212 protein-coding genes (2 of these 212 cut by a window edge) are annotated in these 230,686 nt (G+C 62.8%); 126 read left to right on the forward strand and 86 right to left on the reverse strand.

All coding sequences use genetic code 11. The features are described from left to right. A protein-coding gene (locus DU505_RS00270) for a carbohydrate ABC transporter permease (RefSeq protein WP_114476998.1) crosses the window boundary here: on the forward strand, positions 1-703 show its 3' portion. The gene continues 131 nt to the left of window position 1, outside the view; only the last 703 of its 834 coding nucleotides appear in the window; its start codon lies off the left edge, out of view; its stop codon occupies positions 701-703. A 54-nt stretch (positions 704-757) separates the two neighbouring features. Continuing rightward, on the forward strand, positions 758-1,525 hold the full coding sequence (locus DU505_RS00275) for a glutaredoxin family protein (protein ID WP_114476999.1): 768 nt from the start codon (positions 758-760) through the stop codon (positions 1,523-1,525). Here the strand turns inward: DU505_RS00275 and DU505_RS00280 are convergent. From DU505_RS00280 to betC, 5 genes are all read right to left on the reverse strand, one after another. After that, positions 1,522-2,094 carry a gamma-glutamylcyclotransferase gene (locus DU505_RS00280; protein ID WP_114477000.1) on the reverse strand — a complete coding sequence of 191 codons (573 nt, stop codon included), beginning with the start codon at positions 2,092-2,094 and terminating at the stop codon, positions 1,522-1,524. The genes DU505_RS00275 and DU505_RS00280 overlap by 4 nt on opposite strands. Next, positions 2,091-2,990, reverse strand: a complete 900-nt coding sequence (locus DU505_RS00285; protein ID WP_114477001.1) for a DMT family transporter — start codon at positions 2,988-2,990, stop codon at positions 2,091-2,093. Before DU505_RS00285 ends, DU505_RS00280 begins: the two co-directional genes overlap by 4 nt. 152 nt (positions 2,991-3,142) lie before the next feature. After that, a complete protein-coding gene (locus DU505_RS00290) occupies positions 3,143-3,409 on the reverse strand; it encodes a DksA/TraR family C4-type zinc finger protein (RefSeq protein ID WP_114477002.1) in 267 nt (88 codons plus the stop codon). 55 nt (positions 3,410-3,464) lie between these two features. Continuing rightward, the gene (locus DU505_RS00295) at positions 3,465-5,105 is read right to left on the reverse strand and encodes a BCCT family transporter (RefSeq protein WP_114477003.1); all 1,641 of its coding nucleotides are present in this window, start codon (positions 5,103-5,105) and stop codon (positions 3,465-3,467) included. 113 nt (positions 5,106-5,218) lie between these two features. After that, positions 5,219-6,751 carry a choline-sulfatase gene (gene betC / locus DU505_RS00300; protein ID WP_114477004.1) on the reverse strand — a complete coding sequence of 511 codons (1,533 nt, stop codon included), beginning with the start codon at positions 6,749-6,751 and terminating at the stop codon, positions 5,219-5,221. A 137-nt stretch (positions 6,752-6,888) separates the two neighbouring features. Here betC and DU505_RS00305 point away from each other — a divergent pair, with 137 nt between their 5' ends. Continuing rightward, positions 6,889-7,809 carry a choline sulfate utilization transcriptional regulator gene (locus tag DU505_RS00305; protein ID WP_114477005.1) on the forward strand — a complete coding sequence of 307 codons (921 nt, stop codon included), beginning with the start codon at positions 6,889-6,891 and terminating at the stop codon, positions 7,807-7,809. Between the two features lie 198 nt (positions 7,810-8,007). Here the strand turns inward: DU505_RS00305 and DU505_RS00310 are convergent, their stop codons facing one another. The 5 genes from DU505_RS00310 to glcD all read right to left on the reverse strand — a co-directional run bounded on the left by DU505_RS00310 (position 8,008) and on the right by glcD (position 12,974). Then, entirely contained in the window at positions 8,008-8,259 is a 252-nt protein-coding gene (locus tag DU505_RS00310) for a hypothetical protein (protein ID WP_114477006.1), read from the reverse strand. A gap of 224 nt (positions 8,260-8,483) precedes the next feature. Next, positions 8,484-8,885, reverse strand: coding sequence for a GlcG/HbpS family heme-binding protein (locus DU505_RS00315; protein WP_114477007.1), 402 nt, complete (start codon positions 8,883-8,885; stop codon positions 8,484-8,486). 188 nt (positions 8,886-9,073) lie between these two features. After that, positions 9,074-10,333 (reverse strand): glycolate oxidase subunit GlcF, encoded by a 1,260-nt coding sequence (glcF, locus tag DU505_RS00320; RefSeq protein WP_114477008.1) that lies wholly within the window; start codon positions 10,331-10,333, stop codon positions 9,074-9,076. Positions 10,334-10,353: 20 nt separating this feature from the next. Next, a complete protein-coding gene (glcE, locus tag DU505_RS00325; RefSeq protein WP_114477009.1) occupies positions 10,354-11,475 on the reverse strand; it encodes a glycolate oxidase subunit GlcE in 1,122 nt (373 codons plus the stop codon). Positions 11,476-11,486: 11 nt separating this feature from the next. Beyond that, a complete protein-coding gene (gene glcD / locus DU505_RS00330) occupies positions 11,487-12,974 on the reverse strand; it encodes a glycolate oxidase subunit GlcD (RefSeq protein WP_114477010.1) in 1,488 nt (495 codons plus the stop codon). 213 nt (positions 12,975-13,187) lie between these two features. Between glcD and glcC the strand changes: the two genes are divergently transcribed. Continuing rightward, positions 13,188-14,024, forward strand: coding sequence for a transcriptional regulator GlcC (gene glcC / locus DU505_RS00335; protein ID WP_114477011.1), 837 nt, complete (start codon positions 13,188-13,190; stop codon positions 14,022-14,024). Between the two features lie 57 nt (positions 14,025-14,081). Here glcC and DU505_RS00340 read toward each other — a convergent pair whose 3' ends face one another. Beyond that, a complete protein-coding gene (locus DU505_RS00340; RefSeq protein WP_114477012.1) occupies positions 14,082-14,765 on the reverse strand; it encodes a GntR family transcriptional regulator in 684 nt (227 codons plus the stop codon). Between the two features lie 256 nt (positions 14,766-15,021). Between DU505_RS00340 and DU505_RS00345 the strand changes: the two genes are divergently transcribed. The 8 genes from DU505_RS00345 to DU505_RS00380 all read left to right on the forward strand — a co-directional run bounded on the left by DU505_RS00345 (position 15,022) and on the right by DU505_RS00380 (position 25,380). After that, positions 15,022-15,483, forward strand: a complete 462-nt coding sequence (locus DU505_RS00345; protein WP_114477013.1) for a GlcG/HbpS family heme-binding protein — start codon at positions 15,022-15,024, stop codon at positions 15,481-15,483. A 144-nt stretch (positions 15,484-15,627) separates the two neighbouring features. Beyond that, positions 15,628-16,608, forward strand: a complete 981-nt coding sequence (locus tag DU505_RS00350) for a TRAP transporter substrate-binding protein (protein WP_114477014.1) — start codon at positions 15,628-15,630, stop codon at positions 16,606-16,608. A gap of 86 nt (positions 16,609-16,694) precedes the next feature. Continuing rightward, entirely contained in the window at positions 16,695-17,282 is a 588-nt protein-coding gene (locus tag DU505_RS00355) for a TRAP transporter small permease (protein WP_114477015.1), read from the forward strand. Continuing rightward, positions 17,279-18,562 (forward strand): TRAP transporter large permease, encoded by a 1,284-nt coding sequence (locus tag DU505_RS00360; RefSeq protein ID WP_114477016.1) that lies wholly within the window; start codon positions 17,279-17,281, stop codon positions 18,560-18,562. The genes DU505_RS00355 and DU505_RS00360 overlap by 4 nt, the downstream gene beginning before the upstream one ends. Positions 18,563-18,746: 184 nt before the next feature. Beyond that, entirely contained in the window at positions 18,747-19,952 is a 1,206-nt protein-coding gene (locus tag DU505_RS00365) for a pyridoxal-phosphate-dependent aminotransferase family protein (RefSeq protein WP_114477017.1), read from the forward strand. 30 nt (positions 19,953-19,982) lie between these two features. Further along, entirely contained in the window at positions 19,983-22,979 is a 2,997-nt protein-coding gene (locus DU505_RS00370; RefSeq protein ID WP_114477018.1) for an FAD-binding and (Fe-S)-binding domain-containing protein, read from the forward strand. A gap of 110 nt (positions 22,980-23,089) precedes the next feature. Then, the gene (ltaE, locus tag DU505_RS00375) at positions 23,090-24,115 is read left to right on the forward strand and encodes a low-specificity L-threonine aldolase (RefSeq protein WP_114477019.1); all 1,026 of its coding nucleotides are present in this window, start codon (positions 23,090-23,092) and stop codon (positions 24,113-24,115) included. Next, on the forward strand, positions 24,112-25,380 hold the full coding sequence (locus DU505_RS00380; RefSeq protein ID WP_114477020.1) for an amidase: 1,269 nt from the start codon (positions 24,112-24,114) through the stop codon (positions 25,378-25,380). The genes ltaE and DU505_RS00380 overlap by 4 nt, the downstream gene beginning before the upstream one ends. A gap of 101 nt (positions 25,381-25,481) precedes the next feature. On the opposite strand, the gene DU505_RS00385 is transcribed toward DU505_RS00380, so the two are convergent. Beyond that, positions 25,482-27,182 carry an L-lactate permease gene (locus DU505_RS00385; protein ID WP_114477021.1) on the reverse strand — a complete coding sequence of 567 codons (1,701 nt, stop codon included), beginning with the start codon at positions 27,180-27,182 and terminating at the stop codon, positions 25,482-25,484. A 371-nt stretch (positions 27,183-27,553) separates the two neighbouring features. Here DU505_RS00385 and DU505_RS00390 point away from each other — a divergent pair, with 371 nt between their 5' ends. Beyond that, a complete protein-coding gene (locus DU505_RS00390; protein ID WP_114477022.1) occupies positions 27,554-28,261 on the forward strand; it encodes a glutathione S-transferase N-terminal domain-containing protein in 708 nt (235 codons plus the stop codon). Positions 28,262-28,362: 101 nt separating this feature from the next. Further along, positions 28,363-28,758, forward strand: a complete 396-nt coding sequence (locus DU505_RS00395; RefSeq protein WP_114477023.1) for a phasin family protein — start codon at positions 28,363-28,365, stop codon at positions 28,756-28,758. Between the two features lie 129 nt (positions 28,759-28,887). Here DU505_RS00395 and DU505_RS00400 read toward each other — a convergent pair whose 3' ends face one another. From DU505_RS00400 to uraD, 3 genes are all read right to left on the reverse strand, one after another. After that, positions 28,888-29,508 carry a phosphoribosyltransferase gene (locus DU505_RS00400; RefSeq protein ID WP_114477024.1) on the reverse strand — a complete coding sequence of 207 codons (621 nt, stop codon included), beginning with the start codon at positions 29,506-29,508 and terminating at the stop codon, positions 28,888-28,890. 118 nt (positions 29,509-29,626) lie between these two features. After that, positions 29,627-31,015, reverse strand: a complete 1,389-nt coding sequence (locus DU505_RS00405) for a uracil-xanthine permease family protein (RefSeq protein ID WP_114477025.1) — start codon at positions 31,013-31,015, stop codon at positions 29,627-29,629. Between the two features lie 404 nt (positions 31,016-31,419). Further along, positions 31,420-31,947: a 2-oxo-4-hydroxy-4-carboxy-5-ureidoimidazoline decarboxylase gene (gene uraD / locus DU505_RS00410; RefSeq protein WP_114477026.1), complete on the reverse strand. Its 528-nt coding sequence runs from the start codon at positions 31,945-31,947 to the stop codon at positions 31,420-31,422. Positions 31,948-32,118: 171 nt separating this feature from the next. Between uraD and uraH the strand changes: the two genes are divergently transcribed. The 3 genes from uraH to DU505_RS00425 all read left to right on the forward strand — a co-directional run bounded on the left by uraH (position 32,119) and on the right by DU505_RS00425 (position 34,693). Then, positions 32,119-32,472: a hydroxyisourate hydrolase gene (gene uraH / locus DU505_RS00415; protein WP_114477027.1), complete on the forward strand. Its 354-nt coding sequence runs from the start codon at positions 32,119-32,121 to the stop codon at positions 32,470-32,472. Positions 32,473-32,606: 134 nt separating this feature from the next. Further along, positions 32,607-33,815, forward strand: a complete 1,209-nt coding sequence (locus tag DU505_RS00420) for a urate hydroxylase PuuD (protein WP_114477028.1) — start codon at positions 32,607-32,609, stop codon at positions 33,813-33,815. 131 nt (positions 33,816-33,946) lie between these two features. Then, positions 33,947-34,693: a GntR family transcriptional regulator gene (locus DU505_RS00425; protein WP_114477029.1), complete on the forward strand. Its 747-nt coding sequence runs from the start codon at positions 33,947-33,949 to the stop codon at positions 34,691-34,693. Positions 34,694-34,738: 45 nt separating this feature from the next. On the opposite strand, the gene DU505_RS00430 is transcribed toward DU505_RS00425, so the two are convergent. The 3 genes from DU505_RS00430 to DU505_RS00440 all read right to left on the reverse strand — a co-directional run bounded on the left by DU505_RS00430 (position 34,739) and on the right by DU505_RS00440 (position 38,859). Next, on the reverse strand, positions 34,739-36,709 hold the full coding sequence (locus DU505_RS00430; protein ID WP_114477030.1) for a tripartite tricarboxylate transporter permease: 1,971 nt from the start codon (positions 36,707-36,709) through the stop codon (positions 34,739-34,741). A 97-nt stretch (positions 36,710-36,806) separates the two neighbouring features. Continuing rightward, positions 36,807-37,901: a Bug family tripartite tricarboxylate transporter substrate binding protein gene (locus tag DU505_RS00435; protein ID WP_114477031.1), complete on the reverse strand. Its 1,095-nt coding sequence runs from the start codon at positions 37,899-37,901 to the stop codon at positions 36,807-36,809. Positions 37,902-37,974: 73 nt separating this feature from the next. Further along, entirely contained in the window at positions 37,975-38,859 is an 885-nt protein-coding gene (locus DU505_RS00440; protein WP_114477032.1) for a fumarylacetoacetate hydrolase family protein, read from the reverse strand. Between the two features lie 159 nt (positions 38,860-39,018). Here DU505_RS00440 and DU505_RS00445 point away from each other — a divergent pair, with 159 nt between their 5' ends. Next, complete coding sequence (locus DU505_RS00445) at positions 39,019-39,807, forward strand: FadR/GntR family transcriptional regulator (RefSeq protein ID WP_245947718.1); 789 nt, start codon at positions 39,019-39,021, stop codon at positions 39,805-39,807. A 118-nt stretch (positions 39,808-39,925) separates the two neighbouring features. On the opposite strand, the gene DU505_RS00450 is transcribed toward DU505_RS00445, so the two are convergent. The 3 genes from DU505_RS00450 to DU505_RS00460 form a co-directional block, all read right to left on the reverse strand. Next, positions 39,926-41,383, reverse strand: a complete 1,458-nt coding sequence (locus tag DU505_RS00450; protein ID WP_114477034.1) for an NCS1 family nucleobase:cation symporter-1 — start codon at positions 41,381-41,383, stop codon at positions 39,926-39,928. 75 nt (positions 41,384-41,458) lie between these two features. Continuing rightward, positions 41,459-42,835: an NCS1 family transporter gene (locus DU505_RS00455; protein ID WP_245947719.1), complete on the reverse strand. Its 1,377-nt coding sequence runs from the start codon at positions 42,833-42,835 to the stop codon at positions 41,459-41,461. A gap of 94 nt (positions 42,836-42,929) precedes the next feature. After that, entirely contained in the window at positions 42,930-43,697 is a 768-nt protein-coding gene (locus DU505_RS00460; protein ID WP_114477035.1) for an aspartate/glutamate racemase family protein, read from the reverse strand. A gap of 607 nt (positions 43,698-44,304) precedes the next feature. On the opposite strand from DU505_RS00460, the gene puuE reads away from it, so the two are divergent. The 13 genes from puuE (at position 44,305) to DU505_RS00525 (ending at position 58,372) form a co-directional block, all read left to right on the forward strand. Next, positions 44,305-45,237, forward strand: a complete 933-nt coding sequence (gene puuE / locus DU505_RS00465; RefSeq protein ID WP_066447949.1) for an allantoinase PuuE — start codon at positions 44,305-44,307, stop codon at positions 45,235-45,237. 236 nt (positions 45,238-45,473) lie between these two features. Further along, positions 45,474-46,307: a bifunctional allantoicase/(S)-ureidoglycine aminohydrolase gene (locus DU505_RS00470; protein ID WP_114477036.1), complete on the forward strand. Its 834-nt coding sequence runs from the start codon at positions 45,474-45,476 to the stop codon at positions 46,305-46,307. Between the two features lie 322 nt (positions 46,308-46,629). Next, positions 46,630-47,118 (forward strand): ureidoglycolate lyase, encoded by a 489-nt coding sequence (locus DU505_RS00475; RefSeq protein ID WP_114477037.1) that lies wholly within the window; start codon positions 46,630-46,632, stop codon positions 47,116-47,118. 198 nt (positions 47,119-47,316) lie between these two features. Next, complete coding sequence (gene gcl, locus DU505_RS00480) at positions 47,317-49,092, forward strand: glyoxylate carboligase (protein WP_114477038.1); 1,776 nt, start codon at positions 47,317-47,319, stop codon at positions 49,090-49,092. A gap of 252 nt (positions 49,093-49,344) precedes the next feature. Beyond that, positions 49,345-50,121 carry a hydroxypyruvate isomerase gene (hyi, locus tag DU505_RS00485; protein WP_114477039.1) on the forward strand — a complete coding sequence of 259 codons (777 nt, stop codon included), beginning with the start codon at positions 49,345-49,347 and terminating at the stop codon, positions 50,119-50,121. A 183-nt stretch (positions 50,122-50,304) separates the two neighbouring features. Continuing rightward, positions 50,305-51,189 (forward strand): 2-hydroxy-3-oxopropionate reductase, encoded by an 885-nt coding sequence (locus DU505_RS00490; protein ID WP_114477040.1) that lies wholly within the window; start codon positions 50,305-50,307, stop codon positions 51,187-51,189. A gap of 232 nt (positions 51,190-51,421) precedes the next feature. Then, a complete protein-coding gene (locus DU505_RS00495) occupies positions 51,422-52,741 on the forward strand; it encodes a glycerate kinase type-2 family protein (protein ID WP_114477041.1) in 1,320 nt (439 codons plus the stop codon). Continuing rightward, positions 52,738-54,225 (forward strand): pyruvate kinase, encoded by a 1,488-nt coding sequence (gene pyk, locus DU505_RS00500; RefSeq protein WP_114477042.1) that lies wholly within the window; start codon positions 52,738-52,740, stop codon positions 54,223-54,225. Before DU505_RS00495 ends, pyk begins: the two co-directional genes overlap by 4 nt. A 105-nt stretch (positions 54,226-54,330) precedes the next feature. Continuing rightward, the gene (locus DU505_RS00505) at positions 54,331-55,065 is read left to right on the forward strand and encodes a GntR family transcriptional regulator (RefSeq protein ID WP_114477043.1); all 735 of its coding nucleotides are present in this window, start codon (positions 54,331-54,333) and stop codon (positions 55,063-55,065) included. Positions 55,066-55,216: 151 nt separating this feature from the next. Beyond that, the gene (gene modA / locus DU505_RS00510; protein WP_114477044.1) at positions 55,217-56,026 is read left to right on the forward strand and encodes a molybdate ABC transporter substrate-binding protein; all 810 of its coding nucleotides are present in this window, start codon (positions 55,217-55,219) and stop codon (positions 56,024-56,026) included. After that, positions 56,026-56,694 (forward strand): molybdate ABC transporter permease subunit, encoded by a 669-nt coding sequence (gene modB / locus DU505_RS00515; protein ID WP_114477045.1) that lies wholly within the window; start codon positions 56,026-56,028, stop codon positions 56,692-56,694. The genes modA and modB overlap by 1 nt, the downstream gene beginning before the upstream one ends. Next, positions 56,687-57,826 carry an ABC transporter ATP-binding protein gene (locus DU505_RS00520; RefSeq protein WP_114477046.1) on the forward strand — a complete coding sequence of 380 codons (1,140 nt, stop codon included), beginning with the start codon at positions 56,687-56,689 and terminating at the stop codon, positions 57,824-57,826. The genes modB and DU505_RS00520 overlap by 8 nt, the downstream gene beginning before the upstream one ends. 9 nt (positions 57,827-57,835) lie before the next feature. After that, the gene (locus DU505_RS00525; RefSeq protein ID WP_114477047.1) at positions 57,836-58,372 is read left to right on the forward strand and encodes a DUF192 domain-containing protein; all 537 of its coding nucleotides are present in this window, start codon (positions 57,836-57,838) and stop codon (positions 58,370-58,372) included. On the opposite strand, the gene DU505_RS00530 is transcribed toward DU505_RS00525, so the two are convergent. Beyond that, positions 58,358-59,215 carry a DMT family transporter gene (locus DU505_RS00530; RefSeq protein WP_114477048.1) on the reverse strand — a complete coding sequence of 286 codons (858 nt, stop codon included), beginning with the start codon at positions 59,213-59,215 and terminating at the stop codon, positions 58,358-58,360. The two genes, DU505_RS00525 and DU505_RS00530, sit on opposite strands and share 15 nt — an antisense overlap. 199 nt (positions 59,216-59,414) lie before the next feature. On the opposite strand from DU505_RS00530, the gene DU505_RS00535 reads away from it, so the two are divergent. Genes DU505_RS00535 through DU505_RS00545 form a run of 3 tightly spaced genes read left to right on the forward strand, consistent with a single transcriptional unit; the run spans position 59,415 to position 62,265 of the window. Next, positions 59,415-60,434, forward strand: a complete 1,020-nt coding sequence (locus DU505_RS00535; protein ID WP_114477049.1) for a DctP family TRAP transporter solute-binding subunit — start codon at positions 59,415-59,417, stop codon at positions 60,432-60,434. A 57-nt stretch (positions 60,435-60,491) separates the two neighbouring features. Further along, positions 60,492-60,971, forward strand: a complete 480-nt coding sequence (locus DU505_RS00540; RefSeq protein ID WP_114477050.1) for a TRAP transporter small permease — start codon at positions 60,492-60,494, stop codon at positions 60,969-60,971. After that, positions 60,961-62,265 (forward strand): TRAP transporter large permease, encoded by a 1,305-nt coding sequence (locus DU505_RS00545; protein ID WP_114477051.1) that lies wholly within the window; start codon positions 60,961-60,963, stop codon positions 62,263-62,265. The genes DU505_RS00540 and DU505_RS00545 overlap by 11 nt, the downstream gene beginning before the upstream one ends. A gap of 200 nt (positions 62,266-62,465) precedes the next feature. On the opposite strand, the gene DU505_RS00550 is transcribed toward DU505_RS00545, so the two are convergent. Then, a complete protein-coding gene (locus DU505_RS00550; RefSeq protein ID WP_114477052.1) occupies positions 62,466-62,993 on the reverse strand; it encodes a macro domain-containing protein in 528 nt (175 codons plus the stop codon). A gap of 335 nt (positions 62,994-63,328) precedes the next feature. On the opposite strand from DU505_RS00550, the gene DU505_RS00555 reads away from it, so the two are divergent. The 21 genes from DU505_RS00555 (at position 63,329) to DU505_RS00655 (ending at position 87,775) form a co-directional block, all read left to right on the forward strand. After that, positions 63,329-64,717, forward strand: coding sequence for a KamA family radical SAM protein (locus DU505_RS00555; protein WP_114477053.1), 1,389 nt, complete (start codon positions 63,329-63,331; stop codon positions 64,715-64,717). Positions 64,718-64,964: 247 nt separating this feature from the next. Beyond that, positions 64,965-66,902, forward strand: coding sequence for a hypothetical protein (locus tag DU505_RS22250; protein WP_147273031.1), 1,938 nt, complete (start codon positions 64,965-64,967; stop codon positions 66,900-66,902). A 130-nt stretch (positions 66,903-67,032) separates the two neighbouring features. Continuing rightward, entirely contained in the window at positions 67,033-68,007 is a 975-nt protein-coding gene (locus DU505_RS00560; protein WP_114477054.1) for a glycosyltransferase family 2 protein, read from the forward strand. Positions 68,008-68,043: 36 nt separating this feature from the next. Further along, the gene (locus DU505_RS00565) at positions 68,044-68,928 is read left to right on the forward strand and encodes a methionyl-tRNA formyltransferase (protein WP_114477055.1); all 885 of its coding nucleotides are present in this window, start codon (positions 68,044-68,046) and stop codon (positions 68,926-68,928) included. Between the two features lie 328 nt (positions 68,929-69,256). Next, entirely contained in the window at positions 69,257-69,721 is a 465-nt protein-coding gene (locus DU505_RS00570; RefSeq protein ID WP_114477056.1) for a GtrA family protein, read from the forward strand. A gap of 239 nt (positions 69,722-69,960) precedes the next feature. Then, positions 69,961-70,848: a glucose-1-phosphate thymidylyltransferase RfbA gene (gene rfbA, locus DU505_RS00575; protein WP_114477057.1), complete on the forward strand. Its 888-nt coding sequence runs from the start codon at positions 69,961-69,963 to the stop codon at positions 70,846-70,848. After that, a complete protein-coding gene (rffA, locus tag DU505_RS00580) occupies positions 70,845-71,984 on the forward strand; it encodes a dTDP-4-amino-4,6-dideoxygalactose transaminase (RefSeq protein WP_114477058.1) in 1,140 nt (379 codons plus the stop codon). The genes rfbA and rffA overlap by 4 nt, the downstream gene beginning before the upstream one ends. 20 nt (positions 71,985-72,004) lie before the next feature. Beyond that, the gene (gene rfbB / locus DU505_RS00585) at positions 72,005-73,096 is read left to right on the forward strand and encodes a dTDP-glucose 4,6-dehydratase (protein WP_114477059.1); all 1,092 of its coding nucleotides are present in this window, start codon (positions 72,005-72,007) and stop codon (positions 73,094-73,096) included. 199 nt (positions 73,097-73,295) lie between these two features. Further along, positions 73,296-73,658, forward strand: a complete 363-nt coding sequence (locus DU505_RS00590) for a hypothetical protein (RefSeq protein ID WP_114477060.1) — start codon at positions 73,296-73,298, stop codon at positions 73,656-73,658. Next, positions 73,651-73,971: a YkvA family protein gene (locus DU505_RS00595; RefSeq protein ID WP_114477061.1), complete on the forward strand. Its 321-nt coding sequence runs from the start codon at positions 73,651-73,653 to the stop codon at positions 73,969-73,971. The genes DU505_RS00590 and DU505_RS00595 overlap by 8 nt, the downstream gene beginning before the upstream one ends. Before the next feature lie 146 nt (positions 73,972-74,117). Further along, the gene (locus DU505_RS00600) at positions 74,118-74,864 is read left to right on the forward strand and encodes a hypothetical protein (protein ID WP_114477062.1); all 747 of its coding nucleotides are present in this window, start codon (positions 74,118-74,120) and stop codon (positions 74,862-74,864) included. Positions 74,865-75,020: 156 nt separating this feature from the next. Continuing rightward, entirely contained in the window at positions 75,021-75,473 is a 453-nt protein-coding gene (locus tag DU505_RS00605) for a DUF2787 family protein (RefSeq protein ID WP_181872687.1), read from the forward strand. 17 nt (positions 75,474-75,490) lie between these two features. Beyond that, a complete protein-coding gene (locus tag DU505_RS00610) occupies positions 75,491-76,195 on the forward strand; it encodes a recombinase family protein (RefSeq protein WP_220250276.1) in 705 nt (234 codons plus the stop codon). 584 nt (positions 76,196-76,779) lie between these two features. After that, positions 76,780-77,700, forward strand: a complete 921-nt coding sequence (locus DU505_RS00620) for a hypothetical protein (RefSeq protein ID WP_147273032.1) — start codon at positions 76,780-76,782, stop codon at positions 77,698-77,700. Between the two features lie 80 nt (positions 77,701-77,780). After that, on the forward strand, positions 77,781-79,529 hold the full coding sequence (locus DU505_RS00625; RefSeq protein ID WP_147273033.1) for a hypothetical protein: 1,749 nt from the start codon (positions 77,781-77,783) through the stop codon (positions 79,527-79,529). A 148-nt stretch (positions 79,530-79,677) separates the two neighbouring features. Continuing rightward, positions 79,678-80,937 carry a tyrosine-type recombinase/integrase gene (locus tag DU505_RS00630; RefSeq protein ID WP_181872688.1) on the forward strand — a complete coding sequence of 420 codons (1,260 nt, stop codon included), beginning with the start codon at positions 79,678-79,680 and terminating at the stop codon, positions 80,935-80,937. Positions 80,938-81,287: 350 nt separating this feature from the next. Beyond that, on the forward strand, positions 81,288-82,004 hold the full coding sequence (locus DU505_RS00635; protein ID WP_147273034.1) for a hypothetical protein: 717 nt from the start codon (positions 81,288-81,290) through the stop codon (positions 82,002-82,004). 520 nt (positions 82,005-82,524) lie between these two features. Next, complete coding sequence (locus tag DU505_RS00640) at positions 82,525-83,301, forward strand: KamA family radical SAM protein (protein ID WP_340148229.1); 777 nt, start codon at positions 82,525-82,527, stop codon at positions 83,299-83,301. A 294-nt stretch (positions 83,302-83,595) separates the two neighbouring features. Next, positions 83,596-84,576, forward strand: a complete 981-nt coding sequence (locus DU505_RS00645; protein ID WP_114477070.1) for a TAXI family TRAP transporter solute-binding subunit — start codon at positions 83,596-83,598, stop codon at positions 84,574-84,576. 161 nt (positions 84,577-84,737) lie between these two features. Beyond that, positions 84,738-87,335 (forward strand): TRAP transporter permease, encoded by a 2,598-nt coding sequence (locus tag DU505_RS00650; protein WP_114477071.1) that lies wholly within the window; start codon positions 84,738-84,740, stop codon positions 87,333-87,335. Positions 87,336-87,346: 11 nt separating this feature from the next. Continuing rightward, on the forward strand, positions 87,347-87,775 hold the full coding sequence (locus tag DU505_RS00655; protein ID WP_114477072.1) for a universal stress protein: 429 nt from the start codon (positions 87,347-87,349) through the stop codon (positions 87,773-87,775). A 97-nt stretch (positions 87,776-87,872) separates the two neighbouring features. Here the strand turns inward: DU505_RS00655 and soxZ are convergent, their stop codons facing one another. From soxZ to DU505_RS00675, 4 genes are read right to left on the reverse strand one after another with little or no spacing between them, the layout of a single operon-like run. Next, complete coding sequence (gene soxZ / locus DU505_RS00660; protein ID WP_114477073.1) at positions 87,873-88,700, reverse strand: thiosulfate oxidation carrier complex protein SoxZ; 828 nt, start codon at positions 88,698-88,700, stop codon at positions 87,873-87,875. A gap of 19 nt (positions 88,701-88,719) precedes the next feature. Further along, positions 88,720-89,745 carry a YeeE/YedE family protein gene (locus DU505_RS00665; protein ID WP_114477074.1) on the reverse strand — a complete coding sequence of 342 codons (1,026 nt, stop codon included), beginning with the start codon at positions 89,743-89,745 and terminating at the stop codon, positions 88,720-88,722. Positions 89,746-89,805: 60 nt separating this feature from the next. Then, the gene (locus tag DU505_RS00670; protein ID WP_114477436.1) at positions 89,806-91,134 is read right to left on the reverse strand and encodes an NAD(P)/FAD-dependent oxidoreductase; all 1,329 of its coding nucleotides are present in this window, start codon (positions 91,132-91,134) and stop codon (positions 89,806-89,808) included. Positions 91,135-91,145: 11 nt separating this feature from the next. Next, a complete protein-coding gene (locus tag DU505_RS00675; protein ID WP_114477075.1) occupies positions 91,146-91,499 on the reverse strand; it encodes a c-type cytochrome in 354 nt (117 codons plus the stop codon). 326 nt (positions 91,500-91,825) lie between these two features. Between DU505_RS00675 and DU505_RS00680 the strand changes: the two genes are divergently transcribed. The 3 genes from DU505_RS00680 (at position 91,826) to DU505_RS00690 (ending at position 95,595) form a co-directional block, all read left to right on the forward strand. Further along, on the forward strand, positions 91,826-92,641 hold the full coding sequence (locus DU505_RS00680) for a DUF2189 domain-containing protein (protein ID WP_114477076.1): 816 nt from the start codon (positions 91,826-91,828) through the stop codon (positions 92,639-92,641). Positions 92,642-92,794: 153 nt separating this feature from the next. Continuing rightward, positions 92,795-93,316 carry a putative pterin-binding protein gene (locus tag DU505_RS00685; protein ID WP_114477077.1) on the forward strand — a complete coding sequence of 174 codons (522 nt, stop codon included), beginning with the start codon at positions 92,795-92,797 and terminating at the stop codon, positions 93,314-93,316. Between the two features lie 44 nt (positions 93,317-93,360). Further along, positions 93,361-95,595 (forward strand): ATP-binding protein, encoded by a 2,235-nt coding sequence (locus tag DU505_RS00690; protein ID WP_245947720.1) that lies wholly within the window; start codon positions 93,361-93,363, stop codon positions 95,593-95,595. Here DU505_RS00690 and DU505_RS00695 read toward each other — a convergent pair. Then, positions 95,538-95,969 (reverse strand): tetratricopeptide repeat protein, encoded by a 432-nt coding sequence (locus DU505_RS00695; RefSeq protein WP_181872690.1) that lies wholly within the window; start codon positions 95,967-95,969, stop codon positions 95,538-95,540. The two genes, DU505_RS00690 and DU505_RS00695, sit on opposite strands and share 58 nt — an antisense overlap. 206 nt (positions 95,970-96,175) lie before the next feature. On the opposite strand from DU505_RS00695, the gene pqqA (DU505_RS00700) reads away from it, so the two are divergent. The 9 genes from pqqA (DU505_RS00700) (at position 96,176) to DU505_RS00740 (ending at position 106,432) form a co-directional block, all read left to right on the forward strand. Further along, positions 96,176-96,247, forward strand: a complete 72-nt coding sequence (pqqA, locus tag DU505_RS00700; RefSeq protein ID WP_010627037.1) for a pyrroloquinoline quinone precursor peptide PqqA — start codon at positions 96,176-96,178, stop codon at positions 96,245-96,247. Positions 96,248-96,307: 60 nt separating this feature from the next. Further along, a complete protein-coding gene (gene pqqB / locus DU505_RS00705) occupies positions 96,308-97,237 on the forward strand; it encodes a pyrroloquinoline quinone biosynthesis protein PqqB (RefSeq protein ID WP_114477079.1) in 930 nt (309 codons plus the stop codon). Positions 97,238-97,307: 70 nt separating this feature from the next. Next, positions 97,308-98,072 (forward strand): pyrroloquinoline-quinone synthase PqqC, encoded by a 765-nt coding sequence (pqqC, locus tag DU505_RS00710; RefSeq protein ID WP_114477080.1) that lies wholly within the window; start codon positions 97,308-97,310, stop codon positions 98,070-98,072. Next, positions 98,069-98,344, forward strand: coding sequence for a pyrroloquinoline quinone biosynthesis peptide chaperone PqqD (gene pqqD / locus DU505_RS00715; protein ID WP_114477081.1), 276 nt, complete (start codon positions 98,069-98,071; stop codon positions 98,342-98,344). The genes pqqC and pqqD (DU505_RS00715) overlap by 4 nt, the downstream gene beginning before the upstream one ends. Beyond that, a complete protein-coding gene (gene pqqE / locus DU505_RS00720; protein WP_114477082.1) occupies positions 98,337-99,491 on the forward strand; it encodes a pyrroloquinoline quinone biosynthesis protein PqqE in 1,155 nt (384 codons plus the stop codon). The genes pqqD (DU505_RS00715) and pqqE (DU505_RS00720) overlap by 8 nt, the downstream gene beginning before the upstream one ends. A 143-nt stretch (positions 99,492-99,634) precedes the next feature. Further along, complete coding sequence (ercA, locus tag DU505_RS00725) at positions 99,635-100,798, forward strand: alcohol dehydrogenase-like regulatory protein ErcA (protein WP_114477083.1); 1,164 nt, start codon at positions 99,635-99,637, stop codon at positions 100,796-100,798. A 22-nt stretch (positions 100,799-100,820) separates the two neighbouring features. Then, on the forward strand, positions 100,821-102,557 hold the full coding sequence (locus tag DU505_RS00730) for a PAS domain-containing hybrid sensor histidine kinase/response regulator (RefSeq protein ID WP_114477084.1): 1,737 nt from the start codon (positions 100,821-100,823) through the stop codon (positions 102,555-102,557). A 124-nt stretch (positions 102,558-102,681) separates the two neighbouring features. Then, positions 102,682-103,866, forward strand: a complete 1,185-nt coding sequence (gene nosP, locus DU505_RS00735) for a nitric oxide-sensing protein NosP (protein ID WP_114477438.1) — start codon at positions 102,682-102,684, stop codon at positions 103,864-103,866. Beyond that, on the forward strand, positions 103,856-106,432 hold the full coding sequence (locus DU505_RS00740) for a hybrid sensor histidine kinase/response regulator (protein WP_245947721.1): 2,577 nt from the start codon (positions 103,856-103,858) through the stop codon (positions 106,430-106,432). Before nosP ends, DU505_RS00740 begins: the two co-directional genes overlap by 11 nt. Positions 106,433-106,446: 14 nt before the next feature. On the opposite strand, the gene DU505_RS00745 is transcribed toward DU505_RS00740, so the two are convergent. Both DU505_RS00745 and DU505_RS00750 read right to left on the reverse strand, forming a co-directional pair. Beyond that, on the reverse strand, positions 106,447-107,127 hold the full coding sequence (locus DU505_RS00745; protein ID WP_114477439.1) for a response regulator: 681 nt from the start codon (positions 107,125-107,127) through the stop codon (positions 106,447-106,449). 26 nt (positions 107,128-107,153) lie between these two features. Then, a complete protein-coding gene (locus DU505_RS00750) occupies positions 107,154-107,768 on the reverse strand; it encodes a rhodanese-like domain-containing protein (protein WP_220250285.1) in 615 nt (204 codons plus the stop codon). Between the two features lie 130 nt (positions 107,769-107,898). Between DU505_RS00750 and DU505_RS00755 the strand changes: the two genes are divergently transcribed. From DU505_RS00755 to DU505_RS00765, 3 genes are read left to right on the forward strand one after another with little or no spacing between them, the layout of a single operon-like run. Then, complete coding sequence (locus DU505_RS00755) at positions 107,899-108,885, forward strand: ABC transporter substrate-binding protein (RefSeq protein WP_114477086.1); 987 nt, start codon at positions 107,899-107,901, stop codon at positions 108,883-108,885. Then, entirely contained in the window at positions 108,882-109,643 is a 762-nt protein-coding gene (locus tag DU505_RS00760) for an ABC transporter permease (RefSeq protein WP_245947722.1), read from the forward strand. Before DU505_RS00755 ends, DU505_RS00760 begins: the two co-directional genes overlap by 4 nt. Beyond that, complete coding sequence (locus DU505_RS00765) at positions 109,636-110,343, forward strand: ABC transporter ATP-binding protein (RefSeq protein WP_114477087.1); 708 nt, start codon at positions 109,636-109,638, stop codon at positions 110,341-110,343. Before DU505_RS00760 ends, DU505_RS00765 begins: the two co-directional genes overlap by 8 nt. Here the strand turns inward: DU505_RS00765 and DU505_RS00770 are convergent. From DU505_RS00770 to DU505_RS00790, 5 genes are read right to left on the reverse strand one after another with little or no spacing between them, the layout of a single operon-like run. Continuing rightward, on the reverse strand, positions 110,278-111,084 hold the full coding sequence (locus DU505_RS00770; protein WP_114477088.1) for an ABC transporter permease: 807 nt from the start codon (positions 111,082-111,084) through the stop codon (positions 110,278-110,280). The genes DU505_RS00765 and DU505_RS00770 overlap by 66 nt on opposite strands. Further along, positions 111,081-111,803, reverse strand: a complete 723-nt coding sequence (locus DU505_RS00775) for an ABC transporter ATP-binding protein (protein ID WP_181872691.1) — start codon at positions 111,801-111,803, stop codon at positions 111,081-111,083. The genes DU505_RS00770 and DU505_RS00775 overlap by 4 nt, the downstream gene beginning before the upstream one ends. A 2-nt stretch (positions 111,804-111,805) precedes the next feature. Then, a complete protein-coding gene (locus DU505_RS00780) occupies positions 111,806-112,789 on the reverse strand; it encodes a PQQ-dependent catabolism-associated beta-propeller protein (RefSeq protein WP_114477090.1) in 984 nt (327 codons plus the stop codon). 35 nt (positions 112,790-112,824) lie between these two features. Next, a complete protein-coding gene (locus DU505_RS00785; protein WP_245947723.1) occupies positions 112,825-114,009 on the reverse strand; it encodes an ABC transporter substrate-binding protein in 1,185 nt (394 codons plus the stop codon). A gap of 36 nt (positions 114,010-114,045) precedes the next feature. Further along, on the reverse strand, positions 114,046-114,540 hold the full coding sequence (locus DU505_RS00790) for a cupredoxin domain-containing protein (protein ID WP_245947724.1): 495 nt from the start codon (positions 114,538-114,540) through the stop codon (positions 114,046-114,048). A gap of 315 nt (positions 114,541-114,855) precedes the next feature. Between DU505_RS00790 and pedF the strand changes: the two genes are divergently transcribed. The 14 genes from pedF (at position 114,856) to DU505_RS00860 (ending at position 128,338) form a co-directional block, all read left to right on the forward strand. Continuing rightward, positions 114,856-115,326: a cytochrome c-550 PedF gene (pedF, locus tag DU505_RS00795; RefSeq protein ID WP_245947725.1), complete on the forward strand. Its 471-nt coding sequence runs from the start codon at positions 114,856-114,858 to the stop codon at positions 115,324-115,326. Positions 115,327-115,381: 55 nt separating this feature from the next. Then, a complete protein-coding gene (locus DU505_RS00800; RefSeq protein ID WP_114477091.1) occupies positions 115,382-116,365 on the forward strand; it encodes a substrate-binding periplasmic protein in 984 nt (327 codons plus the stop codon). A 5-nt stretch (positions 116,366-116,370) separates the two neighbouring features. Then, positions 116,371-117,186, forward strand: coding sequence for a quinoprotein dehydrogenase-associated SoxYZ-like carrier (locus DU505_RS00805; protein WP_114477092.1), 816 nt, complete (start codon positions 116,371-116,373; stop codon positions 117,184-117,186). A 2-nt stretch (positions 117,187-117,188) separates the two neighbouring features. Then, positions 117,189-118,133 (forward strand): quinoprotein relay system zinc metallohydrolase 1, encoded by a 945-nt coding sequence (locus DU505_RS00810; RefSeq protein WP_114477093.1) that lies wholly within the window; start codon positions 117,189-117,191, stop codon positions 118,131-118,133. Between the two features lie 243 nt (positions 118,134-118,376). Then, the gene (locus tag DU505_RS00815; protein ID WP_114477094.1) at positions 118,377-120,158 is read left to right on the forward strand and encodes a PQQ-dependent methanol/ethanol family dehydrogenase; all 1,782 of its coding nucleotides are present in this window, start codon (positions 118,377-118,379) and stop codon (positions 120,156-120,158) included. Between the two features lie 256 nt (positions 120,159-120,414). Continuing rightward, a complete protein-coding gene (gene exaC / locus DU505_RS00820; RefSeq protein WP_114477095.1) occupies positions 120,415-121,935 on the forward strand; it encodes an acetaldehyde dehydrogenase ExaC in 1,521 nt (506 codons plus the stop codon). A 123-nt stretch (positions 121,936-122,058) separates the two neighbouring features. Next, positions 122,059-123,087 carry an alcohol dehydrogenase AdhP gene (gene adhP / locus DU505_RS00825; RefSeq protein WP_114477096.1) on the forward strand — a complete coding sequence of 343 codons (1,029 nt, stop codon included), beginning with the start codon at positions 122,059-122,061 and terminating at the stop codon, positions 123,085-123,087. Between the two features lie 126 nt (positions 123,088-123,213). Further along, the gene (locus tag DU505_RS00830; protein WP_114477097.1) at positions 123,214-123,837 is read left to right on the forward strand and encodes a methyltransferase; all 624 of its coding nucleotides are present in this window, start codon (positions 123,214-123,216) and stop codon (positions 123,835-123,837) included. Positions 123,838-124,089: 252 nt separating this feature from the next. Continuing rightward, positions 124,090-124,164, forward strand: a complete 75-nt coding sequence (gene pqqA, locus DU505_RS23050) for a pyrroloquinoline quinone precursor peptide PqqA (RefSeq protein WP_114477445.1) — start codon at positions 124,090-124,092, stop codon at positions 124,162-124,164. A gap of 80 nt (positions 124,165-124,244) precedes the next feature. After that, positions 124,245-124,538 carry a pyrroloquinoline quinone biosynthesis peptide chaperone PqqD gene (pqqD, locus tag DU505_RS00840; protein WP_114477098.1) on the forward strand — a complete coding sequence of 98 codons (294 nt, stop codon included), beginning with the start codon at positions 124,245-124,247 and terminating at the stop codon, positions 124,536-124,538. Next, positions 124,507-125,649 carry a pyrroloquinoline quinone biosynthesis protein PqqE gene (pqqE, locus tag DU505_RS00845; RefSeq protein WP_114477099.1) on the forward strand — a complete coding sequence of 381 codons (1,143 nt, stop codon included), beginning with the start codon at positions 124,507-124,509 and terminating at the stop codon, positions 125,647-125,649. The genes pqqD (DU505_RS00840) and pqqE (DU505_RS00845) overlap by 32 nt, the downstream gene beginning before the upstream one ends. Positions 125,650-125,751: 102 nt before the next feature. Further along, on the forward strand, positions 125,752-126,258 hold the full coding sequence (locus DU505_RS00850; protein ID WP_114477100.1) for a urate hydroxylase PuuD: 507 nt from the start codon (positions 125,752-125,754) through the stop codon (positions 126,256-126,258). Beyond that, a complete protein-coding gene (serC, locus tag DU505_RS00855; protein WP_114477101.1) occupies positions 126,236-127,363 on the forward strand; it encodes a 3-phosphoserine/phosphohydroxythreonine transaminase in 1,128 nt (375 codons plus the stop codon). Before DU505_RS00850 ends, serC begins: the two co-directional genes overlap by 23 nt. 60 nt (positions 127,364-127,423) lie before the next feature. Then, positions 127,424-128,338 carry a dihydroorotate dehydrogenase gene (locus DU505_RS00860; RefSeq protein ID WP_181872692.1) on the forward strand — a complete coding sequence of 305 codons (915 nt, stop codon included), beginning with the start codon at positions 127,424-127,426 and terminating at the stop codon, positions 128,336-128,338. 39 nt (positions 128,339-128,377) lie between these two features. Here the strand turns inward: DU505_RS00860 and DU505_RS00865 are convergent, their stop codons facing one another. From DU505_RS00865 to DU505_RS00875, 3 genes are read right to left on the reverse strand one after another with little or no spacing between them, the layout of a single operon-like run. After that, positions 128,378-129,610, reverse strand: a complete 1,233-nt coding sequence (locus tag DU505_RS00865) for a MerC family mercury resistance protein (protein WP_114477103.1) — start codon at positions 129,608-129,610, stop codon at positions 128,378-128,380. 18 nt (positions 129,611-129,628) lie between these two features. Then, on the reverse strand, positions 129,629-129,892 hold the full coding sequence (locus DU505_RS00870) for an anti-sigma factor family protein (protein WP_114477104.1): 264 nt from the start codon (positions 129,890-129,892) through the stop codon (positions 129,629-129,631). Then, on the reverse strand, positions 129,889-130,596 hold the full coding sequence (locus DU505_RS00875; RefSeq protein ID WP_220250296.1) for an RNA polymerase sigma factor: 708 nt from the start codon (positions 130,594-130,596) through the stop codon (positions 129,889-129,891). The genes DU505_RS00870 and DU505_RS00875 overlap by 4 nt, the downstream gene beginning before the upstream one ends. Positions 130,597-130,798: 202 nt before the next feature. On the opposite strand from DU505_RS00875, the gene DU505_RS00880 reads away from it, so the two are divergent. From DU505_RS00880 to DU505_RS00890, 3 genes are all read left to right on the forward strand, one after another. Continuing rightward, complete coding sequence (locus DU505_RS00880; RefSeq protein WP_114477105.1) at positions 130,799-131,590, forward strand: methyltransferase domain-containing protein; 792 nt, start codon at positions 130,799-130,801, stop codon at positions 131,588-131,590. Between the two features lie 74 nt (positions 131,591-131,664). Continuing rightward, a complete protein-coding gene (locus tag DU505_RS00885) occupies positions 131,665-132,159 on the forward strand; it encodes a cupin domain-containing protein (RefSeq protein WP_220250305.1) in 495 nt (164 codons plus the stop codon). Positions 132,160-132,291: 132 nt separating this feature from the next. Continuing rightward, positions 132,292-132,711, forward strand: a complete 420-nt coding sequence (locus DU505_RS00890) for a secondary thiamine-phosphate synthase enzyme YjbQ (RefSeq protein ID WP_114477106.1) — start codon at positions 132,292-132,294, stop codon at positions 132,709-132,711. A gap of 11 nt (positions 132,712-132,722) precedes the next feature. On the opposite strand, the gene dauA is transcribed toward DU505_RS00890, so the two are convergent. Next, the gene (gene dauA / locus DU505_RS00895; protein ID WP_245947726.1) at positions 132,723-134,468 is read right to left on the reverse strand and encodes a C4-dicarboxylic acid transporter DauA; all 1,746 of its coding nucleotides are present in this window, start codon (positions 134,466-134,468) and stop codon (positions 132,723-132,725) included. Between the two features lie 136 nt (positions 134,469-134,604). Then, entirely contained in the window at positions 134,605-136,653 is a 2,049-nt protein-coding gene (gene betT / locus DU505_RS00900) for a choline BCCT transporter BetT (protein ID WP_114477107.1), read from the reverse strand. Positions 136,654-137,108: 455 nt separating this feature from the next. Here betT and DU505_RS00905 point away from each other — a divergent pair, with 455 nt between their 5' ends. The 3 genes from DU505_RS00905 to DU505_RS00915 all read left to right on the forward strand — a co-directional run bounded on the left by DU505_RS00905 (position 137,109) and on the right by DU505_RS00915 (position 140,403). Continuing rightward, a complete protein-coding gene (locus tag DU505_RS00905; protein WP_114477108.1) occupies positions 137,109-138,356 on the forward strand; it encodes a TRAP transporter substrate-binding protein in 1,248 nt (415 codons plus the stop codon). Positions 138,357-138,490: 134 nt separating this feature from the next. Continuing rightward, a complete protein-coding gene (locus DU505_RS00910) occupies positions 138,491-139,087 on the forward strand; it encodes a TRAP transporter small permease subunit (RefSeq protein WP_114477109.1) in 597 nt (198 codons plus the stop codon). Beyond that, the gene (locus DU505_RS00915; protein WP_114477110.1) at positions 139,084-140,403 is read left to right on the forward strand and encodes a TRAP transporter large permease; all 1,320 of its coding nucleotides are present in this window, start codon (positions 139,084-139,086) and stop codon (positions 140,401-140,403) included. The genes DU505_RS00910 and DU505_RS00915 overlap by 4 nt, the downstream gene beginning before the upstream one ends. Before the next feature lie 65 nt (positions 140,404-140,468). Here the strand turns inward: DU505_RS00915 and DU505_RS22470 are convergent, their stop codons facing one another. The 15 genes from DU505_RS22470 to ehuR form a co-directional block, all read right to left on the reverse strand. Further along, on the reverse strand, positions 140,469-141,119 hold the full coding sequence (locus DU505_RS22470) for a hypothetical protein (RefSeq protein WP_181872693.1): 651 nt from the start codon (positions 141,117-141,119) through the stop codon (positions 140,469-140,471). A gap of 91 nt (positions 141,120-141,210) precedes the next feature. Next, complete coding sequence (locus DU505_RS00925; protein ID WP_114477111.1) at positions 141,211-141,930, reverse strand: response regulator; 720 nt, start codon at positions 141,928-141,930, stop codon at positions 141,211-141,213. A gap of 12 nt (positions 141,931-141,942) precedes the next feature. Beyond that, complete coding sequence (locus tag DU505_RS00930) at positions 141,943-143,370, reverse strand: ATP-binding protein (protein WP_114477112.1); 1,428 nt, start codon at positions 143,368-143,370, stop codon at positions 141,943-141,945. 187 nt (positions 143,371-143,557) lie between these two features. Further along, positions 143,558-144,598 (reverse strand): LacI family DNA-binding transcriptional regulator, encoded by a 1,041-nt coding sequence (locus DU505_RS00935; protein ID WP_114477113.1) that lies wholly within the window; start codon positions 144,596-144,598, stop codon positions 143,558-143,560. 87 nt (positions 144,599-144,685) lie between these two features. Beyond that, on the reverse strand, positions 144,686-145,792 hold the full coding sequence (locus DU505_RS00940) for an ABC transporter ATP-binding protein (protein ID WP_114477114.1): 1,107 nt from the start codon (positions 145,790-145,792) through the stop codon (positions 144,686-144,688). Between the two features lie 106 nt (positions 145,793-145,898). Continuing rightward, positions 145,899-147,518 (reverse strand): alpha-glucosidase family protein, encoded by a 1,620-nt coding sequence (locus DU505_RS00945; protein WP_114477115.1) that lies wholly within the window; start codon positions 147,516-147,518, stop codon positions 145,899-145,901. A 28-nt stretch (positions 147,519-147,546) separates the two neighbouring features. Next, on the reverse strand, positions 147,547-148,389 hold the full coding sequence (locus DU505_RS00950; RefSeq protein WP_114477116.1) for a carbohydrate ABC transporter permease: 843 nt from the start codon (positions 148,387-148,389) through the stop codon (positions 147,547-147,549). Further along, positions 148,389-149,366, reverse strand: a complete 978-nt coding sequence (locus DU505_RS00955; RefSeq protein ID WP_114477117.1) for a carbohydrate ABC transporter permease — start codon at positions 149,364-149,366, stop codon at positions 148,389-148,391. Before DU505_RS00955 ends, DU505_RS00950 begins: the two co-directional genes overlap by 1 nt. A 16-nt stretch (positions 149,367-149,382) precedes the next feature. Next, entirely contained in the window at positions 149,383-150,648 is a 1,266-nt protein-coding gene (locus DU505_RS00960) for an ABC transporter substrate-binding protein (protein WP_114477118.1), read from the reverse strand. A gap of 173 nt (positions 150,649-150,821) precedes the next feature. Then, positions 150,822-151,748, reverse strand: a complete 927-nt coding sequence (locus tag DU505_RS00965) for a LysO family transporter (protein WP_114477119.1) — start codon at positions 151,746-151,748, stop codon at positions 150,822-150,824. A gap of 144 nt (positions 151,749-151,892) precedes the next feature. Continuing rightward, positions 151,893-152,615 carry a hypothetical protein gene (locus DU505_RS00970; RefSeq protein ID WP_114477120.1) on the reverse strand — a complete coding sequence of 241 codons (723 nt, stop codon included), beginning with the start codon at positions 152,613-152,615 and terminating at the stop codon, positions 151,893-151,895. 108 nt (positions 152,616-152,723) lie between these two features. After that, a complete protein-coding gene (locus DU505_RS00975) occupies positions 152,724-154,067 on the reverse strand; it encodes a nicotinate phosphoribosyltransferase (protein WP_114477121.1) in 1,344 nt (447 codons plus the stop codon). After that, positions 154,064-154,630: a nicotinamidase gene (locus tag DU505_RS00980; protein WP_114477122.1), complete on the reverse strand. Its 567-nt coding sequence runs from the start codon at positions 154,628-154,630 to the stop codon at positions 154,064-154,066. The genes DU505_RS00975 and DU505_RS00980 overlap by 4 nt, the downstream gene beginning before the upstream one ends. 89 nt (positions 154,631-154,719) lie before the next feature. Continuing rightward, complete coding sequence (locus DU505_RS00985) at positions 154,720-155,655, reverse strand: 2-hydroxyacid dehydrogenase (protein WP_114477123.1); 936 nt, start codon at positions 155,653-155,655, stop codon at positions 154,720-154,722. A 26-nt stretch (positions 155,656-155,681) separates the two neighbouring features. After that, positions 155,682-157,088 carry a MocR-like ectoine utilization transcription factor EhuR gene (ehuR, locus tag DU505_RS00990; protein ID WP_114477124.1) on the reverse strand — a complete coding sequence of 469 codons (1,407 nt, stop codon included), beginning with the start codon at positions 157,086-157,088 and terminating at the stop codon, positions 155,682-155,684. A gap of 196 nt (positions 157,089-157,284) precedes the next feature. Between ehuR and doeA the strand changes: the two genes are divergently transcribed. The 11 genes from doeA (at position 157,285) to DU505_RS01045 (ending at position 172,437) form a co-directional block, all read left to right on the forward strand. Further along, positions 157,285-158,484 carry an ectoine hydrolase DoeA gene (gene doeA, locus DU505_RS00995; protein WP_114477125.1) on the forward strand — a complete coding sequence of 400 codons (1,200 nt, stop codon included), beginning with the start codon at positions 157,285-157,287 and terminating at the stop codon, positions 158,482-158,484. A 175-nt stretch (positions 158,485-158,659) separates the two neighbouring features. Continuing rightward, positions 158,660-159,688 carry a N(2)-acetyl-L-2,4-diaminobutanoate deacetylase DoeB gene (gene doeB / locus DU505_RS01000; protein ID WP_114477126.1) on the forward strand — a complete coding sequence of 343 codons (1,029 nt, stop codon included), beginning with the start codon at positions 158,660-158,662 and terminating at the stop codon, positions 159,686-159,688. Then, entirely contained in the window at positions 159,688-160,161 is a 474-nt protein-coding gene (locus DU505_RS01005) for an Lrp/AsnC family transcriptional regulator (RefSeq protein ID WP_114477127.1), read from the forward strand. The genes doeB and DU505_RS01005 overlap by 1 nt, the downstream gene beginning before the upstream one ends. A 187-nt stretch (positions 160,162-160,348) precedes the next feature. Further along, on the forward strand, positions 160,349-161,218 hold the full coding sequence (locus DU505_RS01010) for a carbon-nitrogen hydrolase family protein (protein WP_114477128.1): 870 nt from the start codon (positions 160,349-160,351) through the stop codon (positions 161,216-161,218). A 152-nt stretch (positions 161,219-161,370) separates the two neighbouring features. Further along, entirely contained in the window at positions 161,371-162,843 is a 1,473-nt protein-coding gene (locus DU505_RS01015) for a biotin carboxylase (protein WP_114477129.1), read from the forward strand. Between the two features lie 44 nt (positions 162,844-162,887). Next, positions 162,888-163,886: a C45 family autoproteolytic acyltransferase/hydrolase gene (locus DU505_RS01020; RefSeq protein WP_245947728.1), complete on the forward strand. Its 999-nt coding sequence runs from the start codon at positions 162,888-162,890 to the stop codon at positions 163,884-163,886. 64 nt (positions 163,887-163,950) lie between these two features. After that, entirely contained in the window at positions 163,951-166,755 is a 2,805-nt protein-coding gene (locus DU505_RS01025; protein ID WP_114477131.1) for an aminotransferase class I/II-fold pyridoxal phosphate-dependent enzyme, read from the forward strand. 347 nt (positions 166,756-167,102) lie between these two features. Further along, positions 167,103-168,596, forward strand: coding sequence for an NAD-dependent succinate-semialdehyde dehydrogenase (locus tag DU505_RS01030; protein WP_114477132.1), 1,494 nt, complete (start codon positions 167,103-167,105; stop codon positions 168,594-168,596). Between the two features lie 272 nt (positions 168,597-168,868). Next, a complete protein-coding gene (locus DU505_RS01035; RefSeq protein ID WP_114477133.1) occupies positions 168,869-170,293 on the forward strand; it encodes an aminotransferase in 1,425 nt (474 codons plus the stop codon). A 126-nt stretch (positions 170,294-170,419) separates the two neighbouring features. Further along, positions 170,420-171,415, forward strand: coding sequence for a hydroxyectoine utilization dehydratase EutB (eutB, locus tag DU505_RS01040; RefSeq protein WP_114477449.1), 996 nt, complete (start codon positions 170,420-170,422; stop codon positions 171,413-171,415). A gap of 74 nt (positions 171,416-171,489) precedes the next feature. Further along, positions 171,490-172,437 carry a cyclodeaminase gene (locus DU505_RS01045; protein ID WP_114477134.1) on the forward strand — a complete coding sequence of 316 codons (948 nt, stop codon included), beginning with the start codon at positions 171,490-171,492 and terminating at the stop codon, positions 172,435-172,437. Positions 172,438-172,538: 101 nt separating this feature from the next. On the opposite strand, the gene DU505_RS01050 is transcribed toward DU505_RS01045, so the two are convergent. After that, the gene (locus DU505_RS01050) at positions 172,539-173,756 is read right to left on the reverse strand and encodes an MFS transporter (protein WP_220250308.1); all 1,218 of its coding nucleotides are present in this window, start codon (positions 173,754-173,756) and stop codon (positions 172,539-172,541) included. Positions 173,757-174,196: 440 nt separating this feature from the next. Here DU505_RS01050 and DU505_RS01060 point away from each other — a divergent pair, with 440 nt between their 5' ends. After that, the gene (locus DU505_RS01060; RefSeq protein ID WP_114477137.1) at positions 174,197-174,880 is read left to right on the forward strand and encodes a haloacid dehalogenase type II; all 684 of its coding nucleotides are present in this window, start codon (positions 174,197-174,199) and stop codon (positions 174,878-174,880) included. Between the two features lie 281 nt (positions 174,881-175,161). After that, a complete protein-coding gene (locus DU505_RS01065; protein WP_181872694.1) occupies positions 175,162-177,675 on the forward strand; it encodes a PqqD family peptide modification chaperone in 2,514 nt (837 codons plus the stop codon). Positions 177,676-177,733: 58 nt separating this feature from the next. Here the strand turns inward: DU505_RS01065 and DU505_RS01070 are convergent, their stop codons facing one another. The 5 genes from DU505_RS01070 to DU505_RS01090 form a co-directional block, all read right to left on the reverse strand. Next, positions 177,734-177,925 carry a zf-HC2 domain-containing protein gene (locus tag DU505_RS01070; RefSeq protein ID WP_114477139.1) on the reverse strand — a complete coding sequence of 64 codons (192 nt, stop codon included), beginning with the start codon at positions 177,923-177,925 and terminating at the stop codon, positions 177,734-177,736. Then, positions 177,922-178,506, reverse strand: a complete 585-nt coding sequence (locus DU505_RS01075; protein WP_245947729.1) for a sigma-70 family RNA polymerase sigma factor — start codon at positions 178,504-178,506, stop codon at positions 177,922-177,924. Before DU505_RS01075 ends, DU505_RS01070 begins: the two co-directional genes overlap by 4 nt. 131 nt (positions 178,507-178,637) lie before the next feature. Next, positions 178,638-179,270 (reverse strand): ATP-binding cassette domain-containing protein, encoded by a 633-nt coding sequence (locus DU505_RS01080; protein WP_114477141.1) that lies wholly within the window; start codon positions 179,268-179,270, stop codon positions 178,638-178,640. Then, positions 179,267-180,964: an ABC transporter permease gene (locus DU505_RS01085; RefSeq protein ID WP_245947730.1), complete on the reverse strand. Its 1,698-nt coding sequence runs from the start codon at positions 180,962-180,964 to the stop codon at positions 179,267-179,269. Before DU505_RS01085 ends, DU505_RS01080 begins: the two co-directional genes overlap by 4 nt. 79 nt (positions 180,965-181,043) lie before the next feature. Next, the gene (locus DU505_RS01090) at positions 181,044-182,255 is read right to left on the reverse strand and encodes an ABC transporter substrate-binding protein (protein WP_114477142.1); all 1,212 of its coding nucleotides are present in this window, start codon (positions 182,253-182,255) and stop codon (positions 181,044-181,046) included. Between the two features lie 249 nt (positions 182,256-182,504). Here DU505_RS01090 and DU505_RS01095 point away from each other — a divergent pair, with 249 nt between their 5' ends. The 18 genes from DU505_RS01095 to DU505_RS01180 all read left to right on the forward strand — a co-directional run bounded on the left by DU505_RS01095 (position 182,505) and on the right by DU505_RS01180 (position 200,573). After that, a complete protein-coding gene (locus DU505_RS01095; protein ID WP_114477143.1) occupies positions 182,505-183,209 on the forward strand; it encodes a cytochrome c peroxidase in 705 nt (234 codons plus the stop codon). Positions 183,210-183,410: 201 nt separating this feature from the next. Then, positions 183,411-184,892 carry an NfeD family protein gene (locus DU505_RS01100; RefSeq protein ID WP_114477144.1) on the forward strand — a complete coding sequence of 494 codons (1,482 nt, stop codon included), beginning with the start codon at positions 183,411-183,413 and terminating at the stop codon, positions 184,890-184,892. Between the two features lie 70 nt (positions 184,893-184,962). Next, positions 184,963-185,781 (forward strand): slipin family protein, encoded by an 819-nt coding sequence (locus DU505_RS01105; protein ID WP_114477145.1) that lies wholly within the window; start codon positions 184,963-184,965, stop codon positions 185,779-185,781. Positions 185,782-185,843: 62 nt separating this feature from the next. Continuing rightward, positions 185,844-186,761, forward strand: coding sequence for a DMT family transporter (locus DU505_RS01110; protein WP_114477146.1), 918 nt, complete (start codon positions 185,844-185,846; stop codon positions 186,759-186,761). 360 nt (positions 186,762-187,121) lie between these two features. Beyond that, the gene (locus DU505_RS01115) at positions 187,122-188,612 is read left to right on the forward strand and encodes a SulP family inorganic anion transporter (protein ID WP_114477147.1); all 1,491 of its coding nucleotides are present in this window, start codon (positions 187,122-187,124) and stop codon (positions 188,610-188,612) included. Positions 188,613-188,631: 19 nt separating this feature from the next. Further along, complete coding sequence (locus DU505_RS01120) at positions 188,632-189,486, forward strand: universal stress protein (protein ID WP_114477148.1); 855 nt, start codon at positions 188,632-188,634, stop codon at positions 189,484-189,486. Between the two features lie 90 nt (positions 189,487-189,576). Next, complete coding sequence (locus tag DU505_RS01125; protein WP_114477149.1) at positions 189,577-190,593, forward strand: isocitrate dehydrogenase; 1,017 nt, start codon at positions 189,577-189,579, stop codon at positions 190,591-190,593. Between the two features lie 174 nt (positions 190,594-190,767). After that, a complete protein-coding gene (gene cfa / locus DU505_RS01130) occupies positions 190,768-191,925 on the forward strand; it encodes a cyclopropane fatty acyl phospholipid synthase (RefSeq protein ID WP_114477150.1) in 1,158 nt (385 codons plus the stop codon). A 33-nt stretch (positions 191,926-191,958) separates the two neighbouring features. Then, positions 191,959-193,179: a methionine adenosyltransferase gene (gene metK / locus DU505_RS01135; protein ID WP_114477151.1), complete on the forward strand. Its 1,221-nt coding sequence runs from the start codon at positions 191,959-191,961 to the stop codon at positions 193,177-193,179. A 23-nt stretch (positions 193,180-193,202) separates the two neighbouring features. Next, positions 193,203-193,550, forward strand: a complete 348-nt coding sequence (locus DU505_RS01140; protein ID WP_114477152.1) for a putative quinol monooxygenase — start codon at positions 193,203-193,205, stop codon at positions 193,548-193,550. Positions 193,551-193,610: 60 nt separating this feature from the next. Then, on the forward strand, positions 193,611-194,078 hold the full coding sequence (locus DU505_RS01145) for an S-ribosylhomocysteine lyase (RefSeq protein WP_114477153.1): 468 nt from the start codon (positions 193,611-193,613) through the stop codon (positions 194,076-194,078). Between the two features lie 120 nt (positions 194,079-194,198). After that, positions 194,199-194,540: a TraR/DksA family transcriptional regulator gene (locus tag DU505_RS01150; protein ID WP_114477154.1), complete on the forward strand. Its 342-nt coding sequence runs from the start codon at positions 194,199-194,201 to the stop codon at positions 194,538-194,540. A gap of 6 nt (positions 194,541-194,546) precedes the next feature. Beyond that, complete coding sequence (locus DU505_RS01155) at positions 194,547-195,038, forward strand: hypothetical protein (protein WP_114477155.1); 492 nt, start codon at positions 194,547-194,549, stop codon at positions 195,036-195,038. A gap of 233 nt (positions 195,039-195,271) precedes the next feature. Continuing rightward, on the forward strand, positions 195,272-195,508 hold the full coding sequence (locus DU505_RS01160; protein ID WP_114477156.1) for a hypothetical protein: 237 nt from the start codon (positions 195,272-195,274) through the stop codon (positions 195,506-195,508). Then, on the forward strand, positions 195,508-195,819 hold the full coding sequence (locus DU505_RS01165) for a hypothetical protein (RefSeq protein WP_114477157.1): 312 nt from the start codon (positions 195,508-195,510) through the stop codon (positions 195,817-195,819). The genes DU505_RS01160 and DU505_RS01165 overlap by 1 nt, the downstream gene beginning before the upstream one ends. A gap of 59 nt (positions 195,820-195,878) precedes the next feature. Beyond that, positions 195,879-197,495: a peptide chain release factor 3 gene (locus DU505_RS01170; RefSeq protein WP_114477158.1), complete on the forward strand. Its 1,617-nt coding sequence runs from the start codon at positions 195,879-195,881 to the stop codon at positions 197,493-197,495. Positions 197,496-197,543: 48 nt separating this feature from the next. After that, entirely contained in the window at positions 197,544-199,607 is a 2,064-nt protein-coding gene (locus DU505_RS01175) for a HelD family protein (RefSeq protein ID WP_114477159.1), read from the forward strand. 111 nt (positions 199,608-199,718) lie between these two features. Further along, positions 199,719-200,573 (forward strand): universal stress protein, encoded by an 855-nt coding sequence (locus tag DU505_RS01180; RefSeq protein WP_114477160.1) that lies wholly within the window; start codon positions 199,719-199,721, stop codon positions 200,571-200,573. A gap of 51 nt (positions 200,574-200,624) precedes the next feature. On the opposite strand, the gene DU505_RS01185 is transcribed toward DU505_RS01180, so the two are convergent. Further along, positions 200,625-201,842: an MFS transporter gene (locus tag DU505_RS01185; protein WP_245947731.1), complete on the reverse strand. Its 1,218-nt coding sequence runs from the start codon at positions 201,840-201,842 to the stop codon at positions 200,625-200,627. A 112-nt stretch (positions 201,843-201,954) separates the two neighbouring features. Between DU505_RS01185 and DU505_RS01190 the strand changes: the two genes are divergently transcribed. Continuing rightward, positions 201,955-202,296, forward strand: coding sequence for a TraR/DksA family transcriptional regulator (locus DU505_RS01190; protein ID WP_114477162.1), 342 nt, complete (start codon positions 201,955-201,957; stop codon positions 202,294-202,296). A gap of 70 nt (positions 202,297-202,366) precedes the next feature. After that, positions 202,367-202,738, forward strand: coding sequence for a RidA family protein (locus DU505_RS01195; RefSeq protein ID WP_114477163.1), 372 nt, complete (start codon positions 202,367-202,369; stop codon positions 202,736-202,738). Here the strand turns inward: DU505_RS01195 and DU505_RS01200 are convergent. From DU505_RS01200 to DU505_RS01300, 20 genes are all read right to left on the reverse strand, one after another. Further along, on the reverse strand, positions 202,732-203,430 hold the full coding sequence (locus tag DU505_RS01200) for a 4'-phosphopantetheinyl transferase family protein (protein WP_181872695.1): 699 nt from the start codon (positions 203,428-203,430) through the stop codon (positions 202,732-202,734). The two genes, DU505_RS01195 and DU505_RS01200, sit on opposite strands and share 7 nt — an antisense overlap. Before the next feature lie 106 nt (positions 203,431-203,536). Next, positions 203,537-204,796: a beta-ketoacyl-ACP synthase gene (locus DU505_RS01210; RefSeq protein WP_114477164.1), complete on the reverse strand. Its 1,260-nt coding sequence runs from the start codon at positions 204,794-204,796 to the stop codon at positions 203,537-203,539. Continuing rightward, a complete protein-coding gene (gene fabG, locus DU505_RS01215) occupies positions 204,796-205,521 on the reverse strand; it encodes a 3-oxoacyl-ACP reductase FabG (RefSeq protein ID WP_114477165.1) in 726 nt (241 codons plus the stop codon). Before fabG ends, DU505_RS01210 begins: the two co-directional genes overlap by 1 nt. Then, positions 205,518-206,006, reverse strand: a complete 489-nt coding sequence (locus DU505_RS01220) for a hotdog family protein (protein ID WP_114477166.1) — start codon at positions 206,004-206,006, stop codon at positions 205,518-205,520. The genes fabG and DU505_RS01220 overlap by 4 nt, the downstream gene beginning before the upstream one ends. Further along, positions 206,003-207,193, reverse strand: coding sequence for a beta-ketoacyl-[acyl-carrier-protein] synthase family protein (locus DU505_RS01225; RefSeq protein ID WP_114477167.1), 1,191 nt, complete (start codon positions 207,191-207,193; stop codon positions 206,003-206,005). Before DU505_RS01225 ends, DU505_RS01220 begins: the two co-directional genes overlap by 4 nt. Continuing rightward, positions 207,178-207,750, reverse strand: coding sequence for a DUF3261 domain-containing protein (locus DU505_RS01230; protein WP_114477168.1), 573 nt, complete (start codon positions 207,748-207,750; stop codon positions 207,178-207,180). Before DU505_RS01230 ends, DU505_RS01225 begins: the two co-directional genes overlap by 16 nt. Then, the gene (locus tag DU505_RS01235) at positions 207,747-209,039 is read right to left on the reverse strand and encodes an NAD(P)/FAD-dependent oxidoreductase (protein WP_114477169.1); all 1,293 of its coding nucleotides are present in this window, start codon (positions 209,037-209,039) and stop codon (positions 207,747-207,749) included. Before DU505_RS01235 ends, DU505_RS01230 begins: the two co-directional genes overlap by 4 nt. A gap of 13 nt (positions 209,040-209,052) precedes the next feature. Beyond that, on the reverse strand, positions 209,053-211,356 hold the full coding sequence (locus tag DU505_RS01240; protein WP_114477170.1) for an MMPL family transporter: 2,304 nt from the start codon (positions 211,354-211,356) through the stop codon (positions 209,053-209,055). Further along, positions 211,353-211,913: a LolA-related protein gene (locus tag DU505_RS01245; RefSeq protein ID WP_114477171.1), complete on the reverse strand. Its 561-nt coding sequence runs from the start codon at positions 211,911-211,913 to the stop codon at positions 211,353-211,355. The genes DU505_RS01240 and DU505_RS01245 overlap by 4 nt, the downstream gene beginning before the upstream one ends. After that, positions 211,910-212,350, reverse strand: coding sequence for an acyl-CoA thioesterase (locus DU505_RS01250; RefSeq protein WP_114477172.1), 441 nt, complete (start codon positions 212,348-212,350; stop codon positions 211,910-211,912). The genes DU505_RS01245 and DU505_RS01250 overlap by 4 nt, the downstream gene beginning before the upstream one ends. Continuing rightward, the gene (locus DU505_RS01255; RefSeq protein ID WP_114477173.1) at positions 212,340-213,911 is read right to left on the reverse strand and encodes an HAL/PAL/TAL family ammonia-lyase; all 1,572 of its coding nucleotides are present in this window, start codon (positions 213,909-213,911) and stop codon (positions 212,340-212,342) included. Before DU505_RS01255 ends, DU505_RS01250 begins: the two co-directional genes overlap by 11 nt. Further along, on the reverse strand, positions 213,895-214,836 hold the full coding sequence (locus DU505_RS01260) for an LpxL/LpxP family acyltransferase (RefSeq protein WP_114477174.1): 942 nt from the start codon (positions 214,834-214,836) through the stop codon (positions 213,895-213,897). The genes DU505_RS01255 and DU505_RS01260 overlap by 17 nt, the downstream gene beginning before the upstream one ends. Further along, positions 214,833-215,591, reverse strand: a complete 759-nt coding sequence (locus tag DU505_RS01265; RefSeq protein WP_114477175.1) for a glycosyltransferase family 2 protein — start codon at positions 215,589-215,591, stop codon at positions 214,833-214,835. The genes DU505_RS01260 and DU505_RS01265 overlap by 4 nt, the downstream gene beginning before the upstream one ends. Beyond that, a complete protein-coding gene (locus DU505_RS01270; protein WP_114477176.1) occupies positions 215,584-217,278 on the reverse strand; it encodes an ApeI family dehydratase in 1,695 nt (564 codons plus the stop codon). The genes DU505_RS01265 and DU505_RS01270 overlap by 8 nt, the downstream gene beginning before the upstream one ends. Continuing rightward, positions 217,275-217,781, reverse strand: coding sequence for a COG4648 family protein (locus DU505_RS01275; RefSeq protein WP_114477177.1), 507 nt, complete (start codon positions 217,779-217,781; stop codon positions 217,275-217,277). The genes DU505_RS01270 and DU505_RS01275 overlap by 4 nt, the downstream gene beginning before the upstream one ends. A 33-nt stretch (positions 217,782-217,814) precedes the next feature. After that, positions 217,815-218,081, reverse strand: a complete 267-nt coding sequence (locus DU505_RS01280) for an acyl carrier protein (RefSeq protein WP_479688571.1) — start codon at positions 218,079-218,081, stop codon at positions 217,815-217,817. Then, the gene (locus DU505_RS01285; RefSeq protein ID WP_114477179.1) at positions 218,071-218,343 is read right to left on the reverse strand and encodes a phosphopantetheine-binding protein; all 273 of its coding nucleotides are present in this window, start codon (positions 218,341-218,343) and stop codon (positions 218,071-218,073) included. Before DU505_RS01285 ends, DU505_RS01280 begins: the two co-directional genes overlap by 11 nt. After that, positions 218,312-219,103, reverse strand: a complete 792-nt coding sequence (locus DU505_RS01290) for a lysophospholipid acyltransferase family protein (protein WP_114477180.1) — start codon at positions 219,101-219,103, stop codon at positions 218,312-218,314. The genes DU505_RS01285 and DU505_RS01290 overlap by 32 nt, the downstream gene beginning before the upstream one ends. Further along, a complete protein-coding gene (locus DU505_RS01295; RefSeq protein WP_245947733.1) occupies positions 219,100-219,768 on the reverse strand; it encodes a beta-ketoacyl synthase chain length factor in 669 nt (222 codons plus the stop codon). Before DU505_RS01295 ends, DU505_RS01290 begins: the two co-directional genes overlap by 4 nt. A gap of 222 nt (positions 219,769-219,990) precedes the next feature. Next, positions 219,991-220,845 carry a MurR/RpiR family transcriptional regulator gene (locus DU505_RS01300; protein ID WP_114477182.1) on the reverse strand — a complete coding sequence of 285 codons (855 nt, stop codon included), beginning with the start codon at positions 220,843-220,845 and terminating at the stop codon, positions 219,991-219,993. 219 nt (positions 220,846-221,064) lie between these two features. On the opposite strand from DU505_RS01300, the gene zwf reads away from it, so the two are divergent. From zwf to DU505_RS01315, 3 genes are read left to right on the forward strand one after another with little or no spacing between them, the layout of a single operon-like run. After that, positions 221,065-222,573, forward strand: coding sequence for a glucose-6-phosphate dehydrogenase (gene zwf, locus DU505_RS01305; RefSeq protein WP_114477183.1), 1,509 nt, complete (start codon positions 221,065-221,067; stop codon positions 222,571-222,573). Position 222,574: 1 nt separating this feature from the next. Beyond that, positions 222,575-223,252, forward strand: a complete 678-nt coding sequence (gene pgl / locus DU505_RS01310) for a 6-phosphogluconolactonase (protein WP_114477184.1) — start codon at positions 222,575-222,577, stop codon at positions 223,250-223,252. Positions 223,253-223,271: 19 nt separating this feature from the next. After that, positions 223,272-223,934, forward strand: coding sequence for a bifunctional 4-hydroxy-2-oxoglutarate aldolase/2-dehydro-3-deoxy-phosphogluconate aldolase (locus DU505_RS01315; RefSeq protein ID WP_114477185.1), 663 nt, complete (start codon positions 223,272-223,274; stop codon positions 223,932-223,934). A 91-nt stretch (positions 223,935-224,025) separates the two neighbouring features. On the opposite strand, the gene DU505_RS01320 is transcribed toward DU505_RS01315, so the two are convergent. From DU505_RS01320 to ptsP, 4 genes are all read right to left on the reverse strand, one after another. Next, positions 224,026-225,714 (reverse strand): methyl-accepting chemotaxis protein, encoded by a 1,689-nt coding sequence (locus DU505_RS01320; protein WP_114477186.1) that lies wholly within the window; start codon positions 225,712-225,714, stop codon positions 224,026-224,028. Between the two features lie 152 nt (positions 225,715-225,866). Next, positions 225,867-227,618, reverse strand: coding sequence for a PTS fructose-like transporter subunit IIB (locus DU505_RS01325; RefSeq protein ID WP_114477187.1), 1,752 nt, complete (start codon positions 227,616-227,618; stop codon positions 225,867-225,869). Then, positions 227,615-228,589 carry a 1-phosphofructokinase gene (gene pfkB, locus DU505_RS01330; protein ID WP_114477188.1) on the reverse strand — a complete coding sequence of 325 codons (975 nt, stop codon included), beginning with the start codon at positions 228,587-228,589 and terminating at the stop codon, positions 227,615-227,617. The genes DU505_RS01325 and pfkB overlap by 4 nt, the downstream gene beginning before the upstream one ends. Continuing rightward, on the reverse strand, positions 228,589-230,686 hold the 3' portion of the coding sequence (gene ptsP / locus DU505_RS01335) for a phosphoenolpyruvate--protein phosphotransferase (RefSeq protein ID WP_114477189.1). Its footprint extends 782 nt past the window's final position; the window shows 2,098 of its 2,880 coding nt (coding positions 783-2,880); its start codon lies off the right edge, out of view — the gene reads right to left on this strand; its stop codon occupies positions 228,589-228,591. Before ptsP ends, pfkB begins: the two co-directional genes overlap by 1 nt.

Raw genomic sequence — 230,686 nt, forward strand, 5'->3', positions numbered from 1 at the left:
CTACATGGTGCGTTTCGATATCTTCGCACCGCTTACTCTGGAGAACTTCGCCAACGCCTGGGCCCAGGCGCCGTTCGCCCGCTACTACCTCAACACTTTCCTGCTGGTTACCGGGGTGGTGATGGCGCAGTTCGTGGTCTGTACCCTGGCCGGTTTCGCCTTCGCGCGCTTCCCGATCCCCGGCAAGGACATCCTGTTCATGCTGGTGCTGATCCAGCTCTTCGTCTTCCCCGAGGTCCTGATCGTCGAGAACTACCGCATCGCCAGTGGCCTGGGGCTGGTCGATACCATCACCGGCATCGGGCTACCCTACGTGGCAAGCGCCTTCGGCATCTTCCTGCTGCGACAGACCTTCAAGACCATACCCCGCGAGCTGGAGGACGCCGCCCGGATCGAGGGGTGCGGCTGGATGGCGATCCTGCTCAAGGTCTACGTGCCACTGGCCAAGCCCACCTATCTCGCCTACGGCCTGGTTTCGATCAGCCACCACTGGAACAACTTCCTCTGGCCGCTGGTGGTGACCAACTCGGTAGAAAGCCGCCCGCTCACCGTGGGGCTCGGCATCTTCTCGGCGCCGGAGACCGGCGTCAACTGGGCCACCGTCAGCGCTGCTACATTGCTCAGTATCGCCCCGCTGCTGGTGGCCTTCCTGCTGTTCCAGCGCCAGTTCGTGCAGTCGTTCCTGCGGGCTGGAATTCGCTAATAAAGGTCGATTGACTACCCTTGGGGATGAATGGACCACTCAAGGAGAGATGTCATGGCTCATGGACAGTCGCCAGGACAGGGCAAACACGCGCAGCTCTACCGCATGGTCATGGAGGAGCACCTGTGCCCCTTCGGACTGAAGAGCAAGGACCTGCTGGAGCGCAAGGGATTCGATGTCGAGGATCACCACCTGACCACGCGGGATGAGACGGAAGAATTCAAGGAAAAGCATGGGGTGGATACGACACCCCAGGCCTTTATCGATGGCCAGCGCATCGGCGGCTATGACGAGCTGCGCGAGCACTTCGGCCTGGATTCGCCGGGCGAGGACGAGACCACCTACCAGCCGGTGATAGCCCTGTTTGCCACGGCCTTGCTGATGGGACTTGCCGTCAGTTGGACGGCGACCGGCACCCTGCTGAGCCCCCGGATGCCGGAGTATTTTGTGGCCATCGCCATGGCCCTGCTGGGGCTGCAGAAGCTCAAGGACGTGGAGAGCTTCAGCACGATGTTTCTCAACTACGACCTGCTGGCCCAGCGTCAGGTGCGCTACGGCTACGTCTATCCCTATGCCGAGACACTGGCGGGCATTCTGATGCTGGCGGGTGCCCTGGTATGGTTGGCCGCACCAGTCGCACTTTTCATCGGTACGGTGGGCGCCGTCTCGGTGTTCAAGGCGGTCTATGTCGACAAGCGAGAGCTCAAGTGTGCCTGCGTGGGCGGCGACAGCAACGTGCCGCTGGGCTTCGTGTCGTTGACCGAAAACCTGATCATGGTCGGCATGGGTATCTGGATGCCGTTGCGGATGTATGTTCTTTAGTGATCGCCTTTAAGCTCGCGGACCTGCCGGGCCAGCGCGAACACATGCTTATCCTCGGCGCCAAGGTCTTCCAGCGCGGTGGCGAGGTTGAGCAGGTAGTCGCGGTTGGAGCCGCTGGGGCCGCTGGCGGCGGCGATCTGCCGGGCCATGTCCTCCAACGGAGCGTCGCCGAGGAAGGCGGCGTTCTCTTTCGTGGCCAGATATATCAGCCCCTCGGCGTGGTCACCCTCGGCGAAGTGCAGTATCACCCGCTCACGGAGATAACCGTTCTTTTCGCGAATATCCAACGGTCCCAGCGTATCGGCGTCGATACGGTAGGCCATGCCCTGGCAGGTCGTGCCGGGCGACTCGACCAGCGTGACCACGCGGCCAGGTGATTTCGGCGTGCCGCGATGATCGTGGGAGCCCTGCCAGAACCGACGTGCCCAGCCCTCGATACGGGCGGGGCGGCGCTCATGGTAGGCAAACTCGGCCTTCCAGATCAGCGAGCCGTAGCCGAACAGCCATAATGGCTGGCCTTCTTCGAAAAACACTCTCTTCCGATTAAGCCACGTGGTGTCCAAGGTCATAAGCTGCGATTGGCTCTGCGCATAAGAGGCTGAGTCAACGTCTGGGCCATGATGACACCCGCCAGTACCAGCACGCCTCCAACCAGATGGAACAGCGCGATCCGCTCGTCCAGAAAGGCCATGGCGATCAGGGCGCTGAACAGTGGCATCAGATTGATGAAGATACTCGCCTGGCTGGCACCGATCTGGCGGATGGCGCGCATCCACAGGAAGGTGGTGATGATCGAGGCGGGGATGCCGGCGTAGAGAATCAGCCAGACATTGTGCCCGTCCACCGGGGTCATTGGCCCCAGCAGGTAGCCGGGCAGCAGGAACAGTACGGCGAAACAGACCTGCACGTACAGCACGACCCAGGGCGGCAGATCCAGCGGCCAGCGCTTGAGCATGACACCGTAGAGAGCGTAGCAGGTGGCGGCGACCACCATCAGCAGGTCGCCCAGGGCGACTTCCAGCTGCAGCAGCGAGAGTGGGTTGCCGCGCCCCAGCAGTACGGTAACGCCGAACAGCGCCACGATACCGCCAAGGGTGCCACCGAGGCTCGGCGATTCGCGCAGGATCAGCGCGCTGAGCAGTACGGTGAGCAGCGGCACCATGGCGGCAAGGATGCCCATGTTGGTGGCCGAGGTGGTCTCGGCGGCGACATAGGCCAGGCCCTGCCACAGCGCCATGCCGATCAGGCCCAATACCGCAAGCTTGGGCCAGTGGCGGCGGATGGCTTCTCGATGCTGCCAGGCGGACGGCAGCACGAAGGGGGTGAGCACGGCCAGCGCCAGCACCCAGCGCAGGAAGGCGATACTGCTCGGTGCGATGGAGCCCACGGTGAGCTGGTTGATGGTCATGTTGCCCGACCAGATCAGTACCGCACCGAGCGGGGCCAGGAAATAGAGCAGCGGCATGGCGACCTCTTGGACAAAGCAGAGCCCCGCGTGGGCGGGGCTCTGGAGAGCTGTCATCATATCGCGCTGAGACGAGGCTGCAAGTCATGAGACGGCTAATGATAATGGCCGCCTGGTGTTGCACCACCGAGCATCGGGCGGGCCGACGCGCGCTAGCGCAGCTGACTGTCCTTGCTGCCGCGACGGTTATAGCCACTGTAGGTCGTCTGCTGCTTGTCCCGCTCGTTCTGGCAGGCGATGCAAAGGCGCACGCCCTTGATCGCCTCACGGCGAGCCTGGGGAATCTCGTCGCCGCACTCCTCGCAGTGCTTCCGGCTCTCGCCGGTGGGAAGCTGGCTGCGTACCCGCTGCAGCGCGTCTTCCACGGTGCTTTCGATCTGCTCCTGCTCGGCGCCGTCTCTTGACCAGCCCCCTGCCATGCTGTCGCCTCCTTCGGCTCTCACCGAGTCGTTTCAGTAATGCAGTCACTCTCCCTCAAGAGGGTTTGTGGCGCAGCTCGCCATTCAGCGCCTTGATGATGGTATAGCACATCAACAGCATCACGATGGAGAACGGAATCGCTGTCGCCGTCACCCCCGCCTGAAGTGCCGACAGACCGCCGCCGATAAGCAGCACGATGGCAATCAATCCCTCCACTGTTGCCCAGAACATCCGCTGAGGCCTGGGCGCATCGATCTTGCCACCGGCGGTAATGGTATCGATCACCAGGGAGCCGGAATCCGACGAGGTGACGAAGAAAATCAAAGCCAGAATGATGCCAAGAGTCGACATCAGGCCCGTCAGCGGCAGTTCGTTGAGCATGCCGAACAGCGACAGCTCGGGGCTGTAGTTGTCGATCACGTACTCCTTGACCAGGCTGGTGTCGGGGCTGGCGTAGAGCTGATCCAGCGCCGTGGCGCCAAAGACACCCATCCAGATGAAGATGAACAGGCTGGGAATCAGCAGCACACAGAGCACGAACTCGCGAACCGTGCGTCCGCGAGAGACACGCGCGATGAACATGCCGACGAAGGGTGCCCAACTGATCCACCAGGCCCAGTAGAAGATGCTCCAGGCCTGTCGATAGGCGTCGTCGTCACGGCCGATTGGTGCCGACAAGGGTATGAGTTCCTTCACATAGGTCGTAAGGCCGGTCCAGAAGCCGCCAAGGGCTACCAGGGTGGGGCCGGCAAACAGCACGAAGAAGAAGAACAGCACTGCCAGGACCATATTGATCTCGGAAAGCTTCTTAACGCCGCCCTCGAGCCCGCGCCAAACCGACACCAGTGCCGCCGCCGTGACCAGCAGGATGATGATGACCTGGGCGGTGGTGCTGACCTCCAGGCCGAAGACGAAATTCATCCCCGCATTGGCCTGCTGGGCGCCAAGCCCCAGCGATGTGGCGAGGCCGAACAGCGTGGAAAACACCGCCAGGATGTCGATCGCATGGCCCCACCAGCCCCACACGCGATCGCCGAGGATCGGGAAGAACGCCGAGCGAATCGAGAAGGGCAGGCCCTTGTTGTAGGTGAAAATGGAGAGCGCCAGGGCCATCACCACATAGACGGCCCAGCCGTGGATGCCCCAGTGGAGATAGGTGCCTGCAAGACCCATGGCTGTGGCTTCGGGAATGGCCCCGGCGTTCAAGGCTCCATCGGCGCCAAAGGGAGACGGAATGCCAAGCGGCAGCGAGACGTTGGCATGGTAGACCGGCTCCAGCACCCCGAAGAACAGCAGCCCGATGCCGATACCGGCGGCGAACAGCATCGAAAACCAGGAGAGATAGCCGTAGTCGGGGCGGGCATCCGGGCCGCCCAGCCGGACCGAGCCATAGGGCAAGACGACCAGCGCCAGGCAGAACAGAATAAAGAAATCCACCACCATCATGAAATACCAGTCCAGGGTGCCGGTAGAGAAACCGACGATGGACTGGAAGAGATTTCCCGCCCGCTCCGGGAACAGCAGGGTGAGGATGATAAAGACGACCGATGCGAGTGCCGAAACGGCGAAGACCCGGTTATGGATGTCGAAGCCGATGGGGCCCAGTCGCCCTTCGAGATTGTCCTGTCCAACGACGTAATCGGTTTGCATATCGCTGGTCAGTGGGGACGACGCGGGGTCGCTTGAGGTGCTCATGGGCTACGCCTCCTTAATTATTATGTAGGGGTCGTGAGGGGGACTGCTCTTCAGTGTACAGCCATGCTTCCTGGGAATAGGTATCCCGCCGCGGGGACGGCGGGACTAGGGTGTCATGCATGGACGTCGCCGGCCAACGGGAAGCGCGCTCGCCGTTCGAGATCGTCCAGGTCGATGGTGTTGCGCATGTACTGGGTGCTGGCATCGAACAACGGCTGGTGGTCCCAGGGCGTGACCTTGCCCTGCATGAGCGCCCGTGAAACCAGCTTGCGGCGTCGCTGGCTGGCGATCACCTCGCCGTGCAGCCGCTCATAGTCCCAGCGGCTGGCGACCTCGTCGCGAAACTGCTTGCACAGGTCCAGGTGCGCGGGGTCCCCGGCCAGGTTGTTGAGCTCGAGCGGGTCTGCCTCGAGGTCGAACAGCTGGTCGGGGTCGGGTGCGGTGTGGACGAACTTGTAGCGCCCGCGGCGGATCATCAGCAGCGGTGCGATGGCGCCCTCGCCGAGGTATTCGCCGATCACCTCGTCATGGCCGCCGGTGCCGGTCAGGTGCGGTAGCAGGCTGCGGCCGTCGATGGGCACGGCGTATTCCGGTGCGGTGCCGTCGTGGGCGATCTCGGCGAAGGTCGGCAGCAGGTCCATGGTCGACACCGACTCGCGCACCCGGCGCGGGGTGAAGCGGCCGGGGGCGTGGACGATCATCGGCACGCGGGCGGAATCCTCGAACCAGCTCATCTTGTACCAGAGGCCGCGCTCGCCGAGCATGTCGCCGTGGTCGCCGGAGAACACGATGATGGTGTCTTCGTCGAGGCCGGTCTCTTTCAAGGCCTTCAGCACGGCGCCGATCTGGTCGTCGACATAGCTGAGCGCCCCGTAGTAGGCGTGGCGGGCGTTGCGAATCTGCTCGTCGCTGACGGTGTCCTCGGCGAGCTGATAGACATGACGCAGTCGCTGGGAGTGCGGGTCCATCAATTCCCGCGAGTAGGGCACGCGCGGCATGTCGATGTCGTCATGATCGTAGCGGTCCCAGTACTCCTGCGCGATGGTGTAGGGGTCGTGGGGGTGGGTTAGCGATACGGTCAGGCAGAAGGGGCGCTGCTCGCCGTTGCGAACATAGTCGTAGAGGAAACGCTTGGCGCGGAAGGTGACCTCGTCGTCGAAGTCGAGCTGATTTGAGCGCACGCAGGGGCCGGCCTGAATTACCGAGCACATGTTGTGGTAGTAGCTCGGCCGCTCGTCGAAGTTTTCCCAATCGACGAACCAGCCATAATCGGCTGGATAGATGTCGGTCGTCAGGCGCTCCTCGAAGCCGTGCAGCTGGTCCGGGCCGCAGAAGTGCATCTTGCCCGACAGCGAGGTGTAGTAGCCGGCATCGCGCAGGTAGTGGGCGAAGGTCGGGGTGTCGGCGGCGAACTCGGCGGCGTTGTCGTAGCCGCCAATGCGCGACGGCAGCTGGCCGGCCATCAGCGTGAAGCGCGACGGTGCACATAGCGGGCTGTTGCAGTAGGCCGAATCGAAGACCACGCCTTCGGCGGCCAGGCGTGACAGATGCGGCGTCTTGACCAGGGGGTGCCCGTAGAAGGGTAGGGCAGAGGCCGCCACCTGGTCGGCCATCAGGAACAGGATGTTGGGCTGCTTGGGCGTCATGGGGCCTCTCTTGCTTGTTGCTGCGCGCTTGGGTTTCTTGCTCGAACCAAACCGTGGCTGGCGAGCATGACAGTCTCCCTGCTAATCTCATGGCCTGTAAACTCGCTGAATTTTTATGGAAGGCATTAGGTGAGCTAATGGTTTCAGTAGGTGGGAGAGCATCGCCCAACGGTTTGCGGGTGTTCGAGGCGGCGGCCCGGCACCTCAGCTTCACTGCCGCGGCGCGGGAGCTGCGCTCGACCCAGTCGGCGGTCAGCCAGCAGGTCAGGGCCCTTGAAGAGCAGCTCGGCATGCCGTTGTTCGAGCGCATCTATCGCGGGGTAAGATTGACCGAGGCGGGGCAGGCACTGTTCGCCGGTGTGCAGGAAGGGTTCACGATCATCGATCGCACCATCGACCGGCTACAGCAAAGGTACCAACACCCGCATGTGAACATCCTCACCGACTTCTCGTTCGCTGCCTATTGGCTGATGCCGCGGCTGCCGAGCTTCCGTAAAGAACATCCGCATATCGACGTGCGCATCGTGACCAACCAGGGCGCGCTCGACTGGCGCACCCAGGAGGTCGACGTGGCTATCCTGTTCTGTGACGAACGGACCCTGGCGTCTGGCGTGCCGCGGCTGTTCCCCGAGGAGGTCTTTCCGGTCTGCGCCCCCGGCTTCCTGCAGCAGCACGGGCCGATCGAGTCTCCCGCGCGACTGGCCGAGCTGCCGTTGTTGGCCTTGACCGCTGATCAGGGGCAGAGCTGGTTGGACTGGCCGAGTTACTTCGAGCAACTGGCGGGCATCGGCTATCTGGAATCCCCGGAGCTGACGTTCAATAACTACACGCTGCTGATCCAGGCGGCGATCGCCGGACAGGGCGTCGGGATGGGATGGCGAGGGTTGGTCGATGACATGCTCGAGAGTGGCATGCTGGTCGGACTGCAGGAGCTGGGGCTGCGCTCGTCGCGTGGCTATGGGCTGATCGATGCGCGGCCGGATACGTCGGGTGAAGCGAAACGGGCGCTGCAGGTATGGGTACTGGCTTGTGCCGAGGAGTCCCAGGATAAGCGCTAGGCTCAATACGAAAACTGCCTACGCTTGCCCATACGGCGTTAAAAATCGGCTCAAAGTACTCATTTACAACCCGTAAACTCCGTCTTTTCGTCGATTTTTGCCTTGTCTGGCCTACGCGCGGCGACTTTTCGTATTGAGCCTACGAGCTGTGAAGAAAGGAGGCCAGACGAGGGCTAACGGCCCCCGTCCGGTATCCGGTCAAACGCCGAGGATTTCCTTGGCCTGGTTCAGTAGATCTTCGGAGCGAGCATGGTCGCCGTCATTGTGGGCTTCCTCACCCTCCTGGCGCAGCTCGTTGACCTGCTCGATTTCGGCTTCACTTAGCTGGGCGACCTTGGCGTCGTCCTGCAGGGCTTCGTCGATCTCGCCCATCAGCATGGGGCAGCTGGCGGCCCAGGCGGGAAAGGCGAAGGCGAGTAATACCAGTGCGGCAAACAGTGTCTTTAACATTGTCGATATCTCCTTTGAACGCAGCCGGTCGGCTGGTCCGAATGGATAGGCAGTGCCTCGACCGGAACCGTCTTTCTGTGCCAGTTTTACCCGACGTCATGCGGTGCCGGCGAGCCATCGGTTCGGCCGCTGTCAGTATAGATAACCTGGGCCAACTGAACAGGACAGAAACGCCCCGCTGTTTTGCAACAGCAGGGCGTTTCGAGGTTGGGCCGGGCTGGGTTTCAGCCGATGGCGGCAATAGCTGCCTTGGCCACCTGTACGTCCTGGTCGGGCTTGACGCCGGAAACCCCGACGCTGCCGGCGACCTGGTCGTCGACGATCACCGGCACACCACCGGACAGCAGTGCCTGTAGCGGTGCTGAAACAAAGGCGGTGCGGCCGTTATTGATCATCTCTTCGAAGACCTGGGTCTCCTTGCGGCCCATGGCGGCGCTACGCGCCTTCTCGGCGGCCACATTGGCAGTGAAGGGGGCGGTGCCGTCGAGGCGGCGCAGGCCGAGCAGGTGGCCGCCGTCGTCGGCCACCGCGATGGTGACCAGCCAGCCGTTGGCCTCGGCCTCCTGCTGGGCGGCATCGAGGATGGCGTTGACGTCGGTGAGGGTGAGTGCGGGCTTGGTGTTCATGGTGATCTCCTGATGGGGCAAAGCAATTGGTTATTCGGAGCTGGCAGCTTGCCAGTGGTGAACCACGGGGCTTCCGTCGACAGGCCTCCGAGGAGGCGCTGTAAACCCCTCCCTGGGCGCTACCGATGCCATCCATGGCATCGGACCTCCTCTACGGCCTGTCCCCGGCGCCCCTCGCGTTGGTAGATTCATTGGCCGAGAGCCGTGCTCGCTGCAGGTTGTAACGTCTCATCGACGATTTCTATCCAGTGTCGTACTGGTGTTCTGCCGGCGCCGTTGAGGTGTGTCTGGCAGCCGATATTGGCGGTCACGATAAGCTCCGGGTTGCCGGCTTCCAGGGCGTTGAGCTTGTTATCGCGCAACTGGGTGGCAAGCTCCGGCTGGGTGATGGAGTAGGTGCCCGCCGAGCCGCAGCAGAGGTGGGCATCCTGTACCGGCGTCAGCGAAAAGCCGAGCTTGACCAGCACGCCTTCGGCGGCGCCACCGAGCTTCTGGGCATGCTGCAGGGTGCAGGGGCAGTGGAAGGCGAGCTTGCGGCTCTCCTTCACCTTCAGCGCTTCCAGATCCTCGTCGCGTAGCACTTCGACGAGATCCCGGGCCAGCTCACTGACCCGTCGGGCTTTCTCGGCGTACTCGGGATCGCCCTCCAGCATCTCGCCGTACTCCTTGACGAAGGCGCCACAGCCGCTGGCGGTCTGTACGATGGCTTCGGCACCGGCCTCTACGTGTGGCCACCAGGCGTCGATATTGGCGCGGATGCGGGCTCGGCCGTCGTCCTGGGCGTTGAGGTGGAAATCTACAGCGCCGCAGCAGCCTGCCTCGGGAGCCGGGGTGAGGCCAATGCCCAGGCGGTCCAGCACCCTTGCTGTGGCGGCATTGGTGTTGGGCGAGAGCCCCGGCTGTACGCAGCCTTCTAGAATCAGCATCTGGCGTTTGTGTTTCTTGCTCTCGGGCCGTGCCCCGGCATCCACCGGCTTGGGCGGCAGCTTGTCCCTGAGCTTGCCGGGCGCCAGCGGCTTGAAGGTCTGGCCCAGTTTGAGCAGCGCCTGGAAGCGTTTGGGATCGGTCAGGGCCTTGCGCAGCCCATAGCGCAGGGCGCGGTCGCTAGCCTTGCGCGGCACCCGCCGCTCGATCTCGGCGCGGCCGATGTCGAGCAGCTTGTGGTACTCCACGCCGGAGGGGCAGGTGGTCTCGCAGTTGCGACAGGTCAGGCAGCGGTCCAGGTGCAGCCGGGTCTGCTCGGTGACGTTCACGTCGTCGTCGGGATTTTCCAGCATCTCCTTCATCAGGTAGATGCGTCCCCGGGGGCCGTCGCGTTCGTCGCCCAGCAATTGATAGGTAGGGCAGGTGGCGTTGCAGAAGCCGCAGTGAACGCAGCTGCGCAGGACGCGGTCGGCCTCGCGGATGTGCGGCTTCTTGAGGTCTTCCTCGGTAAAGTGCGTCTGCATGTAGATTTCCTCGATACGTCTCAGAACGCCGCGTAGAGCCGGCCCGGGTTGAAGATGCCCTTGGGGTCGAGCTCGGCCTTGAGGTTGCGGTGATACTTCAGCAGCACCGATGGCAGCGGGGTAAAGGGCTCGTCGCTTCCCGGCCCTTCACAGGCGCCCAGGTAGGTGGCATGACCATCGACGCGTCGGCAGGCGTTGCGCAGGGTCTCGGCATCGATGGCACTCCTGACCCAGCACTGGGCGCCGGCCCAGTCGTGGATCATCGAGGCTTCCGCTGTGTCGGCGAGTCCCAGTGAGGCCGTGCGATGGGGCAGTGACAGGCGCCACAGGGGCCGGTCGCTGGCCCTGGCGGAGGCGTTACCCTGGTCGAAGAAGTCCAGGTTCAGATCCCGTAACGCTGGCCAGAAGTTCTCATCCAGCGCATCGCCGCCGAGACGCTCGCGGGTGGCGGCCACGGAGCTCGGCCCGCCTTCCAGGCGGATATGAAGGGCGCCCTCCAGCCAGGCTGCCGCACTGATGGGCAGCGGCTCACGGCCCCATTCGGCCAGCCTGTTGCGCGCTTCCTCGAGTGAGATATCCAGGTGCAGGCTGCGGCTGGCGCCGGGCCGGGGCAGCACCTTGAAGGTGACTTCGGTGAGCAGCCCGAGGGTGCCCTGGGCGCCGACCATCAGCCTCGACAGGTCGTAGCCGGCGACGTTCTTCATCACCTGGCCACCGAAGCGCTGCTCGATGCCTTCGTGGCCGATCACCCGGGCGCCGAGCACGAAATCGCGCACGCTGCCGGCCCAGGGGCGGCGGGGGCCGGAGAGACCGGTGGCGACCATGCCGCCCACGGTGCTCGCTTCACCAAAGCGTGGCGGCTCGAAGGGCAGCATCTGCCCCTGCTCGGCGAGGGCGGCCTCGAGCTCGGCCAGAGGCGTGCCGCTGCGTACCGATACCACCAGCTCCACCGGGTCGTAGAAGGTGATACCCCGGTGCTCGGCGGTGGATAGCACTTCGCCCTCTGTGGGGCGGCCGTAGAAGCCGCGGGTATCGCCGCCGACGATGCGCAGCGGGGTGCCGGCGGCATTCGCCTGACGGATACGCTCTGCCAATGACTCGCTGGCGTCATGGTCATGGGGTGTCGTTGCTGTCTTGTCCATGGTCACTCCAGTCAGCCTTGCTTGGCGGGGTCGGCTGCCGCGCTCTTGATGGTGCGGAATTCCGAGCAGCGGGCCGGCGTGGGAATGTTCTTGCCCGGGTTGAGCAGGCCCGTCGGATCGAAGGCGGCCTTGGCGGCACGGAAGGTGGCCAGCTCGTCGGGGCGGAACTGGGCGCACATCTGGTTGATCTTCTCGCGGCCGACGCCATGCTCACCGGTGATGGTGCCGCCCACCTCGACGCACAGTTCGAGGATCTTGCCGCCCAGCGCCTCGGCCTCGTCCAGCTCGCCCGGGGTGTTGGCATCGAACAGGATCAGCGGGTGCATGTTGCCGTCGCCGGCATGGAAGACGTTGGCCACCCGCAGGCCGTACTGCTCGGACAGGTCGGAGATGCCCTTCAGCACCCGGGCCAGCTCGCGGCGCGGTATGGTGCCGTCCATGCAGTAGTAGTCCGGCGACATGCGGCCCACCGCCGGGAAGGCGTTCTTGCGACCGGCCCAGAACAGCGCGCGCTCGGCATCGTCGCGGGCCTGCTGGATACCGGTGGCGCCGGCCGCCTCGAGTACGCGGCGAACGGTCTCGCAGTCGTCATCGACGTCGGCTTCGACGCCGTCCAGTTCGCAGAGCAGGATCGCCTCGGCCTCCACCGGATAGCCGGCGCCGATGAAGTCCTCGGCGGCGCGAATTGCCAGGTTGTCCATCATTTCCAGGCCGCCGGGAATGATGCCCGCGGCGATGATAGAGCCCACGGCGTTGCCTGCCTTCTCGATGTCGTCGAAGCTGGCCATCAGCACCTTGGCGGTCTCGGGCTTGGGCAGCAGCTTGACGGTGATCTCGGTGACCACGCCGAGCATGCCCTCGGAGCCATTGAACAGCGCCAGCAGGTCGAAGCCGGGGGCGTCCAGGGCATCGCTGCCCAGGGTCATGTGCTCGCCCTCGATGGTGAGCACCTCGACCTTGATCACGTTGTGCACGGTCAGGCCGTACTTGAGGCAGTGCACGCCGCCGGCGTTCTCGGCCACGTTGCCGCCGATGGAGCAGGCGATCTGGGAAGAAGGGTCCGGAGCGTAGTAGAGGCCATAGGGTGAGGCCGCCTCGGAGATGGCCAGGTTGCGCACCCCGGGCTCGACCCGGGCAATTCGCGCCTCGGGGTCGATCTCCAGGATGCGGCTGAAGCGCGACAGCACCAGCAGCACGCCGTGCTCCAGCGGCATGGCGCCGCCCGAGAGGCCAGTGCCGGCACCGCGGGTCACCACCGGCACACCGAGACGATGGCAGGTCTTGAGCAGCTGTTCGACCTGCGCCAGGGTCTCTGGCAGCGCCACCAGCATGGGCAGGGTGCGATAGACCGAGAGGCCATCGCACTCGAAGGGGTGCAGGTCTTCTTCACGATGCAGCAGCGTCAGGCCGGGCACGTCCTGGGCGAGACTGTCGCGGATGGCGGTCTTGTCCAGCTGCGGCGCCGCGCCATCGAGTCGTTCATCGTAGAGAATATTCATGGAGACGCCTCATTGAGAGTCATGGCGGCAGGAGTTGTGATCGTGCGAAAGCCCCAATCTGCGCGCTAACCGACTCGCTGTCCAGCTTCCGGTCTGCTGGTATGACCAGTTGTTATCGGATATATTGGAAAATATTTCCACCATATACCATTAGTCGTTCGATGACAGCCGGTCAATGACGGACCTGCTCTGGCGGCTTGCGGAGATCACCTCATGACAAAGGAATCCAGGGCACGAGAGGTCGCGGCATGGGGCGCCACGGAGCCGGTGGGTACCAGGGCGTCTGACGAGCTTGCCTTGCCGACGCGCACCCCCGATGCGGTGGCCGCAAGGCTCGAGCATCTGATCCTCGACGGGGTCTTCCGGCCGGGGCAGCTGCTGCCGTCCGAGCGTCGACTCTGCGAGCGGCTGGGCGTATCGCGTTCTTCGCTGCGAGAGGGGCTGCGCGTACTGCGCAGCAAGGGGATCATCGTGACACGGCAGGGACGAGGGTCGGTGGTGGCCGACCTGGTCACGGGGCGGGACGACAGCCCATTGATGCACCTGCTGCGCGACCATCCGCGCACGCTGTACGATCTCCTCGAGGTGCGTTCACTGCTCGAGGGCGAGTCGGCGAAGCTGGCCGCCGAACGTGCCACACCCACCGACCGCGTGCTGATCCAGCGCCGCTATGAAGCCATGATCGATTACGTGAAGGAGTGCCCGAACATCGAGGTCGAAGAGTTGGCGCACCTGGATCATGCCTTCCACCTGGCGATCTGCCAGGCGTCTCACAACCCCGTGCTGGTACATACCCTGCAGACGCTGACCGATCTGCTGCTCAGCTCGGTGTTCGCCTCGGTGAAGAACCTCTACCACCGCGAGGCTCCGCGCGAAATGATCAATCGCCAGCATGCCCGACTCTATCGGGCCATCATCGAGGGCAAGCCCCAGGCCGCCAAGCGCGCGGCCCTGGACCACCTCGCCGGTATCGGTCAGCAACTGCGCGAGATCGAAGCGGAAGACCAGCGGCTGGAGCGCTCGGCCATGCGCCTGAAGGAGTGGCAGTGACCCGTGCTGGAGCCCCCGGTCGGGAGCGCGGCCGCGGGCACAGCCGATAGCCAGCGGTCAGGAGTTCGCCGCGCTGCGGGTCTCCCCGTCGTCGATAACGCCGGCGATCGAGGCGACCTCGAGCTTGTTGCACAGATGGTCGCGCAGTACCTGGCCCAGCCGCTTGCTGTCACGCTTCTTGAGCGCGGCGATCATCTCTTCATGGTCCTGTACGGCGCGGCGCCAATAGCTGTCGGTCATTTTCTTGGAGTAGCGAACCCGCTTCACCCGCTGGCTGAGGTTGTTGTACATCTCCAGCAGTACATCGTTGTTCGAAGCGGCCAGCAGGCTCTCGTGGATCCTCTGGTTCACCTGGAAATAATCCGACAGCTCACGATTGTGATAATGCACCAGCATGCGCTCGTGTAGCGCGCAGATCGCCGCGATACCTTCATCGCTGATCTGCTGGCAGGCCAGCTCGCCCGAGAGCCCCTCGAGGGCGCCCATCAGATCATACGTGTCCTTGACCATCTTGTAGGTCAACTGCTTGACGCGGGCGCCTCGGTTGGGCAGGAGTTCCACCAGGCCCTCCGAGGCCAGCACCTTGAGCGCTTCTCGCAGCGGCGTGCGCGATACGCCGAAATTCTCGCACAGCTGTTTCTCGGAGATACGCTCCCCGGGGGCCAGCTCCCCATGCTCGATCAGGGCTCGGATGCGATCGGCGACCTCTCGGTAGAGGGTACGAGGCTGAATCTTGGTCATTGTCTGTGTCCTTGTCCGCGGTCGCTAGCGTGGATATTCCCTGCATGGCGAATGCCGCTGCTTCTCTTGCCTGGTATTCAATCACAGTGCACGGTTGACGGCATACCCTGAAAAGCATTATGAATTCAAAATTCCCTGAGGGCTTCCAGATATCACCAGGCGGTACCAGGCGAATGCCGAGTGAAACACCCGTACCGAAGCGACACCTCAACGAAGCGATCCCATTCCAGCAGTACAACGACAAGAGGAGCCTCCCATGGCTGGCAAGGTCTTTCGCAGCAGCGTCCAGCTCACCCGCGAGCAGGGAAGAGCCATTATCGACGGCGCCTTCGCCCAGGCCCGACGCGTCGGCACAGAGCCGCTGACCGCCGTGGTGCTGGATGGCGGAGGTCATATGGTCGCCACCGAACGAGAGAATGGTTGCGCCCCGTTGCGCTTCCCAGTTGCCCAGGGCAAGGCCTTCGCCGCGCTTGGCATCGGTGTGGCCAGCGGGGTGGTGGGGGCGCGCAACGCCGAGCGTCCCGCCTTTCTCGCCAGCGTGTCCACCGCGTCGGGCGGACACTTCATTCCGGTGGCGGGGGGCGTGCTGATCCTCAGCGCCGATGAGTGCGTCATCGGCGCGGTGGGCGTCAGTGGCGCCTCTTCAACCGAGGACGAGAGTGCTGCCATCGCGGGTATCGAGGCTGCGGGGCTGACCCATGGCCTCGAACCGCTATGATTCGGCCGAGCTGACTTGACACCTCTTCTCGGATGGGACTAGCTTAGGTCGAAGACGCATTTAGAATAAAGAATTCAATTTTCATCTGCGTCTATCAAGCCAGCCCACAAAAGCGTCAATACTAGAACAATGAGGTAACACGCCATGCTATTCCAACGTGTCGCTGTCACCACGCTAGCCATAGCGGTGGCGTCGGTATCGCTGCAGGCTCAGGCACGCGAGATCACCTTCGGCCATGTCGGAGGCCCCGACTCCCTGTTCTCCGACTCCGCAAATCACTTCGCCGAGCTTGTCAACGAGCGCCTGCCGGAGCCCTATGAGGTAGTGGTCTTCGGCTCCAGCCAGCTGGGTACCGATTCGGAGCTGCTGCAGCGCATGCGGCTCGGTACCGTCGATCTGGCGCTACCCTCTACCATCATGTCCTCGGTAGAGGACGAGTTCGGCCTCTTCGAACTGCCCTACCTGATCCAGGATCGCGAGCACATGAAGCGGGTCGAGGAGGAGATCGTCTGGCCCCAGTTGGTGCCGCTAGCCGAACAGAACGGCTACCGCATCCTGGCCGTGTGGGAGAACGGCTTCCGCCATATCACCAACAACCGGCGTGCGATCAACACACCCGAGGACCTGAGCGGCATCAAGCTGCGGGTGCCTCAGGGTGTCTGGCGCGTGCGGATGTTCGAGGAATACGGCGCCGAACCCTCGCCGATGTCGCTCTCCGAGGTGTTCATGGCCCTGCAGACTGGTGTCATGGACGGCCAGGAGAACCCGCTGGCGCAGATCGCCGGCCAGCGCTTCCAGGAAGTGCAGGACTACCTGTCCCTTACCGGCCACGTCTATACGCCGGCCTACCTCACCGCCGGTCGTCGCTTCAACAACCTGCCCGATGAGATCCAGGAGATCATCATCGAGGCGGCCAAGGAGACCCAGGCCTTCGTCTATGAGCATGCTGCCCAGCTCGACGAGGATCTGATCGACGTGATCCGTCAGGCGAATACCGAGGTCAACGAGGTCGATACCTCGCTCTTCATCGAGGCTTCCGGGCCCATCTACGAGGCCTTCGCCAATGAGGTGCCCGGCTCTCAGGAGCTGATCGACAGGGTGCTGGAGCTCGGTAACGACTCCTGACCCGCCTTGCGAAACCCGCAGGGCCTCCACCCCCACGCCCGACGGCGTGGGGGTTCCTGTCAACTTTCCTGAACGAGTCGAGACCCATGGGTACCGTGAATAACATTTCCCGCATCCTGGAGCGTCTTCTCGAGATCATCACGGTGTTGCTGATGGTTTCGCTGACGCTGGTGGTGCTCTATGCGGTGGTGACCCGCTATGCCTGGCGCACCCCCTCCTGGTATGACGAGGTGGCCGCGATCATGCTGGTGTGGTTGACCTACTATGCCGGGGCGCTGGCAGCGCTCAAGCGTGGCCATATCGGTGTCGATGGCGTATTGGCCGCCATGCCGGTGCATATCCGCATGCCGATTGCCTATCTCTCCGAGGCACTGTTCATCGGCTTCTTCCTGGTGCTTGGGTGGGCCGGCCTGGTGGTCCTCGATGTCATGCAGGGCATGGCGCTGATCACCCTGCGCTGGGTGCCGCTCACCTTCACCCAGTCGGTCATACCCATCGGGGCGGCGCTGTTCATCATCGCTCAACTGCTCAGCATGCCGGCTCACCTGGCCAGGGTGCGCTCGGGCCTCACCCAGGAAGAGGAGGAGATCAGCCACGCCATCGCCGAGGCCGAGCGTGACAATGCGCGGGCCGGCTTCACCGCGGATGCATTGACCAAGAGGGATCGGCCATGACACTTCCCTTCATGATAATTGGCCTGCTGGGGCTGATCCTGATGGGCCTGCCTATCGCGGTGGCCCTGGCGATCGTGGCGACGGTGGCCATCGTGGCCTACCAGGGCCTGGAGATGCTGCCCAATATCGGGCTGACGATGTTCGAGGGGGCGAGCAGCTTCCCGCTGCTGGCCATCCCGATGTTCGTGCTGGCCGGGGCGATCATGAACACCGGTGGCATCTCCAAGCGGCTGATCGCCTTTGCCTCGGCGCTGTTCGGCTTCATCCGGGGCGGATTGGCGATGATCAACATTGGTGTCTCGCTGTTCTTTGCCGAGATCTCCGGGTCCGCGGTGGCCGACGTGGCCGCCACCGGTTCGGTGCTGATCCCGGCCATGAAGAAGCGTGGCTATCCCAGTGCTTTCGCCGCGGCCGTCACCTCCTCCTCCGCGTCCCTGGCGATCATCATTCCCCCTTCCATCCCGATGATCCTGTATGGCGTCATGTCCGGCGCCTCCATCGTCCAGCTGTTCGTGGCCGGCATCGTGCCCGGTCTGCTGGGGGCTGGTGGCCTGATGGCGCTGAGCTACTACTACGCCCGCAAGTACGACTGGCCGGTGGAAGAGGTGTTCCAGTTCAAGCGCGTCAAGCAGACCGCCAAGGAAGCCAGCTGGGCCCTGACACTGCCGATCATCATCCTCGGCTCCATCTTCGGTGGCTTCGTGACCGCTACTGAAGGGGCGGGGCTCGCCGTAGCGGCGGCGATCTTCATCAGCGCCGTGATCTACCGTGAGCTGGACATGCGCACCCTCTACAAGGCGATCATCGACGGCGGCCAGCAGACCGCCGTGGTGATGCTGCTGGTGGCGGCCTCTGCCCTGATCGGGGTGTTCCTGACCGAGATGCGCATGCCCCAGCAGCTGGCCCAGGCGGTGCTCAGCCTGACGGATAACAAGTACGCCATCCTGATGATGCTGAACGTCTTCTTCCTGCTGATCGGCCTCTTCCTGCACTCGGCGGCGGCAATCATCCTGGTGGTGCCCATCGTCATGCCGCTGGTCGGCGCGGCCGGGATCGATCCGGTCCACTTCGGCCTGGTGGTCTGTCTCAACCTGGCCATCGGTCAGCAGACCCCGCCGGTGGCGAGCGTGCTGATCACGGCCTGCTCCATCGCCAGGACGGATGTCTGGTCGGTGACCCGTTCGAACCTCGGCTTCATCACCGTGCTGCTCTTCATCCTGTTGCTGGTGACCTACATCCCCGCCATTCCGATGGCACTGGTGGAGTTCTTCTACCGCTAGGGATGAGCCCCTGCCGGCAGGCTGAAGGCCTTGCGCCACTGTCTGCCTGTCGGCGAGGGGCTGCCGGGTCCGTTCGATTCGTCGCTCGTGGCCTGCGGGCAGGAGAGCGGCGAGCAGTGATATGTCAGGCGGCTGACGGAATTCTTTATCAAAAATACAAGAGTCTTGCTTTGGAGACGTTGCCATGTTGAATCTGGACTACCACCCTTCGGGTCGCCACTTTCTGCAGATCCCCGGACCCTCGCCGGTGCCGGATCGCATCCTGCGCGCCATGAGCCTGCCGACCATCGACCATCGTGGCCCCGAGTTCGGTGCCCTGGGGCGTGAGCTGCTCGACAAGATCAAGCAGGTATTCAAGACCGGGAACCCCGTCGTCATCTACCCGGCTTCGGGTACCGGCGCCTGGGAGGCGGCACTGGTCAATGTCCTGTCACCGGGCGACCGCGTGCTGATGTTCGAGACCGGCCACTTCGCCACCCTGTGGCAGAAGATGGCGCTGCGCCTGGGCCTGGAGCCCGAGTTTCTCGGCTTGCCGGGAGCGGAGGGCTGGCGGCAGGGGGTGCAGGCGGACATGATCGAGGCGCGCCTGAGGGAAGATGGCGGCCATGAGATCAAGGCGGTCTGCGTGGTGCACAACGAGACCTCCACCGGGGTGACCAGCGACATCGCGGCGGTGCGGCGTGCCATCGATGCCGTGGGCCACCCGGCACTGCTGCTGGTCGACACCATCTCCGGCCTGGCCAGCGCCGATTATCGCCATGATGAGTGGGGCGTGGACGTGACGATCTCCGGCTCCCAGAAGGGCCTCATGCTGCCGCCGGGCATCAGCTTCAATGCCGTATCCGACAAGGCCATCGCTGCCAGTCGCGAGGCGCAGCTGCCCAAGAGCTTCTGGGCCTGGGACGAGATCATCGAGGCCAACCAGAACGGCTACTGGCCCTATACGCCGAGTACCAACCTGCTCTATGGCCTCAACGAGTCGCTGGACATGCTGCTCGAGGAGGGGCTCGACCATGTGCTTGCGCGGCACCAGCGCTGGGCGGCCGGGGTACGTGCGGCGGTGGCGGCGTGGGGCCTGGAGATCCAGTGCCAGGACGCGACGCTCTACTCCCCGGTACTGACCGGCGTGATGATGCCGGATGGTGTCGATGCCGATGCCGTGCGCCAGCTGATCTACGAGCGCTTTGACCTGTCGCTCGGCATGGGCCTGGGCAAGGTCAAGGGCCGGATGTTCCGCATTGGCCATCTGGGCGACTGCAACGACCTGACGCTGATTGCCACCCTGGGCGGCTGTGAAGCCGGCATGAAACTCAGCGGCGTGCCGCTCAAGGATAGTGGCGTGGTGGCGGCGCTGGACTACTTTGCCCGGCATCCGCTCGACGCCAGGTGAGCCCATCCTGACATGGCTGAGGAAGGCAGCATGACGTCTATGACGGGAAAGACCCCTTCCCCGGATGCGCGGATCAAGCCAGTGACCGAGCTGGCGGCCCGCCTTTCCCGGGAGATGGAAGGCGAGGTACTGTTCGACCATGCATCGCGTGGTCGCTACTCGACAGACGCCTCGATCTACCAGGTGATGCCGCTGGGGGTGGTGATACCACGCCACCAGGAGGACCTGGCGCTGGCCTTGGCCATCGCCCGGGACGCCGGCGCCCCGGTGCTGCCACGGGGTGCCGGCACCAGCCAGTGCGGCCAAACGGTGGGCGAGGCGCTGGTGATCGACACCACCCGCTGGCTCGACCAGGTGGTCGAGTTCGACGCCGAGGCGCGCACGGTGGTGGTGGAGCCCGGTATCGTGCTCGATCATCTCAACGCCTGGCTCAAGCCCCATGGGCTCTGGTTTCCGGTGGATGTCTCCACTAGCGCCCAGTGCACCGTGGGTGGCATGACCGGAAACAACTCCTGCGGCTCGCGTTCGATCCGCTACGGCAATATGGTCCACAACGTGCTCGGCGTGGACGCCCTGCTGGCCGACGGTGGCGAGGCGAGCTTCGGTTTCGTCGAGGAGCTGGCCGAGGGTACCCGGGCGCGCCTGATCGCCGACAAGGTGCGGGCCATCGCCGAGCGGGTCGGCCCCGAGATACGCGATCACTTTCCCAAGGTGCTGCGCCGCGTCGGCGGCTACAACCTGGACCTGTTCGACTGCCAGAATCCCAAGCCCTACGACCCGGCGGGCCGGATCAATCTGGCCCACCTGCTGATCGGGTCGGAAGGTACCCTGGCGGTCAGTCGCCGCATCACGCTGCGGCTCTCGCCATTGCCCGAGCACAAGGTGCTCGGGGTGGTGAACTTCCCCACCTTCTACCAGGCCATGGACTTCACCCAGCATATCGTCAAGCTCGACCCCACCGCGGTGGAACTGGTCGACCGCACCATGATCGACCTGTCCCTGGAGAATCCGGCATTTCGCCCGGTGATCGAGAAGGCCCTGATCGGCAAGCCCGAGGCCGTGCTGCTGGTGGAGTTCGCCGGCGAGGATCGCGAGACACAGCTGGCGTCGCTGCACGCGCTCAACGAGCTGATGGGGGACCTGGGGCTGCCCGGCAGCGTGGTCGACATGCCTGAGCCCGCCGAGCAGAAGGCGCTGTGGAACGTGCGCAAGGCGGGGCTCAACATCATGATGAGCATGAAGGGCGACGGCAAGCCGGTCTCCTTCATCGAGGACTGCGCGGTGCCCCTGGAGCACCTCGCCGAGTACACCGACAAGCTCACCGAGGTCTTTCACCGCCATGGCACGGAGGGCACCTGGTACGCCCATGCCAGCGTCGGCACCCTGCACGTGCGCCCGATCCTCGACATGCGTCGCGACGGCGCCGGCAAGATGCGCGAGATCGCCGAGCAGGCGTCGGCACTGGTGCGCGAGTACAAGGGTGCCTACTCGGGCGAACACGGCGACGGTCTCTGCCGTGGCGAGTGGGTGGCCTGGCAGTTCGGGCCCACGATCAACGACGCCTTCCGCGAGGTCAAGCGGCTCTTCGATCCGGACAACCGCTTCAACCCGGGCAAGATCGTCGACACCCCGAAGATGGACGACGACCGCTACTTTCGCTTCCCCAGGGATTATCGGGCGATTCCGGTGACGCCGGTGTTCGACTGGTCGGCGTGGAACGTCAGGCGCGACCCGCTGACCGGCGAGCAGAGCGAAGCCGGCAGCGCCGGCGACCCCACCCATGGCCTGGCCATGGCGGTGGAGATGTGCAACAACAACGGCCACTGCCGCAAGTTCGATGCCGGCACCATGTGCCCGAGCTACCGCATCACCCGTGACGAGAAACACCTGACCCGGGGGCGTGCCAATACCCTGCGGCTGGTGCTCTCCGGTCAACTGGGCGAGGAGGGCCTGGCCAGCGATGACGTCAAGGAGGCGCTGGACCTCTGCGTTTCTTGTAAGGGCTGCCGGCGGGACTGCCCCACCGGGGTCGACATGGCCAAGTTCAAGATCGAGGCGCGTAGCGCCCGGGTCCGGGCCAAGGGACTGTCGCTGCGCGACCGCATGGTCGGCGAGATGCCGCGCTACGCGCCCTGGGCGAGCCGGTTCTCCGCCCTGGTCAACGGCATCGAGCGGATCCCCTTCATCGCCCGTGGGGTCAAGCGCGGGCTTGGGCTGGCCCCGGAGCGCGTGTTGCCGGCCTTTGCTGGCAACTTCCTGGCCGAAGCGCACACGGCGCAGGAGACGGCGACCCGCGAGGTGCTGCTTTTCGTCGATACCTTCAACAACTATATGGAGGGAGACAACGCCAGGGCCGCCAAGCGCGTGCTGGAAGCCGCCGGCTACAAGGTACACCTCAACGTGAAGCAGGGTGAGCGACCCCTGTGCTGTGGGCGCACCTACCTCTCGTCCGGCCAGTTCGACAAGGCGAAAGCCGAGGCGCAGCGGACGCTGGAGGCGCTGATGCCCTATGTGAACAGTGGCATGGCCATTGTCGGCCTCGAGCCATCATGTCTGCTCAGCATGCGTGACGAGTTCCTGCAGTATGGGTTCGGCGAGGAGGCGAGGGCACTGGCAGAGGCGGCCTGTCTGTTCGAGGAGTTCCTGGTCAAGGCGCGTGAGGCCGGGGAACTGCCGCTGGAACTCAAGCCGCTGGCATACCGGCGCGTCATGCTTCACGGCCACTGTCATCAGAAGGCCTTCGATGCCGTGCGCCCCATCGAGCAGGTGCTGTCATGGATTCCCGAGCTCGAGGTCGAGACCATCGAGTCCTCCTGCTGCGGCATGGCCGGCAGTTTCGGATACGAGGTCGAGCACTATGACGCCTCGATGAAAATGGCCGAGCTGTCGCTGCTGCCGGCGATCCGGGAGGCCGGTGACGAGGCCGTCGTGGTGGCCGATGGCACCAGCTGTCGCCACCAGATCAAGGACGGCGCGGGGCGTGAGGCGATCCACGTGGCTCGGCTGCTGGAGCAGGCACTGGCCTGAAGCGAACCCGCCAGGCATCATGACCATGGCCAGGCACTATGACCATGGCCAGGCACCATGGAAAGGGGCGACAGGGGTCGCCCCTTTCGTCGTGACGAGGACGGACGACAATGATCGATCTACGCAGTGACACCGTGACCCGACCCACCTCGGCCATGCGCGAAGCGATTGCCAGGGCACCGGTGGGAGACGATGTATGGGGTGATGACCCCAGCGTTGCCGCCTTCGAGGCGGTGGTGGCCGAGAGAGCCGGCATGGCGGCCGCACTGTTCTTCCCCTCGGGGACCCAGAGCAACCTGGCAGCACTCATGGTGCACTGCCAGCGGGGCGACGAATATATCGCCGGCCAGTTCTCGCATATCTATCGCGACGAGGGCGGCGGTGCGGCGGTGCTGGGCAGCATTCAGCCCCAGCCCATCGAGCATGACCCGGACGGCAGCCTGTCGCTGGAGAAGGTGCAGGCGGCCATCAAGGGAGCCGACATTCATCATGCCATCACCCGGCTGTTGGCGCTGGAGAACACCTTCCGGGGTAAGGTGCTGCCGGAAGCCTATACCCGTCGTGCTACGGCGCTGGCCCATGAGCATGGGCTGGCCACCCACCTGGACGGTGCACGACTGTTCAACGCCGTGGTGGCCTCCGGACGCTCCCTCGCCGAGCTGTGCCAGGGTTTCGATTCGGTGTCGCTCTGCTTTTCAAAAGGGCTTGGCGCGCCGGTGGGCTCGCTGCTGCTGGGCGACGAGGCGTTCATTGCCCGGGCGCGGCGCTGGCGCAAGACGCTGGGCGGCGGCATGCGTCAGGCGGGGCTCTTGGCGGCGGGCTGTCACCATGCGCTGGAGCACCATGTCGAACGCCTGGCCGAGGACCACGACAATGCCCGGCGCCTGGCCGAGGGCCTGGCAGACGTGCCGGGCGTAGAGGTAGGCGCCTGCGATACCAACATGGTCTTCGTCGCCTTTCCCGAGGCTCACTGCCGGGGGTTGCAGGCCCATCTCGAGGCGTGCGGTATCCTGATGGCGGTGGCGCCGGTTACCCGGCTGGTGACCCATCTCGATGTGAGTGCCGACGATATCGGGCGGGTGGTCGCAGCGGTGAACGATTACTACCACACCAAAACGCTCCGGGGGCCCCAGTGACCGCCGTCGAAGCCCTGCAACGGATGGCGAACAAGACGTTGTCAGGCAGTGAGTATCTGGCGTCATGCTTCGACAGGATTCACCAACGGGAGGGGAAGGTCCAGGCTTGGGAATGCCTGGCCGCCCCACAGGCGGTCTCCCATGGCACAGGGCTGCTGCAGAACATCCCCGTCGGTATCAAGGATATCTACGACACCCGTGACTTCCCCACGCGTTGGGGTACCGAATACATCCGCTGCGACCGCTCGGTTTCGGATGCCTCGCCAGTGGCGCTGCTGAAGAACGCGGGTGCTTTTGTGATGGGCAAGACCGTCAGTACGGAGTTCGCCTATTTCTCACCGGGAAAGACGCGCAACCCCTATGATCTAGACAGGACCCCGGGCGGGTCTTCCAGTGGCTCCGCTGCGGCCGTGGCCGATGGCATGGTGCCGATTGCCCTGGGTACCCAAACAGCTGGCAGCATCACCCGGCCGGCCAGTTACTGCAATGTGATCGGTTTCAAGCCTACCTATGGCCTCATTTCACGAGCCGGCATCAAGTCTTTCAGTGAAACTCTGGATACCGTTGGCTACTTTGCGCGTTCCGTCAACGACATCGCCCTGGTGCACGCCGCGCTGACCTGCACTCAGTTTGCTCCACTGGCCCGGCTCGACCTTGCGGGCCTGAAAATCGGAGTGATACGGGTGCCGTCCGATGGCGACCTGGACCGGGACGTCGAGGGTGCCCTCGACAGGACCTGTCAGCGACTCAGCGCCGAAGGCGTCGCGATCACCTCATCGCTTGATCATGCCAGGGAGCTGGATCGGCTCGTCGAGTTGCAGAGCCTGGTAATGGCGTTTGAGTCATCACGCTGTCTCGCCGACGTTTATTTCCAGCATGCCGACGACATGAGCGACAAGCTTCGCGAGATTCTCGAGCGCGGCTTCGCCATCACACTCGATGAGTATTATGGCGCACGGCAGGAAGCGGAGAGGCTACAGAGCCGTGTCGCTCCGCTTTTCAAGGAGGTCGACCTGCTGCTTTCACCCTCCGCGGTGAACGTGGCTCCGTTGGCATCGGGCATTTCGACGGGAGACCCTCTTTACTCACGCGCCTGGACACTGCTGGGACTACCAACCATCTCGTTACCCATCGAGAGTGGTCACCATGGGATGCCTGTGGGTATGCAGTTGATTGCCCCCCGCTACCGCGATTCAGTGCTTCTGGGGTACAGCCACGAGCTGCTGGCACGGCTAGGGCGCTACGCTCGCGCTTTGGATGAATAGCACCGGACTTGCCCGGCGATCTGCTCCCGATTCTGATTCATCAACGAACCAGCCCCCATGACCGAGGCCATGGGGGCTGTCTGTTGCGCTTCCGGAAAGGATCAGCCGACGCGCATCAGCGGGTCGGTGACGCCGATCACGTAGAAGGCGATCATGGCGATGATACCGGTGAAGATCAGGTAGTAGAGCGTGGGCAGGATCGTCTTGCGAATGGTTTCCCCCTCGCGGCCGAGCAGCCCAACGGTAGCCGAAGCCGCCACCACGTTATGGATGGCAATCATGTTGCCCGCGGCGGCGCCCACCGCCTGCAGTGCCACCATCATCACGGTGGAAACCCCCAGTTGCTGCGCCACGTTGAACTGGAACTCGGCCAGCATCAGGTTGGACACGGTGTTGGAGCCGGCGATGAAGGCACCCAGGCCGCCCACGGCCGGGGCGAAGAACGGATAGATATCGCCCACCCCGTCGGCCACGAACTGCGCCATGGCAACCGGCATGGAGACCAGGTCCGCCGCATTGACACCGGAGTTGATCAGGATCCGCACCATGGGGATGGTGAAGATCAGCACGAAGCCGGCACCGAGAATGGTCTTCGAGGACTCGCCGAAGGCCGCCTTGAGCTCGCCCAGGCGCATCTTGTGGAGCAGGGCGGTGAGCACCACCACCATCAGCAGGATGCCACCGGGCAGGTAGAGCGGCTGGATGGCGCCGGAGACGCCGGCCTCACCGAGGATATTGCTCCAGCCGAAACTCAGAGACTGTAGCGCTTCGCGGAACGGGTCGATGGTACGGGAGGCGACCAGTATCACGGCCAGCAGCACGTAGGGGAGCCAGCCCATGAAGGTGGTGATCGGGGTCTTGCCCACGATGTCCTCGGTCTTGATCACCAGCTTGCCGATCCAGGCGTCCGGCCAGCTATTGGCATCCGGGAAGTCCCAGACGTCCTTGGGGATCAAGAAACCCTTGCGCGCCGCGGGCACGACGATGGCCAGGCCCACGCCGGCGCCGATCATGGACGGGAATTCCGGGCCGAGCAGTACGCCCGCCAGCATGTAGGGCACCACGAAGGCCACGCCGGCGAAGAGCGCGAAGGGGGCGATGGAGAGGCCTTCCTTCCAGGATTTATTCGCGCCGAAGAACTTGACCATGATCACCACCATGATCAGCGGCATCAGGACGCCGACGATGCCGTGGATCACGGCCACCTCGGCGGCGATCAAGCGGAAGTATTCCAGCCAGGTATAGCCGCCGGCTTCCAGTGTCTCGGTGATGCCATCGCGGTTGATGCCCCCGGTGACGCCCACCACGATGGGCGTGCCCACGGCGCCGAAGGAGACCGGTGTGGACTGGATCATCATGCCCACCACCACGGCGGCCAGTGCCGGGAAGCCGAGTGCCACCATCAGTGGGGCGGCCACGGCGGCGGGAGTGCCGAAGCCCGAGGCGCCCTCGATGAAGCAGCCGAACAGCCAGGCGACGATGATCGCCTGGACGCGGCGGTCGGGGCTGATGCCGGAGAACCCCTTGCGGATCGCGGTGATGCCGCCGGAGTGCTTAAGGGTGTTGAGCAGGAGGATGGCACCGAAGATGATCCACAGGATCGATACGGTGAGGATCAGGCCCTGGAGGGTCGAGGCCAGTACCCGGTTGAAGCTCATGTCCCAGGCGAGCAGGGCGATGAGGGCGGTTACCACATAGACCGCCGGCATGGCGGTCTTTGCCGGCATACGCAGGCCGATCAGCAGCACGCCTGCCAGGATCAGTGGCGTAAAGGCGAGTAGGGCAAGTGTCGTGTCCGTCATGAGCTGACGTTACCTCGCTGTCTCGTGTTCAGGAATCGGGTGACGGCTCAGGTAGGGGACCAGAGCTATCGCGATGGGAGTGGACGATAAGGCCAGATGGCATGCATTTCCAATCATGGTTAATTGGTATTACCAATTTATTTCTAATTAAATGCCGCCGTATTTTTTCTATTAAATAAAGATAAACAATGGCTTGCCTGTGGTTTTTGGATCGATGGCGGCATTGATCGTCATCGGGGATTTAGACTAATGGATATCAAAATAGCCGCTGCGGGGTGACAGGCAATGGATTGGTATCGTCGGGGAAAGGCTGGCACTATCGCTATATGACCCCTGCGTTATATGACCCCCAGCGAAAGTGAGGAGACGGCATGGCTATGGTTCTCTACGAACTCTGCGGTATCGATGAGGAATTGCGTTTCTCCCCCTACTGCTGGCGGGTTCGCTACGCCCTGGCACACAAGGGTCTTACGGCGGAAACACGACCCTGGTATTTCACCGACAAGGAGGCGCTGGCCTTCTCCGGTTCCGACAAGGTGCCAGTGCTGGTCGATGGTGATCAGGCCATTGCCGACAGCTACGAGATCCTGCGCTACCTGGACCGAAGCTACCCTGAGGCGCCGTTGCTGGGCGATGGCATGGCAGAGTCGCGTGCCCGGTTCTTCAAGCACTATGCCGAGCGTTCTCTGGCGCCGGCGATGCTGCGGACCATCATCATGGACCTGCTCAATGCCATTCACCCCAAGGATCGTGATTATTTTCGCGAGACGCGGGAGAAGCGCTTCGGGCGTGCTCTCGAGGAGTTTCACTCCCCCGCCAAGGGGCTGGCGCAACTGGATGCCGCCCTCGAGCCGCTGCGTGGCCAACTGAAGGAATCGGACTTCATCGACGGGGCAGCCCCTGCCGCTGCCGACTATCTGGTCTTCGGCAGTTTCATGTGGGCGCGAGTGGTCTCTAGTGCCGACCTGGTTTCCAACGCGGATCCGGTATACGGCTGGCTAGAGCGCATGCTTGACTTGCACGATGGTCTTGGCCGCAGCGCCATGCGCGTGACCGATGTTGAGGGTGCCTACCGCTGAGCATGTTGCAGTGCACAAGAATGCTTGCTATGCTGCATTGCAACAAGGCGGTTTCGGATTGGAACCAGCCTTGGCTACCCGAACCGTATTGGAGGTGTTACATGAGCAAGACTACCGAGCAAGCAACCGAGAAAGCCACTCAGCAGTTCGAGAGCCTGTTTGTCGCTCCGGCGCGCGCCTATGGCTCGCTGACGCTGGAATTTTACGAAAAGCTGATGACGGCCCAGCTGGACGCCTTCCGCACCTACTCCGACCTGAGCCTGGCACAGGCTCGCGCCTGGATCGACGTCAAGGATGCCGAAGGCCTCAAGCAGGTCGTGAGCGATCAGCAGAAGGCCGTCCAGGATCTGGGCGAGCGCCTGCAGGGCGACACCCAGAAGGTGGTCACCCTGAGCCAGGAGTTCCTGCAGAAGGGCCAGAAGCTGGCAGAAGAGAACGTCAAGACTGGCCAGAAGGTGGCAGAAGATGCCACCAAGAAGGCCCAGGCCAGCAAGTAAGCCCAACGCTTAACAGCATCAGGCAAGCTTTGCAGCAACGAGTTGGACCAGGCCTTCCGGCCTTGGTAGAGACCGCCATCCTTCGGGATGGCGGTCTTTTGCGTAGAGGGTGTGGCTTGGCCACCCGCTTCAGCCGGACGAGCGGCTCAGTAATTCGACAACCTCCTCCTCTTCCACCTGGCCGAAGTCGGCGTAGAACTGGCCGACTCCCATGAAGCCCTGCGGTGCCTCCAGGCACGCCACTTCATCCGCTGCGGCTTCCAGGCGGGCCACGGCGCTGGGTGAGCCGACCCCCATGGCGGCGATCAACCGCTTGGGTCGGCCGCTCAGCGTCTTCAGGGCAGCCTCCATGGTGGCGCCGGTGGCGCTGCCATCGTCTACCACCACCACCACCCGCCCCTCGGGCGGTATCGGTGGGCGAACCGGGCCGTAGCGTGCTCGGCGCTCCTTCAACAGCTGGCGCTGGTGATCGACTTCGCGCTCCACGGCGTCGGAAGGGAAATGCGAAGCGGCATCATCGAGCGTCAGGCTGCCGTCCTCGCTCACCGCGCCGATGGCGAATTCGGGGCTGCCCGGTGCGCGTATCTTGCGCACCAGCACCACGTCCAGTTCGCCCTCCAGGGCATCGGCCAGATGGCGCCCCATGGGCACGCCGCCACGGGGGATAGCCAGGATCAGCGGGTTGTGCCCTTTCAGGTGCTCCAGTCGCTGAGCAAGCTGCTTGGCGGCATCGAGACGGTCGCGGAACATGGAAAATCTCCGGAAAGCGGTCTTACCCACAGTGTAGCGAGCAATTCACTCAGCTTGAAAAAACGCCGCTGGAGGGCATCCGGCGGCGCGGTGGGCATAGGAGTGAGGTGTCAGCCCCTCAGAGGTTGGACTTGGCTTCTTCGCTCTTGGCCGCGATGGCTTCCTCGGGTGCGGGCTCTACCCGGCTGGGCTTGCCCGGCAGAATGGCGTCGAGCAGCAGGGCGGCGAGTGCCGCCGGCACCAGGCCCGACTTGAGCAGCAGGCCAGCCTGGCCGGGCATGGTCTCGGCAATGGCGTCCACTGCTGGCAGACCGATACCCAGGCTCATGGCGACGGCAATGATAAGCATGGCGCGCTGATTGAGTTCGCACTCCTGGATGATCTTGAGCCCCGCCGAGGCGATCATGCCGAACATCACCACACCGGCGCCACCCAGCACTGCATGGGGCATGGCGGCAACCAGGCCGCCCAGTTTCGGGAACAGGCCCATGCAGATCAGCAGGATGCCACCGATGGTTACCACGTGTCGGCTGACCACGCCGGTCAGGGTGATCAGGCCCACGTTCTGGGCATAGGCGGTATTGGGCAGGGTATTGAAGATGGCGGCGAACGACGTAGCCACGCCGTCGGCCATGACGCCGCCGGAGAGTTCGCTGTCCTTGGCCTGGCGGCCGGCACCACCGATGGTGATGGCGGAAATGTTGCCGATGGTCTCCAGGCCCACCACGAACATGATCAACGTCATGCCGATGATGGCGGTGAGGTGGAATTCCAGGCCGTACTGCAGGGGCTTGGGAATGGCGAACCAGGCGGCGTTGCCGACGCTGGAAAAGTCCACCATGCCCAGGGCGATGGAAACCAGGTAACCGCTGACCAGACCCACCAGAATGGAGGCAGCCTTGAGGAAACCGCGGCCGAACTGGTGAACGACAATGGTCACCACCAGTACGAATAGCGCCAGGCCCAGGTTGGTGGGCGAGGCGAAGTCATCGGCCCCGACGCCGCCGGCCGCATAGTTGAGCCCCACCGGCATCAGGGTGATACCAATCAACAGCACCACGATGCCGGTGACCACCGGCGAGAACCAGTGGCGGATCTTCTTCAGAAAGGCTCCCAGGCCCACCTGCAGGAGACCGGCCACCAGGGAGGCACCCAGCACGGCGGCGAGTCCGAAGGTGCTGGCCAGGGGCAGGGCAACCGGCAGGAAGCCGAAACTGGTGCCCTGGACGATGGGCAGGCGGGCGCCGATGGGGCCCATGCCGATGGTTTGAATGAGCGTGGCGATGCCGGCCACGAACAGGGCGACCTGAATCAGGAAGATCTGCTCGCCGGTGGTGGCGCCGATGACCCCGGCAATGATGATCGGCGGCGTCACGTTACCGGCAAACATCGCCATGATGTGCTGGATGCCTAGCGGAATCGCCTTGCCCAGCGGCGGCATGGCATCGGGGTTCTGATTGATGGTGCGCGAGGGTGTCTGTGAGGCAGTCCGTTCTGTGTCAGTCATATCAGGCTCTCGAGCTTATTGTTGTATCCAGTGGTGTTGTTTCGGACACCATGTGATGCATTGAATGTACACAATCATCTCTGTTTTGAAAGACAGTGGGATAATATTTTTGTCTACCTCTTGTTATATGCTTTTAAGAACAATGGCTTGGCGAGCTCTTTTTGACCGTTTGGTCAATTTGTGGAGGTCGTCTTCCACCGGAACTCATCAGGCTGCGCAGCAGACACCGCCGGGCAGGCTGCGTAGCCGATCGGCGAAGGAAGCGAACCGCTGAACGTCAATCGACGAGAGAAAGGGCCCGGTACGGCGTAATGCGAACGGAATGAGACGAAGGATGGCGAACGGCAGGTAGGGAAGACGCGAGGCTTGCATGAAGCGCCGGCAGCTTGCCGGCGCCTTGACACTCAGCCGTCGGTACGAGCTTCCAGACGGAAGCGGGCGATACGGTTGATCTGTTCGATGGCGGTACGGCGCTCCTGTTCTGGGGTGTTTTCCAGTCGCGCCACGAAGGCGTCAAGAATGGCGTGGCGATCGCTGCCCTTGACGGCCATCACGAAGGGAAAGTCGAAGCGGGCCTTGTAGGCGTCGTTCAGGCGCTGGAAGCGCGCCATCTCTTCCGGGGTGCACTGGTCGAGCCCGGCACCTGCCTGCTCACGGGTGGAGTCATCGGTCAGTTCACCGGCGATGGCGGCCTTGCCGGCCAGGTCGGGGTGGGCGCGGATCACCTCCAGCTGTTTTTCCACCGAGGCTTCTCGCAGCGTTCGTCCCATGGCCTCGGCGAGACCGGCCGGAGTGTCCTGTTCGTCGCCAAGACCCCGTTGCCAGGTCAGGTCGGCGACCCAAGGGGAGTGCTCATAGATATCGCCGTACTGCGACACGAATGCCTGACGGTCGAGGGTACTGGGGCGCGGTTCGAGGGTCTTGTCACTCATCGGGGCCTCCACAATGGTGGTCGGGGAACGGGCTACATCCAGCCTTCTGGACAAGTGTATACAAAAAGATTTTGAAATGTACCACAAAAAGAGCTAAAACTGTCTTCATACTTCCAGTTACCATGATGCACCGACAACGGTGGCATCGCCAGCCAAGCATGGGAGAAACCGATGGGACGACTGACAACGCACGTTCTGGATACAGCGAAGGGCCAGCCCGGCGAGGGGATCGAGATAGCGGTCTACCGGCTGGAAGGCGAGCAGCGCACACGCCTCAAGAGTGTCGTGACCAATGATGATGGTCGCTGCGATGCGCCCATCCTGGAAGGAGACGACTTCCTGGCCGGCGAGTACGAGCTGGTCTTTCATGCCGGTGCCTATCTGCGACGCCAGGGGGTGACAGCCGACGAGCCCCGCTTCCTGGACGTGATCCCGCTACGTTTTGGCGTGGCCGATGCGTCACAGCACTACCATGTGCCGCTGCTGCTTTCGCCGTATGGCTATTCCACCTACCGTGGCAGCTGATCACGGCGACTCTTGTCCCGGACGCCCGCACTGGCAGTCGTTTGGCAGCCGTCGGTGGTCGGCTGACACCGGTGGCACGATGATCGCCAGTGACGGCTCGCTCAACAACAATCAAGTAATGTGAGAATCCCCTCATGCAAGCCTACCTACTCGACTTCGCAAATTTCATGCTGCGCTGGCTGCACGTCATCGCCGCCATCGCCTGGATCGGCGAGTCGATCTACTTCGTAATGCTGGATAACGGACTGAAGAAGCCCAAGGCCGCAGAAGATCGTGAGAAGGGCGTCTTCGGTGAAATGTGGGCGGTGCACGGCGGCGGCTTCTATCACAACCAGAAGTACGCCACGGCCCCGGCCAAGCTGCCCGACGACCTGCACTGGTCGTTCTGGAAGTCCTACACCACCTGGCTGTCGGGTTTTGCATTATTCGTCACCCTCTATATGTTCAACCCGGGCTTCTACCTGGTGAACCCCAATGCCAACTGGGAGTGGGCTGCCAATATGAGCGGTTGGCAGGCCAACGTACTGGCACTGGTGTTTCTGGTCGGCGGCTGGGTCGTCTACAACGAGCTGTGCAAGCGCATCAGCCCCGACATGACCCGCGACGGGCTGCTCAGCATCGCGGTGGCGGTGATGATGGTGGTCGTGGCCTACCTGAGCGTACAGATGTTCTCCGGCCGGGCGGCCTTCCTGCTGACCGGTGCGGTGATGGCAACCGCCATGTCGGCTAACGTGTTCTTCTGGATCATTCCCGGCCAGCGCCGCATGGTCAACGCCATGAAGGCGGGCGAGACACCCAATCCGCTGGACGGCAAGCGTGGCAAGCAGCGTTCGGTGCACAACACCTACTTCACGCTGCCGGTAGTGCTGCTGATGATCAGTAACCACTACTCCTTCGCCTACAATCATGAGCACGCCTGGGTGCTGATGTCGCTGTTCATTTTCGCCGGCGCGCTGATCCGTCAGTTCTTTGTGTTGATGCACGCGGGAAAGATCCAGCCAGCTTACCCCGTGGCGGGTGTGGCGCTGATCCTGGTGGCGTTCTGGCTGGGGGCGCCTGCCGGGCAGCCCGCCGCTACGGACAGGGACACGGCAGACGAAGGGGCCGAGTTCGAGGAGGTTCATGCTCTGGTCAACCAGCACTGTGTCGCCTGCCACTCCCGTGAGCCGACTCAGCCTGGCTTTGCCGCACCGCCGGCCGGTATCGCTTATGACAGCGAGGACCAGATACTGAGTCAGAAGAGTCTGATCCAGCAGGTAGTGGCCAGCAAGTATATGCCGCTGGGCAACATGACCGGCATGACCGACGAGGAGCGTGAGGTGATAGCCGCCTGGTCGGAATGACCCAGTAGCGCCTCTGTCCGATCGCGCATAGCCCGCCGAAAGGCGGGCCGTTGGCGTTGCCGCCAGGTTCATTGTCGAACCACGATGCGTATACAATGGTTGCCATAGCAGGGCCTACGAGGAGGGACATCATGAATCAGCGGCAAAGCCTTGCCGATGGCGAGGCCGCGGGCAAGGCGCCCCCCCGGCGCCTGGGGAAGAACGGCGATGGTGCCGAGCGGCACGAGACGATCTATCGCTCGATCAGCGATGCCATCATCGAGCATCGGCTCAAGCCCGGCGCCCGGCTGCGCGAGGATGCGCTGGCCGAGGTGTTCGGTATCAGCCGTACCGGTATCCGCAAGATTCTTCAGCGTCTGGCCATGGAACAGCTGGTCACTCTGACGCCCCGCCGCGGTGCCAGCGTCACGCGGCCTACAGCGGACGAAGCCAAGGATGTCTTCGATGCCCGGCAGATGGTGGAGTGCGGCCTGATGCCGGATGTCGCCCGGCGCATCACCTCCGAGGATGTCCGTGCACTGCGTGACATGGCGACTCGTGAGCGTGAGGCATTGAGAGCCGGCGAACAGAGCCGTGCGATCAAGCTCTCCGCCGCTTTCCACGAGCGCCTGGCCCAACTCTCCGGCAACGCCACGCTGGCGGCGTTCGTCGGGCAGCTCTGCTCGCGCTCCTCGCTGATCCTCGCCGTCTACGGCAACCCCGGTCATCTGGGTTGCGAGTCCCATGATCATGACGACCTGATCGGCTACCTTGAAGCTCGCAACGGTGAGCGTGCCGCCACCTTCATGAGCCGCCACCTCAAGGCCATAGAGGCCTCTCTCTCCATCATCGAGGAGGAGCAGGAGGTGCCAGACCTGCGCAATATCTTCGGGGCCTGAGCGTCCTTGTTACTGCTCATGAGTACTGTGCCCACAGGGCTGCGTCTACCACGGCATCGGCAGGTCAATCAGCGCGCCTGTGGGTGGCGTGAGTCGCATCATGGAGAACATGCCTTGAGCGATGACATAGACCGCAAGTCCATAGAGCAGTGCGCTCCCCCAGCGCATTCTGGCACAGCCGACCAGTAGCCAGACCAGCAGTAAGGGTGTGGCCAGGTTAAAGCCAATCACCCAAATGGCTAGGCCATAGCTGACAATGCCCCCCAGTACGGGTAGCTCCTGGCGGCTGGCAAGATTGGTCATGTTGCCCTTGTGCCTGATCCTGATCAGCTGACGGCCCAGTACGTAGAGGCTGAGCAGCAGGCCTGGCACGATCCCCAGGCTCGGCATTAACCGTGCATTGGGACGAAAACCCAGCATTTCCACTAGCGCATAGCCAAAGGCTGCCACCATCACTAGTGCAGTGATAAGTACGACGCTGCTGTCATGGCTCGGAGGTTCTGTGCTGGCCGCCGCCGCTTCAGCCTGTTGCTTTGGGTCGTTGGCAACGCTACGCCGTTGGCGCAGCCAGCGAACCGCATTCAGCATCAGGGGGATGACGATCAGGGAAGCGATAATCAGCACCCCGGGGCGTGTCAGCCAGGAGTAGCCGTGGATCTGCGTAGTCAGCCAGAAGTATTGCTCCATAGGCGTGGCCAGGACGAAGCCGACCAGCACCGGCGCACGGGGAATTCCCGCATTCTTCATTAGCCAACCGAGAATGCCGAGCGCAAGCAGGGCAAGGATATCGCCAAAAGTCTGGGTCCCCTGGTAGGCACCGGCCACCATGATCAGCAACAGTGGGGCGGCAATCAGCGCGAAGTTCACTCGGGTCAGCCGGGCAATGTAGGGCGTCACGGCGAAGCAGATGGCGGCCCCCATGACCGAGGCCAGCGCCACGCTCCATACGATCATGTACATCAGGTCAGGCGATTCGCTGACCATGCGCGGGCCGGGATAGAAGCCGAACGAGAACAACGCGCCGAGGAAGATGGCAGCGGCGGGTCCGCCCGGTACGCTGAACAGCATGGTGGGCACCAGGTCGGAAATGATCGTGGCATTGTTGGCTCCTTCGGCACTGGCCACGCCGCGGATCTCACCCTTGCCGAAATTACGCTTGTCCTTGGTGGAACTCATGGCGTGGCCGTAGGCGATCCAGGTTGAGGCGCTGGCACCCACCGCTGGCACGAAGCCGCCGAAAATGCCGATTATCGATGAGCGGCAGATCAGCCAGCGGTGGCGCCAGAACTCCCGGAAACTCTCGCCCCACTTGCCAAGGGCCATTGGCTGGCCGGCGATGCCGCCCCCCGAGGCGACCATGCTGATCAGCTCGGCGACGGCGAAGAGCCCCAGTGCCACGATGGGCAGCGAGAGTCCATCCATCAGGTAGGACTGGCCGAAGATGAATCGATAGTTTGCGGCAGCCGGCGCGGCACCGATCACGCCCAGCAGGATACCGAAGCAGGCGGCAGCCAGCCCCAATGCCAGGTCCTTTCCTACCATGCTGGCGGCGAAGCAGAGCCCCACCAGGGCGAACATGAACAGTTCCGGCGTGCCCAACGCCAGTACCAGTGGCCCGGCAATGGGAATGGCGACGGAGAGGATAAGGGCACCGAAAAGCCCGCCTACCATCGACGCCAGAAAGCCGACGCCGAGCGCCAGCGATGCTTTGCCCTGCTTGGCCAGCGCGTGGCCCTCGATGGCGGTTGGCGCCGAGGCCGGCGAGCCCGGGGCGCCGAGCAGCACCGAAGTAATAGTATCCGCGGTGTAGATCACCGAGATGGCCCCGAGCAGCATCGCCAGGCCGGAGTAGCCATCCATCAGGTAGATGAACGGAAGCAGGATCGATACGGCGGCGACGCCACCCAGCCCCGGTAGCATGCCGAATACCATCCCGGCCAGCATGCCGATGAACAGCGCCAGGAGGCGCGCGGGCTGGAACAGGAGATCCAGGGCCGAACCGATATTCTCGAGCACGTTGCGATTCCTTTGCAGGACTATGCAGGATTAGGGAAATGTCGAGCATCGAATGCGGCCAACCCAAGGGAAAGGGCTGGCCGCATCGGTGCTGGTCTTATAGCTGGACGTCGTACTTCTCGGCCAGAAGGTTGCGCAGGTAGTCGCGCACTTCATCTGAGGGTTGCAAGGATTCACTGAGCGAATCGGTGACCACCGAAGCCGGAAGCAGATCGTAGCCGCCAATGGCCTCCTGGCTCTTGTCCTGATACTCGGGATCGGCGTTGATGGAGGTGATGGCTTCCTCGAAGATTTCGAGCACCTCGTCAGGCGTGCCCTCCGGCAGGTAGGCGGTCAGGCCGAAGTTGAAAGTCGTGGCGCCAATCGCCTGGAAGGCGTCCCACTCCACGCCGGAGGGTGGCTCGCCATGGAGCTCTTCATAAACTTCGTATACCGAAGGGTAGTCGGGGAAGGCGGGGTCGCGAGCGCTCAGCACGCCGTCATCGCCCACCGAGCCGCCGGTCATGATCGGCACCGCGGTGCCGGCCTCGACCATATCCACCACCTGCGACATGTAGGCCGGAGTGAACTGAAAATCGATGTTGGTTTCACCGCGCTCGAAGGCCAGGCGGGCTGGGCCGCGGCCGTCGAAGCCGAGCACCGCGCGAAGGTCTAGCTCCAGCAGTTCAAACGAGAGCAGCACGGGTAAATCGCTGGCGGCGGCGGCAATCCCGCCGTAGATCAGAGGCATGTCTGACGAGTGCAGGTCGGCTGAGGACTCGATCCCGGTACTCGGCGAGACGTAGACCACGGCACCGAAGGGTAGGCTGTAGGCCGGGCGCATCGCGGCCAGGTCATATTCCACCGCGTCCATGCCCAGCACGTAGGGATTGGAAGTGGAGGAGGTGGTGAAGAGGATGGTTTCGCCGTTGGGCTCGGCATTCTGCTGGAACCAGTTGGCCCCGAGGATCGAGCCACCGCCCGGCCGGGTGCGTACGTTGACCTGCGGGTTGCCCGGCAGGTGTTGCTCCAGGAAGGGCTCGAGGAACTTGGCGGCCACGTAGGTCGCGCCGCCCTCGCCGAATGGGACGACCATTTCGATGGTCTTGCCGGCATAGAAATCTTCGGCCATAGCGGGGGCTGCAGCAAAGCAACCGGCGGCCATCAGCGTAGCGGCAGAAAGTGTCTTGAGTTTGGTGTCGGGAATGAACATGGCGTGCTCCTGGTGTTGTTGTGGCGCTCGATGCGCATTGTTGAACCTGGTGCCTGCGCGTGTTGAGGGTCGCTCAGCGGCCGACCCGATTTTCCAGTACACCTATGGCATCGACCTCGATGCGCACGATGTCTCCGGTCTGCAGGAACCTGGGCGGTGTGAAGCCGATACCGACGCCGACCGGCGTGCCGGTCAGAATCACGTCGCCGGGCGCTAGCGTGATACCGGCCGAGAGAGTCTCGATCAGTGTCGGCACATCGAAAATAAGCTGATCCAGCCGGGCGTCCTGGCGCAGTTCGCCATTGACCCAACACTTGATGGTGGCATTATCTCGGTCCATCTCGTCAGCGGTGACGACCCACGGTCCCATGGGGCAGAGACCGTCAAGCGACTTGCCGAGATGCCACTGCTTGTGTTTCTTCTGAAGGTCGCGGGCGGTCACGTCGTTGGCAATGGTGTAGCCCCAGACATGATCATAGGCCTCGGCCTTCTTGATGCCGCTGCCGCCTTTGCCGATGATGACTGCGAACTCTGCCTCGTAGTCGAGCTGCTCTGTGACCTCGGCATGACGCGGGATCTCGTCGCCGTGGGCGACCAGGGTGTTGTAGGCCTTGGTGAAGATGATCGGGAATTTTGGTACCACATCGTCGGCAGAGGTGCTGCTGTCGTAGCCGGAGCCACTGAACTCCGCGGCATGCTCGAAGTAGTTCTTCCCGACGCAGAACATGTTGCGCTGAGGATGAAGGGGAGGCTCGAGACGTGCGCCGTCGAGAAGGCGGCCTTCACCCTGGGTTGCGATCTGGTCTCTCAGTGCCTCCCAGTCGTGGATCAACTGCTGCATGTCGCCCTGGAACTCTGGAAGCAGGTCGCTAAGCGGCCAGTAGCGCTGGCCCGCCGTGTCGATCAAGGCGACGACGGGCGGTTGGTCGGCCGCCGGTCGCAGGGTGGCAAATTTCATGATGATTGGCTCTCCCTTGGTTCGTTTTGGTTCTGTACTGACCGAGGTTAGAAGGCGATTGGTACTAATTCAAGCCTAATATTTTGTCTAGGTGTACCAAATGGGCTAGATTCAGCAAGGATTGGATCCGCAAATGCATGACGTGATAAAGGATGTCCAGTGAGCGACAGGCCGATGCGAACCATCGATGACAGCGACCTACGAGATGCCCTGGCCGAGAGCGGAATCCGCTCGGACGGCGCCAGAGCTCTGGCCTATTATGTGCAGGCCGAGATCGCCAGCGGACGCTTTCCTCCAGGCCATCGTCTGCCCACGGAGCGAGAGCTGAGTGAGTGTTTCGGTGCCTCGCGTGGCGCTGTGAGGCGGGTGCTGGGCCACTTCAAGACGCTGGGGGCGATCACGCAGGTGGTTGGCAGTGGCACCTTCGTCAGCGAGTGCGCCGCCGAGCTGTTCGCTCCGCCCAGGTCCGCACCATCCAGCGCCTCATCAGGCGGCGTCTTGTCGAATGCCGGCAGCATGGCTGGGCAGGTAAGCCCGGCTCAGTTGATGGATGCCCGGCTGCTGATCGAGCCGCAGATGGTTTCCCTGATCGTGCGCTTTGCTACTGCCGCTGATTTCGAGCGCATGGACGATTGCCTGGCACGATCCGAGGCGGCTACCAGCATCGAGGAGTTCGAGCTTTGGGATGGAGCCCTGCACCAGGCCTTTGCCGAGGCCACCCATAACAGCTTCTTCCTACGCATCCTGGAATTGACCAATGTGATCCGAGAGGAGGGGGAATGGGGCCGGCTAAAGCGGATTTCGCTGACGCCTTTGCGCCGCGAGCGCTACGAGACGCAGCATCGTTCCATCGTGGCCGCCCTGCGCGACCGCGACGAGGAGACGGCGCGTGCGCTGCTTGGCGAGCATCTCGCCGAGGTAAAGAAGAATCTGTTCGACCGCGGCTGATGACAGTATTGCTGATTCGATCCATTGATACGGTCAAGCCGCCGGATGTCTGGTCATCCGGCGGCCTGGTGGTACCGCGCCCCGGCCGTGCCGGAGGCGCGAACGTGACATATGTCGATCAGGCGCCGATAGGTGCCGCCGCCGGACGATGGCTGCGCATCAGGCCATAGTAGAAGAGTCCGCCCAGTGCGGCTCCCATCATCCAGCCGTAGCCGTCGAGACCGGAGAGCGCAGGCACGACCACGGTAGAGATGGAGAACAGAGCGGCACCGCCGAAGGCGGCCAGGGCTCGGGTATTCCAGCCTTTCACGTAGTAGTAGGCAGTACCTGGCTGTGAGGAGAACAGCTCCTCCATGTTCAGGTGCTGGCGCTTGATCAGGTAATAGTCCACCACGATGATGCCGTAGAAGGGTGCGACTACGGCCCCCAGCGCATTGACGAAGCCTGGCACGCCGATCTGGCTGATCACCGAGACCCACAGCGCCCCGACGAAGAAGGCGATCACGGCCGTGATCAGCCCCCCGATCTTGAAGCTGATCTTGCTGGGGAACAGGTTGGCCAGGTCATAGGCGGGCGGAATGAAGTTGGCGACCAGGTTGATGCCCACGGTGGCGGCGAAGAAGGTCAGGGCGGCGACGATGGTCAGTGGCAGCGAATCGACTCGCTCGACGATGTCCGCCGGGTTGGTCAGGGCGTCGCCGAACAGCACCAGGGTGCCGGCGGTGATGATCAGGGCGATGAAGGAGAAGAAGGCCACGTTGAGCGGCAGGCCCAGCAGGTTGCCGAGCTTCATCTGGCGTTCGGTCTTCACGAAGCGGGTGAAGTCGCCGAAGTTGATCACCACTGCGGCGAAGTAGGCCACCATGGTGCCGACGATGGCCATGAAGGCCGCGATCGAACTACCGGAGCGCTCGCCGTCGCCACTGAAGATCGTGCTCACCGCGGGCAGCAGCTCGCTGCCGGCCTGGTACCAGACGATGATCATCAGCACCACCATCACCACGTAGACCAGCGGGCCTGCCCAGTTGAGGAAGTGCTTGATGCGTTCGATGCCCTGCCAGAAAATGGCGATCTGGAACAGCCAGACGATCACGAACGATACCCAGGCCACGCCCGAAAGTCCCAGAAAGGTGCTGCCATTGCCAGCGCCGAACAGGGCGACCAGGAGCAGCGCGACGGCCGTGGAGGCGAAGTAGGTCTGCACCCCGTACCAGAAGATGCCGATGATCGCCCGCAGCATGGCCGGCAGGTTGGCGCCGCGTACCCCCATGCTGGCCCGCACCATCACCGGAAAGGGGATGCCGTACTTCACGCTTGGCTTCCCGGTCAGGTTGACCAGGAACATCACGATAACCCCGGCCAGGATGATGGCTGCCATCACCGCCCAGCCGTTGAGGCCGTAGGCCAGGAACAACGAGGCCGCCAGGGTGTAGCCGAACAGGCTCTGGATGTCGTTGGACCACACATTGAAGATCTCGAAGGCCCCCCAGTTTCTGTCCTTGTGCTTCAGCGGAGCGAGATCCTCGTTGTACAGCGTCGGGTCGATCGTCTGGATATCCAGATCGCTCTCTTTCATCGGGGTCACCATTATCATTGTTGGGTGTTATCTCCGCCCGGCACTGGCTAGGCGGAGGGTAGAGGGCCAAGGGGGTTACTGGCGGAAGCGCTGGCAGGGGGCCCAGTGCTGCATCAACAGGTAATAGGTAATGCCGGCGGGGATCAGGCTGGCGTACCAGGAGACGGCTGAGAAGGTCAGGGCGGACACGATGCCCACGGCGGTGGCGATCAGTGCGGCATAGTTGACGCCCTGGTAGGGGCCGGCCTCGTCATACAGCTTGCCGATATCCAGGGTGCGACGACGAATGATGTAGTAGTCGACCACCAGGATGGCGAAGATGGGGCCGAGGAAGGCGGAGTAGGTCTGCACGAACAGCTGCAGGCCGGCGGCGGATTCCGGTTGCACCAGCTTCCAGGGGAAGGTGGCGAAGGCCAGCAGCCCGACGATCACGGTGGCGATGGGGAACTTCAGCTTGAACACGTCCATCAGCACGTAGGTCGGCGGCACCACGTTGTTGAGCACGTTGGTGGTGACCTGGGCGAAGGCGATGAACAGCAGGGTGGTCATCAGCAGGGGGGTGTTGTCCACGGCATTGGCGAAGACCTGGATGGGGTCGGCGGTGCCGGTGGCTTCCGAGACCATGAAGCCGATCAGGCCCATGAACATGGTGCAGGGCAGGATCGACATGGCGTAGATGGTGGTCAGCAGGCCCGGTCCGGTTCCCTTCTTGTGCTCGCGGGAGTAGTCGCTGACGTTGAGCATCATGGTGCTGTAGATGCCCAGGAACAGCATGGTGGCGCCCCAGAACGGCATACCCCATGAACCTTCCATGGTCAGCAGGTTGGCGGAAAGCTCATCGCCATAGCGCTGCACCGTGGCATAGAACATGTACATCAGCGAGACGAGGATGAAACCGCTGCCGATGTTCTCCAGCCACTTGATGCCCTGGAAGCCCATTACCGAGAGGCCGATCTGCAGGAACTGGAAGGTGATGAAGTAGAAGATCAGGTTGTCGAAGCCGAACAGGGTGGCCGACACCATGTTCAGGGCACCGGCCCCGATCCAGCTCTGGAAGCCGTACCACACCACGGCGGGCACGGCCCGGACCAGGCCGGGTATGCGCGTGCCGGCAAAACCGAAGGCGCTGCGCGCCTGAACCATGAAGGGAATGCCGTACTTGTAGCCGGCTGCGCCATTGATGGCGAGCGCGATGCCGATCACGAAACAGCCGATGGCAATGGCGAGTGTCGCCTGGATCAGGTTCAGCGTGCCGACCACGCTGGAGCCCATGGCGAAGGTGCCGATGGATACGCACCCGCCGAACCAGGCCAGGAAGTAGGAGGGCCGCCCCATGATGCGGGTCTGCTGGGGGGCCAGGCTCTCCTCCCCTATGCCCTTGGTGGCGCCATGTGTCGTGCCCAAGGTGATGTCCGGGGCGCCGGGCTGCGCCTTTGCTGTCGGATCGCTCATTTTCGTGTCCTCGCAAGGATGTTTGCCAAACTTATCGTTGTTGGTCGTCCGTGCCGTATCGGGCCGCTATTCCGCTGACGGCTGCCGGTGGTGCTTACTTCTGTTTGGGGAGCTCCCGGCCGGTGGGTGTCAGGCCGGAAAAGTGCTCGAACTGGCCGGTAAAGGCCTTGGGTCTTGGGAAGGCCAGGTCGCCCTGCTTGCTGGTACCAAGCCCCAGGCCGACCACAGCCTCGGCCAGCTTCACGGCGGCGGTAACGCCCTCTATGACGGGAAGCCCAACCGCCCGGCTGATTTCTCCGGTCAGGTCGGCCATGCCGCCGCAGCCAAGCACGATGGCGCCGATGTTGTCCTCGTCTCGGGCGCGGCGGCACTCGTCGATGATGCGGTTCAACGCCATCTCGCCGTTCTCCTCCAGATCCAGCACCGGGATCTCGGCGGCACGGACTCGTCGACAGTGATGGCGAAAGCCATACTGCTCCAGCAGGTGCTCGGCGATGATGCCGGTGCGTCCCAGCGTCGTGACGATAGAGAAGCGGGTGCTGATCAGGGCGGCCATGTGAAAAGCCGCCTCGGCGATACCGATTACCGGGGCACGGGTCAGCTCACGGGCGGCCAGCAGTCCCGGGTCGCCGAAGCAGGCGATGACATAGGCATCGACACCATCGCGTTCACCGGCTAGCACCTCCTCGAGTACCCCCACGGCACTGATCGCTTCATCAAAGTGACTTTCGATGGAAACCGGGCCGCTGGCGGGCTGAGTGGCGACGACATCTGTTCCCGGCGCGGCTATGCGCTGGGCGGCCGCACCAATTTTCGTGGTCATGGCCAGGGTGGTGTTGGGGTTGATGACGCGTATCTGCATCGAATGCTCCGCAGTGGAATGCGTTGTGAACAAAATAAAATATCTTTGTACACAAGATAGGCGGATGGCGCCGTGTGCGCAAGCATTTCGTCAATGTGCTGTTCTTGGATTTTTATTGTTTATAGACAATAAATTAACAAGTAAGCAAGGAGGCTGCAGCTTATTTTCTCTGTTAGACCTAGGTCGTATTCCTGAAAAGTAAAAGTGGGTTGGCGACTGTGTGGAGAATGTAATGTATACACTGTGGTCTGGGTGGTGACGCCAGTCGCAACCTGGGCTGTGAGGAGGCTGGCGCATTCGGCGATGGAGAGGAACATCGAGTACGCTGGCTTGATTTTTTGTATACAAAAGCTAATGCTGTGGAGAGTAAGATCGTCAGCGATGCCAGATGTCATGGCTCGAATTGGCCTTTGCCGGGGTAGTGTCGATACCTTGCAATAGGAGTGGGTACAGTATACTTTTTCATTGTATACATGAACTGTCGCTTCATGATGTCGCCAGGCTGCGCCTTGGCCCGTCGTGAGACAGGAAAAGCAAGCCAGGAAGGGCTGGCGATAAAGAAGCAGCTAGGAAGAACCAGCCAGAAAGAACAAGAGGAACGTCCTTGATGAGCGTAAGCAGTGATTATCCCCGCGACTTGATTGGCTATGGTCGCACGCCCCCCCATGCCAACTGGCCCGGCAAGGCGAAGATCGCCGTCCAGTTCGTGCTCAACTACGAAGAGGGTGGCGAGAACTGCGTCCTGCATGGCGATTCGGGGTCCGAACAGTTCCTTTCCGAGATCATCGGTGCCCCTTCGTTTCCAGACCGCCACCTGAGTATGGAGTCAATCTACGAATATGGCTCCCGGGCCGGGGTCTGGCGGATCCTGCGCGAATTCGAGCGGCGCGGCCTGCCGCTGACGGTATTCGGTGTCGCCATGGCGCTGGAGCGTCACCCGGAAGTGGCTCAGGCCTTCAAGGAGCTGGGCCATGAGATCGCCTGCCACGGTTATCGCTGGATCCACTATCAGGACGTGCCGGAGCACGTCGAGCGTGAGCATCTGCAGCAGGCGATGGAGATTTTCCAGCGCCTCTATGGCGAGAAGCCGTTGGGCTGGTACACCGGCCGCGACAGCCCCAATACCCGCCGGCTGGTGCTCGACGAGGGTGGTTTCCTCTATGACAGCGACTACTACGGGGACGACCTTCCGTTCTGGACTCGCCAGGCGGATAGCCAGGGTCGCGAACACGATCACCTGATCGTGCCCTATACCCTGGACAGCAATGACATGCGCTTCGCCGCGCCCCAGGGCTTCAACACCGCCGATCATTTCTTCAGCTATTTGCGCGACGCCTTCGACGTGCTCTATGCGGAAGGGGAGGAGTCGCCGAAAATGCTCTCGGTGGGCATGCACTGCCGGCTGCTGGGCCGACCCGGCCGATTCCGCGCCCTGCAGCGGTTCCTCGACCATATCGAGGCCCACGACCGGGTCTGGGTAACCCGCCGGGTGGATATCGCGCGGCACTGGGCCGAGCATCACCCCGCGCCAGCACGCTGAAATGCTAGCTTTATCCTAGCTTGATGTGTCGCGCGAGGCTGATCCGATGACAGGCCTACGAGGGGGCGCTGTGAACCCTTCCCTGGGCGCTACCGATGCCATCCATGGCATCGGACCCCCTCTTCGACCTGTCCTCGGCGCCTCTCGCTAAGGTAGCAGCGACTGACCTGAGAACTGTCAGTGACTCTATCCAGAACGCATCTTTTTCAGCCTCAACGTTTCTTTTGGGACACACCATGAGCCAACGCACGTATTACGCCCCCCGCGGGGGACACCCGCCTCAGACCCAGCTGCTTTCGGACCGAGCAGTCTTTACCGAGGCCTACGCCGTGATCCCCAAGGGGGTGTTCGGCGATATCGTCACCAGCAACCTGCCGTACTGGGACAACACCCGGCTATGGGTGCTGGCACGGCCGCTCTCCGGCTTTGCCGAGACCTTCTGCCAGTACATCATGGAGGTGTCGCCGGGGGGCGGCAGCGAGAAGCCAGAGCTCGACCCCACGGCCGAGGGCGTATTGTTCGTGGTGGAAGGGGAGATGACCCTGACGCTGGCCGGCGAGCGCCATCGCATGGCCGCGGGCGGCTACGCCTTCCTGCCACCGGGCAGCCACTGGCAGCTGCGCAACGAGTCCGATGCCCCGGTGCGCTTCCACTGGGTGCGTAAGGCCTATGAGTTCGTCGAGGGCATCGAGGTGCCGGAGGCGTTCGTGGTCAACGAGAACGAGATCGCACCGACCCCGATGCCCGACACCGACGAGCGCTGGGCCACCACTCGCTTCGTCGACCCGGCTGATGTACGCCATGACATGCACGTCAACATCGTCACTTTCCAGCCCGGCGCCGTGATCCCTTTCGACGAGACCCATGTCATGGAGCATGGGCTATACGTGTTGGAGGGCAAGGCGGTCTATCACCTCAACCAGGACTGGGTCGAGGTCGAGGCCGGCGACTTCATGTGGCTGCGCGCCTTCTGCCCCCAGGCCTGCTACGCCGGCGGCCCCGGGCCGTTCCGCTACCTGCTTTACAAGGACGTGAACCGCCACCCGGCGCTGCGCCTTGGCGCTCGCTGAAAGGGCGCTTGGCGCTTGCAGTCGTGGCACCGCTCGAGGCTTTGCCGGCGACAGGTTCCGGGGCGCCGGACCGTCGAGGGGGCGCTGTGAACCCCTCCCTGGGCGCTACCGATGCCCTGCTTCGCTCTCGCGTCCTGCTCCGCTTGCAGGGCCGGTGCTGGCCATCCATGGCCAGCCCGTTCGAAGCAGTGCTTCTCACCCCTGGCATCGGACCCCCTCTCCAACCTGTCCCCGGCGCCTCTCGCTTGGTTCGCTGCGTTGGGGCCGGTAGAACGGCCGCGCCATACAAAAATGCCACTATGGCTGGGATAAAGGAGTCGACATGCTGGAACTGAAAGCCGAGCCGCTGACGCCGGAGGCCTTCGCCCCCTTTGGCGACGTCATCGATACGCGCACGGCCGACTATTTTCACATCAACGCCGGGCGCACCCGCCGTTACCACGACCTGGCGAAGGTCGAAACCCTCGGTGAGCAGGCGCGGACGCTGATCAGTATCTTCGTCAGTGAGCCCATCGAATTGCCGCTCGAGCTCGACTTCCTGGAGCGTCATCCCCAGGGCAGCCAGGCCTTCATGCCGCTGCACGAGGAGCGTTTCGTGATCGTGGTGGCCCCGCCGGGGGAGACCATCAACCCGGACGAGGTGCGCGCCTTCATCACCGATGGCCGCCAGGGAGTGAACTATCGAGCCGGGACCTGGCATGCGATCCAATCGGTGCTCGAGCGACAGGGGGAGTTCCTGGTCGTCGACCGTGGCGGTGAGGGCAACAACTGCGATGAGCACCCGCTGGCGCTGCGAGTCACCGCCGACTGATTTTTTGCGGTTTTTGGCGAGACGACAATGACCCAAGTGACTGATGGCACTTGGGTCTTTTTGTGTTCCACCAATTATATGAAAATTGTTTCCATAAAATGTTGACGACGGGCTCCGGCGGACCTAATCTCGGTATACAGAAATATTTTCCAAAAATAATTTCGACTAAGAACAACGCCCCTCACTGGAGGAATCATCATGGCTCGTATGACCGCAGCAGAAGCCGCCGTTCACGTGCTCAGGAAGGAAGGCATCGACGTTGCCTTCGGTGTGCCTGGTGCCGCCATCAACCCCTTCTATGCCGCCATGCGCAAGGTCGGCGGTATCGACCATCTGCTGGCCCGACACGTCGAGGGCGCCTCGCACATGGCAGAGGGCTACACCCGGACCAAGGCCGGCAATATCGGGGTCTGCATCGGCACCTCCGGCCCTGCCGGCACCGACATGATCACCGGTCTCTATTCGGCCACCGCCGACTCGATTCCGATCCTGTGCATTACCGGCCAGGCGCCGCGAGCCAAGCTGCACAAGGAAGATTTCCAGGCGGTGGACATCCAGGCGATTGCCGGTCCGGTCACCAAGTGGGCCGTTACCGTGCTGGAGCCGGCCCAGGTGCCGCTGGTCTTCCAGCAGGCCTTCCAGCTGATGCGTTCCTCGCGCCCGGGGCCGGTGCTGATCGACCTGCCCATCGACGTGCAGATGACCGAGATCGAGTTCGATCCCGACACCTATGAGCCGCTGCCGGCCTACAAGCCCAGCGCCTCGCGCGCCCAGGTCGAGAAGGCCATCGCCATGCTCAACGAGTCCGAGCGCCCGCTGCTCGTGGCCGGTGGCGGTATCATCAATGCCGATGCCAGCGACCTGCTGACCGAATTTGCCGAGCTGACCGGCGTGCCGGTGATCCCGACGCTGATGGGCTGGGGCACCATCCCGGACGATCATCCGCTCATGGCGGGCATGGTCGGCCTGCAGACCTCGCATCGCTACGGCAACGCCACCCTGCTGGCGTCAGATTTCGTGATGGGTATCGGCAACCGCTGGGCCAACCGCCACACCGGCAACCTCGAGACCTATACGGAAGGGCGCAAGTTCGTCCACGTGGATATCGAGCCGACCCAGATCGGTCGCATCTTCGGCCCCGACTACGGCATCGTCTCCGACGCCAAGGCGGCGCTCGAACGCTTCGTCGAGGTGGCGAGCGAGCTGAAGGCGGCAGGCAAGCTGAAGGATCGCAGCAGCTGGGCCGAGGAGTGCCAGGAGCGCAAGCGCACCCTGCTGCGCAAGACCCACTTCGACGAGGTGCCGGTCAAGCCGCAGCGGGTCTACGAGGAAATGAACCGCGTATTCGGCAAGAATACCCGTTATATCAGCACCATCGGCCTGTCACAGATCGCCGGTGCCCAGTTTCTCCATACCTACAAGCCGCGGCACTGGATCAACTGCGGCCAGGCGGGCCCACTGGGCTGGACCATTCCCGCGGCTCTCGGCGTCTGCCGTGCCGACCCGGATGCCCAGGTGGTCGCGCTCTCGGGCGACTACGACTTCCAGTTCATGGTCGAGGAACTGGCGGTGGGGGCGCAGTTCAAGCTGCCCTATATCCATGTGCTGGTGAACAACTCCTACCTGGGGCTGATCCGCCAGGCCCAGCGCGGCTTCGACATGGACTACTGCGTACAGCTCTCGTTCGAGAACATCAACTGCCCGGAGATCAACGACTACGGCGTGGATCACGTCTCTGTCGTCGAGGGGCTCGGTTGCAAGGCGCTGCGCGTGACCCGGCCCGACGAGATCGCCCCCGCCTTCACCAGGGCCCGAGAGCTCATGGCCGAGCACCGGGTGCCGGTGGTGGTCGAGATCATCCTGGAGCGGGTGACCAATATCGCCATGGGAACCGACCTGGGTGGCATCAACGAGTTCGAGACTCTGGCCGAGAATGTTACCGATGCGCCGACATCCATCGCCGCCCTGACCTGACGGCAACGATCAACGACGGAGTGAGCGGCGTCGATCGCTCCCCGCAACGACCTCAGGGTAATCGCAGCCAAGACACGTCGAGGGGCGCCGCGGGCAGGTCGAAGCGGAGGTCTTTTTCCAGGGAAGGAAAAAGTAGCGCCCAGGGAAGGGTTTACAGCGCCTCCGCGCAGGCCTGGCCGCGGATCAGCCCCGCTACCTGAGCACCGTGACGTTAACCGCGATAGCCCTGGCAACGACCCAAAGGAGTTCGATATGCCCAAGTTTGCCGCCAACCTCAGCATGCTGTTCACCGAGGAGGCGTTCCTCGATCGCTTCAAGGCCGCCGCCGATGCGGGCTTCAAGGGCGTCGAGTACCTCTTCCCCTATGACTACACGCCGGCCGAGATCAAGTCTCGACTGGACGCCAACGGCCTGACCCAGGTGCTGCACAACCTGCCGGCCGGCGACTGGGCCGCTGGCGAGCGCGGCATTGCCTGCCATCCGGATCGCGTCGAGGAGTTTCGTGCCGGGGTCGGCAAGGCTATCGACTACGCCACTACGCTCGGCTGCAAGCAGGTCAACTGCTTGGCCGGCATTCAACCCCAGGGCGTGAGCCTGGAACAGGCGCGTCGCACCCTGGTGGAAAACCTCCGCTATGCTGCTGGAAAGCTTGAAGCCGCCGGTATCCTGCTGCTGGCCGAGCCGATCAACACCCGCGACATCCCCGGCTTCTTCCTCAACCGCACCGAGCAGGCGCTATCGATCTTCGACGAGGTGGGCAGCGCCAACCTGAAGCTGCAGTACGACATCTATCATATGCAGATCATGGAGGGGGACCTGGCGCCGACCATCGAGAAGCACCTGGATCGCATCGCCCACGTGCAGCTGGCCGACAACCCGGGGCGGCATGAGCCTGGCACCGGAGAGATCAACTACCCGTTCCTCTTCTCTCACCTCGACCGGTTGGGCTATGACGGTTGGATCGGCTGCGAATACAAGCCGGCTTCCACGACAAGAGAAGGGCTGGGGTGGCTGGATAGCGTCCGCTGACTTGGGCGTGCGTTACCCGGCAGCGATGAGCTGTTCCGGCGGCAAGCCTCCGCGAGGGCGCTGTGAACCCATCCCTGGCAAATGACCCTCGCTGCGACTTGCCCCCGGCGCTCATCTCTTCGGATATGTCGCAAGTGAAGGCTAACTCAGAGTTCATAATGACAAGCTGAAAGGAGAATCATCATGAGCAAGATCGGTTTCATTGGCCTCGGCATCATGGGTCGCCCCATGGCAGGTCACCTGCTCGACGCCGGCCATGACCTCGTCACCGTCAAGCGCGGCACCCTCGACGCCACCCTGGTCGAGAAGGGCATGACCGAACTCGACAGCCCCCGTGCCGTGGCCGAGCAGGCCGAGGTGGTCATCACCATGGTGCCCGACACCCCCGACGTCGAGCAGGTACTGTTCGGCGAGGGCGGTGTCGCCGAGGGGCTCAAGCCGGGCACCCTGGTCATCGACATGAGCTCCATCGCCCCCATTGCCACCCAGGCATTCGCCAAGCGCATCGTTGATGCCGGCGGCGAGTATGTGGACGCACCGGTATCCGGCGGCGAGGGCGGGGCCATCAACGCGGCCCTGACCATCATGGTTGGCGCCACCGAAGAGGGCTTTACCCGCGCCCGGCCGATCCTCGAGGTGATGGGCAAGACGATCACCCATATCGGCGGCCATGGTGCCGGCCAGACCTGCAAGGTGGCCAACCAGATCGTGGTGGCGCTGACCATCGAGGCGGTGGCCGAGGGGCTGCTGTTTGCCTCGAAGGCGGGCGCTGATGTGGCCAAGGTGCGTGAGTCGCTGCTCGGCGGCCTGGCCCAGTCGAAGATTCTCGACGTGCACGGCGAGCGCATGATCAAGCGCACCTTCGATCCGGGCTTCAAGATCAAGCTGCACCAGAAGGACCTCAACCTGGCGCTGGAAGGGGCGCGCAGCCTCGACCTGGCACTGCCCGGCACCGCCAACGCCCAGCAGCTGTTCCAGGCCTGTGTCGCCCATGGCGGCGAGGACTGGGATCACGCCGGTATCCTGAGGGCGCTCGAGTCGCTGGCCGACCATGAAGTCGGCAGCTGAACGAGCGTACCGGGGAAGCATCGACTGGCACGGCAAGCGGTGTGCCCGTCGCGCAGACACTCGGCCGGTGTTTCCCCCTGATGGGCGTCGGGTCGTCGCCCATCCCATGGCCGCCCCTGGTGGCCCTTGACCCGACGGCGGGATCCCCGGCTGGAACCCGCCCGTCGTCGGGCTTTTTCCCCCCTGTTTCTGCTGCTACCGTCGAAGCCTATCGCCCGCTGCGAGGTGCCCCATGAATTCTGCTCTGCCCCCCTTCGATCCTGCCATGGACGTGGCGGCCTGGCTGCGACGGCTTGCCGATGTCGCCGTTGCCGCCGTGCACCCGGATACGCTGGTGGCCGACCTGCTGCCCGACCCGCCGCCGGGGCGCACCGTGGTGGTCGGTGCCGGCAAGGCCGCCGCTGCCATGGCGGCGGCCCTGGAACGCGCCTGGCAGGACCGCTGCCCCGAGGCGCCGCTCTCCGGCCTGGTGGTGACCCGTTACGCGCATGGTCTTCAAGGGCTGGATGTCGAGTGCTCGACCATCGAGGTACTCGAGGCGTCGCACCCGATGCCCGACGACCTGGGCGAGAAGGCGGCCCGGCGAATGCTCGAGGCGGTCGAGGGGCTCACCGAGGATGATCGCGTCATCGCACTGATCTCCGGTGGTGGCTCGGCCCTGATGACGCTGCCGACACAGGGCATTTCCCTGGCCGAGAAGCAGGCCATCAACCATGCACTGCTGCGCTGTGGTGCGCCGATCAGCCAGATCAACACCGTGCGACGCCACCTCTCCGCGATCAAGGGTGGTCGCCTGGCGGCGGCCGCCCACCCCGCCCAGGTGGTGACCTGGCTGATTTCCGACGTGCCGGGCGATGAGGCGTCGCTGATCGCCTCCGGGCCGACCCTGCCCGACAGCTCGACGCCGGCGGACGCCCTGGCGGTGCTCGAGCAGTACGCCATCGACATTCCCGACAGCGTGCGCCATCACCTGCAGGAGAGCCGTGACGCCCCCTCACCGCAGGATGACGCTTTCGTCCGCGACGACAGTGTGATGCTGGCTCGAGCCCGCGACGCCCTGGAAGCAGCCAGACAGGCCGCCGAGGCCGCGGGCATCACGGTGAGCGTGCTGGGGGACGACCTGGAAGGCGAAGCTCGCGAGCTGGGCCGGGCCCAGGCGCGCCTGGCGCTGGATGCGGCTGCCGAGAACGGCAGGCCACGGCTGATCCTCTCCGGTGGCGAGACCAGCGTCACGGTCAAGGGGGACGGCCGCGGAGGGCGCAACGTGGAGTATCTGCTGGGTCTCTTCGGTGCCCTGGAAGGCGCTTGGGGCATTCATGCACTGGCCATCGACACTGACGGCATCGACGGCTCCGAGGATAATGCTGGCGCTCTGTTCGGCCCCGACGACTGGAACCGCGCCAGGGAGCTCGGCCTCGATCCCGCCGAGTACTTGTCGCACAACGACGCGTATACTTTCTTTCAGGCGCTGGACCGGCTCATCGTTACCGGGCCGACTCGAACCAACGTCAACGACTTCCGTGCCATTCTGGTCTTGCCGAGGACATCATGACGCTTCCCCCCCATGCCCCCATCCATGACCCCCTTCGCCGCACCAAGATCGTCGCCACCCTGGGGCCGGCCAGCGACCGCGATGGCGTGCTGGAAGCGATGATCGAGGCCGGCGTCGACGTGGTGCGCCTCAATTTCTCTCACGGCTCCGCCGACGATCACCGCCAGCGCCTCGAGCGGGTGCGCGAGATCGCCGCCCGCCTGGGCCGGGCCGTGGCCGCCCTCGGCGACCTGCAGGGCCCCAAGATCCGCATCGCCCGCTTCAAGGATGGTCCGGTGACGCTCGAGGAGGGGCAGTCCTTCCTGCTCGACATGGCGCTGGACTCCGATGCCGGTGACGTGACCCGGGTCGGCTGCGACTACAAGACCCTGGCCGACGACGTCGTCCCCGGCGATCGGCTGCTGCTCGACGACGGCCGGCTGGTGCTGCATGTAAACCGGGTGGCCGACCACCTGATCCACACCAGCGTGGTGGTGGGCGGCAAGCTCTCCAACAACAAGGGCATCAACAAGGAGGGTGGCGGCCTCTCGGCCCCGGCGCTCACCGACAAGGACCGCGCCGACCTCAAGACCGCCATCGACATCGGCGTCGACTACCTGGCGGTCTCGTTCCCGCGCAGCGCCGCCGACATGCACGAGGCACGCGAGCTGTTGGGCGAGGCGGGGAAAGAGATCGGCCTGGTGGCCAAGCTCGAACGTGCCGAGGCGGTGGCCGATGTGGCCACCCTGGACGGCATCATCGAGGCCTCCGAGGCGGTGATGGTGGCCCGCGGCGACCTGGGGGTGGAGATCGGCGACGCCGAGCTGATCGGCATGCAGAAACGCATCATCAAGCGCGCCCGTACCCTGAACCGGGCGGTGATCACGGCAACGCAGATGATGGAGTCGATGATCACCTCGCCGCTGCCCACCCGGGCCGAGGTGTTCGACGTGGCCAACGCGGTGCTCGACGGCACCGACGCGGTAATGCTCTCCGCCGAGACCGCCGCCGGCGACTTCCCGGTGGAGACCATCGCGGCGATCAACCGCGTCTGCCTCGGCGCCGAGCGCGAGAGGATCGCCCAGGAGTCCGGCCACCGCATCCACGAAGGCTTCTCGCGGATCGACGAGACCATCGCCCTGTCGGCGATGTACGCCGCCAACCACCTCACCGGCGTGGCGGCCATCGCCTGCATGACCTCCACCGGCTATACGCCGCTGATCGCCTCGCGCATCCGCTCGGGCCTGCCCATCGTCGGCCTGGCCCACAGCCCGGTGGCGCAGCGGCGCATGGCGCTCTACCGCGGCGTGGTCTCGCTGCCCTTCGACACCAGCGGGATGACGCCCACCGAACTCAATGAGCGAGCGCTGGCGCTGCTGGTCGAGCAGGGCATTGCGCTGCCCGGGGACCATGTGATCCTGACCCGGGGCGATCACATGAACGCCCACGGCGGGACCAATACCCTGAAGATTCTCGACGTGAACGAACAGCACCAGAGCCGGTAACGCCCAAGGGGCGAGATCTTTGTATACAGAAACCCTGTTTTGTGTGGCCAGCTTGTGGGAAACATGCGAAGGTATTCTCATGACGCAGACCGGAGAGGCCGTATCATGAGCAGTATCTGGCAGGAGGAGATCGCCGCAGAGACGCGAGCGGGTGGGCGTATCAGCGACCGCTTCATCGTCGACAAGGTGCGCAAGGCCGTGCTGACGCAGCGTCTGCCGCCGGGTACGCGCCTGCCGGAAGTGGCCCTGGGCGATATCTTCGGCGTGAGCCGCTCGGTGGTGCGCAAGGCTCTGACGCGGCTGGCCGCCGACTACGTGGTCACCCAGCAGCCCAATCAGGTGGCGCGGGTAAGGGCGCCCAGTATCGAGGAGACCCGGGAGACCTTCGCCGCCCGCCGGCTGGTGGAAGGCGAGGTGGCTGCGCTGCTGGCGGGCCGGCTCGACGAGACGCAACTGGCGACCATCGCCTCCCTGGTCGAGCGCGAGGCCGAAGCCCATGCGTGTGGCGACGAGCCGGCCCGGATAGAGCACTCCCTGGCCATTCACCACCTGATGGCCGAGCATTCCCCCAATCGTGTGCTGGGAGCCATGCTCACCGACCTCATCCTGCGCACTTCCATCGTCATCGCGCTCTACAAGCGTGCCGGTCTGGCCAGCTGCTACCTGACCGAGGACCACCCGGCACTGCTGGCACACTTGCGGACCGGTGACAGCGAGGCGGCCCGGCGCTGCATACACGATCACCTCCAGGCGCTCGAGAACCTGCTCGACCTCAGCTCCCGGGAGACACGGATCGACCTCATGGCCATTCTCGGTCAGCGGGAGGGAGTCACCGAATAGGATTCCTCTAGGCCCGGCGTCGGCAGTGACCGGCGCTGGTCGAGGCTTGCGCCGGATCATGCCGGCGGCAAGATGGCGGCCGGGCGGCTTTACCGGCCATGCCTTCCTGACTGACAATGCCGACACTCCACGGGGCAATCGGTAGCTTGCGATGAACGCACTCCTGCGCTGGGGGCTGGCCGTCTGGCTGGTCCTCTCCTTCTCTCCGGCCCAGGCCGGCGTCCCCACCGTTGCCGCTGCCTCGGATCTTCAATTTGCCCTTGCCGAAGCCGCCCGGCGCTTCGAAGCCGACACCGGTCAGCGTCTGCGGCTCAACTTCGGTTCTTCGGGCAACTTCCGCCGTCAGATCGCCCAGGGAGCACCGTTCGAGCTCTACTTGTCGGCCGATGAGGCCTACGTGCATGCGCTGCATGCGGAAGGGCATACCGAGGATGCCGGCGTGGTCTACGCCATCGGGCGGCTGGCCTGGCTACAGCGGGCCGGGCGCAATGACCTGCCGAGTAGCGACGACCCGCTGGCCGCGGTACGCGAGGCCCAGGCGATACACGCCCAGGGCGAGGGGCGACCACGCATCGCCCTGGCCAACCCCGACCACGCCCCCTATGGCGTGGCGGCAAGGCAGGCGCTGGAACATGCCGGACTGTGGGCCGACAGTGCTTCCCTGCGGATACTCGGCGAGAACGTGTCCCAGGCGGCCCAGTTCGCTCTCTCCGACGACGCCCGTGGCGGTCTGGTGGCCTGGTCCCTGGCATTGGCCCCCGAGCTCGGTGAGCGCAGCGAGTTCGTGCTGATTCCCGAAGCCTGGCATGAGCCGCTGGTACAGCGCATGGCACTGGTCAGGGGCGCAGGCGACACAGCCCGCGCCTTCTATCACTGGCTCCAGCAGGACGAGGGACGTGAGATTCTTGCCGACTACGGTTTTCGTCTCCCCGGGGCCGATGTCGACACCGAGGCGCCCTGATGGACTGGACGGCCCTCTCTGTCTCCCTGCGCCTGGCGCTGATGACCTGCCTGCTGTTGATCCCGGTGGGGCTGTGGCTGGGCCGCACCCTGGCCCGGGCGCGATTTCGCGGCAAGTCGCTGTGCGAAGCGCTGGTGGCGCTGCCGCTGGTCATGCCGCCCACGGTGCTGGGCTTTTACCTGATGATGAGCTTTGGCCGCGACGCCCCATTCGGCGCCTTCTGGCATAGCTTGACCGGCGAGGGGCTGAACTTCACCTTCAGCGGTATCCTGCTCGCCTCACTGGTGGCCAGCCTGCCCTTTGCCGTGCAGCCGATCCAGCGGGCCTTCGAGGCGATACCCGCCAACCTGAGCGAGGCGGCCTGGTGCAGCGGGCTCTCCCCCTGGCAGACCTTCCTGCGCATCGAGCTCCCGCTGGTGTGGCCCGGCGTGATCTCGGCCCTGGCGCTGACCTTCGCCCATACCCTCGGCGAGTTCGGCGTCATCCTCATGGTGGGGGGGGCCATCGACGGCGAGACCCGCACCCTGTCCATCGCCATCTACGATCGGGTCCAGGCCTTCGACGAGACCGGCGCCGGCATCATGTCGGCCATGCTGCTGCTGGTGTCGTTCCTCACCATCGGCGTGGTCTACGGGCTGGCGGGCCGGCGGAGGTGGCGTTATGCCTGATTGGCCCGGCAGGTCCCCGGCCTCGCCAGGGGCGGGTCGGCTGACGGTATCGCTGCACCAGCCCGGGCCGATCCCCCTGGCTGCGGATTTCTGCTGTGAGCCGGGTGAGCTGCTGGCGCTGGTGGGGCCCTCAGGCAGCGGCAAGACGACCCTGCTGCGTGCCATTGCCGGTCTTTACCGGCCGGCTGAGGGGCGCATCGACTGCGGTGGCGAGACCTGGCTGGATACCGCCCATGGCGTTGTCCGCAGGCCCCAGGCGCGTCGGGTGGGCGTCGTCTTTCAGGACTATGCGCTGTTCCCCCACCTGAGTGCCCGTGACAACGTCAAGTTGGCGCTGGGCCATCTCGAGCCCGGCGGGCGCAGCGCCTGTGCCGACGACTGGCTGGGCAGGATGCGCCTGGAAGGACTCTCTGATCGCTACCCGTCCCAGCTCTCCGGTGGCCAGCGACAGCGGGTGGCGCTGGCCCGGGCGTTGGCGCGCGAGCCCCGGGCGCTGTTGCTGGACGAACCCTTCTCGGCGGTGGACCAGGTGACACGGCGTCGCCTGCAGCGTGAGCTGGCCCTGCTGCGCGAGCAGATTCACATTCCGATCCTGCTCGTGACCCATGACCTGGACGAGGCAGTGGCATTGGCGGACCGGATCTGCGTGCTTCACGGTGGCCGTACGCTGCAGGCCGATGTTCCCGAGAGACTGTTTCGCCACCCGGCCAGTGCCGAGGTGGCGCGACTGCTGGATCGCCATAATATCTTCGAGGGGCGGGTCGTGAAGGTCGAGGGCGAGCGTCGGCTGCAGTGGGGGCCATGGTTTCTGCAGGTGGCCCATGGCCTGGAGTCGCTGTCCCCCAGGCAGCGAGTCGCCTGGTACCTGCCCGACTCCGACGTGGTGCTTCACCGCCGCGACCGGCCTTCACGCGGGGAAAGGGAGAACCCGGTGACGGGGCGTATCGGCGAATTAGTGGTGCTGGGTGGCATGACGTCGCTGACGCTGGTCTTCGACCATGGCCCCGAGACCCTGCGCTTCGATATCGCCACCCATGCGGCCCGTCGCAACGGGCTGGCCCGTGGTGAGTGGGTGCAGGTATCCCTGCTTGCGGCGGGAATTCACCTGCTGCCCCAAACCCAAAGGGATTGAGGATACGATATGACACCGCTTTATCGGTCGGGGCTCTCTACACGCGCAAGCCTGGCGCTGCTTCTTCTTGTGGCCGTCGTCATGCTGGTGTGGCGCTGGCCTGCCGTGGCCGAGTCGACGACGGCGCTGGAGCGCCAGCCCCTGCGGATCGATGCCGGCGACGAGGTCTTTCGGCTCGAGGTGGAGATGGCGCGAACAGGGGACGAGCGTCGCATTGGGCTGATGGATCGCGACTCGCTGGCGCCCGACGCGGGCATGCTGTTTCTTTATGACCGGGTTCAGCCCCCGCAGAGCGGCTTCTGGATGTATCGGACCCGTATTCCGCTGGATATCGCCTTCATCGATGCCCGGGGCCGTATCGCCACGATCCACACCATGGAACCCTGTCCATCGGACACGGCCCGGGAGTGCCCGGCGACACTGGCCGGTGCATCCTATCAGGCCGCGCTGGAGGTGAATGCCGGCTTTTTTGCCGAGCGTGGCATCGAGGAGGGGGCCTGCGTGGTCTGGCCCGGCCGCAAGGAGGGATGCTCAGCGGCCGACTAAGGCACGAAAGCGAATCACGATCAGCGCCACGCCGGCGATGACCATGGCACCACCGACGGCGATATGGGCATTGAGCTGCTCCCCCAGCAGCACGATGCCCAGCACCACCGCCCCCGCCGGCACCAGCAGGCTCAGTGGCGCCAGCCGGCTGACTGCGTGGCGGCGTAACAGGCCGTACCACAGGCCATAGGCGACGATCGACGACATCACGGCGGTATAGAACACCGCTCCCCAGCCGAACAGGCCCGCCTGGCCGATGGCTTCCATCTGCCCCTTCTCGAGCCACCAGGAGCCCAAACCCACCTGCGGAATGGCGAATAGTGCAACCCAGCCAGCCAGCGCCATGGGGGCGATATTGGGGCCTTTCTTGATCAACAGCTGAGAGATCGCCCAGCCCAGGGCGCTGAGCAGCAGCAGTGCCATGGGCAGCGGAGAGGGCAGGCTGGGACCACCGGCGAGTATCACCACGCCGCCGAATGACAGTGCGAGGCCCACCATGCGCTTGGCACTCAGGCGTTCGCCCAGGAATATCACTGCCAGCAGGGTGGCGAAAGGAGTCCCCATCTGCACCAGCAGCGCACCGGTACCCGCCTCGGCCTGGCGTAGCCCGATGAAGAGCAGGGCGAAATGGAGCGTGCCGAAGGTCACCGAAAGCAGCAGCAGGAAAGGCAACTGATGTCTGGCAACCGGGTGGAAGGGCACCAGCAGGGCGGCGACCAGGATGAAGCGCAGAGTGGTCAACAGTAGAGGTGGAAGTTCCGCGACCCCCAGCTTGATGACGATGATGTTCAGGGCCCAGATGGTGACGATCACCAGGCCGAGCAATAGATCGCGAAGGGGCACGAGCGGGTTTCCTTGGACGGTACGGCCTGGCGAGGGTAACAGCGACGCCGGCAGTCGTCGCGTTATGCCAATGACGGTCTATCATTCAACGCGGGACTTCGTAGAATATTGAAGCGTAACATGTCCCGGATTGTATCAACCCAGAACGACAATCGCGGCCGGTCTTCTCTGAACCGGCCCTTTGCTGCAAGGACACGTCATGACATCCGCTAGTCGACTCACTCGCTTCGCCGCGGCCCTGGCCGGTGCCGCCGTGCTGACCGCATCGCTTTCGGCCTCCGCAGTTCAGGCCCGAGAACTCTCCGTCTCCACCGTGCTGTCCGATGCCTTCCCCTGGGGGCAGGCGGCAGAAAAGTGGGCCGAGCTGGTGGAGGAGCGTACCGAGGGCCGCCTGACCCTGCGCGTCTACCCCAACTCCCAGCTGGTGGCCGGTGACCAGACCCGCGAATTTTCCGCCATGCGCTCAGGGTTGATCGACATGGCCGTGGGCTCGACCATCAACTGGTCGCCGCAGGTCCCGGAGCTCAATCTCTTCTCCCTGCCTTTCTTCATGCCTGACGAGGCGGCGGTGGATGCCGTGACCGGCGGTGAGGCCGGCAAGATGATCTTCGAGGCCATCGAATCCCGCGGTGTGGTGCCGCTCGCCTGGGGTGAAAACGGCTTCCGCCAGGTCTCCAACTCCCGCGGCCCGATCAGCGAGCCGGGCGACCTCGAGGGCCTGAAGATTCGCGTGGTGGGCTCGCCCCTGTTCCAGGATACTTTCAACGCCCTCGGTGCCGACCCTACCCAGATGAGCTGGACCGACGCTCAACCGGCGTTGACCACGGGTGCCGTCGATGGCCAGGAGAACCCCCTCTCTGTGTTCGACGTGGCGCGGATCGACCAGGTGGGCCAGGAGCACCTGACGCTGTGGAACTACATGAACGATCCGCTGATCTTTGCCGTCAACCAGCGCATCTGGGATTCGCTGGACGAGGAGGACCGGGAGATCCTGCGTGAAACTGCCGTCGAGGCCGGTGAATGGGAGATCGCCATGACCCGTGAGGAGGAGAGCGAGCGTCTCGCCGCTATCCAGGAGCGTGGGGTCGAGGTGACAGAGCTGACCGAAGAGCAGCATCGCGCCTTCGTCAGTGCCACCGCCAGCGTCCACGACAAGTGGATCCCTCGGATCGGCCAGGAGCTGGTCGAAGCGGCCCGTGCCGACATCGAGGCGCGCTGAACCCGGCTGAGGCCGGCACCCCGGTGGGGGGGGCCGGCCCGCTCTCGCGAGGCTTGCATGAAATTCTCTCCTGATGCCCGGCCGGAACGCTGGCTGGGCTCCCTGGCGTTGGCGATCATCTCGCTGATCAGCCTGGGTAACGTCATCACACGCTATGTCACCGGCGGTTCCCTGGCCTTCACCGAGGAGTTCTCGGTATTCCTGCTGGTGGTGCTGACCTTCGCGGGGGCCTCGGTGGCGTTGCGACGTAACGGCCATATCCGTATCGGCCTGCTGGAGCGCGCCCTGCCGGCAGGCCCGCGAAAGCTGCTGATCCTCTTCCAATGGCTGTGCGGCGCCCTTGTGCTGGGAATGATCGCCTGGTTCGGTGGCAAACTCACCTGGGAAGAATATCAATGGCAGTCGCTGTCGCCGGGGCTAGGCCTGCCGCAGTGGTGGTATCTGGCCTGGCTGCCGCTGCTGGCGGCGGCCATGTTGATACGCCTGACGCAGCAGACCCGTGATCGCCTGAGCGGGAGGCTCGAGGATGAGCCCTGATCTGTGGATGATCCTGGCCTTCGCCGGGTTGTTGATCGCCGGTGTGCCGGTCGCCTTCTCGCTGGCGTTGGCCGGGGCGGTGGGCATCGTTTCGGGCCTTTCGCCCGACATGCTGGCGACCCTGGGCACCAACACCTACAACAGCATCGCCAAGTATCCGCTGATCGCCATTCCGCTGTTCATCATGACCGGCCTGATCTTCGAGCGCGCCGGTGTGGCGCTGCGGCTGGTGCGCTTCGCCCAGGCGTTGATCGGACCACGGCATGGTGGACTGGCGCTGGTGGCGGTGCTGGTCTGCATGATCATGGGGGGCATGAGTGGCTCGGGCCCGGCGGACGCCGCCGCCGTGGCCATGGTGATGCTGCCGAGCATGACCAAGGCGGGTTACCCCAGGCCCTTCTCGGCGACCCTGATTGCGGCGTCGGCCTCCACGGCCATACTGATCCCGCCCTCGGTGGCCTTGATTCTCTATTCCATCGTGGTGCCGGGAGTCGACCTGCGGGCGCTGTTTGCCGCCGGCCTGTTCCCCGGCATCCTGGCCGGGCTGGCGCTGCTGGTGCCCGCGCTGCTGGTATCCAGGCGCTATGGCTGGGAGGGGGGCACGCCGGTCGCGGGCGCCGAGCCGCCGAAGGTCGGGGATAGCTTCAGGCAGGCGCTGCCGGCGCTGTTTGCCCCGGTGCTGATTCTCGGCGGGCTGCGCTCCGGGCTGTTTACCCCTACAGAGGCTGCCGTGGTGGCCGTGGCCTATGGTGCCCTGGTGGGGCTGTTTCTCACCCGGGAACTCAGGCTGCGCGACCTCTGGACACTGCTTGGCGAGGCAGCGGTGATCTCGGGGGTCGTCATGTTGATTATTGCCCTGGCCGGGATCTTCGCCTGGGCGGGTACCATGCTGGGTACCTTCCGCCATCTGGCGGAGTGGATCATCGGTCTTTCCGACAGCGGTGTGCTGCTGCTGATCCTGATCATGCTGGCGGTGCTGGTGGCCGGCATGCTGCTCGATGCCATCTCCATCTACCTGATCATGATGCCGATCCTCATCCCGGTAATGCAGCATTTTGGCTGGAATCCGGTGTGGTTCGGGATTTTGCTGGCGATGAATATCGCCATCGGCCAGTTCACGCCGCCGGTGGCGGTCAACCTGATGGTGACCACCGAGATCGCCAAGATCCGCCTGGAGCAGACGGTGGGCTGGGCGCTACTGTTCGTGCTGGCCATGGCCAGCGCCCTGGCCCTGGTAGCGATCTTTCCCCAGATAGCCCTGTGGTTGCCAGGTGTGCTGGGCTACAACGTCTAGGAGCCTGTCGGACTTAACGCTGATCTACTGCGAGATCCGGTCTTTCGGCCAGTTTCATTCGATCTGATTCGTTAAATAGCGGGCTGTTCGCCTCATCAGATCGATAAACTTGTCTCGAAATCCAAATCTCTCGTGACGATCGGTCAAATCCGACAGGCTCCTGGTATGGATTTCGATCGTTGTGCCCCGCGCAGTACCTGCTAGGCCTCGTTGAACGAAGCCAGCGTACGCTGATACAGCTCGGTGGTTGCCGCGTCGAACAGCACGAAGCGTACGCGTTTGATCCGGGGAAAGTCGGGCAGATGCTGGGTCACGGTGGATAGGGCGATACGTGCGGCTTCGGTGACCGGATAACGGAAGGCGCCGGTCGAGATCGATGGAAAGGCGATGGAATCGACCTTCTCCCATTCACCCAGCCGCAGTGCATTGTAGTAACAGGCAGCAAGAAGCTCATCGGCGGGTGAGTCGACGCCATAGACCGGCCCCAGGCAGTGGATCACATACTGGTTGGGCAGATCGAAGGCATCGGTGACCACTGCCTGGCCCGGTGCAATGGGTGCCAGCGGCCGGCACGCCCTGTCCAGCTCGGGGCCAGCGGCACGATGCAGCGCCCCGGCGACGCCCCCGCCGGGCCGCAGTTCGGCATTGGCGGCATTCACCACGGCGTCCATGTCGTCTTGCTGGACGATATCGCCCTGCACGCACTCCAGGCGGGAGGAAGACGTCATACTCGTTCTCCTTGGCCGTAGTATTTCCATTCTGGCCGCCAAGCGTCAGCTGCTTCAACCAACTTTCGTATAAGTCTTATTGACGTCAGCGGCATGGCAGCGAGTGCCCTTTCGGCGAGCGGACGGTGAAAGAGAACAGAATGTTGCATATGTTGGCTTGATCCGAGACGTTCGTTGCAAAACGATGCGAAAACTTGCAACTTGATCCCCAAGTCAGTACCAATGTCACCCCGAATAGACCACGGCCTGCGTGCCGCCGGCCCGATTGACGGCTCGGCTTTTTGGTGTCGCCATGGGGCGGCCGTGGCCCGCCGTGCAAGAGCAAAGGAGGTGGCATGAATCAACGAGTGAACATCGATCTCGGCGACCCGCGTGCCGAAGCGTTTGAGGCCAGGCAGTTCAAGGTCTATACCCATCGCCAGCTGGACAAGATCGAGGCGATTCAGAATCTGCCTGAAAACCTGCGTTTCGACATGCGGGTTGTCAGCCAGGTGCTGCCGTTTCGCGTCAACGAGTACGTCATCGACGAACTGATCGACTGGAACAACGTCCCCGAGGATCCGGTCTTCCAGCTCACCTTTCCCCAGCGCGGCATGCTCAGGCCCGAGCACTTCGACGAGGTAGCCGAACTGGTCAGCCGAGATGCCGATGCGGCAGAGCTCAAGCCGGCAATCGAGCGTATTCGCAGCGAACTCAACCCCCATCCGGCGGGACAGATGGACCTCAACCTGCCGCTGCTGGACGGCGAGCCGCTGCCCGGCATGCAGCACAAATATCGAGAGACGGTGCTGTTCTTTCCCAGCCAGGGGCAGGTATGCCACAGCTACTGCACCTTCTGCTTCCGCTGGGCGCAGTTCGTGGGCGACAAGGAGCTCAAGTTCGCCTCAAGCGAGGCCGGTTCGCTGCACCGCTACCTGGCCGAGCACACCGAGGTCACCGACCTGTTGATGACTGGCGGCGACCCCATGGTGATGAAGGCCAAGCACCTGCGTCAGTATCTGGAAGGGCTGATGGCCCCCGAACTGGAACATGTTCAGGACATTCGCATCGGCACCAAGAGCCTGACCTTCTGGCCCTATCGTTTCGTCACCGACCCGGACGCCGAGGATATCCTAGAGCTGTTCCGCGAGCTGACCGCCGCCGGCAAACACGTCGCCTTCATGGCGCACTTCAACCACTGGAAGGAGATGGATACTCCCATCTGCCGGGAGGCGATCCGTCGTATTCGCGCCACCGGTGCCGAGATCCGAACCCAGGCGCCTCTTCTGAAGCACATCAACGACGATGCCGACCAGTGGGCGCGCATGTGGACCACCCAGGTGCGCCTGGGGATGATTCCCTACTACATGTTCGTCGAGCGCGACACCGGTGCCCGCCACTACTTCGAGGTGCCGCTGGTGCGTGCCTGGGAGATCTACCGCGAGGCCATGAAGCAGGTGCCGGGCCTGGCGCGTACTGCCCGCGGGCCGTCGATGTCCGCCGATCCGGGCAAGGTGGAGATTCAGGGTGTGGCCGAGATCAAGGGCGAGAAGGTCTTCGTGCTGCGCTTCATCCAGGGCCGCGACAGCGACTGGGTGCAGCGGCCTTTCTTCGCCAAATACGACGAGGGAGCCACATGGCTCAACCACCTGGAGCCAGCGCTGGGCGAGAGCGAGTTTTTCTATGAGGCCGAGTTCGCGGCGATGAAGGACGAGAAACAGGCGCTGATCATGAAGGCGTCTTGATATAGAAATTGTTCAGTGTCTGGTTAACAAGGCTAAGCGCCTCTGGCTATACAGCAGGGGCGCTGCCGTTAATGAAGATATGTATATCCCTGATCTGGCCTTTTCTTGTTGAGCAAGATTCGATATAATCCGGAGAATTGGTCAATTTTTATACTAATAGCCTCAGTTAATGCCTCATACATATAGTTAAGTGTTGTAATATGTGACTAGATTTGGTGGCTGGGAAAGATGGCAATAAAGGATTTTTATGAATGAAGCCCATGGGGTTAAAGTAAATAGGTCGTTTCTTGGGTTGGCCAAGCTGGTTATACTGGAAGGAGAACGCTTCTCAGTTTCTACAGTAGCTATACTTGCGAATTTGCTTTTTTTCTTCTTTGTTTTATCTTACTCTGCTTTAGTTTATGTGCAGTTCGATTATTTAGATATTGTTAAGGTGGCCGTTCTCTTCTTGGGGCTTTTTCTGGGGCTCCTGATTCTTTTTGAACCTTGGGTATTTAAAAGCAAATTAAAATTATATTGGATAAATGCCTTCTGGTCAGTTCTAGTGTTTGGAGGAATGTTAGCACTGCTGAGTTCTCCAAGTGCGCAGTTTTTTCACTATTACCCAACATTTCCTCTTCTGGAGGCGGAATTGGGGTTGGGATGGCATCAAGATAGCGCATTCCATGTGTCGATTATAAATAGCTTTAATGTTCTTGGATACTCATCTATCGCGCAGCATGATGCACCTTTAATGGTGTACCATGTATTTAGCCATTTTATAGACTCGCTATTAATTCGGCTTTCAGGAGTTGATGCTTGGAGTTCGTATGGACTGTTCTATTATTATAAAAGCGCTTTGCTATTGTCGGCAATTGTTTTTTTTGTAGCTTCAGTTTGTAGGGGGAGAAAATATTACGTCTTTCTTTTTTCTTTGGTTTTTCTTGCGCCCATGGCTGTCGCAACATGGCATGCGATAGGTTCACATGGCTTGTGGTTTACCAGTCTAGTCATTGTGTTATCTTCACCATTGGTCTTTAGGCTTATTAGCCAAAGTGATCCACTAAGGTTAAAAGAATATTTAATTCTGTTTGCTTTGCTGGTAGTTGTTTCTGCTGGAAAAGTATCCAGTGGTTTCGCGTATGCGACTCTGATAGGATTTACTTTATTTTTTGCCAGTTATAAAAATTATAAAATCTATTTTTTTGGAGTTTCTTTGCTTATTTTCTTTGCCGCTTACAATTCGTTAATGACTATTAGTGATGGCGGTTTAAGCTTTTCCGGATTCCATGAGTTGAAGAGGTTCATTCTTTTACGTACTGGCATTTTTCATAATGAATTGCATCAAGTATATCTGCTAATTCTGACAACTGGTGTTCTATCTTGGTTGTTTCGTTCAAGTTTTACTGGGCGACTTTTTCTAAGCGGCTTGTTATCGTCGCTTGTCATCGCTGTAATAGTTAGCCTTCAACCTAATTTCTCGAGATCAGATATTTGGTATTTTGTTTATGGTTTGAGCAGTGTTCTGATTTTGCTGGTATATCAGTCAATGATTTTCTTATTTTCAGATAAGTCAGCGAGGAAAGGGATTGTCAATTTTGATCATCAGTATATCAGAGTAGTGCTTGTAGTCTTTGTCATAGCACTAACAAGCCAGTTCAGCTTAACGAAGGTAAACTTCTTTAACTTGAGCCCAGGGCTAGTTAAGGATGTTGCTGAAAATATTTATTATCAGCCTTTTTCACGTATCAATGATTACGATGATGACCTCAATACAAATATCTACAAACAGCTTCAGGGTCGCGGCCTAAGCGACCTATCTTCTTACTCAAGACCATTGGCTGATTTTAAAAAATCACTGGCATCCTATATGCAGGGAAAAGGTCTTTCACAAAAAAACACGTTACTATACATACCAGAAGAAGTTTTTCTGGCAGACTTCAGCCGGTTTGGAGGTGCCTCTTGGGCAAGAGGTTTACTTGCATATTCGGTGACAGGTGTTCCTTTACTTCATGGCATGGAGTCGTTGCGCAGAACTTATGGCTATAATGATTATGATGAGTCCGCTCTTTGGGTTGAACGGTCCTTGTTTGATGAGTCAGAAGCATGCAAATTCGAAAAATATGTAATAATTGTCGAAGATTTCGAAGGTGGAGATTTTACGCTAATTGATTGCCACACGATCATCCAAAATCCGACTTCTTGAGAAGGAAAGAAAGTGAAGAAGGTGGCTATTTTTTTGTACAACCAGATCTCTTGGAAAGGCTATTTCAATATGGTAGCCGCTGTGGATGAGTCAAGTACCCACGCGATCTGCAATAAGGGGTAGCTAAAAAATGAAGAAAATATTAAATAGCCAAAATAAAACAGAAAATCTAAGTTCACCTCACCTGTCTGTCGTGATCCCCGTTTACAAAGCTGAAAAATGTCTGGATGAACTCTATCGCCGCCTTAAAGAGTCAATAGAAACAATTACGACAGACTTTGAAATTATTCTCGTTGAAGATTGTGGTGGCGACAACTCGTGGAATGTGATTGAACGACTTGCAGCTGCTGATCCACGAGTACGCGGCATTCAATTCAGTCGTAATTTTGGGCAACATTATGGGATCACAGCAGGGCTGGATATTTGTCGGGGTGATTGGGTAGTAGTGATGGATTGCGACCTGCAGGACCGTCCTGAAGAAATTCCGCGTCTTTACAACAAGGCACAGGAAGGTCATGATGTTGTTTTGGCACGCCGAGGCGCGCGAAGCGACCCACCCTTAAAACGCTTCACCTCATGGCTATTCTATAAGGTGTTTAGCTATTTGGCGGATATAAACTATGATGGTGATGCAGGTAACTTTCGTATAATGTCTCGGAAAGTAGTCGTTAATTTTAATTGCATGCGGGAGCGACTTCGTTTTTTTGGTGGTTTAGTTCAATGGATGGGGTTTCCCACTGCCAGTATCGAAGTTCAGCATGACCAACGTTTCGAGGGGAAATCCACCTATACTTTTATCAAACTGTGGAAACTGGCTGCTGAGACTGTTATAGCTTACTCAGACAAACCATTAAGGTTATCAATTCGGTTCGGGTTTTCTATTTCATTCCTAGCGTTCGCGTACGGCGCTTACATTATTTATCGTGGAGTGGTACACGGTATCCAAGTTACAGGTTGGAGCAGTCTTATTGTTTCTTTTTATTTTCTCGGAGGAATTATTATTAGTATTCTTGGTATCCTAGGTGTTTATCTTGGGAAAATATTTGACGAGACCAAACGCAGGCCTCTATATATCGTTAGCAGATCAACTTTTAATCTAGACTAGGCATGGTCATACTTGTGTATTTGATTCGAGGGCTAAATGAAAATATTAATATTTTCTTTGGGTGAAAAAGGATATCGAGTCGTTAAGGCTCTTTCTGAAAAAAAAGATAAACATGCTTATGTTTGCGTGATAGGACATGATGGCGCTGTGGAAAAAGACTTCAGCTCAGACTTGACTGATTTTTGTATACGCAACAAAATTGAATATTACATAAGAAAAAGATTCACATATGATATTTCTGGGTACGATTTAGTGCTTGCGGTAGGATGGCGCTGGTTGATAAGAGGAGTCAGTGAAGAAAAATTGATTGTTTTTCATGATTCGCTTCTGCCTAGGTATAGAGGATTCGCTCCGCTCGTTACGGCACTGATAAATAAAGAAAAAGAGACAGGGGTAACCGCGTTATTTGGAGGAAAAAATTATGATACAGGAAATATAGTTCTACAAAAAAAAATGTCAATAACTTATCCGACAACAATTGCTGCGGAGATTAATAGAATTTCAACAGTCTATTCGGATTTGGCGGTTGAGTTGGTGGAGAAATATTCGGAAAATAATAATATAATAGCAAGTTATGAGCAAGATGAATCTAAATCTTCTTATAGCCTTTGGCGTGATGAAGAAGATTATCGGATTAACTGGGATAGTGATGCAAAAGATATTGAGCACTTTATATCCTGTGTTGGTTATCCGTATCGAGGCGCAACATCTTTGCTGGATGGTAAGAAGATCAGGATAATAAAAGCAAAGGCGAGGGCAGATGTAACTATTGAAAATCGAAATCCGGGTAAGGTGATTTTTCTTGAATCAGGCTTGCCTGTGGTTGTTTGTGGTTCTGGTCTAATAACTTTGATTGACATTTGCGGAGAGTACGGAGAATCATTAATGCCGATTAAGTCATTTCGCAGCAGGTTTGGTTAAATAAAAAATGGTTTGCTAATGTTGGATTTTAGTCACGCAAGTAGTGGCTAGAGGTAAAATTCTAACGGTCCGATATTTAGAACCAATGCAAAAAGGATGTTGTTTTTTACGAAGATGATGCCTGAGGCATGTTGCTCAGTGACATTTTGAAGCAACTCGAACTGTATTTTCTTCAAATGTAACTTCGAATCTCAGGCATCAACCGATTACTTGCGTTTACACCGAAATTAGTGTATAAGGATCAGTATTTCAGCCTCAAAATGCTTGCCGGGTAGGAAAAGCTGGAAGCTGAATTTTCTGTTATCAAGCATGCGACCGGTGTGTGGTTATGACTCGATCAGTCGTTTCTTATGAAAAGGGTCCTAAGTTGCGATCAAGTTATTATCCATCAAAAAGCACGATTAAGCAGGTTTTTCGTTTTGCGCTTGTAGGGATTTTGATTAACCTGCTTGTATATGCAGCCTACGTTACTATAACTTATGTTGGAGGCACACCGAAATTAACAATGACGGCCCTTTACGCTGCTGGCGTTCTGATTAGCTTCTTTGCTAATCGGCGCTTTACATTTGATCATGCTGGGCATATAGGTGAAGCAGGTGTACGTTTTTTAGCAGCGCACTTAGTCGGTTATTCGATTAATTTTCTTTTACTGTTTATTTTTGTCGATAACTTTGGCTTTGCCCATCAATATGTGCAGGGGGTTTCAGTTTTTATTGTTGCAGGCTTCTTGTTTTTTATTTTGCGTTTTTTTGTTTTCATGTCGAAGAATAATCCTAACAAAGCGATAAAATAATGAAAACTGTCTTCAGTGTAATTGAGAAAATATTTGGTCGTCAGTAAATCTGCTGCAATTATTAAAAAGGATTCGACTCAACTGTTTTTTCAATGTCGCGAAGGATTACACGTCACTATATTTATCAATGCAAACTTATATGCCTTGGCGATGCCGAGCAGAAAATAATATAAGGGGGAGGGTCCCTCCTGCTTAGTGGTGACATCTTTTTATGACCTGAAGGGAGGCTAAGTTAGATTATGAAAGCAATAATTCTTGCCGGTGGTGCTGGCTCGCGTTTGTATCCTTTGACACAGATTTCCAGCAAACAACTGCAGGCGGTTTTTGACAAACCGATGGTCTACTACCCCCTGACAGTACTGATTGCATCAGGGATTAAAGATTTCTGCCTTATTTCGACACCGCAAGACTTGCCCAGATATCAAAACTTGCTTGGGGATGGGAGGCAGTGGGGCGTGTCAATCGAGTATCGCCTGCAGCATAGGCCTGAAGGAATCGCCCAAGCGTTTATAATTGCAGCTGATTTCGTCGGCTCTGATGATGTGATTTTGATGCTTGGTGACAATATTTTTTCCGGGGGCGATGATTTCCCTAGAGCGGTCACTGGCTTTGACGGCGGTGCAACCATTTTTGCCTATCACGTCAAGGATCCTGAGCGCTATGGCGTGGTAGAGTTTGACCGCGATGGAAAGGCAGTCTCTATTGAGGAAAAACCCCGACACCCAAAAAGTAGCTACGCTGTGCCCGGCGTGTACATTTATGATAATCAGGTGCTGGAAATCGCAAAAGCAGTAAACCCTTCTCATCGTGGCGAATTAGAAATCACGGACGTCAATCTAGAGTACCTTAGGCGTGGCAAACTACAGGTACGTCGCTTGAGTCGAGGCTTCGCCTGGCTGGATGCCGGAACCAGCACCGCCCTGCATGAGGCTTCTTCATATATTGAAGCCATTGAGCGGCGGCAAGGGATTAAAATTGGTTGTCCCGAAGAGGCGGCTCTGGTCAGAGGGTTCCTTTCTATTAATCATTTCGAGACCTTAATTGACTGTATGCCGAAATGCGAGTATAGCGAATACCTGCGTGGTGTTGCTGACGAGTGGCACAGGCTTCAAGGAGAAAAGAAATGACACAGGATATCCAGTTTAATCGGCCTTTTATGACCGGCAAAGAGTTGTATTACATTGCCGAAGCTAAGTTCGGCAACATGCTTGCCGGTGATGGTCCTTTCACCAGGCGTTGTCATGAATGGCTGGAAAACAAAAGTGGTTGCGACAAGGCGCTGTTAACCCACTCTTGCACAGCGGCACTCGAGATGGCCGCATTGCTTCTGGATATTAAGCAGGGTGACGAGATAATTATGCCCTCGTACACCTTTGTGTCGACTGCCAATGCTTTTGTGCTTCGGGGCGGCGTTCCAGTTTTTGTCGACATTCGAGAAGATACTCTCAATCTTGATGAACGCCTTATCGAGTCAGCGATCAATCAGCGTACTCGCGCTATTGTGCCAGTCCACTATGCAGGGGTAGCCTGCGAGATGGACACAATTATGGATATCGCTGAGCGGCATGGCCTGATGGTTGTAGAGGATGCAGCGCAGGGAGTGATGGCAACCTACAAAGGGCGAGCGCTAGGTAGTATAGGTGATCTAGGAGCTTACAGCTTTCATGAGACCAAAAACGTGATCTCAGGCGAGGGCGGTGCCCTGTTAGTGAACGCCCCGACACTGGCGATGCGTGCTGAAATCATCCGTGAAAAAGGCACCGACCGGAGTCGATTTTTCCGGGGTGAAGTCGATAAATATACTTGGCAAGAGGCGGGATCCTCACTCTTGCCTGGCGAGCTAGTTGCAGCTTTTCTGTGGGCACAGCTTGAGGAAGCCGAGCGCATCACGAATGACCGCCTGGCGACTTGGCAGCGCTATCATGCACTTCTAGAACCGCTGGAAGTCAAAGAGCTACTTCGCCGGCCGATCGTACCGGATGAGTGTCAGCACAATGCTCACATGTATTACGTCCTACTGGCGCCGGAGATTGATCGGCAAAAAGTGCTCAATGAGTTGAAGAAAAACGGCATCTCTTCGGTTTTCCATTACGTTCCTTTGCACTCTTCGCCTGGAGGAGAGCGGTATGGTCGAGTGCAGGGGGAGTTGGAGGTTACCAATAGGCAGTCAGAGCGGCTTGTGCGCTTGCCATTGTGGGTGGGGCTAACCGCCGAACAGCAAGAATACATTGCTAAGGTTTTGACGCGTGCCATCAGTTCATAGATTAAGAGGATAGTAATACAATGAAAGTCCTTATCACCGGTGGAGCGGGTTTTATCGGCTCAGCGGTTGTCCGGCACATCATTAATAAAACGCAAGATAGTGTCATCAACCTGGATAAGTTGACCTACGCAGGTAATCTTGAAAATCTACGGGAAGTTGATGGCTCGGATCGATATGTCTTTGAGCAGGTTGATATCTGTGACCGGTCAGAGGTTGAGCGAGTTCTTGCTGAGCAGCAGCCCGACGCCATCATGCACTTAGCTGCAGAGAGTCATGTGGATCGCTCTATTGATGGCCCAGCGGCCTTTATCGAAACCAATATCCTTGGCACATACACACTACTGGAAGCAGCTCGTAACTATTGGCATGGTTTGGAAAGCCCACGCAAACACGCTTTTCGCTTTCATCACATATCCACTGATGAGGTTTATGGAGATTTGCCGCATCCGGATGATGCCTATGGCGCGGAGCACCACCTATTTACTGAAACCACACCCTATTCTCCCAGCAGCCCTTACTCGGCCAGCAAAGCCAGTTCTGACCACTTGGTCCGCGCATGGATGCGGACCTACGGCCTGCCGGTTCTGGTTACCAATTGCTCTAACAATTATGGCCCTTACCACTTCCCTGAAAAATTAATCCCGTTAATGATTCTCAACGCCTTGGAAGGAAAGCCTCTGCCAGTTTATGGTAACGGCGAGCAGATACGAGACTGGCTATATGTTGATGATCATGCAGTTGCTCTATACAAAGTGGTCACCGAAGGTATTGTTGGTGAGACTTATAACATTGGCGGGCATAACGAAAAAAAGAACCTTGAAGTGGTTCAGTCTCTCTGTGATGTTTTGCAGGAACTTTCTCCTCCGGATGCGGAACACGTGGTAAAAGAATATCGGTCGCTTATTACCAATGTACAGGATCGCCCGGGCCATGATCGCCGGTATGCAATCGATGCCAATAAAATAAAACACGAGTTGGGTTGGCAGCCGGCAGAGACTTTCGATACTGGCATTCGTAAAACCGTGCAGTGGTACCTCGACAACTTGGATTGGTGTCGGCGTGTGCAGGATGGTAGTTATTTTCGGGAGCGGTTGGGGAGACGTTATGATTAAATCGAATTGCTATTCTTGTGTATTTGTTTATTTTGCACAGATGACAAGTCGATGACTTCAAATTTTTAATGAAGATGTTAGCCTCAGCTATGTGTCAGATTTCGTTGGCCCTTGGCTGACAGACAGTACTTGTTGTCGAATCTAAATTAATAGGTTTTCATATATTATTCCTTTGCCGACCTTGGTAAAGGAGACCAAAATGCGATTCATCACTTGCCCATCCTTCGTGGATGGGTTTTTTCTTTCTGCGCCCGTCAAAGACTTTGTTGATAATGAGTTGATACAATCGGCCTTTGGCGGTGACCTGAAGCAAACCAATCAGTTCTGGAAGGAAACCGGAACCCGCCTCTACCACGTCTTGCCCTCGGATACGCTCGATGAGCTACGTGATGATGAGTGCGGATTATTGCGTTACCCGCCTGAATTTATCCTAAAGGGCCCCGATGACTACTACTTGCTACTGGTGGTTACCCAGGATGATGGTGGAGGCGTCTATGTGCTGTTTCCTCGGCACAGTGCCTGCTCGGTACTCAATGAGCTAGCAAGGCAGGCCGATGATTAACTTCCACTACCAGGCGTATGCCAAGCACTTTTCCAATCGAGCCTTCTGGAAGAAAGTCAAATCCCTCCCCGGTACGTTCCGCGACCTCATCTACTACGCCAAGTTGCTCTGGTATGTCATGCAAGAGCCCGGTGTCCCTGTCGCCATGAAGGCTGCTGCAGTGGGAGCCCTTGGTTATCTGATCAGTCCGGTAGATATGGTACCCGATGTGCTGCCCGGCGGCCTTGTAGATGACCTGGCCGTGGTGATGAGTGTCCTCAAGATGCTGGATGCGTATATCACCCCGGATATGCGCCGTCGTGCTCGGGAGTAGACCACTCACCCTGACTTCGGGCCCATAGACGCCCGTTTCCATGTCTTACCGACCTTTCCTTAGTAAATCAATTCATCGCGTGTCGCTGCCGCCAAATCGGTGGTGATAGGCGTGTATTCGTCTGCGTGAACCTCGGAGATCCCTGTATGACATCTCGTACAAAGCGTAAGCCTGCTGCTACAGCCACCACCAAGCGCAAGACCGATCCCCCACAACCGTCGTCACCCGTCGACCCGACGCCGGAGGATCAGCAAGCTGCTTCACCGGTTTCTACGATCCGCATCTTCAAGAAGGCGACCTGTTCCAAGCTGAGCCCTCGCGGGAATGGCGAGCTGACCTACCACCTTGGCTACCGGGACGAGGATGGCCAGGTGCTCCTTCGTGTGACCGGCAATGCCTCCAGTGGCTACTTCAGTCAGGAGTGGATTGCCTTGGAGGATATCGAGGCACTAATGACCGCCGAGAATGGCCACGGCTTCAAGGCGATTCTCTTCAAGCCGCTGTATCAGCAGAAGGGTGCCAACAACCATGGCTTCCTGGGGGCTGCTCTCAAGGCCGAGGGCATCGTGGAAGTGGACGAGGAACAGCCCCTGGTGATGTATGCCGTCGAGGATCGTACTGCCTTCGATGAGAAGGTAGCGACCCTGGTGGAGGAGGGGACCGCACTGCATGACGACGTCGCCGAGGAGAATGCCCGCAAGGAAGCCCGCAAGCAGGAGCGCCTGGCCGAACAGCAACGTCGACGGGAAGCGCGGATGGCGCAGGAGCAAGCTGCCGCCGATGCCAAGTCTGCTGACTCACTACCCGCCACAGATGCCGCTACCGATGAAGAACCCCCGGAATCACCCGATTCTGATACCGAAAACCCCGATAGCAAGGCGGCTGAAGGGTAATCCATAGACCCGCCCGGCTATGGGCGTTTTTCATCACGCAAAAGGTTCGTTTAGCGAAATGCAGGATTCGGCATAGCTCCTCACCGGGGGCTATGCCGTTTTTTTATGTCCAGACGCCATGCCGGTGCGCATGGCCCTTACTCATTGGAGTTTCCCATGAGCTTGCCCATCACTCTCGACACCACAGATACCGCCTTGCCCATTCCGCAGGCCCTCACCGATGTACTGCTCAAGGAGATCGAGCGCGCCTATATCACGACACCCCCTCAACCCACGGAAGATCCGCTGTTCGGTATCACCCTGGTCTTCCGTGATCCTGGCTATGACCCGCTGCTGGGTGGCTATCACCCCGTCGAAATCCGCCTGGGTAGAGCCAACGAGCATTACCGCCTCGACTACCTCACTGACTTCAGCTACGTGGGCCCTGCCGATCAAGCCGAGTTGCAAAGCGAGATCAACTTCGAGTTTGGCGTATCCCTCTGTGTGGTCCGCTATCTGCCGCCCATTGCGCTTAGCAGGGTAGGAGAGTTCTTCGATCTCTATGTCACCAACTTTCTCAGCTACTACCGCAACGGCGCCTATGAGGTCGAGGTGGTCTGGGAAAACTGATGCCGTAGGGAGTCACGATGCCGTCACCCATCACCACCGTCACTATGGAGCCTTCCATGAACGAACGCCGCTATGTCGTCTACTACCGTGTCAGCACCCAGAAGCAGTCCCGTTCCGGATTGGGGCTGGAAGCTCAGCGGCAAGCCGTCAACGACTACCTGGCGCAGTATGGCGGTCAGGTGATCGCCGAATTCCAGGAGGTGGAATCAGGCAAGCGTGCCGATCGCCCCCGGTTCCATGAGGCTGCCGACTACGCCGAGCTGGCCAATGCCACCTTGCTGGTCGCCAAGCTCGATCGCCTCAGTCGTGACCTGCACTTCATCACCGGCCTGCAGAAGCGCGGTATCCGCTTCACCCTCTGCGACCTGCCGGACGTGGATCAGCTGACCATCCATATCCTTGCTGCGATGGCCCAGCACGAAGCCCGAATGATCAGCCAGCGCACCAAGCACGCCCTTCAGGCCGCCAAGGCCCGGGGGGCAAAGCTGGGTAACCCCGAGCTAGACGCCATACGCCATCACGACCTTGCCATCGCCAATCACCAACGGTCCCAGGCCCAGGCACAGTGGAAGCAGCGTATCCAGAGGGTCATTCAGCATCTGGAGGAGCAGGAGGGTCTACACAGTGGGGTCGCCATCGCCGAGGCACTCAACCGAAGGGGACTGACCACCTATCAGGGGAGGCCGTTCACCAGTGCCACGATCAGCAGGTTGAGGCAGTGATGGCGAGAAAGCGGCCAATAGGCATCATACTTTGGTCGTATAAATAAGGTGCTGGGTAGGCGCCCCTGCAAGGTTCAGTTAAGTATTCTTCCGACTTCTGGCTGGCTTTTAGCCAAGGGAGAACTGGATAAACGCCCTAAGGCGATAATCCCAGGCAAAAAAGGGGATTTCTCGGACTAGTTAAAAAATTCGTTTTTATTTCAGTGTGTTAGAGGTTATAGGTTTAATGAGTGTCAGTTAGTTGAACAAGAGAACCTAGAGAGAAAACGCCACTTGAACGGTCTCTCAGTTGTGCTAATTTCTGTGACCCAGGCCGGCGATGCCGGTGCCAGTGACCAACGACACGAACGATTAAATGCCCAGCTCCAAGACGACGAACGCCGCTGATACGAACTGATTCTGGCCAGCTGTTGTGGCCACTGAAGGCGCCTGATACTGATTTTTCCCGTCCATGAGCAGAATATTGAGGAGGCTAACGATGATGAATTTTACTAGCAAGCTGTCTAAGCGTCTGGCCCGTATCGCTTGGCCTGGGGGAGCCCCGAAAGGGGAGTCACAAACCTCAGATCAAGGAGCTATCGCTCATGTCTGTTACCGATCTACCTCGCTGCAAGGCGAAGCACGTTGAACAATACCATTCAGCCTTCACCGCGTCAGGTGATGGCCTTCCCCCCGTGGAAGTCTACGAAGATATCGCCGGTCACCCACGGTATCTTGACGATCCTGCCCCTAAGGACCTTGGTACCGAGGGCGTAACCGAAACTCCTGTGCAGCCCTCCCGCACCGCTATTGGAAGTGCGGTGTGCAATTTCATCGGTGACGTTTTGGTTCGTTTTGGCCATCAGCAACCTGGGATAGGGGCAAGGACGCTGTGGATGTCGCAGATCACTCAGATGATGGCGGCAAATCAGGGGCGTGTTGTCACACAATCACCGATTTTTGGCCCTTTTCATCCAGCACTAGGCTTCCTATCTCTCTCACTAATCGACCCGGAATATCAGATATCTCTGGGTTACTATCCCTCTGATTTTTCAGCTGAAGATGGTTTGATCGCGAACAGCCAGTTACTGGCGATCTTCACCAATCGCCAAGTCGATATGGGGCGCAGGCTATCTGTCATGCGGCATGACCTCGGCAGTTGTAGCCCCATCATGCTAGTCAAGCACCACGGCCGTCAGGGCGAACGAGTGCTCCAGTACACGCCGGCCTCTAGGGTAGGAATTGATGGGGCCAACCCAGACTACCCCCTTCTTATGGGAGAGGCTAAGGTCCTCGCCAGTATTCTCCGTCCCGAGCTGATATCGCTGATGCAAAGAGTCATTAGCCGCTGGTCCAACAGGCCGGTGGATGCGCGCAACGCGGATGCCCATGATGGGATTATTTGGCTCTGGCTCGTAGCCGATGAGCTGGGTCTGTCATCGTCCCAGTTCGATGAGGTCAATTGGACGATGCATCGATCTGCTCGGTATATCGGTCAGTCCCAGGATCTCCTGATCCGTACCTGAACTCAAAAACAACCAGTAGTTCAGGGGGCTCAATAGCCCCCTGATAGACCGCTACGTCCTGAAAAAAATTCGGTGAAAAAATGAACAACGCAAACGACAACCAGATCGAAAATCAGACTGATGCTTCCACTCCTAAGCTGCTGAAAAAGCCCGGTAAAAAGAAGGCGAGCCCGGAGGTCCAGCAACGTCTGGACAACATGCGTCGCCCGCACAAAGCCAGCAAGGTATGTTCCCCCAGGGCAGCAGATAAGAAGGCAGGGGAGGGGCCCGCTGCGCCTAAGCCTGCCCAGCAGCCCAGCAGGAAGGGTAGCCCTGTCGGCAAGAAGAAGGAGTCAGATCCTCCCTTCGACATGAAGGTGCAGCAGCTCCTCGAAGAAGGTGGCTTCCTGGCCCAAGATGAAGCATCGAACCAGACTCTCGTGGTGAGGCAGCCAGGGAACCCCATTGCCAAGCCGGTCGATAGCCAAGATATGGCCAACCAGCTATTCGTTGACCTGACCGAAATGGGCGAAGACGTCTCTCCCGAAGCGATCGATAAGGCACTTGCCATCATCAAGACCAAGGTGAAGCACTTCGGCAAGAAGGCGCGTGTGTACTGTACCGTCGGCTATGGCGAGCACCGACTGAAACGTGTCGTCGATCTTCGACATGAAGATGGCGCGCTGGCAGTCCTCGAAAATGGCCAGGTACGCATCGCCTATGACGGTGAGAAGTCTGTCATGCTCAGGCGCCCTGGGATGGCAGCTTTCCCCATGCCGGCTAATGAGCCAGACCCTGAGCTGGATGGGCTGAATCCGCTGGTCGATCTGATCAATGCGCCAGAGGAGGAGAAGTACCTCCTACTTGCCTGGATGGCCTTTGTTTTGTCACACCCCCTCGACCCTATGGTGTCCCAGGTGTTCCTAGTGCTGCTGGGCGGTCAAGGGTCGGGCAAAAGCGCGTTCTGTAAGTGGGTGCTGCGCAAGTTCGTCGACCCCAGCAAGATGAGCGTGATGGCGCTGCCGCGCAACATCGATGACCTGGCGGTAGCCGCGAGCTATACCTACATGCCCATCATCGACAATGTTCGCAACCTGTCTCGTGCCTACAGTGACCGTTTCTGCAAGATGTCCACCGGGGGGGAGGTGCTGAAGCGCAAGCTTTACACCGATGGCGACCCCCACGTGTCGACGCTGCAGACCTGCCTGGTGATCAATGGCATTGTCAACCCGGTGACAGAGCCGGATCTCAGCAGCCGCTGCCTGTTCGTGCATCTTGAAGCCCTGGATGCCGACCGGCGCATGAGCGAAACCGGCATGGACGACTATCTCACCGAGCATGAAGGTACGATTTTCCGGGCACTGCTGGAGCTGGCCGCTCAGGCGCTCAATGTCGTAGATAGTGTTGAGCCCCAACGCCCCCTGCGGATGCTGGAGTTCTCCCGCTGGCTGGCCGCTTGCGAGCAGGTCATGGGCCTCGATGCGGGTTACCTCGAAGACGCCTACGCCAACAATCAGGCGAGCGCCTACGAATCCTCGATCGGGGAGCAACCGCTGGCCAATGGCCTCTATAACTTCGCTCTGCTCTACTGTGTCGATCAACCGTGGGTAGGGACCTGTGGGGAGCTCCTGCCGCTACTGGAAGAGCTGGTCTCGGATCGGGATATCCGCGCTCACTTCCATCAATGGCCGCACAACCCGGAGTCCCTGGGACGACGCTTCACGCAGCATGCTGCCTCACTGGATGCCCTTGGGGTCAAGCTGGAGCGCCTACCACGTAGCCGGACTCGTCAGGTGAAAATCTCTCTCAAAGACGATTACCCACGTCTTGCTGAGCTAGCGCAAGCCTAACCCGCCTGGAGGGGCTGTGGGTCATCCGCAGCCCCCTTATCCCGTTGTCATCATGCCGATCAGCTCGCCCCCTGCGTCAGGTCGTCGGGTGTCGACGGTTACCGCCGAGACATTCTTTATATCGCGTCACCAACGGCCAGGAGGAGATATGCCTGTCGTCAACCTTACCGCCAATGTTATCAAGCGCCTGCACTGCCCAGAAGGGAAGCGTCGTATCGAATATTGCGACCGCCAGTCCCCGGGGTTCTATGTGGAGGTCAGGCGCACCACCCCCGGCAAGGGCACCTACTATCTGCGTCACACCACGGAACAGAAGAAGAACCAGCACTTCAAATTGGGTACTACGACCGAGATTTCTCTGTCTCAGGCCCGGAAGAAGGCAAAGACCTTGCGTGCCGAGCTGGTCATGGAGAAAACGCCTCAGAAGGCCCAAAAATCGACCAAGGCAGTACCGACAATCAAGGCGTTCGTCGAGGAGAAGTACTTGGACTACATCAAGACCCGCAAGCGGTCTTGGAAAACCGACTACACCCACCTACGCAGCAGGGTGATTCCCGCCTTCGGTGACAAGCGCCTGGACGAGGTCTCCCATGCCGACGTGGCGCAGTTCCACAACCGGATGCGTAACGAGGGGAGGGCACCGGCTACCTGTGATCGTCAGCTGATGATCATTCGGGCCCTCTATGCCGTGGCCATGGAGTGGGAACTGGTCGATAGCAACCCAGCCAAGTCCGTCAAGCTGTTCAAGGAGGACAACAAGCGGGAGCGCTATCTGGATGAGGCGGAGACCAAGCGACTGCTGGACGTGCTGCTGAAGGATAGGAATCGACCAGTGTGCTGTATCGTGCTGTTCCTGCTCAGTACTGGCGCGAGGGTAGGGGAAGCTCTCAAGGCCAAGTGGTCAGATATTGACCTCACCAAGCAAACATGGCGGATACCGGTCAGCAACGCCAAGAGCAAGAAGGAGCGGATCGTACCGCTGAATACCTCAGCACTACAGGTACTCGTAGAGGCAAGGAGGGAGTGCGGTGGTCAGGAGTGGATATTTGTCAGCCCCAAGACCCAAGCCCCCTTCAAGTCGATCACGCTGGTCTGGCACCGGCTACGGGACAAGGCTGGGTTACCTGACTTCCGCCTGCATGATTGCCGTCATACCTACGCTTCCAAGCTGGTGGGGGCAGGGCGCTCGTTGTACGAGGTGCAGCAGATTCTTGGGCATAGCAATCCCAAGGTCACGGAACGCTACGCTCACCTGTCCCAGGATTCCCTGCTGAGTGCTGCGTCGAGTGCCAACTGGACCTATGAGAGTGACGACGACAACCATGGGGAGGGTAGCGACAACAACGTGGGTGACAGTACCGAGGAAGACGACGCACCGATAACCTCTCGCGTCCGCAAGGCCAGCTGACCGATCGAAGATCAGAGGGGCTTTCAATACTGAGAAAATAGTGCAGCTGAGTATTATTGCTATTTTGAGGGATTGGAAACCCTATGACTGAGGGTAGGGAAGCCTGGCTGCGTCGCTGCCTCCTATCATAAGGCGATAGCCGGATATTCCATGGGCCCCGCTGCGGGCCCTATTTTGGGGCCCTTGTGGCCTTTTTTGATGTTGGGGCAGGGCGTTGTCATAACTTAGTTGATAAATGGAGGGAACTGATCAATATGGCATTGATGATCTTTGATAAATATGATAATTAATTTGGCATGTGGTAAATTATTTTTTGGAATCGATTTTATCTTTGCGACGTGAGGTTGTGTATGGATCAGGCTAATCAGTTTAAAAAATGGTCTCTGTCTTTCTCTGGGTGTGATGGTGGCGATATCGGTAGTCAAGATAGTCCGTCTACTTGGGTATCTGGAATTGAGTGGGGAGGAGGGCATTCGCCTGAATCACTGATAGGTCATATGTCGGATGTTGAGATGGATCCTCCTTCTGGCTATGCAGGTTGGGAGAATAATCTAGCCTATATATTCAATTGGCAGGTGATGAAACTCCTTTCGGCAATTTCAGGGAGAAAGGTGGAGGAGTACAAAGAGTATGCTGAGGAAATTCAGCCATTTACGAAAGGAAGTTCTGGTTTTTTCAAAATGAACCTTTACCCAATAGCGTTTAAGGATACGAGTGAGAAGCGCTGGGAGCGCGATTTTTCTACTATCACTGGATTTGACTCGAAGCAGGGTTATGTTGATTGGTGTAGAAGGTATAGGCTGCCTATGATTCGCTCATGGTCAGAAGCTTACAGACCAAAGCTGATCATCTGCCTGGGGAAGTCGTATATTGAAGACTATGCCAAGGCTTTTGCCTGTGATGTAGGGGCCTTCGAGAAGTTGAGGATTGATGATAGAGATTTATCATGGCAGATAAATGAGTTTGGTTCGCTAGTGGCTGTGGTTCCGTTCATGGTGAATAGTAACGGCTTGGTGAAGAATGCGTCTATTCAGAAGTTTGGTGAAAAGATGTCTGAATTGATGTGACGTTTTGATGTGTTTCTTGGGCCATGTCTGGTGTGTGAAATCGCCTCTCTGGTAGATGACTGGCATACCTGACGACACCCGACGACCTGACGCTGGGGCTCTCGGTCCTCGACTGTCTCCCGATGGTAGGGGGAAGGTAACGTTGCTGCACCGGCTGATGGATTGGCAGTAGTGGTTCATTGCCCTTCACACAACGTGAGCACTCGCTTCGGTCCTGTTTCGGTCAGTCAGCGGTCGATGGGATTGGCTCCCTTCTCCAGATTCCAGAGGATAAGTCGGCGTGTGGCCGTTTACTTCGGTCATGCGTCGGTCAGCGCTCTCCGGTCCAGTGGTAGTCGTAAAAATCCTTTGAAATCATCTTGGTAATGAGGTTTTTTGAAGTTCTGCGAGGCTCAGCTACTGCACCTTCTGCTTCCGCTGGGCGCAGTTCGTCGGCGACAAGGAGCTCAAGTTCGCCTCCAGCGAGGCGGGGTCGCTGCACCGCTACCTGGCCGAGCACACCGAGGTCACCGACCTGCTGATGACCGGTGGCGACCCCATGGTGATGAAGGCCAAGCACCTGCGCCAGTACCTGGAGGGGCTGATGGCCCCGGAGCTGGACCACGTCCAGGACATCCGCATCGGCACCAAGAGCCTGACCTTCTGGCCCTATCGCTTCGTCACCGACCCCGACGCCGAGGATGTGCTTGAGCTGTTTCGCGAGTTGACCGCCGCCGGCAAGCACGTCGCCTTCATGGCGCACTTCAACCACTGGAAGGAGATGGACACCCCCATCTGCCGCGAGGCGATCCGTCGCATCCGCGCCACCGGGGCCGAGATTCGCACCCAGGCGCCGCTGCTCAAGCACATCAACGACGATGCCGACCAGTGGGCCCGCATGTGGACCACCCAGGTGCGGCTGGGGATGATTCCCTACTACATGTTCGTCGAGCGCGACACCGGCGCCCGCCACTACTTCGAGGTGCCTCTGGTGCGTGCCTGGGAAATCTACCGCGAGGCGATGAAGCAGGTGCCGGGCCTGGCGCGTACCGCCCGCGGGCCGTCGATGTCCGCCGATCCCGGCAAGGTGGAGATTCAGGGTGTGGCCGAGATCCACGGCGAGAAGGTCTTCGTGCTGCGCTTCATCCAAGGACGCGACAGCGACTGGGTGCAGCGGCCCTTCTTTGCCAAGTACGACGAGGAAGCCACCTGGCTCAACCACCTCGAACCGGCGCTTGGGGAAAGCGAGTTCTTCTATGAGGCCGAGTTCGCGGCCATGAAGGACGAGAAACAGGCGCTGATCATGAAGGCGTCGTAGCGCTTCACTGGGTGGCTGGCAGCCGTATAGCCCCGCCCATGTCGGCCGCCTCGGGCAGATGCCGCGACAGGCGGTAGCGGGGAGGGTCGACCTTCTCGTCGGGCCAGCGTTAAAAATTAACGCACACTAAACGTTAAGGGGGGCTAACATTAGAGGTGATGAAAAAGACCCCAACAAGCTGATGTTTTTTCGCTAAAGTAGGGGGGAGCGGTAGCAACCGCCAGCCAGCCATTCGGCTGTCAGGGACCTTGCTTCAGCAACGTCAGCTTGCCAATAACATCAAGAGGTGTGTTCATGAAACGCCATGTATTTTCTGCGGCTGCCTTCTCCGGGGCTCTACTGGGTGCTGCCCTGGTCTCATCGCCGGCCGTCGCTCAGGATCGCTTCATTACCATCGGTACCGGTGGCCAGACCGGGGTCTACTATGTGGTGGGACAGTCAGTCTGCCGCATGGTCAACCGCGGCAGCGACGATCACAACATCCGCTGCAACGCCCCGTCGACGGGCGGTTCAGTGGCCAACGTCAACGGCATGAAGGCCGGTGATCTGGATATGGGTGTCGTTCAGTCCGACGTTCAGTATCGCGCCTATCATGGCGAGGCCAATTTTGAATCCGACGGCGCCTGGGAAGACATGCGCTCGGTCTTCACCATGCATGGTGAGCCGTTGACCGTGGTAGCACGTGCCGATTCCGGCATCGAGCATTTCAGCGATTTCCCGGGCAAGCGTGTCAATATCGGCAACCCCGGCTCCGGGCAGCGCAACACCATGAACGTGGTGATGGATGTCATGGGCTGGGATACCGATACCTTCTCGCTGGCCTCCCAGCTGGATGCCGCCGAGCAGGCCGCGGCGCTCTCGGACAACAACATCGACGCCATGGTCTATGTGGTGGGGCATCCCAACGGCTCCATCCAGGAAGCCACCACCACGATCGATGCGCGTATCGTCCCGGTCACCGGCGACGAGATCGACGGACTGATCGAAGAGTACCCCTACTACACCCGCTCCGTGATTCCGGGCGGGCTCTATCGCGGCAATGACGAGGATGTCGAAACCTTCGGCGTGGCAGCGACCTTCGTGAGCTCCACCGACGTGGACGAAGATGTCATCTACGAGACCGTCAAGGCGGTATTCGAGAACTTCGATCGCTTCACGCGCTTGCATCCGGCATTCGAGAACCTCAACGAGGAGGACATGATCTCCGATGGCCTGACGGCGCCACTGCATGACGGTGCGGCTCGCTACTACCGCGAGCGTGGCTGGATCGAGTAAACGATTGGTCGAGGGCCCCGCCCTCCAGTGAAGGATGCGCGGACACCCCGAGGGGAGTCCGCGCATCTGTTTCAAGGATTGCTTTCTATAGGATTACCGCACCGTGATGACGGTTCAGAAACTGGGAACTGCACGTCAATCGACAGTGGGTAGGGCGACTTATGACTGACAAAAACAATACCTCTCGAGCGTCTGATGTCGACCTTGAGGATATGGTTGCCTCGAGTGATTCAGGAGCGCGGAAGCCGGCAGGGGTGCCGGGCAAGCTGCTGGTCAGCATTGCGGCGGCCTGGTCGCTGTTTCAGCTGTGGATTGCCTCGCCGTTGCCTTACATGTTTCGCTTCGGGGTTTTCAACGCCACCGAGTCGCGTTCGATTCACCTGGCTTTTGCACTTTTTCTGGCCTTCATGGCCTACCCGGCGCTGAAGCGATCACCGCGCGATCGCATTCCGATTCAGGACTGGGTGCTGGCGGCTGTTGCAGCCTTCTGCGGTGCCTATATCTTTCTCTTCTATGCCGAACTCGCCGAGCGCCCTGGAGCACCCATTACCCAGGACGTGATCGTCGGTGTGGTCGGTATCCTGATGCTGCTGGAAGCGACACGCCGAGCCCTGGGGCCACCGCTGATGATCGTGGCCACGGTCTTCATTCTCTATTCCCTGTTCGGCCCCTATATGCCGGGCATTCTTGCTCACCGCGGCGTTACCTTCCAGAGCCTGGTCAATCATCAGTGGCTTACCACTCAGGGGGTCTTCGGTATTGCCCTGGGGGTGTCGACCAGCTTCGTCTTCCTGTTCGTGCTGTTCGGTGCCCTGCTCGACAAGGCGGGCGCCGGTAACTATTTCATCAAGGTGGCGTTCTCTCTGCTGGGCCACTACAAGGGTGGGCCGGCCAAGGCGGCGGTAGTGGCGTCAGGCATGACCGGGCTGATTTCCGGTTCGTCGATTGCCAACGTGGTCACTACCGGTACCTTCACCATTCCCATGATGAAGCGGGTGGGCTTTTCTCCGGAGAAGGCAGGCGCTGTCGAGGTGGCGTCCTCGGTCAATGGCCAGATCATGCCGCCCGTGATGGGTGCGGCGGCCTTCCTGATGGTCGAGTATGTCGGTATTTCCTATGTCGATGTTATCAAGCACGCTTTCCTGCCGGCCCTGATCTCCTATATCGCACTGGTTTATATCGTCCACCTGGAGGCGCTCAAGGCCAATATGCAGGGCTTGCCCACAAGCAATCCGGCGCGGCCTTTCCTCAACAAGATGATCGGCTTCCTGACCGGCCTGCTCCTGTTGATGGCGCTCTCCTTTGCGGTCTATTACGGCCTGGGGTGGCTCAAGCCGGTGCTCGGCGACGCAACTCCCTGGGTGATCGCAGTAGGGCTGGCAGTCGTCTATGTCTTTCTGCTCAAGCTTGGGGCGCAGTATCCCGAGCTCAAGCTCGACGACCCCAATTCCCCGGTCCTCACTCTCCCCCAGACGCGTCCCACGGTCATGGTCGGCCTGCATTACATTCTGCCGGTGATCGTGCTGGTGTGGTGTCTGATGGTCGAACGCTTGTCGCCGGGGCTGTCGGCTTTCTGGGCCACAGTGTTCATGATCTTCATCATCCTCACCCAGCGCCCAATCATTGCTGTCTTCCGTCAGCGAGGAAAGTTCGCCGAGGATATCAAGGAAGGCTTCATGGACCTGTGGGACGGCCTGGTAACCGGTGCTCGCAACATGATCGGAATCGGTATCGCCACTGCGGCGGCGGGGATCATCGTGGGCGCGGTATCCCAGACGGGGGTTGGACTGGTGCTGGCCGATGTGGTGGAGATTCTCTCCATGGGCAACCTGATGCTGATCCTGTTGCTGACCGCGGTGCTCAGCCTGATCCTTGGCATGGGGTTGCCCACCACAGCCAACTACATCGTGGTGTCTGCGCTGTTGGCGCCGGTGATCGTGACACTGGGGCAGCAGAATGGCCTCATCGTGCCGCTGATTGCCGTGCACCTGTTTGTCTTTTACTTCGGGATCATGGCCGATGTGACGCCACCGGTTGGCCTGGCGTCGTTTGCGGCAGCGGCGGTCTCGGGTGGAGATCCGCTGCGCACCGGTTTTCAGGCCTTCTATTACAGCCTTCGCACCGCGGCGCTGCCGTTCCTGTTCATCTTCAATACCGACCTGTTGTTGATCGATGTCGGCTGGGTGCAGGGGATCGTGATATTCATCATCGCGACCATTGCGATGTTGATCTTTGCCGCAGGCACCCAAGGCTTCATGATCGCCCGCAATCGTTGGTACGAGAGCATCCTGATGCTGCTGGTGGCCTTCACGCTGTTCCGCCCTGGGTTCTGGATGGACATGGTTCACGACCCCTACCAGTCTGTTCCCCCGGCCGAGTTTGCCCAGGCGCTGGGCGAGGTCGATGATGGCAGTCAGCTTCGGGTGCAAATCGCCGGCGAGGATGCCTTCGGCGACCCCTTGGTCACCTATATCCTGGTGCCGGTGCCTCGCGGTGAAACCGCCGAGGAGCGCATGCAAGAGCTCGGCATGGAGCTGTGGATCGAGGGGGATCAGGCCACGGTTGATTTTGTTGAATTCGGCAGCCTGGCCGCGGATCTCGGTTTTGACTTCGACCAGGAAATCATCGAGGTGTCGGCTCCGGTGGATCGCTGGGCGAAAGAGTGGATGTGGGTTCCGGGTTTCCTGGTGTTTGGCCTGGTGGTGCTGCTGCAGCGGCGTCGGCGTAATCAGCAGCCGACGACAACGGCCACTGCCTGAAGGAGATGATCATGTACAGCAAGATCCTGTTGTCAGTGGACCTCAACGAGGAGAGCTCCTGGGTCAGAGCCTTGCCAGCGGCGGTCACCCTGTGTCGCACTTTTGATGCATCGCTGCATGTGGTAACGGTGCTGCCGGACTACCGCATGCCCCTGGTCGGCTCCTATTTCCCCAAGGACTTCGCCAAGAAGGCCCACGAGGCCATATCGGAGGCACAGCACAGGTTCATTCAGGAGCACGTGCCGGACGACATCAAAGTGCAGTCGGTGATCGCCGACGGCTCGCCCTGGGAGGCCATCGTCAAGACGGCGAAGAAGCTCGAGGTGGACCTGATCGTCATGGCATCCCACAACAAGCGCAAGTTCGCCGACTATGTGCTCGGCCCCAATGCCGAGCACGTGGTCCATCACTCGAAGGTGTCGGTGATGATCGTGCGTTGATGACGAAGTCAGCAAGGAGCCACCCAGAACGCCCCGGCCGAGCAATCGGCCGGGGCGTTCTGGGTTCTGGAAGCGGGACTAAGCTTGCCTCTGGCGGTCAACCGGCCTTGATAGACGCTTCGTGCGTGGCGGAGGCGCCGGTATCGTCCTGCCATTCGAAGACCGCTTCACCTTCCTCCTCGGGGCTAAGGTAGAACAGCAGGTACGGGCTGGCGGAAATCGACTGGTGGAGTTCGGCCTCGAAGGCGGTTGAGCCGTTCAGCCTGACGGTGAAGCGCTCGACGATATGCCGCGGCACGATCTCGCCGTTGGTATCTTCACGCAGGCCGGTCTCCATGGGGTGATTGATCAGCGTACGAACCGCTTCCGGCTGGCCCGGGGTAAAGCTGGAGGGGATGCTGACCCTGGGGTTGGACAGCGGCTCCGGCTGGTCGCCGCCATTGCGCATCAGGCAGCCGCTGACGGTGATGCGAACCTCCCGCGCCGTCGCGAAGCGCTCGCCCTGGTGGCTGGTGGCGATGGCGATTACCTGCTGGGTTTCGTTGAGCCTGACCCGCGTGGATATCTCGGCCTTGCCGCTCAGGGGGGTGAGGTGGAAGGTCGCGATTTCCGGCGAGGGATTGGCGGTCGCGAAGAGGTCGATGCGTGAGATGTGGTCATCGTCAGCGAGTTCACCGTCGAAACCGACCGTGAGCGCGACCGAGGCGCCGTCTTCCGAGACATGGGGCAGGTCGAGTACCAGTCCCTGGGTGCTGGGCTCGGTATCGCCCAGGACGCTGCGAGCGGCCTCCAGGCGCTGCCACGGCCCCTCTGCCAGGGCGGGTGTGGCCAGGCCGGCCAGGCTGATAGCGGCCACCGCAGCGGCAATGCCGCGCAGCAGACGGCGGCGGGCGGCATCGTAATGAGCAGGACGGGCAACGTGCATGGTTTCCTCCGATGAGCGATCAATTCTTGGACAGTGCCAGTGGGCCGACGATCCCCAACCGGGCACCGGCTCCGATGCCTGCCAGGGCGGCAAAGGCGGTCAACGCCAGCGTCGACAGCCCGGACAGGCCCTGGCCGATGGAGCAGCCCAGCGCCATGACACCGCCGATGCCCATCAAGGTGCCTCCCGCCATGCTGCGCAACATCTGCCCGGGCCCGTCGAAAGCCCGCAGGGTAAAGTCACGCCGCAGCAGAGCCATGGCAAGGGCGCCCACGATGACGCCACCCACGACGCTGACGCCGAAGCCGAGTCGGGTACCGGTGGAAAGCATCAGGTACTGCAGTGATTCACCGATGGGGGCGATGAAGGTCAGACTTGCCAGGCGGACCGGTTCGAAGTCGTCATGACCGAGTACGCCGGTGGCGTACCAGCCTGCCGGAACCAGCAGGCCAATGATGAGGCCCCCCAACCAATCCCTGGGCGAGGCACGAAACGCTGCATTGGAGAACGCCCAGGCGAGCAGAGCGCCACCGAGTACCAGTGCCGTGAACCAGGCGGGGGCGCCGATTGCCCCTGGCAGGTCATGGGTGGGCAGGGCCAGTGTGGTCATGCCTTCCAGCCAGATCCGCAGCGGCGCCAGTACGCCGGAAAGCGCCATGTAGGCGGCCAGGCCGAGGCATGTCAGGACAACGAAACTGCGCAGATTGCCGCTGCCCAGTAGCACCAGGGCGCGGGCACCGCAGCCGTTGGCCAGGGCCATACCATAGCCGAACAGGGCGCCGCCCAGAGGGATGGCAAGCCAGGAGGGGGCCGGGTTTGCGTAGAGCGAGTCCTCCAGTGACACCAGCCCGGCCACAGCCAATGTCTGGCTGCCCAGCAGCGCCACAGCCATGGCCAGGACAAAGCCGCGCAGCTTGCGGGTGTCGCCCAGGGCCCAGCAATTGGCAAGGCCGCGCAGCAGGCAGAATCCGGTGGCCTGGCCGGTTGCGCCGAAAACCAGGCCGATCAGTACAGCCGACCAGACGACCAGCTCGGTATGGCTCATGCAGAGAGAGTCCTTGTCGCAATGCCGTGCATGTGTCCGGTCACGTCCAGGTGGCCCTGTTCAGGTGACCCGGCCGCCGAGGGGCGTGCCCCAGGTATCCTGGCAGATGGCGTTGTACCAGCCGACGGCATATTCGGCTTCCAGGGCGCGGGTGTCCTCGGAGGCATCGGCCGGACTCAGGCCACCGGCCCCCTCCACCTCGGCAATCACACCGTCCTGTACTCGATAGACACCGGCCACCGAGATGCCGTACTCCGGCCCGACCAGGCTGTAGCAGGTATTGGTCCAGTAGGCCTCAGGCGCCGGACGCGACTCCAGGGACGCGGCAATGGCGGCGGCCACGACCTTGGCCTGGGCGTTGGCACAGAAACCCGACTTGGGCATCGGTGCCGCCACCGTGGCGTCGCCCACCACATAGATGTCATCGACCTGACGGGACTCGAAGGTCTCGGGTTTCACCGGCACCCAGCCGGAGTCGTCGGTGACGCCGGCACGCTCGGCGATCCAGCCGGCCTTCTGGGGCGGAATGACGTTGAGCACGTCGGCGCGATGCACGGTGCCGAATTCGGTCTCGACTTCGAGCCTGTCGGCATCGACGCGGGTCACTCTGCCGTCGTTCGACAGTCCCACCCACTCGATGCGGTCACCGTAGAGTTGCTCCCATCCGGCGGTGAACAGCCCCTGCTTGGAGAAATTGTCCTTGGCGTCGAGGATCAGGACCTTCGACTTCGGCTTGTACTGTGCCAGGTAGTTGGCCACCAGGCTGGCGCGCTCATAGGGGCCGGGCGGGCAGCGGAAGGGGTTGTCCGGTGCCACCATGACGAAGGTGCCGCCATCGTCCATGGCTTCGAGCTGGCTGCGCAGCAGTTCGGTCTGGGCACCGGCCTTCCAGGCGTGGGGGGCCTTCTCGGCGGCCTCCTCGTCGTAGCCCTCCAGCGCATTCCAGCGCATGTCGACGCCGGGGGAGAGGACCAGGCGGTCGTAGTCGAGTTCGCGGCCGGTGGAGAGGGTTACCTTGTGGGCCTCGGCGTCCACGTCTTCGGCCATGGCATGGATCACGCGCACGCCGTAACGCTCTTCCAGTTCATTGTAGCCATGGGCGATGGCGTCCATCTCCCGCAGCCCGCCCAGGTGCAGGTTGCTGAACGGACAGGTATAGAAGGTCTCGTTCGGCTCTACCAGGATCACCTCGATGGCCGGGTTGGCCCGCTTGAGATACTTGGCGGCCGTGGCACCACCGAAGCCGCCACCGACCACGATGACGCGCCCGGCATGCTGGCCGCCGATGGCGAAGGGTGCGCTGCCCACCAAGGGCAGCAGGGATGCGGCAGCGATGCCCTTGATCAACTGACGGCGGGTCAGGCTGTTGCGGATGTGACGATGGTTCATGTTGCGCCCCCTCATTCTTCCGGCTCGTTATCGTTTTCCAGATCGATGCCGGCAAAGTGCCGGGCGAGTGCCTCGAGCTCGGCATCCGTGAAGCCCTTGGCGATCCGGTCCATTATCGTGGTTTCACCGTTCTCCTCGTGCTTGAAGTCGAGGAGACGCGAGGACAGGACATCGGCGGGGCGCCCGGCAATCGTCGGTACGCTGCCGGCCAGCCGGCCTTCGGTGCCATGGCAGTTGGCGCAGCTGCCTGCCATTACCTCGAGCTGAGCATCGGAAAAGGTCTCTTCGGCCTGGGCGGTCATGGGAAGGCCTACCAGCAGCAGGCTCACCAGTGGCAGGGATGCAATAGGGAAAACCCGTTTCATCGTCAGGCTCCTGATCGGAGTTCTTGTCGGAAGTCGTGCCAAAGGAACATATTACTGTGGACCGGACGCCACCAGAAGGAACGCTTTGGCATTCCGTTATGCCCATATGAAAAGCATGGTTAGAGGCTTATGCCTTTTTGTGATCGTCGATAAAAACGGGAGCCGTTTGGGAAAAATTGGACTTTACGTTGATTGGCCCGAGGCGCACTCTTGTGCCAGGTCAACTACATTAACGCTGTAGAAAGACAACAAGACGCCTCCCGGTCACCCAACCGGAACGGCGCGTTCTTTCGTCACATGACTTGGCGACCAGACGGGGTATGACTATGAACGCAGCAACAAGATCCACGGGTCAGTCATCGGTGCCCACGGTGAAGATCACCATCAACCCGATCGGCATGGACAGGCCCAAGGCCTGGTTGGCCGCCGGTTTCGAGGATTTTCGCAAGGCCACTGCAGTGAGTCTCGCCTATGGCATGTTCTGGGTCGGCTTGAGTATCGCCGTGACCCTGGGTGCGGTGATGCTCGATCTGTGGCACTGGTTGCTGCCCATGGTCGCCGGCTTCATGTTCCTTGGACCTCTGGTCGCGGTGGGCTCCTATGGGGTCAGCCGTGCGATTGAAGCCAACCGCACGCCCCATCTGGGAGACGCCTTCAGCGCTTGGCGGCCCCACGCCGGCCAGCTGGCGATGATGGGCGTGATGATGATGATCTTCTTCCTGGCCTGGATTCGCTTGGCTACCCTGCTCTTCGCGCTGTTCTACGGTTTCGAGGCGCCAGGGCCCGAAGCGCTCTATGCCTCGCTGCTGACCACGCCGCAAGGGCTGGGCATGATCCTGGTCGGCTCGGGCGTGGGTGCCGTGTTGGCGTTCGGTGCCTTCACCATCAGCGTGGTCGCCATTCCAACCTTGATGGATCAGGATCTCACCTTCATGGAGGGCATTGAGGCGAGCGTGCGTTCCGTGTCGAGGAATTTTCGCCCCATGCTGCTGTGGGCCGCGATACTGACCGGCTGCGTGCTGGTCGGGATTCTGACCTTCTATATTGGCTTGGCCCTGATCCTGCCGGTGCTGGGGCACGCCAGCTGGCATGCCTATGAGGATCTGGTGCGCTGTGAGCCCGTGGAGAGCGTTACCAACTGAGGCCACGCTTCGGCAGGAAGGGGGGAGCCCTTCCTGCCGTTTCGCTTGTCGAGCCGTTTACCTGTCCTCTGGCTATTCCGTTTCCCGCCTGACCTTTCCGTGCGTTTCGCGTAACCTTGTCAGCCATTACCCCCGTGACTGCGGAGTGCCGTGATGTTGCTGACGAGACCATGTCGCTATTTGCTTGCCCTCTGCCTCCTGCCGTTGTGGGGCCTGTCGCCCGTGGCACTGGCCGAGCCTTTTTCGCCTCCGGAAGGGGAGGTCCTGTTGCGGCTTAGCGGGGAGATCGAGCATGTCAATGTCGGTGACGAGTTGCACCTGGATCGGGCTATGCTGATGTCCCTGTCGCCGATGGTGATCGAGACCACTACCCCCTGGACCGAGGGGGTGAGCCGTTTCGAGGGGCCACTGATCCGCGCCGTGCTTGAAGCCGCCGGTGTCAGTTCGGAGCAAGTGCGCGTGAGGGCCCTGGACGACTTCGTGGCCATGGTGCCGGTATCGGACTTTCACGATTACGATGTGATCCTGGCAATCGAACGCGATGGCGAGCCCATTGCGGTTCGCGAGCTCGGTCCGGTTTTCGTCCTCTACCCCTTCGATGACCACCCGGAACTGCTCAACGAGACCATTCGTTTTCGCTCGGTCTGGCATGTGAGTACTATCCATGCTCCCTGATCGGCCCATGCTCCCTGAGCGGTCTTGATACGGGAGGCGAAATAATGGTGCTGCGTCATCCGCTCCGGCTCAAGCTGGGTGCCATGGCCGCTCTGCTCTTTTTCACTGCCGCCCTGGTCGTGGTGGGGTTGGCAGCCTGGCGCCAGGAAGGTCTCTACCAGAACGTGGGGGCCGATACTTCCTGGCATGCCTACAAGATCGACCGCGATATCGTGCAGTTACGCAGCGATTTGGCGCGAGGCAGCGGCAGCGGCCAGGACCTGGATACCCTGAGATTGCGCTTCGAACTGCTTTATAGTCGCTTCAACCAGCTGCGCCGGGTCGATCTCGGCGAGCTGTTCGACTACAGTCCGACGGCACATCGACTGTTGCCCGAGATCATCGACATGATGGATGGCTTCGATGCCACCCTGCATCAGCTCGATCGACTGGACGAGCCTGCGCGCCATGCGCTGGACGCCAGGCTGGAAGTCCTCAGCGCCAATACCGAACAGCTGGTCATCGCCATCAATGGTTATCTCGCCGAGGCGGCGACCCGTGACCGGGAAGTCCTGCAGACGCTCTATGTACTGTTGCTGGCATTGATCCTGGCCATGAGCCTGGCCGGATTGCTGGTGGTGGTGTTCCTGGTGCGGGAGGCCCGCGACAATGCCGCGGCGCGGCGCTCGCTGGAGACATTGAGTCGAGAGCTTCAGGGAGCGGCCCGTCAGGCCGAATCGGCCAGCCGGGCCAAGTCGGAGTTTCTCGCCACGGTGAGCCATGAGATACGCACGCCGCTCAACGGCGTGATCGGCATGAGCGACCTGCTCATGGACCAGCCGCTGGACACCCGCTCCCGGGAGTATGTCGGTACGCTTCACGCCAGTGCCGGTCGCCTGCTGGGGTTGATCAACGATATCCTTGACTTTTCCAAGATCGAATCCGGCAAGCTGGAGCTGGAGCACCGGCCGATACCGCTCTCTTCGCTGATCGACGATGCATGCCGGCTCTTCGCCCCGCGTGCCGAGGCCAAGGGACTCAAGCTGGAAAGCCAGCTCTCGCCGACACTGCCGTCCCAGGTCATGGGGGATCCCGCCCGGCTGAGACAGGTGCTGCTGAATCTGCTGGCCAATGCCATCAAGTTTACCGAACGCGGCGAGGTAGTGGTCGAGGCAAGGGAGACGGAGAACGGTCGGCTCTGTCTCGCGGTATGCGATACCGGCCCAGGCATTGCCACAGACCAGCAGCAGCGACTTTTCGAACCGTTTCGCCAGGCGGATGCCTCCACGGCGCGACGCTATGGGGGAACCGGCCTGGGCCTGGCGATCTGCCGGCGTCTGACCGATGCCATGGGCGGTGAGATCGGCATAGACAGTCAGCCCGGCGAAGGTAGTCGATTCTGGATCGAGTTGCCGCTCGAGCCGGCCAAATCCGAACCTGAAGCGAAGCGGGGGGAGTCGCCACCGCTCACGCGGCCTAGCTTCGATGGCAATGTGCTGCTGGTGGAGGACAACCCTGTCAATCAGCAGGTGGGGGTGGCGATGCTCGAGCGGTTCGACTGTCGCGTGCAGGTGGCAGGCAGTGGCCAGGAGGCCCTGGCAGCGGTGGCGTCGGAAGCGTTCGACCTCATCTTCATGGATGTGCAGATGCCCGATATGGATGGTCTCGAAACCGTGCGAAGAATGCGTGAGAGAGGGGGCTGGTGCCGTCGGGTGCCCATCGTGGCGATGACCGCCGGTGGCCCCGGGGCGGAGCGGGCGCGCTGCCTGGATGCCGGCATGAACGACTATCTGGCCAAGCCGCTGCTTCGCTCGGAGCTGGCGGCCTGTCTACGTCGGGCGCTGCCAATGCTGGCGCCGGTGACATCGGAGGACGAGACCGCCGTTACAGCCGACGCCGAGCTGGACGAAAAGGCCTTGTCCGAGCTGCTGGCATCGCTTGGTGAGTCGACGGTGGCAACCTTGATCGCGGTGCATCGCGACCAGCTGCAGTCGCATGGCCGCGCTATGCAGTACGCCATCGATCAGGGCGATATGCCCGCGTTGGAAGCCGCCGCTCACAGCGTCAAGGGTGAGTCGGCCAGCCTCGGTGCGCGCAAGCTCGCCGCTGTCGCCCATCGCCTGGAAGTGCTGGCCCACCAGGAGCGCAAGGAGGGGGTCAGGGCACAGTTGCAGCTTCTCCACGCGCTGATCCCGGTGACTCTCGCGGAGCTGGAGCGGTGGCTGGCGACGCAAGGCGATCGTCAACGAGGTGACTCGGCCTGGTCCAGCGGTGACGGCGACTCGGCCAGATTTCGGTAGTGCTCGCTCAAGGTCTCGTCGGCCGCCAGGCCATGGGCCCCGTTTTCGTAAAGGGCTGCAAGACGGTGAGCCGCGCGACGACTGCCCCCTTCGCTGGCCTGACGGTAGTAGAACAGTGCCTGCTCCAGGTCGGCTGGGGTGCCGCGGCCATCCTCCAGCATCACACCTAGCTGAAACGCGGCATCGGCATCTCCTGCCTGTGCCAACCGCTGCCAGATATCGAAAGCTTGCACATAACGCCCCATCTTGAACTGACCGTAAGCCAGATAGCTGTCGATCATGCGACCTTGGGGCGGCGCCTCCAACGGATTCCCTGCCCAGGACGGCGGAGTGGCGGCCAGGGCGACGATCAGCGACAGCAAGCAAGGCTTCATAGGATATCTCGGCATGGGCGGAGAAGACTCTCTCGAGGCTAGCCTGCGCCCCCTGCTCACGCCATCGTTCTCGGACCCGTTTGGTCCCAATGAAGGGAGGCTTCTCCTTCTAAAGTACAGCCCTGGGTCAAGGCCTCGGGTGCTTTACTGGACATGTGCCGCTGAGGGCACTGTCGCCTACCAACAATACCAATCGGAGAGATGTCATGTGGACCAAGCCAAGCTTTCGTGACCTGCGCCTCGGCTTCGAGGTTACCCTCTATATCGCCAACCGTTGATCGTGTGACTCGCCTGGGGGTCAGAAACGGCCCCTTTTCGGGTACGGAGGAGGGTGAGTCATGGAGGTGCTGATACTCGGTTCGGCTGCCGGGGGCGGATTCCCGCAGTGGAACTGCAACTGTCCGAACTGTCGTGGGGTGCGCCAGGGGCGTGCCGGCCTGAGCCCCAGGACCCAATCCTCCATTGCCATCAGCATGGATGGCGAGCGCTGGCTGCTGTGCAATGCCTCGCCCGATATTCGTGCTCAGCTCAATGCTCATCCGACACTCTTTCCCAAGCGTGGCCTGCGTGACAGTGGTATCGCTGAGGTACTGCTGGTGGATGCTCAGATCGATCATGTCAGCGGGCTGCTGTCGCTGCGCGAAGGCTGTCCCCTCGACGTCTGGTGCACGGCTAGCGTCCACGACGATCTGACCGGGGGCTTCCCGCTGTTCCCCATGCTGGAGCACTGGAACGGCGGCCTTTCCTGGCGGGAGATCGCCCTGTCGAGCGACCGCGACTGCTGCACCTTTGAGGTACCAAGCTGCCCAGGGCTTGCGATCACCGCGCTGTCGCTGCACTCCAACGCGCCTCCCTACTCCCCGCGTCGCGGCTCGCCGGCCCCCGGTGACAACCTTGGGCTGCTGTTTCGCGACACCCTGACGGGCGGCTCGCTTTTCTATGGCCCTGGCCTGGGGGAGCCGAGCGACGAGGCGAGGGCGCTGATGGTGGAGGCCAGCTGCGTGCTGGTGGATGGCACGCTGTGGCACGACGACGAGATGTCGCGCCTCGGCATCGCTGATACCACTGGCCGTGAGATGGGGCACCTGCCTCTGGCCGGGGAGGGCGGCATGATCGAAGAGCTCGACGCCTTGCCGTCTGGCACGCGGCGCGTCCTGATCCATATCAACAATACCAACCCCATCCTGGATGAGACCTCCGCCGAGCGCGCCGTTCTGAAAGAACACGCCATCGAGGTGGCCCATGACGGCATGCACTTCTCGCTATGAATGGCAGGAGACCCGCTAACGCACCCCGATAACGCATCCGTTACGCCGCGACACCCGCAGAGGATCCCACATGACCGCCGCACACGCTTCCGACGCTGCCCTGACGCCCGAGGCCTTTCGCCAGGCTCTGCTGGCCAAGGGTGATTACTACCACATCCATCACCCCTATCAGGTCGACATGGCCGAGGGCCGTGCCACCCCTGAGCAGATCCGTGGCTGGGTGGCCAACCGCTTCTACTACCAGGTGATGATTCCGCAGAAGGACGCGGCGCTGCTGGCCAACTGCCCGGACGCCGGCGTACGCCGGCGCTGGATCCAGCGAATGCTCGACCACGACGGCCGTGACGATGACGCCGGCGGTATCGAGGCGTGGCTGGCGCTGGCGGAAGCGGTCGGACTGACCCGGGAGGCGCTGCTGTCGCAGCGGCACGTGCTGCCGGGCGTACGCTTCGCCGTGGACGCCTACGTCAATTTCGTGCGCGGTGCCAGCTGGCAGGAGGGGGCGATCTCATCGCTGACCGAGCTGTTCGCTCCCCTGGCGCACCAGAGTCGCCTGGATACCTGGCCGGGTCACTACCCCTGGATCGACGCGACTGGCTACGGTTACTTTCGCAAGCGTCTCAAGGAAGCGCGGCGCGACGTCGAGCATGGGCTGGAAGTGGCGCTGACGGTATGCACCAGCGTGGAAACCCAGCAGCGCGCGCTGGAGATACTGCAGTTCAAGCTCGACGTGCTGTGGAGCATGCTGGACGCCATGACCCTGGCCTATCAGTTGGGTCGCCCGCCCTACCACAGTGTGACCGACCGAGCGGTTTTCCACCGGGGACTGGCATGAACGCCCTGGCGGTGCCCGCGCTGCGACCCGGCTGGCGGCTGCAGTGGGAGGAGGCCCAGGGGTGCCATGTACTGCTCTACCCCGAGGGGATGGTGCAGCTCAACGACAGTGCCGGTGCGATCCTGTCGCTGGTCGATGGTGAGCGTGATGTCACCGCGCTGATCGACGAGCTCACCCGGCGCTATCCCGATGCGTCGAGCGATGAGCTCGCCCAGGATGTCATCGAGTTCTTCGTCGACGCCTTGCAACAGGGCTGGATTCATCATGACTGACGACGTTCGCACCCGGACCGGCGGGGCAAGCGGCATCGGCCCGCCCCTGTGGCTGCTGGCCGAGCTGACCTACCGCTGCCCCCTGCAGTGCCCCTATTGCTCCAACCCGCTCGACTTCGCGCGCTACCGTGACGAGCTCGATACCGACGCCTGGATCGACGTGATGCGCCAGGCCCGGGCCATGGGAGCCGTTCAGCTCGGCTTCTCGGGTGGCGAGCCGCTGGTGCGGCGCGATCTGGAGACGCTGGTCGACGAAGCACGGCGGCTTGGCTTCTACACCAATCTGATTACCTCCGGCGTGGGGCTCGACGAGGCGCGTATCGCGGCGCTGCGCGAGGCGGGGCTGGATCATATCCAGATCAGCCTGCAGGCAGCGGATGCCGAGGTGGCCGCCGCCGTGGCGGGCTCCGCCAAGGCCCATGCCGGCAAGATGGCCATGGCTCGTGCAGTCAAGGCGGCCGGCTACCCGATGGTTCTCAACGTGGTGCTGCATCGTCACAACATCGACGACATCGACCGGGTGATCGCCCTGTGCGACGACCTGGGGGCTGATGTCGTTGAGTTGGCCAGCTGCCAGTACTACGGCTGGGCCAAGCTCAATCGCGCCGGCCTGCTGCCGAGCCGTACCCAGGTCGAGCGCGCCGAGGAGGTGGCGCGTCAGTGGCGTGAGCGCCTGGCGGCGAGAGGCCGGGACATGCGGTTGCTGTTCGTGGTGCCGGACTACCATGCCGAGCGTCCCAAGGCGTGCATGGGCGGCTGGGGCGCCATCTTCATGACGGTGGCACCGGATGGCAGCGTGCTGCCGTGTCACAGTGCGCGGGAGCTTCCCATGGACTTTCCCGATGTCCGCGAGCGGGCGCTGGAGGATATCTGGTATGCCAGCGAGGCCTTCAACCGCTTTCGCGGCGACGCCTGGATGCCCGAGCCCTGCCGCGGCTGCAGTGAGCGTCACCAGGACCATGGTGGCTGTCGCTGCCAGGCCTATCTGCTGACCGGTGACCCGGCGGCCACCGATCCGGTATGCAGCAAGTCGCCGCGACATGAGCTGATCGTACAAGCCTTGGACGAGTCGAGCGCCGATCACCGAGAGGTAGAGGGGCTGATATCGCGTCATGCCCGCAATTCGCGCATCCTTTGTCGCGGTTAGGCCATACCCGACCAAGGGCGAAGGGCGCCTGGGCGAGTCACCCAATAACATGTCAGTAGAGCCTGTCCGAGGCCATACGACAACGACACACCGCTGCCCCCGGTACCTCAGTGCCGGGTGGCGTCGAGCGGGAGGTTCCCAGCATGGCTTCCAATATCACCGACCTGCGCAAGTTCGTGGCCCCCGAGATCATCTTCGGCGATGGTGCCCGCCATGCCGTGGCCAACTACGTGGGTACCTTCGGCGCCGAGCGGGTGCTGCTGGTATCGGACCCCGGTGTCGTAATGGCCGGCTGGGTCGAGGAGGTGGAGGCGGACCTGGCAGCCCAGGGGATCGCCTGCCAGCGCTTCGTCTCGGTCTCACCCAACCCGCGGGTCGAGGAGGTAATGGCGGGGGCCGCGGCGTATCGTGAGATGGGCGCCAAGGCCATCGTGGCAATCGGCGGCGGCAGCCCCATGGATTGCGCCAAGGGCATCGGCATCGTCGTGGCCCACGACGGCCACATCCTGGACTTCGAGGGCGTCGACACCCTGCGGGTACCGATCCCGCCGCTGATCTTCGTGCCAACCACGGCCGGCACCTCGGCGGACATTTCCCAGTTCGCGATCATCTCCGACCAGCAGCGACGCATGAAATTCTCCATCGTCAGCAAGTCGGTAGTGCCGGACGTCTCCTTGATCGACCCCCAGGTCACCCTGACCATGAGTCCCTTCCTGACGGCCTGCACCGGTGTCGACGCCCTGGTGCACGCCATCGAGGCCTTCGTTTCCACGGGCAGCGGGCCGCTCACCGATGCGCACGCCCTGGAGGCCATGCGCCTGATCAACGGGCATCTCGTCGCGCTGGTGGCCGACCCGCAGAACCTCGAGTTGCGCTCCCAGGTGATGCTCGGCAGCATGCAGGCCGGGCTGGCGTTCTCCAACGCCATTCTCGGTGCGGTGCATGCCATGTCGCATAGCCTGGGCGGCTTTCTGGACCTGCCCCATGGGCTGTGCAACTCGCTGTTGCTCGAACATGTGGTGGCCTACAACTTCGAGGCCGCCCCGGAGCGCTTTACCCGCATCGCCGAGACCCTGGGCATCGATTGCCGCGGGCTCGGCGGCCGGCAGGTACGCGCACGCCTGATCGATCATCTGGTCGAGCTCAAGCGTGCCGTCGGTTTGACGGGAAGTCTCGGCCGGCTGGGCGTCAGCACCAGCGATGTGCCCTTCCTGACCCGCCATGCCCTCGAAGACCCCTGCATTTTGACCAATCCGCGGCGTTCCGGCCCGCGGGACGTGCAGGTGGTCTTCGAGGAGGCCATGTGACGCTGCGGCCCGAGGGTGCCCGATGAAGAAGGTAGCCGATCCCGAAGGCTATTCGGTCAGCCAGCTGCTGGGCCTTGGCCAGCAGTCGGCCCGCAAGAGCTACTACCCCGAGCTGACGGCGCGCATGGCCGAGCTCGAGGCCGAGCGCAACCGCTACAAGTGGCTGTTCGAGAATGCCCTGCACGGCATCTTCCAGGCCTCGCTGGGCGGGCGCCTGTTGGCCGCCAACCCGGCCCTTGCGACGATGCTGGGCGATGCCGACGTGGCGGCGACGCTGAACCGCTGCGCATCGCTCGCGGCGCTGTTCGCCGAGCCCGGGGAGACGGAGCGGGTGGCGTCGCTGCTGCACCGGCAGGGCCACCTTCAGGGGCACACCACCTGGCTTGCCGGAAGCGACGGGCGGCGTGTGCCGGTGGCCCTGACCCTGCTGCGCAAGCCGGACCAGGGCGAGGAGATCCTGGTCGAGGGCTTCGTCGCCGACATCACCGAGCGCGAACGAGCCCGCCAGGAGCTGCTGGCGCTCAACGCCCGCCTCGAGGCCCGCGTGCGCGAGCGTACCCAGCGCCTGGAGCAGCTCAATGCCGACCTGGCCGGCGAAGTGGCCGAGCGACGCCTGATGGAAGCGCAGCTTCGCGCGGCGCGGGACCTGGCCCAGGAAGCCAACCGCAGCAAGGATCGCTACCTGGCGGCGGCTAGCCATGACCTGCTGCAGCCGCTTAATGCGGCGCGCCTGCTGGTTTCCACGCTGCGCGAGCGGGAGCTTGATGGCGACTGCGGCCGCCTGGTCGACAGCATCCATCTCTCACTGGAAGGCGCCGAGGAACTGCTCACCGACCTGCTCGACATTGCGCGGCTCGACCAGGAGCGCATCCAGCCGCAGCTGGAGTGTTTCCCCCTCTCGCGCCTGCTGCATGGCCTGGTGGCCGAGTATGCACCACGGGCCCAGCGCAAGGCGCTGCGCTTCCGCTGGGTGGAGGGGAGGGTGTGCGTCAACAGCGACTTCCGCCTGCTCGGAAGGGTGCTGCGCAACCTGCTCTCCAATGCCTGCCGCTATACCGAGTCGGGTGGCGTGTTGCTGGGCGCACGGCGCGTTGGCGATGCCGTTTCCATCGAAGTTCACGACAGTGGCCCCGGCATTCCCGCCGATCAGCTCAGGGCGATCTTCGAGGAGTATCACCAGCTCAATGCCGATCGGGCCCGGCATCGCCAGGGCGTGGGGCTGGGCCTGGCCATCGTCGAGCGGATCTGCCAGCGCCTGGGACTGGCAGTGACGGTGGATTCGACCCCGGGGCGCGGCTCGCGTTTTGCCGTGCGGGTGCCAATCTGCATGCCCGCACCGGCATTGCACAGTCCGCCAGAGCCCCCGCTGCTCGAGTGTCCCCTGCAGGGCCGGCGCATGCTGGTGGTGGACAACGACAGCCGCATTCTGCTGGGCATGCAGGCGTTGCTTGAGCAGTGGGGCATGGCCTGTCGGGTTGCCCACGACCTGGAAGAGGCGCTGGCACAGCCCCATGAGCCGCCAGACATACTGCTGGTCGACCTTCATCTCGATGGTGGAGAGACGGGCGACCGTCTGGTGGAGAAGCTGCGCCGGCACTGGCAGCAGCCGACGCTACCGGCGGTGGTGATAACCGCGGATCGCTCCGAGGCCTGGCGGCGAACCCTGTCCGACCGCGCTATTCCGCTGCTGCACAAGCCGGTACGGCCGGGCAAGCTGCGTGCCGTGCTCAGCCAGTTGCTCGGGCGTGAACGGAACTGAGTCGATCTACGACTTTGGTCATACTCCTGTGGGCTCGCTTCGACACTCAAGTGCTATGTTGTTGCTTTGCACCAGGGCGTAGACTGGAATGGACCCTGGATTGAAAGAGAGGCCTGCCATGCCAATGCCGTTAGCGGTCTCGGGAGTGGATGACGATGCCTCGCTGGAGGTGCCACTGCGCGTGGCCAAGTCCTCCGCCAACGATCCGGAACTGGCCGCCCAGTACCTGGCCAGCCAGCTGCTGAACCCCTACCTCGAGGGGGTGCTGTTCTTCTGTTCCGCGGAGTATGATCTGTCGGCCCTCGCTGCCGCCCTGGAAGCCCACCTGGGGGGCGTCAAGCTATGCGGATGTACCACGGCGGGGGAGCTGGGCGTCGATGGCTACTCGCGTGGTTCCATCGTGGCGGTGGGCTTCGATCGCCGTGCCTTCGCCCTCGATTACCGCCTGATCCATGAGCTGGACGCTTTCACGCTGCTCGATGCCCAACGCATCACCGACCAGTTGATGGATCATTGCGTGCGTTCCGGCGTGGCGCCACTCAAGGGCCATACCTTCGCCATGACCCTGCTCGACGGCCTGTCGGCCTGCGAGGAGCAGGTGCTGCTGACGCTGACCTCGGTATTGGCCGGTATTCCCCACTTCGGCGGCAGCGCCGGCGACGATAACCGCCTGACCGGGACGCATGTCTACGGCGAGGGTGCCTTTCACGATCAGGCGGCGGTCGTGCTGATGGTCAATACCGAGCTGGATTTCGAGGTGTTCTCTACTCACCATCTGCGGCCACGCGAGGAAAAACTGGTGGTCACCGCCGCCGACCGCGAGCGGCGAAAGGTGTTCGAACTCAACGCCGAGCCCGCGGCGCTGGAATATGCGCGGCTGGTGGGCTGCCCCGTCGAGGCGCTGGGCCCCGAGGTGTTCGCCCGTCATCCGCTGGCCGTCAAGCTCCACGACCAGACCTACGTGCGTGCCATACAGGGGGTCAACCCCGATCTCAGCCTGAACTTCTACTGCGCGGTGGAGACCGGCATCGTGATGACCGCCATGCAGGGCACCGATCTGCTGGAGGACCTCACGCGCGAGATCGATACCATCGTCGAGCGGCTGGGGCCTGCCGAGTGCATCCTCGGCTGCGACTGTTTCCTGCGCCGGCTGGAGATCGAGCAGGCGGGGCTGCAGCCGGCCGCCCGGGAGCTCTATCGCCGCCAGCGCATCCTCGGCTTCAATACCTACGGCGAACACTGCAACGGTCTGCACCTGAACCAGACATTCAGCGGTGTCTTCATTGGACGCTCCCGTCGTGACCTCTGAGAGAGAGCGTGAACTGGAGCGCCAGGTCGCCAAGCTCCAACGCATCAATGCGGCGCTGATCGAGCGCGTCGAGTCGAGCAACCTGCCGCGAACCGCTCCCTATGCCGCCTTCGAGCACGCCGCCCTGCTTGCCGAGCAGGTACGCGAGCGGACTCGTGCCCTCAACCAGACCCTGCACGAGCTGCGTGCCAGCAATCGGCTGCTGGGCGAGGCTCGAAAGCGCGCCGAGCAGGCCAACCAGTACCTGGTCGATGCCATCGAAAGCATCACCGATGCCTTCGTGCTGTTCGGTGCCGACCAGCGTATCCAGCATTTCAACAGCCGCTTCGCCGAGTTCTGGCGACCGGCAGGCATCGAGGTCCAGGCCGGCATGACGCTGGAGGAGCTGCGCCTGCTGGCACTCACCTCGGGGCTGGTGATCAATGAGCAGCTGAAGCAGCGTGAAGGGCGCACCATCTACCAGCTCCACGACGGCCGCTGGGTGCAGGTCAATCAGCGGCCGATCCGCGGCGGGGGGCGCGTGTTCCTCTACGTCGACATCACCGAGCTCAAGCGCCACGAACACGCCGAGCGCGAGCATGCCCTGGCCCAGAAGTCGCGGCTGCTGCAGGCCACCCTTGACAGCCTCTCCCAGGGTGTGGCGGTGATCACCCACGGCGGCCTGCTGGAGATGCACAACCAGCGCTTCTCGCAGCTTGCCGGTCTCGATGGATTGACGCTGCCGGTCCCGCTGCCGGAAGTGGGAGCGGCCAGCGAGCTGGTGGACCCCGCGGATGCGCAGGCCGTGCTGCCGGCCTGCGAGCGGCGGCTCAGCGATGGGCGGGTGGTCGAAGTGCGCGGCCACCCCATGCCAGGCGGCGGCCAGGTGCTCACCTATACCGATATCACCGAGCGCATTCGGCAGGCCGAGGCGCTGGCCGAGCGGGAGCGCTGGATCCGCACCATCACCGACCATGTGCCGGCGATGATCGCCTACCTGGACCGCGAGCTGCGCTACGTCTTCACCAATCGTGTCTATGAGGAGTGGTACGGCTGGCCCCACGACCTGCTGCTGGGCTCGTCGCTCGGCGATCTGCATTCGGCGGAGCACTGTGCGCGGCTGATGCCTTATCTCCAGCGTGTTCTGGCCGGAGAGCGGATCAGCTTCGAGCTGCCCGAGCTGAACGTCGGCGGTGAGCAGCGCGTCTTGCTGCGCGCCTACGTGCCGCATCGCGACAGCGATGGCAGCGTGATCGGCTTCTTCGTACTCATCCGCGATATCACCGAGCAGCGCCGCACCTCGGAGGCCCTGCACCAGGCCTACCAGAACCTCGAGCAGCGGGTTCGCGAGCGCACCGCGGAGCTGACCCGCGTCAACGCTCAGCTGCGCGAGGAGATAGAGGAGCGCCTGACAGCCGAGTGCCAGCTGCGTGACGCCAAGACCGAGGCCGAGGCGGCCAACCTTTCCAAGACCAAGTTCCTGGCGGCGGTTAGTCACGACCTGCTGCAACCGCTGAATGCCGCCAGGCTGTTCGTCGGGGCACTGGTGGAACAGGAGATGTCGGCGGCCAACCTGGAGCTGATCCAGCAGGTGGGCCACTCGCTCAAGGACGTGGAGACGCTGCTGGGCACCCTGGTCGATATCTCCAAGCTGGATGCCGGCGTGGTCACGCCTGAGGTGACGCCCTTCGCCATCCGCGAGCTGCTCGATGGCCTGGCCCGCGAGTATCGCCAGGTGGCCGCCAGCGAGGGACTCGGATTCCACTACGTTCCCTCATCGGCGATCGTCAGCAGCGATATCTCGCTGCTGTCCCGGGTGATCCGCAACCTGCTCAGCAACGCGGTGCGCTACACGTCCAGCGGGCACCTGCTGCTCGGCTGTCGGCGCCGCCGCGAGGGGCTGGAAATCCAGGTGCTCGATACCGGTTGTGGCATCGCCGAGGAGGAGCAGGAACTGATCTTCCAGGAGTTCCGCCGGCTGCCGTCCGCCGTCTCTGCACGGGATCGTGGCCTGGGGCTCGGGCTTTCCATCGTCGACAAGATTTCGCGCATGCTGCAACAGCCGGTGCGAATTCGGTCACGGGTCGGTCATGGCACCTTGTTCGGCGTTCTGCTGCCCTATGCGCAGCGGCTGCCGGCCGGCCAGACCCGCCAGGCCGTCGTCAGCGGGGTGGGGCGGGAGCTGGCCGGAAGGTGCCTGTGGGTGGTCGACAACGACCCGGCCATCTGCCTGGCCATGCGTCATCTGCTGGAGCGTTGGGGCTGCAAGGTCATCGTTGCCGAAAGCGAGACTCGCCTGGCCAAGCGTGTCTGTCTGATCGACGGGGCGGCCGATGCGCTGATCGTCGATTATCATCTGGACCATGAGTGCAACGGCCTCGATCTGGCGGAGCGAATCAATGGCATGCGCAAGTCTCCGCTGCCGGTACTGGTGATTACCGCAGACCACAGCCGTGAGCTGCGCCAGCAGGTGCGGGCGCTGGGCTTTCAGATCCTCAACAAGCCGGTCAAGCCGTTGCGGCTACGCACGACGCTTCAGCAGCTGATGGCCGAGACACCGCTCGATACGACAAGCGAATTTCTCTAGGATTTGGGTCGTCGCTAGGGCTTGCGTAGATAGCGGCTGAAGTCGATGTCGCTGGCCGAGAGAATGGCTTGCACGCGATTACTCACCCCGAGCTTGCGCAGGATCGCCGAAACGTGTGCCTTGACCGTGGTTTCGGCGATGTTGAGGTGATAGGCGATCATCTTGTTCGATTCGCCGCGTGTCATGTGCTCCAGCACCTGAAGCTGCTTGCGGGTCAGCGCCTCGAGTTGCTCCGAGGTGATGGCGCGCTCGCCCGCTTCCTGGCGGCGTGTGCTGCTGGCGCGCATGATCTCTGGTGGAAGATAAATATTGCCTTCGAGGATCTGCGCGATGGCCTTGATCAACTGCTCCTTGGGGGAGGATTTGGTGAGGAAACCCACGGCGCCGCAGGAGACTGCCTGCAGCATCACGTTCTTGTCTTCCTCGGCGGAGATGATGGCCACCGGAATGGTGGGAGCCTCGTTGCGTAGCTGGATCAACCCGGTCAGACCGCTCATGCCAGGCATGTTGAGATCGAGCAGTATCAGGTCCAGCTCCTCCTCGTTGGCGGTGATGGCCAGTGTGGCCTCCAGGTTTTCGGTTTCCAGCAGTTCGCTACCGGGAAAGCCGTCGCCGACCACTCTCGAAATGGCCTCACGGAACAAGGGATGATCATCGGCAATCAGGATCCGGTAGGAAGGAGTTTGAACATCCATCTTGTTGTTATCCTCGTGGCAAGGCATCAGGGGGATTCAAGGTGCGCACCGGGGGCAGCAAAGGGCGGTGTGCGAGGCGTGGCGACCTCAAGGTGGTGTCTGGCGGCTTCCCAGCTATCGATACCGTTACGATACCAGTAAAGCCGCTGAAACCCCGCCGCTGATAGACGCTTGACGGCGTTCCAGGATAGCCAGCAGTCGGATCGACACACCACCACGATCGGATGGTCCAGGTTGCCTGCAATGGCGGCGGTCACTTCGTCGATCAAGTAGCCCACCCAGTCGTGTCGGCTGTAATACCAGTCATCCCCCAGATGGCCGAGCCCTGTATTGGGGAGCCACAGTGCGCCCGGCAGGGAGTGGTGAGGCTCGGTTTGCAGGAAGCGGCCGTGTTGAAAGGTGAGGTTGATCACGTCCACCGGCAGTGCGGGTGGTGTGGCGTTCAGTAGCGCTACGACCTCATGGGTGTCCACCGTCGCAGCGCCGGGAGCCGTGCTGGGCGTGGGACTGCGATAGCGGTCGATGCGATAGCCACGCTCGGAGAAGAGCATGGCGTCATCCATCGCCGTCGAGGCGAGGGTCAGTCCCGGGAAGAGCGCCGCCAAGAGCAGCGCGGTCAGATACCCCTTCGCAACCATCATGCGCATCATCCAGTGGGCTGTGGCCCTATGGGACCGCCTTTCATCGTGTATCGGAATTGCACCTTTGTCGCGAGATGGCAGGCACGAAAGTACTATTCTGCTGCGCAGTGGCAGCCCCTAGGCTGTCAGAATGACAATACGCACACTGCAAGCCCCTCTTGTCCTGGTACGCGCTCTGATCGTCGTACTGCTGCTGGGAGGTGTCGAATCCCTGCATGCCGAGCTGCCGACGCTGCGGCTCAGCGTGCTGCAGTTCGGCACCGCCCACTGGGAGCTGGACCATCTCGAGCGCCGTGGGCTCGACCACGCGGCGGGCTTCAACCTGGAGGTGCGACTGGTGGCGAATCTGCCGGCCTCCCGTATTGCCGTTTCCAGCGGCGACGTAAACGGCGCTGTGGTCGACCTGACCTGGGCCCAGGCCCGCCATGCGGCCGGCCAGTCCTACCGTTATTTGCCCTATTCGTCCCAGATGGGCGACGTGCTGGCAGCGCCGGGCGTGGCAATCGACGCTCTCGGGGACCTGCGTGGCAAGCGTATCGGCGTGGCTGGCGGCCCCGACAGCAAGAGCTGGGTGCTGCTGACGCGGGCGGCGCAGGCCGAGGGCGTTGCGCTCGAGCGCGAAGCCCAGGTTCAGTTCGGCGCGCCGCCGCTGCTCAGCCAGGCGCTAAGGCGCGGACAGCTCGACGTGCTGGTGACCTTCTGGCACTTTGCCGCCGAGCTGACGGCCGCGGGTGAGGCCGAGGTGGCGCTGCCCATGGCGTCGCTGCTGACGCGCCTGGATATCCCCACGGGGCTGCCGATCCTTGGCTACGTCTTCCACGATGAGTGGGCTCGCGACCACGCTGCGCTGGTAGCGCGCTTCGCCGAGGCGGTAGCGCAAGCCAAGCGGGAACTGCGCGACGAGGCGGGCCACTGGGCGGCCCTGCGTCCGCTCATGCGCGCCAGCGACGACGCCCACTTCGAAGCGCTGCGCCAGGGTTACGTGCAGGGCATCCCCGAGCCACTGGACGCGCAGCGTATTCGAGCGCTGCAGCGGCTGCTGGTACTGACCGGGGTCGAGCCGGGCGAGGAGATGCCCGCGTCGCTGTTCGTCCAGGCGCCGAGTGACGAGCGGTGAAGGCCACGCCGTTGGCCTACTGGGTCGTCCTGCCGCTTTTGATGGTGTTCTGGGGGCTGATGGCCTGGCAGCTCGACTCCTCTCTGCTGCCTTCACCGCTGGCGGTGCTGGACACCCTGCAGCGGGAGGCGGCCAGCGGTGAACTTCAGCGCCACCTGGCGATAACCCTGCAGCGGGTGGCGATCAGCTTCACCCTGGCCATGGCGCTGGGTGTCCTGATCGGCATCGCCATGGGACGGTTGCCACTGGTCAATGCGCTGTTCGACCCGCTGCTGGTGCTGTTGCTCAACCTGCCGGCGCTGGTGCTGATCATCCTGCTATACGTCTGGTTCGGACTGGTGGAGGCTGCGGCGATCCTGGCGGTGGTGATCAACAAGGTGCCCAACGTGGCCGTCACCCTGCGCGAGGGTGCGCGTAGCCTCGACCCGCGCCTGGAGCAGATGGCCCGGGTCTACGATTTCTCTCCCGTCAAACGACTGCAACACGTCTGGGTGCCCCAGCTGTTTCCCTACCTGATGGCGGCGACTCGCGGTGGGCTGGCGCTGATCTGGAAGATCGTCCTGGTCGTGGAGCTGCTGGGCCGTTCCGACGGGGTCGGTTTCCAACTTCACCTGGCCTTCCAGATCTTCGATGTGGCCGGCCTGCTGGCCTACAGCCTGGCTTTCATCGCCATCGTGCAGCTGATCGAGCTCCTCATCCTGCAGCCCCTGGAGCGGCGAGCCTCGCGCTGGCGCCGCTCGGGAGCCCAGCATGCTTGAATTCGCTGTCCCTGGCGGGCATCCCGTCCTTGCGCCCATGTCACTGCGTATCGCTCAGGGCGATCGCATCTGCCTGCTGGGACCTTCCGGCATCGGCAAGACTACGCTGCTTAATCGTCTGGCCGGGCTGGAGCCGGGTCAGCCGCGCCCTGCGCTGCGCATCGGCTATCTGTTCCAGGAGCACCGCCTGCTGCCCTGGCGAACGCTGCACGACAACCTGCGCCTGGTCGGTGTTCGCAGCGACCAGGTGAGCTCGCTGCTGTCGCAGGTCGGGCTCGACGGCTATGGTGCACACTTTCCCGACCAGCTTTCGCTGGGCATGGCCCGGCGTGCCGCACTGGCGCGCTGCCTGGCGGTGCGCCCCGAGCTTCTCCTGCTGGACGAGCCCTTTGCCTCCCTCGACCCGCATCGGGCGACCGAGCTTCAGGCGCTGATTCGCAAGCTGCTCGATCGGACGCCGCACATGGCCATGATCTGTGTCACCCACGAACTGCGCGATGCCGCGGCTCTGGCCAACCGAGTCTGGTATCTGGCGGGACGTCCCGCCCACCTGCGGCACGACGGGAATCTCGGCGACACGCCTGCTGCAGTCGCTGACCTGGCCCGGCAACTGGAAACGTTGGGCCAGGAGTCGTCAGCCCAGGTGCGCGCCCAGCAACCGCGTACGCTGGGGCCGGAAGCCGCCGATGGCCAGCGCTGAAAGGACCAGGGTCACCCCCAACGTGATGGCGATCGCCTCACCGTTCCACCGCAGATACAGGGCGAAACGCAGCAGCTCCACCGCATGGGTAAAGGGGTTGAGCAGGCACATCTGGTAGATCCAGGGGCTTGCCTCCTGCATTCGCCACAGCGGATAGAGCGCCGAGGAGAGGAAGAACATGGGAAAGATGACGAAGTTCATCACACCGGCGAAGTTCTCCAGCTGCTTGACCCAGGTGGCGATCAGCAGGCCCAGGGCACCCAGCATCAGCGCGGCCAGCAGCAGCGCCGGCAGCACTGCGAGGTAGCCTTCCAGGGGGGGGCGCACGCCGACGCCCCAGCGGGCGATCAGCAGGAACACATAGACCTGAATGACCGAGACGCTGCCCATGGCCAGCAGTTTGGTCAGCAGCAGGAAGGGGCGGGGCAGGGGGCTTGTGAGCAAGACGCGCATGGAGCCCAGTTCACGGTCGTAGACCATGGAGAGCGCGCCTTGCATCGAATTGAACAGGATGATCATCCCGCACAGGCCGGGGACGATATAGGTCTCGTAGGTGATGTAGGTCACATAGGGGGGAATGATCGACACCCCCAGCACCATGCGAAAGCCGGCGGCGAACACCACCAGCCACAACAACGGCCGCACCAGGGCGCTGGCGAAGCGGGTGCGTTGCTGCCAGAAGCGCAGCCACTCCCGCTTCTGCACGCCGAGGAAGCAGTACCAGTAGTCGCGTGGCGTCATGCGAGTGCCTCCCGGGTCAATGCGTTGAAGGTGTCGGTGAGGCTGATGCCGCCGTGTCGTCGGCAAAGCGCATCGCCCGGCTCGTCGGCCAGCAGGCGGCCGCGGTGCAGCACCAGCACCTGATCCTCCGGCGCGATCTCCTCGATGAGGTGGGTCGCCCAGAGTACGGTGACCTTGCGATCCCGACATAGCTGGCGAACGTGGGCACCGAGGGCCGCTCGGCTGTCGAGATCGAGCCCGGCGGTGGGCTCGTCGAGCAGCAGCAGGGCGGGACTGTGCAGCATGGCACGGGCGATCTCCACACGCCTGCGGTGGCCGCCGTTGAGCCGGCGTACCGGCATGCGGGCATGTTCGGTCAGTTGCTGGCGCTCCAGCTCCTCGCCGCAGCGTAGCCGACCCTCACGCGGCGACATGCCGTGCAAGGCCGCATGGTAGAGCAGGTTCTGGCTCACGCTGAGATCAAGGTCCAGGGCGTTCTGCTGGAAGACGGCCCCGATATGGCGCATCACGGCGGAAGGCTGATGCCTGAGCGACCGCTCGCCGAGGCGCAGGTCGCCCTGCTGCAGGGCCAGAAGGCGGGTCATCAGGCCGAACAGGGTCGACTTGCCGGCCCCGTTCGGCCCGAGCAGGGCGTGGAAACGGCCGGAGGCCAGCGTGAAGCTGACCTCCTGCAGGACGGGCTGGCGCCGATAGCGATAGCCGATGCCCCGTGCTTCCATGATCACGACTCGGTACCCAAGGTGATGCGCACGCCCCAGGGGAAGCGACCCACGTCGATGGTCTTGACCACTTCGAGCTTGTCGACGTCGATCACCGAGACATCGCCGCTGACGCCGTTGGTGGTCAGCAGGGTCTTCTCGTCGGGGCTCAGCGCCACCTGCCATACCCGGGCGCCCACCAGCAGATAGTCGAGCACCTCGTAGCTCTGTGCATCCACCACCGCGATGTGGTTGGCCGGGCCCAGGGCGACGAAGGCGTAGCGACCGTCGGAGGTGAGCTGTATGCCTACCGGCTGCACGCGGTCCTGGTTCACTCCGGGGATGCGAAAATCGATGGCGTGGATCTCTTCGAGGCTCTCGACATCGATGATATGCACGGTACCGCCGATCTCCGCCGACGCCCACAGCAGGGCGTCGTCGTGGGTGAACTCCACGTGGCGCGGGCGGGCGCCGATGACGATGTTCTTCTCGATTTCGAAGGTCTCGGTGTTGATCCAGTGCAGCATGTTGGAGGTCTCGCTGGTATTCACTGCCCAGCGACCATCGTGGCTGACGCCCATGCCTTCCGGCTCGACGCCTACCTCGATCTGCGCCAGCACGTGCTTGGTCTCCACGTCCAGTACGGTGACCAGGGCGTCATCCTCGTTGGCGATATAGAGATGCCGGCCATTGGGGTGCAGGGCAAACTGCTCCGGATCCTCGCCGGAGGGCAGGGTATCGACCACCTGACGAGTGGCGAGATCGAAAATTTCCACGGTGTCGTCGTCGCTGGCGCAAATATAGAGCACATCCTCGTCGGGCGACAGCAGAATGCCCCTTGGGCGCTGGCCGACGGCGATCGTGTCGATCACCTCGAGGGAGGCCATGTCGATGACCGAGATGGTGTTGTCGCGTTCATTGGAAACGTAGGCCAGGCTATCGGCCCACAGCGGGGTAGAGAGGCCGAAGGTCAGGCAGAGGGTGGCAAGGCGTGCGGCAATTTTCATGGTCGGCTCCTTCAGGGGAGATCAGAAAGTGGGTCTCAGTCGCGCAGGCGGCAGCGGCTTTCCGGGCGATCGTAACCCAGGGTGTCGAGCTCGGTGTGCTGATGAAGAAAGCCTTCGAAGGGCGCCATGCCCACCAGGCTGTTGGGATGGGCGAGTGGTACCGGCTGGCGAAGCTGGCCGTTCCAGTCGCGGAAGCTGAGTGGACGACCCTTGAAGGCGGCCAGCTCGAATTGTTCGCCGATCAGGTAGTCGCGGAGGGTCTCCATGTCGGCGCTTTCGGTACGCGTCACCGCCTCGCCCACGGCGCGTATCGCCGCCCAGGCGGCATAGTCGGTGCCGGTCATGGGACGCTCGGCCTGTTTCTGGAAGCGGTTCTGCAGCTGCGCCGCTCCCCAGGCTTCCACCGCGGGGTGCCAGGCATCTGCCGCCATGCCCTGGGTGCCGGCCACGGGGCGTGGCAGCCAGGTATTGAAGGGCACGAAATCGCCGAAATCGTTGCGCTCGTCGGCGACTACCACCACGTCATAGTCGGGACCCTGGGTGAACAGCGGCAGCTCGGCGGAGGCGTTGCGGCGCATGTCGGCCTCGAAGGTCCACTCCTTGTCGGCGACCACCCGCAAGGCAAATTTCTCGGCGGACCGGCGGAAGGCGTCGGCCCAGGCCTGGTCGTCTTCGGTCTGGCCGCTGATCAGGAACACCGAGCGCCAACGCCGCCAGTTGAGCCATTGGGCCAGGGCGTCGGTCAGCATGGCGTGGCTGGGGGCGGTGTGCAGCAAGTAGGGAGAGCAGTCATCGAGGCGAAGTGATACATCGCGAGCTCCCGCATTGAACAGCAGGGCCTGGTCACCGCTGATATCGATGGCCTTGCGCAGGGTCTGCGCGGGAACGTTAAGCACGATCAGGCTGATATCGTCATCGAGCATGGCCGTGAACGCCTCCAGCACGGCGTCCTCGTTGGCGGCAATCATGCTATCGAGTTCATGGTGCTGGCCAAGGAAACGGCCAGTGCTCATGTTGTCGCTGACCCCCAGGCGGGCCCCCTGGAGTCCGGAATCCTCGGGCTCGGGGGTCAGCTGGGCCAGTGCCGGACCGCGATCGGGCTGCCACTGCAGGTAGCCGTAACGCACGCTCACCTCGTCGGCATTCGCCAATGGGGCCAGCAGCCAGCCGCACAGTCCCAGCCCGCAGGCAAGGCGTCGCATTTGCGGGGAAGTGTCCATGACATCTCCTGGTCGAGACGGGTCGAAAACGGGGCTTCACTGCACGACGAAGGTGCCGTTCACGCCGCGCTCCTCCAGGCCCGCGCAGGCCCATTCATAGGTGCCGGTGCGAATGGGCACGAAAAACAGCTCGGCCTCGCCTTCACTCTCGAACTCCAGTTCGGTCAGGGTGGGCGCTTTTATCTCGACGTTTCCCGCCTCGATCTTGCGCAGCCAGGCGTTCTTGAAGAAACCGGGGGCCACCCAGGCGCACTCCTGCATGCCTGTGGCTTCGATGACCAGCCGGTAGGACTGGCCGGTTTCCAACTGATACTCGCGCACCGATACGCCGAGCATGCTCTCGCCGGTGCCGATCACCAGCCGCTCAAGGCGCTCGGGTCGGTTGGCCAGGTCGCCGGCCGCCAGGGCAGCGCCGGTGGTGAGGCTCAGGACCAGGGCCAACAGCCCCATGGCGGCAGGGCGGCGTGCGGTGGGACGCTTGCGGGCAGGGGAAGTACGGCAAGGGAAAGTACGGCAAGAGGTGGCGGACATGTTGTTGTTCTCCTTCGGGTTGCAGGACAGCTGGCCGTGTGGCCATGCCGTCAAGTTCAGCACTTAGCCCCGCCAAGTCCCATGACACCATGGGGCCCTTGTTCTCCTTCCAAGGGCGTAAGACGGGAGCAGGGTAGAAGAGAGGACTAGTACCAAGGGAGGACGATGAGAGGCCGGAAAGTGGCGCTGCGCGCGCGATGCTGCGCTACCTAGACTCCACTCACACCGCTGCAGACCAGCGACCAGCGGCCTTGTTCGACTGCCGAATCTCACGACTTCGACGTCTCACAACAACACACAACGACAGGTGCCCTCATGCGAACCATGCCCCCCCTTACTCATGCTCTAGCCCACGGCCTGGGCACTCCCGCGCGCAACATCGTCGCCCTCTCCCTGGTCTGCCTGCTACTGGGCGCTTCCACCACGGCCTTGGGTCATGGCGATGTCACGCCCCAGGAAGTCGATACCAAGGGGTTGCCCGATCTGGGTGAGGCGCCGCTGATGGAGAACCCCTTCCGTCCTGGCAATCAGCACGACGACTACCATGAGCTGGCCGTACAGGTGGGCGAGAGTGGCTATGGTGGCAACTGTGCTGTCTGTCACGGCATCCAGGCCATGTCGGGGGGGCTGACGCCGGACCTGCGCAAGCTCGAAGAGTGGGACGACGAGTACTATCTGCAGCGAGTGAGTAACGGTACCGAGCGTGGCATGCCCGCCTTTCGGGAGAACCTCGACCAGACGGCGATGTGGGCCATCAAGACATACATCGAGTCGGTGACGCCCTGAGGGAAACACCAGGAAGCCGTCGCCACCAGCCATATCGTCTGGGAGGGAGTGCATCATGTGGAAACGAACCTTGATCTTGCTGTTGCTCGTGCTGTTCCAGGCACCGGCCTGGGGCGGGGGGCTGGCATCGGAGGTGCTGCGCGCTGCCGTGGGCGAGGTGGCGGGAGACAATTCCAGCGCGGAGCTGTTTCGGCGCCCGGCGCTGCGCAACCTCGATGAAGTGATGGCCTCCGGGTATATCAACATCGGGCTGTACGAGGATTTCCCCCCATACTCCTATATTGACGAAGCGGGTGAGGCGCAGGGTATTGATGTAGAAATCGGGCGTGCCATCGCCGATGGGCTGGGCCTGGAATTCCGCCCGTTCTGGATCAAGCCCGGCAGCAGCCTGGGGCGTGATCTCGGCAACAACGTTTCGCGTGGCCACTATCTGCGCCCGACCCAGGTAGCCGATGTCATGCTGCGGGTCCCCTACGACAGGGACTTCTCCTACCTGCGCGACTCCACCGGTGAGTACATCAACAAGAGCGTGGTGATGTTCGGCCCCTACCAGCGCGAAGAGTGGGGTATCGCCTACGATGCCGATCAGCTCGATGGAGAGGCGACGTTGGGCAGCTTTCGCCACCAGCGCATCGGCGCGGAGTACGACACCCTGCCGGCCACCTACCTGACCGCCGTGATGGGCGGGCAACTGCGCGACAACGTCCGCCACTATCGCAACGTGGGCGATGCCTTTGCCGCCATGGCCCGTGGCGAAGTGGCAGGGGTCATGGCCATTCGTGGCGAGCTCCAGCATTACCTGGCACGCCATCCGGCACGTGATTTCCGGCTTGCCCAGCCACTGCTGCCCGGCATCTCTCGTCAGCAATGGGATATCGGCATGGCCGTTCGCCACAACCATCGCCAGTTGGGCTACGCGGTCGAGGCGATAGTGGATCGCGCGGTGCGCGACGGTAGCCTCGATGACATCTTCCAGGCCCATGCCCTCGAGTATCGTATGCCCGATTTCTACGCCGAGGTTCTCGGCCCGGCGGAGTGAGCGTGATGAGACAACAAGCGATTCTCTGGATGGCACGCTGCGGATGGCTTGCACTGACAGTTGGCTGCCTGATGGGTTCAACCGTGACAGCAGTGGCATCCATCCCGGACGACCCCTATCGCTCGCCTATGTGGCACTACAACCTGAACCGCTATCTTGGCGAAGGCGAGACAGTCCAGCATAGCGACCAGGTGGTGCTCAAGGTGCCCCACTTCGCTGAGGACGCCACCCAGGTGCCCCTGACGGTGGATCTCTCCGGCTTCGGCTCGTCCGTCAAGGAGGTCATCACCTGGGTCGATCTCAACCCGGTACCGCATCTCTTCACCTTTCGGCCCGAAGCCACCGAAGTGCGGGGCATTGCCCTGAATTTTCGCATTCAACAGGCATCCACGGTGCGTGCGGCGGTGCTGGATGGGCAAGGCGTGTGGCACATCGGCAGTGCCCATGTGGATGCGGCCGGCGGTGGCTGTACCGCGCCCAGCGCCACGGCCACCAATCCCGACTGGGCGGCCAGCCTCGGCCAGATGCGCGGTGCGCTGTTCAGCCCGGCCAGTGGGCCGGCCAGCACTCGCTTGAAGCTGCAGGTCATGCATCCCATGGACACCGGAATGGTGGGCAACATTCCGCGATTCAACATCGAGCAGGTCGAGCTGCGAAATGCCACCAGTCAGGCGCGACTCGCCACCATGTCGCTGTCTGAATCGGCCTCGGAGAATCCGCTTTTCGTCTTTGACCTGGAGCACGAAGGGAAGGAGGACGGACTCACGCTATGGATGCGTGACAACGGCGGGAATGTCTTCGAAAACCACCTGGGTACCTGATCATGCGATACGCCATGCTGCTGCTGAGTAGCCTGTTTCTTGGTGGAGGCACTGCGTCGGCCGAGAACTTTCGGTATGCTCTCGAGCCGGTGGAAATCACCTCGGATGTGTGGGTCATCGAAGGCGTGACGGAAGATTTTTCCCGTGATAACGGGGGCAATATCGTCAATACCGCCTTTATCCTTACCGAAGAAGGTGTGGTGGTCTTCGATACCGGTCCTTCACGGCGCTACGGTGAGCAGATGCGAGAAGTCATCGCCTCGATCACCAGCCTTCCTGTTACTCATGTCTTCCTCTCCCATCATCATCCCGACCATGTGTTCGGTAATCAGGCCTTCGACCCACACAGGCTCCACGCATTGGACGGTACCATTGCACTGCTCAAGGCCCAGGGAGACGACTTCGCCGAAAATCTCTACCGAGCGCTCGGTGACTGGATGCGGGGTACCGAGGTCGTGCTGCCCACCCAGCGCGTCACGCCCGGCCGAATGACCATTGGCGGACGCGATATCGAGCTGATCGCCATGAGCGGCCATTCCGGGGCCGACCTGGTGCTGCTGGATGATGCCTCCGGCGTACTGCTGACTTCCGACATGGTGTTCTTTCAGCGCGCGCCGACGACGCCGCACACGCCTGGTATCGACGTCTGGCGTGAGGAACTGCGCGAACTGGAAGCCCTCGATTTTCGCTATCTGGTACCTGGTCATGGCCCGGTGGTGAAGGACACGGCGCCTTTCGACCAGATGCACGATTATCTTGCCTGGCTTGATACGAGCCTGAGGGAGGCGGCCGGCCAGGGGTTGACCGCCAGCGAGGTCATGGACATGGCCATTCCCGAGCGGTTCGATGAAATAGCGGTTGCGCGCCATGAGCTGATTCGCAGCGTGACCCACCTGTATGGCCGCTACGAGCGTGAAGCACTATCGCCGCTGACCGGTGGAGGGTAAGCGTAAAGGTGGGATGACGTTTATTGCAGTGCATGGCTCTTGCCACCTTGATCAGTGACAGTGATCGGGTGGCTTTTTTATGGGTGAACCACTGGGTAGTACGACCAAGAGAGGAGGGAATGTCGTCCCTGTTGGCCATGGCTGGGCGCTCCGAGATCCGCCAGATTGAAAGGCGCAGCGTCAGGTTGCGCGCTGGAAATCAAACAACAATTCCATCGAATTACTGTCCCTCCGGAGACCATCATGACTCAGTCCACTTCCCTCGGCAAACTGGCCAGGCCTCTTGCCCTGACCGCCATTGCACTGGCTGTTTCAGCCCATGCCCAGGCCGTCAGCTTCGAGGACATGCTTAACGACCACCTGGCCACGGATCAGGTGGTGACCAACGGCATGGGCCTGCATGGGCAGCGATTCAGCCCGCTGACTACTCTCAACACCGATAATGTCCACCAGTTGCGTCCGGTGTGGGCTTTCTCCTTTGGCGGTGAAAAACAGCGAGGCCAGGAGTCTCAGCCGCTGGTGAAGGACGGCGTGATGTACGTAACCGGTTCCTACTCACGCATGTGGGCGGTGGATGCCTATACCGGAGAGCAGGTATGGCAGTACGAGGCGCGTCTGCCCGACGGCATCATGCCCTGCTGCGACGTGGTCAATCGGGGGGCGGCCATCTACGGCGACAAAGTCTATTTTGGCACGCTGGATGCGCGGCTGGTGGCACTCGACCGCGAGACCGGGCGCGTTCAATGGATCAAGCGAGTGGCCGATTATGAGGCGGGACATGCCATTACCGCTGCGCCGATCATCATCGATGGCAAGCTGATCACCGGCGTGGCCGGGGGCGAGTTCGGCGTGGTGGGCACCGTCTTCGCCTTCGACGCCGAGACGGGCGACGAGCTTTGGACCCGTCCTGTGGTCGAGGGACACATGGGCTATGTCTTTGAAAATGGCGAAGCCGTCGAGAACGGCATCACCGGGAGCGAAGCGGGGCTGAGTTGGCCCGGCGACATGTGGGAGCAGGGTGGCGGTGCGCCCTGGCTGGGTGGGTTCTATGATGCAGACACGCACTCCCTGCTGATCGGTACCGGCAACCCGGCCCCCTGGAACTCTCACCTGCGTCCCGGCGACAACCTCTACACCTCCTCTCGTCTGGCGATCAATCCCGACGACGGCACCATCAAGTGGCATTTCCAGTCTACGCCCAATGACGGCTGGGACTATGACGGTGTCAACGAGGTGATCTCTTTCGACTACGAAGAGAACGGCAGCCTGGTCAAGGCGGCCGCCACGGCGGATCGCAACGGCTTCTTCTACGTGCTCGATCGCGAGAGCGGCGAGTTCATCCGCGGCTTCCCCTTCGCCGACCGGGTCAGCTGGGCCGAAGGACTGGACGAGAACGGCCGGCCCATCTTCAATCCCGCTGGGCGCCCGGGCAATCCGGCCGATACCGAGGGCGAACGCGGCGAGTCGGTGGCGGCCTATCCGGCCTTCCTGGGCGCCAAGAACTGGAACCCCATGGCCTACAGCCAGGATACCGGCCTGTTCTACATCCCCTCCAACGAGTGGATGATGGACATCTGGAACGAGCCGGTATCCTACCGCAAGGGCGCGGCGTTTCTGGGCGCCGGCTTCACGATTCGTCCCACCAACGACGACTACATCGGCGTGCTGCGTGCCGTCGATCCACGCACCGGGGAGGAGGTGTGGCGCCACGAGAACCGCGCGCCGCTCTGGGGCGGGGTGATGACCACCGCTGGCAACCTGGTCTTCACCGGTACGCCGGAGGGGTATCTGAAGGCCTTCGATGCCACCACCGGTGAGGAGCTGTGGGGCTTCAATACCGGCTCCGGGGTGGTGGCCACGCCGATTACCTGGGAGATGGACGGTGAGCAGTACGTCTCGGTGGCCTCCGGCTGGGGTGGGGCGGTGCCGCTGTGGGGAGGCGAGGTCGCCGAGGTAATCAAGGACTTCAACCAGGGCGGCATGTTGTGGACCTTCAAGCTGCCAAGCGAATACGCCCAGCAGTGATTCGTCAGGAGCCGGGTCCTCGGCGGCCCCGGCTCCTACTACTAACGACCCCGTCTCGGCCCCCCAAGGAAGCATTGGCCATGGCCGTGGGTTAACTACACTCGAAGCAAGGCCGGCCAACCTCAATGGTACACAGCGTGAGGGCGTGTCGGACGAGAAAAAATAAAGGGCTCGTCAGGGCACCCACCGAGTGAGTCAGCGCTATCTTTCAAATGGCCAAACCAGTCAACAAGAATGCACTCCAGGAGCTAGAACCATGATCTACGCCAACCCCGGTCAGTCCGGTTCCGTCATCACGTTCGAATCTCGCTACGGCAATTTCATCGGTGGGGAGTTCGTGCCTCCGGTGAAAGGCCAGTACTTCGACAACGTCAGCCCGGTCAACGGTGAGGTGTTCTGCCAGATTCCGCGCTCCACCACCGAAGACATCGAGAAGGCACTGGATGCCGCCCATGCCGCCGCCCCGGCCTGGGGCAAGACATCCGCCGCCGAGCGCAGCAATATCCTGCTCAAGATCGCCGATCGCATCGAGCAGAACCTGGAAATGCTGGCCGTCGCCGAGACCTGGGACAACGGCAAGGCGGTGCGCGAGACCCTCAACGCCGACCTCCCGCTGGCCGTCGACCACTTCCGTTACTTTGCCGGCTGTATCCGCGCCCAGGAGGGCACCGCGGCTGACATCGACGCCAATACCGTCTCCTATCACTTCCACGAGCCGCTGGGCGTGGTGGGCCAGATCATCCCTTGGAACTTCCCGCTGCTGATGGCCGTGTGGAAGCTGGCGCCTGCGCTGGCAGCCGGCAACTGCGTGGTGCTCAAGCCCGCCGAGCAGACCCCGGCATCGATCCTCAAGCTGATGGAGCTGGTCGGCGACCTGCTGCCGGCGGGTGTGGTCAACGTGGTCAACGGTTACGGCGCGGAGGCCGGCCAGGCACTCGCCACCAGCAAGCGCATCGCCAAGATCGCCTTCACCGGCTCCACCCCGGTGGGTGCTCATATCCTCAAGTGCGCCGCCGAGAACATCATTCCCTCCACCGTTGAGCTGGGTGGCAAGTCGCCGAACATCTACTTCGCCGACATCATGAACGCCGAGCCCGAGTTCATCGACAAGGCGGTGGAAGGCCTGGTGCTGGCCTTCTTCAACCAGGGCGAAGTGTGCACCTGCCCGTCGCGTGCGCTGATCCAGGAGGACATCTACGACGACTTCATGGCCAAGGTGATCGAACGTACCGTGGCGATCAAGCGCGGCAACCCGCTGGATACCGACGTTCAGGTCGGCGCCCAGGCCTCCCAGGAGCAGTTCGACAAGATCATGTCCTACATGGACATCGCCCGCGAGGAAGGCGCCGAGTTCCTCACCGGCGGCGACAAGGCGAGCTTCGACCCGGCCTACGACAAGGGCTACTACATCCAGCCGACCCTGCTCAAGGGCAACAACCAGATGCGCGTCTTCCAGGAGGAGATCTTCGGTCCGGTGGTGGCGGTGACCACCTTCAAGGACGAGGCCGAGGCGCTGGCCATTGCCAACGACACCGAGTTCGGCCTCGGCGCAGGGGTGTGGAGTCGCGACATCAACGTCGCCTTCCGCATGGGGCGTGGCATCCAGGCCGGCCGCGTCTGGACCAACTGCTACCATCAGTACCCGGCACACGCCGCCTTCGGCGGCTACAAGAAGTCCGGCGTCGGCCGCGAGACTCACAAGGTGGCGCTCGAGCACTACCAGCAGACCAAGAACCTGCTGGTCAGCTACGACATCAATCCGCTCGGCTTCTTCTGAGCCTCCATGCCGCCCGGCCCAGCCGGGCGGCAATTATCCCGAGAGTGGACAACCGCTCCGTCCCTGGCGATTCCGAACGAACCGCGTGTGGCATCATGCCGCCCGCCAAGCCCGGAGAGAGACATGGACAAGACGATGAAAGCCGCCGTTGTACGCAAGTTCGGCGAGCCGCTGGCCATCGAGGAGGTCGACGTACCGCGGCCGCAGGCCGGCGAAATACTGGTCAAGGTGGCCGCTTCGGGGGTATGCCATACCGACCTGCATGCCGCTCACGGCGACTGGCCGGTCAAGCCCAGCCCGCCCTTCATTCCGGGGCATGAGGGCGTGGGCCATATCGTGGCAGTTGGCCAGGGGGTCAAGCATGTCAAGGAAGGTGACCGGGTCGGCGTGCCCTGGCTCTATTCTGCCTGCGGCTACTGTGAACACTGCCTGGGTGGCTGGGAGACACTGTGTGAATCCCAGCAGAATACGGGATACTCGGTCAACGGCGGGTTTGCCGACTACACCCTGGCGGACGCCGGCTTCGTCGGTTTATTGCCGGATAATATCGATTTCCTCGAGATCGCCCCCGTGCTGTGTGCGGGAGTCACGGTCTACAAGGGCCTGAAGATGACCGATACCCGTCCGGGGCAGTGGGTGGTGATCTCCGGCATCGGTGGCCTGGGCCACATGGCGGTCCAGTACGCCAAGGCGATGGGGCTCAACGTGGCCGCCGTGGATATCGACGATGGCAAGCTGGCCCTGGCGGAACGCCTGGGGGCGACTGTTACGGTCAACGCGCTCAAGACCGACCCCGCCGCCTACCTCAAGCAGGAAATCGGTGGTGCTCACGGAGCCCTGGTGACGGCGGTGTCGCCCAAGGCCTTCGATCAGGCACAGCGCATGTTGCGTCGGGGAGGCACCCTGGTTCTCAATGGCCTGCCGCCCGGCGATTTTCCGCTGCCGATCTTCGACACCGTGCTCAACGGCATCACCATCCGTGGCTCCATCGTCGGCACCCGCCAGGATCTTCAGGAGTCGCTGGATTTCGCCGGAGAAGGCAAGGTCAAGGCCACGGTGAGCACCGACCGTCTGGAGAACATCAACGACGTCTTCCAGCGCATGATCGATGGCAAGATCGAGGGGCGCGTGGTGCTGGACATGGCAAGCTGAGAGTTGCTCTCTCGTCGCCCGTAGCGGCGATTTCAGGCGCGGCTATTGCCGCGCTTTTTTTTACCTTCACTACAACGATACGGCGCTATGCTTCATGCTTCTCGCTTCGAAGGAAGGAGCGTCGACATGGACCTTGAGGATCTGGACCTGCATCAGCAACGCTTGCAGCACGTCGCCGGCCAATTGCGCGCCAGCGGTGCGCGCCGGGTGCTGGATCTGGGGTGCGGCACCGGCACGCTGCTTCAGTACCTGCTGCACGAACCCCAGTTCGAGACGCTGGTGGGGCTGGAGCAGTCTGGCGAGCTGTTGGCTCAGGCGCAGCTGCGACTGGGTGACTGGCCCGAGGCGGAGCAGGGCCGGCTGAGGCTGGTATGCGGCTCCTACGCCGAATCCCATGCATCACTGGTCGGCTTCGATGCCGCCGCGATGGTGGAAACCATCGAGCACGTGCCGCCGGAGACCCTGTCTCAGGTGGAGCGATGCGTTTTCGGGGTGCTGCGGCCTGGACTGCTGGTGCTGACCACACCCAACCACGACTACAATCCGCTGTTCGGGCTGGCTCGTGGCGAGTTTCGCGATCCCGACCACCGTTTCGAATGGACGCGTGACCGCTTTCGTGACTGGGCATGGGGTGTCGCGCATCGCAATCGTTACCGGGTCCGGATTTCCGGGATCGGCGAGTGGCATTCGGACCTGGGTCAGCCGACTCAGCTTGCACGCTTCGAGCGAAATGATTGTCAGACAGTTTGAAACCTGAATTCGGGAAACCTGGGGGGAGACCGCCATGTGGCCTGGAGCCGCCTGGCTATCATGTTGGTTTTGATCCCGGTCAATCCAGCGTACGCATCGATCTGTTGATTGTATCAATAGCTGAAAAGCTACGACCAAGGAGGGTTGTTTTTCCTTCCAAGGTCCTATTCATGCATTTCTTTTGCATCTATAGCCTCGGAGAGGCAACGTCACCGTTGCAACAATAAATCTTAACGTGATCGGGAGGTTTTTATGCAATGGGTTGATCCAGCTTTCTGTGACCTTCGACTGGGTTTTGAAGTCACGGCCTATGTCTATGTGCGGTAAGTAAGTTGCCGGGAATGACTCATATGTTCATTCCCGGCTTACGCCCTTGAATTGTTGAAAACAATAATGAGGAGTGGGGCATGACAACGAATCATCAGGTTCACTTGAGTGACGCCTATGTCCTCAGTCCTACTTTTCTCTTTCGTTGGGAAGAGTCCCAGGGCGCCCATGTGCTCCTCTACCCCGAAGGGATCGTCAAGCTGAATGATACGGGTGGCGAAATCCTGAAGCTATGTGATGGCGAGTCTACCGTTGACGAACTCATCGACAAGCTGACTGAACGCTACGATGCCAATCGTGTTGCCATCGCCGAAAGTGTCATCAAGTTCCTGGAGGTGTCCCGTGTCAAAGGCTGGATCCGCGTTACGTCTTGATGGGGATGGCAAGCCCATCTGGGTGCTGCTCGAGCTCACCTACCAATGCCCGCTAAAGTGCGTCTTCTGCAGCAATCCGATGGACTTCGATCGTTATCGCGACAACGAATTGAGCACCGAGGAGTGGAAGGGGGTGATACGCGACGCCCGCAAGATGGGAGCCATGCAAATTGGCTTTTCCGGTGGTGAGCCCACGCTGCGCAAGGATCTCGAGGAGCTGGTCGCTGAAGCCAATGACCTGGGGTATTACACCAACCTGATCACGTCCGGAATCGGGCTTACCTCAAAGCGGCTGGCGGCACTCAAGGAGGCGGGGCTAAAGCATATCCAACTGGGCTTCCAATCCAGTGACCGTGATACGGCAAATAGGCTGGCGGGGGTGGAGAGTTTCGACAGGAAGCTTGCAATCGCCAAGGAGATCAAGGCCCACGGTTTTCCCATGGTGCTGAATGTTCCCATCAGCCGGCACAATATTGTCCAGGTGCCGGAGATCATCGATCTGGCTAGTGAACTGGGTATGGAATACCTGGAACTGGCCAACGTGCAGTACTACAACTGGGCGTTACTGAATCGAGACCAGTTGCTGCCCACCCGTGAAGAGCTGGAGTGGGCGGAAGCGGAAGTGAACAAGGCCCGTCAGCGCCTGGGTGACGCCATGACCATCTTCTTCGTGATTCCCGACTATTACGAAGGACGTCCCAAGGCGTGCATGAACGGCTGGGGTTCCATCCACCTGACCATCGCCCCGGATGGTTCGGCTCTGCCCTGTTCCCAAGCCCGCACCATCGACACCCTGGCGTTCCCCAACATCAGGGAGCATAGCCTGGAATGGCTGTGGCGGGAGTCCCCGACCTTCCAGAAATTTCGCGGCGATGGGTGGATGAAGGAACCCTGCCGCAGCTGCGATGAACGGGAGACGGATTTCGGCGGCTGCCGCTGCCAGGCCCTGCTGTTGACGGGGGACGCCGCCAATGCCGACCCTGCCTGCAGCAAATCCCCGCATCACCATATTATCCAGCAGGCTATTGGGGAGTCGGCGATCTCAGACGGGAAGGCTGGCTCGTTGATCGCTCGTCAGGGCGGCTATCGGCTGGGGAGGGAAGCGACATGAAACTGCCACACGATTCACTCGGCGGCACCCTGGCCGCCGGCATGTCGTTGACTGCGGTGCTGTACTTGATCGTCCGGACACTGGTCTAGGAGATCAATCACCATGACCCTTGCACTGCTCGACTTCGTGTTCCGCTGGGCGCATCTCCTCTTCGCGATCATCTGGATCGGCCACAACTACGCCAATGTCGTGAAGCATCCCACCTTCACCCCGTTCAACGGCGAGACGAGCGAAGCGGAGCGCACAGCCGCGCTGGAGGCTCGGATGCAGCGCGAGCATGGCACCTTTCGCTATGCCTCCATCGTGGTCTGGGTCTCCGGCATGGGGATGCTGTGGTATCGGGGCTGGCTGCCTGATGCCCTGCTGCTCGAAGGACCCCATGCGGTGATCGGCGTGGGTGCCTGGATCGGCACCCTGATGCTGCTCAACCTGTGGCTGGTGCTCTGGCCCCACCAGAAGAAGGTGCTGGGCTTCGTGCCGGCCCCATTAGAGGAACGGGTGCGCTGCTCGCGTATCACCTTCCTCTCGTCTCGCACCAATACGATCCTGTCGATTCCACTGCTCTTCTTCATGACGGCCAGCGGACATGCGCTGCATCTCTTCATCTGAGCCCGGCTACGACGTCACTTCGCCCGACGCCGTCTACAACTTCGCCGCAGGCCCCGGCATGATGCCTCACGAAGTCCTGCTGCAGGTCCGGGAAGAGCTGCTGGACGGGCAGAGAAGCGGGATGTCGGTCATGGAGATGCCCTTCGCCGGTGAGGCATTCCAGGCTATCCAACAGCAGGCGCAGCAGGACCTGCGCGAGCTACTCGGTGTGCCCGCCGACTATCGCATCCTGTTCCTGCAGGGCGGTGCCTCGGCGCAGTTCGCACTGCTGCCCATGAACCTGCTGCCCGCGGGGGCCAAGGCGGATTACCTCGACACCGGACACTGGTCGCGTAAGGCGATCGCCGAGGGTGGCCGCTACGTGCGCATCAACGTCGCGGCCAGCGGGGAGGCGCACGGCTATCGCCGGATTCCCGCCCAGACCGACTGGCGACTGGACCCCGAGGCGGGTTACTGCCATATCACCAGTAACGAGACGGCCGATGGCCTGGCCTATCACTGGCTGCCGAATACCGGCATGGTGCCACTGGTCGCCGACATGACGTCCGATTTCCTCTCCCGTCCCCTGGCCGTTGAGCGCTTCGGGGTCATCTATGCCGGGGCACAGAAGAACATCGGTCCCGCCGGGCTGACCATCATCATTATCCGTGACGACCTGCTGCGACGGGCGCGGCCGGAGACGCCCTCCGTCTTCAATTATCGGGTTCAGGCGGAAAGCAACGGGCGCGTCAATACCCCGCTGACCCATGCGATCTACATTGCCGGCCTGGTGTTCCGCTGGCTGAAGCGCCAGGGCGGATTGAGCGCCATGGCCGAGCGCAATCGGCGCAAGAGCGCCAGGCTCTACGACGCCATCGACGGCAGCGGCTTTTACGCCTGTCATCCACGTGCGATGGACCGGTCGCCCATGAATGCCTGCTTTCATCTAGCCGATGATGCACTGACGGGAAAGTTCCTGCAGTCAGCCAGCGCCCAGGGGCTGCTGAACCTTCAGGGCCACCCGGCCACCGGCGGAGTGCGGGCCAGCCTCTACAATGCCATGCCCGAAGCGGGCGTCGACGCCCTGATCGCCTTCATGCAGGCGTTCGCCTTGCGCCACGCCTGATCCCGGTGCCGGGCCGCTGGCCGGCCCTGGATGCTTTTCTTCACGCCAGGGTTTGCTCCCATGTCCCGCTACCTCATGACCGCCTTGATGCATCACCAGCCGCCTCTTGGCCGCAAGCTCGCCTTCGCCCGGGCCAGGCTGAGTGCCCGTCTCCTGGCGGGGCTGTCGCGACCGCCCGCCACAACCTCGGTGCGGGTCATGGGGCTGACCTTTCCGAACCCGCTCGGCATTGCCGCCGGGTTCGATAGACGGGGAGAGCTGGGGCGGCAGGTGGGCGCCCTGGGGTTCGGCGCCATCGAAATCGGCACGCTCACCCCGCGGGACGCGGCCGCCTATGTGGCCAGTAGGCCGGTGCGCGGCGCCACCGACACCCTCCTGGGGATCAACATCGGGATGAGCCCCGAGACGGAGCCATCCCAGGCCCAGCATGACTATCTCGTCGGTCTGCGGGCGGTATGGGGCCAGGCCGACTATGTCGCCATCAACCTGAGCAGCCCCCAAGCGGCGGAACTGCTGCATCCGGGCCGTCGGGAGACACTGGACGCGCTCCTGGTGGCCCTGAAGCGCGAGCAGCGGGCCTTGACCGCGGTGTCTGGACGCTACGTGCCGCTGGCGGTGAAGATCAAGCTGCCGCTCGAGAGCGTGGCGCTGCCCGAGACCGTGACCCAACTGGCGGCACTGCGCTTCGATGCCCTGATCGCTGCCCTCGATGTCGGCCCGCCGGCCACGCCGCAACGCTATGCCGAGTGGCAGACGCCGCAACGCCAGCGCCAGGCCTGCGATCGGATCGAGCGGCTTGCCGCCATGCTGACGGGACGGCTGCCGATCATTGCGGTAGGGGGGATCGGCTCGGCGCAGCATGTCGCCGGACGCCTGCGAGCCGGCGCCGCTCTGGTGCAGTTGCATAATGCCCTGGTCTACGAGGGGCCACGGGTCGCCCTGGCTATCCATAAGGCATCGTTGCAGGCCGGCTGAAGGCTGGCCTGCCCTTGGCCAGCCCTCAGCCGGCTCGGTTCATCCGGCAGCGGGCCGGTCGAGCCCCAGCACCCTGGCCTCCTCCCGCCGTCGCCGGTGCAGGTCCCAGAGTGCCGCGCCGCCCAGCACCACGAAGCCGAGCAGTTCCACCCATGCCCGGTAATCGATGAACAGGGCGTAGAGAACGGCCGCACTGCCCGCTGCGGCCAACAGTACCGGGCCGCTGGCGCGGTGGTACCGGTAGCCGCCGGCCAGCGCCACCAGGGTGACCAGCACGAAGCCGGCGATGGTGCCGGCCCAGGCGCCCTCATGCAGCGCCAGGCCGATGCCCAGCAGTGGCAGCAGGCCGACCAGCGCCATGGTGCCATAGCAACTCAGCAGGGCGAGTCCCAGTGCCGACAGGCCCAGCAGGCCGCGCCGGCGAAGTCGCAGCAGCCAGCGCCGCGGATCGAGTCGTCTCGACCATTGGCGAGGCAGGGAGGGCGCCCGCTCGCCGCGGTGCATGCCGAGTTCGATGGAGTGGGCGCCGAAGCTCTCCGCAACCTCCCGGGTCTGGGCGCTGGGGCTTAGAGCGAAATAGTCATGGCTGCCCACCGTCGCCACCTCCTCGAACCCGGCGTCTTCGAACAGCGCGATCAGGTCCTCCCTTATCGTGGCGCCCACCACGCATTCGACCCAGAGCCGCGGATCGTCGTGACAGTCCACCGAGACCGGACGATGAATGACCACGTCGGCAAGCTGCAGGCGACCGTTTGAACGCAGGACGCGAAACATCTCGGCGACGGCACGCCGCTTGTCCGGCACCAGGTTGAGGGCGCCGTTGCTGGTGATGGCGTCAATGCTGGCATCGGGCAGCGGCAGCTGTTCCGCCGAGGCCTGCACCACGTCGAGATTGCCGGCGTCGCAGCGTTCGGCGGACTGCTTGAGCTTGCGGGTCATGGCGGCGGTGAGGTCAAGGGCGATCACCCGACCGGCGGGGCCGACGATGCGACTGGCAATCAGCGAGTCGTTGCCGGCACCGGCGCCGATGTCGAGCACCGTGTCGCCGGGTCGGATGGCGTCGGCCCGAAAGGGGTAGCCGACCCCGGCAAAGGAGCCCAACAACGCTGGTGGCAGCTCGGCCGTGTACGCCGCCGGGTAGCCGAGCTGTTCGCTGGCCTTGCCGCCGACAGGAAAGTGAAAGGGCGAGGCGGGCGCGTCGGCCACGGCGGTATACATGTCCTGGACCGCCGAGACGATCTGCTGTCGTGAATAACCCAGTAGGGCCACCATGAGGGACCTCCTTCGGGCTCAGTGGGACCTGTCCGGCTCGTCTTCGTCGAACTTGTCCAGCAGGCTGCCGATGCGGTGATATAGCCGCGGCGGTGCCTTGACCGTGCCGGATGCCGCCACTCTGGCCCGTAGTCGTTTTTCGAATTCGGCCCGCGTGAAGCAGTCGCGACAGCGGGACAGGTGCCGCTCGATATCGGCCGTCTGCTGGTGGTCCAGCTCCCGGTCGAGATAGTCGAAGAGCCGCTCGATGACCTCCTCGCAGCTCAAGTCTCTCGGGCTCATGGCTTCTGCCCTCCCTTGTCGGTATGGCCTGCTGCCATGCCGACTTCCTTGGCCTGTTGCCAGAGCCGTTTCTGCAGCAGCGAGCGTGCCCGGTTCAGCCGTGAGCGGACGGTCCCCAGCGGGATACCGAGCAGGCCGGACACCTCTTCATACGTATAACCCTGCACCTCAACCAGCACAATCGCGACCCGGTACGGGTCGGGAAGCGCATCCAACGCCTCCTGCAGTTCCTCCTGCAGCAGGCTGTTGAAGAACTGATCCTCCAGGCTGCCCCACCACAGCAGGAAGGGCTGATGTAGCTGCTGGAACAGGGTGAAGCCATCGGCATCGAGGTCGTCCGGCGAAGCGGTGTCACTATCGGCTGCGGCCCGGGGGCGACTCTGCCGTCGGCGCCACTCGCTGATGAAGGTGTTTGTCAGGATATGGAACAGCCAGGCGTCGAAGCGCTCGGGGTCGCGCAGCTTGTCGAGCCGTGTCCAGGCCCTGACCACCGCTTCGGCGACGATATCCTCGGCATCGTCGGGGTTGCGGGTCAGGCGCAGCGCCGTTCCGTAGAGCCGATCCATCAAGGGCTCCAGGCGCTGTTCGAACCACTGCCGCCGATGGTTGGCGTCGCGGAATGTCATGACATCCCCCGGTTCGACCCGCCGAAGCGGAGCAAGCCATGCCGTCGAGCTGCGGGTGAGCTGGCTGGTGCGGGTCATTGGGCACCTCTTGAGCATGGAACGTCCCAGGGCAGCGGGCAAATCGCGTTTGTGGCAAGGACGCAGCACGGGCCGTAAAGGTTCCCGCTTCAGCTGTCTCTGCATCGGCTGTCATGCCCGGGAACAATGACGGGGGCCGGTGCGTCCTTGGGGCACACGGCGACTCGACGTCGTGTCGTATCAGCTAAAGAGGAGAGCGACCATGGCTATCAGCGCACAAGCAACACCCGCTGCGGTGAATCGAACCGAGTTGGAGGAGCGAGTCAAGGCGATGTACCACGAGGTGGCACAGACACCGGATCATGACTTTCATTTCGAGATGGGCCGTGGGTTGGCTGAGCGTCTGGGCTATGACCCGGCGGCGCTCGATCGGATTCCGGCCGCGGCCATCGACTCCTTTGCCGGTGTCGGCCACTTCTTCGATCTGGTGGCGCTGCTTCCCGGCGAGTCGGTGCTGGACCTGGGCAGCGGCTCCGGCATGGACAGCCTGATCGCTGCACTGGCGGTAGGCGCCGAAGGCCGTGTCGAGGGGCTCGACATGACCGAGGCCCAGCGGGAGAAGGCAACCCGTCTGGCCCGGGAAGCGGGCTTCACCAATGTCGACTTCCACGCCGGCTATATCGAATCGCCGTCCTTCCCCGATGACAGTATCGATGCGGTCATCAGCAATGGCGTGATCAACCTGTCGGCGGACAAGCCAAGGGTCTTCGCCGAGGCGGCGCGGGTGCTGAAGCCCGGCGGACGCCTGGCGCTGGCCGATATCGTCACCGAAAAGCCACTTCCCGAGAGCGTCTCCTGCAACGCGACCCTGTGGGCGGCCTGCATCGGCGGCGCCCTTCAGCAAGATGCCTATCGTGCGGCCATCGAGTCGGCCGGCCTTGCCATCGAGGCCTGGCGCGAGCACCCCGAGTACCGCTTTCTGACCGAGTCGGCCCAGGGGGCTAGCAGTACCTATGGGGTCAAGAGCATTTCGCTGCTGGCGATCAAGCGGTGAGCTGCGGCGACAGTGTCTGACCGACAATAGCCGTGATTTTCCGACAAGAAAGGATCCACCCGAGGAGTAGTGACATGAACAAGCACAACGTTATGATCAACAAGGCGGGCATCCTGGCCGCCGCGACCCTTTTCCTGGGCCTGGCAGCCGGCGCGCTGCAGGCGGAGACCTACCATGGCGATGGCCACGTGCTGGGCACGCCGGACGACCTGACGTGGGGGCCGGTGGGCTCCATGGGCGAGGGGGCCGAGATCGCCATCATCGAGGGCGATCTCGGGGAGGAGGCCCCGTTCACGTTCCGGCTTCGGCTTGCGGATGGCTACGAGATCAAGCCGCATGTGCACCCGGCCTACGAGCGGGTCACGGTGCTTTCGGGCACCCTGCACTTCGCCCATGGAGAGAGCTTCGACCGCGAGGCCGCCGAGGCGTTGCCCGTGGGAGGCTACGCCATCATGTCGCCGGGCGATGCCATGTTCGGCTACGCCGAGGGAGAGACGATCATCCAACTGCATGGCGAAGGCCCCTGGGGCATCGAGTACACCGATCCGGCGGATGACCCTCGCAACTGAACCATCGCAACAAACCCTGCAACTGACGAGAGCAAGCGCGTGACGCCTGCACTGGCAGGCGGCGCGCTTGTCATGGCGCTGCAGCACGCTAGCATGGTGGTGGACACTATCCGATGGTAAAGAGGACGCACCATGTGGCATCAACAGGAGCTGCGACTGGCCCCGCGTTCGCGGGGCTTTCATCTGATCACCGGGGAAGTGGTCGAGGGTGTGTCCGGGCTGGCCGAGGTATCGATTGGGCTGCTGCACCTGCAGCTGCTGCACACCTCGGCGTCACTGACCCTCAACGAGAACGCCGACCCGGACGTGCGCCACGACCTGGATGCCTTCCTGCGCGAGCGCATCCCCGGCGATCTTCCCTACTTCCGCCACACACTGGAGGGTCCGGACGACATGCCCGCCCACGTCTGCGCCAGCCTGCTCGGTACCCAGCTCACCCTGGCGGTGCGCGACGGTCGCTTGGCATTGGGGACCTGGCAGGGCATCTGGCTCGGCGAGCATCGCGACCACGGCGGGGCGCGTCGGCTGATCGCCACCCTGCAGGGGGAGTAAGGGCACGGCGCTCAGCGCTCGCGCTCCGACAGCCAGTGCCGCGCCAGACGCTGGGCGTGGTCCAGGTGGTTCACGGCGGAGAGTCGACCGGCCTCGCGATAGAGGCCGGCGCGGCGCAGCTTCATGACCATGCGCGCCGGCATGCCGATGAAGATCAGCCCCACGTTGCGGCTGCGCAACTCCTCGACCAACGATTGCAGGGCGACGATGGCGGTGGTATCGAGGCTCGGGACGTCGCGCATGTCGAGCATCACCACTCGCACCTCCGGGTCGACGATGCGCAGCGAGGAGATGGCCTTCTCGGCGGCGCCGAAGAATAACGGTCCGTTGACGTCATAGAGCGCCACCTGGCGTGGCAGGCTGCGGGCCAGCTCGCTATCGCCCGAGTCGAGTCGGCGGGCGTGGGTAATCTCGGCCATGCGGCGAATGAACAGCGCGGCGGCCAGGCCGATCCCCACCGCCACCGCCAGCACCATGTCGAACACCACCGTGAGCAGGAAGCAGATCACCAGTATCGCCACATCGCTGCCCGGCGCGCTTTTCAGGGTGTGAACGAAATGGCGTGCCTCGCTCATGTTCCAGGCGATGATGAACAGCAGTGCGGCGAGCGCCGCCATGGGGACGAGCCCCAGCACACCGGCGAGCGCCACCACCGCCAGCAGCACCACCACGGAATGGACCACGGCGGCCACCGGCGAGAAGGCGCCGCTGCGAATGTTGGTGGCGGTTCGCGCCAGGGCCGCCGTGGCGGTGATGCCGCCGAAGAAGGGCACCACGATGTTGCCGAGGCCCTGGCCCACCAGCTCGGCATTGGGGTCGTGGCGGGTGCGGGTCAGGCCGTCGGCCACCACGGCACAGAGCAGTGACTCGATGGCGGCCAGCATGGCGATGGCCAGTGCTGGGCCGAGCAGTTCGCGGATCAGGCTGAAGTTCACCACGAGTGGCGTACCGTCCGGGCCTGGCAGGCGCCAGGGGAGCACCAGATCCGGCACAAAGGGCGGAATGCCGCTGCCGGTCCGGCCCTGGAATTCCCAGCTGAAGCGCGAAGCGATGGTATCGATCTCGATGCCCAGCGGTATCACCGCCTGCGCGGCCAGGGTGCCCACGACCAGGCCGACCAGGGGGGCCGGCACCGGCACCTTGAGCCGTGGCCAGAGGATCAGGGTGGCCAGGGTGAGCAGCCCCACGCCGATTTCGGCCGGGGCCAGGGTCGGCAATGCGTGCAGGACGAGCGCCAGGTTGTGCAGCGTACTGTCGCCCAGCGGGACCTGGTCGAGTCCCAGGAAGTCGGGAAGCTGCAGCAGGGCGATCACCACGGCGATACCGGCGGTGAAGCCCAGCACCACCGGATAGGGCACGAACTGTATCAGGCTGCCCAGCCGTGCGAGTCCCAGTGCCACCAGGATCAGCCCCGCCATCAGGGTGGCGATCAGTAGCCCCCCGACGCCATGACTGGCGACGATGGGAAATAGGATCACCACGAAGGCCGCAGTGGGGCCGGAAATATTGAAGCGTGAGCCGCCGGTCAGCGCGATGATGGCACCGGCAACGATGGCGGTATAGAGTCCGTGCTGGGGCGGTACGCCGGTGGCGATGGCCAGTGCCATGGAGAGCGGAACCGCAACGATTCCGATGGTCAGCCCGGCCATCAGGTCACGACGCAGCTCGGCGAGCCCATAGCCCTCGCGCCAGGCGGCAAGCAGGGCGCTGCCGGGCATGGGCAGCTGGTAGCGAGGCTTGAGCGAGTGGCGGGACATGACGGTACCGAACGTTGAGCATGGTGTCGGTAACGTTACTCCTGCATATTGCGTTGCCACAAGCCGGCCAACGTCTATGACGCAAACAAAACGGCGACACCCGAAGGTGCCGCCGAAAGTAGGGCTGCAGAGTGGATCAGGCCTGGCTGGCCGCTGCGGGCGGTTCACCCACCGCACCCGGCATGGCCTGTACATAACCGCCCTGGCCGGCGAGTGCCAGGAAGTGCAGGTGGCGCTCGTATTCCGACAGCACATCGGCGATGACCTGGCCACGGGTAAAGCCGTTGAGATCCTTCTCCAGGCCGCCTTCTGCCAGGTAGACGTCAAGGCGCACGTAATAGTCGTCGTCCGCCGGCAGGAAGCTCGGCGTGCGCATGCGATGCGGACACACCTGATAGACGAAGCTGGCTGCCTCGCCCAGGTCCACCTGCAGCGTCAGGCACGGCAGGGCTTCGCCCTCGAGATGCTCCTCGGTCACGTTGGCGGTCTGGCCGCGGCTCTCCAGCTCCTGGGCGAACTGGGTCAGCGCCGGGCGAATGGCATGCTCGATGGTGGCGGCGGCACCGGCACGGTTGGAGGTGTCGAGCGCCCTGTCCAGGCGCTCGCGCCAGTCGCCGCCGGGCGCCGTCCCGGTCACCTGTCGACGTGCATCGGCCTTGCTGCCCTCGAGCTTGAGCGCCTTGTACATCCCCACCATGATCGCGAAGATCACCAGCGAGAAGGGCAGGGCGGTGATCACCACCGCACTTTGAAGCGCCGCAAGGCCACCCGCCATCAGCAGAGCCACCGTCACCAGGCCGATCATCATCGACCAGAAGATGCGCAGCTTGATCGGCGCGTCGTGGTTAACGTCGGAGAGGATCGAGGTGAAGTTGGCCAGTACCAGGGCCCCGGAGTCCGCCGAGGTAATGAAGAAGACAATGCCAAGCACGGTGACCACGGCGGCGGTCAGGCCGATATAGGGGTAGTACTCGAGCAGGGTGTACAGGGTGGTCTGCGGGGTGTTCAGGGCCTGTTCGCCTAGCTCGACGATTCCCTGGATGGCCACCAGTTCGATACCGCTGTTACCGAAGACCGACATCCACACCATCATGAAGGCCAGCGGAATGCCCAACGCCCCGGCGACGAACTGGCGAATGGTGCGACCGCGGGAAATTCGCGCCAGGAAGAGGCCGACGAAGGGCGTCCAGGCGATCCACCAGCCCCAGAAGAAGATCGTCCACCACATCTTCCACTCGTTGGCGGCGTCGCCGGCAAAGGCGTAGGTATCGAAGCTCTTGGCGATGAAGGTGGAGAAGTAGTCACCGGCGTTGTTCACCGCCATGTCGAGTAGCTGCAGGGTGTGGCCCTGGAACAGCACGAACAGCAGCAGCGCAAGCGCCAGCAGCATGTTGAACTCCGACAGCCGGCGGATGCCCTTCTCCACGCCGCTGACCACCGAGATGGTGGCGAGGACCACCACCAGTGCGATCAGGATGATCTGCACCGAGAGGCTTTCGGGCACGTCGAACATGTAGGCCAGCCCGTAGTTCAGCTGCATCACGCCGATGCCCAGGCTGGTGGCGATACCGAACACGGTGGATATCACCGCGGTGATATCCACGGCATTACCGATGGGGCCATGGATGCGCTTGCCGAGCAGTGGGTAGAGCGCGCTGCGAATGGCCAGCGGCAGGCGGTGACGATAGCTGAAATAGGCCAGTGCCATGCCCATCAGCACGTAGAGCCCCCAGCCGGACAGCCCCCAGTGCATGAAGGTCTGGACCACGGCGGCGCGCATCGCTTCCTGGCTCTCCGGCGTCATGTCTGGTGGTGCCAGGTAGTGGGCGACCGGCTCGGCGACGCTGAAGAACAGCAGGTCGATACCGATGCCGGCGGCGAACAGCATCGCCGACCAGGAGAGCAGCGAGAACTCCGGTCGCGAATGGTCGGGGCCGAGCCGGATGCTGCCGAAGCGTGACAGGCCAATGGCAATCACGAAGATCAGGTAGGCGAGCACCGCCAGCATGTAGTACCAGCCGAAGGTCTGGCTGACCCAGGCCAGGCCGGCATCGAAGAAGGCGCCGGCTTCCTCGGTAAAGGTCATGGTCAAGACGAGGAAGACCAGGATGCCGGCGACGGAGCCGTGGAAGACCACGGGATTCAGTCGGTCGCGTCGTTCGGGAAGCGGATTATCAAGCGCCATGCGGGGCCTACTCCTGTCGGTTGATAGTTTCCCGTCGGTTTCCGACACCCAGACGCGCTGTGGATTGTTCTCCACAATCGAAAGCACGCCTGGCGGGTGTCCGGGCTAGGCCAGTCGAATCAGCCCCAGAGACGACTCCTTCCGACTCGCTGTAGCGGGCTGCCCCGATGACTGAATGACGGGAAGCGTTTTTATTGAATGAACGTTCAAATAAAATACGCACATCTTGGCCAAGCTTCAACCCTGCGTTTACTGAGAGCCGGTAAACGTTAACGGAAGCGTGGAGTTCTGCTTGCAGAACGCTTTGGGGCAGCTATACCTGTTGTAACCGACTGCAAACAGGATGCCATGCACGCTGTGCCAGCCACGACAAGGATGCGTTCGGGACGACTGACCTGCCGGGTTGGCCGGTGGGAAATGCCAGTATCAGAACAATGATAATTCCGGAGTATGCAATGGCTCATGAAAAGCAACCGGCCGACCAGCCGGACGTTAAGCGCACTGCAACGGCTTCTATCTCGACAGCTTCAAGTACACCCGATTCCAGCACGCCATCCACCACAAGCACCGATCGACAATCCCGCCGCCGCTTTCTCACCGGCTCGGCTGCTGCGGTGGGAGCCGGTGCCGTTGCCGCGGTAGGCTTTCCCAGTATTGCCGTGGCCCAGACCACGACCCTGCGCTTCCAGAGTACCTGGCCCAATCAGGATATCTTCCACGAGTTTGCCGCCGACTATGTGCGCATCGTCAACGAGATGTCTGGTGGTCGTCTGCGCTTGAACCTGCTGCCTGCCGGGGCGGTGGTAGGGGCGCTGCAGATGCAGGATGCGGTGATCTCCGGCGCCCTGGACGGCGGCCATGGCGTCTCTGCCTACTGGTACGGCAAGCACAAGGCGTTCTCGCTGTTCGGCACGCCGCCGCCGTTTGGTTGGGACGCCCATCAGTTCCTGGCCTGGTTCTGGAACGGCGATGGCCTGGCGCTCTACAATGAGCTGCTGGAGAGCTTGGAGCTGCCGCTGGTCGGCTACCTGACGGGGCCAATGCCGACCCAGGCGCTGGGCTGGTTCAAGGAACCGATCAGTAGCGCAGAGGACCTGCAAGGTCTCAAGTACCGTACCGTGGGACTGGCGGCCGACCTGATGCGCGAATTCGGCGCGGCCGTCACCATCATGGGGGGCGGGGATATCGTTCCGGCCATGGACCGCGGCCTGCTCGACGGCGCCGAGTTCAACAATCCCTCCTCGGACCGACTGCTCGGTTTCCCTGATGTCAGCAAGACCTGGATGCTGCGCAGCTATCACCAGGACTGTGAGTCCTTCGAGATCATCCTCAACAAGGCGAAGCACGACAGCCTGCCCGAGGAGTTCCAGGCGATTCTGCAATACGCCGCCAAGGCTGCCTCGTCGGAAATGTACTGGAAGGCCATGGACCGCTACCCCAAGGACCTGCAGGCGATGCGCGAGCAGCAGGGCGTCCAGACCTATATCACCCCCGATTCGGTTCTTGAGGCCCAGCTTGCGGCCTGGGATACGGTTATCGAGAACGAGTCGAACAACAGCGAGTTCTTCAAGCGGGTGGTCGATAGTCAGCGCGAGTACTGCGAACGGGTCGTTGGTTGGCACCTGGAGGGTAATACCCCCAAGGAACCGGCCTATCGCCATTTCTATGGCAAGGCGCCTACCGACACTTCCACCATCCTGTAACGTATATCGGTCCTCGGCCCGTCCCCGGCGGGTCGGGGCCGATGCCTGTCAGCTTTCCGATGCCAGGACGGCGTCGGGAGTCGTGCCGCGGGGAGCCGTCGAGTATGCCGTGCCTCCCCTGGTGAGAGGTTTCCATGCGCTTTATCTTCTTCATCGATCACCTCAGCACCTGGGCGGGAAAACTGTTCGCCTGGGCGATCCTGATACTCACCTTCGTGGTGAGCTACGAAGTCTTCATGCGTTATGTCCTGGGGTCGCCAACGGCCTGGGCCTATGACACCAGCTACATGCTCTACGGCACGCTGTTCATGATGAGCGGGGCCTATGCGCTGGCACACAGTGCCCACGTGCGGGCTGATGTCGTGTCGCGCTACTTTCCGCCACGGGTGCAGGCGGGTCTGGACCTGGGCTTGTATGTGATCTTCTTCTATCCGGGCATCCTGGCGCTGGTGTGGTATGGGTGGGACTTCTTTGCGCTCTCCTACCGTCAGAACGAGCACAGCTCCTATACCCCCGGCGGGCCGCCCATCTACCCCTTCAAGTTCGTCATTCCTGCGGCGGCATTCCTGCTGATGGTGCAGGGCGTTGCCGAAGTCAGCCGGTGTGTACTGTGCCTGAAGCATGGCCAATGGCCGAGGCGGCTCGGTGACGTGGAGGAGATCGCGATCCCGGTCAACAAGCAGGAGGAGATTAAGTCAGCCCAGTCCGATTCCGGGGAGACGCGTCAATGACCGAACCACAGGTAGGAATCATGATGCTGGGCATGCTGGTCGTGCTGATCATGCTCGGCTTCCCGATTGCCTTTACCCTGATCGCCATGGGAGTGGCCTTCGGCTATTTCGCCATCGGCGACATCATTTTCTCGCTGTTGGTCCAGCGTGCCTATGGGGTAATGGCCAACGACGTCCTGATTGCGGTGCCACTCTTTCTGTTCATGGGCTACCTGGTGGAGCGAGCGAACATACTCGACCGGCTGTTCTCCAGCCTGCAACTGGCCGCCCGTGGCATGCCGGCTTCGCTGGCGGTGGCAAGTCTGATCACCTGTGCGCTGTTCGCGACCGCCACTGGCATCGTCGGTGCGGTGGTTACCCTGATGGGGCTTCTGGCCCTGCCGGCGATGCTCAATGCCGGCTACGACAAACGCATGTCCAGCGGCGTGATCTGTGCGGGGGGGTGTCTTGGCATCCTGATCCCACCGAGTATCATGCTGATCCTCTATGGTGCCATGGCGGGTGTCTCGGTGGTGCGGCTCTATGCGGCCGCTCTGCTGCCGGGGTTGCTGCTGGCGGGGCTCTACATCGCCTATGTGATGGGGCGGGCATTGATCAATCCCAAGGTGGCGCCGAAGCTCTCCCGAGAGGAGCTCGATGTGCCGCTGGGCCAGGTCTACTGGGGCCTTCTGACCTCGTTCGTACCGCTGTTCGTGCTGATCATGTCGGTACTGGGGGCGATCCTATTCGGCCTGGCCACACCGCACGAGGCTGCAGGGATCGGGGCGTTGGGCGCCATCCTGCTGGCGGCGGCCTATCGTCAGTTGACCTTTTCACGGCTCAGGGAGGCGGTCTTTCTCACCGCGCGAACCAGCGCCATGGTCTGCTGGCTGTTCGTCGGCTCGTGGATCTTCTCGTCGGTGTTTTCGCTGCTCGACGGCCACTCGCTGATCGAACACTGGATCAGTGGCATGTCGTTGACGCCATTGCAGTTCCTGATCCTGGCCCAGGTGATGATCTTCCTTCTTGGCTGGCCCCTGGAGTGGACCGAGATCATCATCATCTTCGTGCCGATCTTCCTGCCCCTGCTGGCCATGTTCGGGATCGACCCGCTGTTCTTCGGGGTGCTCGTGGCGCTCAATATCCAGACTTCCTTCCTGACGCCTCCCATGGCCATGTCGGCCTTCTATCTAAAGGGAATCGCGCCAAAGAGCGTGCAGCTGAACGATATCTTCCTGGGTATCGCCCCCTTCCTGCTGCTGGTGATCGTGGCGATGGTGATCCTCTACAACTTCCCGGGCATCGCCATGTGGCTGCCGGGCGTGCTCTACAACTAGCGGACGAGCGCCCATGAAAAGGCCCGACACGGAGGTCGGGCCAGTGGCAGCAATGCCTCGAGTCGTCAGTCGTCGCGCTTCTCGCCACGCGGCTTGCCATGACCCCTGTGGCCTCGCGGCTGCATCATCGCCTTCATCGCTTCGATCTGCTCTTCACTCAGCACCTCGCCGAGGGCTTCCTGATGCTCGTCGCGCAGCGCCTGCCAGGCTTCTCGGCGCTCCTCCCGGGAATCGAAGGATTGCTCGCGCAGATCCCGCATGTCGGTATAGAGGGATTGGCGAAGCTCGGTGAGTTCCTCGCGCTCCTCGTCGGAGAGCTCCCAGCTGTCGACCAGGGTGCTCAGGCGTTGCTGCATATTCTGATGACCATATCCGTGGCCTTCGCCACGCTGTTCCTGGCGCATCTCGCGCTTGGCCTCGCGTAGCGCCTCGCGCTCCTCCTCGTCGAGGATCTGATCCATGCGTTCGCGATGCTCCTGGTGCAGTTCGCGCAGAGCCTGGTGGTGCTCGTCGTGGGCCTCTTCCAGGGCAGAGCGGGTCTCCTCGTCGAGTCCGGCGCGCTCGAACAGTGCCTGGCGTCGCTCCTCGAAGCGTTCCTGGCGCTGTTCGCTCCAATCCTTGTCGCCCTGGCCGGCACTCGCCGCCAGCGACAGGGGTGCGATGGCGATGGCGAGCAGGGCAGGCATCAACAGCGTGCGGGATATTGAACGTTTCATGTTAAGCAACTCCTCGGTGCTGGGGTGATGGTGCCAGTATCCGGAAGCGGCGTGCAGCGGGCGTGCACGGAGTGTGCAAACCCTGTGGAGCCTACTCCTCGGGTTGATACTTGTAGCCTACCCCGTAGACCGAGCGAATGATCTCGCGTTCGGGCCAGGTGTCGGAAATCTTCTTGCGCAGCTTCTTGACGTGGCTGTCGACGGTACGCTCGGAGACGATGCGATGGTCGCGGTACATGCGGTCCATCAACTGGTCGCGCGAGAAGATCCGCCCTGGCGACTGCATCATCACCTTCAGCAACTGATACTCGACGGCGGTCAGGCCCAGGTCATGGCCATCGGCCAGGGCGCGCCAGCCGTCGTCGTCCAGCACCAGGTTACTGCCGCCACTGGCCGCAGGGTCGCTGGCGGCCCGACTGCGGCGCAGTACGGCCTTGACCCGGGCGACGACTTCCCGTGGGCTGAACGGCTTGCAGATGTAGTCGTCGGCGCCCAGCTCCAGTCCCAGCAGGCGGTCCACTTCCTCGACCCTGGCCGTGAGCATGATGATGGCGAGCTTCGGCCAGCGCTGACGAATTTCCCGGCACAGGGTCAGGCCGTCGGTGCCCGGCAGCATCAGGTCGAGCAGTACCAGCGACGGGGGACGCTCGCCAGCCATGTTCTCCTGCAGCCAGGGCAGCACCGCGTCGCCATGGTCGATAGGGTGCGTGGCGAAGCCGCTACCCTCGAGGTAGTCGGCCACCAGGCGGGCGATCTTGGGCTCGTCTTCGACGATCAGCAGGGTGTCTCGCGGGACATCGGCGTCGTGCATGGGCTCCTTTCCTTATCGGCTGGGTATGTCGTCTTCCAGGGCGGGAAACTCGATGGTCCAGCATAACCCACCCAGCGAGGCGGCAGAGGCACGCATGGTGCCGCCATGGCTCTTGACCAGCGCGCTGGCGATGGAGAGTCCCAGCCCGCTGCCGCCACTGGCACGGTTGCGTGAGCCCTCTACCCGGTAGAGTCGCTCGGTGAGACGGCCGAGGGCCTCGTCCGGCACCCCCGGCAGGCTGTCCTGCCAGGTGATCCGGACGCGATCGCCCTCGTGGCCCAGGCTCACCTCCAGCCGGCCGGGCGGCGCGGTATAGGCGCGGCTGTTGTCGAGCAGATTGCTCCAGAGCTGGCGCAGTCGACGGGCGTCGCCACGAATCCAGGCCGGCTTGTGGATCGAGGTGGCCAGTTCCAGGCCGCTGTCATCGAGCCAGCCGTTGGCCTCCTCGAGCCAGGCGGCGAGGCTTTCGGCCAGGTCCAGGGGGGCGAGCTGCACCTCCAGGGCGCCGGCATCGCTCTGCGACAGCAGCCGCAGGTCGGCGACCAGGCGCTCCAGCTGGCCGACCTCCTGTGAAAGCGAATAGAGGTTGTCCTCATTGAAGGGCCGAATGCCATCCTGCATCGCCTCGATCTCGCCGCGCAGTATCGACAGCGGCGTACGCAGCTCATGGGCGATATCCGAAACCCAGCGGGCCCGGGCCTCACGGCTGGCTTCCAGGGTGGCCGCCAGCACATTGAAATCGTGGGCCAGCCGCGAGAGTTCATCACGCCCCTTCTCCGGCAGGCGGGTGCTGTAGTCGCCTTCGGTGAGACGCCGGGTGGCCAGGGCCATGCTGCGGGTGCGGCGACCCAGCCACCAGGCGAGCCCGCCGGCCAGCAGCAGTGAGGCCATGCCCAGCGCGGCGATGATGATGCCCAGGTTGCGCTGTTGGCGAGAGAGAAATATCCGATCCATTCGCGCCATCAACTGCTGAGGAGGGCGGTAGCCCAGGGTGCCGACCTGCTCGCCCTCATGTTCGATGGGCAGCCAGTGCAGCTCCGAGGCGGTTTCGCTGTCGTCCGGGGCAAGGCCGATCACCGGCAGGCCATCGGCATCATGCAGCACGAAGTCCCGGGCATCGCCCAGGCGGCGTTCGATGCCATGGGCAGGAGGGCCTTCGCCGGGCCACAGCTGCTGGCGAACCAGGCTTTGCCAGGCAGGTGGCGAGTCGCGCAGCCACTGCCATCCGCCACGTCGTGCCCACTCCTGGCCGAGTCCCTCCGCCAGGGTCTCGGCACGGCTGGCCTGAGTGGTTTCCAGGTAGTCGATGAAACCGCGATCCAGGCTGCGTGATACCGCCAGGAAGACCAGCCCCGCGATGCCCACGTTGACCACCAGGATGATCACGAACAGCTTGACTCCCAGGCGTGAAAGGGCAGGGCGGGGGAAGCGAAGGTTCATCGGGTGGGCTCCCGTGACTCGGTGGCGAGGTGGTGGCCATGGATACGGTCACGCAAGCGATCCACCATCAGGTAGAGGCAGGGTACCAGTACCGATGGGGGACGGCCCCGTCATCATCCACCCGTGCGATGCAGCCAATAGTCAGGAATCATGCAAGCAATATGCAAGCTGCGCACAGGTGGCGCAGTCAGGGACAGGTGTCACCGACCAGCAGTTCGGTATGCAGCATCTTGGCGTGGGGCTCATCGAGGCCCAGGATCATGCGGGCCGCCAGGCGTCCCTTGGCATGGCTCTCCTGACACACGGTGGTGAGCCTTGGCGCCCGGTACTGCCCCTCGGCGATGCCGTCAAATCCGGTCAGCCTTAGATCCTCGGGAACGCGAATGCCGCGCTGTTCGGCCAGGGTCAGGGCGGTCAGGGCGAGACGGTCCGACATGCAGAGCAACAGGTCTGGCCGCTCCTCGTCCGGCAGGTCGAGAATTGACTCGATCACCGGGGCACAGACATCGAAGGTATTCTCTTCCACGTTCCACTTCGGCACCCGTTCGGTCTCGAAGCCATGCTCGGCCAGGGCGCGGTTGAAGCCCACCAGTCGTGCACGGGTTATGGTGCGATCGGCCGGCAGCAGGGCCTGGTCTGGTGTGATATAGCCGTTGCAGGGCTCGGCGGTCAGGCGCAGGTTGATGATCGCGGGACGCTTGGGCCTCCTTGCCTGCAGTGCATGCCGGGCGATGGCGTAGCAGGCCGGCTCGTTGTCGATATGTACCGAGGGATAGCCGGCCACATTGAAGTCCACCGCCACCAGCGAAGCCTGAACGGGAAGCGAGTCGAGCAGTTCCGAGGTGGGTATCAGGCCATAGACGATAAAGCCGTCCGCCATGCTCGCCGAGCCTGAGCCCGAGATCGGGCTCTGGGCCTGGCGCGCGGAGAGCAGCAGCAGGGTATGGCCCTGGGCGTCGAGGACTTCGGCTACCCCCGAGAGGAACTCGCTGGATACGGCGTCGTTGAGGCTGTAGGTGAGGCTCTCGGCGAGCAGCACCGCAATGATGCGCGAGCGGCCGGTGCGCAGGCTGCGGGCCTTGGCATCGGGCCCGCGATAGCCGAGCCGCTTGGCTTCGTCGAGGATGCGCTCCCGCAGCGCCGGCGAGAGCTGGTCCGGCCGATTGAAGGCGTTGGAGATGGTGGCGGTGGAAACGCCCATCTCCCGTGCCAGGTCCTTCAGGGTCATGCGGCGCGCCGGTTTTGACACTTTGCTTTTCCTGCTAATGAGTACACGCCAAGCATACCGTTCCGGCCGTGAGGGCGACAGTCCCGCTCAGGCGACTGCGCTTGCGACCTTGATCGGGAGCGCTCGCTCTTCGCCGTCGAACAGGTGGACATGTGCCGGGTCGGGGCTCAGTGCGACACGCTGACCGACCGACCAGTGGGTAGGCGCCTCGCTGCGCTGGATCAGCAGGGTGTCGCCCTCCTTGGGGTCGAGGTAGACGTAGACCTCGTTGCCCAGGTACTCGACGTTGACGATCTCGAAGCTGTTGGCGCCCTGGGCCTCGGTCAGGCGCAGGTGCTCGGGGCGTACGCCGATCGTCAGGCCGGTGCCCTTGGCGTGGCCGACAGCATCCTGCGGCAGGTCGAGTTGGGCCATGCCGCTGGCGCTGACGCGACAGCCCGATTCGTGGGTAACGAGCAGCTCTGCCGGCATGAAGTTCATGGTCGGCGAGCCGATGAAGCCGGCCACGAATCGGGTCGCCGGGCGCTGGTAGAGCTCATGTGGGCTGCCTACCTGTTCGATGCGGCCACCATTGAGTACCACGATCTTGTCGGCCAGGGTCATGGCTTCCACTTGATCGTGGGTGACGTAGATCATGGTGGACTCGAGACGCTGGTGCAGGCGGGCGATCTCGTTGCGCATCTGGACCCGCAGCGAAGCGTCAAGGTTGGAGAGTGGTTCGTCGAACAGCAGGATTCGAGGTTCACGCGCCATGGCCCGGCCCATCGCCACTCGCTGACGCTGGCCGCCGGAGAGCGCCTTGGGCTTGCGCTCCAGCAGCTCTTCCAGTTGCAGGATGCGGGCGGTGGCCATGACCCGTTCATGAACGGTCTCCTGGGATGCCTTGGCCAGCTTGAGTCCGAAGGCCATGTTCTCGTAGACCGTCATGTGCGGGTAGAGGGCATAGGACTGGAACACCATGCCGACACCGCGTTCCCGGGGCGGCAGATCGTTGACCACGGTGTCGCCGATGGAGAGCTCACCGTCGCTGATCGATTCCAGCCCGGCGATCAGCCGCAGCAGGGTGGACTTGCCGCAGCCGGAGGGGCCGACGAAGACCACGAATTCGCCGTCACCGATGGTCAGGTCCACATCCTTGATGATATGGGTGCTGCCGAAGACCTTGTTGACCTTGTCGAGTTTGACGCTTGCCATTGAGTATCTCCTAGCCGGCCCGCTGATGGGTTGCCTCGTCGCGGGCCGGCAGCGTTGTTATGAGTGTTGTTATGAGCACTGTTATGAGCATTGCTATGAGTGTGTCTCAGACGACGAAATAGGCGGCCTGATAGGGCGGCATGCGCAACATCCCGCCGTCGCGCTCATGGGTGAAGCCGTGTCCTTCCAGCGACCTGCCCACCGCGAGCGGCAGGCGAGCCTCATGGGCCTGGCCGGTGAGGTTGAAGACGCAGAGGATGCGTTCGTTGCCCTTCTCGCGGATGAAGCCCAGCAGGGCTTCGCCCACATCGACCAGTGCCAGATCGCCATCGAACAGCGCCGGGTGGGCGGTGCGCAGAGCAAGCAGGCGGCGGGTGGCGCTGAGTACCGACTCGGCGTCGTCCTTCTGCTCGGCGACGGCGAGCGGCAGCTGGCGAGTCTCCATCGGTAGCCAGGGCGTAACGCCCCAGGCGGTAAAGCCGCCTTCCTTGGCGTTCTCCCAGGGCATGGGCGTGCGACAGCCGTCGCGGCCCTTGAACGCCGGCCACAGCACCTTCCCATAGGGGTCTTGGATGCGCTCGAAGGGTACCTCGGCCTCGGGCAGGCCCAGCTCCTCGCCCTGGTAGAGGCAGACGCTGCCGCGCAGGGAGAAGAGCATGGCGAGGGCCACCTTGGGGTAGGCGATGGGGTCCTCGCCGGCGCCCCAGCGGGTGGCGCTTCTCACCACGTCGTGATTGGACAGCGCCCAGCAGGGCCAGGCGTCACCGGCCAGGCGCTGGAAGCGTTCCAGCACCTCGCGGATATAGGTCGCCGAGTGGGGGGCGTTGAGCAGGTCGAAGGTATAGGCCATGTGCAGTTTGTCACCGTCGGCGGTGTACTCGGCCATGCGTTCGAGGGGGTTGTCGTCGCCGATTTCGCCCACCGTGGTGGTGCCGGGAAACTCGTCCATCAGCGCGCGCAGCTCCCTGAGGAAATCGAGGTTCTCCGGGCGGCTCAGGTCATAGACGTGGCGCTGCCAGGTGTAGGGGTTGGCATCTGGTGCGCCGAGCGTCTTGGCGGCGCCTGCCGGTACCGGCGGATTGTCGCGTAGCTCGGCGTCGTGGAAATAGAAATTGACGGTGTCCAGGCGGAAGCCGTCGACCCCGAGCTCCAGCCAGAAGCGCATATTGTCCAGCTGCGCCTGACGCACTTCCGGGTGGTGAAAGTTGAGGTCGGGCTGGCTCGACAGGAAGTTGTGCAGGTAGTACTGGCGCCGGCGCGGATCGAAGGTCCAGGCCGGCCCTCCGAAGATCGACAGCCAGTTGTTGGGCGGGGTGCCGTCCGGTTTGGGGTCGGCCCAGACGTACCAGTCCGCCTTCGGGTTGGTGCGGTCGGCGCGGCTCTCCTGGAACCAGGGGTGCGCCTCGGCGGTATGGCTGATGACCTGGTCGATCATCACCTTGAGGCCAAGCGTATGGGCCCGGGCCAGCAGCGCCTTGAAGTCATCCAGGGTGCCGAACATCGGGTCCACGCCGCGGTAGTCGCTGACGTCGTAGCCGAAGTCGAGCATCGGCGAGGTGAAGAAGGGCGACAGCCAGATCCCGTCCACGCCTAGCGAGGCCACGTAGTCGAGCTTCTCGGTGATGCCGGCCAGGTCGCCGATGCCATCGCCATTGGCATCCATGAAGCTGCGCGGGTAGATCTGGTAGATGACGCCGCCGCGCCACCAAAGGGTGTTGTCCTGCATCTTGGATTCCTTGAATAACATCAGGTGATTACCCTTTGACCGCGCCAGCGGTCAGGCCGGAGACGATGCGCCGCTGGAAGATGATCACCAGCACCACCAGCGGCACGGTGACCACCACCGAGGCCGCCATGATCGGCCCCCAGGGCAGCTCGTAGGCGCTGCCTCCGGAGAGCAGGGCGATGGCGACCGGCACGGTGCGCTGGCTGTCGGTGAGGGTGAAGGTCAGGGCGAAGAGGAACTCGTTCCAGGCGGCAATGAAAGCGAGCAGGCCTGTCGTCGCCATGGCCGGCCACATCAGCGGCAGGAACACCTTGGTGATGATGACCCAGGGGGTGGCGCCATCCATGATGGCGGCCTCTTCGAGCTCCATGGGCAGTTGGCGCATGAAGGTGGTCAGCACCCAGACGGTGAAGGGCAGGGTGAAGATGGTATAGCTGAGAATCAGCCCGCCGGGATTGTTGTAGAGGTTGAGCGCACGGATGACCTCGAACAGGCCGGAGAGCACCGCGACCTGCGGAAACATCGACACGCCCAGGATCACCAGCAGCACGGTGCTGCGTCCGCGAAAGCGCACCCGGCCCAGCGCGTAGGAGGCCGTGATGCCCAGCAGCAGGGCGATGAAGACCACGCTGGTGGCAACCAGGATCGAGTTGAAGATGGCCTGCAGGAAGCTGCGCTGGCTGAAGACCTGTATGTAGTTGGTGAAATCCAGGCGCGAGGGCCACAGCTCGACCCGGAACAGTTCGCTGGAGGGGGTGAAGGAGGTCTTCACCGCATAGTAGAACGGAAAGACCGCGATCACGACGATCAGGGCAACCAGTACCCAGAAACCGATGCGGGTGGCGTGTTTGGAGAGCTGGCGCGAGGTCATCAGTCGCCTCCCAGTTTCAGTTGATTGCGACCGACGTAGAGGTAGGCGATGGTCACCAGGGCGATGATCAGGAACAGCAGGGTGGAGGCGGCGCTGCCGTAGCCCACGTCCTGGAACTCGACCAGCTGCTGGCGCGCATAGATCGACATCGACATCGTGCTGGTGGAGTTGGAGGTCAGCACGTAGATGACGTCGAACACGCGCAGGGCGTCGAGCAGGCGGAAGATCACTGCCACCATCAGCGCCGGGGTGATCAGGGGCAGGGTGACCCTGAAGAAGACCCTTACCGGATGGATGCCGTCGACCTCGGCGGCCTCATAGCAGTCCTTGGGCAGCATCTGCAGGGCGGCCAGCACCAGCAGGGCGACGAAGGGAGTGGCCTTCCACACGTCGACCATGATCACCGCCCACATGGAGTAGCTGGCGTTGGCTGTCCAGGCGATGGGACTTGCGATGATGCCGAGCGCCATCAGTAGGTGGTTGATGATGCCGAACTGGTCGTTGAGCATCCAGGCCCACATCTGCGCCGAGACGATGGTGGGGATCGCCCAGGGGATCAGCACCGCGGCACGCACCAGCGTGCGCCCCTTGAACTCGGCGTTGAGCACCAGCGCCACGATGATGCCGAACACCACCTCCAGCGAGACCGAGACCACCGAGAAGTAGACGGTGTTCCAGACGGCGCGCCACCAGATGGGGTCGGCCAGCACGCCGTACCAGCGACCCTCTTCATAGACCAGATAGTTCTCCAGTCCAATGAACAGGGTATCGCTCAGGTCGGACAGGGAGGCATCGGTAAAGCTGAAGTAGAAGGTGCGCAGCAGCGGCCAGCCCGCAACCAGGACAAGGACGACCAGCATCGGGGCCAGAAAGACCCAGGCGGCACGCACCCTCTGGCGACGCACCTTGGTGCTGCGCTTGTGCCTTGACAGGGGGCGCGCCGCGATCGGCGCGCTTTCGGTTACGGGAGTCGACATTTCGGGCTCCAGGAGGTTACCAGTTGCGACGCTTGACGCGGGAGAGTTCACGATCGAGATCGCTGACTGCCTGCTCACCGGTCTTGTTGCCGGACAGCACGTCATGGGCGGCACTGAAGAAAGCATTGCTGACGCGGCCGTAGGCACCTCCGGTGGGAGCGGAGGGACGCGCCACGGCATTGACGAAGGTCTCGTAGAGATCGCCGAAGAAGGGCACCGCCTCGAGCACCTCCTCATCCTGGTAGAGCGACTCCAGGGTGGGGTTATAGGCGCCGGCAATGGCACGACGCTTCTGCTCCTCTTCGCCGGCGAGGAACGCCACCAGGTCGACGGCGAGCTCGGGATTCTCGCTGTAGCGCGAGACGGCCAGGTTCCAGCCGCCGAGGCCGGCGGCACTCTGACCGTCGCCGCTGTAGGGCAACTGGGTCACACCGACCTTGCCGCGTACCTCGCTGTCCTCGCTCTGGGCCAGGGCCCAGGCATAGGGCCAGTTGCGCATGAACACGGCGTTGCCACCCTGGAACACGCCGCGGGCTTCTTCCTCCGTGTAGTTGAGAACGCCGTTGGGCGAGATATCACCGATCCAGGTCGCCGCGCGATCGAGTGCGGCAGCGGCCTGGGGGTTGTCGATGGTGATCTCGCCTTCACTGTCGACGATGGTGCCGCCGCCGTGGCTTGCCACCCACTCCAGGGCGTTGACGGTCAGGCCTTCGTAGGCGCGGCCCTGGAAGACGAAGCCCTGCATGCGCTCGCTACCTTCGGCGCGCTCGGCATTGCGTATTTCTCGGGCGGTCTCGGTGAGTTGTTGCCAGGTCTCGGGCACGTCATGGCCGTGCTTCTCAAGCAGGTCTTCGCGGTAGTAGAGCACTCCGGCATCGGTGAACCAGGGCATGGCGACCAGGCGGCCGTCTATGGTGTTGTTCTCGACGATGGTCTCGAAATGCCCCTCACTGGCCTCATCGCCGAGTACCTCGCGCAGGTCGAGCAGGTGGTTGGCGAGCAGGCCAGGCCAGACCACGTCGATCTGCATGATGTCGATGTCGGTGGAGTTGGCGGAGAGAATCTGCTGGTAGAGGGAGAGGCGCTCGGTGGAGGAGTTCGGCGTCGAGACCACATCGACGCTGTGGCCGGTTTTTTCCTCCCAGGCCCTGACACCCTCCTGGCAGAGGGTCAGCTCGGCGCCGACGGCGCCACAGGAGATGGTCAGGTCTGCGGCCTGAGCGTGGCTGATACCGGCGGCTCCAGCCATGATGAGCGTGGGAAGCAGTGTCTTCTTGAGCATGGCAGTTTTCCTTGTCGGCTTGTTTTTATGGGGCTTGCAGTCTGAAAACTTAAACGATTAAGTTCGTTGGCGCTCAGTTAGCCGCTTATTGGCACGGAGATCAACCTAGACTTTTGGCTAAGTGTAGCGGAGGCGAACGTTGTGCCGCTGTGACAGCGTCGTCGCCTCGCGGCTCAGAGCGACAGGAAGAAGAGAATCAAGGGCGGCGACAGTAGCGAAAGAATGAATCCGCTGACCACGGCGATCGGCACACAGGCTACCCCGCCGTGCTGCTGGATGACCGGCAGGGTGAAGTCCATGGCGGTCGCGCCACCGTAACCGATGGCCAATGGCGCGTGGCGTTGGATCAGCAGCGGGATAAGGATGAAGGCCAGTAGCTCACGAGCGAGGTCATTGAAGAAGGCCACGCCGCCGAGCAGGGGACCGAGCTGATCACCGATCAGTATGCCCGAGAGTGAATACCAGCCGAAGCCGGACGCCAGCGCCAGTCCTTCGTTCCAGTTCAGGCCGAGGAGGGGAGCGGCGATCAGACCGCCAACCAGGGAACTGGCGGCCAGGGTCGTAGCAATGGCCAGGCCGTGCCGGTTGAGCAGGATCTGGCGTAGCGGCATGCCCGAATTGCGCAGCTGACAGCCGATCAGCGCCAGCAGGGCATAGAGGGCCCATTCGGCCAGCCGTTCGGCGGTGGTGAAGATGGCCTGGCCACCCAGCCAGCTCAGGGCGAGTCCGATCAGCACACCGAAGACCACCACCGCCACCAGCGCCAGGGAGCCGGTCAGGGCGGCCATCTTGGTGGTCGGTGCGTCGGCGACGACCGGCGAGGTGCCGAAGCGCAGCCCGAGCCGGCGAGACAGCCACCAGAGGGCCGCCAGGTTGACGGCAGTAATGACACCGAACAGCAGCAGTGCCTGGCCGCCCATGCGCGACAGCTCGCGCATCAGGTCGTCGAGGCCGGCCAGGCTGACCCCCATCAGCAGCAGAATGAGATAGACCGACGCGTTGACACCGCGATTGATCAGATTCATCAGGCCGGCATGGCGAACCGGCACCAGGTAGCCCAGCAGCAGCGGCAGAAGGACGATCAACAGCCCGCTCAACATCAAGACATCTTCCCTTGTCGTGGCCGCCGGGCGGCACAAAGCGCCACACTCTATCAGCCTTTTGCGGCGAGCGCTGCCGTCGACTCGACCGGCCTAGGTCGAGCCGACGGGGCATCCGCTGGGGAGGCGCGACCCTGCAGCGGGTCAGGGAGCCTGGGTGTCGAGGGAGGTGAGCCGCAGCCGGCTCTTGCGCTTACCGTCGCGGCGATAGTCCACGGCCAGCAACAAGCCGGGAAGCTCGGGGTGGAAGTGGAACGTCATCGTCCGATCGGGCGTTTCGGGGTCCATCACCTCGACCTTGACCGCCTCGAACTCGCCTGCCGGGAGGCTCAGCATCTCTCGGTCGTGCACACGGTAGTCGAGGGATTCCTCACGGCCACGATGATCCTGATAGACCAGGCGACAGCCGGCCTCTTCCTGGCAGGTGCCATTCAGCGCGCTCATGGAGAGGTCGAACAAGGCGGCCTGGCGATCGGGCAGTTTGCTGAGCTCGTCGGTATCAAGCCGGTAGTCGCCGCCGATACCAAGCAACGAATAGCCGCTGGCGTAGTTCACCGAGCGAACGCCATTCGGGGTCAGGAAGAAGCGGCTGCGTTCATTGCCGCGAGCCAGGGCGATGGAGGCATTCATTCGGCTCTGCCAGTGATGGTTGTCCCGGATCAGACGGTGCTCGATGGAGGCGTTGGGCCAGCCGCTCACTTCCAGCCGGTATCGCGCATCGAAGGGCTGGGGAGTGACCTGGCGTTCGGTGTCGCTGATTGACACTGGCTTGGCAGCCGTCGGAGCCGCCATGGCCTGGGAGGTGCCCAGCGACAGCAGTAGCAGCGGCAAGGCCAGCATGGTGAGAGGGCGCAACAGTCGGCTCATGGGACTCAACATGGGGTGGTGAGGAAAGGAGTGTGACAAGGAGTCTGAGCACGGGAAGGCGCCCCAGGTTCCCCGATGCACGCTTGTTGCACGTTCTCGGGGACGCTGTCACCGCTGCTGCAGACGCTTCAGCTCCTCACTGAGCTCCACCGGGTAGTCGCTTTCACCCGGAGCGAGTCGGGTCAGCGCTTCGGGCATCTCCGCGAGACTGGACCGGACCCGTTCGCGGGCATCGACGGCCATGGCCATGACCGACGCGTCCAGCTTGCCGCCCTGTACCAGGGGCACCAGCATCGGCTCGCCATCGACGCTCCGTTCATCGCGGTTGGCGATGATATCGCCGGCATAGCGGCCTTGGGCGTCCCGTCGCCGGTAGAGCTGTTTGCGCCCCGGCAGGTTGACCTTGCCCGTCGAGTGCTTGACCCGGGGTATGCCTGCATACTCCACCAGCTTGTAGGATAGATCGATGACCGGCGCGTCGGCCGAGACCCCCATCTGTGTGCCCACGCCAAAGGCATCGATGGGCGCCCCGTCCTCGACAAGTTCCTGGATACTGAATTCATCGAGGCCACTACTGGCGATGATCTTGATGTCTTCGAAGCCGGCCTCGTCAAGCAGGGCGCGGGAGCGGTGAGCGAGTTCGCCCAGGTCGCCGGAGTCGAGTCGAACCGCACTGACGCGCAGGTCGGGCTCCTCCGCCATCAGCTCGATGACCATGCGCACACCCTCCAGGGTGTCGTGGGTATCCACCAGCAGGGTGGTGTCCGGATAGTGGCGGGCGAAGGCACGGAAGGCCTCGCGCTCGCTGTCATGGGCGAGGATGTAGCTGTGCGCCATGGTGCCGTTGATTTCCAGATCGTGGCGCAGTCCGCCCAGCACGTTGCTGGTGGCGGCAAGGCCCGCGGTTCGGTAGGCACGCACCCCGCGTACCGCTGCGTCGACCCCGTGCATGCGGCGCATGCCGAAGTCGACCACCGGCCGGCCCCGGGCGGCCATGACGAGACGCACGGCCTTGGAGGCCAGTACCGTTTCCAGCTGCACCAGGTTCATGATCAGGCTCTCGAGCAGCTGTGCCTCGGCAATCGGTGCATCCACTTCCATGTAGGGCTCATTCGGGAACACCGGCGTCCCTTCCGGCAGGGTCCAGATATCGCCGGTGAAGCGCCAACCGGCCAGCCAGTCGAGGAAGGCATCGTCGAACTTCCCGGTGCCGGCCAGCTGGCTCAAGGCCGATGATGAGAAGCGCAGCCGACTGGCCAGTGCTGCGGCATGCTGCTGGCCGCAGGCAAGCATGAAGCGCCGAGTGGGCGGCAACTTGCGAAAGAAGAGGCTGAAGGTGGCCCGCTCCTGCATCGACTCCTTCCAGTAGGCCTGCAGCATGGTCAACTGGTAGAGGTCGGTGAGCAGGACCAGGTCGCCGTCATCCACCTGCACGGAGAGGTGTTGACTCATTGGCGAACCTCGATGCCTTCGGCTTCCAGCTCCCGGATGCAGCGGCCCCGGGCCTCGGGGGCGACGGGCGCCGTCAGCCCGGCCAACAGCACGACCTCGAAGCCTTCCTGGCGTGCTTCCTTGGCGGTGGCCAGTACGCAGACGTCCATGGCCAGGCCGCACACCACCACGCGACGGATGCCTCGGTCGCGAAGGTAGCCGCCCAGGCCGGTGCCGTCGAAGGCGGAGTAGGCATCGACATCGAAGGCCGTGGCCTTGCTGACGCGGATGGTGTCATCGGTGAAGTCGAGGTCCGGGTGGAAGGCGGCGCCGGGCGTATCCTGCACGCAGTGAACCGGCCAGGTGCCGCCGCGATGTTCGAAGCTGACATGGTCGACGGGATGCCAGTCTCGCGAGGCGACCACTGGCGCACCGGCGGTACGGGCGGCAGCGACCTCGGCATTGATGCCGGGCACCAGTGCGTTGCCGCCCTCTACCGGCAGGGCGCCCCCTTCGCAGAAGTCATTCTGCATATCCACGACCAGCAGGGCGTCTTGCTTGCGGTAGTCCACTTGTGTCTTCATCGTGCACCTCCAGGGAGGTCGATGGGTATCACTTCAGCCTATCGCCTATATCGCTTTTCTAGTAGGGATAAGGTCTAGTTCGCAACGATTCAATAGCCGGCGCTGGGGTCCACGGTCTCGAGCGTTTCGCCCGCCTCGAAGGCCTCGATCAGCTCGGCGACCTGACCCACGGCTTCCTTCAGCGGGGTGGGGCCGGCCATGTGCGGTGTCACCCATACCCTCGGGTGCGACCAGAGCGGGTTGTCCCGGGGCAGCGGCTCCTCGGGAAAGGCGTCGAGCAAGGCACCGCGAAGCCGGCCCTCGGTTTCACCTTCTCCCAGCGCCTCCAGCAGTGCCGCTTCATCGAGCAGGGTGCCGCGCCCAGGGTTGATCAGGCTTGCCCCTTCCGGCAGGGCGGCCAATGTCTTGGCATCGATGATGTGGCGGGTCTCCGGGGTTCCGGGTAGCAGCAAAACCAGTGTGCGTACCTGGCAGAGCAGTTCGGGCAAGCCGTCATCGCCATGATGGCTGGTGATGTCGTCGAGCTGTTTGGGGGAACGACTCCAGCCATGAACCGGAAAGCCGTCGGCGGCGAGCATGGCGGCCACCTTGGCACCGATGGCGCCCAAGCCCAGCACGCCCACCGGCCAATCGCCCTTGTCGTCCACAGCGTGCTCCCGCCACTCGCGGCGGGCCTGCTGGCGTCGGTAGCGGTCGAAGTCGCGCTGAAAGTGCAGCACGCCGTAGCGCACGTAGTCACCGATCAGCTCGGCCATGCCGGCATCGCGCAGCTTGACGATGGGCACGTCCTTGGGCAGGCCCGGATTGTTGAGCAGGGCGTCGACGCCGGCCCCCAGGTTGATGATCCCCTTGAGGTCGTCCAGCTCTCGCAGCAGCGCTTCGGGCGGCTTCCAGGCGGCCAGGTAGTCGATACCCCGGCGCTGGGGGGGTGGGGCGTCACTGGTGACGAACTCGGCATCCGGTAGCCGCTCGGCCAGGGCGTCGCGCCAGGTGTCGGCCTCGTCGATATGGATCATTACTCGCATGGGGTCTCCTTCCTGCTTCGTGAAGGTCAGTAGATAATCTGCATCATGGGCGGGGGTGACTCGTCCAGCAAGGCTGCCAGGCGTTCCAGGCCCTCTTGCAGGCGCTTCAGGTCCTGCTCGGCTCCGAGGCTCACGCGGATGCGTCGCGGGGGCGGCGTCTGCTCCACCATGAACGGTACCGCGGTGGTGATTGCCAGGCCCTCCTGTTCGGCCTGTTGCTGCATCTCCTCCGCGCGCCAGGCATCGGGCAGGGTCACCCAGACATGCAGGCTGGTGGGGCGGGAGCTGAAGGAGTGATGGCCGAGCAGGCGTAAGGCAAGCTTCTGGCGTTCGCCCAGTAGTTCGCGCTGTTCGGCGGCCATGGCCTCGATGCTACCATTGGCGATCCATCGGTCGGCGAGCTCGAAGATCAGAGGGGTGGCCATCCAGGTGGTGGCCCGCATGCGCGGCAGCACGTGGTGCAGCTGGCCGCGGGGCACGGTCAGGTAGCCGGCGCGCAGTCCTGGCACGGTGATCTTGGTCATGCTGGTGACATGGAAACCGAGCTGAGGGATCCGGGCTGTGAGCGGAACCAGGCCAGGTGCCTCGAGCAGGGCATGCACATCGTCTTCGATCAACCACACCCGGTGGCGCGCCAACACCTCCGCCACGGCGTCACGGCGGGCCTCGCTCATGGTTGCGCCGGTCGGGTTCAACTGGGTCGGCGTCAGGTATACGGCCCTCGGCTTGAAGCGATGACATGCCGATTCCAGCGCCTCCGGAATGATGCCCTCGCTATCGATGGCCACGCCACGCAGCTGGAAGCCCAGGGTGCGCGACAGGGCGATAAGACCATGGTCGGTGAGCGCTTCGGTGAGGACCAGGTCGCCATGCTGGACTACGCTTGCGATGGCCAGCATCAGGCCATGAGCCGCGCCGTTGCAGAGTATCCTGTCTTCCATCTCGCCGGGCACGCCGAGTCGGGTCTGCAGCCAGATACTGGCCCGTTCGCGCTGATGGGGCAGTCCGGCGATGGGCCGGCAGGCGGTAATCACATCGGGGCTGGCATGGTCCGCCAGTTCGGTCAGCGCCTGGCGAAAGCGCAGATGGTGTCCGGGAGGGCAGACCGGGTGAGCGATGGAGAGGTCGATCAGAGGGCTTTCGTTGCGCGGCTCGTGGCCGCGCAGGTAGGCCGATTCTCGGGCGTCGTCCAGGGCGTTGACCCAGGTGCCGCTGCCGACTCGTGCCTGGACCAGGCCCATCTTCTCGGCCTGGGCGTAGGCGCGAGAAACTGTCTGGACGCTGACGGCGAGGCTTTCGGCCAGCTGTCGATGAGGTGGCAGGCGGGTGCCCGGGGTGAGCTCCCCCAGGCGAATCGCCTCCGACAGGGCGCGGGCAATGGCAAGGTACTTTGGGCCGGTGTCGGTCAAGTAGGGAGTTAGGTCAATTGTCATGATGCAATAAAGCCTTTGACCGCCAGCAGAGGTGTGGTGCTAGTATCAGCTTAGCGACATTGACTGGATATTGTCATGATTTTCCCGGTGAAAAGTCATGACAATTAAATTCCATCGAGCGGTGTCCGATAACCCTTGGTCCGGCCCTCTCTGCATGGAGACGGCCGGTTATTGGTGATGCTATGGCGAACGCTTCATGAATCAGGTCTCCCTGCCCTTCACTCGTCAGGAATATGCCAGCCGGCTGTGGAAGGTTCGCGCCGAGATGGCGAGCCGAGGCATCGACGTGCTCATCATCAGTGATCCCTCCAACATGGCCTGGTTGACCGGCTATGATGGCTGGTCCTTCTATGTGCATCAGTGCGTCCTGGTGGCGCTGGAAGGAGAGCCGGTCTGGTATGGCCGTCGCATGGATGCCAACGGTGCGTTGCGCACCTGCTGGATGGATCCGGACAACATCACCTACTACCCCGACTACTACGTGCAGAACCCGGACATGCACCCCATGGACTACTTGGCCCAGTCGATCATGCCCGATCGCGGGTGGCATCTGGGGGTGGTGGGCATGGAGATGGATAACTATTATTTTTCCGCCAAGGCCTACCAGTGTCTGCTGCGCGAACTGCCTCATGCCCGCTTCCTGGATGCCAATGCGCTGGTCAACTGGTGCCGGGCGATCAAGTCGCCCCAGGAGGTCGCCTACATGCGTGTCGCCGGCAAGATCGTCGAGGGCATGCATACGCGTATCCTCGAAGTGATCGAGCCCGGCCTGCCCAAGAGCAAGCTGGTTTCCGAGATCTACCGGGTCGGTATCGAGGGTTGGGTGGATGATAACGGCAAGGTCTTTGGCGGCGACTATCCTGCCATCGTACCCATGCTGCCCACCGGCAAGGACGCGGCGGCGCCTCACCTGACCTGGGATGACACGCCGTTCCGCGAGGGCGAGGGCACGTTCTTCGAGATTGCCGGTGTGTTCAAGCGTTACCATGCGCCGCTGTCGCGCACCGTGTTCCTGGGGCGTCCGCCCCAGGAGTTCATCCGTGCCGAGTCGGCGCTGCTGGAGGGCATCGAGCGCGGCCTGGCCGTGGCCAAGCCAGGCAATCGTACCGCCGATATCGCCATGGCGCTGGGGGCGGCCATGGACAAGTACGGCTTCGACCGGGGTGGGGCGCGCTGCGGCTATCCTATCGGTATCAGCTATCCGCCCGACTGGGGTGAGCGCACCATGAGCCTGCGCCCCTCGGACGAGACCATCCTGCAGCCGGGCATGACCTTTCACTTCATGCCTGGCCTGTGGCAGGACGAGTGGGGCCTTGAGATCACCGAGAGTATTCTGATCACCGAGACCGGCTGCGAAGCGTTGGCGAACTTCCCCCGCCAGCTGTTTGTGCGCTGAGTGCCAGCGACAACCGGCCACAGCGAGGGGCGCCGGGGGTAGGCCGGAAGGGAGGTCCGAGGCCAGGGATGGCCGAGGTAGCGCCCATGGATGGGTTCACAGCGCCTCCCTGAAGGCCTATCGCCGGAATAGCCCCGAGCGACTGCCCGCTATGATAGAACAAGGAGTTTCCGACATGACCAAGCCTCCCGGCCAACTGCGCCCAAGCCCGATCAGTGCCACCGTCGACTTCGATGCCGACGGCGTCCAGCACGGCTTCCTCAAGCTGCCCATCTCCGTGGACGAATCCGCCTGGGGTGCGGTGATGATCCCGGTGACCGTGGTCAGGAACGGCGAGGGTCCCACGGCCCTGCTGACAGGCGGCAACCACGGCGATGAGTATGAGGGCATTACCTCGCTGCTCAAGCTGTCGAACACCCTGCGCGCCGAGGACGTCAGCGGCCGGGTCATCATCGTACCCTGCATGAACACCCCGGCGGTGATGGCCGGCAAGCGCACCTCGGGACTGGACGGCGGCAACCTCAATCGCAGCTTTCCCGGCGACCCCAACGGCAGCGTCACCGAGAAGATCGCCGACTACTTCACCCGGGTGATGGTGCCGATGTGCGACGTGGTGCTCGATCTCCACTCCGGTGGGCGCACCCTGGACATCATTCCCTTCGGCGCTTCCCATGTCCTGGAGAATGCCGAGCAGCAGCGTCAAGCCCTCGAGGGGGCCAAGGCCCTGGGCGCACCCTACGCCATGATGATGTTCGAGCTCGATGCCGCCTCGCTGTTCGACACCGTGGTAGAAGAGCAGGGCAAGATATTCGTGGCCACCGAGCTGGGCGGCGGCGGCACCTCGACGCCGGAAAGCCTGGCCATCACCGAGCGCGGTATCCGCAACTTCCTGATTCACTTCGGCCTCATGCGGGGCGAGCTGGAACTGCCTGTCGAGCCGCAGATCTATCTCGATATGCCCGATGCCAGCTGCTATGTGCAGAGCGAGCACTCGGGACTGCTCGAGCTGACCCTGATGCTGGGCGACGTGGTCCGGAAGGGCGAAGTGATCGCCCGGGTCTATGACCTGACCCGCAGCGGTACGCCGCCGGTAGAGTATCGCGCCGGCCGCAGCGGCGTGCTCGCGGCCCGACGCTTTCCTGCCCAGGTCAACATGGGCGATACCATTGCCGTGATTGCCGAAGTCGTGGAGTCGCTGGGGTGATGAAGCTCGATCGCTATGACCTGAAGATCCTCGAGATCCTCTCCCGGGACGGGCGCATTACCAAGTCCAAGCTGGCCGAGGCGATCAACCTCTCGGTCAGCCCCTGCTGGGAGCGTGTGCGCCGCCTGGAGAAGGCCGGCATCATCGAAGGCTACAGTGCGCGCATCAACCCTGAGGCCCTGGTACGACGCACATCGGTCTGGGTTCAGATCGAGCTGAAGCAGCACAACGCGGCCAGCTTCGCCCGCTTCGAGGCCCTGGTCCACGCCACGCCGGAAGTGACCGAATGCGTGGCGGTGGGGGGCGGGGTGGACTACCTGATGAAGGTGGAAGCCGACTCCGTCGACGCCTATCAGCGCCTGATCGATGCCTGGTTGACCTCCGAGACCGGCATCGAGCGCTACTTCACCTATATCGTCACCAAGAGCGTCAAGCAGAAGAGCGCTCACACGCTTCCCGATGGCCTGGCCTGAATCTTCAGCTGCGCTACGGCGACATATGAGAAAGCATCGTTGATTACATGTTGATGAATTTGGCTTAAGCTTGAGGCGAGCCTTTGCTCACCTGTGCCGGGCGATCCCGCTGACGCTTCCTTGATGACGTTGACCGCACAAGACAGCGCCCCGGATGTACCGAGATCGCCTACGGAGACGAGCGACGATGTCCTATTTCACCATTGCCGGTGTGCAGATGCATGCGCTGCACCACGGCGACAATACCGAAGCGATGCGACACCGTGTCGACGTGTTGATGAGCCGCTTCCCTCAGGTCCAGATGGTGCTGTTCAGTGAGCTGATGCCACTGGGGGCGTCACCGCACCATGCCCAGCCGATGCCCAGCGCCGCCGAGGCGATGTTCTGCCAGTTGGCCGAGCAGCACCGTATCTGGTTGATTCCCGGCTCCATGTTCGAGCGGGTCGGCGAGAGCGTCTACAACACCCTGTCGGTGATCGATCCCCATGGCCATGTCGTGGCCCGCTATCGCAAGCAGTTCCCCTTCCTGCCCTACGAGGCGGGTGTGGAGAGCGGCAGCGAGTTCGTGACCTTCGACGTGCCCAACGTGGGCCGCTTCGGGGTATCGATCTGTTACGACATGTGGTTCCCCGAGACCACCCGCACCCTGGCGGCCATGGGAGCGGAGGTGATCCTTCATCCCACCATGACCGATACCATCGACCGCGATATCGAACTCTCCATCGCGCGGACCAATGCGGCGGTCAACCAGTGCTACTTCTTCGATATCAATGGCGCCGGCGCCCTCGGTAACGGGCGCTCCATCGTGGTCGGCCCCTCCGGCGACGTCATTCACCAGGCGGGCACCGGCGAGGAGATCATGCCCATCGAGGTAGACATGAACCGTGTGCGTCGCGAGCGCGAAACCGGCCTGCGCGGTCTCGGCCAGCCGTTGAAGAGCTTCCGCGACCGCCGGGTCGACTTCTCGGTATACCGTAGCGAGAACGGTTCCACTGCGTTCCTGGATACCCTGGGACCGTTGGCCAAGCCCCTGCGAGCCGACGTTGAGGAGTACTGACGGTACCAAGAGACACGGAAGAGTGCATGCTGGAGACCCTGATTCGTGCCCTGCGCCGTTTGTTCGGCCAGGCTCCGGCGGCGGGCTTTATCCCGCCGCCGTCTACCGGACCCACCCCGACGGCGGGTTCCTCCACTGATGGAGCGACAAAAATGCGCAAAATAACAACCATTGCCGACGTTCGCCGCCATTTTCTCAGCAACAAGGAGCCGATTTACTTCATCTCCGCCACCAACTTCAATCTGCTCGGCATCGGCGATTGGGTGGGCAATTTTCGCCACATCAACTACATCGACTGCTTCGATGGGCAGCAGCGCAATGTCTTCGTGCCCAAGGAGAAGTTCCCCCGGGACTTCGAGAGCATCGAGGACATCAACAACTACCTGCTCGAGCACAAGGAGGTCATCGACTTCATTCAGTCGCGGGCCGATGGCGAGAACGCCGGTGTGGCGGCTTTCCTGATGTTCGACGAGCATACCGAGGAAGTCTGCCAGCAGCTGGGGCTGCGGGTCGCCTTCCCCCCCGCGGCACTCCGGCAGCGCATGGACAACAAGATCGAGACGGTGCGGATCGGCAACAAGGCCGGCGTGCCCAGCGTGCCCAACGTGCTGGCCAAGGTCGGCAGCTACCAGGAGCTGCTCGAGGTGAGTCGTGAACTCGGTGACGACCTGGTGGTGCAGACCGCCTTTGGCGATTCCGGTCACACCACCTTCTTCATCGCCAGTGAGGAGGACTACTACAAGTATGCCGAGGAGATCGAGGCCGAGCCCGAGGTCAAGATCATGAAGCGCATCAACTGCCGTGGCTCGGCGATCGAGGCCTGTGCCACCCGCTGCGGTACCGTAGTCGGTCCGCTGATGACCGAGCTGGTGGGCTTCAAGACCTTGACCCCCTACAAGGGGGGCTGGTGTGGCAACGAGATGTTTGCTGGCGCCTTCAGTCAGGAAGTGCGCGACAAGGCCCGTGAATACACGTTCAAGTTCGGCGAGGCGCTTCGCGAAGAGGGCTACCGTGGCTATTTCGAACTCGATTTCCTGATCGACATGGACAATGGCGAAGTCTATCTGGGCGAACTCAATCCGCGGGTGACCGGCGCCAGCTCGTTGACCAACGTGGCCGCCTTCGCCCACTCCGATATCCCACTGTTCCTCTTCCACCTGCTGGAGTTCTCGGATCTCGACTTCGATCTCGATATCGAGGAGATCAACGAGCGTTGGTCGCACCCCGACAGCGTCGACAGCTGGAGCCAACTGGTGATCAAGCACACCGACGAGAGCGTCGACCTGCTCACCCAGGCCCCGCGTACCGGCGTGTGGAAGATGGCCGAGGACGGCAGCATCGGCTACGACCACTACAGCTATCACCCCCACGCCGCCGAGAATGACCAGGAAGGCTTCTTCCTGCGCATCAGCGGCGCCGGCGACTTCCGCTACGAAGGGGCGGACCTCGGTATCCTGATCACCCGCGGTCGGTTGATGGACGACGATTTCCAGCTCACCGAGCGCGCCCATGCCTGGATCGACGGCATTCGCGGCCAGTATGCCGGCCAGTCGTTGCAGGACCCGGTGGTGGAGGAGGTGGCCGTCAGTCATGCCGTCGGTGGCGGCAACTTCAAGATTCTCTGAGCGGAGTGAAGCGGCGCCACCCTGGGGTGGCGCGGATGCCTGATATGGAGAAGACGCTGATTTTCCGCACCGTCCGCGAGGAGAGCCCGGGCGTCAAGTGGCAGTCGCTGTTCGACTACCACTGGCCGGCCTATGAGCAGTGGTACCTGGCCGAGGGCGAGCGTGAGCGACCGGCCTATCTGGCCTGCTACAACGCCCTGAGCCAGCATATGCCGGAGCTGCTGGATACCTATCGGGCACTCTGCGCCCTGGCCGGCGGCGGCGACCTTGCCGCGCGGCTGCTGAGCCTCTATCGGCCGCCTCCCTATATCACCGGCTGCTCCCAGGCGGTGCTGGCGCGCAACGACACCACCGTACTGGCGCGCAACTACGATTACCCACCAGAGCTCTGCGAAGGGACCATTCTCTACACCAACTGGAACGGGCGCGGTGTCATTGCCATGTCCGACTGCCTCTGGGGGGTACTCGATGGCATCAATGACAGGGGCCTTTCGGTATCGCTGGCCTTCGGCGGCCGCAAGGTGGTGGGGGAGGGCTTCGGCGCGCCGATCATCCTGCGCTACATCCTGGAGTTCTGCGATACGGTGCCCGAGGCCGCCGCCGTGCTGGCCCGGGTGCCGACGCATATGGCCTACAACATTACCGTGGCCGATGCCGCCGGCCGCTATGTCACGGCGATGATCGCCCCGGACCAGCGCGCCAGCATTCGCCGCGTACCGGTGGCCACCAACCACCAGAAGAAGATCGAGTGGTATGCCCATGCCCTGGCCTCCGAGACTCTGATCCGCGAGCGCCAGCTGTCGATCCTGGTGGACGATGAAAGCACCACCGAGGAGCGCCTGGTCTCGGCCTTCTTCTCGCCGCCGCTGTTTCGCCACGACTACCGGCGCGGGCTGGGGACCGTCTACACCGCGGTCTACCGGCCCCGGGACGGGCACGCTCAGTATCACTGGCCGGGAATGTGGCTGAAGCTGTCGTTCGATCACTTTCCGGAGCAACAGCTGACCGTGCGCTACGGCGCACGCGGCCTTAATGCGGGCTGAGTCTCGCCGGGTACCTGCCCAGGCGGTCGACAACAATCAATAACGAACGGGATGGGGTGTCGTCATGCAAGAGACCAGTCAATCCGAATCGTCCTATACGGTGCCTGAAACGGCCTATACGGCGCTGGGTTTCTACCACAAGATCTCACAGCTGCGAGCCGATACCTGGAACGCCCTCAAGCGGGACCTGGGCATCCTGGTCAAGCTCAACGATGAGAGCCGGGCGAAGAACCTGATAAAGGCCATCGACGTCAAGCTCACCCGGCTGGAGATCATCGAGGACTACCACGCCTTCCCCTCAAAGGAGGACTTTCGGCATCTCTGGTCGCTCTTCGACCGCGACGAATACGTATTGCTGGAGAAGGTGGTCAAGCGCCTGGTTCGTGCGCTGATCAGCGAATCCTACCGTCGTCGCCATGTCGATCTCAGCGACAGCGACGCCAATGCCGAAGACCTGGAAACCCTGGATGCCCTGGCCCAGCTGCGGCGTGGCCATCCGGCTTCCAACAGTGCCGCCCAGCCCTATTTCGAGCTGCTGATCGTCGACAACCTCTCTCCCCAGGAGGAGGAGGTGGTGCGCGAGGCCTTCCGCAACATGCGTCGCCCCGAGGACAAGTTCGTCTACGACGTGGTCACCGTGCGCAGCTTCGAGGATGCGCTGATCGCGGTGCTGGTCAACCCCAATATCCAGGCCTGCCTGATCCGCTACGAGTTTCCCTACAAGTCGAAGTACAACCTCAGCGCGCTGCGCAACTACCTGGAGGGGCTGTCGGAGAAGGAGCTGGAGAACCAGACCGAGGCCGAGCGCAGTATCCTGCTGAGCTCGATGATTCACGAACTGCGCCCGGAGATAGATCAGTTCCTGGTCACCAGCGGCGACGTCGAGGCCACGGCGAGTCGCGATATCCGCTACTTCAACCGGATCTTCTATCGCGAGACCGACTACATCGAGCAGCACCACACCATCCTGCGGGCCATCGACAACCGCTACCGCACGCCGTTCTTCGATGCCCTGCGCGAATACAGCAAGAAGCCCACCGGGGTCTTCCACGCCATGCCCATCTCCCGGGGGAAGTCGGTGACCCGCTCCCATTGGGCCGGCCAGATGATCGACTTCTACGGCATCAATATCTTCCTCGCCGAGACCTCGGCGACCTCCGGCGGGCTTGATTCGCTGCTGCAGCCCTACGGGCCGATCAAGAAGGCCCAGGAGTATGCGGCCCGGGCCTTCGGTGCTCGGCAGAGCTTCTTCGTCACCAACGGCACCTCCACGGCCAACAAGATCGTGGTCCAGGCCCTGGTCAAGCCACGGGATATCGTGCTGGTCGACCGAGACTGCCACAAGTCTCACCACTACGGCATGGTGCTGGCCGGTGCCCACGTCAGCTATCTCGACTCCTATCCGCTGCACGACTATTCGATGTACGGCGCGGTGCCGCTGCACGACATCAAGAAGACCCTGCTGGGCTACAAGCGCTCGGGCCAGCTGCACAAGGTGAAGATGCTGTTGTTGACCAACTGCACCTTCGACGGCGTGGTCTATAACGTACGCCGGGTGATGGAAGAGTGCCTGGCGATCAAGCCGGACCTGGTGTTCCTGTGGGACGAGGCGTGGTTCGCCTTCGCCTCCTTCAATCCCACCTATCGGCCGCGCACCGCCATGAATGCAGCACGCACCTTGCGAGAGCGCTACCGCAGCGACAAGTATCGGGAAGAGTACGCGGCCTGGAAGGCCGAATTCGACGAACTCGATCCGGACGACGACGCCACCTGGCTGGAGCGTCGGCTGATGCCCGACCCGGATCAGGTGCGTATCCGCGCCTATGCCACCCACTCCACCCACAAGACCCTGACCTCGCTGCGCCAGGGCTCGATGATCCACGTCTTCGACCAGGACTATCGGCAGAAGGTCGAGGCCCCGTTCCACGAGGCCTACATGACCCATACCTCCACCTCGCCCAACTACCAGATCGTGGCGTCGCTGGATGTGGGGCGCATGCAGGCGGAAATGGAGGGCTTCGAGCTGGTCCACGCCCAGGTCGAGGCGGCGCTGTCGCTGCGCGAGCAGCTCTACAGCCACCCGCTGCTGCAGAAGTACTTCCGCGTATTGAAAAACAAGGACATGGTGCCGGCGGAGTACCGCGAGTCCGGCGTCGAGTCCTACTACGACCCGGTGACGGGTTGGAACAAGATGGAGGAAGCCTGGGCCCGAGACGAATTCGTGGTCGACCCCAGCCGCATCACCATCGCCATCGGCGCGACCGGGGTCGATGGCGATACCTTCAAGAACGAATTCCTGATGAACAAGTACGGTATCCAGATCAACAAGACCTCGCGCAACACCGTGCTGTTCATGACCAACATCGGCACCACCCGGGGCTCGATCGCCTATCTGCTGGATGTGCTGATCAAGCTGGCCAAGGAGTTCGACAATCTATGGGAGGACAGCAGCCGGCCGGAGCGCAAGATCATCGAGAACCGCGTCCACTCCCTGACCCAGGAGCTGCCGCCGCTGCCCGATTTCAGCCGCTTTCACGATGCCTTTCGCCCCGATGCCGAGAGCGCCACGCCGGAAGGGGACATCCGTCGGGCCTATTTCCTCAGCTACGACGAGGAGAACACCGAGTACCTGCGCTTCGACAACGGCGAGCTGCAGGGCCAGATGCGAGCGGGGCGCGATGTGGTCTCGGCGAGCTTCGTGATTCCCTACCCCCCGGGTTTCCCGGTACTGGTGCCGGGGCAGGTGGTCAGCGAGGGGATTCTTCACTTCCTGCAGGCGCTGGATGTCACCGAGATCCACGGCTATCGGCCGGAGCTGGGCCTGCTGGTGTTTACCGAGGAAGCATTGAGCGAGCCTCCCGACAGCTGAGGAAACACTGTATAAATGTCTGCGCGGGCAAATCGCTGCGTTGCGCGGTGCGCGGAATCCTCACCTATACCCCATAGGCTCCGGTTCCTGTGCTCCGTGCGCCTTGCGCTTCACCTCGCTCGCCAATTTATTCAGCGCTTCCCTGAGACTCCTGGGCGGGGCGCAGAAAAAACGGCATTTCCGCCCGTCACGACAAAAAAAACCGTATCGGGAGCCATGGTGATCGAAAAGTACTGATCCCGCTTAGCCCTTACCCTGTAGACATCGGGCAGCCATTGGCTGCCCGCCATATTTGTCATCGCCGGCCAAGACCCAGGTAGTACGCGCCGGTGTCAGGGGAGGTGCCCATGAAACTGTCCAAGACGCTGTCCGCTCGAATCGATGATCCGCGCCTGTTCCGCCAGTACGCCTATGTGAATGGCAAGTGGACCCACGGCGAAGGCGGCCGCGAGGAGGCCGTGTTCGATCCGGCCACGGGCGAGGCGATCGGCCATATCCCCTGGCTGGAAGCCCATCAGATTCGTGAAGCCGTGGACGCCGCCGAGGCTGCCTTCGTTCACTGGCGGGCGCTGCGTGCCGACGAGCGCTGCGAGCGTCTCCTGGCATGGTACGACCTGATTCAGGCCAACCGCGAGGACCTGGCCACCATCATGACCCTGGAGCAGGGCAAGCCGCTGCCCGACGCCCGCGGCGAAGTCGAGTACGGCGCCAGCTTCGTGCGCTGGTTCGCCGAGGAGGGCAAGCGCACCTTCGGCGAGACCATTCCCAGCCACATCCCCAATGCGACGCTGGGCACACTCAAGGAACCTGTTGGCATTGCCGCGCTGATCACGCCCTGGAACTTCCCGCTGGCGATGATCACCCGCAAGGCCGCCGCTGCCATGGCGGCGGGCTGCCCGGTAATCGTCAAGCCGGCCGGCGAGACCCCCTTCTCGGCGCTGGCGCTGGCCGAGCTGGCCGAGCGTGCCGGCATCCCGGCGGGCATCTTCAATGTCGTGCTCGGCGATGCCCCCGAGGTGTCGAAGATTCTGTGTGCCGAGGAGCGCGTCAAGGCGCTATCCTTCACCGGCTCCACCCGGGTCGGGCGGCTGCTGATCGAGCAGAGCGCCGGCACCGTCAAGCGGCTCTCCATGGAGCTCGGCGGCAACGCGCCCTTTATCGTCGCGCCGGACATGGACCCCAAGGAAGCGGCCTTTGCCGCCGTGGCGGCCAAGTTCCAGACCGCCGGCCAAGACTGCCTGGCGGCCAACCGTATCCTGGTGCACGAGTCGATCCATGACGAGTTCGTCGAGCATTTCGTCGAGCGCATGTCGGCGCTGACCGTGGGCAACGGCCTGGAGAGCGAGATCGACCTGGGGCCGCTGATCCATCGCCAGGCGGTGGACAAGGCCGCCGCCATCGTCGACGACGCCATCTCCCGGGGCGCCAGGCTGGTTGCCGGCGACCAGAATCAGGCGCCGGGGCCCAACTTCTTCATGCCGGTGCTGCTCACCGGGGTGACTCGGGATATGCAGGTATGGCGCGAGGAAAACTTCGCACCGGTGGCCGGCGTTACCGCGTACAGTGACGACGACCAGGTGATCGAAATGGCCAACGACACCGAATATGGCCTGGCGGCCTACGTCTATACCCATGATATTCGTCGCATCTGGAAGATGCTTCGGGCGCTGGAGTTCGGCATGGTCAGCGTCAACTCGGTGAAGATGACCGGCCCGCCGGTACCCTTCGGCGGCGTCAAGCAGTCCGGCCTCGGCCGCGAGGGCGGCATTACCGGTATCGACGAGTACCTGGAGACCAAGTATTACTGCCTCGGCGGCCTGGGGTCGGTCTCCGGAAGCTAGCAAATAACACTCAGCCGGGATGCGACATCGAGCGATATCTACCCGAGGGCGCTGAGGCAAGCGTAGCGGCGCGCGGCGATCGACAGGGATGTCGATCGAGAATCGGCAAGAGGGACCTTGTTCCGATTCGACGCGCAAGCTGCAAGCGAAGCCTCAGGGTTTCGTCCGAGGGCATCGCGAGCTGTCGCATGGCGGCGATGTACACCCAGAAATGAGTCCTGTGAACATTCTCCCCGGCGGAGCCGGGGAGCCCTGAGAAAAGAGAGAACCGCATGAGCCAGCAGCACAAGGATCTGATCGATCGTGACCGCAAGGTGACCTTCCACGCCTCCACTCACCTGCGCGACTTCGCCCACGGCGACGCCCCGGGCCGGGTGATCACCGGCGGCAAGGGCATTCACATCGTCGACAAGGACGGCCGCGAGTTCATCGACGGCTTTGCCGGGCTCTACTGCGTCAACATCGGCTACGGGCGCACCGAGGTGGCCGAGGCGATCTACCAGCAGGCGCTGGAGCTCTCCTACTATCACACCTACGTGGGCCACTCCAACGAGCCTCAAATCGCGCTCTCCGAGAAGATCCTCGCGCTGGCTGGCCCCGGCATGTCCAAGGTCTACTACGGCATGTCGGGCAGCGATGCCAACGAGACCCAGCTGAAGATCGTGCGCTACTACAATAACGTGCGTGGCCTGCCGCAGAAGAAGAAGGTCATCTCGCGCATGCGCGGCTACCACGGCTCCGGCATCGCCTCAGGCTCGCTGACCGGGCTCAAGGCGTTCCACGACCACTTCGATCTGCCCATCGACACCATTCGTCATACCGAGGCGCCGTTCTACTACCAGCGCGCAGCGGAACTGGAAGGGATGTCCGAGCACGAATTCTCGAAGCACTGTGCGCGCAAGCTCGAGGAGATGATCCTGGCCGAAGGGCCCGACACCGTGGCCGCCTTCATCGGCGAGCCGGTGCTGGGGACCGGCGGTATCGTGCCGCCGCCGGAAGGTTACTGGACGGAGATCCAGGCAGTGCTGGCCAAGTACGATATCCTGCTGATCGCCGACGAGGTGGTCTGCGGCTTCGGGCGGATCGGCGCCGACTTCGGCAGCCACTACTACGGCATCAAGCCCGACCTCATCACCGTGGCCAAGGGCTTGACCAGCGCCTACCAGCCGCTCTCCGGCGTGATCGTCGGCGACCGCGTGTGGCGCGTACTCGAGCAGGGCACCGGCGAGTATGGCCCCATCGGCCACGGCTGGACCTATTCCGGCCACGCCCTGGGCTGTGCCGCGGGCCTGGCCAACCTGGCCATCATCGAACGCGAAGGGCTCACTGCCAATGCCGCCGAGACCGGCGCCTACCTGCAGCAGCAGATGCAGGCCGCCTTCGGTGACCATCCGGTGGTGGGCAACGTGCGTGGCGTGGGCATGCTGGCCGCGCTGGAGTTCTCCGTCGACCCGACCCGGCGTCAGCACTTCGATGCCGCGCACAAGGTCGGTCCGCGCATCGCTGCGGCGGCGCTGGACGAGAACCTGATCGCCCGCGCCATGCCCCAGGGCGATATCCTGGGCTTCGCGCCGCCGCTGACCACCACCCGTGCCGAAGTCGACGAGATCGTCGCCCGCGCCCGGCGTGCCGTGGACAAGGTCACCGACCAGCTGGTCCGCGAGGGTGTGGTCAAGGCGACCATGTCGGTCGGCTGATACCGGCACCTGCCGTGGGTTTCCGCGGCAGGGATCGCTATATTTCCTATACTCCCAGTCAGTATCTCAGCCGGGCCCTTGTGGCCCGGTTCCGCGTTTGTCCCGAAAAGAGTGAAAGGGGTGACCATGCTGCCACGCCATGGGGTGACGCCAGCCCTGATCTACGAGGCGCGCCGACGCATTGCCGGCCAGGTGGTACGCTCGCCGCTGATCCACTCGACGGCGCTCTCCGCCCGCTTCGATGCCGACATCTACCTGAAGCTGGAAACCTGCCAGCCGAGCGGCGCCTTCAAGCTGCGCGGTGCCACCAACATGATCGCGGCGCTGATCGACCGCTGCGGCCGCGATGCCCTGGCCGCGGGTGTGACCACGGCCTCCACCGGCAATCATGGCCGGGCGGTGGCGCTTGCCGCGGCTCGCCTTGGTGTGCCGGCGACGATCTGTCTGTCGCATTTAGTGCCGGCAAACAAGGTGGCCGCCATCGAGACGCTGGGCGCCGAGGTTGTCCGGGTGGGCGAGAGCCAGGATGAGGCCTTCGGCGAGGTCGAGCGCCTGGTGCGCGAGCGTGGCATGATCCTGGTCCCGCCCTTCGACGACCCGTTGATCGCGGCCGGCCAGGGTACCATCGGCCTGGAATTGATGGAGGATGCACCGGATCTTGACCGTGTGATCGTCGGGCTCTCCGGTGGCGGCCTGCTGGGCGGCATTGGTGCTGCGGTGAAGGCCATACGCCCCGGGACCCGGATCACCGGCGTCAGCCTGGCTCGCGGGGCGGCCATGTGGGAAAGCCTGCAGGCGGGTTGCCCCGTCGAGGTGGCGGAGGTCGAGAGCCTGGGCGACTCTCTGGGCGGCGGCATCGGTCTCGACAATCGCTGCACCCTGGCCCTGGTGGGTGAAGTCATGGATGACCACTACCAGGTCTCGGAGCCGGCCATCGCCCATGCCATGGTCGATATCCTCGAGCACGAGAAACTGCTGGTGGAAGGGGCCGCCGCGGTCGGCCTGGCGGCCATGGCGGAGCATCGGATCGATGTGCAAGGACAGCGGGTGGCGCTGATCCTCTCCGGCAACGGTGTATCGCTTGAAACCTTTGACCGAGCACGGAAAATAGCCAATCGATAGGGTAGGAGCCTGTCGGACTTAACGCTGAGGTCAAATCCGACAGGCTCCTGGAACCAGGCGAACAGGAGGATTTCATGCAGCTCTATCAGCGCGACGCTATCGCAGCGGTCGTCGGCATCGACCACGCGGCCATGTCGGCGATCGAGGCGGGCTTCGCCGCCCTGGGGCGGGGCGAGGCGGTGCAGCCCCCGATCCTCTCCATGTCCATGGAGGAGTTCAACAGCGAGGTCGACGTCAAGACGGCTCATATCAAGGGCTGGGAGCGTTACGCAATCAAGGTCAGTACCGGCTCCTTCGACAATCCCAGTCGCGGCCTGCCGAGCCTCAACGGCCTGATGATGGTCTTCTCGGCCGAGACGGGGCTGGTGGAGGCCGTGCTCTTCGACGAAGGCTACCTGACCATGGTGCGTACCGCCCTGGCCGGGGCCATTGCCGCCAAGCATCTCTCCCGCGAGGACAGTCGCCGCGTGGCAGTGATCGGTGCCGGCGAGCAGGCGCATCGTCAGGTAGAGGCGCTGCGCCTGGTGCGCAACATCGACATTCTCGATATCTGGGCCCGGCGCAGCGAAAGCGCCGAGGCCTATGCCAATGACATGCGTGAGCAAGGGTTGGAAGTGCATATGCACGACAGCGTTCACGCCGCCTGTGATCAGGCCGATATCATCGTCACCGCCACCCCGTCCCGGGAGCCACTGCTGCACGCCCGGGATTTGCCCGAGGGCGTGCATGTCACCGCCATGGGCTCGGACAGCCCCGACAAGCGCGAACTCGACGAGTCGGTACTGACCCGTGCCGACGCCTTCGTCTGTGATACCCGCGCACAGAGCGAGAACAACGGCGAGCTCAAGGCGTTTGCCGGTCGTGAGGTCCCGTTCAAGATTCACGAGCTGGGCCGCGTGATCGCCGATGGGCAGAAGCTGCGCCTTTCGGAGGCAACGATCACCGTCTGCGACCTGACGGGCACCGGGGTACAGGACACCGCCATTGCCGGCTTCGCCTTGTCGCGGCTGGCAGGCGACTGATGGTCCTGCCGGGGGCGCAGGGTATCCGGATCAAGGGGTTGAAGGGGTCTTACCTCCCTGTGTGATCCCAAGACACTGGGGCTGGCATGGCCGCAGTGTCCTTAGCTTTCGGTTGGACTCGAGGAGGTGCCCGCCGGTTGCCGCGCTGTGCTCCATCGGAACCACAGCGTGGCCAGAGTCACCAGTAGCGCCAGGGGCAACATCGCCAGATTGAGGGCTTCCCAGCCCAGACGATGGAGTAGTTGCCCGGCCAACAGTGCCCCGATGGCCACCAGCGAGAAGATGACCAGGTCGTTGATGCCCTGCACCTTGCCGCGTTCCGCTTCGTTGTGGACAGAGGAGAGCAGGGCGCTGCCGCCCACGAACAGGAAGTTCCAGCCGATACCCAGCAGCACCAGCGATATCCAGAAGTGGGCGATGCTGAGGCCCATGACTGCCACCGCAGCTGAACCGGCCAATAGCGCCGCCCCCGTCAGCAGGATACGGTCCACGCCGAAGCGCGCGATCAGGCTGCCAGTGATGAAAGAGGGGGCGAACATGCCCAGCACGTGCCACTGCATGATGAAGGCGACCTGGCCCATCTCGAAGCCCTGAGCGCGCATGGCCAGCGGGGTGGCGGTCATCACCAGGGTCATGACGGTGTAGCCAACGGCGCCGGCAAGCACCGCCACCCGGAAGCTCCGTTGGACGGCGATGGCCGCCATGGAACGAGAACGCTCGCCGGGTAGTGGCTCGCCGCTGGGGGGCACCCTGAGTTGGCTTAGCATGCCGATGGCCAGCAAGGCGAGGGTGGCGATCACCAGGTAGGGGCCGCCAGAGGGCACGCCAGCGATCAGCTCCTTGGCGGCACTGGCGTTCCAGGGTCCGAGAAAGGCCGCTACCACGCCGCCGGCCAGGACGAAGGAGATGGCCCGACTGCGAAACGCCGGGCTGGCCACGTCGACTGCGGCGAAGCGGTAGTACATGGCGAACCCCTGGTAGAGGCCGAGCAGCAGGTTGCCGGCGCAGAACAGCCAGAAGGAACCCGTGGCGATGCCAGCGAAGCTGACCAGCCCACCGCCCACGCCACCCAGGCTCGCCCCGGTGATGAACCCCCGTCTCCGGCCCACCCGTTTCATGTAGAGCGAGGCGGGCAGGGTCGAGACCACCGTGCCCAGCATCATCATGGCGATCGGCAGCGTGGCCAGGCCCGGGTCGGTGCTCAACTGCTGGCCGACCACCCCGCTCAGGGTCATCACTGTCACCATGGCGATGATGAACAGGGCCTGGCTGGTGACCAGTATGGCCACGTTGCGCTTCTCCCGGCGTACCGGCTTCATGGGCATATCTCTTCTTCGGGATGCGTTGGTTCGTCTCAGGGGAACATGGCTCAGAGTACCAGCACCTTATGGGCCTGCCCATGACCTGACATGAGGGTCCGCCATGAGTGACTCGCCATGGTGGGGCCGCCTGTTCGACACCTGCCGAGATCAGCCTGCCGCAGGGCGCCTCCCATGAGGCTCAACACCAAGGTGCCGAAAAGCACGACCTTGACGCGCCATGTCTGCTGCTCCCGGTTGATAATCACATCACCTGCTACGTCCGCTGAGTCGGGCCACTGTCTTTGTCGCCCTTCGAAAGGTTCCTTACAGCCGATCCGACACCGGGCCCAGGACACGGCCATCGCCGGTTTTGCCCTCGCGCGCGCCTGACCGGAGATTGAATCGCCGCCCGCCAGCCCCCATGCTGAGGGAATCATGGCAACCGAAAGGCACAGCAGATGACACAGGTACTGGCGTTCGACGTCTATGGCACCCTGATCGACACCCATGGCGTGGTCACCGAACTGGAAGCGAGACTGGGCGCCTCTGACATGGCGGAGCAGGCCGCGGAGTTCTCTCGCCGCTGGCGTGACAAGCAGCTGGAGTACAGCTTCCGCCGCGGCCTGATGGGGGCCTATGTACCCTTTTCACAGTGCACACTCGAGGCGCTCGAGTTTACCGACCGGGCACTGCAGACCCGCCTCTCCGATGTCGACAAGGACCACCTGATGGCGGTCTACGGCCAACTCCCCGCCTTCCCCGAAGTGCCCGAGGCGCTGACACGGCTGGTCGAGAGCGGCGTGCGCTGCGTGGCCTTTTCCAATGGCACGGGTGCGGACGTCTCCGGCCTGCTCGACAAGGCCGAGATACTCGATCGTTTCGAAGCCGTGATCAGCGTCGACGAGGTCAAGCGCTTCAAACCCGACCCGGCGGTCTACGCTCACCTGCGCAATCGCCTCGAAGTCGACCCCGGCGATACCTGGCTGATCTCCAGTAACCCCTTCGATGTGATCGGCGCGCGTCATGCCGGGCTGCATGCCGCCTGGGTGCGCCGCAGCCTTGACGCCCCCTTCGACCCCTGGGCCATCGAGCCCGACTTGACCGTGCCCGATCTCGATTCGCTTTGCGAACGACTGGGCTGAAGCAACGGCAGCGGCTCTCTCAGCACTCTTCCAATACTCGCCCGGCACGCTTTCGCCACTCGCTCCATCACGCTTCGGCCACCATCGCCCAGAACACCGCCCGGAGCTTCTCCAGGCAGGAACCCTCCTCCAGCGCCATCGGCAAAAGGAATTTGCCGATGGCGCGTAAGGTTCGGTCCCCGATGTCGACAGAACCCCTACGCTAACAGCAGCCAGGCCAGAGGCCGTGGCTCACATAACAATGGATTCACTATCCGATGATGGTTCAGGAGGTTGCCGGGATGACGGATCAAACGACTCCTTCACGTCGCTACTGGTTGGGTGGCAAGCGCGCCGCCGAGCAGGATCGGTTCTTTCGTGACGCGCTCGATCCGCTGGGGTGGGAAGTCGGCGATGACGAGCAGTGGGATGCCGGCTGGTACACCGGGATGCCGGATCCCGCCCAGTTCAAGAAGGTATCCCCCGAGCGCAAGCTCAATCACTACCCCGGCAACAATGCGCTCACGGTCAAGAGTCGCCTCCACGATACGCTGGTAGCGGTGAAGGATCGTGTCGCCCAATCCTTCGGTACGGCGGCCACATCGCGGCTGGCCTTCTTTCCCCGGGTCTACTCCATGCCGGAGGACTATCATGACCTCCAGCAGACGGCATTGGCCCACCCCGAGAAACGCTGGATTCTAAAGCCCAAGAATGCCTCCAAGGGCAAAGGCATTCGTGTGCTTCGTGATGTGGCGGACACGCCACTGGAGACCAACTGGATGGTCCAGGAGTATCTTGCCAATCCGCACACCATTCGTGGCCACAAGTATGTCCTGCGCCTCTACGTGCTGGTGGCCTCCATCCAGCCGCTACGGCTATATCTCTACCACCAGGGTTTTGCCAAGCTGGCATCGGAGCCCTACGACCCCAATGACATGGACAACCCGTTCAGTCAACTGACCAATCCCGACATCAATGCGCTCAATACCTCGGCGGAGATTCCCGTCGAGTTCATCGATCTGCAACGCTATCGGCAGTGGCTGCGTGAGCAGGGCCATGACGATGAGTGTCTTTTTGCCCAGATCCACGACCTGGTGACACTGACCGTGATCGGCGCCACGGATGCCATACGCCGGCGCACGGCGCAGGTCGGTGCCGATCCGCAGGGGTGCTATGAGCTGCTGGGGCTCGACTGCATGGTGGATGATGCCCTGAAGCCCTGGATACTCGAATGCAACCTCAGCCCCTCGCTGGGTATCTGTGCCGAGCCAGAGAATGGCGGCCTCGTCGAGGCAGCGGTCAAGGGGGGGCTGGTGAAGGACATGGTCTCGCTGGTGGGGATCGACAACCCGGCCGTGGCGGCCAGGTCGGCGGAGGTGGCACGTAGGGGAGTGGCGGCCGAACTCGCCCGCGACGCACAGGACGAGGAGGCTCGCGCCGGCGGCTTTCTTCGCCTCTTCCCCAATGCCGAGCCGGAACGCTACCTGCCTTTCTTCACCCTGCCGAGCCTCGCCGACATGCATCTGGCCGATGGTCTCGCGGGGCAGCCTCTCCCGCGGCCGGTGCTGACGGCCTGGCAGGTGTCGGAGGTGCTCGATGAGGATCAGCTTGCCCTCTATGCCACGCACACCGGACGCTACTACCGCCTGAACGATAGCGCAGCCCTCATCTGGCTGCTGGCGACCGAGGGATTCGACCCGGACGCCATCGTCGATCAGCTGTCACGGGCCGGCGAGGCTTCAGGAGCCGACGCCGAGCCGCGGCCCGATCGACAGGAACTGCTCCGTCATGTCTGGGACTGTCTCTCGGAGTGGTGCCGCGAAGGGCTGCTCAGGCAGCGTGGCGCACAGGATGATGGGGCGCTGGCCCCTGTCGAAGCGGCCAGCGACGCGAGCGTGGCTCCGTCCTGCCAGCCCATGCGCCTGGCTTGTGGCGGCAGGCAGTGGATTCTCCACACCGACAGCGCGCCGGCACTGTCGCGTCTCTCTGCGCTACTCTACACGCAGCTCACGCCGCTTCAGGAGGGTGACGATACCGCCCGGTCTCCCCGGCTGGAAGTGCTGCGAGACGCTCCCGGCTACGCCCTGGCGTCCGAAGGGCGGGTTCTGGCCTCACGATTGACCCTGGCCGAATTGGGGCCCCAGGTGCTCGCCTATCTTGCTCGCCAGGCCCCTTCGAGCGAACAGCTAGTCATCGATGCCGGCCTGCTGACTTCGCCTCAAGGCGATGCCGTGATCTGTCTCTTTCCCGACACCGGCGACGCCCACGCCATGCTACGACAGTTTGCCAGGACGTTCAGGGTGACGAGGGGACTGCGGCTGGATGCGCTCACCCTTTCCCATGGCGAGCCACTGGGGCTGCCCATCGCTCTGGACGACCGGAATGGCTGTCTGGATGACAGTGAACCAGAGGACTCGCTGCCTGACAGTGTCCAGGTGCGTGGGGTGATCCTCATGCGTCATCACCCCGAGGCCCTCAATGGCGCTGACGGCGAGCCGATGGCTCCCGACGCCAATGACAGTGAGCTATCGACCCTCGATGCCCTGGGAGCCCTGTTGCCATCCTCCTTCACTGTCGGCGGTAAGCCCTTGTCGGGTGCCACCGTCACGGCGTTGTCCGAATGGTTGTCCCGGTGCGAGCGCCTCACTCTCCCTGTGGCGAGTGACAGCCAGGCAGATCGGCGGACGGCAGAGACGCAAGGAGAGCCAGCGGACGTGTCGCTGAGCGAATCCCTGGAAAGGCGAGTAAGCGAGCTGCTTGGGCAACGCACAGCCTCTGCAAGAGGAAAGACTGAGCAGGAAGAACTGCCGGGATGAGAACTGTTGGGACGGGCTGGCCAGGAAGCGGTTCAGGAGCGCTGGGTGGTCTGCGGTTTCACTCCTGCTCATCTCGGGCGGCAGGCTCGAAGCGCCTGCCGGCCTCGTGCAGCACGTCGAACTGCCGATTGCACTGGCTGCAGGCGCCACACATCGCCAGGTGGAAACGTAGCGAGAGCCGTTCCTGCCACACCAGGGGGCGATCCAGGCGTTGCGACATCAGCTCGGTGGCGCGTCGGCACATGATCATGGCGCATCCTCCGTCAGCCAGCCCTGTTCGATGCAGGCCCGCAGCCGCAGGCGGGCTCGGTGCAGGATGACCCAGCAGTTGTTCTCCTTGATGCCCAGCTCGCGGCAGATCTCCTCGGTCGATAGCCCCATCAGTTCACGCAGCGAGAAGACACGTGCCACGTTGTCCGGCAGGGCGATCATGCAGGCATCGAACACCTGCCAGAATGTCTCGCTCTCGAAGACCGCTTCCGGCTCCCCCCAACTGGCGGGGCGCGCCTCCTTGAGCCAACTGCCATTCCGGCGGAACTGACGGTCGATGGCCTCGTCGTCGGCCTCATCTTCCAGGGGTTGCCAGGTGCCCTGGCGCTTCTGGGCCCGCATGGTATCGAGAATCTTGAACTTGAGGATGCCGAAGACCCAGGTTTCATAGCCGGATCGTCCGGAAAAGCTATCCTGCTTCTCGATGGCGGCTTCGAGAGTGTCCTGGACCGCATCTTCGGCTTGGGCGTGATTGCGTAGATGCAGGCGCGCGAAAGAGAGCAGCCGAGGCCGAACGGCAGTCAGGCGCTGCATGCGGTCGTCTAGCGGCGGGATACTCACGAGGTGATCCTTTCGGGTTCTTGTTTGTCGTCAGCATGCAGGCCCTATGAGGGCAGGGCAAGCCCTCCACGTTGAACAAACGCAGAACGACTGTCTCGCATTGCCCCGTCACGATGGCGGCCATGAGCGGCTCAATGGGTGAGCTCGATCACCTTTCCGCCGGCGGACGCTGCGTCGTCTCTGTCGTGGGTGACCAGCAGGCTCGGCAGGCCGGCCTGGCGCAGCTGGGTAAAAACCAGTTGACGCATCTCCTGGCGCAGGTGGGTATCGAGCTTGGAGAAGGGCTCGTCAAGGAGCACGGCACAGGGCCGGGAGAGCAGCAGGCGCATCAGGGCCACTCGGGCCTTCTGGCCGCCGGAGAGGGTGGCCGGGTCGCGATCGCCGAAACCGGCCAGGCCGATCTGCTCCAGTGCCGTCTCGACTTGCCGGGGTTTGTCGCGGGTGGCGCGCGGCATGCCGAACCGCAGGTTGCCGGCGACCGACAGATGGGGAAACAGCAGCGGATCCTGGAACAGCAGGCCGATGCCGCGCTGCTCTGCCGGCAGGTGAGTAATGTCTCGACCGTCCAGGTGCGCGTGGCCGCTGGCCTCGAAATCTCCTGCCAGGAAACCGGCGAGCCAGGCCAAAAGGGTCGACTTTCCCGAACCGGAAGGCCCCATCACCGTGAGAATCTCACCGGGGCCGATATGGGCATCGAGCTCCAGCAGCACGTTGCCATCCAGGGCAATGCGCAGGCTGTCGATCTCGAGATGATGGTGCGTCATGGTGACCCTCGCATTCCACGGCGTTTGGCCCAGAGCAGCCGCGGCAAACCGACGGCGATGATGAAGCCCACCAGCGGCAGGCTGGCCTGGACCATTGCCCAGACCCCGATCGCCCGGCGGTTGCCTCCCGAGGCGAGCGCCACGGCCTCGGTGGTGACGGTGGGCACGCGACCGGCACCCAGCAGCTGGGTGGGAAGATACTGGCCGATACTGACGGCAAGGCCAACGGCACAGGCGGTGAGGATCGGCGCCAGCAGCAGGGGCAGGCGTACCCGCCAGAAGACGGCATTTGGCGAGCTGCCAAGCGTTCGCCCGAGCTGCGACCAGCGTGGGTCGAGGCGTCGGTAGGACTCCGACAGCGAGAGAAACACATAGGGCAGTACGAAGAGCAGGTGGCCGAAGATGACCAGGCCATGGTTTGGGCGGCTGCCGAGCGATTCCATGACCACCACCAGGCCGAACAGGAAGGCGATCTGCGGCACGATAAGAGGTAGATAGAGCAGCCCCAGTGCCGACAGCAGCCGCCCTTGGGCCGGATGGCGTCCGGTGCGCTGCTCGTTTTCCAGCGCCGCCAGGGTGAGCGCCAGGGCGATCAATGTCGAGGCCGCGGCGATGATCACCGTCGAGGCCACCGGGCCCGTCAGCGAGGGCAGGGCGCGAATCCAGTGCGTCGCGGTGAAGCCCTGGGGCAGGGCATCGGGAAAGCGCCAGAAGCCGGCCACGGAGTTGAGCGCCAGGCTGCCGATACCGACGAAGGCGGTGAGGGTGGCGATCAGGATCAACCCTTTTCCGGCCAGGCGCAGCGGCTGCTCTCCGCGTTGCCGCCCGCCCCGGGCTACCCAGCGACGCCCCAGGCAGGCGACACCCCGCTCCAGGCACCACCAGACCACAAGGGCGGCGGCGGTGATGCCCAGCTGCAACACGGCACCGGCCGAGGCCATGAAGCGCCGGGAGAGGTCGGGGTCGTTGAACCAGGCGAGGATCGACACGGAGAGCGTCGGCGGCAGGGTGGGGCCGAGGATCAGTGCCACGTCGACCACCGCGGTGGCATAGGCGATCACCGCGTAGACCGGAAGACGGATCAACGGGTAGAGGGCCGGTGCCACCACCTTCAGCCAGGCAATGGTCGGACGGTAGCCGAGTGAGCGGGCCATCGCCACGCGCCTTTCGGGATCGAGCTGAGGCAGGGCGGCAAGGCTCATCAACAGCAGGAAGGGAATTTCCTTGATGACCAGCCCGGCCATCAGCGATAGCCCCCAGGGGTCCTGGACGATCAGCGCATCGGGTGGACGTTCCCAGCCGGTCAGCCCCGGGGATATCAGTCGCGAGATCAGACCCGACGGCGCGATCAGAAAGGCCAGCCCGAAGGCGGCGGCGGCGTGGGGAATCGACAGCAGCGGCGAGACCATGCGCCGAATCCAGCGATCGAGCCGACTGCCCGAGGCGCTTGCCAGAAACAGCAACACGACCGTCAGCGAGACGACGGTGGTGGCAAGGCCGCTGACGAAACTGACCGTTACCGAGCGGGCGAGCCCAGGCTGGGCGAACAGGTCGCGCCAGGGTGCGAGGCTGAACTCGGTACCGCCCAGGGCCGGCAGATAGCCGAAGGCGGGCAGTACCGCCATGGCCAGCCCGGCCAGGATGGGCGCCACCAGCAACGTGACGATCAGAGCCGGTGCGAGACGCAGCATCATCTTGGTGACTGCTCCCGTTCGCGCCACTCATGGCATCGCCGGCTCAGGGCGACTCGCATCGTGACGATGGAATTCGTCATTAGTTGCCGACGTAGCGGGCCTGCCAGGCGTCTGCCAGGGCGTCGACCCAGCTGGGGTGGGGTTGGCCGAGCACCTCGCCGAGTTCGTCCGGCGCCAAGGTGGCGATACCCAGGTCGATATCATCGAACAGCGCACGGTCGGCTGGCTCGAGGGTCGCCACCGCCAGCACGGTGTTGCTGCCCCACACCACCGGATCCTGCTTGTGGGCCTGTGCCTCCGGGGAGAGCAGGTAGTCGGCGACCACCATGGCGCCGGCCTTGTGCTGGGCGTTATAGGGGATTGCCAGGAAACTCATGTTGCCGATCATGCCGTGGTCGTGCACATAGCTGCGCACGCTGTCGGGCAGCTCGAAGTTGGCGATGGCGCCGGATGCCTCGGTGGTGCTGAAGGAGAGGGCGATGCTGATCTCGCCGTCGCCCATCAGTCGGCGCAGCTCGGAGCTGTTGGCCGGGAAGGCGCGACCGCTGCGCCACAGGTGCGGGTGGAGTTCGTCGAGGAATGCCCAAAGCGGGGCCGACACCTCGTCGAAGTCGTCTTCCCGCATGGGCTCGTAGAGAATGTCGCTGTCCTCGGCCAGTTCCAGCAGCGCCTGTGTAATGAAGGCATTGCCAAGAAAGTTGGGTACCCGGGGATAAGTGAAGTCGCCCGGGTTCTCCCGAGCCCAGTCGAGGAGCTCGGGCATGGAGCGCGGGTGCTCGTCGACCAGCGCCGTATCGTAATAGAACACCACCTGGGAGCTACTCCAGGGTGATTCCAGGCCGTCCACCGGGATCGTCCAGTCGTCACGCACCGCCGGCGTATTGTCCGGATCGGTCAGCGGATAGTGGGGTAGTTGCTCCGACCAGGGGCCGAACAGCAGGTCGTTGGCCTTCATGGTGGCGAAGTTCTCACCGTTGATCCAGATAAGGTCGACGTTGCCACGCTCATGGTTGCCGGCCTGCTTCTCGGCCAGCACCCGCGACACCGCCTCGGCGGTATCGCCGATCTTGACGTGCACCAGCTCGATGTCGTGCCGCTCGGCGACCTGGCGTGCCGTCCACTGGATGTAGTCGTTGGTGCGCTCTTCGCCGGCCCAGGCGTACCAGTAGACGGTTTGGCCACGTGCCTCATCGAGCACGGATTCCCAGTCGCCGGGGTGGGGGTCGGCATGCAGCGGGGCGGCGAGCAGCAGGGCAAGTGGCACGGTGACAGCAAGCGTACGGTTCAGCATTGGAGGTTCCTGGTGCGGTGTTCGGTCAGTGGATGGTCGAAGGAAGCCTGGGTTCCTTACAACATTGGCCTGATTTTTCTCTTCTTTTTACCTTCTTGCGCATTCTTGCCGTGCGCCTGTAAGTAATCGCTCTCGGCTCCTACCAAAGGATACCGCTGGCAAGCGGCGGTGCGACATGGCCCTTTGGGTCCAGAGAATGCAAACAACAACCAACGGCTTGATCGGAATTTCATCATGGAGGTAGATACCATGTCACAGCATGACGACAAGCGTCGCAGGCTGCTAGGGCGTCTCAGTCAACAGCTCGCCTATACGGCCCCGGTACTGGCGCTGATGGCTGGCGGTGCCGCGCTGCACGCCACGACGATCAATGCATCGACCGATTCAGGCTACGGGCCTGTTTCCGAAGAGACGCTGCTGCTGGCCAGCAACCATGCCCAAGGCGAGGCAGAAGCGGAAGCGGAAGCGGAGGGTGAAGGCGAAGCGGAGGGTGAAGGCGAAGCGGAGGGTGAAGGCGAAGGAGAAGCAGAAGCAGAAGGTGAAGGAGAAGCGGAGGGTGAAGCAGAGGCTGGCGACCGCTCGGCGGTAGAACGCCCAGAGGGTTATACCCCGGGGTATAGCGAAGATGGCGAGAACGACCCGGCGCTGCTGGCACTGGGCGAGGAGCTGTTCAACGACCCAAGCTTGAGTACGACAGGCCTGTCCTGCGCCTCCTGTCATGCGGGAGATTCGGGCTATCTGGAGACCTTCGAGCAGCCCTACCCGCACCGGGTGGCAATGGGGGAGAACCTCTTCGGCATGGAAACGGTGCATGCCGACGAAATGGTCCAGCTGTGCATGGTCAGCCCCATGGCCGCCGAGGCGCTGGGGTGGGACAGTGAGGAGCTGGCGGCACTTTCGGCCTACGTTGTCGAAGTGCAGCGGCGCTACGCCGGCAAAACCCATAATCTTTGACGCTCACTCCGACACACTGCGCTCGCCCGATGCCGTTCCGCGGCATCGGGCGCTTGTGTATCGCCAGATGACCCTGCTGAACCCTGCGTTAATGTCGCCACACTGCTAATCTGAATTCAGCAGTATCTGAAGTAGACATTGCATGCTTCTAGGGGGAGGCCGCATTCGCTACATCGGGACGCTGAGCAAGGAAGAGTCATCATGCAGATACGCCGGGTTGCCCTCGTTCACTACTGTCTCCTGCTGGCCAGCCTGCTGTGTCTGGCTTTCGGTGGTGCGCTGCTGACCTGGCAGGCCCAGGCACAGGAGAGCGAGCGAATCGCTCTGGTCATGACCATCGACGGCGCTATAGGCCCAGCGACCGGGGATTATTTCCAGAGGGGCTTGTCGCTTGCTGCCGAGCGTGAGGCTGAGCTGGTGATCGTGGAGATGGACACGCCGGGTGGGCTGGATGCCTCCATGCGCAGCATGATCCGCACCATGCTTTCCTCACCGGTGCCGGTGGCTATCTATGTTTCGCCCAGCGGCTCCCGGGCCGCCAGCGCCGGCACCTATCTGTTGTATGCCAGCCACGTTGCCGCCATGGCGCCTGCCACCCATCTCGGTTCGGCCACGCCGGTTCAGATGGGTGGCGGCTTTCCCGGCATGGATGACCTGGACGATAACGGCGGCGGGCACAACGGTGAGGCCAACGGTAACGGCAGCGACGAAGACGAAGAGGCAGCGGATGCCAGCGGCGAGCCAAATGGAGACGTGGCCTCTCCCGAAGAGGAGGACACTACCGATACGCGCCGCCGTGGAGAAACCGCCATGGAGCGCAAGGTACTCGAGGATGCCGTCTACTATATTCGTGGGCTGGCCGAACGCCACGGTCGCAACGCCGACTGGGCCGAGGAGGCGGTGCGCGAAGCGGTCAATCTGACGTCACGCGAGGCCCTGGAGAAGAACGTGATCGACGTGGTCGCCACCGATATCGAGGATTTGCTGGCGCAGATCGATGGCCGCCAGGTGGTGATGGAGCACGGCGAGCAAACGCTCGAGAGTGCAGATCTCGTCATCGAACGCTTCGACCCCGACTGGCGTACCCAGTTGCTGCAGGTGATCACCAACCCCAATGTCGCCTACTTCCTGATGATCATCGGCTTCTACGGGCTGATCTTCGAGCTGTCCAATCCCGGCAGCCTGGTTCCCGGCACCATCGGCATCATCTGCCTGCTGTTGGCACTTTTCGCCTTTCAGCTGCTGCCGATCAACTTTGCCGGGCTGGCGTTGATACTGGTAGGGCTGGCGCTGATCGTGGGCGAGGCTTTGATGCCCAGCTTCGGCATTCTGGGGATGGGCGGCATCGTCGCCTTCGTGATCGGATCGGTGATGCTGATGGATGCAGACAACCTGAGAATCTCGCTACCGCTGATCGGCGGCATCGCGCTGGTGGCAGCCGTCTTCATGCTGTGGACTTTGACACGCTTCATGGGGCTGCGCCGACGACCGGCCAGGACCGGTCATGAACAGCTGCTCGGCAGCCAGGGGCGAGCGCTCGAGCGCTTCGAGGGGCGTGGTCATGTTCGTGTGATGGGGGAGCGCTGGAACGCCCGCAGTGCCAGCCCGCTGCAAAAGGACCAGATCGTCAGGGTTGTTGAGGTCGACGGGTTGACCCTGATCGTGGAGCCAGTCGATAACTGAACCGCGGCGGTGCCTGTACTGTTGAAATTGCCCATACAACACAGCCTTAGTGACACCAAGGAGATGGACCATGCTGATTTCCTATCTCGTGCCAGTGGTACTGGTTCTCATGCTGATCGCCGCATCGATTCGCATCCTGCCCGAGTACAAGCGGGGCGTCGTGTTCTTTCTGGGTCGCTTCCAGGCGGTCAAGGGACCCGGTCTGATCATCGTGATTCCCGGTATCCAGCAGATGACCCTGGTGGACCTGCGCGTGATCACCATGGACGTGCCGGAGCAGGACGTCATCTCCCAGGACAACGTCACCGTCAAGGTCAACGCGGTGCTCTACTTCCGGGTGGTCGATCCGGAGAAGGCGATCATCCAGGTCGAGAATTTCACCGTTGCCACCAGCCAGCTGTCCCAGACCACGCTGCGCTCGGTGCTGGGCAAGCATGACCTGGACGAGATGCTCTCCGAGCGTGACAAGCTCAACGACGATATCCAGGAGATCATTGATGCCCAGACCGAGGAGTGGGGGATCAAGGTGGCCAACGTCGAGATCAAGCATGTCGATCTCGACGAGAGCATGATTCGCGCCATTGCCCGCCAGGCAGAGGCCGAGCGTGAGCGCCGCGCCAAGGTCATCCACGCCGAGGGTGAGCTGCAGGCCTCCCGGAAGCTGGTCGAGGCGGCCAATGTCATGGCCGAGAACTCGGCGGCGCTGCAGCTGCGCTACCTGCAGACCATGAGTGACATGAGCAACAAGAACGCCTCCACCATTTTCTTCCCGTTGCCGATGGACATCATGGAGGCGTTCCGCCACCTGAAGGCGTCACCGGCCGCTCAGGCGCGGGCCGATAGAAGCGCCCAGGGCGGCAGCGAACAGGGCAGTACTGACGCCACCTGACCTTACTGCCATGGGGACACCTAACATGGCATGCTAGGCGACCCACCGACAGCGAGGTCGCCTTGATTCACTCCCTATCGCACCGCCAGCAGGGGCTGTTGCTTACCGGCGGCGGTGCGCTGATCATTTCCCCTGATGCGCTGCTGATCAAGCTGATCGGCCTGCCGGATGCGGACATCCTGGTCTGGCGCGGCCTGCTGACCGCCTTGGGCTTCATCGCCATCGTCGCCGCGCGCCATGGACGTGGCTTCGTCGAGGCCTATCGGCGCTGTGGCTGGACCGGTATCGGTGTTGCGGTGCTGTTCAGCTTCTCCACCTTCGGTTTCGTGCTGGGCAATCAGTACACCAAGGGCGGCAATGTATTGATGATCCTGGCCGGTGCGCCCTTGATTGCGGCGCTGCTGTCGCGGCTCTTCCTCAAGGAGCACCTCCCACGGCGGACCTGGCTGGCGATCTGGCTCTGCCTGCTGGGGACCTCACTGATCGTGCTCGACGATACCGGTGCCGGTTCGTGGATAGGCAATGGCTTTGCGCTGCTGGCCGCCACTGCACTGGCCGCCAACTTTACCCTCTGTCGCAGCCGCCCCGGCATCGACATGAGCCCGATGCTGACCCTCTCGGGGCTGATCGTGGCCGCCGTGGCGGGGCTGTTCGGCATGACCACCGGTAGCCTGTCGCTGCCCCCCGCCGACAGCCTGTTGCTGCTGGTACTGCTCTGCCTGGTGCTTCTGCCGGTGGGTTTCACCCTGATCCAGCGCGGACCGCTCTACCTGCCTGCTGCCGAAGTGGGTCTGTTGATGCTGCTTGAAGTGGTGGTGGGCACGCTGTGGGTGTGGTGGCTTCTCGCCGAGCGGCCCGCGGCGGTGGCGCTGGTCGGCGGTAGCCTGGTGCTCGGTGCCCTGCTGGCCAAGGGATTATACGAGCGACAGCTTGAGCGGCGGCTTCGTGCCCAGGGTGCAGCGCAGCATCCTTTCTGGTAGACTTCGCCGCTCATGTCAGGGTCGCTATTGAGACGAAAGTATCAGGCGAAAGTCGAGGCGTGATCGAAGTCGACGTCCGGCCCGGCAATATAAAGAGCAAGGAACGATATCAACGTGCATACCCTCCTGACAGGGCTGGCCACGCCGCCCTAGCGCAATTATCTTCCCCGGTTTCCGGTGGTGGGCCGTTCCTTGCGGCACACTGCCCGCAATGTCGCGGGCGCTTTGCGCCCGTCCTGCACGATCGATAACGCGACGCCCCATGCTGAACTGCGCCGAACCGGTGTGGCCTTGGCGTGGCGTTCGAGACAAGACCCTGGCGCCTGACGGCACGACTATAACCATCGACTGGGCAATAGCATGTACGAATCCATCAAGCAGACTTGGTTTTCCAATATCAAGGGCGATACCCTCGCCGGTATCGTCGTCGCGCTGGCGTTGATTCCCGAGGCCATCGCCTTCTCGATTATCGCCGGTGTCGACCCCAAGGTCGGCCTCTACGCCTCCTTCTGTATCGCCGTGGTCATCGCCTTTACCGGTGGCCGGCCGGGCATGATTTCCGGCGCCACCGGCGCCATGGCGCTGTTGATGGTGCTCCTGGTGCGCGAGCACGGTCTTGAGTACCTGCTGGCGGCCACGCTGCTTACCGGCGTGCTGCAGATCGTCGCGGGTTATCTCAGGCTCGCCGAGCTGATGCGCTTCGTGTCGCGCTCGGTGGTCACGGGCTTCGTCAACGCCCTGGCGATCCTGATCTTCATGGCCCAGCTGCCGGAGCTGACCAATGTCACCTGGCATGTCTACGCCATGACCATTGCCGGGCTTGGCATTATCTATCTGTTCCCCTACGTGCCGAAGATCGGCAAGTCAATCCCCTCGCCGCTGGTCTGCATCGTGGTGCTCACTGCCGTCTACATGATCAGCGGTATGGATATTCGTGATGTGGGCGATATGGGCGAGCTGCCCGATACCCTGCCGGTGTTCCTGTGGCCTGATGTGCCGCTGAATCTCGAAACGCTGATGATCATCTTCCCCACCGCGCTTATGCTCACCGTGGTGGGTCTGCTGGAGTCGATGATGACCGCCACCATCGTCGATGACCTGACCGATACCCCGAGCGACAAGAACCGCGAGTGCAAGGGCCAGGGCATCGCCAATATCGGCTCCGGCCTGATCGGCGGCATGGCGGGCTGCGCGATGATCGGCCAGTCGGTGATCAACGTGAAGTCCGGCGGCCGCACGCGGCTCTCCTCGCTGATTTCCGGCGTGGTGCTGCTGATGATGGTGGTGTTCCTCTCCGACTGGGTATCGCAGATCCCCATGGCGGCCCTGGTAGCGGTCATGATCATGGTCTCCATCGGTACCTTCAGCTGGAGCTCGATCCGAGACCTCAAGCAGCATCCCATGAGTACTAATATCGTGATGCTGGCCACCGTCGTCGTCACGGTGCTGACCCATAACCTGGCGATCGGGGTTTTCGTCGGCGTGTTGCTTGCCGCCATGAACTTCGCCAACAAGGTCGGCAACATCCTCTACATCGGCTCCGAAGAAACTGACGAAGGCAGCCGTCGCATTTACAAGGTTGTCGGCCAAGTGTTCTTCGCCTCCTCCGAGCGCTTCGGTGAATCTTTCGACTTCAAGGAAACCGTACAGAAGGTCACCATCGATCTTTCCCGTGCGCATTTCTGGGACATTACCGCCGTGCAGACGCTGGATCGTGTCGTGATCAAGTTCCGCCGCGAGGGCACCGAGGTGGAACTCATTGGTCTCAACGAGGCGAGTGCCACCATCGTCGATCGCTATGCTATCCATGACGATCCGGCAGCCGTGGAAAAGCTCATGGGCGGACACTAAAGGGATCGAGGAGCAAGCTATGACAGACCAAGTAATGGCCGCCATCGACGGCTCACAGTTCTCGGAGGGGGTGTGCGACTACGCCGCCTGGGCCAGCCTGGCGCTGGAGGCGCCGCTGACCTTCCTGCACGTGGTGGACAACCACCCCCAGACCGCCGAGGCGGACCTTTCCGGCAACATCGGACTGGGTTCCCGGGAGCACCTGCTCGAAGAGCTTTCCCAGCTCGACGAGCAGCGCGCCAAGGTGGCCCAGGAGCAGGGGCGACTGATGCTCAAGGCAGCCAAGGAGCGGGCCATCGAGGTGGGCGTGAGTGACCCCGCCACCCGCCAGCGCAACGGTACCCTGGTCGAGACGCTCAGTGAGCTGGAAAACGAGATCCGCCTGCTGGTGATCGGCAAGCGCGGCGAGACCGCCCACCAGGCCGCCGACCACCTGGGTTCCAACCTGGAGCGAGTGGTGCGCACCCTGCATCGCCCCATCCTGATGGTACCGGACGGCTTCAAGACGCCCGGGCAGGTGATGATTGCCTTCGATGGCAGCAAGACCACGCGCAAGGGCGTGGAGATGATCGCCAAGAGCCCGCTGTTCAATGGCATTCCCTGCCATGTGGTGATCGTCGGTGCCGAGACCGGGGACAATCGCTCGCAGCTCGACTGGGCACTGAAGACGCTGCGCGAGGCCGGTCACCAGGCCGAAGGAGCGATCCGCGCCGGCGAGGTGGAGGAGACCCTGCGCGCCTACCAGAAAGAGAATGACATCGATCTACTGGTGATGGGTGCCTACGGCCATTCGCGTATTCGCCACCTGCTGGTGGGTAGCACCACCACGGCGATGCTGCGTCGCAGCCAAATACCGGTTCTGCTACTGCGATAACGATTACCCGAGCCGGCCCTTCCTGCGGGAAGCGTGTCGGCTTTTTTATTTGTCTTGCTCCAACTGCACCTTGTCCGAGGAGGAAAGCTCATGAGCCAGACGATTGCGGTTCTGAGAGGGGACGGTATCGGCCCCGAAATCATGCAAGCCACCCTGCGTGTTCTGGATGCGCTGGATTGCGGCTTTCACTACGAATTCTTCGAAGCCGGGCTGGAGGCACTCGACAAGCATGGCACGCTGATACCCAAGGAGACGCTCGAGGCCATCGAGCGGCACCGCATTGCGCTGAAAGGGCCGCTCACTACGCCCATTGGCAAAGGGTTCTCCTCGATCAACGTGCAGCTACGTCTCCACTTTGACCTCTATGCCAATGTTCGACCGGCAATCAGCTTTCCCGGTACCCGTTCTCGCTACGACGATATCGATCTGATCACCGTGCGCGAGAACACCGAAGGGGCTTATCTCTCCGAGGGGCAGAGCATGTCAGAGGATGGCGAGACAGCGCTCTCGTCGATCCGCGTGACGCGCAAGGGATCGGAACGCATCGTGCGCTATGCCTTCGAGTTGGCCCAGCAGCGAGGTCGCAAGAAAGTGACCGCCGTGCACAAGGCGAACATCATCAAGTCAAGCTCTGGTCTGTTCCTCGACGTGGCGCGTGAGGTGGCGAAGGAGTACCCCGCGATCGAATTCGAGGAGATGATCGTCGACAACGCTTGCATGCAGCTTGTGATGAACCCTCATCGGTTCGACGTCGTCGTCACGACCAACCTGTTCGGCGACATCCTCTCCGATCTGTGTGCCGGGCTCGTCGGCGGCCTGGGGCTGGCTCCGGGATCCAACATCGGTGAAAACGTGGCCATTTTCGAGGCCGTGCACGGCTCGGCGCCCGACATCGCCGGTCAGGGTGTCGCCAACCCCTGTGCGTTGCTGCTGGCCGCCGCCGATATGCTCGACCATCTCGGCATGCAGGAAAAGGCCAACAGGGTGCGTGGCGCCATCCGCAGCGTGCTGAAGTCGAGCGCCGAGCAGGTGACGCCAGATCTCGGTGGCAAGGGCACGACCGAGACCTTCGCCGACGCTCTCGTTGCCCATATCTGTAGCGAATGATGCTTGCTGGGGCCGGCATGCCGTGTGCCGGCTTATTTCTCGGTAAAGCCTACCAAAGCCTGGTGGAGCCCATGTCATGACTCTGACGCCGCCCTGAGATCATTTCCATCAACCCATATTCAATGAGAGGACCCTGACAGAAATTCCCTGACGGGAACAAAAAGGACACGTACCTTGAACCAACGAAAGTTCGCGCATACCGCCTTTTTTGACGAAACCGCCTCCTCGCAGCGGTTCGTTGCCGATTTGCTGGAACAGGCCGATATCCATATCAACGGGAGTCGTCCCTGGGATATCCGGTTCAACGCCCATGGGGTCATCGACAATGCGCTTTCGCGAGGCAATCTCGGGCTTGGCGAAAGCTACATGAACGGCGACTGGGATGCGGAGCGGCTGGACGAATTCTTCTACCGCTTGATTCGTGCTCAGCTGCCGGAAAAGGTCAATATCAGCAAGCTTCTCTATCATGCGATCAGCTCAAGGTTGTTGAACCGGCAGAGCGCCAGGCGCGCCTGGCAGGTGGGCGAGGCCCACTACGATATCGGCAACGATTTTTACGCCGCCATGCTTGATTCGCGCATGACCTACACCTGCGGCTACTGGAAGGAAGCCTCCAACTTGGAGGAGGCGCAGGAGGCCAAGCTGGACCTCATCTGTCGCAAGCTGGAACTCGAGCCGGGAATGCGCGTGCTTGATATCGGCTGTGGCTGGGGAAGCTTCATGGCCTATGCCGCGGAACACTACGGTGTGGAATGCGTCGGCCTGACCATCTCCCGCGAGCAGGCTGAATACGGCAAGCAACTCATGAAGCGTGGCCTACCGGTGGAGTTCCGGTTGCAGGATTATCGCGACGAAGCCGAGCAGTTCGATCGTATTGTCAGCGTGGGGATGTTCGAACACGTCGGCCACAAGAACTACCGCACCTATATGGAAATGGCCCACCGCTGCCTGAGGGACGATGGCCTCTTCCTGCTGCATACCATTGGCAAGAACGTGCGGAACACCTCGCCGGACCCCTGGCTCGACAAGTACATCTTCCCCAACGGCGAGCTTCCCGCCATGGGGCAGGTGACCGACGCCGCCGAGGAGCTGTTCGTGGTCGAGGATGTGCATAACTTCGGCGCCGATTACGACAAGACCCTGATGGCTTGGCACGAGAACTTTGAGGCCGCCTGGCCGCAGTTCGCCGAGTCTTACGGCGAGCGTTTCTACCGCATGTGGCGCTACTACCTGCTGAGCTGTGCCGGTGCCTTCCGGGCTCGCGACATCCAGCTCTGGCAGTTCGTGCTTAGCAAACAGGGTGTTCTCGGCGGGTATCACCGAGCCAGCTAACGCCTTTTTCTACTTATTTACCTGGAATTTTCGATGAGCGAATACTCCCTGTTCACCTCCGAGTCCGTGTCCGAAGGACATCCGGACAAGATCACCGATCAGATTTCCGATGCGGTGCTGGACGCCATCATCGCCCGGGACAAGCAGGCTCGTGTCGCCTGCGAGACGCTGGTCAAGACCGGCGTGGCCATCGTTGCCGGCGAGATCACCACCTCGGCCTGGGTCGATCTCGAGGCGCTGGTGCGCGAGGTCATCACCGGTATCGGCTACACCTCCTCCGAGGTGGGCTTCGATGGCGAGACCTGCGGCGTGCTCAACCTGATCGGCAAGCAGAGCGTGGACATCGCCCAGGGGGTCGACCGCGTCAAGCCTGAGGACCAGGGTGCCGGCGACCAGGGGCTGATGTTCGGCTATGCCACCAACGAGACCGACTCCTTCATGCCGGCGCCGATCCACTATGCCCACCGGCTGGTGGAGCGCCAGGCCGAGCTGCGCAAGAACGGCCTGCTGCCCTGGCTGCGCCCGGACGCCAAGAGCCAGGTCACCTTCCGCTACGACGAGGCCGGCATGCCCTGCGGCGTGGAGGCAGTGGTGCTCTCCACCCAGCACGACCCGGAGATCGACCAGGTCGAACTGCGCAAGATGGTCAAGCACGAGATCATCGAGCAGGTGATCCCCGAGGAGTGGCTCACCGAGGCGACCCAGTACCATATCAACCCCACCGGCAAGTTCGTCATCGGTGGGCCGGTCGGCGACTGCGGGCTGACCGGGCGCAAGATCATCGTCGATACCTACGGCGGCATGGCACGCCATGGGGGCGGTGCCTTCTCCGGCAAGGACCCCTCCAAGGTCGACCGCAGCGCCGCCTACGCCGGCCGCTACGTGGCCAAGAACATCGTCGCCGCCGGCCTGGCCGACAAGTGCGAGATCCAGGTTTCCTACGCCATCGGCGTGGCCCAGCCCACCTCGGTGTCGATCAATACCTTCGGCACCGGCAAGGTGGACGAGGCGCGCATCATCGAGCTGGTGCGCGAGCACTTCGACCTGCGTCCCTTCGCCATCACCCGCATGCTCGACCTGCTGCACCCCATGTATCAGCTCACCGCGGCCTATGGTCATTTCGGCCGCGAGCCCATCGAGACTTCCTACCGCTGGAAGGACGACAAGGGGCAGGAGCAGACCGAGACCTTCACGGCCTTTCCATGGGAGCGGATCGATCGTGCCCAGGCGCTGCGCGATGCCGCCAGGCTCTGATCCAGACGACACGGAGAGACACGATGTCCCAGAAGATCTACTGCATCGCCAACTTCAAGCCCAAGCCTGGCAGGGAGGAAGCCCTGTTCAAGGCGCTCCAGGCCTTGGAGCCGAATACCCATCGTGAGGACGGCTGCCTGCATTACACGGTAACCCGCCAGATTGATCATCCTAATGCCCAGGGGGCCAGCTACCCCATCGTTTTCCACGAAACCTGGGCCAGCCGAGAGGCTTTCGAGGCGCACTGCAGCCGCCGTGAGATCAAGGCATTCTTCGCCACTCACGTCGAGTCCCCGGAAGGCGACGTGCACTACGCCAACGTCTGCGTCTATACCGACGAGCCCCACGGCTACGACGCACCGGTTCTCTGAACCCATCATAAACCGGCACAGGTCGGATTGGTCTGTGCCTCATCACCCCAAAGGATTTCCATGACCGAGCAGAAGGTGAACGTCGAAAGCTTCAACCTGGACCACACCAAGGTAAAGGCACCCTATGTGCGGCTGGCCGATATCAAGACCGGCGAGAACGGCGACTGCATCCACAAGTACGACATGCGAATCTGCCAGCCCAACCTGGCGCACATGGAGATGCCCGCGCTGCATTCCCTGGAGCACCTGCTGGCCGAGCTGTCTCGCAATCACTCCGACAAGGTAGTCGATATCAGCCCGATGGGCTGCCAGACCGGCTTCTACGTGGCAATGATCAACCACGACGATTACGAAGGCGTGCTCGCGTTGCTGGAAGGCACCCTGAAGGACGTCCTCGAGGCCACCGAAGTCCCCGCCTGCAACGAGAAGCAGTGCGGCTGGGCGGCCAGCCACAGCCTGGAGGGCGCCAAGGAGATCGCACGCGGCTTCTTGGCCAAGCGCGGCGAGTGGGCTCAGGTCTTCGCGTGACGCCTGGCGCCGGCGCTACAAAGTCTTGCACAAAGCGGCTATGTTGGATCTTTCGGCCAGTGGATCGGTGGCGGTTCTTATCGCCTTCTTCCTTGATCCATAAGATATAGAGGACCAGGGATGAATCATCCGGATATCGACATCGAAAGGATCACCCGGCAGCTGGAAGATGCCAAGGAGGCGCTGATCGACCAGAGCTACCAGAGCAAGGAGAGCCGCGCCACGGTAATGCTCGATCAACAATCCGTGGGCCGCTTATCGCGCATGGATGCCCTGCAGGGTCAGGCCATGGCCATGGCCGAGGAGGATCGTCGACAGCTGGCGATCCGGTGGATCAATACCGCCCTGGCCCGAATCGTTCGAGAGGAGTACGGCGAGTGCATCGAGTGTGGCGAGTGGATCGCCGCCAAACGACTCGAGTGGGACCCGGCCGTGCTCAAATGCATCGACTGTGCCGAGTGAGGATAGATGCTGAAACTGATACAAGACGACGTGACCCTGAAAGTGATGCTCCAGCAGGATCTCGATGAAGACGTCCTCGATGCCATGGTGGTTCCGGCTACCGACGCGCAGCGTCGCGACTTGGGAAGCGCGGCCGTGGGGCAGGCCTGGATGGCCTGGTCACTGCTCGGTACCACCCCCAAGGTTATCAAATTCATGCCGCCCGAGGAGGGGGGCCAGGACGAGTGGCGAAAGCTGCTGCTGAGCTATCGCAATGCGCTGCGAGTGGCCAACCGCCATGAGGTGGCATCGCTTGCCCTTCCGTTGCCACAGCAGGCCGGCCTGCCACCGCTGCAGGATCGCCTGGCGGCAGAGCTGGCCATGGCCCTCCTGGAAACGTGTCGAGAGCGTCACCACCTCAGGCACCTCCAACTGATCGCCAGCGGCAATCAGGAGGCCGTGCTATATGCCAACCTGCTGGTGGAGATACAGGGCGGCAGCGCCCCTTCGCTTGAATAAGCGTCCAAGTTTGTTATTCTAGAAACCTATTGACTCGTTTATCCAGATACCTTTCTTGAGGTCGCTGGTAACTGTAGGAGGAGCAATCCGATGACTCAGTTACTCACCGACACCCTCCCCAGTCCGCCCTAGCGCTACTGTTATCCCTACCTGCTTGGCATTTCGCAGCTCTGCCTGTCGTCGTCCGATGCGGCTGGCTGCCTGTCTATAGGACAAGCTGAAAGGATATTTTTATGAGTGCTCAAGGGGCCTTCCTGCCCGATGCAGAGCAGCTCTCCCCGGAGGATGGCTGGGTCAGTGTGCATGATCATCTTCCCATCGATAGCCGTGCCACCCTGCTGGTGGTGTATCAGGACATGCATGGCTCAGGCGTCACCTCGGCCATCATGGAGCGGGGGCGATTCCTTAGTACCGCCAACCGCGCTCTGGTGCGCGGCGTGCGTTCCTGGCGTTTTCAGAGGGAGAAATGATGAGTAGCGAGACACTCCCCTTATCGCCGCGCGTCCAGCAGTTGCTGGAGCAGGGCTACGTCAGTATCGATCAGCAGCGTCCCGAGCAGGACAACTGTGTGGATTACGACCTGCTGTTCATGGGCCAGCGCATTTCCGGCCACCGCACGCTGTCCGATCTGGCGCTGGAGGCCGACCAGGCGCTCAATCCCATCGATGCGGCGTTGCTGCTGGGCGCAGGACCGGGAATCTGCTCGGCGTTCTGGCGCCACTATGATCCGGTGCTCGGCGCACAGGAGTCGACTGCGACCCGGGAGCCCGCCTGGGATTAGCCAGTCATTGTCACTCCAGTGGTCTCAGGTTCCCCATTCCCGATCCCATCAGGTCAAAGATGTCATCAACTGCTACCGTCAATACCGCCACCTCTCTGCCGCAGGAGGTGGCAAGACGCCGAACCTTCGCGATCATCTCGCACCCGGATGCCGGCAAGACGACCCTCACCGAAAAGCTGCTGATGTACGGCGGGGCCATTCGTTCGGCGGGTACCGTCAAGGGCAAGAAAAGCAACCAGTTCGCGACCTCGGACTGGATGGAGGTCGAGAAGCAGCGGGGTATCTCGGTGGCCAGTTCGGTAATGCAGTTCGAGCATGAGGGCTGCGTCATCAACCTGCTCGATACGCCCGGCCACCAGGACTTCTCGGAAGATACCTACCGGGTGCTCACCGCGGTGGATGCCGCCTTGATGGTGATCGATGCCGCCAAGGGCGTCGAGGCCCAGACCATCAAGCTGCTCGAGGTGTGCCGGCTGCGCAAGACGCCGGTGATCACCTTTATCAACAAGATGGATCGCGAGGTTCGAGACCCCCTTGAGCTGATCGACGAGATCGAAGATATCCTGAAACTGGATTGCGCACCGGTCACCTGGCCGGTCGGCATGGGTAAGCAGTTTGCCGGGGTCTATGACCTGCATCGCCATCAGATGCTCAAGTTCACGCCCGGTGACAACACCGCCGACAGCGAGGTCGAGGTACTGGACGGAGAGGATCACCCCTACCTGGTCGAGCACTTTCCCATCGCCCACGCCACCTTCAAGGAAGAGGTGGAGATCGTGCGTGAGGCGGCATCGCCTTTCGACCATCAGGCGTTCCTGGCCGGCGATCTCTCTCCGGTGTTCTTCGGTTCGGCCATCAACAACTTCGGGGTGCGCGACATTCTTCAGGCGCTGGTGTCCTGGGCGCCATCTCCGAGGCCCCGGGAAGCCAGGCAGCGAGAGGTGCTGCCTGATGAAGCCGACTTCACCGGTATCGTCTTCAAGATCCAGGCCAACATGAACCCGCTGCACCGGGATCGTATCGCCTTCCTGCGCATCTGTTCGGGAGAGTACCGCCAGGGTCTGCGTGCCACGCATCTGCGCTCGGGCAAGTCGATCAAGCTGGATCATGCCATCACTTTCATGGCCCAGGAGCGCAGCCACCTGAGCGAGGCCTATGCGGGTGACATCATCGGTATTCCCAACCATGGCCGCCTGCGCATTGGTGATGTCATCACCCAGGGCGAGACGCTGAAGCTGGAAGGTATCCCGCACTTCTCACCGGAGATCTTCAGGGTGGCCAGGCTCAATGACCCGCTGCGCGCCAAGCAGCTCAATAAGGCACTACAGGAACTTGGTGAAGAGGGCACCATCCAGGTCTTCGAACCCCTCGAGAAGACCGGCATGGTACTGGGTGCCGTGGGGCAGCTTCAGTTCGAGACCGTGGCCCACCGTCTGCTGACCGAGTACAAGATCGACGCCAGCTTCGACAGCGTCCCCGTGCACAAGGCGCTGTGGGTGAGCAGCGCCGATGCCGCGGCGATGAAGCGCTTCCTGCAGTCCAATGCCAGTCGTCTGGCCCGGGATGCCGCTGGGGCACTGGCGTTCATGGCCCCCAACCGCTCGGTGCTTCAGCTGACCATCGAGAAGTGGCCCGAGATCGAGTTCCACAGTACCCGTGAGGTCGGGGCGACCTGACGCCAACATCACCTCCCTTTCAACATGAGCCGAGCCAAACCAGACGCGATGAATCAGCAAGCAGAGAGTCCCGAGCGACTGGCCGAGCGCCATCATCTCGACCATACCCTCGAGCGCATCGAGGCCAACCTGAACGAGCTGGACAACCGGCTTGAGGCCTATGCTGAGGACATTCAGGCCCAAAAGGAGTACCTCTGGTCGAATCGCGACGAGATGGACCATATCGAGAAGATCTCGGCACGGGAGGCCATCGAGCAGTCCGTCATGTCCGGCGACAATGCTCTGGTTCGGCGTCAGAAGCTCGAAAAGCTGCGCCACTCCCCCTACTTCGGGCGCTTCGACTTCGCCCGTGGCGTCGAAGAAGAGCCGGTCTATATCGGCGTTCACCACTTCCATGACGACCTCGCCAGGGTCAGCCGGGTGTATGACTGGCGGGCGCCCATCGCCTCGCTGTTCTACGACGTCGAAAGCGGTCCCGCCACCTACGAAAGCCCCGCGGGCACGGTGGCCGGCCAGGTCACTCTGAAGCGCCAGTTCCGTATCAAGGGTGGTGAGATCGAGCTGATGATCGACAGCGCGGTGCACGTGGTCGACGACGTGCTTCAGGAGGAGCTGAGTCGCACCTCCGACGAGGGCATGAAGAATATCGTCGCCACCATCCAGCGCGACCAGAACGCCATCATCCGCAATGACGAGGCCCAGGTGCTGGTGATCCAGGGGGTGGCGGGTTCCGGCAAGACCTCCATCGCCCTGCACCGCATCGCCTATCTGCTCTACCGCTTCAAGGATACCCTGCGCTCCGAGGACATCCTGATCATCTCGCCCAACCGGGTGTTCTCCGATTACATCGCCAACGTGCTGCCAGAGCTCGGTGAGGAGACGGTCAACCAGGTCGGCATGGAGGAGCTGGCCGACGAACTGCTCGACGGCCAGTATCGCTTCGAGAGCTTCTTCGAACAGACCACGGCGCTGCTGGAGAAGGACGACGAGGCGATGAAGGCGCGCCTACGCTACAAGGCTTCACCAGAATTCCTGACCGAGCTGGACCGCTATGCCGCCCACGTGGAGGCCAACCGCTTCGCCGCCGAGGACCTGTGGATCGCCCGGCGGCTGGTGCCGGCCTGGTTGCTGGAGGAGGTGTTCCGCAAGCACCGCAACCTGCCCACCAACGAGCGTCTCCGGCAGGTGAGCTGGGAGATCGAGCGCAAGATCGGCAACCAGTACAACTACGACCTGGAGCCCGAGGAGCGCAAGCAGCTCAAGGCGGCGATCAAGACGATGCTAAGGCAAACGACGCTGCGTGAGACCTACAGGGGCTTCTACGACTGGCTAGGACGGCCCGAGCTGTTCAAGACCGCTTCGAGAGGGCGACTCGAATACGCCGACGTCTTCCCGCTCATCTATCTCAAGATGCGCCTCGAAGGCGTGCATTCCCGCTGGCGAGACGTCAAGCACCTGCTGATCGACGAGATGCAGGACTACAACCCGGTGCAGTATGCGGTGATCGGCAGGCTATTCGCTTGCAAGAAGACCGTGCTCGGGGATGCCTACCAGTCGGTGAATCCCTACAGCGCCTCCAAGGCCGACGAGATACGCGGCGTGCTGCGCCAGGCGGCCTGTGTGACGCTCAACAAGAGCTACCGCTCGAGTATCGAGATCGTGCGCTTCGCCCAGCGGATCTCGCCCAATCCTGACCTCGAGGCGATCGAGCGGCACGGCGAGGAGCCGCGGGTGATCCGCTGCCGCAGCCGGCACGACGAACTCGACACCATTGCGGCCATGGCCAGGGATTTCAGCGAGTCGGAGCACAATACCCTGGGCATCGTGTGCAAGACCCCTAAGCAGGCGCGCAAGGTGTTCGATGCCCTCGATGGCAGTTTCGATCGGCTGCAGCTGCTGGGCGAGCAGAGCGCCGCCTTCGGGCGGGGCATCATTGTGTGCACGGCCCATATGGCCAAGGGACTGGAGTTCGACCGGGTCCTCGTGCCGGAAGCGACGGCGAAGAACTATGCCACCGACATGGAGCGCAACCTGCTCTACGTGGCCTGCACGCGGGCCATGCATCGGCTGGTATTGACGCATAGGGGAGAAATTTCGTCCTTCCTGCAATAGTTTCTTCTGAAAAAACCACGCTGCGTTGACCTGGCGTCTGGTCAAAGGCCTGGCCGATGAGGTAGAAACGAAAGGACCTATAACGACATACGCCAGCCAGGAAACGACACGATGACCGAACAGGTAATGGCCGCCATCGACGGCTCGCAGTTCTCGGAAGGGGTGTGCGACTACGCCGCCTGGGCCAGCCAGGCGTTGCAGGCGCCGCTGACGTTTCTGCACGTGGTGGACAACCATCCCCAGACCGCCGAGGCGGATCTTTCCGGCAACATCGGCTTGGGTTCCCGCGAGCATCTGCTCGAGGAGCTCTCCCGGCTCGACGAGCAGCGCGCCAAGGTGGCCCAGGAGCAGGGGCGGCTGATGCTCACGGCGGCCAGGGAGCGGGCCATCGAGGTGGGTGTGAGTGAACCCGCTACCCGTCAGCGCAACGGCACCCTGGTGGAGACACTGGACGAGCTGCAAGATGAGATTCGGCTGCTGGTGATCGGCAAGCGCGGCGAAACCGCCCACCAGGCCGCCGACCATCTGGGATCGAACCTGGAGCGGGTGGTGCGAACCCTGCATCGCCCCATCCTGATGGTACCGGACGGCTTCAAGACGCCCGAGCAGGTGATGCTCGCCTTCGACGGCAGCAAGACCACCCGCAAGGGCGTTGAGATGCTGGCGAAAAGTCCGTTGTTCAACGGCATTCCCGTGCACGTGGTGATCGTTGGCGCCGAGACCGGCGACAACCGCTCGCAGCTCGACTGGGCGCTGGCTACGCTGCGCGAGGCTGGCCACGAAGCCGAAGGCGCGATCCGTGCCGGCGAGGTGGAAGAGACCCTGCGCGCCTACCAGAAAGAGAATGACATCGATCTGCTGGTGATGGGTGCCTACGGCCATTCGCGCATCCGCCACCTGCTGGTGGGCAGCACCACCACGGCGATGCTGCGACGGGCCAGCGTGCCGGTACTGTTGCTGCGCTGAACGGCCAAGCGATCCTTGCGACAACGCCGGCCCTGGGCCGGCGTTGTCTCATCAGGTGGCCCTTGTGGCCTGGCTAGCCAACACCCCTTGCGCCAACCACCACCCACCGACAAGAAACGCCAGCATGCCACCGAGGATCATCTCGAAGTTGGCACCCAGGTCCAGGGCGATGCCCAGCACCGCCGGTGCCAGGCCCGTGGCGAAGACCATGCAGGCGCTCAGTGTCGCTCTTACCGTGCCTAGATGTTCGACACCCCAGATGCGTATCATCAGCGTTGTCGCGATGGCTTCCTGGGCGCCTATTGCAAGCCCGCCGCCGACCATCAGCGCCCACACCCCGAGGTGGCCGCCGAATGTCATCGCAACGACCAGCGCCAGGGCGAAGGGAAGCAGATAGAATCGTGCCAGGCGAACCGGCCCAAGCCTGTCGACCCAGCGGCCGCCGAGCAGGGCGCCGGGTAGCTTGGCCAGCCCCATGCCCGCGAGTGCCAGGGCATAGACGCCAAGGCTGCTGCCCAGGTCAGCGGTCATGACTGCCTGGTAGATGAATAGCCCTGTCATGGTGATGGGAAGGACCATCAGCAGCGGCAGAAGCTTCCAGAAGGTTGGGTCACGGAAGGGGCGTGGCCCTTGACGGCGCTGGCCGCGCACCGGCCGCTTGCCGGGCGCCATGGGCCAGGGGCCTCTCAGGAGTAGTGGTACCCAGAGCCCGGCCAGCACCAGCGCGAAGAGCCACCATAATTCCCGCCACCCGAGCCAGACCAACAGTGCGGCCATCAGCGGTGGCAACAGGGTTTCACCGAGCATCACGCCCATACTCACCAGCCCCAGGGCTCGCCCGCGCATCGTGGTGAATTCACGCCCGGCCAGGGTGTTGCCGAGGTGGGGCATCATTCCCTGGCCGCACAGGCGAATCAGGCCCAGCCCCAGTACCCCCAGGCCCCACCAGGGCGACAGGGTCAGCAGCAGCACGCCGCCTGTCAGGGCGGCCAGCACGATCACGGCGAAGCGTCGCGGTGAGACCCAGTCGATACTGGGGCCAAGGCGCAGCATGGCAAAACCCGCCACCAGGGTCACCAGGGCATAAGCGGTGCCAAACTGGCCGGCGGTAAGGCCCAGGCGTTCGCTGATGGGCGCCTGGAAGAGGCCAATGAAGTAACTCTGACCCAAACTCGAGGTGAACATTGCGAGAAACGCGATGCCGAGCAGGCCTCGATGGTCCCGCAATAGGGTCCGGTAGCCCATGACGCCCTCCGTTAGTGCTGGCATGATGAGATCAGCAGAACAAGCCCGCCATGTTGTTGGCGGGGCGCCGTATGATAGCAGTTTGCCAGGCCTGCTTTTTCAATCAACGCGGTCCGGCGTGCAGGGGGAGGCAAGCATGAACCATCCTGAACTCGATATGTCGGCTGTCGTCGAGCGACTCGAGACACTACGAGTGGAATTGATCGAGGAGAGCCAGTCGAGCAGCGGTGCTCGCGATACCGTGATGCTCGACCAGACCGCTGTCGGGCGGTTGTCGCGCATGGACGCCATGCAAGGCCAGGCAATGGCCAAGGCAGAGGAGGAGCGCCGACAACTGGCTCTGCGACGCATAACCGGGGCATTGGCCCGAATCGAGAAAGGCGAGTATGGCGAATGCATCGAATGTGGTGAATGGATTAGCAAGAAACGCCTGGAGTGGGACCCTTTGGTTCTGAAATGCATCGACTGCGCCGAATGATGCGTTAAGATTTACGCTCGATCATTTCGACGGCGGTAGTTTGCGCTGTCTTAGCTCATTGGAGGGTACCATGACCATCGTTCGCCACGACACCAAGGCTCGTATGAGCCGCGCCGTGATCCACAACGACATTGCCTATCTCTGCGGCCAGGTCGCCGGGCCCGAGGCGCGCCAGGGCGATATCACCGAGCAGACCGAGAGCATGCTGGCGCGAGTCGATGCGTTGCTCGCCGAGATCGGCTCCAACCGGGAGAACCTGCTCACGGCGACCCTCTACCTCAAGGACGGCCACGATTTCGCCGCCATGAACGCGGTATGGGATGCCTGGGTGCCCACCGGTCATGCCCCGGCCCGGACCTGCGTCTGCGCCCCCATGCCCGCCGACGAGCTGAAGGTCGAGATCACCGTCACGGCCCTGGTCATCGGCGAATACAGCTACTGAATCAAGCCTGGCGGCACCCTCGAGTCACAATCGGGGATGCCCGAGGCATCGAGCGCCGCAGAAACTCGGGTATTTCCTGGCGGATGCGGTGATCCAGCCCATGAGGTCTCCGGAGCGATCGCCAGCCGGGGGAGTGAATGAATGCATAGCCGGCGCTGATGGCTGCAGATGCTCAATGTCCAGCCGTCATGCTGCCACTGCCACGCTTGGACTCCGCCGCCGGAGAGCAACCGTGAGAGTCTCGTTTCCAGTACGCTACCCGGCGACCGGCCTGAGAGACTGTCGAGCTTGAACAGGGCTTCGTGAAGTGTCCAGGCGCGATAGAACGCGGATAATGGATGGGCCGAACGATGAATGGCACAGCGAACTTGCGGTTCTGGCAGCAGGTCGATCAGGCCGTGCAGCCGCTCAAGGTGTCGGGTTCGCGTGCTCTCGAGGTCAATGCCTACCGGCACATTGGCCAGCCCGGCGATGACCCGGCCCCGGCTATGGCTCAGACAGGCCTGCCAGGGTGCGGGCAGGCCGGGGTGCCGGGGCGGCCCGCTCCCACGGGGTGACCAGCCATCGATGCTGCAGTCGAATTTTCGACGTGCAGCGAGCCGCGACAGCGACTCGCGTCCCAGCCGCGACAGACAAGCCCCGTTGCTGCCGGCGGGTGCCTCTATCAACAGAAGGTCAAGATAGGCGGTCATTCACTCAACACAGGGTGACGACATCGCCACGCAGCGCCACTCCAGCCATCAACGCTCCGGCATGGCATTTGTACTCGGTACTCGATGCCATCATTGTTCCTTCTCATCAAGTCCAGCGGCGAAAGATCAAGGAGGTATTGATCCCGCCAAAGGCGAAGTTGTTGCTCATCACATATTCACAGTCGATGTGACGTGCCTCACCACGAAGGTAATCGAGTTCGGCACATGCGGGATCGGGGCAGTCGAGATTGGTCGTCGCGTGAAACCAACCTTCGCGCATCATCTCGATGGCCACCCAAGCCTCCAGTGCGCCACAGGCCCCCAGTGTGTGTCCGGTGAAGCTCTTGAAGGCACTGATCGGCATGCGCTTGCCGAATACCTCGTGGGTGGCATGGCTCTCGGCGATATCGCCGCGATCCGTGGCCGTGCCATGGGCACTGACATAACCGATCTGCTGGGGAGCCAGTCCGGCATCGTCCAGCGCCAGGCGGATCGCCTGTTCCATCATGCCGGCATCGGGCTGGGTGACATGGCGTCCGTCGCTGTTGGTACCGAATCCGATCAGCTCTGCGTGAATGGTGGCACCCCGCGCCTGGGCATGCTCGAGATCCTCCAGAATCAAAGTGCCGGCGCCTTCTCCGATCACCAGGCCGTCGCGTTCGCTATCGAAGGGACGAGGCGAGGCGTGGGGAGCATCGTTGCGTGTACTGGTAGCAAAGAGCGTGTCGAACACCGCGGCTTCCGCTGCCGACAGCTCTTCACAGCCGCCAGCGATCATCGCCTTCTGGCGACCGAAGCGGATGGCTTCATAGGCGTAGCCGATACCCTGGCTGCCTGAGGTGCAGGCGCTCGAGGTGGTATGGATGCGTCCGCGTATGCCGAAGAAGACCCCGATGTTGACCGGCGCCGTATGGGCCATCATGCGGATATAGGAGTTGGCGTTCAGCCCGTCGGTGGACTTGTTGATCAGCATGTTGCCGAAATCGGCTACGGCATCGGGTTCACCCGCCGAAGCGCCATAGGCGATGCCCATGTCTCCGCTGGACAGAAGCGGTGAGCCGAGAAGGCCGGCATCCTCGAGCGCCAGCTCGCTGGCGCGGGTGGCCATCTGTGCTCCCCGTCCCATGCTGCGCAATACACGCCGGTGATAGTGCGAGGGCAGGTCGAAATCGTCGACGGGGGCGCCGAGGCGGGTATTGAGACCCTCGTAGACGTTCCAGTCATCGATATGCTGGATGCCGTTCTCAAGACGCTCGAGCCGCGAACGTATGCTGGACCAATCGTTGCCGATGGGAGAGAAACCCGCCATGCCGGTGACCACCACCCGACGGCCGAGGCCGTTGCTACGAAGCCCCTTGCTCGTCATCAGCACATCCCTCCGTTCACGGCAATGACCTGGCGGGTGATGTAGCCGGCATCGTCCGAGCACAGGAAACTCACGGTGGCGGCGACCTCCTCGCTGCTGCCAGTACGACGCATGGGAATCATCCTCAGGGCTTCCTCGGTGACCAGCTCATCGGTCATGTCGGTGTCGATCAAACCCGGGGCCACGCAGTTGACGGTAATGCGGCGCTTGGCCAGTTCCACCGCCAGGGCCTTGACCGCCCCGATCAGGCCGGCCTTGGCGGCGCTGTAGTTGACCTGGCCCCGGTTGCCCATCAGTCCCGAGACCGAGGACATCACCACGATGCGACCCGGCGCTCGGCGGCGGATCATGGGCATGACCAGGGGTTTGACAACGTTGTAGAAGCCATTGAGGTTGGTATGGATAACGCTGTCCCAGTCCTCGTCGGACAGCGCAGGGAAGGCGCCGTCGGCGGTGATGCCCGCATTGCAGATCACACCGTAATAGGCGCCATGTGCCTCTGTGTCCTCCTCGATGGCTTGTCGGGCCGCCTGGCGGTCGGCCACGTCGAAACAGAGTACCCGGGCCGAACGTCCCATGGCTGCTATCTGTTCGGCAACGACATCGGCGGCGTCGCGTCGGTGCCGACAGTGGAGGACGATATCGAAGCCGTCACGGGCCAGTCGCAGGGCGATGGCGCGACCGATGCCGCGGCTCGAGCCGGTGACCAATACGGTATCGGTCATGGGGTGCCCCCTCGTTGGATGGCTTCCAGCGCCTGGAGAGAGTCAGGCTGGAAGACGTTGAGCGTGGCTGAGGCAAGAGAGCGTCCGTCACTGTTGCGCAGTTCGCCCCGAAAAGCGCCCAGGCCGTTGTCGGCACGAAAGTCGAGTGTGACGTGGACGCGTACCGGCTGGTCGAATGCGAACCAGGGCGTTTCACAGTGATAGTGACGAGTTCCGAGCAGGAAGCCGATGCGCGGTTCATCACCCTCACGCACGGCCTGAACGCCGGCCCACGCCGCAACGGCTTGGGCCAGCCACTCGAGACCGACCCAGCCGGGAACGCCCTGGGTATCGGCGAAAAGACCTTCGCGACTTGGGATGACTTCGGCGATCAGGTGCTCTTGGCCGACCTCGAGGAGGGTGTCGAGCAGGCACATACCATGGCGATGTGGCACGAAAGGCACAATCGAACAAGGTGGGCAGGGAGCTGTCGCGGTGACAGTCATGAAAGGCGCTCCATCAGCAGGGCGATATTGTTGCCTCCGAAGGCGAAGGCGTTGCTCATTACTCGGGTCACATCACAGCGTATGGCATCGGCATAGGTCAACGTTGGCAGTTGCGGATCGATCTTGCCGTCATGCACCTGTGGAGGAAGGCGGCGGGCATCCAGGGTCAGCCAGCAGAACGCGGCTTCCAGAGCGCCGCAGGCCCCAAGGGTATGCCCGGTCAGGGCCTTGGTTGAACTGCATGGCAGGTCATGGCCGAAGAGCTGTGCGACGGCCAGTGCTTCCATGCTGTCGTTCTGGCGGGTCGCGGTACCGTGCAGGTTGAGATAATCGATGTTCCCGGGCGACAGGCGCGCCATGTCCAGGGCGGCCTGCATGGCGGCCACGGCGCCCAGGCCGTCTGGCCGCGGTGCCGAAATATGATAGGCATCGCTGGTTTCACCATAACCGCTGAGCTGGATGCCACCGGGCTCTGCGGTGACCAGGAATAACGCGGCGGCTTCGCCGAGATTGATGCCGTCGCGGTTGGCAGAGAATGGCTGACAGGGGTTGTCGCTCAATGCTTCGAGGGATGCGAAGCCGTTGACGGTCAAGCCGCAGAGACTGTCCGCCCCTCCGGCGATGACCGCGTCGCAGGCACCGGTCGCCAGCAGGCGCTTGGCGCTAGCCAGGGCCCGGGCGCTCGAGGTGCAGGCGGTGGACAAGGTATAGGCCGGCCCATCCAAGCCCAGATGCTCGGCGACGAAGCATGCCGGAGAGCCGATTTCGTGGCGCTGGTAGTGGAACGACGCGGGCCAGTTGCCGTCGGGTTGGCGCGCGGCAAGCGCCGTTTCGGTTTCACCGATGCCTGAGGTGCTGGTGCCGAGTATCACGCCGATGCGCGCCCGGGGACGTCGTTGGCGAAAGGCGTCGAGCGTCGGTGACAGTCGCTCCAGCGCCGCGGCCAACAATTGGTTGTTGCGCGAGCGATGTGCCGGCGGCCAAGTGTGGGTTTCGGGAAGTGACGCGGTCACACGTCCCAGCGGTAGCGGGCGACCTGGCGTATAGGCATCGTCGCGCACCAGGGCACGCCGGCCGTTGAATAGTGCGCCGGCAATGGCTACCAGATCATCTCCCAGCGGGCATACCAGGGCGGGTGGCAGGAGCCGACAGGGTTGTCTCTGCAGGGGCGTCAGTCGGTTGGGCATGCGGCTTCGGTCCGGTCGGTGTCATCGCCAAGGGGGGCAATATACAGGCGATAGCCGCCTTCGATATCGTCGATGATACGGCATAGATCGCTACCCGTGATGCGTACCACGGGGCGACCGCGATACTCAATGATGCGCCCAGCGGCGCTATTCCAGAGCTTCCAGTCGCTGTCGCTGAATGCCTGATCCAGCGCGTGAGCGGGCCATAGATTCCAGGCGAGGCGACTGGCGAGCCACTCCGCCGTGAATGGTGGATCGAACGAGTCCTCTTGGCGAAAACGCGCCCCATCCTCATCCACCACCAGGGTCATGAGTCGTTGGCCCTGAGGGCTCAGCAGGGCCAGCTGCAGCGTCCGCTCATCGTGCCGAAGCACGCCGAGCAATCGATGTCGTTCCTCTCGATGGGTGAACGTCAGGCGCTGCGTTCGTGCCTCGATCGCAGGCAGTATGGCCAGTTCGGGCAGCGGTGGATGGGCGGGACGCGTGGCACAACCACTGAACAGTGCCAGCAGGGCGCTCACGAAAGCCAGGATGAGTAACCGGTTGATAACCATCATGAGGTGGGAAAGGCAGAGTCGGGTTCGTTGGTGCAGGCCTCGGCCAGGCTGTTAAGCCGGCGACGACTGGCGTCGACGAAGGGGTTCGTGCAGTCCCAGGCATAGCCGGCAAGCACTGAACTGATCATTGAACGAATGCGCGGGGTCTGTCGTTGGTTGAAGATGATGCGCGGAAGACGGCCATCGTACCAGGCCTCGACAAACTCGCGGAAGGTGGCCACGCCGCGCCGTAACGGCCATTCGAACTGCGTATCCCAATCGATCGCCTCTCCGCCGAGTTGACGTTCGACCAGAGGGGCGGCACGCAGCGCCGAGTCCAGCGCGATGGTCACGCCGGATGAAAATACCGGATCGAGAAACTCCCCGGCGTTGCCCAGCAGTGCGAAGCCAGGACCGTGCAGCTGTGCGACATCGGCTGAGTAGCCCTCCAGTCGACCGGTATCGCGCACTGCTGTCGCACGGGCAAGCAGCGTGGCGAGACGCGGTTCAGCATGGATGAAGTGCCACAGCCGCTCGGAATCGCTCTCGGCGGCGGCATTGATCGTTGCCCGGTCGCCCACTACGCCGACCGAGGCACGCCCGTTACGGAAGGGAATCAGCCAATACCAGACGCCTGCACAGTCGGGATGAAGTCCGATCAGGATCTTGTCGCGATCATGGCGTGGACAATCGATGCGGTCTTCGACATGCGTAAACAGCGCGCAACGCGATTCCAGGGTGGAGGGGCGGGCGAGTCCGGTGAGTCTGGCCAGCACACGGCCATAGCCACTGGCATCGAGCACGAAACGCGCGACGAGGGTGCTGCGCTCACCGCCTGCGTCGGTAATCATCAGGCGGGGGCGGTCGGGATCGGGAATGAATGCATCGACGGTACTGCCGAACCTCACCCTGGCCCCAGCTTGCATGGCACCTTCGATCAGGCGCTGGTCGAAGTCCGCGCGCTCTACCTGCCAGGTGGAGCCGGGGCCGGAGGTGAATTTGTCGCGAAAGTCGATGGCTGCATGCTGGCCGCGCCAGGTGAAGGCGGCGCCATTCTTGACCTGGTAGTCACCTGCCTGGGCGGCCTCGAGCAGGCCGCAGGCCTCGAGGTGAACCATGCATTGCGGCAGGAGGCTTTCGCCGATCGAAAAGCGCGGGAAAAGATCGCGTTCGATGACCTCCACGGCTAGCCCCCGTCGCGCCAGCCAGGCTGCAGCTGCCGCACCGGAAGGCCCGGCACCGATGATCGCGACATCGGTGGTCGCGTGGCTTGATTGTGCCGTACTTGATGATATCTCGGCATCTGGCATGAGCTCGGTACCCCTATCTTGCATCGTGAATGGCATGCGTGGATGCATCACGCCGTGTGCGTGCTCTGGCGAAAGGTACCAATGCCCAGGTTGCTGCGAGGCCCACCAGGCAGGTTACCCCAAGAAAGTGCAGCGCTGGGGTGGCGCTGAATGCCAGCAGGCCGAATGCCAGCAGGCTAGAACCGCAAGACAGGCTGATTGCCAGCCATGCCGCCGAGCTGTCGGGATGCTCAGTGCTGAAGATTCCGGCATCCAGGCCAATCCCCAGCACCAGCAGCAGTCCCAGCAGGTGAAACAGCGTCAGGCCGACTCCCAGAGCACCGAGCAGTGCCAGTGTCGCCACCACGGCGCCCAGCGGTGGCAGCAGCACGCGCCAGGCCCGGCCGCGGTAGCGCCAACCGAACACGAGGGCCAGTCCTGCCATCGCGGCGGCGAGCCACAGAGCAATGGTGTTGCGTAGTTCTGCCAGGTGGGAGGAGAGGGCCGCCACCCGATCCTCATAGTGAACGTGCGCTGCATCGGCGAGCCGGGCCAAGGCCTGCCTGGCGATGTCATCGGCGTCCCCCAACACGACCAGCGCCGCTGACTCATCGCCATCGGCCATTGAATCTTCACCGAGCCACAACCTGTTATCGGCATGTCCCATCGGCATCTTGAGCCACTCTTCGGATGTCAGCACAGGCACCGAGTCCAGGTTTGCCATGGCCGATTCCTGAAGCTGCCCCGGGAGGCCCGCGCGTTCGATCAGTAGCGGCAGTGCGTTGGCATAGGCCTGGCGTACCCTGGTCAGGTTGGCTTGCTGGGTGGCGGGTGAAGGTACCACTTGGGCAAGGTGACGATAACCGGCCAAATGGCCCTGTTCGCTCAAAGTCGCCAGCGGGATATCGAGCGCTTCCAGCCGCTCCAGCAGGGTGTCCTCCCGATCGGCTGTGACGATCAAGTAGTGGTTGCCGGAAGGCTGTTGCAGCAGTGCCTGCACGCGCTGCTGCTCGAGGATCAGCTGAGGGGGAGATGGATTGAGCTGTCGCAGGTCGTTGTCGGCGGTCAGGTGCAAGGCCACGGTTGCGAACGCCGCCACACCGAGGATGGCCAGTACGCTCCAGCGTAGCGGTGCTCTCAGGGGTAGGCGCAGGCGGTCGAGACGTTCAGCCAGCTTGGCCGTGGCCGGATGTGGGTGTGGTACCCAATGCGGCAGCCACAGGCGTACGGTTAGCCAGGCGCCAAGCAGGCCCAGGGCGGCAAACGTCGCCATTTGATGCAACCCCGGTAGCGGCGTGGCGAGCTGGATGAGATAGGCCGCCAGGCTCGACACCAGCCCCATCCCCAGCCCGGGCCAGAGTGCCTTCAGAGGTCGCACGGGTGACAGCAGCCGTGCGCATTGCAGGTGCAGGGCATAATCGACGGCAATGCCGATCAGGCTGGCGCCGAACGCGAGCGTCAACAGGTTGAGCGTACCGTACAGGGCCCAGGTCAGCGGTAGCGCAAACAGCAGTCCGCTGGCCACGGGCAGCAGCAGGCTGAACAGTGTGCTACCGCGGCGAAAGACTCCCCACAGCAGCAGCAAGATCCCGAGAAGAGAGCCCAGGCCGATCGTGGAGATTTCACGCTTGGCCTGATTGGCACCGAAAGCGGCATGGAAGACCAGGCCTCCCCGCAGTAGCTCGGCCTCGGGGTAAGCTTCACGGAACCCGGCCAGGGCCTCGACCAATGACCGCTGCAACGACATGTCATAAGGGCTGGCGCCCAGTTGGCCGCTGATCAGGAACCAGTGGCCCCCCTCGGCGGCGACGGCCGCCAGGCCATCCACCGGGCGGACCGGGCCGTCCAGCACCCGGGATAGCCAGGCGTCGAGCAAGCCGAAGGGATCACGGAGCAGGTCGACGTCGCTGCCGGGAGAGAACAGGCGCGACAGGGCGCGTTGTGTCCAGGCCGAGTCGTCGGCTCGGGCCATGGGCTCGGTCAAGAGGCGATAGCGGTAGGCCGCCAGGTCCCGGTCGGGGCGCTCGGTGGCGTCGTCGAATGTCGCGACGCTGCCTGATGCCTCGAGCCGTTGCCTGAGGTCATCTACCAGGTGAGCCGGATTCTCTCCCCTGAGCAGTATGACAAAGCGATCCTCGAAGGCTTGTGTCAGCCGGTGCTCGGCCTGTTCGATCAGCGGTGTCTGGCGTGTCTCCGGCAATAGCGCGGTGATACGGGTATCGAAAGGCGCGGCATTCCGTATCTGGCTGGCAAGCAGCAGGGCACAGCCCAGCAGCAGCAAGGCCCAGAGCCAGGCGACGAAACGTTCGTTCCGTGTTGGCTGAGACGGCTCTCTCACGGTGGGGGGCTGCTCTGGTCCAGGCTATCGCAGTCGACCGGCGTCAGGCTCAGCTCGAGACGATCGCCATCGCGAAAGGTGATATCGAGTTGTTCGACGTGATCCCCACCGTGCACCTTCAACTGCGAGAGATGCTCGTCGAGGGCGTCGACGGGGGTCAGGTCGGCCCGCCAGCCATCCCGCTCATCCTCGAGGACAATGGTGAAATGACGCTCCAGCGTCTGCCAGTCTCCGGCCAGCAGGCTGGTGAAGACAGGCAGGATCAGCTGGAAGCTCATCGGCAGCTCGTCGCTCTCTTCGCTCAGGTGCAAGCTCTCTTGGATGGGGCTCAAGGTGTGCCAGCTCAGGCCGTCCGCCTCGCGCCGAAAATAGCCGCGGCTCTTGAGGGATGCCTCCAGGTCTGCCAGCCATCGCCTTTGTTCGAAGGTGGCGCACTGGGGGGCATGGTTGGACAGGCGTTCGGCGAGCGCATCGGCATCCGGAGCGGCCCATGCTGGCTGGCCGGCGCTCAGCAGCAGACCAAGGCAAGCGGTCTTCATGGAGTGACGCATCGTCATCGATTGGCCTCCTGCCAGGCGCATATCCGCTCGACCAGGACCGGCGGTGACGCCAGGCGCATCTCGCGGTCCTCGAGACCCACGGCAACCTGAACGCTCCAGGCGCGAGTCAAGCGCCGGCGAGTTTCCCCATCTCGAATGGTGTAGTCGATCTTGAGGCGATGCTCCCATTCGCTGAGGCGAGCCTCGATGGCGATGCGCTGGGCGAACACCGCCGGGGCGGCATAGCGCAGGCGCAGGTCGATTACCGGCCAGGCGAATCCCGACTCGCTCATCTGCGGGTAGTTGTAGTCGATGGCGTCGAGCAGCGTGCAGCGCGCGATCTCCAGGTAGCGGACGTAGTGGCCATGCCAGGCCACCTGCATCATGTCGATATCGTGGAAAGGGATCGTCAGCACTGTCTCGGCACGCGGCAAAGGGCGATCGTCAGGCGTCATACAGGCTCCAGCGGCGTTCGCGGATCAGGTCGCAGAGGGTGCGTAGTTCGGCTTCCAGGGCGCGGTCTTCGACCAGCGGCGGAATGTGCGTGCGGCAGGCGTCGAGAAACACGGCAAGCTGTTCGGGCAGTGGCCTGGCGCCTGCTTGACGGCTGCGCAGCTCGACACCCTGGCAGGCGGCATGCAGGCTGGCGGCAGCGACCTGCTCGACCAGCGTCAGAATTCGCAGTGCGTCACGCGCGGCAATGGTGCCCATGCTGACCTTGTCCTGATTGTGACACTCCGTGGAGCGTGAGAAGACGCTGGCCGGCATGGTCAGCTTGAGCGCTTCTGCGGTCCATGCCGAGGCACCGATCTGCACGGCCTTGTAGCCATGGTTGAGGGCGGCACGCTCCGGCGTGGCTCCACTCAGGTTGCTGGGCAGGCCGTGGTTGAAACGGGTGTCGACCAGCAGCGCCAACTGGCGGTCTAGCAGGTCGGCCAGATTGGCACTGGCCTGCTTGAGACCATCCATGGCGAAGGCGACATGGCCGCCGTAGAAATGGCCTCCGTGCATGACCTTGCCGGCCTCGGCATCGATCAACGGGTTGTCGTTGGCGCTATTGAGCTCGGTCTCGAGGAACTGGCGCCACCAGGGCAGGGAGTCTTCCACGACGCCGATCACGTGGGGGGCGCAGCGCGTCGAGTAGCGGTCCTGCAGGCGCGGCGAATTGCGTGGCGTACGGGGGGCATGCAGGTCGTCGCGCAGCCTTGCGGCCACCTGATTCTGCCCAGGGTGCGGCTTGGCGGCGAACAGGTCGGCATCGAAGTGATAGGGGTTCCCATCCAGGGCATAGACCGTAAGGGCAGTGATCCGCGTGGCGAGCCGTGCCAGGTAGGCGGTGCGAGCGAAGGCGAACACCCCCAGCGCGGTCATCACGGCGGTGCCGTTCATCAGCGCCAGGCCCTCCTTGGGCTTCAGGCGATAGGGCACAAGATTGTGCTCGGCGAAGACCTCCGCGGTGGGGCGACGCCGGCCTCGATCGAAGACCTCGCGCTCGCCGCATAGTGCCGCGGCGAGGTACGACAACGGGGTCAGATCGCCGCTGGCGCCGACCGACCCCTCTTCCGGGATGACCGGCACGATGTCATGTTCGAGCAGCCACACCAGGCGTTCGAGGAGCTCGACGCTGACGCCCGAGACACCGCGGCACAGCGATACCAGCCGTACCATAACGACTGCACGCGACGCCTCCACCGACAGCACTTCACCCAGGCCACAGCCATGGAAGGTGTACAACTGTCGTGGCAACTGCTCGAGGTCGGCGGCGGAGACTTCACGGGTGCAGGAGTCGCCGTAGCCCGTTGTGACGCCATAGACCACCCCCTCTTCCTTGAGCAGGCGCTCGAGGAAGGCGTTGCCGCGGGCGATATGCGCGCGGAAGTCCGATGCCGTCGACAGCATGACTCGGCGCCGGCCTTCGGCCACCGCCAGTACGTCCTCGAGGGTGACCAGTGAGCCATCCAGCGTGAGGGGAGCGGTGGTAGAGGACTTCACCCGGGGGTCATGGAGTAGGGTCATGGAGGGATCCAGTTTCGTTCAGCCAGAACGGGTAGAAATTGAACCATTGCAGCGGGTGGTCGCGAACCCGCTGGGCCAGTCGGTCGGCATGGCGCTGCATGGCCTCGGCGATCCAACGTTCGCGCTCCCGGCGCCGCAGGTCGCGGGTGTCGTCGAAGGGGTCGAAATCGATCCTGAATGCTCCGTTCTCGCGAACGCAGGCCAGGGTATACAGTGGGCAGCGCAGCAGGGCGGCCAGCCGGAACGGACCTTCGGGGAAGAGCGCCGGGGCGCCGAGGAAGTCGAGGCGACGGCTGCGCTCACCGGACAGCGGGAGCCGATCGGCGGCAATGACGACATAGCCCCCAGCATTGATACGCTCGGCCAGGCACTGGGCGGTAGCCGGGGTGATCTCGTCGACCTCGAGTACATGCGGCCGGCGTCGTCCCGTTACGCGTTCGAGCAGTGCATTGAACTTGCGTGCGTTGCGAGTGTGCATCATCACCGTCAGGTCGAGGCCAGGATGACGCTCGGCCAGCGCATTGACCACGTCGAGATTGCCGTGGTGGGCGACCAGGATCAGGCCGCCTTGCCCGGTGTCGATGGTGGCGCTGAAACGCGCGATGCCGCTACCGACCAGCCGCTCGTCGGCGATATCGCCGCTCCAGGCGGCGACCTTGTCCATCAGGGCATCGGCGAAGGCCAGGAAGTGGCGATAGCCGAGCCACAGCCGCTTGCCTGGGTGCCGGGCAAGCACCGGGTCGAGGCGCAGCAGGTAGGCCTGGGAGGCGCGTCGAGCCGTGCCATGCAGCAGGAAGTACCATAGCATGATCGGCCACAGCAGCAGCCGAAACGGCCAGCGGCCCAGGCGCCTTTGCGTGACCACCATCAGATGCATGCCGGCAATGCTACCGCGCTCTCCGATCCGCGCCCAATGATGGCTCATGACCTGGCCTCCGCGGGCGCGCTTCGCCAACGCCTGGACAGCAGGCGGGGCAGGCGCAGCAGCATGCCGCAGAACAGCTTGGCATGCATGAGGCTGATCTGGCGGTTGTCGCGCCACAGGGCGAAATGACTTACGCCGTCATGGGGGTAGTGCACGTGCACCGGCAGGTTGCGTAGGGCACCGCCAGCCCAGTGCCAGCGCACCAGGACCTCGGTATCGAAGGTCATGCGATCGCCGCACGGGTGCCTGGCCAGTAACCGGTTGAGGGATTCGACCGGATAGAGGCGGACGCCACACATGGAGTCGCGGATATCCATGGACAGGGTATTGATCCACACCCATACGTGGGTCGCGTAGCGGCCGTACAGGCGTGCACGAGGGACGCTGGCATCATAGCGTGGGTAGCCGATCACGAGGGCGTCCGGCGTACTATCGAGCGTTGCCAGGAAGCCGGGAAGGTCCTTGCTGGCGTGCTGGCCATCGGCATCGACCTGCAAGGCATGGGTGTAGCCCAGCCGCTGGACCTCCTTGAGTCCGGCGCGTACCGACGCCCCCTTGCCGTGGTTGGTGTCCAGGCGCAGCAGGTGATGACCATCTTCGGCAAGGCGGTCGAGTTCGGCTGCACACTCGGCGTGACTGCCATCGTCGACCAGCACGACCGGTAGCCCCAGGGCACCCAGTTCGGCGCATACCGCGCCGATGGTGGCAGGGTGGTTGTAGACGGGTACCAGGGCACAGGGATGCGGTTCAGCCATGAGGGGCTCCGGTCCCATCCCGGGATTGCAGCCGGACACGCCCGGCGCAGTGCCGACCCTCGCTGGACTCGAAGGCGAAGGCGATGCCATCCCCGCGCCGCGTCAGCTCGAGCGTGAAGCGTATCCCGGGTTGCAACGGGCGCTGGAACTTCAGGCGCTCGAGGCCCTGGAAGTCGCCCTGTAGCCCGAAGCTCTCGCGGGCCAGTTCGATGGCCCATTGCACCATGACCACTCCGGGTACCAAGGGGTATTCCTCGAAATGGCCCTCGAGGTATATCAGGCGCTCCGGAACCTCAAGGGTCAGGGTGCAGATGTCGGCGCCCGAGCGTTGCTCTCCCAGCCAGCGTGGCATTCGATTGTCGTCGAGATCGGCAAAGAGTCGCTTGATCAGTCCACGATCGAGCTTGCCCAGATTGTTGCTGGGCATGGCGTCGACGCAGCGCCAGTAGCGCGGAATGGCCACCGGCTCCATATGTGGCGCCAGCCTGGAGCGCAGACGATGAATCAGCGCACGACGGGTCAAGTGATCATGAGGCATCACGTCGTGGTGCACGGCGATTATTGCTCCCAGTCGTCCGTCATCGCGACCGAGGTCCACGCAGCGGGCTTCAACCATTTCCGGAGCCTCTACCAGGAGGCCTTCGATATGTGTCAGCGAGACGCGTTTTCCCGCGACCTTGACCAGGCGATCAGCTCGACCCAACAGCTTGAAGCCGTTGGCCGTGGGCAAGACGCGGTCGGGTTGATGCCACCACGCTTCGGGCTTTTCGAGAAATGGCGAACGAACCTTCATTCGTTCATCTTCCAGCAGCAGGTGCACTCCAGGCAGAGGCTGCCAGGCGTTGTCATGGGCTTGTCGTCGATGGGCGATTCCACCGGTCTCGGTGCTGCCATAGATTTCGATCACCGGCGCCCGCAACAGGCATTCGGCATGGCGGGCATCCGATGCGGAGAGGGGGGCGCCGGAGGAGAACACCCGGCATGGTGCGGCCTGTTCAGTCCATGGCAGGTGTTCGGGGAGACGGGACAGCTGGGCCGGAGAGCTCACCACCACTGCCTTCAGTCCAGCCCTGCCGGCCTCCTCGAGGCGAGCGGCAAGCGCTTCGGGGTAGCGACTGGCATCGTCGCAGAATGGCACGCCGGCACAGAGAGGGTGCAATATCCCGACGAGCAGGCCGTAGATATGCTGGTGGCTAACCTGTGAGATCACCGCGGTGCCGGCCAGGGGCCAGAGTGCGGCGTGGGCGGCCAGCTCTGCATCGAGCTGATCGAAACGCTTGGTCAGTCGTACGGGGTCGCCAGTGGAGCCGGAGGTATAGATCACCACGGCGACAGCGGCAGGCGATGGTGCTAGCGGGGGGGGAAGCGGGTTTTGCGATGCCTCAGGCGTGTCCGGGAGCGTTCCATCGACCTCCTTGATCACTCTCGCCAGGGTCTCCGGGCGGTCGTCGGTGGGCAGCACGGCGATGCGACCACTCTCCCATAGTGCCACCAGAGCGGCACAGAATGCCTCGGGCTGGCGCTGACAGAGTAACCATTTGCCAGCGGGCCGGCCGTCAAGCCATCGTCTCCACGCATCGACACGCTCGATCAAGGTAGTCGGCGTGGCCCATGGCTTGATCAGGCTTTGCGTACTCTTGCACAAGGGGCGTCGCCAGGGCGCCTGGTCAAGGGGGATGAAGGTCATGTCAAGGCTCTCCGCAGTTTCTGGCGCAGCAGCCATTCACCGCCGAACATCAGGCCGATCAGCCCATAGCTGATGACGCCATTGTACAGCGACCATATGGCTAGCTCGGCGTAGAGCGCGGTCCAGAAGGCCACGCTGCCGTTGGCGACAAAGAACACACACCAGGCCCAGGTCACCCGGCGGGTATAGCGTACGCCGGCTGCCGACAATTCGGGCTCGCGCAGACGGGCCAGCCGTTCAACAATGGGCGTGCCCCATTTCAGGCTGGACAAGAACAGGGTCAGCATGATGGCATTCACAGCAACCGGGTAGGCGCGCATGCCGAGTTCGGCTTGCCCCATTGCGCCTACGCCAAGCAAAAGCGCCGCCGCGGTAATTGACAACAGGCGTGCCTGGGGCATGCGCCAAGCCAGCAAGGTTGCGCCAACGAGCAACAAGGGCCAGCTACCCAGTGTGCCGTGCAAAGCGAACACCATAAGCGGCCAGGCCAGTGCGACAAGCATGCTGAGCCACTCTGTTGTGCGAAACCACATATCTCAGCGCAACATCAGGCGCTCGACGGCCTTGACCACATCGTCGATGGTACGAACCGCCTTGAAGTCCTCCGGATTGATGCGTCGACCGGTAAATTGCTTGAGTTCGACGACCAGGTCCACGGCATCGATACTGTCGATATCAAGATCCTCGTAGAGCCGTGCTTCGGGCTTGATGTCATTGGCCTCGAGTTCGAACAGTTCGACCAAGGTCTTGCGGATATGATTGAAGATCTCGGTGTGATCGACCGTAGAGGTATCAATTGGCACGGCGGGCCTCCACCAGGGCTTGCAAGGCATTCAGGTTTGCGAAGTGACGGCGAGTCTCCTCGGCTTCGGCATCCAGCTTGATACCGAAACGTTTCTGCAGAGCCAAGCCGAGTTCGAGAGCATCAATGGAATCAAGGCCGAGCCCTTCTCCGAATAAGGGGGCGTCGGGATCGATATCGCCAGGGGCGATATCTTCCAGCTCAAGTGTTTCGATAAGCAGATGCTTGAGTTCAAGCGACAGAGTCGTGTGTGTTTCGCTCATGGTTAAGTTGTTCCAGTTCCCTGTTGAAATGGTCACTAAGCCGACGTGTCAACCGTCTTGCGACCTGCCCGGTCGGCTGTTGGTTATCGTCGTTGACAGGCAAGTCGTCGAGTACTCGGATATCGATTCGAACCTTTTGCTCCGGAATGTGGTACCAAGGCTCACCCTTGGTCAGCGTGGTAGGCAAACACTGTATCAGTACCGGGGTGATGGCCGTTCCGGTACGTAAGGCGATATTTGCTCCCCCACGCTTGAAAACGATGGGGTGTTGCGGTGTGGTGCGGGTCCCCTCCGGAAATAGAATGAGCGAATTTCCTTTCAGAAGGCTTTCTCTTGCAGCTTCCAGCACTTTTTCGGGATCTTGGTTAGTAATATAACCGGCTGCACGTATTGGCCCGCGTGTAAAAGGATTGGTGGCCAAGCGTCCCTTGACAATGCAGTCGGCATGGGGGGTGTGTGCCAGCAGAAATATTACATCTATCAGCGATGGATGATTGGCCAATACCAATAGCCCGGGGCGGTGGAGGCGCTCGATATGCTCGAGTCGATAATCCAGTACTCCGAGCCCGCGCATCAGTGAAATAAAACAGCGAAAGCAATTCTGGATCAGGCATCGTGCCAGATATTGACGCCAAGCGGTATCACGCACGACGACCTTCATCAGGGGAACGGCCACTAGGCCAATACCAAGGCCGCCGATGCCGAAGGCTGTAAAAGAGAGTGCCGTGCCAAACCCGCGGCGCCATCTATCCAGGCTCATGTTGTCCCCAGTTCCCACCGGCGCCGTCCCTCCAGGTAGGGGGAGTCGCCATTCAGCCAGCTTATTACCTCGAGAGGCGTGGGATGGGTGGGGTGCGCCGGGTCAGAGGACAGCAATGGCTGTCCTGTGTTCAGCGTCAGTCGGAGGCCGACGGCGCAGGGAATGCCAGGGTGCTCGGTGCACCCGTGGTAGGCCGAGGCGAGCACGCATTCCGAAAAAACGGCGATAACGGCTTGATAGCCTTCTACCAGGTAGCCTTTTGCCTCCGCCAGAATGGCGTCGAATTCGTCGCCGCAAGCACCTAATGCCTGGATGGGTCGGTGATGCTGTCGTGCGATGGAGTGAACGCCCAACAAGGCATTGTGTACTGACATGGAGAAGTGCGTTGGTGATATGGGCTCGCCGCGCTGGAGGGCTTCGAGCATGGCCAGGGAGCGGGTGGTATCGCCGTGCCGAGAGGCGTGCACCAGCGGAAAATCCGAGCCTGGATCGAGGGCAGCGAGTATTTCGCAGGTTGCCCGACCTGCACTGTCGAGGCGGCGCCGCAGCATTGCAGGCAGGTCGTTGCCCGGTTGCGCCGAGATGCGATGACGGGGGTCAGGGGTGGGTGTTGCCTCAGCCGCAATCCAGCCTCGCCAGTCTTCGAGATGTATGGAGAAGGACATTATTGTCATCTCGGCCGGATTAGAAAGAGCGTAATGTTAACGTAGATGAATGGTCATCCAAAATTATACGTAGTTTTTATTTTGTAATGGGTGCGTATAAATCAATATCTCTCTAATTCATGGCCTCAATGCAGCAGTAAGTTTGCATGATTGAAAGATTGTCCACTCGACTTGGTTCGAGTGGGCATGGGGCGACAGACTGGGGTAGTTCGTCTGTGGGGGTCATCCGACCGGATAGCGCGTCTCCAGCAGGCTGTCCTTGATCTTCTTCAGGTGCGGCAGGAAGTCTTCACCGCGACGCAGGGTGACGCCGGTGGCCAGCACGTCGATCAGGGTGAGCTGGATCATTCGCGAGGTCATCGGCATGTAGACGTCGGTATCCTCGGGGGTGGCCACCTCCAGCGTCTCGGTACACTCATTGGCCAGCGGCGAGGCGGGTGCGGTGATACCCAACACCACCGCGCCGCTTTCACGTGCCAGTCGGGCGATGTCGACCAGTTCCCGGGTGCGGCCGGTCCAGGAGATCACCACCACCACGTCACCGGTGTGACAGGCCGCCGCCACCATCCGCTGCATCAGTACGTCCACATAAGACGTGACCGGCAGGTTGAAGCGAAAGAACTTGTGCTGAGCGTCCTGTGCCACCGCGCCCGAGGCGCCGAGGCCGAAGAAGTGGATCTGCTTGGCCTGGATCAAGTAGTCCACCACGCGCTCGATGCGCGCCGGGTCGAGCTCGCGGCTGGCCTCGTCCAGTGCGGCGATGGTGGCACCGAATATCTTGCGTGTGTATTCGGTGGCGCCGTCGCCCGGTTCCACCGCCTGGCTGACATAGGGTGTGCCGCCGGCCAGGCTCTGGGCTAGCTTGATCTTGAAGTCCGGGTAGCCCTTGGCATCGAAGCTTCGGCAGAAACGGTTTACCGTGGGTTCGCTGACGGAAGCCGCCTGGGCCAGGCTGGCGATACTGAGGCCGGTAGCGCGGGAGGGGTCGGCTAGGATGACGTCCGCGACCTTGCGCTCGGAGCGGTTCAGCTCTTCGAGGCGTTGGCGAATACGCTGGAGCAGGTCGTGATTGGCCATGTGGGTCGAGCTCTCCGTGACGGCTTGGCGCAATGCGCCGGCAGCTGGGTGATGTGGTGATTTAACAACATTTTCAGCGCTATCCTAGCGCGAACCCTTATTAGGACGCGAACGATAGCAGAGGGTAAAGGCTTTTTTATAGTAATATTACAGAATATACTTGCTGTAAGGCGTGGCAATGGCGTATTTTTTCCGTAAGTTAACCAGATGGGGGCGTGCATGAATTCACACAAGCGGCTGGAAGACGATAGCCGAGCGGTTGTCGACCTGGCGCTCTTCGGCGCCTTGGGCGATCTTTCGCTGCGCAAGCTCTACCCAGCACTCTACCATCTGGATCGGGAAGGCCTGCTGCACGACGATACCCGCATTCTCGGCCTGGCACGCCAGGAACTGAAGGCCGAAGGCTTTCGCAAGCGGGTCACCGAGGCGCTGCAGACCTACGTCAAGAGCAACGAACTGGATCGTGAGGTGCTCAAGCGCTTCATGGCGCGCCTCGATTACCGGCAGCTGGACTTCGGTACCGCAGAAGGCTACCAGGCCATCGCCGAGTGGCGCTCGGCCGTAAGCCACGAGACCGTGATCTGTCCTTTGGTGGTCTATCTGGCGGTGCCGGCCAGCCTTTACGGCGAAATCTGCCAGCACCTGCAGGGCAGTGGCAGCCTGGATGAGCTGTCGCGGGTCGTGGTCGAAAAGCCGATCGGTTACGACTACGAAACCTCCTGCGAAATCAACGACGCTATCGGCTCGGTATTTCCCGAGTCCCGCGTCTATCGCATCGATCACTACCTGGGCAAGGAGACGGTCCAGAACCTGATCGCCCTGCGCTTCGCCAATCCGCTGTTCGGCACCCAGTGGAACCAGAACAATATCTCCCATGTGGAGATCACCGTGGCCGAGCAGGTCGGTATCGAGGGCCGCTGGGGCTACTTCGACAAGGCGGGACAGCTTCGCGACATGGTCCAGAATCACCTGCTGCAGCTGGTCTGTCTGATCGCCATGGACCCCCCGGCCAATCTTGATGCCGACGCCATTCGCGACGAGAAGGTCAAGGTGCTGAAGGCGCTGGAGCCCTTCAAGGAGAATGCCCTGGGGCGCGATGTGGTACGAGGCCAGTACATCGCGGGCTCCATCGACGGCCAAGGGGTGCCTGGCTACCTGGAGGAGGAAGGGGCCAACCGCGAGAGCGAGACCGAAACCTTCGTGGCAATGAAGACAGGCGTCGCCAACTGGCGCTGGGCCGGCGTGCCTTTCTACCTGCGCACCGGCAAGCGCATGCCGGAGAAGCTGTCGCAGATCGTCATTCACTTTCGGCAGCAGCCGCACTATATCTTCGACCCGGACCAGCGCAACCTGGCCGCCAACAAGCTGGTCATCCGACTGCAGCCCGACGAGGGTATCGCCCTGGAAGTGCTGACCAAGGACAGCGGCCTGGACAAGGGCATGCGCCTGCGGCGGGGGCCGCTGCACCTGGACTTCGGCAGCGCCTTTCCCAAGGCGCGGATTCCCGATGCCTACGAGCGCCTGCTGCTCGAGGTGATAAAGGGGCAGCAGTACCTCTTCGTACGCCGCGACGAAGTCGAGCACGCCTGGCACTGGTGCGATAGCCTGATTGCGGCATGGAAGAGCCAGGGCGATCCACCCCGGCGCTATCCGGCAGGTTCCTGGGGGCCGGTGGCTTCCATTGCCATGATCACCCAGGATGGCCGCAGCTGGTACGAGGATTACTGATATGCCGATATCGGATGCCAAGCCCCGCGATCAACTCGCCGAGCAGCTCGCCGAAGCCGCCACTGCGGCCCTGGAGCAGGATCTGGCCCGGCAGGAGCGTGCTCTGCTGGTCCTCTCCGGCGGCTCTACCCCGGTTCCCTTCTTCCAGGCACTGGCCTCCCGCGAGCTGCCCTGGTCGCGGATCGACGTGACCCTGGCTGACGAGCGCTGGGTTCCCGAGTCCGCCGAGGCGAGCAATGCCCGACTGGTGAGGGAGCATCTGCTGGTAGGGCCGGCGGCGGCGGCCAATTTCATCTCTCTCGTCACCGGCGACGAGACGCCCGAGCAGGGCGCCGCGGAGGTTGCCCGGCGCATCGAAGCGTTGAGCTGGCCAGCCAGCCTGGTGGTGCTGGGTATGGGCGGCGACGGGCACACGGCATCGCTGTTTCCCGATAGTCGCGAGCTTGAGCTGGCGCTCTCCACCGCCGATCCCGTCGTCGCGGTGCGCTCGCCGAGCCAGCCACAGGCGCGTATTACCCTCAGCGCCGACCGGCTGCATCAGGCACGCCGTCACGTGCTGCATATCACGGGTGGCGACAAGCGCAGCGTTCTGGCCCGTGCCATGGCGGGTGACGACCTTCGCGAGCTGCCCATTCGCGCCTTTCTATCCTGTCCGCTGGCCGTCTACTGGGCCCCCTGATCGTTTCTGGAGTCTGCTTATGACTATCGAAAAACAGCTTCCCTCCACCCGGACCACCGAGCTCGACAGCATCTGCCTCAAGGCGGAGGTGATCCCGGTGCTGGCCATCGAGCGGCTGGAAGATGCCGTGCCGCTGGGGCGTGCCCTGGTGGAAGGTGGTTTGACCGTGCTGGAGGTGACGCTGCGCACAGACTGTGCCCTGGAGGCGATCCGCCGGCTCTGTGAAGCGTTGCCACAGGCCAGTATCGGCGTGGGCACCGTGTTGACGCCGGCCCAGTATCGCCAGGCCGAGCAGGCCGGGGCTGACTTCGTCGTAACCCCGGGGACCACCGAGGCGCTCTATCGCTACGGGGTGACCAGCCCGGTACCCATGCTGCCAGGCGTTGCCACCGTGTCCGAGTTGATGACCGGCTGGCAGTACGGCTACCGGCGCTTCAAGTTCTTTCCTGCCGAGGCCAGCGGTGGGGTGAAAGCGCTCAAGTCCTTCGCTGGTCCCATTCCCGAAGCACGCTTCTGCCCCACCGGTGGAATCGGCGTGAACAATGCCGAGGACTACCTGGCCTTGAAAAACGTGATGTGCGTCGGCGGTTCCTGGCTGACGCCCAAGTCGCTGATCGATGCCGAGGACTGGGACGCCATCCGTTCCCTGGCCCGTGAAGCCGCCGAGCGTTTCCACCACTGATTCATCCTGTTGTTCCGTGCTCTCTCGACAGCCAGTGGCTGTCTTTATGCCCGGCCTTTTGGCCGGGCTTTTTTCTGTCGACTAGCCCTCATCAGAAAGTTTCCCACTCCCTTTCGATGGGTGCGCGACTGCGCACCGTATTGGGGAGCAGCTGGCTCACAATGCGTTCATGGGCAGGGCGGGCGGCCTTGCCGGAAGTCCGCCGGATATCGCTACCGCTGAAGGCGCCGGCGCTGTGGGCCAGTGCGCTGACTTCTGTCTCGAGGGAAGCCGTTGCTGCCTGATAGCTTTGCATGCTGCCGGCGCTGGTCTGGGTCGCCTGGTCTATCTCGCCGATGGCCTGGCTGATCTGCTCGATACCCTGGCTCTGCTCTGCGGCGGCGGCACTGATTTCCTGCATCAACCCGTTGACGCGGTGGCTGGCTGCCTTGATCGCTGTCATGGCATCTCCCGCTTCGCCGGCATGCGATCTCCCCGCCTCTATTTCGCTGCGCGCCGTGTTGATCAAGTCCTGCACACGGTGAGCGGCTCCAGCCGATTCGCTGGCCAGCTTGCGGACTTCTTGCGCGACAACGGCAAAGCCTCGCCCATGTTCCCCGGCACGGGCGGCCTCCACCGAGGCGTTGAGCGCCAGTATATTGGTCTGGAAAGCGATGCTGTCGATCGTGCCAACGATACTGGCCATGTTGTCGGCCTGGCGAGTGATCTCCTGCATCGACGTTGCCAGCCTCTGCATGACCTCGGCGGCTTGGTCAACCGTTGTTACGTTGCCGAAAGTCGCCTCGCCAGCCTGATGGGCATGCTCCGCGCTCTGGCTAACCGTGGCGGTGATCTGCTCGGCGCTGGCGGCGGTTTCTTGCACCGCTGATGCCTGCTGCTCGAGCCTGCTGGCCATGGCGGCGTTGTTGCGTACCAGGTTCGTGACCGCAGGCTCGACCACGCCGATGCGACGTTCCAGGTCGCCGATCAGCGCTGCCAGGGACTGGCGCATGAAGGCCAGCGCGCCGAGCATGCGCCCCAGCTCATCATGGCGCTGGGCAGGCAGGTTCGCCTTGAGGTTGCCTGCGGCGACCTGCAATGAGAAATCGTGCGCCTGGTAGAGCGAGCGGCGCATCCTGGCGCTACCTCTCCAGTTCATCCAGGCCAGCAGTATGCCGCCGAGAACCCCCGAGGCGAGCAGCCCTTCGTCAAGCAGAGATGGCGAAGGCGCCGTGGCGCTCCAGGCGGCCACGCCCAGCGTGGCGGGCAGCACGGCGATGGCGAGGCTGGCAAAAAAGTTTCGTGTGGAGAGGCTGCGCCAATCGATACGCTTCACTGCATGCAGGGCACCGCGGCGATAAGGGCGTCCGTGCTTGACCGTGTAGCGGCCACCGTTTTCACGAATGTCACGATAGACCGCTTCGGCATGGGCGGTCTCCTCGGCGCTTGGCTTGACGCGTATGGAGGCGAAACCCTTGAGCTCACCATTTTCGCGGATGGGAACCACGTTGGCTCGGACCCAGTAATGATCTCCGTTCTTGCGCCGATTCTTGACCAGTCCGGACCAGAACTCCCCTGCCTGAAGATCATGCCACATGTCGGCGAAGACGCTGGGCGGCATGTCAGGATGCCGCACCAGGTTGTGAGGTGCGCCATGCAATTCCTCGTATTCGTACCCGCTGACGTCGATGAAACGTTGATTGGCATAAGTGATGATGCTGCGTGTGTCGGTCTTGGAGATGAGGACATCATCGTCTTCAAGAAGATACTCCGACTGGGTTACCGGTCCGTTCTGTCGCATTCATGATCTCGCAATAAAGTTGTACACAAGCGTAACCAGTTTACGTTATGTACAATATTTGTACTGCTATTGATCATTCTTGTATAGCTATTTTTCGCTATGTCGACGATAGGGGGAAACAGCGTCAGACACGCAGCATGGCCAAACTCCTCTCAGGCATTGGCGGCGACGGGCACCGGGGCGGCGCCGCGCTTGATCGTTGCATAGCCCAGTCCGGTGACCAGTGACCCGACGACGATGGCTGCGATATAGAGCAGGACCGGGGTGATGGCGTTGGGGATCATCAGCACGAAGATGCCGCCATGGGGTGCCATCAGCTGCGCACCGACCAGCATGGAGAGGGCGCCGGTAATAGCGCCGCCGGCGATGCAGGCGGGAATCACACGCAGCGGATCCTTGGCGGCGAAGGGAATGGCGCCCTCGCTGATAAAGCACAGTCCAAGAACGAATGAGGCCTTGCCCGCCTCGCGCTCCGGTTCGGAGAACTTGTTGCGGGCGACGAAGCTGGCGATGCCCATGCCGATGGCCGGGACCATTCCGGCCGCCATGATCGCCGCCATGGGCGCATAGGTCTGGGAGGCCAGCAGGCCGACGCCGAATGTGTAGGCGGCCTTGTTGACCGGCCCGCCCAGGTCGAAGCACATCATGGCGCCGAGCAGGATGCCGAGCAGCACGGCGTTGGTGGCGTCCATGCCGGCCAGGAAGCTGGTCAGGCCGGCGAGAATCGCGGCCACCGGCTCGCCGATCACGTAGATCATGGTCAGGCCGGTGACCAGGCTCGCCACCAGGGGGATGATCAGGATCGGCTTGAGCGATTCGACGCTGGAGGGCAGCTTGACGTGTCGCGCTACCGCCAACGCCACATAACCGGCCAGGAAGCCGGCCAGGATCCCGCCGATGAAGCCGGCTTCGATCTCTGCGGCCAGCATGCCACCGATCATGCCCGGGGCGATGCCGGGGCGGTCGGCGATGGAGTAGGCGATATAGCCGGCCAGCACCGGGATCATCAGGGCGAAGGCGGTGCCGCCGCCGATCTGCATCAGTGCGGCAGCCAGGGTGCCCTCCTCCTGGAAGGCCTCGATGCCGAACACGAAGGAGAGCGCGATCAGCAGGCCCCCGGCCACCACCATGGGCAGCATGAAGGAGACCCCTGTGAGCAGGTGCTTGTAGACCCCCACCTCCTTGAGGCTCTTCTTGGCGCTGTTGGACGCGCCGCCAGGGGCGCCGTCGGCACTCTCCACCGCGGCGTTTTCCAGGGCCGCCTCAATGGTGGGCTTGGCCTTCTTCAGAGCGTTGCCGGTGGAAGTGCGATAGACGCGCTTGCCGGCGAAGCGGGTGGGGTCCACCTCGATATCGCAGGCCAGGATCACCAGGTCGGCCTCGGCGATCTCCTCGTCGGTGAGCTTGTCCTGGGCGCCGACGGATCCCTGGGTCTCGACGCGGATCGCGTGTCCCAGCGCCTTACCCGCTTGGCTCAATGCCTCGGCGGCCATGAAGGTATGCGCCACGCCGGTCGGGCAGGCGGTCACGGCGACAATTCGCTGGCCGCCAGCGGCAGGCGCCGGGTTCGGTGCCGCGGCTTCGGTGGGGGGCGTGTACTCGCCAGCCTCGCGGCTAGCCCGTTCGAGGAAGGTCTTCGGGTCCGGTAGCGCCTCATGGATGGGCGCCTGAAACAGGCGCTTGTCGCGAAAACGCTGAGGCGCGGGAACGCTGTCGGCAGCGACCACGATCAGGTCGGCCGCGGCGATGGCCTCCGCCGAAACGGGTTGCAGCGCTTCGAGTTCGCTGTGCATCTCGACGCTCGCCTGCCAACCGAGGCGTTGGGCAGCCTGTTCGAGGCGACGGGCGGCAAGGAATGAAGTGGCCATGCCGCTGGGACAGGCAGTGATGAGAATGACGTTCATGCGAGGGCTCCTCCAGCGTCTACGTCATTGAGGCGACGCACGCGGGTTTGTTGTTGAAGCTGTGGTAGGTCGTCGGCGTGGGGGTTACCGACCCCGACATGGCGAACGGATTCGGCGGAGAGTGCCGTGGCCAGGCGCAGTGCCTGTTCCGGTGAGTGTCCGGAAAGCACCCCGTGCAGCAGGCCGGCGAGCAGGGTGTCGCCGGCGCCCACGGTGCTGGCCACGGTCAGGCGGGGTGGCGTGGCCTGCCAGGCGCCGCGCTGGCTCACCCACAGCACGCCGGCAGGGCCGGAGGAAACCACCGCCTCCTCGACCCCGCTGGCATAGAGCCGTAGCGCCCCACGCAGCCATGCCTCGGCGGTGTCCAGGGCGCCCCCGGCCCAGGCGGCCAGCTCCTGCTCGTTGGGTTTCACTGCCGTGGGACGGGCGGCGATGGCCTGGATCAATGCCTCGCCGCTGGTGTCGGCCCACACCGGCAGGCCGGCCCGGCGTAGCCGGACGATCAGCTCGGCGAGGTCGACGGGCGCGACCCCGGGCGGCAGGCTGCCGGCGACCACCACCGCGGCGGGGCGGCGCGACGGATCGGCGATGAGCTCGTCGAGCCACGAGAGCAGATGCTGCCAGGCGTTGGTGTCGATGGTGGCGCCCGGACCGTTGATGTCGGTTACCCGTCCATCGGCCTCGGCGAGCTTGGCGTTGATGCGGGTTTCGCCGGGCACGCGCAGGAAAGCGTCCACCACGCCCATCGCCTCGAAGGCGCGCAGGAAAGGGCCATCGTTATCGCCGCCGAGAAAGCCGGAAACCGTCACGTCATGGCCGAGGCCGACCAGTACCCGGGCGACGTTGACCCCCTTGCCGGCTGCCGTCAGGTGCGTCTCGCTAGTGCGGTTGACCTCGCCGGGTACCAGCCGGTCCATGCCGATGGAGAGGTCCAGGGCCGGATTCAGCGTCAGCGTGAGGATTCGAGCCATCAGCGAACCTCCAGGGCGTCGCGGACCGCAGTACTGGTGGCCTGGGCCAGGGCAAGACCGGCCTGGGTGCGGGCCTTTTCGAGGTCGAATTCACGTAGCCGCGCCTTGACCAGTGGCACCTGTCGAGCACTCACCGAGAGCTCGTCGACGCCCAGCCCCACCAGTACTGGCACCGCCATGGGATCGCTGGCCAGTTCGCCGCACACCCCGACCCACTTGCCGTGGGCGTGGGCTGCCGTGACGGTCATCTCGATGAGGCGCAATACCGCAGGATGCAGGCCGTCGGCCTGGGCGGAGAGTTCCGGGTGGTCGCGGTCGATGGCCAGGGTGTACTGGGTCAGGTCGTTGGTGCCCACCGAGAAGAAGTCGACCTCGGCAGCCAGTGCCGGCGCGAGAAGGGCGGCCGAGGGGACTTCGATCATGATCCCGAGTTGCACGTCGCTGGCACGCTCGGCTTCGGGGATCTCCTCGAGCAGCCGATCGAAGATGGCCCTGGCCGCGCGGAATTCGGCGATGTCCTTGATCATCGGCAGCATGATGCGCAGCGGGCGGGGCTTTCCAGGAACGGGCGCAGCCGCGAGCAGCAGGGCGCGCAGCTGGGTCTCGAGGACCTCGGGCCGGGTCAGCATCAGGCGGATGCCTCGCAGGCCGAGAAAGGGATTGTCCTCCTTGGGCATCGGCCAGTAGGGCAGCGGTTTGTCGCCGCCGACATCCAGGGTACGTGCGACCAGCGGGCGGCCGTCCAGCGCGTCGAGGGCTTCACGGTACTCGTCGATCTGGGTGGCGAGGTCCGGCTCCTGGGCATGGGCCATGAACAGGAACTCGGTGCGCAGCAGCCCCACGCCTTCGGCGCCGCGCTCCACGGCGTCGGCGGCATGGATGGTATTGCCCAGGTTGGCGGCGACCTCGACGCGATGCCCGCAGCGGGTGCGTGCCTCCTCGAAGCGGGTATCCCAGGCCGCGGCCTCCCGCTGCTGTCGTTCGGCCAGCCGCTGTTCGGCGGCCTGGCGACGTTCGGCCGAGGGTGTCGGCGTGATGCGGCCACGTTCGCCGTCGAGAATCAGTTCGGTACCGTCGGCGAGGGTCAGCACCCGCGCGCCGGCACCGACCACGGCTGGAATGCCCAGCGCCCGGGCGAGGATGGCACTGTGCGCCGTTGCACCGCCGCGGGCGGTGAGCAGGCCGCGCACCAGGCTGGTGTCGAGGCGCGCCACGTCGGAGGGGCCGATATCGTCGGTGACCAGAATGTAGGGGGTGGTGGGTGGGGCGGGCAGGGTGACGTCGCACAGGATGCCCAGCACCCGGCGGCCCACGTCGCGCAGGTCGGCGGCGCGCTCGGCGAGCAGCCGGTCGGCGAGCATTTCCTGGGCGTGGGCCGCGGTCTCGATGGCATCCCACCAGGCGGCCTCGGCGGAGCGGCCTTCGCTGATACCTTCGTGGGCGGCCTGGTACAGCTCGGGGTCGCAGAGCATCTCCTCGTGCATGGAGAGGATCTGGGCCACCTCGCCACCACGCGCCTGCTGGACCAGCGTCTCAAGCTGGACGGCGCCCTGGCGAATCGCCTGTTCCAGTCGCTGTGTCTCCGCGCCCGGGTCAGCGGCGCGCTCGGGATAGTCGAAGCGAGGCGTCTGCAGCACGAAGACCGGGGAGATGGCCAGCCCCGGAGAGGCCGCCACGCCAGCATGAGGCGTGTCGTCGGGCAGCGGTTCGGCGGGCGCAGCATCGGCCTGCGGTATGATGCGCTCGCGGCTCTCGTCGAACGGCAGAACCTGTTCACCAAGGCCGTCCGCCACGGCCTGGCACACGGCGTCGAGTGCCGCCACGGCCCCATCTCCCTCGGCGGAAAAGGCCAGCTGCTGGCCGCGGCGGGCACCGAGGTTGATCACCTTGGTCAGGCTGCTTGCCGATACCGCATCGACTCCGCCCTCGGCCAGTCGCACGCGGATGGGAACAGCCTGGGAGCGGGCGACCTGGACCAGCTGCTTGGCGGGGCGGGCGTGCAGCCCATGGGCATTGAGTACCCGCGCGAGCCGGGTGTGGGCGGTGGCGGACTCCCCGGCCAGCCGGGCCAGTATGGTGGCCGCATCGGCACCCTGC

Origin of the sequence: Billgrantia montanilacus (assembly GCF_003336675.1) — a bacterium.
GTDB lineage: Bacteria > Pseudomonadota > Gammaproteobacteria > Pseudomonadales > Halomonadaceae > Halomonas > Halomonas montanilacus.

Coding starts and splice junctions, on each gene's coding strand:
- DU505_RS01300 (WP_114477182.1), bottom strand. CDS start 220,845: ATGGCCAATCACGACCTGCTCCAGCGTATTCGCCAACGCCTCGAAGAG.
- DU505_RS00945 (WP_114477115.1), bottom strand. CDS start 147,518: ATGCAGGACAACACCCTTTGGTGGCGCGGCGGCGTCATCTACCAGATC.
- DU505_RS00405 (WP_114477025.1), bottom strand. CDS start 31,015: ATGACTGACACAGAACGGACTGCCTCACAGACACCCTCGCGCACCATC.
- DU505_RS01020 (WP_245947728.1), top strand. CDS start 162,888: ATGGAGAAGACGCTGATTTTCCGCACCGTCCGCGAGGAGAGCCCGGGC.
- DU505_RS00805 (WP_114477092.1), top strand. CDS start 116,371: ATGAGACAACAAGCGATTCTCTGGATGGCACGCTGCGGATGGCTTGCA.
- nosP (WP_114477438.1), top strand. CDS start 102,682: ATGCCGTTAGCGGTCTCGGGAGTGGATGACGATGCCTCGCTGGAGGTG.
- DU505_RS00670 (WP_114477436.1), bottom strand. CDS start 91,134: ATGAACCATCGTCACATCCGCAACAGCCTGACCCGCCGTCAGTTGATC.
- DU505_RS01190 (WP_114477162.1), top strand. CDS start 201,955: ATGAACCATCCTGAACTCGATATGTCGGCTGTCGTCGAGCGACTCGAG.
- metK (WP_114477151.1), top strand. CDS start 191,959: ATGAGCGAATACTCCCTGTTCACCTCCGAGTCCGTGTCCGAAGGACAT.
- DU505_RS00595 (WP_114477061.1), top strand. CDS start 73,651: ATGATTAACTTCCACTACCAGGCGTATGCCAAGCACTTTTCCAATCGA.
- DU505_RS01080 (WP_114477141.1), bottom strand. CDS start 179,270: ATGACGCACCATCATCTCGAGATCGACAGCCTGCGCATTGCCCTGGAT.
- DU505_RS22250 (WP_147273031.1), top strand. CDS start 64,965: ATGAATGAAGCCCATGGGGTTAAAGTAAATAGGTCGTTTCTTGGGTTG.
- DU505_RS00590 (WP_114477060.1), top strand. CDS start 73,296: ATGCGATTCATCACTTGCCCATCCTTCGTGGATGGGTTTTTTCTTTCT.
- DU505_RS00385 (WP_114477021.1), bottom strand. CDS start 27,182: ATGACGGACACGACACTTGCCCTACTCGCCTTTACGCCACTGATCCTG.
- DU505_RS01145 (WP_114477153.1), top strand. CDS start 193,611: ATGACCGAGCAGAAGGTGAACGTCGAAAGCTTCAACCTGGACCACACC.
- soxZ (WP_114477073.1), bottom strand. CDS start 88,700: ATGCACGTTGCCCGTCCTGCTCATTACGATGCCGCCCGCCGCCGTCTG.
- DU505_RS00630 (WP_181872688.1), top strand. CDS start 79,678: ATGCCTGTCGTCAACCTTACCGCCAATGTTATCAAGCGCCTGCACTGC.
- DU505_RS00535 (WP_114477049.1), top strand. CDS start 59,415: ATGACATCCGCTAGTCGACTCACTCGCTTCGCCGCGGCCCTGGCCGGT.
- DU505_RS00935 (WP_114477113.1), bottom strand. CDS start 144,598: ATGACCCTGAAGGACCTGGCACGGGAGATGGGCGTTTCCACCGCCACC.
- DU505_RS00665 (WP_114477074.1), bottom strand. CDS start 89,745: ATGAGCCATACCGAGCTGGTCGTCTGGTCGGCTGTACTGATCGGCCTG.
- DU505_RS00905 (WP_114477108.1), top strand. CDS start 137,109: ATGGCTCATGAAAAGCAACCGGCCGACCAGCCGGACGTTAAGCGCACT.
- DU505_RS01250 (WP_114477172.1), bottom strand. CDS start 212,350: ATGACGCCTGACGATCGCCCTTTGCCGCGTGCCGAGACAGTGCTGACG.
- pqqE (WP_114477082.1), top strand. CDS start 98,337: ATGACTGACGACGTTCGCACCCGGACCGGCGGGGCAAGCGGCATCGGC.
- DU505_RS01175 (WP_114477159.1), top strand. CDS start 197,544: ATGAATCAGCAAGCAGAGAGTCCCGAGCGACTGGCCGAGCGCCATCAT.
- DU505_RS00420 (WP_114477028.1), top strand. CDS start 32,607: ATGCAAGCCTACCTACTCGACTTCGCAAATTTCATGCTGCGCTGGCTG.
- uraH (WP_114477027.1), top strand. CDS start 32,119: ATGGGACGACTGACAACGCACGTTCTGGATACAGCGAAGGGCCAGCCC.
- glcF (WP_114477008.1), bottom strand. CDS start 10,333: ATGCAGACGCACTTTACCGAGGAAGACCTCAAGAAGCCGCACATCCGC.
- DU505_RS00550 (WP_114477052.1), bottom strand. CDS start 62,993: ATGACGTCTTCCTCCCGCCTGGAGTGCGTGCAGGGCGATATCGTCCAG.
- DU505_RS01180 (WP_114477160.1), top strand. CDS start 199,719: ATGACCGAACAGGTAATGGCCGCCATCGACGGCTCGCAGTTCTCGGAA.
- DU505_RS00980 (WP_114477122.1), bottom strand. CDS start 154,630: ATGAAGACACAAGTGGACTACCGCAAGCAAGACGCCCTGCTGGTCGTG.
- DU505_RS00490 (WP_114477040.1), top strand. CDS start 50,305: ATGAGCAAGATCGGTTTCATTGGCCTCGGCATCATGGGTCGCCCCATG.
- DU505_RS00620 (WP_147273032.1), top strand. CDS start 76,780: ATGTCTGTTACCGATCTACCTCGCTGCAAGGCGAAGCACGTTGAACAA.
- DU505_RS00940 (WP_114477114.1), bottom strand. CDS start 145,792: ATGGCAAGCGTCAAACTCGACAAGGTCAACAAGGTCTTCGGCAGCACC.
- eutB (WP_114477449.1), top strand. CDS start 170,420: ATGCTGCCACGCCATGGGGTGACGCCAGCCCTGATCTACGAGGCGCGC.
- DU505_RS01225 (WP_114477167.1), bottom strand. CDS start 207,193: ATGCCCAACCGACTGACGCCCCTGCAGAGACAACCCTGTCGGCTCCTG.
- glcD (WP_114477010.1), bottom strand. CDS start 12,974: ATGAATATTCTCTACGATGAACGACTCGATGGCGCGGCGCCGCAGCTG.
- DU505_RS01015 (WP_114477129.1), top strand. CDS start 161,371: ATGCGCAAAATAACAACCATTGCCGACGTTCGCCGCCATTTTCTCAGC.
- DU505_RS00800 (WP_114477091.1), top strand. CDS start 115,382: ATGTGGAAACGAACCTTGATCTTGCTGTTGCTCGTGCTGTTCCAGGCA.
- DU505_RS00810 (WP_114477093.1), top strand. CDS start 117,189: ATGCGATACGCCATGCTGCTGCTGAGTAGCCTGTTTCTTGGTGGAGGC.
- pqqD (WP_114477098.1), top strand. CDS start 124,245: ATGACAACGAATCATCAGGTTCACTTGAGTGACGCCTATGTCCTCAGT.
- puuE (WP_066447949.1), top strand. CDS start 44,305: ATGAGCGTAAGCAGTGATTATCCCCGCGACTTGATTGGCTATGGTCGC.
- glcE (WP_114477009.1), bottom strand. CDS start 11,475: ATGGACAAGACAGCAACGACACCCCATGACCATGACGCCAGCGAGTCA.
- DU505_RS01325 (WP_114477187.1), bottom strand. CDS start 227,618: ATGAACGTCATTCTCATCACTGCCTGTCCCAGCGGCATGGCCACTTCA.
- DU505_RS00625 (WP_147273033.1), top strand. CDS start 77,781: ATGAACAACGCAAACGACAACCAGATCGAAAATCAGACTGATGCTTCC.
- dauA (WP_245947726.1), bottom strand. CDS start 134,468: ATGTCCCGCCACTCGCTCAAGCCTCGCTACCAGCTGCCCATGCCCGGC.
- DU505_RS00570 (WP_114477056.1), top strand. CDS start 69,257: ATGACTCGATCAGTCGTTTCTTATGAAAAGGGTCCTAAGTTGCGATCA.
- DU505_RS01085 (WP_245947730.1), bottom strand. CDS start 180,964: ATGATGCTGCGTCTCGCACCGGCTCTGATCGTCACGTTGCTGGTGGCG.
- DU505_RS00790 (WP_245947724.1), bottom strand. CDS start 114,540: ATGTCCGCCACCTCTTGCCGTACTTTCCCTTGCCGTACTTCCCCTGCC.
- DU505_RS01010 (WP_114477128.1), top strand. CDS start 160,349: ATGTCCTATTTCACCATTGCCGGTGTGCAGATGCATGCGCTGCACCAC.
- DU505_RS00885 (WP_220250305.1), top strand. CDS start 131,665: ATGAACAAGCACAACGTTATGATCAACAAGGCGGGCATCCTGGCCGCC.
- DU505_RS00305 (WP_114477005.1), top strand. CDS start 6,889: ATGGTTTCAGTAGGTGGGAGAGCATCGCCCAACGGTTTGCGGGTGTTC.
- DU505_RS00930 (WP_114477112.1), bottom strand. CDS start 143,370: ATGAACCTTCGCTTCCCCCGCCCTGCCCTTTCACGCCTGGGAGTCAAG.
- DU505_RS00310 (WP_114477006.1), bottom strand. CDS start 8,259: ATGTTAAAGACACTGTTTGCCGCACTGGTATTACTCGCCTTCGCCTTT.
- modA (WP_114477044.1), top strand. CDS start 55,217: ATGAACGCACTCCTGCGCTGGGGGCTGGCCGTCTGGCTGGTCCTCTCC.
- DU505_RS00815 (WP_114477094.1), top strand. CDS start 118,377: ATGACTCAGTCCACTTCCCTCGGCAAACTGGCCAGGCCTCTTGCCCTG.
- DU505_RS01050 (WP_220250308.1), bottom strand. CDS start 173,756: ATGAAGCCGGTACGCCGGGAGAAGCGCAACGTGGCCATACTGGTCACC.
- DU505_RS00545 (WP_114477051.1), top strand. CDS start 60,961: ATGAGCCCTGATCTGTGGATGATCCTGGCCTTCGCCGGGTTGTTGATC.
- DU505_RS01045 (WP_114477134.1), top strand. CDS start 171,490: ATGCAGCTCTATCAGCGCGACGCTATCGCAGCGGTCGTCGGCATCGAC.
- DU505_RS00340 (WP_114477012.1), bottom strand. CDS start 14,765: ATGACCAAGATTCAGCCTCGTACCCTCTACCGAGAGGTCGCCGATCGC.
- DU505_RS01035 (WP_114477133.1), top strand. CDS start 168,869: ATGAGCCAGCAGCACAAGGATCTGATCGATCGTGACCGCAAGGTGACC.
- DU505_RS01220 (WP_114477166.1), bottom strand. CDS start 206,006: ATGACTGTCACCGCGACAGCTCCCTGCCCACCTTGTTCGATTGTGCCT.
- adhP (WP_114477096.1), top strand. CDS start 122,059: ATGGACAAGACGATGAAAGCCGCCGTTGTACGCAAGTTCGGCGAGCCG.
- DU505_RS00450 (WP_114477034.1), bottom strand. CDS start 41,383: ATGAAAGAGAGCGATCTGGATATCCAGACGATCGACCCGACGCTGTAC.
- DU505_RS00400 (WP_114477024.1), bottom strand. CDS start 29,508: ATGTTCCGCGACCGTCTCGATGCCGCCAAGCAGCTTGCTCAGCGACTG.
- DU505_RS00970 (WP_114477120.1), bottom strand. CDS start 152,615: ATGAGCCGACTGTTGCGCCCTCTCACCATGCTGGCCTTGCCGCTGCTA.
- DU505_RS01185 (WP_245947731.1), bottom strand. CDS start 201,842: ATGCCAGCACTAACGGAGGGCGTCATGGGCTACCGGACCCTATTGCGG.
- DU505_RS00560 (WP_114477054.1), top strand. CDS start 67,033: ATGAAGAAAATATTAAATAGCCAAAATAAAACAGAAAATCTAAGTTCA.
- DU505_RS00495 (WP_114477041.1), top strand. CDS start 51,422: ATGAATTCTGCTCTGCCCCCCTTCGATCCTGCCATGGACGTGGCGGCC.
- DU505_RS00925 (WP_114477111.1), bottom strand. CDS start 141,930: ATGCACGACGCCGATGTCCCGCGAGACACCCTGCTGATCGTCGAAGAC.
- DU505_RS01025 (WP_114477131.1), top strand. CDS start 163,951: ATGCAAGAGACCAGTCAATCCGAATCGTCCTATACGGTGCCTGAAACG.
- DU505_RS01210 (WP_114477164.1), bottom strand. CDS start 204,796: ATGACGAGCAAGGGGCTTCGTAGCAACGGCCTCGGCCGTCGGGTGGTG.
- glcC (WP_114477011.1), top strand. CDS start 13,188: ATGACAAAGGAATCCAGGGCACGAGAGGTCGCGGCATGGGGCGCCACG.
- DU505_RS01140 (WP_114477152.1), top strand. CDS start 193,203: ATGTCCCAGAAGATCTACTGCATCGCCAACTTCAAGCCCAAGCCTGGC.
- DU505_RS00395 (WP_114477023.1), top strand. CDS start 28,363: ATGAGCAAGACTACCGAGCAAGCAACCGAGAAAGCCACTCAGCAGTTC.
- DU505_RS01060 (WP_114477137.1), top strand. CDS start 174,197: ATGACACAGGTACTGGCGTTCGACGTCTATGGCACCCTGATCGACACC.
- DU505_RS22470 (WP_181872693.1), bottom strand. CDS start 141,119: ATGAAACGTTCAATATCCCGCACGCTGTTGATGCCTGCCCTGCTCGCC.
- DU505_RS01030 (WP_114477132.1), top strand. CDS start 167,103: ATGAAACTGTCCAAGACGCTGTCCGCTCGAATCGATGATCCGCGCCTG.
- DU505_RS00950 (WP_114477116.1), bottom strand. CDS start 148,389: ATGACCTCGCGCCAGCTCTCCAAACACGCCACCCGCATCGGTTTCTGG.
- DU505_RS00315 (WP_114477007.1), bottom strand. CDS start 8,885: ATGAACACCAAGCCCGCACTCACCCTCACCGACGTCAACGCCATCCTC.
- DU505_RS01235 (WP_114477169.1), bottom strand. CDS start 209,039: ATGCCAGATGCCGAGATATCATCAAGTACGGCACAATCAAGCCACGCG.
- DU505_RS00635 (WP_147273034.1), top strand. CDS start 81,288: ATGGATCAGGCTAATCAGTTTAAAAAATGGTCTCTGTCTTTCTCTGGG.
- DU505_RS00755 (WP_114477086.1), top strand. CDS start 107,899: ATGACAATACGCACACTGCAAGCCCCTCTTGTCCTGGTACGCGCTCTG.
- DU505_RS00830 (WP_114477097.1), top strand. CDS start 123,214: ATGGACCTTGAGGATCTGGACCTGCATCAGCAACGCTTGCAGCACGTC.
- DU505_RS00290 (WP_114477002.1), bottom strand. CDS start 3,409: ATGGCAGGGGGCTGGTCAAGAGACGGCGCCGAGCAGGAGCAGATCGAA.
- DU505_RS00780 (WP_114477090.1), bottom strand. CDS start 112,789: ATGAAAATTGCCGCACGCCTTGCCACCCTCTGCCTGACCTTCGGCCTC.
- DU505_RS01100 (WP_114477144.1), top strand. CDS start 183,411: ATGCAGATACGCCGGGTTGCCCTCGTTCACTACTGTCTCCTGCTGGCC.
- DU505_RS01320 (WP_114477186.1), bottom strand. CDS start 225,714: ATGCGACAGAACGGACCGGTAACCCAGTCGGAGTATCTTCTTGAAGAC.
- DU505_RS00680 (WP_114477076.1), top strand. CDS start 91,826: ATGAACGCAGCAACAAGATCCACGGGTCAGTCATCGGTGCCCACGGTG.
- DU505_RS01120 (WP_114477148.1), top strand. CDS start 188,632: ATGACAGACCAAGTAATGGCCGCCATCGACGGCTCACAGTTCTCGGAG.
- DU505_RS01315 (WP_114477185.1), top strand. CDS start 223,272: ATGACTATCGAAAAACAGCTTCCCTCCACCCGGACCACCGAGCTCGAC.
- DU505_RS01165 (WP_114477157.1), top strand. CDS start 195,508: ATGAGTAGCGAGACACTCCCCTTATCGCCGCGCGTCCAGCAGTTGCTG.
- DU505_RS00280 (WP_114477000.1), bottom strand. CDS start 2,094: ATGACCTTGGACACCACGTGGCTTAATCGGAAGAGAGTGTTTTTCGAA.
- DU505_RS00890 (WP_114477106.1), top strand. CDS start 132,292: ATGTGGCATCAACAGGAGCTGCGACTGGCCCCGCGTTCGCGGGGCTTT.
- DU505_RS00540 (WP_114477050.1), top strand. CDS start 60,492: ATGAAATTCTCTCCTGATGCCCGGCCGGAACGCTGGCTGGGCTCCCTG.
- modB (WP_114477045.1), top strand. CDS start 56,026: ATGGACTGGACGGCCCTCTCTGTCTCCCTGCGCCTGGCGCTGATGACC.
- DU505_RS00875 (WP_220250296.1), bottom strand. CDS start 130,596: ATGACCCGCACCAGCCAGCTCACCCGCAGCTCGACGGCATGGCTTGCT.
- DU505_RS00915 (WP_114477110.1), top strand. CDS start 139,084: ATGACCGAACCACAGGTAGGAATCATGATGCTGGGCATGCTGGTCGTG.
- zwf (WP_114477183.1), top strand. CDS start 221,065: ATGAATTCACACAAGCGGCTGGAAGACGATAGCCGAGCGGTTGTCGAC.
- DU505_RS00975 (WP_114477121.1), bottom strand. CDS start 154,067: ATGAGTCAACACCTCTCCGTGCAGGTGGATGACGGCGACCTGGTCCTG.
- DU505_RS00440 (WP_114477032.1), bottom strand. CDS start 38,859: ATGAAATTTGCCACCCTGCGACCGGCGGCCGACCAACCGCCCGTCGTC.
- DU505_RS00880 (WP_114477105.1), top strand. CDS start 130,799: ATGGCTATCAGCGCACAAGCAACACCCGCTGCGGTGAATCGAACCGAG.
- fabG (WP_114477165.1), bottom strand. CDS start 205,521: ATGACCGATACCGTATTGGTCACCGGCTCGAGCCGCGGCATCGGTCGC.
- betC (WP_114477004.1), bottom strand. CDS start 6,751: ATGACGCCCAAGCAGCCCAACATCCTGTTCCTGATGGCCGACCAGGTG.
- DU505_RS00860 (WP_181872692.1), top strand. CDS start 127,424: ATGTCCCGCTACCTCATGACCGCCTTGATGCATCACCAGCCGCCTCTT.
- DU505_RS00750 (WP_220250285.1), bottom strand. CDS start 107,768: ATGATGGTTGCGAAGGGGTATCTGACCGCGCTGCTCTTGGCGGCGCTC.
- betT (WP_114477107.1), bottom strand. CDS start 136,653: ATGGCGCTTGATAATCCGCTTCCCGAACGACGCGACCGACTGAATCCC.
- pgl (WP_114477184.1), top strand. CDS start 222,575: ATGCCGATATCGGATGCCAAGCCCCGCGATCAACTCGCCGAGCAGCTC.
- DU505_RS00965 (WP_114477119.1), bottom strand. CDS start 151,748: ATGTTGAGCGGGCTGTTGATCGTCCTTCTGCCGCTGCTGCTGGGCTAC.
- DU505_RS00555 (WP_114477053.1), top strand. CDS start 63,329: ATGAATCAACGAGTGAACATCGATCTCGGCGACCCGCGTGCCGAAGCG.
- DU505_RS00640 (WP_340148229.1), top strand. CDS start 82,525: ATGACCGGTGGCGACCCCATGGTGATGAAGGCCAAGCACCTGCGCCAG.
- DU505_RS01065 (WP_181872694.1), top strand. CDS start 175,162: ATGACGGATCAAACGACTCCTTCACGTCGCTACTGGTTGGGTGGCAAG.
- DU505_RS00345 (WP_114477013.1), top strand. CDS start 15,022: ATGGCTGGCAAGGTCTTTCGCAGCAGCGTCCAGCTCACCCGCGAGCAG.
- DU505_RS01115 (WP_114477147.1), top strand. CDS start 187,122: ATGTACGAATCCATCAAGCAGACTTGGTTTTCCAATATCAAGGGCGAT.
- DU505_RS00295 (WP_114477003.1), bottom strand. CDS start 5,105: ATGAGCACCTCAAGCGACCCCGCGTCGTCCCCACTGACCAGCGATATG.
- pedF (WP_245947725.1), top strand. CDS start 114,856: ATGCGAACCATGCCCCCCCTTACTCATGCTCTAGCCCACGGCCTGGGC.
- DU505_RS01255 (WP_114477173.1), bottom strand. CDS start 213,911: ATGACCCTACTCCATGACCCCCGGGTGAAGTCCTCTACCACCGCTCCC.
- pqqD (WP_114477081.1), top strand. CDS start 98,069: ATGAACGCCCTGGCGGTGCCCGCGCTGCGACCCGGCTGGCGGCTGCAG.
- DU505_RS01170 (WP_114477158.1), top strand. CDS start 195,879: ATGTCATCAACTGCTACCGTCAATACCGCCACCTCTCTGCCGCAGGAG.
- gcl (WP_114477038.1), top strand. CDS start 47,317: ATGGCTCGTATGACCGCAGCAGAAGCCGCCGTTCACGTGCTCAGGAAG.
- DU505_RS00525 (WP_114477047.1), top strand. CDS start 57,836: ATGACACCGCTTTATCGGTCGGGGCTCTCTACACGCGCAAGCCTGGCG.
- DU505_RS01155 (WP_114477155.1), top strand. CDS start 194,547: ATGCTGAAACTGATACAAGACGACGTGACCCTGAAAGTGATGCTCCAG.
- DU505_RS01285 (WP_114477179.1), bottom strand. CDS start 218,343: ATGAGCGAAACACACACGACTCTGTCGCTTGAACTCAAGCATCTGCTT.
- DU505_RS00850 (WP_114477100.1), top strand. CDS start 125,752: ATGACCCTTGCACTGCTCGACTTCGTGTTCCGCTGGGCGCATCTCCTC.
- DU505_RS00655 (WP_114477072.1), top strand. CDS start 87,347: ATGTACAGCAAGATCCTGTTGTCAGTGGACCTCAACGAGGAGAGCTCC.
- DU505_RS01200 (WP_181872695.1), bottom strand. CDS start 203,430: ATGACCGCCTATCTTGACCTTCTGTTGATAGAGGCACCCGCCGGCAGC.
- DU505_RS00520 (WP_114477046.1), top strand. CDS start 56,687: ATGCCTGATTGGCCCGGCAGGTCCCCGGCCTCGCCAGGGGCGGGTCGG.
- DU505_RS00350 (WP_114477014.1), top strand. CDS start 15,628: ATGCTATTCCAACGTGTCGCTGTCACCACGCTAGCCATAGCGGTGGCG.
- DU505_RS00865 (WP_114477103.1), bottom strand. CDS start 129,610: ATGGTGGCCCTACTGGGTTATTCACGACAGCAGATCGTCTCGGCGGTC.
- DU505_RS01160 (WP_114477156.1), top strand. CDS start 195,272: ATGAGTGCTCAAGGGGCCTTCCTGCCCGATGCAGAGCAGCTCTCCCCG.
- DU505_RS00565 (WP_114477055.1), top strand. CDS start 68,044: ATGAAAATATTAATATTTTCTTTGGGTGAAAAAGGATATCGAGTCGTT.
- DU505_RS00730 (WP_114477084.1), top strand. CDS start 100,821: ATGAAGAAGGTAGCCGATCCCGAAGGCTATTCGGTCAGCCAGCTGCTG.
- DU505_RS01290 (WP_114477180.1), bottom strand. CDS start 219,103: ATGAGCCTGGATAGATGGCGCCGCGGGTTTGGCACGGCACTCTCTTTT.
- ercA (WP_114477083.1), top strand. CDS start 99,635: ATGGCTTCCAATATCACCGACCTGCGCAAGTTCGTGGCCCCCGAGATC.
- DU505_RS01105 (WP_114477145.1), top strand. CDS start 184,963: ATGCTGATTTCCTATCTCGTGCCAGTGGTACTGGTTCTCATGCTGATC.
- DU505_RS00505 (WP_114477043.1), top strand. CDS start 54,331: ATGAGCAGTATCTGGCAGGAGGAGATCGCCGCAGAGACGCGAGCGGGT.
- DU505_RS00460 (WP_114477035.1), bottom strand. CDS start 43,697: ATGCAGATACGCGTCATCAACCCCAACACCACCCTGGCCATGACCACG.
- hyi (WP_114477039.1), top strand. CDS start 49,345: ATGCCCAAGTTTGCCGCCAACCTCAGCATGCTGTTCACCGAGGAGGCG.
- DU505_RS00285 (WP_114477001.1), bottom strand. CDS start 2,990: ATGCCGCTGCTCTATTTCCTGGCCCCGCTCGGTGCGGTACTGATCTGG.
- DU505_RS00605 (WP_181872687.1), top strand. CDS start 75,021: ATGAGCTTGCCCATCACTCTCGACACCACAGATACCGCCTTGCCCATT.
- doeA (WP_114477125.1), top strand. CDS start 157,285: ATGAATCAGGTCTCCCTGCCCTTCACTCGTCAGGAATATGCCAGCCGG.
- ltaE (WP_114477019.1), top strand. CDS start 23,090: ATGATCGATCTACGCAGTGACACCGTGACCCGACCCACCTCGGCCATG.
- DU505_RS00765 (WP_114477087.1), top strand. CDS start 109,636: ATGCTTGAATTCGCTGTCCCTGGCGGGCATCCCGTCCTTGCGCCCATG.
- DU505_RS00360 (WP_114477016.1), top strand. CDS start 17,279: ATGACACTTCCCTTCATGATAATTGGCCTGCTGGGGCTGATCCTGATG.
- pqqB (WP_114477079.1), top strand. CDS start 96,308: ATGGAGGTGCTGATACTCGGTTCGGCTGCCGGGGGCGGATTCCCGCAG.
- DU505_RS01295 (WP_245947733.1), bottom strand. CDS start 219,768: ATGTCCTTCTCCATACATCTCGAAGACTGGCGAGGCTGGATTGCGGCT.
- ehuR (WP_114477124.1), bottom strand. CDS start 157,088: ATGACAATTGACCTAACTCCCTACTTGACCGACACCGGCCCAAAGTAC.
- uraD (WP_114477026.1), bottom strand. CDS start 31,947: ATGAGTGACAAGACCCTCGAACCGCGCCCCAGTACCCTCGACCGTCAG.
- DU505_RS00985 (WP_114477123.1), bottom strand. CDS start 155,655: ATGCGAGTAATGATCCATATCGACGAGGCCGACACCTGGCGCGACGCC.
- DU505_RS01150 (WP_114477154.1), top strand. CDS start 194,199: ATGAATCATCCGGATATCGACATCGAAAGGATCACCCGGCAGCTGGAA.
- exaC (WP_114477095.1), top strand. CDS start 120,415: ATGATCTACGCCAACCCCGGTCAGTCCGGTTCCGTCATCACGTTCGAA.
- DU505_RS00775 (WP_181872691.1), bottom strand. CDS start 111,803: ATGGAAGCACGGGGCATCGGCTATCGCTATCGGCGCCAGCCCGTCCTG.
- DU505_RS01260 (WP_114477174.1), bottom strand. CDS start 214,836: ATGAGCCATCATTGGGCGCGGATCGGAGAGCGCGGTAGCATTGCCGGC.
- DU505_RS01070 (WP_114477139.1), bottom strand. CDS start 177,925: ATGATCATGTGCCGACGCGCCACCGAGCTGATGTCGCAACGCCTGGAT.
- DU505_RS00745 (WP_114477439.1), bottom strand. CDS start 107,127: ATGGATGTTCAAACTCCTTCCTACCGGATCCTGATTGCCGATGATCAT.
- DU505_RS01270 (WP_114477176.1), bottom strand. CDS start 217,278: ATGACCTTCATCCCCCTTGACCAGGCGCCCTGGCGACGCCCCTTGTGC.
- DU505_RS00275 (WP_114476999.1), top strand. CDS start 758: ATGGCTCATGGACAGTCGCCAGGACAGGGCAAACACGCGCAGCTCTAC.
- DU505_RS01275 (WP_114477177.1), bottom strand. CDS start 217,781: ATGCTTGTCGCACTGGCCTGGCCGCTTATGGTGTTCGCTTTGCACGGC.
- DU505_RS00685 (WP_114477077.1), top strand. CDS start 92,795: ATGTTGCTGACGAGACCATGTCGCTATTTGCTTGCCCTCTGCCTCCTG.
- DU505_RS00365 (WP_114477017.1), top strand. CDS start 18,747: ATGTTGAATCTGGACTACCACCCTTCGGGTCGCCACTTTCTGCAGATC.
- rffA (WP_114477058.1), top strand. CDS start 70,845: ATGACACAGGATATCCAGTTTAATCGGCCTTTTATGACCGGCAAAGAG.
- DU505_RS00910 (WP_114477109.1), top strand. CDS start 138,491: ATGCGCTTTATCTTCTTCATCGATCACCTCAGCACCTGGGCGGGAAAA.
- DU505_RS01245 (WP_114477171.1), bottom strand. CDS start 211,913: ATGACGATGCGTCACTCCATGAAGACCGCTTGCCTTGGTCTGCTGCTG.
- pqqC (WP_114477080.1), top strand. CDS start 97,308: ATGACCGCCGCACACGCTTCCGACGCTGCCCTGACGCCCGAGGCCTTT.
- DU505_RS00600 (WP_114477062.1), top strand. CDS start 74,118: ATGACATCTCGTACAAAGCGTAAGCCTGCTGCTACAGCCACCACCAAG.
- DU505_RS00675 (WP_114477075.1), bottom strand. CDS start 91,499: ATGAAACGGGTTTTCCCTATTGCATCCCTGCCACTGGTGAGCCTGCTG.
- DU505_RS00425 (WP_114477029.1), top strand. CDS start 33,947: ATGAATCAGCGGCAAAGCCTTGCCGATGGCGAGGCCGCGGGCAAGGCG.
- DU505_RS00645 (WP_114477070.1), top strand. CDS start 83,596: ATGAAACGCCATGTATTTTCTGCGGCTGCCTTCTCCGGGGCTCTACTG.
- pyk (WP_114477042.1), top strand. CDS start 52,738: ATGACGCTTCCCCCCCATGCCCCCATCCATGACCCCCTTCGCCGCACC.
- DU505_RS01005 (WP_114477127.1), top strand. CDS start 159,688: ATGAAGCTCGATCGCTATGACCTGAAGATCCTCGAGATCCTCTCCCGG.
- serC (WP_114477101.1), top strand. CDS start 126,236: ATGCGCTGCATCTCTTCATCTGAGCCCGGCTACGACGTCACTTCGCCC.
- DU505_RS00960 (WP_114477118.1), bottom strand. CDS start 150,648: ATGCTCAAGAAGACACTGCTTCCCACGCTCATCATGGCTGGAGCCGCC.
- DU505_RS00690 (WP_245947720.1), top strand. CDS start 93,361: ATGGTGCTGCGTCATCCGCTCCGGCTCAAGCTGGGTGCCATGGCCGCT.
- DU505_RS00610 (WP_220250276.1), top strand. CDS start 75,491: ATGCCGTCACCCATCACCACCGTCACTATGGAGCCTTCCATGAACGAA.
- DU505_RS00370 (WP_114477018.1), top strand. CDS start 19,983: ATGACGTCTATGACGGGAAAGACCCCTTCCCCGGATGCGCGGATCAAG.
- doeB (WP_114477126.1), top strand. CDS start 158,660: ATGACCAAGCCTCCCGGCCAACTGCGCCCAAGCCCGATCAGTGCCACC.
- rfbB (WP_114477059.1), top strand. CDS start 72,005: ATGAAAGTCCTTATCACCGGTGGAGCGGGTTTTATCGGCTCAGCGGTT.
- DU505_RS01230 (WP_114477168.1), bottom strand. CDS start 207,750: ATGATGGTTATCAACCGGTTACTCATCCTGGCTTTCGTGAGCGCCCTG.
- pfkB (WP_114477188.1), bottom strand. CDS start 228,589: ATGGCTCGAATCCTCACGCTGACGCTGAATCCGGCCCTGGACCTCTCC.
- DU505_RS01195 (WP_114477163.1), top strand. CDS start 202,367: ATGACCATCGTTCGCCACGACACCAAGGCTCGTATGAGCCGCGCCGTG.
- DU505_RS01090 (WP_114477142.1), bottom strand. CDS start 182,255: ATGCTGAACCGTACGCTTGCTGTCACCGTGCCACTTGCCCTGCTGCTC.
- DU505_RS00435 (WP_114477031.1), bottom strand. CDS start 37,901: ATGTTCATTCCCGACACCAAACTCAAGACACTTTCTGCCGCTACGCTG.
- DU505_RS00955 (WP_114477117.1), bottom strand. CDS start 149,366: ATGTCGACTCCCGTAACCGAAAGCGCGCCGATCGCGGCGCGCCCCCTG.
- DU505_RS00355 (WP_114477015.1), top strand. CDS start 16,695: ATGGGTACCGTGAATAACATTTCCCGCATCCTGGAGCGTCTTCTCGAG.
- rfbA (WP_114477057.1), top strand. CDS start 69,961: ATGAAAGCAATAATTCTTGCCGGTGGTGCTGGCTCGCGTTTGTATCCT.
- DU505_RS00650 (WP_114477071.1), top strand. CDS start 84,738: ATGACTGACAAAAACAATACCTCTCGAGCGTCTGATGTCGACCTTGAG.
- DU505_RS01265 (WP_114477175.1), bottom strand. CDS start 215,591: ATGGCTGAACCGCATCCCTGTGCCCTGGTACCCGTCTACAACCACCCT.
- DU505_RS00390 (WP_114477022.1), top strand. CDS start 27,554: ATGGCTATGGTTCTCTACGAACTCTGCGGTATCGATGAGGAATTGCGT.
- DU505_RS00770 (WP_114477088.1), bottom strand. CDS start 111,084: ATGACGCCACGCGACTACTGGTACTGCTTCCTCGGCGTGCAGAAGCGG.
- DU505_RS00695 (WP_181872690.1), bottom strand. CDS start 95,969: ATGAAGCCTTGCTTGCTGTCGCTGATCGTCGCCCTGGCCGCCACTCCG.
- DU505_RS00455 (WP_245947719.1), bottom strand. CDS start 42,835: ATGAGCGATCCGACAGCAAAGGCGCAGCCCGGCGCCCCGGACATCACC.
- DU505_RS00475 (WP_114477037.1), top strand. CDS start 46,630: ATGCTGGAACTGAAAGCCGAGCCGCTGACGCCGGAGGCCTTCGCCCCC.
- DU505_RS00785 (WP_245947723.1), bottom strand. CDS start 114,009: ATGGACACTTCCCCGCAAATGCGACGCCTTGCCTGCGGGCTGGGACTG.
- DU505_RS01095 (WP_114477143.1), top strand. CDS start 182,505: ATGTCACAGCATGACGACAAGCGTCGCAGGCTGCTAGGGCGTCTCAGT.
- DU505_RS00870 (WP_114477104.1), bottom strand. CDS start 129,892: ATGAGCCCGAGAGACTTGAGCTGCGAGGAGGTCATCGAGCGGCTCTTC.
- DU505_RS01125 (WP_114477149.1), top strand. CDS start 189,577: ATGAGCCAGACGATTGCGGTTCTGAGAGGGGACGGTATCGGCCCCGAA.
- DU505_RS00470 (WP_114477036.1), top strand. CDS start 45,474: ATGAGCCAACGCACGTATTACGCCCCCCGCGGGGGACACCCGCCTCAG.